The 230,686-nt window shown below is 43.5% G+C and carries 178 protein-coding genes, 2 pseudogenes and 2 riboswitches (1 of these 182 cut by a window edge); of the genes and pseudogenes, 122 read left to right on the top strand and 58 right to left on the bottom strand.

Annotated features, from left to right (window positions below):
* The first annotated feature begins 739 nt into the window (after positions 1–739).
* The 8 genes from DVB69_RS04950 to DVB69_RS04985 all read left to right on the top strand — a co-directional run bounded on the left by DVB69_RS04950 (position 740) and on the right by DVB69_RS04985 (position 5,912).
* On the top strand, positions 740–1,027 hold the full coding sequence (locus DVB69_RS04950) for a sporulation transcriptional regulator SpoIIID (protein ID WP_116017965.1): 288 nt from the start codon (positions 740–742) through the stop codon (positions 1,025–1,027).
* 188 nt (positions 1,028–1,215) lie between these two features.
* Positions 1,216–2,211, top strand: coding sequence for a rod shape-determining protein MreB (gene mreB, locus DVB69_RS04955; protein WP_116017213.1), 996 nt, complete (start codon positions 1,216–1,218; stop codon positions 2,209–2,211).
* A gap of 49 nt (positions 2,212–2,260) precedes the next feature.
* Positions 2,261–3,097 (top strand): flagellar hook-basal body protein, encoded by an 837-nt coding sequence (locus tag DVB69_RS04960; protein ID WP_116017215.1) that lies wholly within the window; start codon positions 2,261–2,263, stop codon positions 3,095–3,097.
* Between the two features lie 36 nt (positions 3,098–3,133).
* Positions 3,134–3,961 (top strand): flagellar hook-basal body protein, encoded by an 828-nt coding sequence (locus DVB69_RS04965; RefSeq protein WP_116017217.1) that lies wholly within the window; start codon positions 3,134–3,136, stop codon positions 3,959–3,961.
* A gap of 20 nt (positions 3,962–3,981) precedes the next feature.
* Positions 3,982–4,428, top strand: a complete 447-nt coding sequence (locus tag DVB69_RS04970) for a DNA-directed RNA polymerase subunit beta (RefSeq protein ID WP_116017219.1) — start codon at positions 3,982–3,984, stop codon at positions 4,426–4,428.
* A gap of 37 nt (positions 4,429–4,465) precedes the next feature.
* The gene (gene fabZ / locus DVB69_RS04975) at positions 4,466–4,897 is read left to right on the top strand and encodes a 3-hydroxyacyl-ACP dehydratase FabZ (protein WP_116017221.1); all 432 of its coding nucleotides are present in this window, start codon (positions 4,466–4,468) and stop codon (positions 4,895–4,897) included.
* Between the two features lie 148 nt (positions 4,898–5,045).
* Positions 5,046–5,432: a hypothetical protein gene (locus DVB69_RS04980; protein WP_116017223.1), complete on the top strand. Its 387-nt coding sequence runs from the start codon at positions 5,046–5,048 to the stop codon at positions 5,430–5,432.
* A gap of 72 nt (positions 5,433–5,504) precedes the next feature.
* Positions 5,505–5,912: a hypothetical protein gene (locus DVB69_RS04985; protein WP_116017225.1), complete on the top strand. Its 408-nt coding sequence runs from the start codon at positions 5,505–5,507 to the stop codon at positions 5,910–5,912.
* Between the two features lie 53 nt (positions 5,913–5,965).
* On the opposite strand, the gene DVB69_RS04990 is transcribed toward DVB69_RS04985, so the two are convergent.
* On the bottom strand, positions 5,966–6,391 hold the full coding sequence (locus DVB69_RS04990; protein ID WP_116017227.1) for a YwpF family protein: 426 nt from the start codon (positions 6,389–6,391) through the stop codon (positions 5,966–5,968).
* A 261-nt stretch (positions 6,392–6,652) separates the two neighbouring features.
* On the opposite strand from DVB69_RS04990, the gene DVB69_RS04995 reads away from it, so the two are divergent.
* Positions 6,653–7,099: a single-stranded DNA-binding protein gene (locus DVB69_RS04995; protein WP_233505324.1), complete on the top strand. Its 447-nt coding sequence runs from the start codon at positions 6,653–6,655 to the stop codon at positions 7,097–7,099.
* A gap of 193 nt (positions 7,100–7,292) precedes the next feature.
* Positions 7,293–7,517: a hypothetical protein gene (locus DVB69_RS17515; protein WP_158541027.1), complete on the top strand. Its 225-nt coding sequence runs from the start codon at positions 7,293–7,295 to the stop codon at positions 7,515–7,517.
* 143 nt (positions 7,518–7,660) lie between these two features.
* Here the strand turns inward: DVB69_RS17515 and DVB69_RS05000 are convergent, their stop codons facing one another.
* The 3 genes from DVB69_RS05000 to DVB69_RS05010 form a co-directional block, all read right to left on the bottom strand.
* Positions 7,661–10,402: a DEAD/DEAH box helicase gene (locus tag DVB69_RS05000; protein ID WP_116017229.1), complete on the bottom strand. Its 2,742-nt coding sequence runs from the start codon at positions 10,400–10,402 to the stop codon at positions 7,661–7,663.
* The gene (locus DVB69_RS05005; RefSeq protein WP_116017231.1) at positions 10,399–11,979 is read right to left on the bottom strand and encodes a hypothetical protein; all 1,581 of its coding nucleotides are present in this window, start codon (positions 11,977–11,979) and stop codon (positions 10,399–10,401) included. The genes DVB69_RS05000 and DVB69_RS05005 overlap by 4 nt, the downstream gene beginning before the upstream one ends.
* A 96-nt stretch (positions 11,980–12,075) precedes the next feature.
* Complete coding sequence (locus DVB69_RS05010) at positions 12,076–12,570, bottom strand: helix-turn-helix domain-containing protein (protein ID WP_116017233.1); 495 nt, start codon at positions 12,568–12,570, stop codon at positions 12,076–12,078.
* A 242-nt stretch (positions 12,571–12,812) separates the two neighbouring features.
* Here DVB69_RS05010 and DVB69_RS05015 point away from each other — a divergent pair, with 242 nt between their 5' ends.
* The 5 genes from DVB69_RS05015 (at position 12,813) to DVB69_RS05035 (ending at position 17,002) form a co-directional block, all read left to right on the top strand.
* Positions 12,813–13,112 (top strand): hypothetical protein, encoded by a 300-nt coding sequence (locus DVB69_RS05015; protein ID WP_158541028.1) that lies wholly within the window; start codon positions 12,813–12,815, stop codon positions 13,110–13,112.
* 129 nt (positions 13,113–13,241) lie between these two features.
* A complete protein-coding gene (locus tag DVB69_RS05020; RefSeq protein WP_116017237.1) occupies positions 13,242–13,706 on the top strand; it encodes a transcriptional regulator in 465 nt (154 codons plus the stop codon).
* Between the two features lie 472 nt (positions 13,707–14,178).
* Positions 14,179–14,868 (top strand): hypothetical protein, encoded by a 690-nt coding sequence (locus tag DVB69_RS05025; RefSeq protein WP_116017239.1) that lies wholly within the window; start codon positions 14,179–14,181, stop codon positions 14,866–14,868.
* Positions 14,868–16,151, top strand: a complete 1,284-nt coding sequence (locus DVB69_RS05030; protein WP_116017241.1) for an efflux RND transporter periplasmic adaptor subunit — start codon at positions 14,868–14,870, stop codon at positions 16,149–16,151. The genes DVB69_RS05025 and DVB69_RS05030 overlap by 1 nt, the downstream gene beginning before the upstream one ends.
* Positions 16,152–16,366: 215 nt before the next feature.
* Positions 16,367–17,002, top strand: coding sequence for a 3'-5' exonuclease (locus DVB69_RS05035; protein WP_116017243.1), 636 nt, complete (start codon positions 16,367–16,369; stop codon positions 17,000–17,002).
* A gap of 124 nt (positions 17,003–17,126) precedes the next feature.
* Here DVB69_RS05035 and DVB69_RS17440 read toward each other — a convergent pair whose 3' ends face one another.
* A complete protein-coding gene (locus DVB69_RS17440; protein WP_147300753.1) occupies positions 17,127–17,306 on the bottom strand; it encodes a hypothetical protein in 180 nt (59 codons plus the stop codon).
* Positions 17,307–17,758: 452 nt separating this feature from the next.
* On the opposite strand from DVB69_RS17440, the gene DVB69_RS05045 reads away from it, so the two are divergent.
* Positions 17,759–22,723 carry a S8 family serine peptidase gene (locus DVB69_RS05045; RefSeq protein WP_116017247.1) on the top strand — a complete coding sequence of 1,655 codons (4,965 nt, stop codon included), beginning with the start codon at positions 17,759–17,761 and terminating at the stop codon, positions 22,721–22,723.
* A 436-nt stretch (positions 22,724–23,159) separates the two neighbouring features.
* On the opposite strand, the gene DVB69_RS05050 is transcribed toward DVB69_RS05045, so the two are convergent.
* A complete protein-coding gene (locus DVB69_RS05050) occupies positions 23,160–23,588 on the bottom strand; it encodes a hypothetical protein (RefSeq protein WP_116017249.1) in 429 nt (142 codons plus the stop codon).
* Between the two features lie 109 nt (positions 23,589–23,697).
* On the opposite strand from DVB69_RS05050, the gene DVB69_RS05055 reads away from it, so the two are divergent.
* The 13 genes from DVB69_RS05055 to DVB69_RS05120 all read left to right on the top strand — a co-directional run bounded on the left by DVB69_RS05055 (position 23,698) and on the right by DVB69_RS05120 (position 41,579).
* Positions 23,698–24,795, top strand: a complete 1,098-nt coding sequence (locus DVB69_RS05055; RefSeq protein WP_116017251.1) for a helix-turn-helix domain-containing protein — start codon at positions 23,698–23,700, stop codon at positions 24,793–24,795.
* Positions 24,795–25,022 (top strand): PLDc N-terminal domain-containing protein, encoded by a 228-nt coding sequence (locus DVB69_RS05060; RefSeq protein ID WP_116017253.1) that lies wholly within the window; start codon positions 24,795–24,797, stop codon positions 25,020–25,022. Before DVB69_RS05055 ends, DVB69_RS05060 begins: the two co-directional genes overlap by 1 nt.
* Positions 25,006–25,902 (top strand): ABC transporter ATP-binding protein, encoded by an 897-nt coding sequence (locus DVB69_RS05065; RefSeq protein ID WP_116017255.1) that lies wholly within the window; start codon positions 25,006–25,008, stop codon positions 25,900–25,902. The genes DVB69_RS05060 and DVB69_RS05065 overlap by 17 nt, the downstream gene beginning before the upstream one ends.
* Positions 25,899–26,663, top strand: coding sequence for an ABC transporter permease (locus DVB69_RS05070; RefSeq protein WP_116017257.1), 765 nt, complete (start codon positions 25,899–25,901; stop codon positions 26,661–26,663). Before DVB69_RS05065 ends, DVB69_RS05070 begins: the two co-directional genes overlap by 4 nt.
* Positions 26,664–26,774: 111 nt before the next feature.
* On the top strand, positions 26,775–27,374 hold the full coding sequence (locus tag DVB69_RS05075) for a 3'-5' exonuclease (RefSeq protein WP_116017259.1): 600 nt from the start codon (positions 26,775–26,777) through the stop codon (positions 27,372–27,374).
* Between the two features lie 611 nt (positions 27,375–27,985).
* Positions 27,986–28,942 (top strand): nuclease-related domain-containing protein, encoded by a 957-nt coding sequence (locus tag DVB69_RS05080; RefSeq protein ID WP_116017261.1) that lies wholly within the window; start codon positions 27,986–27,988, stop codon positions 28,940–28,942.
* Positions 28,943–29,896: 954 nt separating this feature from the next.
* Positions 29,897–30,262: a YhdT family protein gene (locus DVB69_RS05090; protein ID WP_116017265.1), complete on the top strand. Its 366-nt coding sequence runs from the start codon at positions 29,897–29,899 to the stop codon at positions 30,260–30,262.
* Entirely contained in the window at positions 30,259–31,701 is a 1,443-nt protein-coding gene (gene panF / locus DVB69_RS05095; RefSeq protein WP_116017267.1) for a sodium/pantothenate symporter, read from the top strand. The genes DVB69_RS05090 and panF overlap by 4 nt, the downstream gene beginning before the upstream one ends.
* A 224-nt stretch (positions 31,702–31,925) precedes the next feature.
* A complete protein-coding gene (locus DVB69_RS05100) occupies positions 31,926–34,160 on the top strand; it encodes a 5'-nucleotidase C-terminal domain-containing protein (RefSeq protein WP_116017269.1) in 2,235 nt (744 codons plus the stop codon).
* A 235-nt stretch (positions 34,161–34,395) separates the two neighbouring features.
* Positions 34,396–35,904 (top strand): N-acetylmuramoyl-L-alanine amidase, encoded by a 1,509-nt coding sequence (locus DVB69_RS05105; protein WP_116017271.1) that lies wholly within the window; start codon positions 34,396–34,398, stop codon positions 35,902–35,904.
* A 112-nt stretch (positions 35,905–36,016) separates the two neighbouring features.
* Positions 36,017–37,951 (top strand): S8 family peptidase, encoded by a 1,935-nt coding sequence (locus tag DVB69_RS05110; protein ID WP_116017272.1) that lies wholly within the window; start codon positions 36,017–36,019, stop codon positions 37,949–37,951.
* Positions 37,952–38,277: 326 nt separating this feature from the next.
* Positions 38,278–39,357, top strand: coding sequence for a C40 family peptidase (locus DVB69_RS05115; RefSeq protein WP_116017273.1), 1,080 nt, complete (start codon positions 38,278–38,280; stop codon positions 39,355–39,357).
* An 89-nt stretch (positions 39,358–39,446) separates the two neighbouring features.
* Positions 39,447–41,579: an S-layer homology domain-containing protein gene (locus DVB69_RS05120; RefSeq protein ID WP_116017274.1), complete on the top strand. Its 2,133-nt coding sequence runs from the start codon at positions 39,447–39,449 to the stop codon at positions 41,577–41,579.
* A 134-nt stretch (positions 41,580–41,713) separates the two neighbouring features.
* Here DVB69_RS05120 and murJ read toward each other — a convergent pair whose 3' ends face one another.
* The 3 genes from murJ to csaB form a co-directional block, all read right to left on the bottom strand.
* Positions 41,714–43,219: a murein biosynthesis integral membrane protein MurJ gene (gene murJ, locus DVB69_RS05125; RefSeq protein ID WP_116017275.1), complete on the bottom strand. Its 1,506-nt coding sequence runs from the start codon at positions 43,217–43,219 to the stop codon at positions 41,714–41,716.
* A gap of 88 nt (positions 43,220–43,307) precedes the next feature.
* Positions 43,308–44,483 carry a glycosyltransferase family 4 protein gene (locus tag DVB69_RS05130; RefSeq protein WP_116017276.1) on the bottom strand — a complete coding sequence of 392 codons (1,176 nt, stop codon included), beginning with the start codon at positions 44,481–44,483 and terminating at the stop codon, positions 43,308–43,310.
* A gap of 3 nt (positions 44,484–44,486) precedes the next feature.
* Positions 44,487–45,608: a polysaccharide pyruvyl transferase CsaB gene (gene csaB, locus DVB69_RS05135; protein WP_116017277.1), complete on the bottom strand. Its 1,122-nt coding sequence runs from the start codon at positions 45,606–45,608 to the stop codon at positions 44,487–44,489.
* Between the two features lie 536 nt (positions 45,609–46,144).
* On the opposite strand from csaB, the gene DVB69_RS05140 reads away from it, so the two are divergent.
* The 7 genes from DVB69_RS05140 (at position 46,145) to DVB69_RS17665 (ending at position 57,927) form a co-directional block, all read left to right on the top strand.
* The gene (locus tag DVB69_RS05140; RefSeq protein ID WP_116017278.1) at positions 46,145–46,861 is read left to right on the top strand and encodes a WecB/TagA/CpsF family glycosyltransferase; all 717 of its coding nucleotides are present in this window, start codon (positions 46,145–46,147) and stop codon (positions 46,859–46,861) included.
* A gap of 43 nt (positions 46,862–46,904) precedes the next feature.
* Positions 46,905–48,179, top strand: a complete 1,275-nt coding sequence (locus DVB69_RS05145; protein WP_116017279.1) for a nucleotide sugar dehydrogenase — start codon at positions 46,905–46,907, stop codon at positions 48,177–48,179.
* Between the two features lie 295 nt (positions 48,180–48,474).
* The gene (locus tag DVB69_RS05150) at positions 48,475–49,887 is read left to right on the top strand and encodes an O-antigen ligase family protein (protein ID WP_116017281.1); all 1,413 of its coding nucleotides are present in this window, start codon (positions 48,475–48,477) and stop codon (positions 49,885–49,887) included.
* 401 nt (positions 49,888–50,288) lie between these two features.
* Positions 50,289–53,723 (top strand): S-layer homology domain-containing protein, encoded by a 3,435-nt coding sequence (locus tag DVB69_RS05155; RefSeq protein ID WP_116017283.1) that lies wholly within the window; start codon positions 50,289–50,291, stop codon positions 53,721–53,723.
* Between the two features lie 69 nt (positions 53,724–53,792).
* Positions 53,793–56,735 carry a hypothetical protein gene (locus DVB69_RS05160; RefSeq protein ID WP_116017285.1) on the top strand — a complete coding sequence of 981 codons (2,943 nt, stop codon included), beginning with the start codon at positions 53,793–53,795 and terminating at the stop codon, positions 56,733–56,735.
* 95 nt (positions 56,736–56,830) lie between these two features.
* Positions 56,831–57,607 carry a hypothetical protein gene (locus DVB69_RS05165; protein WP_116017287.1) on the top strand — a complete coding sequence of 259 codons (777 nt, stop codon included), beginning with the start codon at positions 56,831–56,833 and terminating at the stop codon, positions 57,605–57,607.
* Between the two features lie 125 nt (positions 57,608–57,732).
* Positions 57,733–57,927, top strand: coding sequence for a hypothetical protein (locus DVB69_RS17665; protein WP_199562806.1), 195 nt, complete (start codon positions 57,733–57,735; stop codon positions 57,925–57,927).
* 926 nt (positions 57,928–58,853) lie between these two features.
* Here DVB69_RS17665 and DVB69_RS05175 read toward each other — a convergent pair.
* A pseudogene (locus DVB69_RS05175) lies at positions 58,854–59,265 on the bottom strand (recombinase family protein); the annotation flags it as partial.
* A gap of 757 nt (positions 59,266–60,022) precedes the next feature.
* On the opposite strand from DVB69_RS05175, the gene DVB69_RS05180 reads away from it, so the two are divergent.
* The 5 genes from DVB69_RS05180 to DVB69_RS05200 all read left to right on the top strand — a co-directional run bounded on the left by DVB69_RS05180 (position 60,023) and on the right by DVB69_RS05200 (position 69,689).
* Positions 60,023–61,561 carry a YifB family Mg chelatase-like AAA ATPase gene (locus DVB69_RS05180; RefSeq protein ID WP_116017289.1) on the top strand — a complete coding sequence of 513 codons (1,539 nt, stop codon included), beginning with the start codon at positions 60,023–60,025 and terminating at the stop codon, positions 61,559–61,561.
* A 14-nt stretch (positions 61,562–61,575) separates the two neighbouring features.
* Positions 61,576–62,184 carry an REP-associated tyrosine transposase gene (locus DVB69_RS05185; RefSeq protein WP_255415296.1) on the top strand — a complete coding sequence of 203 codons (609 nt, stop codon included), beginning with the start codon at positions 61,576–61,578 and terminating at the stop codon, positions 62,182–62,184.
* 315 nt (positions 62,185–62,499) lie between these two features.
* Complete coding sequence (locus DVB69_RS05190) at positions 62,500–63,891, top strand: S8 family serine peptidase (protein ID WP_116017291.1); 1,392 nt, start codon at positions 62,500–62,502, stop codon at positions 63,889–63,891.
* A gap of 326 nt (positions 63,892–64,217) precedes the next feature.
* Positions 64,218–66,914, top strand: a complete 2,697-nt coding sequence (locus DVB69_RS05195; protein WP_116017293.1) for an Ig-like domain-containing protein — start codon at positions 64,218–64,220, stop codon at positions 66,912–66,914.
* A 1,089-nt stretch (positions 66,915–68,003) separates the two neighbouring features.
* Positions 68,004–69,689 (top strand): methyl-accepting chemotaxis protein, encoded by a 1,686-nt coding sequence (locus DVB69_RS05200; RefSeq protein ID WP_116017295.1) that lies wholly within the window; start codon positions 68,004–68,006, stop codon positions 69,687–69,689.
* A gap of 339 nt (positions 69,690–70,028) precedes the next feature.
* Here the strand turns inward: DVB69_RS05200 and DVB69_RS05205 are convergent, their stop codons facing one another.
* Positions 70,029–70,340: a hypothetical protein gene (locus DVB69_RS05205; RefSeq protein ID WP_116017297.1), complete on the bottom strand. Its 312-nt coding sequence runs from the start codon at positions 70,338–70,340 to the stop codon at positions 70,029–70,031.
* Positions 70,341–70,463: 123 nt separating this feature from the next.
* On the opposite strand from DVB69_RS05205, the gene DVB69_RS05210 reads away from it, so the two are divergent.
* Complete coding sequence (locus DVB69_RS05210) at positions 70,464–71,381, top strand: Rpn family recombination-promoting nuclease/putative transposase (RefSeq protein ID WP_233505325.1); 918 nt, start codon at positions 70,464–70,466, stop codon at positions 71,379–71,381.
* 408 nt (positions 71,382–71,789) lie between these two features.
* On the opposite strand, the gene DVB69_RS05215 is transcribed toward DVB69_RS05210, so the two are convergent.
* Complete coding sequence (locus DVB69_RS05215) at positions 71,790–72,512, bottom strand: hypothetical protein (protein WP_116017299.1); 723 nt, start codon at positions 72,510–72,512, stop codon at positions 71,790–71,792.
* Positions 72,513–73,267: 755 nt separating this feature from the next.
* Here DVB69_RS05215 and DVB69_RS05220 point away from each other — a divergent pair.
* The 3 genes from DVB69_RS05220 to DVB69_RS05230 all read left to right on the top strand — a co-directional run bounded on the left by DVB69_RS05220 (position 73,268) and on the right by DVB69_RS05230 (position 77,577).
* A complete protein-coding gene (locus DVB69_RS05220; protein ID WP_116017301.1) occupies positions 73,268–74,560 on the top strand; it encodes a hypothetical protein in 1,293 nt (430 codons plus the stop codon).
* Positions 74,561–74,704: 144 nt separating this feature from the next.
* Positions 74,705–75,697: a hypothetical protein gene (locus DVB69_RS05225; protein ID WP_147300754.1), complete on the top strand. Its 993-nt coding sequence runs from the start codon at positions 74,705–74,707 to the stop codon at positions 75,695–75,697.
* Between the two features lie 266 nt (positions 75,698–75,963).
* Entirely contained in the window at positions 75,964–77,577 is a 1,614-nt protein-coding gene (locus tag DVB69_RS05230; protein WP_116017305.1) for a DUF5050 domain-containing protein, read from the top strand.
* A gap of 351 nt (positions 77,578–77,928) precedes the next feature.
* On the opposite strand, the gene DVB69_RS05235 is transcribed toward DVB69_RS05230, so the two are convergent.
* Positions 77,929–79,173, bottom strand: coding sequence for an ArnT family glycosyltransferase (locus DVB69_RS05235; protein WP_116017307.1), 1,245 nt, complete (start codon positions 79,171–79,173; stop codon positions 77,929–77,931).
* Between the two features lie 103 nt (positions 79,174–79,276).
* Between DVB69_RS05235 and DVB69_RS05240 the strand changes: the two genes are divergently transcribed.
* From DVB69_RS05240 to DVB69_RS05255, 4 genes are all read left to right on the top strand, one after another.
* On the top strand, positions 79,277–79,966 hold the full coding sequence (locus DVB69_RS05240; RefSeq protein WP_116017973.1) for a glycosyltransferase family 2 protein: 690 nt from the start codon (positions 79,277–79,279) through the stop codon (positions 79,964–79,966).
* A gap of 12 nt (positions 79,967–79,978) precedes the next feature.
* Complete coding sequence (locus DVB69_RS05245) at positions 79,979–80,332, top strand: DUF2304 domain-containing protein (RefSeq protein ID WP_116017309.1); 354 nt, start codon at positions 79,979–79,981, stop codon at positions 80,330–80,332.
* Positions 80,329–80,700, top strand: a complete 372-nt coding sequence (locus tag DVB69_RS05250) for an EamA family transporter (RefSeq protein WP_116017311.1) — start codon at positions 80,329–80,331, stop codon at positions 80,698–80,700. Before DVB69_RS05245 ends, DVB69_RS05250 begins: the two co-directional genes overlap by 4 nt.
* Positions 80,701–81,146: 446 nt before the next feature.
* Positions 81,147–82,127, top strand: a complete 981-nt coding sequence (locus DVB69_RS05255) for a lysozyme inhibitor LprI family protein (protein WP_116017313.1) — start codon at positions 81,147–81,149, stop codon at positions 82,125–82,127.
* A 215-nt stretch (positions 82,128–82,342) separates the two neighbouring features.
* Here the strand turns inward: DVB69_RS05255 and DVB69_RS05260 are convergent, their stop codons facing one another.
* The 6 genes from DVB69_RS05260 to DVB69_RS05285 form a co-directional block, all read right to left on the bottom strand.
* Entirely contained in the window at positions 82,343–83,449 is a 1,107-nt protein-coding gene (locus DVB69_RS05260) for a YARHG domain-containing protein (RefSeq protein ID WP_116017315.1), read from the bottom strand.
* Positions 83,450–83,719: 270 nt separating this feature from the next.
* Entirely contained in the window at positions 83,720–84,559 is an 840-nt protein-coding gene (locus DVB69_RS05265) for a zinc ribbon domain-containing protein (RefSeq protein ID WP_116017317.1), read from the bottom strand.
* Between the two features lie 12 nt (positions 84,560–84,571).
* Positions 84,572–85,978 carry a TcaA NTF2-like domain-containing protein gene (locus tag DVB69_RS05270; RefSeq protein ID WP_116017319.1) on the bottom strand — a complete coding sequence of 469 codons (1,407 nt, stop codon included), beginning with the start codon at positions 85,976–85,978 and terminating at the stop codon, positions 84,572–84,574.
* A 254-nt stretch (positions 85,979–86,232) separates the two neighbouring features.
* Complete coding sequence (locus tag DVB69_RS05275; protein WP_116017321.1) at positions 86,233–86,712, bottom strand: hypothetical protein; 480 nt, start codon at positions 86,710–86,712, stop codon at positions 86,233–86,235.
* A gap of 364 nt (positions 86,713–87,076) precedes the next feature.
* Positions 87,077–88,831: a GMC family oxidoreductase gene (locus tag DVB69_RS05280; RefSeq protein WP_116017323.1), complete on the bottom strand. Its 1,755-nt coding sequence runs from the start codon at positions 88,829–88,831 to the stop codon at positions 87,077–87,079.
* A gap of 28 nt (positions 88,832–88,859) precedes the next feature.
* The gene (locus tag DVB69_RS05285; RefSeq protein ID WP_233505326.1) at positions 88,860–89,663 is read right to left on the bottom strand and encodes a gluconate 2-dehydrogenase subunit 3 family protein; all 804 of its coding nucleotides are present in this window, start codon (positions 89,661–89,663) and stop codon (positions 88,860–88,862) included.
* A gap of 1,182 nt (positions 89,664–90,845) precedes the next feature.
* On the opposite strand from DVB69_RS05285, the gene DVB69_RS05290 reads away from it, so the two are divergent.
* From DVB69_RS05290 to DVB69_RS17920, 4 genes and pseudogenes are all read left to right on the top strand, one after another.
* Positions 90,846–92,915: a hypothetical protein gene (locus tag DVB69_RS05290; protein ID WP_116017327.1), complete on the top strand. Its 2,070-nt coding sequence runs from the start codon at positions 90,846–90,848 to the stop codon at positions 92,913–92,915.
* 500 nt (positions 92,916–93,415) lie between these two features.
* On the top strand, positions 93,416–94,243 hold the full coding sequence (locus DVB69_RS05295) for a DUF4352 domain-containing protein (protein ID WP_116017329.1): 828 nt from the start codon (positions 93,416–93,418) through the stop codon (positions 94,241–94,243).
* A 79-nt stretch (positions 94,244–94,322) separates the two neighbouring features.
* Positions 94,323–94,946, top strand: coding sequence for a hypothetical protein (locus DVB69_RS05300; protein WP_233505327.1), 624 nt, complete (start codon positions 94,323–94,325; stop codon positions 94,944–94,946).
* A 1,033-nt stretch (positions 94,947–95,979) separates the two neighbouring features.
* Positions 95,980–96,117, top strand: a pseudogene (locus DVB69_RS17920) (sunset domain-containing protein); the annotation flags it as partial.
* Between the two features lie 105 nt (positions 96,118–96,222).
* Here DVB69_RS17920 and DVB69_RS05310 read toward each other — a convergent pair.
* Both DVB69_RS05310 and DVB69_RS05315 read right to left on the bottom strand, forming a co-directional pair.
* Positions 96,223–97,020 carry a hypothetical protein gene (locus DVB69_RS05310; protein ID WP_116017333.1) on the bottom strand — a complete coding sequence of 266 codons (798 nt, stop codon included), beginning with the start codon at positions 97,018–97,020 and terminating at the stop codon, positions 96,223–96,225.
* Positions 97,021–97,196: 176 nt separating this feature from the next.
* Positions 97,197–97,700, bottom strand: coding sequence for a sigma-70 family RNA polymerase sigma factor (locus DVB69_RS05315; RefSeq protein ID WP_116017977.1), 504 nt, complete (start codon positions 97,698–97,700; stop codon positions 97,197–97,199).
* 728 nt (positions 97,701–98,428) lie between these two features.
* On the opposite strand from DVB69_RS05315, the gene DVB69_RS05320 reads away from it, so the two are divergent.
* The 5 genes from DVB69_RS05320 (at position 98,429) to DVB69_RS05340 (ending at position 105,615) form a co-directional block, all read left to right on the top strand.
* The gene (locus DVB69_RS05320; RefSeq protein ID WP_158541029.1) at positions 98,429–98,977 is read left to right on the top strand and encodes a competence protein ComK; all 549 of its coding nucleotides are present in this window, start codon (positions 98,429–98,431) and stop codon (positions 98,975–98,977) included.
* A gap of 718 nt (positions 98,978–99,695) precedes the next feature.
* A riboswitch (cyclic di-GMP riboswitch) is annotated at positions 99,696–99,780 on the top strand.
* Between the two features lie 60 nt (positions 99,781–99,840).
* Positions 99,841–101,730, top strand: coding sequence for a DUF5667 domain-containing protein (locus DVB69_RS05325; protein WP_116017337.1), 1,890 nt, complete (start codon positions 99,841–99,843; stop codon positions 101,728–101,730).
* A 657-nt stretch (positions 101,731–102,387) separates the two neighbouring features.
* Entirely contained in the window at positions 102,388–103,167 is a 780-nt protein-coding gene (locus tag DVB69_RS05330; RefSeq protein ID WP_116017339.1) for a gluconate 2-dehydrogenase subunit 3 family protein, read from the top strand.
* Positions 103,168–103,190: 23 nt separating this feature from the next.
* Positions 103,191–104,960: a GMC family oxidoreductase gene (locus DVB69_RS05335; RefSeq protein ID WP_116017341.1), complete on the top strand. Its 1,770-nt coding sequence runs from the start codon at positions 103,191–103,193 to the stop codon at positions 104,958–104,960.
* A gap of 82 nt (positions 104,961–105,042) precedes the next feature.
* Entirely contained in the window at positions 105,043–105,615 is a 573-nt protein-coding gene (locus DVB69_RS05340; protein ID WP_116017343.1) for an SCO family protein, read from the top strand.
* Positions 105,616–105,730: 115 nt separating this feature from the next.
* On the opposite strand, the gene DVB69_RS05345 is transcribed toward DVB69_RS05340, so the two are convergent.
* Entirely contained in the window at positions 105,731–107,485 is a 1,755-nt protein-coding gene (locus tag DVB69_RS05345) for a sulfatase family protein (protein ID WP_116017345.1), read from the bottom strand.
* A gap of 106 nt (positions 107,486–107,591) precedes the next feature.
* Positions 107,592–108,236 (bottom strand): hypothetical protein, encoded by a 645-nt coding sequence (locus DVB69_RS05350; protein ID WP_158541030.1) that lies wholly within the window; start codon positions 108,234–108,236, stop codon positions 107,592–107,594.
* A gap of 1,771 nt (positions 108,237–110,007) precedes the next feature.
* Between DVB69_RS05350 and DVB69_RS05355 the strand changes: the two genes are divergently transcribed.
* From DVB69_RS05355 to DVB69_RS05390, 8 genes are all read left to right on the top strand, one after another.
* Positions 110,008–112,095, top strand: coding sequence for a BglG family transcription antiterminator (locus DVB69_RS05355; protein ID WP_116017349.1), 2,088 nt, complete (start codon positions 110,008–110,010; stop codon positions 112,093–112,095).
* 26 nt (positions 112,096–112,121) lie between these two features.
* Positions 112,122–112,388 carry a PTS sugar transporter subunit IIB gene (locus DVB69_RS05360; protein ID WP_116017351.1) on the top strand — a complete coding sequence of 89 codons (267 nt, stop codon included), beginning with the start codon at positions 112,122–112,124 and terminating at the stop codon, positions 112,386–112,388.
* A gap of 37 nt (positions 112,389–112,425) precedes the next feature.
* Positions 112,426–113,787 (top strand): PTS ascorbate transporter subunit IIC, encoded by a 1,362-nt coding sequence (locus DVB69_RS05365; protein WP_116017353.1) that lies wholly within the window; start codon positions 112,426–112,428, stop codon positions 113,785–113,787.
* Positions 113,788–114,029: 242 nt separating this feature from the next.
* A complete protein-coding gene (locus DVB69_RS05370) occupies positions 114,030–114,575 on the top strand; it encodes a helix-turn-helix domain-containing protein (RefSeq protein WP_116017355.1) in 546 nt (181 codons plus the stop codon).
* Positions 114,576–114,590: 15 nt separating this feature from the next.
* A complete protein-coding gene (locus tag DVB69_RS05375; RefSeq protein ID WP_116017357.1) occupies positions 114,591–116,633 on the top strand; it encodes a hydantoinase/oxoprolinase family protein in 2,043 nt (680 codons plus the stop codon).
* Between the two features lies 1 nt (position 116,634).
* Positions 116,635–118,371, top strand: a complete 1,737-nt coding sequence (locus DVB69_RS05380; protein ID WP_116017359.1) for a hydantoinase B/oxoprolinase family protein — start codon at positions 116,635–116,637, stop codon at positions 118,369–118,371.
* A gap of 15 nt (positions 118,372–118,386) precedes the next feature.
* Positions 118,387–118,701, top strand: coding sequence for a cupin domain-containing protein (locus tag DVB69_RS05385; RefSeq protein WP_116017361.1), 315 nt, complete (start codon positions 118,387–118,389; stop codon positions 118,699–118,701).
* A gap of 39 nt (positions 118,702–118,740) precedes the next feature.
* Entirely contained in the window at positions 118,741–120,066 is a 1,326-nt protein-coding gene (locus DVB69_RS05390) for a purine-cytosine permease family protein (RefSeq protein WP_116017363.1), read from the top strand.
* Between the two features lie 534 nt (positions 120,067–120,600).
* Here DVB69_RS05390 and DVB69_RS05395 read toward each other — a convergent pair.
* Positions 120,601–121,518, bottom strand: coding sequence for an NADP-dependent oxidoreductase (locus DVB69_RS05395; RefSeq protein ID WP_116017373.1), 918 nt, complete (start codon positions 121,516–121,518; stop codon positions 120,601–120,603).
* A 574-nt stretch (positions 121,519–122,092) separates the two neighbouring features.
* Between DVB69_RS05395 and DVB69_RS05400 the strand changes: the two genes are divergently transcribed.
* Entirely contained in the window at positions 122,093–122,890 is a 798-nt protein-coding gene (locus DVB69_RS05400) for a DUF3100 domain-containing protein (RefSeq protein WP_199562807.1), read from the top strand.
* Entirely contained in the window at positions 122,890–123,342 is a 453-nt protein-coding gene (locus DVB69_RS05405; protein ID WP_116017375.1) for a hypothetical protein, read from the top strand. Before DVB69_RS05400 ends, DVB69_RS05405 begins: the two co-directional genes overlap by 1 nt.
* A gap of 586 nt (positions 123,343–123,928) precedes the next feature.
* Here the strand turns inward: DVB69_RS05405 and DVB69_RS17445 are convergent.
* Complete coding sequence (locus DVB69_RS17445) at positions 123,929–124,123, bottom strand: hypothetical protein (RefSeq protein WP_147300755.1); 195 nt, start codon at positions 124,121–124,123, stop codon at positions 123,929–123,931.
* A gap of 818 nt (positions 124,124–124,941) precedes the next feature.
* Here DVB69_RS17445 and ehuB point away from each other — a divergent pair.
* The 4 genes from ehuB (at position 124,942) to ehuA (ending at position 128,074) form a co-directional block, all read left to right on the top strand.
* Positions 124,942–125,808, top strand: coding sequence for an ectoine/hydroxyectoine ABC transporter substrate-binding protein EhuB (ehuB, locus tag DVB69_RS05410; protein WP_116017377.1), 867 nt, complete (start codon positions 124,942–124,944; stop codon positions 125,806–125,808).
* 101 nt (positions 125,809–125,909) lie between these two features.
* The gene (locus DVB69_RS05415; RefSeq protein ID WP_116017379.1) at positions 125,910–126,572 is read left to right on the top strand and encodes an amino acid ABC transporter permease; all 663 of its coding nucleotides are present in this window, start codon (positions 125,910–125,912) and stop codon (positions 126,570–126,572) included.
* Positions 126,569–127,255, top strand: coding sequence for an ectoine/hydroxyectoine ABC transporter permease subunit EhuD (gene ehuD, locus DVB69_RS05420; protein WP_116017381.1), 687 nt, complete (start codon positions 126,569–126,571; stop codon positions 127,253–127,255). The genes DVB69_RS05415 and ehuD overlap by 4 nt, the downstream gene beginning before the upstream one ends.
* Positions 127,256–127,297: 42 nt before the next feature.
* A complete protein-coding gene (gene ehuA, locus DVB69_RS05425) occupies positions 127,298–128,074 on the top strand; it encodes an ectoine/hydroxyectoine ABC transporter ATP-binding protein EhuA (RefSeq protein WP_116017383.1) in 777 nt (258 codons plus the stop codon).
* 216 nt (positions 128,075–128,290) lie between these two features.
* On the opposite strand, the gene DVB69_RS17450 is transcribed toward ehuA, so the two are convergent.
* The 8 genes from DVB69_RS17450 to DVB69_RS05460 all read right to left on the bottom strand — a co-directional run bounded on the left by DVB69_RS17450 (position 128,291) and on the right by DVB69_RS05460 (position 135,471).
* On the bottom strand, positions 128,291–128,473 hold the full coding sequence (locus DVB69_RS17450; protein ID WP_147300756.1) for a hypothetical protein: 183 nt from the start codon (positions 128,471–128,473) through the stop codon (positions 128,291–128,293).
* Between the two features lie 307 nt (positions 128,474–128,780).
* The gene (locus tag DVB69_RS05430; protein WP_116017385.1) at positions 128,781–130,082 is read right to left on the bottom strand and encodes a sodium:solute symporter family transporter; all 1,302 of its coding nucleotides are present in this window, start codon (positions 130,080–130,082) and stop codon (positions 128,781–128,783) included.
* Positions 130,079–130,789: a response regulator transcription factor gene (locus DVB69_RS05435; RefSeq protein WP_116017387.1), complete on the bottom strand. Its 711-nt coding sequence runs from the start codon at positions 130,787–130,789 to the stop codon at positions 130,079–130,081. The genes DVB69_RS05430 and DVB69_RS05435 overlap by 4 nt, the downstream gene beginning before the upstream one ends.
* Before the next feature lie 14 nt (positions 130,790–130,803).
* On the bottom strand, positions 130,804–131,565 hold the full coding sequence (locus DVB69_RS05440; RefSeq protein ID WP_116017389.1) for a sensor histidine kinase: 762 nt from the start codon (positions 131,563–131,565) through the stop codon (positions 130,804–130,806).
* Between the two features lie 49 nt (positions 131,566–131,614).
* The gene (locus DVB69_RS05445) at positions 131,615–132,610 is read right to left on the bottom strand and encodes an ABC transporter ATP-binding protein (RefSeq protein WP_116017391.1); all 996 of its coding nucleotides are present in this window, start codon (positions 132,608–132,610) and stop codon (positions 131,615–131,617) included.
* Positions 132,601–133,620, bottom strand: coding sequence for an ABC transporter ATP-binding protein (locus DVB69_RS05450; protein ID WP_116017393.1), 1,020 nt, complete (start codon positions 133,618–133,620; stop codon positions 132,601–132,603). Before DVB69_RS05450 ends, DVB69_RS05445 begins: the two co-directional genes overlap by 10 nt.
* A 15-nt stretch (positions 133,621–133,635) precedes the next feature.
* Positions 133,636–134,556 carry a nickel ABC transporter permease gene (gene nikB, locus DVB69_RS05455; protein WP_116017395.1) on the bottom strand — a complete coding sequence of 307 codons (921 nt, stop codon included), beginning with the start codon at positions 134,554–134,556 and terminating at the stop codon, positions 133,636–133,638.
* Between the two features lie 12 nt (positions 134,557–134,568).
* The gene (locus tag DVB69_RS05460; protein ID WP_116017397.1) at positions 134,569–135,471 is read right to left on the bottom strand and encodes an ABC transporter permease; all 903 of its coding nucleotides are present in this window, start codon (positions 135,469–135,471) and stop codon (positions 134,569–134,571) included.
* 190 nt (positions 135,472–135,661) lie between these two features.
* On the opposite strand from DVB69_RS05460, the gene DVB69_RS05465 reads away from it, so the two are divergent.
* The 4 genes from DVB69_RS05465 to DVB69_RS05480 all read left to right on the top strand — a co-directional run bounded on the left by DVB69_RS05465 (position 135,662) and on the right by DVB69_RS05480 (position 140,733).
* Positions 135,662–137,236, top strand: coding sequence for a glutathione ABC transporter substrate-binding protein (locus DVB69_RS05465; protein WP_116017399.1), 1,575 nt, complete (start codon positions 135,662–135,664; stop codon positions 137,234–137,236).
* A 67-nt stretch (positions 137,237–137,303) separates the two neighbouring features.
* Positions 137,304–138,560: an amidohydrolase gene (locus tag DVB69_RS05470; protein ID WP_116017401.1), complete on the top strand. Its 1,257-nt coding sequence runs from the start codon at positions 137,304–137,306 to the stop codon at positions 138,558–138,560.
* Positions 138,553–139,779 carry an amidohydrolase gene (locus tag DVB69_RS05475; protein ID WP_233505328.1) on the top strand — a complete coding sequence of 409 codons (1,227 nt, stop codon included), beginning with the start codon at positions 138,553–138,555 and terminating at the stop codon, positions 139,777–139,779. Before DVB69_RS05470 ends, DVB69_RS05475 begins: the two co-directional genes overlap by 8 nt.
* Before the next feature lie 54 nt (positions 139,780–139,833).
* On the top strand, positions 139,834–140,733 hold the full coding sequence (locus DVB69_RS05480) for a DMT family transporter (RefSeq protein WP_147300757.1): 900 nt from the start codon (positions 139,834–139,836) through the stop codon (positions 140,731–140,733).
* A 22-nt stretch (positions 140,734–140,755) separates the two neighbouring features.
* On the opposite strand, the gene DVB69_RS17455 is transcribed toward DVB69_RS05480, so the two are convergent.
* Positions 140,756–140,941: a hypothetical protein gene (locus tag DVB69_RS17455; protein WP_147300758.1), complete on the bottom strand. Its 186-nt coding sequence runs from the start codon at positions 140,939–140,941 to the stop codon at positions 140,756–140,758.
* 216 nt (positions 140,942–141,157) lie between these two features.
* The gene (locus tag DVB69_RS17520) at positions 141,158–141,334 is read right to left on the bottom strand and encodes a hypothetical protein (RefSeq protein WP_158541031.1); all 177 of its coding nucleotides are present in this window, start codon (positions 141,332–141,334) and stop codon (positions 141,158–141,160) included.
* 562 nt (positions 141,335–141,896) lie between these two features.
* On the opposite strand from DVB69_RS17520, the gene DVB69_RS05485 reads away from it, so the two are divergent.
* Entirely contained in the window at positions 141,897–143,585 is a 1,689-nt protein-coding gene (locus tag DVB69_RS05485; RefSeq protein WP_116017407.1) for a methyl-accepting chemotaxis protein, read from the top strand.
* A gap of 76 nt (positions 143,586–143,661) precedes the next feature.
* Here the strand turns inward: DVB69_RS05485 and DVB69_RS05490 are convergent, their stop codons facing one another.
* Positions 143,662–145,368: a methyl-accepting chemotaxis protein gene (locus tag DVB69_RS05490; RefSeq protein ID WP_233505329.1), complete on the bottom strand. Its 1,707-nt coding sequence runs from the start codon at positions 145,366–145,368 to the stop codon at positions 143,662–143,664.
* 281 nt (positions 145,369–145,649) lie between these two features.
* Between DVB69_RS05490 and DVB69_RS05495 the strand changes: the two genes are divergently transcribed.
* Positions 145,650–147,344: a methyl-accepting chemotaxis protein gene (locus DVB69_RS05495; protein WP_158541032.1), complete on the top strand. Its 1,695-nt coding sequence runs from the start codon at positions 145,650–145,652 to the stop codon at positions 147,342–147,344.
* A gap of 713 nt (positions 147,345–148,057) precedes the next feature.
* On the opposite strand, the gene DVB69_RS05500 is transcribed toward DVB69_RS05495, so the two are convergent.
* Positions 148,058–148,603, bottom strand: coding sequence for a GbsR/MarR family transcriptional regulator (locus DVB69_RS05500; protein ID WP_370452923.1), 546 nt, complete (start codon positions 148,601–148,603; stop codon positions 148,058–148,060).
* A 195-nt stretch (positions 148,604–148,798) separates the two neighbouring features.
* Between DVB69_RS05500 and DVB69_RS05505 the strand changes: the two genes are divergently transcribed.
* From DVB69_RS05505 to DVB69_RS05515, 3 genes are read left to right on the top strand one after another with little or no spacing between them, the layout of a single operon-like run.
* Complete coding sequence (locus DVB69_RS05505; protein ID WP_116017413.1) at positions 148,799–150,061, top strand: quaternary amine ABC transporter ATP-binding protein; 1,263 nt, start codon at positions 148,799–148,801, stop codon at positions 150,059–150,061.
* On the top strand, positions 150,054–150,905 hold the full coding sequence (locus DVB69_RS05510) for an ABC transporter permease (RefSeq protein WP_116017415.1): 852 nt from the start codon (positions 150,054–150,056) through the stop codon (positions 150,903–150,905). The genes DVB69_RS05505 and DVB69_RS05510 overlap by 8 nt, the downstream gene beginning before the upstream one ends.
* Positions 150,902–151,804, top strand: a complete 903-nt coding sequence (locus tag DVB69_RS05515; RefSeq protein WP_116017417.1) for a glycine betaine ABC transporter substrate-binding protein — start codon at positions 150,902–150,904, stop codon at positions 151,802–151,804. The genes DVB69_RS05510 and DVB69_RS05515 overlap by 4 nt, the downstream gene beginning before the upstream one ends.
* 877 nt (positions 151,805–152,681) lie before the next feature.
* On the opposite strand, the gene DVB69_RS05525 is transcribed toward DVB69_RS05515, so the two are convergent.
* A complete protein-coding gene (locus tag DVB69_RS05525) occupies positions 152,682–153,560 on the bottom strand; it encodes a nuclease-related domain-containing protein (RefSeq protein ID WP_158541033.1) in 879 nt (292 codons plus the stop codon).
* Positions 153,561–155,156: 1,596 nt separating this feature from the next.
* On the opposite strand from DVB69_RS05525, the gene helD reads away from it, so the two are divergent.
* The 8 genes from helD (at position 155,157) to DVB69_RS05575 (ending at position 164,994) form a co-directional block, all read left to right on the top strand.
* Complete coding sequence (gene helD / locus DVB69_RS05540; protein WP_116017427.1) at positions 155,157–157,382, top strand: RNA polymerase recycling motor HelD; 2,226 nt, start codon at positions 155,157–155,159, stop codon at positions 157,380–157,382.
* A 473-nt stretch (positions 157,383–157,855) separates the two neighbouring features.
* On the top strand, positions 157,856–158,353 hold the full coding sequence (locus DVB69_RS05545) for a PH domain-containing protein (protein WP_233505330.1): 498 nt from the start codon (positions 157,856–157,858) through the stop codon (positions 158,351–158,353).
* A complete protein-coding gene (locus DVB69_RS05550) occupies positions 158,350–159,825 on the top strand; it encodes a PH domain-containing protein (RefSeq protein WP_116017429.1) in 1,476 nt (491 codons plus the stop codon). Before DVB69_RS05545 ends, DVB69_RS05550 begins: the two co-directional genes overlap by 4 nt.
* A 70-nt stretch (positions 159,826–159,895) precedes the next feature.
* A complete protein-coding gene (locus DVB69_RS05555; protein ID WP_233505331.1) occupies positions 159,896–160,723 on the top strand; it encodes a tryptophan-rich sensory protein in 828 nt (275 codons plus the stop codon).
* 160 nt (positions 160,724–160,883) lie between these two features.
* The gene (locus DVB69_RS05560; protein WP_116017431.1) at positions 160,884–161,504 is read left to right on the top strand and encodes a TetR/AcrR family transcriptional regulator; all 621 of its coding nucleotides are present in this window, start codon (positions 160,884–160,886) and stop codon (positions 161,502–161,504) included.
* Between the two features lie 10 nt (positions 161,505–161,514).
* Positions 161,515–162,423: an ABC transporter ATP-binding protein gene (locus DVB69_RS05565; protein ID WP_116017433.1), complete on the top strand. Its 909-nt coding sequence runs from the start codon at positions 161,515–161,517 to the stop codon at positions 162,421–162,423.
* Positions 162,423–164,018 carry an ABC transporter permease gene (locus DVB69_RS05570; RefSeq protein ID WP_116017435.1) on the top strand — a complete coding sequence of 532 codons (1,596 nt, stop codon included), beginning with the start codon at positions 162,423–162,425 and terminating at the stop codon, positions 164,016–164,018. Before DVB69_RS05565 ends, DVB69_RS05570 begins: the two co-directional genes overlap by 1 nt.
* 160 nt (positions 164,019–164,178) lie before the next feature.
* Complete coding sequence (locus tag DVB69_RS05575) at positions 164,179–164,994, top strand: STAS domain-containing protein (RefSeq protein ID WP_116017437.1); 816 nt, start codon at positions 164,179–164,181, stop codon at positions 164,992–164,994.
* A gap of 141 nt (positions 164,995–165,135) precedes the next feature.
* Here the strand turns inward: DVB69_RS05575 and DVB69_RS05580 are convergent, their stop codons facing one another.
* The gene (locus tag DVB69_RS05580) at positions 165,136–165,444 is read right to left on the bottom strand and encodes a hypothetical protein (protein WP_116017439.1); all 309 of its coding nucleotides are present in this window, start codon (positions 165,442–165,444) and stop codon (positions 165,136–165,138) included.
* 296 nt (positions 165,445–165,740) lie between these two features.
* Here DVB69_RS05580 and DVB69_RS05585 point away from each other — a divergent pair, with 296 nt between their 5' ends.
* Positions 165,741–167,054 (top strand): S-layer homology domain-containing protein, encoded by a 1,314-nt coding sequence (locus tag DVB69_RS05585; RefSeq protein WP_116017441.1) that lies wholly within the window; start codon positions 165,741–165,743, stop codon positions 167,052–167,054.
* A 76-nt stretch (positions 167,055–167,130) separates the two neighbouring features.
* On the opposite strand, the gene DVB69_RS05590 is transcribed toward DVB69_RS05585, so the two are convergent.
* Both DVB69_RS05590 and DVB69_RS05595 read right to left on the bottom strand, forming a co-directional pair.
* On the bottom strand, positions 167,131–167,817 hold the full coding sequence (locus DVB69_RS05590; RefSeq protein ID WP_116017443.1) for an N-acetylmannosamine-6-phosphate 2-epimerase: 687 nt from the start codon (positions 167,815–167,817) through the stop codon (positions 167,131–167,133).
* Between the two features lie 12 nt (positions 167,818–167,829).
* On the bottom strand, positions 167,830–169,380 hold the full coding sequence (locus tag DVB69_RS05595; protein ID WP_116017987.1) for a maltose/glucose-specific PTS transporter subunit IIC: 1,551 nt from the start codon (positions 169,378–169,380) through the stop codon (positions 167,830–167,832).
* A gap of 148 nt (positions 169,381–169,528) precedes the next feature.
* Between DVB69_RS05595 and DVB69_RS05600 the strand changes: the two genes are divergently transcribed.
* From DVB69_RS05600 to DVB69_RS05615, 4 genes are all read left to right on the top strand, one after another.
* Complete coding sequence (locus tag DVB69_RS05600; protein WP_158541034.1) at positions 169,529–170,323, top strand: MurR/RpiR family transcriptional regulator; 795 nt, start codon at positions 169,529–169,531, stop codon at positions 170,321–170,323.
* 174 nt (positions 170,324–170,497) lie between these two features.
* Positions 170,498–171,997: a BCCT family transporter gene (locus tag DVB69_RS05605; RefSeq protein WP_116017447.1), complete on the top strand. Its 1,500-nt coding sequence runs from the start codon at positions 170,498–170,500 to the stop codon at positions 171,995–171,997.
* A 397-nt stretch (positions 171,998–172,394) separates the two neighbouring features.
* Positions 172,395–173,807: a YfcC family protein gene (locus DVB69_RS05610; RefSeq protein WP_116017449.1), complete on the top strand. Its 1,413-nt coding sequence runs from the start codon at positions 172,395–172,397 to the stop codon at positions 173,805–173,807.
* A gap of 19 nt (positions 173,808–173,826) precedes the next feature.
* The gene (locus tag DVB69_RS05615) at positions 173,827–175,011 is read left to right on the top strand and encodes an amidohydrolase (protein WP_116017451.1); all 1,185 of its coding nucleotides are present in this window, start codon (positions 173,827–173,829) and stop codon (positions 175,009–175,011) included.
* A 103-nt stretch (positions 175,012–175,114) separates the two neighbouring features.
* Here DVB69_RS05615 and DVB69_RS05620 read toward each other — a convergent pair whose 3' ends face one another.
* A complete protein-coding gene (locus DVB69_RS05620) occupies positions 175,115–175,750 on the bottom strand; it encodes a manganese efflux pump (RefSeq protein WP_255415297.1) in 636 nt (211 codons plus the stop codon).
* 1,136 nt (positions 175,751–176,886) lie between these two features.
* On the opposite strand from DVB69_RS05620, the gene rbsK reads away from it, so the two are divergent.
* The 4 genes from rbsK to DVB69_RS05640 all read left to right on the top strand — a co-directional run bounded on the left by rbsK (position 176,887) and on the right by DVB69_RS05640 (position 181,296).
* Positions 176,887–177,789 (top strand): ribokinase, encoded by a 903-nt coding sequence (rbsK, locus tag DVB69_RS05625; protein WP_116017989.1) that lies wholly within the window; start codon positions 176,887–176,889, stop codon positions 177,787–177,789.
* A gap of 24 nt (positions 177,790–177,813) precedes the next feature.
* On the top strand, positions 177,814–179,013 hold the full coding sequence (locus DVB69_RS05630; protein WP_116017455.1) for a M20 metallopeptidase family protein: 1,200 nt from the start codon (positions 177,814–177,816) through the stop codon (positions 179,011–179,013).
* Entirely contained in the window at positions 179,010–179,930 is a 921-nt protein-coding gene (locus DVB69_RS05635) for a nucleoside hydrolase (RefSeq protein ID WP_116017457.1), read from the top strand. The genes DVB69_RS05630 and DVB69_RS05635 overlap by 4 nt, the downstream gene beginning before the upstream one ends.
* 76 nt (positions 179,931–180,006) lie before the next feature.
* Positions 180,007–181,296, top strand: a complete 1,290-nt coding sequence (locus DVB69_RS05640; RefSeq protein ID WP_116017459.1) for a uracil/xanthine transporter — start codon at positions 180,007–180,009, stop codon at positions 181,294–181,296.
* Positions 181,297–181,309: 13 nt separating this feature from the next.
* Here the strand turns inward: DVB69_RS05640 and DVB69_RS05645 are convergent, their stop codons facing one another.
* Positions 181,310–182,389, bottom strand: coding sequence for a LacI family DNA-binding transcriptional regulator (locus DVB69_RS05645; RefSeq protein WP_233505332.1), 1,080 nt, complete (start codon positions 182,387–182,389; stop codon positions 181,310–181,312).
* Positions 182,390–182,481: 92 nt separating this feature from the next.
* On the opposite strand from DVB69_RS05645, the gene DVB69_RS05650 reads away from it, so the two are divergent.
* Entirely contained in the window at positions 182,482–183,711 is a 1,230-nt protein-coding gene (locus tag DVB69_RS05650; protein WP_116017463.1) for a NupC/NupG family nucleoside CNT transporter, read from the top strand.
* Between the two features lie 499 nt (positions 183,712–184,210).
* Positions 184,211–185,359: an MFS transporter gene (locus tag DVB69_RS05655; RefSeq protein WP_116017465.1), complete on the top strand. Its 1,149-nt coding sequence runs from the start codon at positions 184,211–184,213 to the stop codon at positions 185,357–185,359.
* An 83-nt stretch (positions 185,360–185,442) separates the two neighbouring features.
* On the opposite strand, the gene DVB69_RS05660 is transcribed toward DVB69_RS05655, so the two are convergent.
* Genes DVB69_RS05660 through DVB69_RS05675 form a run of 4 tightly spaced genes read right to left on the bottom strand, consistent with a single transcriptional unit; the run spans position 185,443 to position 190,230 of the window.
* Positions 185,443–187,071 carry a M20/M25/M40 family metallo-hydrolase gene (locus DVB69_RS05660; RefSeq protein ID WP_116017467.1) on the bottom strand — a complete coding sequence of 543 codons (1,629 nt, stop codon included), beginning with the start codon at positions 187,069–187,071 and terminating at the stop codon, positions 185,443–185,445.
* Positions 187,072–187,106: 35 nt separating this feature from the next.
* Positions 187,107–188,522 (bottom strand): amino acid permease, encoded by a 1,416-nt coding sequence (locus DVB69_RS05665; RefSeq protein WP_116017469.1) that lies wholly within the window; start codon positions 188,520–188,522, stop codon positions 187,107–187,109.
* A 40-nt stretch (positions 188,523–188,562) separates the two neighbouring features.
* Entirely contained in the window at positions 188,563–189,324 is a 762-nt protein-coding gene (locus tag DVB69_RS05670; RefSeq protein WP_116017471.1) for a dimethylarginine dimethylaminohydrolase family protein, read from the bottom strand.
* Between the two features lie 33 nt (positions 189,325–189,357).
* Positions 189,358–190,230 (bottom strand): dimethylarginine dimethylaminohydrolase family protein, encoded by an 873-nt coding sequence (locus DVB69_RS05675; RefSeq protein WP_116017473.1) that lies wholly within the window; start codon positions 190,228–190,230, stop codon positions 189,358–189,360.
* 146 nt (positions 190,231–190,376) lie between these two features.
* Here DVB69_RS05675 and DVB69_RS05680 point away from each other — a divergent pair, with 146 nt between their 5' ends.
* Positions 190,377–191,114, top strand: a complete 738-nt coding sequence (locus DVB69_RS05680; protein ID WP_116017475.1) for an IclR family transcriptional regulator — start codon at positions 190,377–190,379, stop codon at positions 191,112–191,114.
* A gap of 76 nt (positions 191,115–191,190) precedes the next feature.
* Here DVB69_RS05680 and DVB69_RS05685 read toward each other — a convergent pair whose 3' ends face one another.
* Positions 191,191–192,027, bottom strand: coding sequence for a GNAT family N-acetyltransferase (locus tag DVB69_RS05685; RefSeq protein WP_116017477.1), 837 nt, complete (start codon positions 192,025–192,027; stop codon positions 191,191–191,193).
* Positions 192,028–192,153: 126 nt separating this feature from the next.
* Here DVB69_RS05685 and DVB69_RS05690 point away from each other — a divergent pair, with 126 nt between their 5' ends.
* Both DVB69_RS05690 and DVB69_RS05695 read left to right on the top strand, forming a co-directional pair.
* On the top strand, positions 192,154–192,720 hold the full coding sequence (locus DVB69_RS05690; protein WP_116017479.1) for a hypothetical protein: 567 nt from the start codon (positions 192,154–192,156) through the stop codon (positions 192,718–192,720).
* A 319-nt stretch (positions 192,721–193,039) separates the two neighbouring features.
* The gene (locus DVB69_RS05695) at positions 193,040–193,780 is read left to right on the top strand and encodes a sulfite exporter TauE/SafE family protein (RefSeq protein WP_116017481.1); all 741 of its coding nucleotides are present in this window, start codon (positions 193,040–193,042) and stop codon (positions 193,778–193,780) included.
* A gap of 53 nt (positions 193,781–193,833) precedes the next feature.
* Here the strand turns inward: DVB69_RS05695 and rsgA are convergent, their stop codons facing one another.
* A complete protein-coding gene (gene rsgA / locus DVB69_RS05700; protein ID WP_233505333.1) occupies positions 193,834–194,898 on the bottom strand; it encodes a ribosome small subunit-dependent GTPase A in 1,065 nt (354 codons plus the stop codon).
* Positions 194,899–195,477: 579 nt separating this feature from the next.
* Between rsgA and DVB69_RS05705 the strand changes: the two genes are divergently transcribed.
* Entirely contained in the window at positions 195,478–196,905 is a 1,428-nt protein-coding gene (locus DVB69_RS05705) for an IS1096 element passenger TnpR family protein (protein ID WP_116017485.1), read from the top strand.
* Between the two features lie 64 nt (positions 196,906–196,969).
* Here the strand turns inward: DVB69_RS05705 and DVB69_RS05710 are convergent, their stop codons facing one another.
* Positions 196,970–198,280 (bottom strand): aminotransferase class V-fold PLP-dependent enzyme, encoded by a 1,311-nt coding sequence (locus tag DVB69_RS05710; RefSeq protein ID WP_158541035.1) that lies wholly within the window; start codon positions 198,278–198,280, stop codon positions 196,970–196,972.
* 208 nt (positions 198,281–198,488) lie between these two features.
* Between DVB69_RS05710 and DVB69_RS05715 the strand changes: the two genes are divergently transcribed.
* From DVB69_RS05715 to DVB69_RS05725, 3 genes are all read left to right on the top strand, one after another.
* Positions 198,489–199,649: a tetratricopeptide repeat protein gene (locus tag DVB69_RS05715; RefSeq protein WP_116017489.1), complete on the top strand. Its 1,161-nt coding sequence runs from the start codon at positions 198,489–198,491 to the stop codon at positions 199,647–199,649.
* Between the two features lie 177 nt (positions 199,650–199,826).
* Positions 199,827–200,765 (top strand): carbohydrate kinase family protein, encoded by a 939-nt coding sequence (locus DVB69_RS05720; protein ID WP_199562809.1) that lies wholly within the window; start codon positions 199,827–199,829, stop codon positions 200,763–200,765.
* Positions 200,766–200,980: 215 nt separating this feature from the next.
* A complete protein-coding gene (locus tag DVB69_RS05725) occupies positions 200,981–202,243 on the top strand; it encodes an MFS transporter (protein ID WP_116017491.1) in 1,263 nt (420 codons plus the stop codon).
* Positions 202,244–202,406: 163 nt separating this feature from the next.
* Here the strand turns inward: DVB69_RS05725 and DVB69_RS05730 are convergent, their stop codons facing one another.
* Positions 202,407–203,978 carry a putative bifunctional diguanylate cyclase/phosphodiesterase gene (locus DVB69_RS05730; RefSeq protein WP_116017493.1) on the bottom strand — a complete coding sequence of 524 codons (1,572 nt, stop codon included), beginning with the start codon at positions 203,976–203,978 and terminating at the stop codon, positions 202,407–202,409.
* 235 nt (positions 203,979–204,213) lie between these two features.
* On the bottom strand, positions 204,214–205,080 hold the full coding sequence (locus DVB69_RS05735; RefSeq protein ID WP_116017495.1) for a glycerophosphodiester phosphodiesterase family protein: 867 nt from the start codon (positions 205,078–205,080) through the stop codon (positions 204,214–204,216).
* Between the two features lie 155 nt (positions 205,081–205,235).
* Between DVB69_RS05735 and DVB69_RS05740 the strand changes: the two genes are divergently transcribed.
* The 5 genes from DVB69_RS05740 to DVB69_RS17525 all read left to right on the top strand — a co-directional run bounded on the left by DVB69_RS05740 (position 205,236) and on the right by DVB69_RS17525 (position 210,043).
* A complete protein-coding gene (locus tag DVB69_RS05740; RefSeq protein WP_116017497.1) occupies positions 205,236–206,369 on the top strand; it encodes an ABC transporter ATP-binding protein in 1,134 nt (377 codons plus the stop codon).
* Complete coding sequence (locus DVB69_RS05745) at positions 206,366–207,268, top strand: carbohydrate ABC transporter permease (RefSeq protein ID WP_116017499.1); 903 nt, start codon at positions 206,366–206,368, stop codon at positions 207,266–207,268. The genes DVB69_RS05740 and DVB69_RS05745 overlap by 4 nt, the downstream gene beginning before the upstream one ends.
* A gap of 56 nt (positions 207,269–207,324) precedes the next feature.
* Positions 207,325–208,083 carry a carbohydrate ABC transporter permease gene (locus tag DVB69_RS05750; RefSeq protein WP_116017993.1) on the top strand — a complete coding sequence of 253 codons (759 nt, stop codon included), beginning with the start codon at positions 207,325–207,327 and terminating at the stop codon, positions 208,081–208,083.
* 329 nt (positions 208,084–208,412) lie between these two features.
* Entirely contained in the window at positions 208,413–209,789 is a 1,377-nt protein-coding gene (locus tag DVB69_RS05755; RefSeq protein WP_116017501.1) for an ABC transporter substrate-binding protein, read from the top strand.
* A gap of 107 nt (positions 209,790–209,896) precedes the next feature.
* Positions 209,897–210,043, top strand: coding sequence for a hypothetical protein (locus tag DVB69_RS17525; protein ID WP_158541036.1), 147 nt, complete (start codon positions 209,897–209,899; stop codon positions 210,041–210,043).
* Between the two features lie 802 nt (positions 210,044–210,845).
* On the opposite strand, the gene DVB69_RS05760 is transcribed toward DVB69_RS17525, so the two are convergent.
* The 3 genes from DVB69_RS05760 to hutG all read right to left on the bottom strand — a co-directional run bounded on the left by DVB69_RS05760 (position 210,846) and on the right by hutG (position 214,235).
* A complete protein-coding gene (locus DVB69_RS05760) occupies positions 210,846–211,952 on the bottom strand; it encodes a M24 family metallopeptidase (RefSeq protein ID WP_116017503.1) in 1,107 nt (368 codons plus the stop codon).
* 119 nt (positions 211,953–212,071) lie between these two features.
* A complete protein-coding gene (gltS, locus tag DVB69_RS05765; protein ID WP_116017505.1) occupies positions 212,072–213,280 on the bottom strand; it encodes a sodium/glutamate symporter in 1,209 nt (402 codons plus the stop codon).
* Entirely contained in the window at positions 213,270–214,235 is a 966-nt protein-coding gene (gene hutG, locus DVB69_RS05770) for a formimidoylglutamase (RefSeq protein ID WP_116017507.1), read from the bottom strand. The genes gltS and hutG overlap by 11 nt, the downstream gene beginning before the upstream one ends.
* A 130-nt stretch (positions 214,236–214,365) precedes the next feature.
* Here hutG and DVB69_RS05775 point away from each other — a divergent pair, with 130 nt between their 5' ends.
* From DVB69_RS05775 to DVB69_RS05815, 9 genes are all read left to right on the top strand, one after another.
* Entirely contained in the window at positions 214,366–215,244 is an 879-nt protein-coding gene (locus DVB69_RS05775; protein ID WP_158541037.1) for a LysR family transcriptional regulator, read from the top strand.
* Positions 215,245–215,468: 224 nt separating this feature from the next.
* A riboswitch (purine riboswitch) is annotated at positions 215,469–215,572 on the top strand.
* Between the two features lie 181 nt (positions 215,573–215,753).
* The gene (locus DVB69_RS05780; protein WP_116017511.1) at positions 215,754–217,070 is read left to right on the top strand and encodes an NCS2 family permease; all 1,317 of its coding nucleotides are present in this window, start codon (positions 215,754–215,756) and stop codon (positions 217,068–217,070) included.
* 22 nt (positions 217,071–217,092) lie between these two features.
* Positions 217,093–218,856 carry an adenine deaminase gene (locus DVB69_RS05785; RefSeq protein WP_116017513.1) on the top strand — a complete coding sequence of 588 codons (1,764 nt, stop codon included), beginning with the start codon at positions 217,093–217,095 and terminating at the stop codon, positions 218,854–218,856.
* 293 nt (positions 218,857–219,149) lie between these two features.
* Positions 219,150–219,884 carry a polysaccharide deacetylase family protein gene (locus DVB69_RS05790; protein ID WP_116017515.1) on the top strand — a complete coding sequence of 245 codons (735 nt, stop codon included), beginning with the start codon at positions 219,150–219,152 and terminating at the stop codon, positions 219,882–219,884.
* Positions 219,874–220,470 carry a DedA family protein gene (locus DVB69_RS05795; RefSeq protein ID WP_116017517.1) on the top strand — a complete coding sequence of 199 codons (597 nt, stop codon included), beginning with the start codon at positions 219,874–219,876 and terminating at the stop codon, positions 220,468–220,470. Before DVB69_RS05790 ends, DVB69_RS05795 begins: the two co-directional genes overlap by 11 nt.
* A gap of 27 nt (positions 220,471–220,497) precedes the next feature.
* Positions 220,498–221,676 (top strand): MGDG synthase family glycosyltransferase, encoded by a 1,179-nt coding sequence (locus DVB69_RS05800; protein ID WP_116017519.1) that lies wholly within the window; start codon positions 220,498–220,500, stop codon positions 221,674–221,676.
* Between the two features lie 296 nt (positions 221,677–221,972).
* Positions 221,973–223,796 carry a S8 family peptidase gene (locus DVB69_RS05805; protein ID WP_116017521.1) on the top strand — a complete coding sequence of 608 codons (1,824 nt, stop codon included), beginning with the start codon at positions 221,973–221,975 and terminating at the stop codon, positions 223,794–223,796.
* A gap of 368 nt (positions 223,797–224,164) precedes the next feature.
* Positions 224,165–225,343 carry a hypothetical protein gene (locus tag DVB69_RS05810; protein ID WP_116017523.1) on the top strand — a complete coding sequence of 393 codons (1,179 nt, stop codon included), beginning with the start codon at positions 224,165–224,167 and terminating at the stop codon, positions 225,341–225,343.
* A gap of 16 nt (positions 225,344–225,359) precedes the next feature.
* Positions 225,360–226,601 (top strand): metal-dependent hydrolase family protein, encoded by a 1,242-nt coding sequence (locus DVB69_RS05815; protein ID WP_116017525.1) that lies wholly within the window; start codon positions 225,360–225,362, stop codon positions 226,599–226,601.
* 287 nt (positions 226,602–226,888) lie between these two features.
* Here the strand turns inward: DVB69_RS05815 and menC are convergent, their stop codons facing one another.
* Genes menC through DVB69_RS05830 form a run of 3 tightly spaced genes read right to left on the bottom strand, consistent with a single transcriptional unit; the run spans position 226,889 to position 230,001 of the window.
* Entirely contained in the window at positions 226,889–228,037 is a 1,149-nt protein-coding gene (gene menC, locus DVB69_RS05820; RefSeq protein WP_116017995.1) for an o-succinylbenzoate synthase, read from the bottom strand.
* Entirely contained in the window at positions 228,037–229,170 is a 1,134-nt protein-coding gene (locus DVB69_RS05825) for a M20 peptidase aminoacylase family protein (protein WP_116017527.1), read from the bottom strand. The genes menC and DVB69_RS05825 overlap by 1 nt, the downstream gene beginning before the upstream one ends.
* A gap of 15 nt (positions 229,171–229,185) precedes the next feature.
* Positions 229,186–230,001, bottom strand: a complete 816-nt coding sequence (locus tag DVB69_RS05830; protein WP_116017529.1) for a MurR/RpiR family transcriptional regulator — start codon at positions 229,999–230,001, stop codon at positions 229,186–229,188.
* Between the two features lie 114 nt (positions 230,002–230,115).
* Between DVB69_RS05830 and DVB69_RS05835 the strand changes: the two genes are divergently transcribed.
* Positions 230,116–230,686, top strand: the 5' portion of a protein-coding gene (locus DVB69_RS05835; RefSeq protein WP_116017531.1) for a YfcC family protein. It continues 833 nt past the right edge of the window; only the first 571 of its 1,404 coding nucleotides appear in the window; it begins with the start codon at positions 230,116–230,118; its stop codon lies beyond the right edge, outside the window.

Consider the following 230,686-nt stretch of genomic DNA (forward strand, 5'->3'; position numbering starts at 1 on the left):
CATGCCCACCCCTCCATGTAAAGTTGCGAGCAGTCGAATCGATGACCGCCAGGTAGAGTTTATAACCATCTGAACTAATGCGCTGAAAACAAATCTAGGAATTTACACAATACTTAGGACTTGACTTATAATCCTTGGGAAGTGCTCATAAAGCTGTGAAAGTGATCATAAATCTTGAGAAGTGCTCATAAAGCTGTGAAAGTGATCATAAACCATGGGAAGTGCTCATAAAGCTGTAAAAGTGATCATAAACCACTACTGAGACAGCAGTAGCTACCGCAGGAGCCCAAATCCAAATGAGATACCTCTCCCAAAACAAGCGAAGCGCACCCAATTAATCCCTAAACTCAGTAGAATGGTTTCTCGTTATCGAGAAACTCCGTGAAGTGACGGAGAAAAGCTAAGAACTGATTGGTAAAGTGCACGCTATGATCGAGAACACGCACCAGGGATGTGTTCACCTCTCCCAAAACAAGCGAAGCGCACCCAATTAATCCCTAAACTCAATTGAATGGTGTCTCGTTATCGAGAAACTCCGTGAAGTGACGGGGAAAAGCTAAGAGCTAAGAGCTGATTGGTAAAGTGCACGCTATAATCGAGAACCCGAACCAAGTATCATCAAACCCGAAACTGATAGAGAACGCACTTCACTCACATTGCTTGAGTATGAAATGGAATAGCCCGCCGCCCTTTCGCATACAGTGAGAGAACAAATGGATTGACGGGAAAGGAAGAGGGTGTGCACGAACAAATTCGGAGACGCTGCGTACGTCTCGGCAACCTGCTCATCGAAACCGGCCTCACTGTGAGAGCGCTCGCAAAAGCGACGGGCTACTCGAAAAGTACAGTACACAAAGATCTGACAGAGCGTCTGCCTAATATAGATGCCCAATTGTCAGAGGAAGTTGCGAAAATCTTGGCCTATCACAAATCGATTCGCCATTTACGAGGCGGGGAAGCGACACGTCAAAAATGGAAAATCGAACAACGAAAACTCAATGAGACAGCAGCAACAGAGACGGACTAGCGACTAACGCAGTCCGTTTTTTCTATGGAAATAGTAAAAACCGAACTACCTGCATTGAAACCGTGGCAAAGCACGGAAAATAGCGATTTTTTATGTTCTTTTTCGGAACACTGTGATAAAATGTTAAGTTAGGAGAACGTGTAATTGTACGAGATAACGCCTGAACGAATGGAAGGGGCAGGGATGAGATGTTTGCGAAAGATATCGGCATTGACCTGGGAACAGCTAATGTTTTAATACATGTAAAAGGAAAAGGGGTTCTACTTAACGAACCATCAGTAGTTGCGGTCGACACGAAAACGCGCGAGATCATGGCGGTTGGAGAAAAAGCGAGACTGATGATTGGACGGACCCCTAGCAATATCCAGGTGATGCGACCATTGAAACACGGTGTCATTGCTGACTTTGACAGCACAGAAGCCATGCTGAAAGGTTTCATTGATCGTCTGAATGTCAAAGGTTGGTTTTCTAAACCGCGTATCTTGATCTGCTGTCCCACTGATGTCACAAGTGTGGAACAAAAAGCTATTAAGGAAGCTGTTCAAAAATCGGGCGGCCGACAAGTATTCCTTGAAGCTGAACCGAAAGTGGCGGCAATCGGAGCAGGAATGGACATATATCAACCTAGCGGAAATATGGTCATTGATATCGGAGGCGGTACAACAGACGTAGCCGTTCTTTCCATGGGAGATATTGTTACATCCGAATCCATTAAGATTGCAGGTAATACGTTCGATCAGGATATTATCCAACATATAAAAAAGAGACATAAGCTATTAATTGGCGAACGCACAGCGGAAGACATCAAAATGACCGTCACTTCCGTTTTTCCGGATAGCCATTTTGAAGAAATGGACATTCGTGGACGGGATATGGTATCTGGACTCCCGCGGACGGTTACAGTCAATTCAACTGAAATTACAAAAGCGATTGAAGAATCCATTGCTTGGGTTCTTCATTCAGCCAAAAATGTCTTAGAAAAAACGCCGCCAGAACTGTCAGCAGACATTATCGACCGAGGCATCATCTTAACGGGTGGCGGTGCGCTTTTACGTGGACTGGACCAACTACTCGCAGAGGAACTAAAAGTACCTGTTTTCATAGCTGATGACCCTCTTGGGTGTGTCGCTAAAGGGACAGGCATTATGCTAGAAAGCTTAGATAAGAAACGAACTCGTTCTTAACGAATTGCCACTGGATCATATGCAACACACCTAAAGAGGAGGCGGGCTTATGTTCCGTGGATTTTATACAGCTGGATCAGGAATGATCGCGCAACAGCGCAGAACAGAACTACTTTCAAACAATATGGCCAATGCGAATACTCCAGGATTCAAGACAGATCAGTCATCGATTCGATCATTTCCTGAGATGTTCTTGTCTAACTTAGAAGCCAACAAAGTACCGGTTCAGAATAGCTTTCAGATGAAAGGCTTAACCCCGATCGGTGCCCTTTCAACAGGAACGTACATGCAAGAAACGATGCCGCTGTTTACCCAAGGACAACTGAGGGAAACTGAACTAACAACAGACGTTGCACTTGTCGATGGGGCACTCCCTGTGAATCCTGAAACGGGCAAACCGGGTGCTGTTTTCTACACACTTGAAGGAACAGACGGTGAACGTGCTTATACGAAAAGTGGAAACTTCGCTTTGAACCCGGAAGGCTACTTGACGACTTCTGCAGGAAACTATGTGCTGGATCAAAACGGCCAGCGTATTCAATTGCCGAACGATGATTTCCAAGTGACAGAAGATGGCATCATTAAATACGGTGAAATGGAAGCCGCCACAATCGGCATCAGCTATGCAGCGAATCCAGAAACGCTTGTAAAACGTGATAATGGACTGTTTTATGCACTGCAAGACTTGCCAAACGCAACCGGTGCACAAGGCGTCAGTTATTCATTCAAACAAGGGTTTATCGAGCAATCGAACGTGGATGCATCGCGAACGATGACAGATATGATGACCGCTTACCGAGCATTCGAAGCCAATCAGAAAGTGTTGCAAGCCTATGACCGTAGTATGGAAAAAGCGGTTTCGGAAATTGGTCGTGTCAATGGATAATCGCAAGCTTCCGATGAGCGAAAGGAGTCAAAACTAATGATCCGTACGATGACAACAGCCGTCAATACGATGAACCAGTTGCAAAATAATCTGGATATCATCAGTAATAATTTATCCAATATAGGTACAAATGGTTATCAATCGAACCAAGCCAGTTTTCAGGAAATGTTGTATCAGCAATTTAACAATGATAAAGCAGATACAGCGCCTCGGCAGTCACCCGAAGGCATCCGATACGGTGTTGGCGCAATGCTTGGTCAAACGCAAATGAACTGGAAAGTTGGAACACTTCAGCAGACAGGACGCAATCTAGACTTCGCACTCACAGAACCGAAAAACTATTTCAACGTGATTATCCAAGGTGCAGATGGTCCAGAAACGGTGTATACACGCCAAGGGAACTTCTACCTTACTCCAGGTCAGGGAAACCAAGTAGCACTCGTTGATGGCGAAGGCAATGCCGTTGCAGACCGTGCTGGAAATGCCATCACGTTCAATGGTCCTGTGGATTCGTTTGAACTGAAGCCAGATGGCACATTGGTTGCCTCGTCAGCAAATGGTGCAGAGCAAACAGCTGAACTGGCGGTTACATTAATTGAGCGTCCCAACTTAATGACGCGACTGTCCTCGACGCAACTCACGCTTCCTGCTAATTTGGAAGAATTGAATGTCACTGAAGCGGATATTTTAACACAAATTACTGGCCCGGATGTCGGCATACAGCAAGGTGCTCTTGAAGGGTCCAATGTTGACTATCAAAAAGAAATGACAGACCTCATCAACGTACAGCGAGCGTATCAATTCAACTCACGCACGGTTTCTATCGCTGATCAGATGCTCGGCCTGGTCAATAATATCCGGTGAGCTAAGTGGGGAGTATTGATATGACAGATGAAAAACGAAATACAAGCATCCCGTCCCATTCGCCTTCAGAGTCGGATCAGCCAGCTGTGAAAACGCGATCGGAAGCAAGAGCGGCACACGCTGCAACGGCTCAATCTGCATCGGACAGCGAACACATTACACGCAGTAAGCGAAAAGTTGAAACAAAACCCGTGAAAAATGAGGAAGTTGTACAAAAAACACGAGGGAAGCGTATTGAGAAAACAGAATCGGAAGAAACAACAGAGGCGAAACCGGTTCGCTGGGTACAAGTCCGTATTCTTCCGATTTATGTACGCGTCATCCTAGTGATTGTGTTGCTCATCGTTGCGTCAGTAGTCGGTGCACTTATTGGATACAGTATCCTCGGTGATGGGACCGCAAGCGGGATCTTCCAAAAAGATACATGGGCTCATATTTTTGATATCATGAGTGGAAAAGAGAAGTGAACGAAAGATTTCAGGGCAACCTAAAAGGAGAATCACTATGCTGACAGCTCAACAAATCCAAGCGATCATTCCGCATCGTTATCCATTCCTATTGGTCGATCGAATTCTTGAACTTGAAGAAGGCGTGCGTGCAGTAGGCACCAAAAACGTAAGCATTAACGAAAACTACTTTAACGGTCACTTCCCGGGTTATCCAGTAATGCCGGGTGTATTGATTGTTGAAGCTTTGGCGCAAGTCGGAGCTGTTGCGATTTTGCAAAAAGAGGAGAACAAAGGCCGTCTTGCATTTTTTGCAGGAATTGATAATTGCCGATTCAAGCGACAAGTCGTTCCTGGTGACGTAATCCGGCTTGAAGTGGTAATCACACGTATGCGTGGTTCCATTGGAAAAGGTAAAGCGACAGCAACGGTAGAAGGTGAAATCGCATGTGAAGCGGAAATCACATTCGCACTTGGCGCTAAAGAGTGATTTTTAGTTAATAGTTGCATCTGATGGAAAAGTCCGCTAAAATTTTACATAGTGTGTTTACACACTTTGGCAAGTGCAAAATTGCATAACAAGCCAATCAAGCATGCAGTTCACATAGCATGTACATCGTGGGAGGTACTAAACGAGAATGTTCAAAAGTCTTTCACCTAATCTAAAGAGCAGCATCACGAGGTCCATTACACAGACCTTTGAACAATACATGACGGAGATCGAATGGGATCCGGAACGCTATGACATGGCACACTTCATGAAGCGTTGGAGCGAGTATATTACAGAAAAAGCACTCTGGTATGAAAAAATACCAGATGACGTCAAATACGCCACTCAATTTCATGAGGAAGTTGCAGTTCGTATCAATGAAGTCATTCAAAAAGTGTTAAGTGAGCCACCTTCTGAAGAACAGATCGCAACAATACAACAAATGCAAGAAGCACTCAATACGCAATATATGTACGAGTGTAAGGCGGAAGCTGCATTCGTCGAAGCTGAGCTCAAAAAACATTACAAAGCATAAAAGAAATCATGGATAGTTCCCTCTTTTCAAGCCAAGCTATGTAGGATAGCTACTTGAAGGGAGGGAATTTTCATGTTGAAGAAAGTATTGCCAGCAGCACTTGTTGCAGGATTCGTATTGGCAGGGTGCGGTAACGCGAACAAAGATGTCCCAGACAAGAACGAAACACCTATGGAAGATGTGGAAAACCACATGGATAACGATCGTGCACGGGACTGGTCTCCGGATACGGAGGGCAATGCGCCTAACGGTACGACGGGTCCAAATCTTGATGGAGTGGATGATGATCGTAACGGTGGAATGAATGATGGCGTCCTGAACAATGATGGCGTCGAAGACAACACACTTGAAGGCGCGGGTTCTGGAGAAGGCGGTACGATGGGAGAAAACAGTACACCAGGCGGCGGTAATAGTGCAGAAACTGGTAACAATGGCGGATCTCCAAAGAAAGATGACAAAGGCATGTCAGACGGAAAATAATGCCTAATAAAAAACCACGGGGTGTACATTCGCCCCGTGGTTTTTCTTTGTTTTCACTTCTTTTTTAACCGAGGACGAGAGCGCATATCGCTTTCAAAACGCTCGAGTAAGGCTTGCCCTTCCAAACCCCGGTCCAACAACTCGCTTAGCAGCTGCTCTGCATATTCTGAACGCTGACGTTTTAATCGTCCTTTCAACAAAACGGAAACACGGTCTCCGATCTCGTGTATGGCATCGACTGCAAGCACAAAGGCGGCAGGTTCGTTCTCGGGATAAGAAATTACTACTTTTGCTTCAACGAGCGCTTCTTCAGCCTTTAACTTTTCAAATCGTTCTTTATGCTCTACATCCAAAAACATCTCTAGTATCCACATACGATGGCTATTCTCTTGGTTAATAATAATACCGTCGTGCATGGGTAAATAATAGGCTACATCGCCAGTGAGCAAACCAAAAGAAATCATTTTAAACGTCTTCATCCCGTCCAAATCCCCCTTTTTCACCCAGTATACCATAGTCGTTTCAATCTCTTTGAAATATGGGCAAAGCCGAGTTATCTACGAAATGACACAATTTAAAAGTAAGGTCCCTTCTATAGTCATCATAGAATTGGCGGAAAACCCTCTACTCCAAACTTCAGGTTCAGCTAGGAAATCACCTCGAAATTCTGAAAATACTCATTTGTCCAATCTAACCCTTATCCGTATGATGAAGGTAATTCAAAGAGAGGAGGGAACTAGGTGAATCATGTGGCACTCGTTGGAAGAATGACCAAAGATCCAGATGTCCGTATGATTGGAGACGGAAGGATGCAAGCGAGTTTTACCCTTGCTGTCAATCGTAGCTTTAAAAACCAGCAAGGTGACATCGATGCAGATTTTATTTTCATTACCATTTGGGGACGAACTGCGGAAAGTACCGTGAAACATTGCGGTAAAGGATCGCTGATTGGTGTAAGTGGACGTATTCAGACACGTTCATATGAGCGTGAAGACAGAACCCGTGCGTTTGTCACACAAGTTGCAGGAGAAGATGTCCGTTTCTTAATCACGAAAAAACCATCTTCCGAGGAACATACAAATGTCCAAACGCAAGTCTCTTCATCCGCATTATCAACTAATTCTGCCGCAGATCATTTTGAATTACCTTCACAAAATCGTGAAAAAGAATCGCTACCTATTTTCTGATGCTTTCAACAGATACATAGGCGTTAGAAAAGGGAACGCTAAGGAGGCATGATAGCACAAAAGAAATAGGTTAAATGTGCGTGCGCTGCCTGTGGAAAGAGCAGCTCGTACAAGTAAACAGGGATAAGAATTGGGGCATGAGGAGTGGGGATTCCTTCTGACCTTAGGTAGTAAGTAGAGCAACCGTTGTTAAATGTGGTCAGGCACAACTAACAACGAAGCAGTACTCAAGAGGAGTGGTGGTTTCAGCCACCAACTAACCGCAATTTTGCTGTCGGATCAGAGGAGACCGCTTCTTACTGATTCGGCTGCGAAATCGCCTAAAAGGGGAGAAGCATATGGAATCTCACAAGAAAATAATACTGCGTATGGAATTACAAATTGGGCAACTGATTCGATTGGTGGCCAATTTGAATGAGCGGCTGGATGCTTTGGAGCAGGAGGAGAGGGATATAGAGATGCACAAAGTCTTACAAGTCAAAAGGATGAGTCGCATTTAGTCAACAATATACATAAAAAAGCCGCAAACCACGATCGTGATTTGCGGATGAAAATTATTGATTAGCCGAATGACAGCAAGTCATCCAATTCTCGCTCTGACAGATCAGTCAGCCACTGGCTAGACTGGATAAGATCCGCAGATAGCGCAGCTTTCTCTTCAAGCATCTTATCAATTTTTTCTTCAATCGTTCCAATCGTCACAAACTTGTGCACGTGAACGAACTTTTCCTGACCAATCCGGTACGCACGGTCTGTCGCTTGGTTTTCAACGGCAGGGTTCCACCATCGATCGGCGTGCAATACATGATTCGCAGCCGTCAAGTTCAACCCAGTACCACCCGCTTTTAGCGATAGGATGAAAATCGGAAATTCACCGGCTTGGAACGCTTCGACTAGATGATCACGCTGGCCCTTTGGCATACTTCCTGTTAGGAAAGGAACTTCAAATCCGTAGAGCTCAGTCAGACATTGTCGAATGAGCTGTCCCATTCCGATATATTGTGTGAAAATCAAGCACTGCTCCCCGTTGCTAGCAATTTCCGCAGCCAATTTCACGATCCGCTCCAATTTGTCAGATCTCGACAACATTTCATCGGCTTGTGTAAAGGGTTCTTTCAAGAACAAAGCAGGGTGATTACACAATTGTTTCAGACGGCTTAACATTTTTAAAATAAGTCCTTTGCGCTCAAAACCTGAAAGTGTCTGCAACTTGAACTTCGTTTCTTCAATGAAGCTCTCGTAAATGGCAGCTTGTTCACTCGTAAGTGGGACATACTCATTTTGCTCGAGTTTCTTCGGTAAATTCAGCTGTAAGTCTGGATCACTCTTCGTTCTTCGCAATAAGAAGGGATGGATTTTTGAACGCAGACGACTTTTCGTCCGTTCGTCATCATCCCGCTCAATCGGAATAATGAAGTCATCCGTAAACTTACGGAAACTACCGAAATAGCCCCGATGGATGAAGTCGAAAATTGCCCATAACTCCGCAAGTCGGTTTTCAATCGGCGTTCCCGTTAACGCGATGTGATGGCCCCCCCGCAGTTTACGAATGGCTCTAGATTGCTTCGTTTGCATGTTTTTAATATTTTGTGCTTCATCCAACGTGATGCTCGCAAATGGAAACTCAATGAGGAATTCGCTATCTTGCGTCGCTGTGCCGTAAGTCGTCAACACGACATCCGGTTTCTCTGCAGCTAAAAATGCGCTGAACTGATCTTCTTTCAAGCGGCCAGGTCCGTAGTGAACTGCCGCTTTCAAAGAGGGTGCAAAACGTTCCAACTCTTTTTGCCAGTTACCAAGTACACTGGTCGGACAAATGATGAGCGACGGAGTGGCGTCTGGTTCGGCGTGTACCTTCAGTAAATAACTAATGAGCTGTACCGTTTTCCCGAGTCCCATATCATCCGCAAGACAAGCTCCGAAATGCTGGTCCCGCATGAACATGAGCCAGTTGAATCCTTCTTGCTGGTAAGGTCGTAACTCGGTTTGTAACTGCTCAGAAACTTGGACAGAAGGTAATCCTTTTTTGTCCATGACTTGATCCACATATTGGCGGAGTGACTGTTGCATCGTAAACGCGAGTAGCGGATCTTCTTCAAACTCATCGTCTTCACTCGGTACAATCTCTTCAGGGAGCTCTTGGAACAGTAGATCTTTCACGGTCCACTCCCCATTATCCGCTTGTTCCATCAATTCTTTAATACGTTTTAACCAAGTCGGATCGATGTGGAACCATTCATCTCCAGTACGGATGAATTCACGGTTTTCATCGACCATTTTTTGGAACGTATCCCGGTCGATTTCATTGCCAGCTAGTGAGAAACTCCAGTCAAACGATAGAACTTCATCCAACCCGGCAGCAGACTTGTACGATTGAACGCCAGCATCTGTGCGGATCTTCATCTTCGTCTCGGTCACAGTCTTCAGCCATGAAGGAAGGAGTACCGCAAGTCCGAACGATTGGAATAACGGTAAATCATGCTGGATGAACATCCGGACTTCTGGATCGCTCATCGGCATATGGAGAAACGTGTTCTCATTCTCCGGTTCAACGGACTGAAGGAAAGAAATCATTTCAGATTGCTGCTCCGTAATCGCGGACGCATAAGGTCTTAGTTTCGCGGGTAGCGCACTTTCGATGGAAGCATTTCGTTTGGATTTTGCTGGCACCCATTGTGTCCCGCGTTCATTCAGAATGACGGTTTCAAGTAACCAGTCTTCCATTCCTTCTGAGTCAGGTTCTGTTAACCGTAGCGCAGGTCGAACTGGAATATCGGTTTTGGTCTCTCCCGGCCATCCGTACGTTTTTAAATGGGGCAACAAAGCAGGCACCATTTCTGCGCGAACACCAAGCGCTTGAAATTTGCTGGCAATCGCTTGTTTGGTTAGGAGAGCGGCAGATTCTGAAATCCCAGCTGCGTCACCTGCAAAGTGGATAACTTGTTCAGCGTCAGGCTCGGTATAGGTCCACAAGTCCTTTGACAGCCACAGTTTCCCTGCTTCTTCAGCTGCTTCCAGTTGCTCTATATCCTTTTCGGTCGCGCCTGTATACTCGACGAAAGGATGACGGTTTCCACTTAATGCTTGTACCCACTCATGAGGATGTAAAATAACTGTGTTGTCTTCAGTAGGCACCGTCAATCCGAACAAGGATGTATCATCGGCAAAGAAGAAGAAGGAGACAAGTCGATCAGCAGGTATGGTGGTTCCATAATCATCTGCAGCTGAAATCGCTAAGTTGCCACGATCTGTAGACTGGATGGTCAGTTGTAACTCGCGTGCGAGTCGATGTGCAGGTCTCATAATTCAAGACTACCCCTCTCCATTTCTTCAATTAAAGCGCGTAGCCGGCGATACTTATCACGCACCGTTCGGATATAACGGTTCCAAAAATCTGTGTGACCACTCTTTTTGCAAGCTGTACGCATACGCTTGAAAAGTTTGACGGCACGACGATAACTGAGACGATTTTTTTCAGCGATGAATTGCTGGGTGTAATCATGCAACAAGGGAAGTGCAGCAGTAGGTTGCTCGGCTAACACGACTTTCAAGTCCCCTTGGTCGACACTGTCATACGGTACGCTGAAGCGGTGTAAAAGTGCCGCCCAATCTGAATAACGTTCACGTTCAATTAGAAACGTGGAGTATCGAGGAATCCCGATACTTCCGTACATGGCAAAGACGGTTTCCCGCTCATCATCAGAAAAGTCACCTTTAGCAAGAAGCGTGTCGATCTCGTGAGCAGCAGCAAGCTGTTCGCTCCGACTCTTCTTTTGGCTGAAATACCCTTCAATAGAAGGGTAAAGACCGCGCGCAATGGAAGCAGCAGTAGGGGCAAGCGCTTCAGCCAGCGCAAATTTTGCAAGCGTCATCCAGCTGCCAAAATCAGGTTGTTCTTCTTCCGCGAGGGCACTTTCAAGCACGTCCCCTCGTCCTTCTATGATTGCGAAATACATGGCAAACAGTTGAGCGTCAGCAGAAGCATCTTGAGCAAGCTGCTGTTTCTCTGCAACACGTTCATTACGGTCATTAAACAACTGTCCCCAAATCGCTTCATAAATGCGGAAACGGTATGGGAACAGACCTAATTGGTGAACACAGACAGAATGGACGAGTTCTTTCAAACGTTTCATGAAGGGGTCCGTTTCAAATAACTTTGGTTTGTTACTGAACGTACCCGCTAGTTTTTCAATATCAGAGATCTGATCATTAAGCCAAGTAGTCACCTGCCACGTCCCATAGGAATGCTGGGATTGACTGGATGAAAGTATAGAAGAGGCGTACTCAAAAGCCGAATCGACTAAGTGAAGACGATAAAATAAGTCGAACAGAGGCTTCCACTCATATTCAAAAGGCATAAGTGGTTTGACGCGATTCTCAATTTCTGCGCATTCGTACGTGAACACAGAAGAGTTAGTTGTTAAGGTGAGTTTACGAAGAGGGGCGGTTACTCGTGTTAAGACGGCATCCCACGCTTCAGGTGTACGCTCGGTAACTTTCAAGGCAAGTTGCTCTTTTTCAGAAGTCCTCCACTCTTGGAACCACTCTGTCAATGAATGGAACTGTGAGTATAAGTCAAAGACGACCGTAAGTTGGTGGACACAACGACCCTTACGACCACACGTGCAACTTAACGTTTGTTCATTAAATGAAAAACGTACAAATTCTGAAGCGTGATCGTTGAGTTGTGCAAGCACTTCTCCGTCATCCTGGGAATAACGGTAAGAAGAGATTGCGCCTCTACGAACAGCAGTAATGGCGTTACGGATGATCTCAGACTGATCCGGATTATCCGGACGAAATGTATAGTGGACATCATTCATCATCTTTTCGATTTCTCGTTCATGCAAATACGAAATACGTTCTGCAGCGACGCGCAAAATAAAACCACTCCCTAGACAAAGCATTCTTTCTATTATACATCAGTTAAGGCACCTTCGTAAAACATCACATGCAGGAAAAGAAAAAACCCTTCATCATTCCTTTTCAGAAAGGGGAAGGGAAGTAGCAGATTGCTCGCTTTTAGCGACTAGACTTTTAAATACTGCAATGTTGGACTTCATTGAATTAAAATAGATGCGACGTTGTTTTGCAGAAAGTGATGCTGCGATGGCGATCATTTCCCGCAATTCGTTACTCTCTTCTAGCAACTGTCGGTGATGCTCGATGAATTTGTCACGATAGTGCTCTCTTATCTCGCCCGTCTTTCCGGCAGATGTAGATATATCTGACCGGACTTCACGTAAAGGTTCACCCATCAGCATCGCGATGAAGTAATCATCTGGAATGTCAAATGTTCGTTTCATTTCAGCGAGCATATCCGGCGTTAAGTCCCGGTCTGTCCGCTCGTAGTTAGAAAGTGCAGAAGAGGAAATGGATAGACGCTCGGCGGCTTCCAACTGTTTGATATCCAGATATTCCTCTCGATACTCCTTGAATTGCTTCCCGAAATTTCGATCTTTTCGATCCATGACCAATCCCCCACTTTTTGTCTTACCGTAAAGGAGAAGGGGATCTATTATGAGGAATCCAACAAAATGTGAAGTGATATTTCAACAATTCGTTGGTTTTGTTAATTAATTAAACAGTATATGTAAAATAATAAGTAGTTTTACATATCTTCAAAATGATATAAAAGATAGTTTCAAATGGATGAAAGGAGTGGGAAGTTATATCTGACCAAATGGTAGTCTACATCCCGGGCTTAAGAAGAATGATGACTGATCTGGCAAGGGTACTTCAGATGAATCTGCACCCTGCAAGTTCGGAAGGAATCATTGACGTAAGAGAGCGTCAGACAATGTATATTATTTCAGCCACTGTAGGTGACTCTTATTTTGACTCGATCACAGTAGACTATGCAAAAAATATAATTAGATTTAACCAAGTAGACCGTTCGAATGCGATTCTAGGAGATGCTGTATTAAAAGCGTTACAAGAATTAGGAATCCAAGAATTCACACCACACAGCATGTCATTTTGCATGATTCCTCCAAATCGTAAGGTAGAATGACGAATCACTGAAATAGCTTCTGTCTCCGTTACATATAGTTAAGAACACCAGGCATTTATCATTCACATATAGAGCTCGGTTGTGATAAACTATAAATAATCGGAATATTCAAATTTGGAGGGGATCCAGATGCTATCAGTGAAACGAATGACTCCATTTTATACGAGTAAAGAAGATTTTCGCCTACGATTAGTGTTTGCGTATCAATATTTTTCAATTCTGAAAGGGCATGAGGTCTTTCAATTTGTACCAATTGAAGGAAAAGAAATCGTCATCAACATGAAAAGCTTACAAGTCGAAAACTTAGGTGAAGTATTCGTCTTTCAGCGAGGCAGCCGGTTCATCCGATTACCGCTGTATCAATTGTTGCTGATTTCTGACTTGCACCATCATTTATCAAGTGTGTTAGAAGGCATCTTCCACTTAGCCCCTGAGTTATCTGAACCGCAAGCGCGTGAAATCGAACAGCTGATTGGAGAATTGGAACTGGAGAACCGTTTGAGAATGATTGACTACGCCTTGGAAAAAAATAATAAACAACTGTTTACTGAACTGACGGAAGGAATGCGCACACCGAATGTACAAACTGAATAGTACCACGTAAAAAACACCTATCCATTTTTGTAGCGATAGGTGTTTTTATTGAGGTTTGGGATGTAATGAGCTCACTATATTCATGTGAGAATGAATAATAGTATAACAAACAATGATGATCCTAATAGACCAAAAGCAATATCCTGCCAAGACATAGTTGCCATACTCCGAGTTTGCGTGTTATTTTCCAAATTAATTCTCTCCTTTTGTCGATTTCCCGGGAAATAACGAGATATTTCTGGGAAGAGTAGTCCGTGATGTTAGGGAGTATCGTCAGCTTGATGATTAGTTATTCAATACCCACGTTCGAGGTATTTAGAAACACCTTTTTAAATAAAAGTCTATTAATTTCTCTTGAATCGGTTGTTTCTCTCATGAAATCTTTGCAAATCTTGTAGATTTTGCTAAAGTAGAGGATAGGAAGATATTATCGAAACCCATTTCCCATTTTTGACAAGAAAGGAATTATCCCATGTTTTTCAACTTTTCGTTCTGGCGCTATGTAACGAATCCATCACAACTCGCCATTAATCACCAAAAATCGGCAATGCGCGGATTCAACCGACGGATTGTCTTCCTTTTTCTTTCTGGTATCGTAATCTTTGCATTACGTGACATATGGGGAATGACGACAGACACACTCAGTCCGATGCTTGTACTTGCTACAGACGGCGATTATACGATTGCTCGATTTGTCTCAGTGATGGGTGCTGTTTTATGGGCAGTTATCTACATAGCTTTTCATTTGTTTTTTGTTTCTTATATCCTTGGTCTTTTGACATCGATTCCAGTTCGACGAATTGTGCCTTTGCAATTACTGGTAACGGGTGTTTTACTTATTGAAAAAGCGCTGATCTTCCTTGTATTCTTCATAAAAGGAGAAGCGACAAACGTTTCATTTTTATCATTTGGACCGCTATCTGCAACATTTTCGAACACTTGGTTTTTAATCATGTTCCTCAATCAGTTAACGATCATTTCTGCACTCATTGTTAGTTTGCAGTTTAGTTTCATCCGTTCTTACACGAAAACGATAAATTGGAAAAGTTTACTCGGGGTTCTGATTGGACTGCAAATTCTATTCGCTTTGTTGACAGCGGCAATTGGGTACATCCCATTTGAACGTCTCTTCAATTACGTCATGCAAGGAGGCGCTTCATAATGAACAAATTTACAAATGCAGCCATTGCGGTTGTCGTCAGTGTCTTTGTTGCACTTAATCTCTACTTGATGTTTTCAGAGAAAAGCGTCATTCCAAAATCAGTCTATGTGAGCGATTATGAACGAATGTCTGCCAAAGAGTATAAAGAAGTTCTGCCAAAAGAAGGTCTAGTGGCTCCTGCAGAAACATTTACGGTTTATACCAACGACAGCAATACGATCGACACGTGGCTCGTGCAAGAAGGCGATGCTGTAACGACTGGTGAAGAGCTTGCTACTTTACAGACAGAGCAAGCGGACGGTCAGCGTGCAGTTTGGGAATCCGAGAAAGAAGCATTACTCACTCAGCAAAGTACGATTCGATCGACAATTTCAGATTTAGAGTCTGGCGACAAAACAAATAGCTCGAATTCATCAAAGTCAGATCGCAAACAGACAGATGATGATACAAAAGTAGAGTTGAATGTGGATGTCAAAGTCGATGTGAACCAGACTGGTTCGTATGCACAAGCGATTGCTGAAGCAGAGCGTGATTTAGCCGACACGGAACGCCGCTTGAAAGTGGTCGAATCCCAGTTGGAACAAAACTCATCAAATCCTGCGCTTATTAGCCCAACAGATGGTGTCGTTGCGCGTATTACTAGCGAAAGCTATCAGCCGAAAATCATCATTTATAGCAATGAGCAAGTTGTTGAAACGTACGCTGAGGACGAAGAGTGGAGTAAACTTGCGAACGGTGATCCAGCTGTGCTGAACGCGAAAGGCGCCGAAGGTACTTTACAAGGTTCAGTCGAATCGATTGATCAAGTCCCTGCAACACCGAACGAGTTTTTAGATGCTTACAAAGCGCTTGCGGATAAGAAGGTTACAAATCCTTTAGCGTATTACCGAGTTCGTCTGAATGCGAATGGCGAAGAAGTCCCGGCTCCATTCGGGACGCATGTGAACACGGTCATTACGACAAATGTTGCGCAAAATGCTGCAGCAGTTCGAACGAAATGGCTAACGAACGCAGGTAAAGACAAAGCTTCAGTCTGGAGACTTGAAAAACATGGTTATGCCGCGTCAGCAGAAGTTGTGACTCCGTTTGAATATCTCAATCGAACAGTTGTCACTGAAGGCCTCGCAGCTGGGGATATAGTCGTTCACGACAAATCCATCCGTGATCAGGAAAGTGCACCACGTGTCTTCTTCCCGATGCCCATGGACATGCCAACGAAAGCGGAATGGAAAGCATTCGGCTGGAAAAAAACTTTTAAAGTATTGCTATTGAAACAACCATAAGCAAGAAATTTAAAATACAAAGAAGACTGTCCGGATTGTCAGTAAAAACTGATGAAACGGGCAGTTTTTGTGTGCGCTATTATGAGGGAGGATAGGATGATTGCATCAAAAATAAGTGTTCAATAACCGTGAATATAAATTTATGTTGAATTCATGCATATTATTTAGAAATTCGGGAATAGATACTCATCTTCATAAAAAGGGACGTGCACCTATTGGAAACTCAAAGGAAAATGGTACAGGCTCTACTTAATCAGCAGCCGATGCAAAAGAATAACCGGGTTAGAAACCAAACGAAGAATAGTAATTATATTACAACTGAGGATTGTCATCAAAATTATATAGTATTGGATTTTGAAACGACAGGCATGCGAGCAGGTGCTGATAAAATAATTGGTGTGCTTGCCATTCGATATGAAAATCATGTCGAACAGGATCGGTTCGAAACATTAGTGAATCCACAGCGACATATTCCCATGGAAGTGACACAACGAACAGGGCTCTCAAACGAGGAAATTGGGACCGCACCAATTATGGAAGAGGTCATTCAGCACCTAGTTTCATTTATCGGTGAGATGCCTATTGTCATTCATGACAGTTCTTTCGAAATGGGATTCTTAGAGTCACTACACGACTTTTCAAAAGTGTATTTACCTAAATACACTGTGGTGGATACGACTAAATTGGCAAGACAAGTGGCAGGCCAGCTAAAGGATGAAGAGAAATTGAAGAAGTTAGCTTTTTTACTAGGCACTAAACAAGACTCATTGAGCGGAATAATGGATTGTCGTGCAACTGCTAATATCTACAAGTATTGCTGTGAGTTAAACGAAGAAATGCATGAGTGTTGAAAGGAACCGCACTTCGGCATCGCACGAAGTGTTTTTTTTATTTGTTTTTTTTAGGGCTGTGCTATGGCCGTTAGATTAAGTGACTAAAGTGTAACCCGCCCGTTTCTAGACTCAACCCGCCCGTTCAGCGCGCCAACCCGCCCGTTTCCAGGCCGAACCCGCTCGTTCCGCGCGCCAACCCGCCCGTTTCCAGGCTCAACCCGCTCGTTCCGCGCGCCAACCCGCCCGTTTCCAGACTCAACCCGCTCCTTCCGCGCGTCAACCCGCCCGTTTCCTGAATCAACCCGCTTATTCCGCGCGCCACCCCGCCCGTTTCCAGGCTCAACCCGCTCATTCCGCCGGCCAACCCGCCCGTTTCCAGGCCGAACCCGCTCGTTTCCAGACTCAACCCGCTCATTCCGCGCGCCAACCCGCCCGTTTCCAGACTCAACCCGCTCGTTCCGCGCGCCAACCCGCCCGTTTCCAGGCTCAACCCGCTCATTCCCAAAAACTACCCATCAATCTCCACAACTCCGCCAAACGCCCTACATCCACCACCTCGGACATTCATCACGGATTCCGAAGTATCTTCCACACCCAACGGACTACTCCACATGACCTAAATAGATGCCTATTGAACGATTTTTCTGAAAAGAGAGTTAAATCTTACAAAACCTTGTCCACAAGGGATTCTAATATCTTCCAAACTATGATATTGTCATTCTGTCACTTAATTTAGTTAAGTCTGACAACAAAAAGTTTAAGGGGGAAGAGGAATTGGTAAATAAGAAATTCACGAAGTTCCTAAGTACATTTTTAACACTCATCCTGGTTCTTTCGCTTGTTCTGCCGTTCTCCGGTACTGCAAACGCGGCGCTGTTGAAACAGCCGTTCAAGTCGAATCCGCAAGATGAAAGTGTGCTCCAGCAAAAAGCTACGATTGCACAACAGACAAGCTTGTTGGAAGGGGATGCACGACTCCATAAGGATCTACAGGATCTCACGGGTAGTCAAAAAGTTCCCGTCATCATTCATTTATCCGAAAAAGCGATTGGTCTCGAACAAGGGATCAAGAAGCTGAACGGAAAGAAGATGACACAATCAGAAATCGTTCTCAAAAAAGAGAAAATCAAAGCTCAACAAAACACAACTCGAAAAGAAATGACGATTAAAAACGTCAAATTCGACCAAGTTTACTCATACGATACAGTCCTCAACGGTCTCTCCGGAACAATTCAAGCGAACGACCTCAACAAACTTCTAACAGTAAGCGGCGTGAAATACGTCGAACCCGATACAACAGTCTATGCACTAGAAGGTCTTCAGAAAGTCGACCCGAAAGTAGATGCAAAGATGGACACAAGCATTCCGTTCCTAGGCATTAACAAGCTATGGGAAGAAGGAATTGAAGGACAAGGCGTCAAAGTTGCAGTACTCGATACTGGAATCGACTCGACGCACCCTGATTTGAAAGCGGTTTATAAAGGCGGTAAAAACTTCGTTCCTCACGTAGGTAGTGATTATGCACGCCCACGAGCAGATGACGATGGTTCTGAAACATCTCCACTCGATCGTCCGGCAAACAAGCCGGAAGTGAACGCGACTGGAAGCACATTCTATACGACTCACGGAACGCACGTGGCAGGAACAATTGCCGCACAAGGTAATAACGAATTCGGCATCAAAGGAATCGCGCCGAAAGTTGACCTATACTCGTACCGCGTTCTTGGCGCTTACGGGAGTGGCTCAACTTCAGGAATCATCAAAGCAATTGATACAGCAGTTATCGAGAAAATCGATGTGATCAACCTATCACTCGGTGGCGGCGCAAACTCTGAAACTGATGGTGCATCTTTTGCCATCAATAACGCAATGCTGGCAGGTACGATTTCTGTCATCGCAACAGGAAACTCAGGCCCGAACCGAGGCACAATGGGGACACCCGCAACATCACGTCTTGGAATCGCGGTTGGTAATACAACAAATCCTGAAACACATTTCAAATCCAACGTAAACGTAACAGCAGGAGACTTCACATACAACAAAGTGAACGACCTAATGGCAACGACATTTGGTAAAGACGTAGAAACACAATTGGCAGGCGACTACGATCTAGTTGCAGTACCAGGACTAGGTGCTGAAAAAGATTACGCAGGCCTTGACGTAGCCGGTAAAGTTGCACTTGTTTCTCGTGGAGAAATCGCATTCGTCGATAAAGTCGAAGCGGCTAGAGCGAAAGGTGCAGCAGCTATTATCGTCCACAACTTTGCAGGTGGAACTAATGCACCGAACAAATCAGACGTATTCCTAGGGGACGCGTTCGAATTCATTCCGACATTTGATATGTCCGTAACAGACGGGGACGCACTTCGCGCGGCTCTAGCAACAGCACCAGGAACTATTTCGTTTGATCAATTCTCAAGCATTAAAACAACAGGTGATGACGTCAATGACTCAAGTTCACGCGGTCCATCTACACCGAACTTTGACATTAAGCCAGACGTATCAGCACCTGGAACTAACATTATGTCAACAATCCCAATGTATGGGAATGACTTCCCGGACGCAGATTACAGTGAGGCCTACTCACGTAAAACTGGGACATCCATGGCAACTCCTCACATCGCTGGAATCGCAGCACTCGTAAGACAAGCGAATCCGACATGGAACGCATTTGACGTAAAAGTAGCTCTTTCAAACACAGCAAAATTGCTCGATACGAAAAAGTATGACGTCTTCGCACAAGGAGCAGGACGCGTCGATGCTTACCAAGCGGCACACGCAGATGTACTTGCTTATGCGATCGACACGGCAAATAACGACGGAACGATAGTTGAAAACTTAAAAGGAACCGTTACATTCGGTCCTCAAAAGTTGGATAAAAACCTCTCTGTCACAAAGAAAATTAACGTGAAAGATTTGAAATCAGTGGGCGGGGACTATACCGTATCTGTTGATGTAACAAAAGGATTTGGCGACGCAAAACTAACAGTCGACAAGCCTGAATTCACATTGAATGGCGAACAGGAACTAAACGTGACGCTTACTGCTTCAAAAGCAACAACAAAAGCTGGAGATGAAATTCTCGGCTACATCCACATCAAAGGCAACGGCAAAGATCTCTCATTACCATTTGCTGCTGACTTTGGAGGCGCAGCGGCCGTCGCATTAAAAGACATGAAAATTACAGAAACAGATCTTTCATTCAATGGAGATGGCGTGAAAGACGAGGCCGTTCTCTCATTCACAATTACAGGGGATGTAGGAGCAAACTATATTGAACTTTGGAATATTATGGACCCAACGGGCGGGAAATTTGAAGATGGGTACATTGGATATCTGCACGCTGGTACTGAATTGGCAGGAGGATCTTATACTCTTCCAATCACTGGCGGCTATACGCCTTGGGGTGGAACTGGGGAAACGAAGATCCCAGACGGATTATATACAATCGACTTCACAGCTGAACCGAAGTCAGGCAATCCGAAAACAATCTCTGATTACGTTGGACCTGTCGTTGTAAAATCGACAGCAGGCACAATTGAAGGGGAAGTTGATGACACAAAAGCAACGGGTAAAGTCATCGACAAGTACGTTGACTACCAAAACGAACTCGTAAAATACGGAATGGGCTACGATATCAATACAAAACTTTCAGCAACATACGAAGTGACAGCAAATGATGCAGTCGTCAATTCAGGTGCAGTGAAATTAGCACAAGACGGCACATTCTCATTCGAACTTCCAACGTTTGATAAAACCAAAAACAACGTCACTGTGAAATATGCAGACGCTGCTGGCAACAAGGCAGAACAAGTCATCTACACAGCAGTCGACGAGCCAGTAGACACAGTTTCCGTTTCAGTGGATCAATCCGCACTCGACTTGAAAGTAGGCGACGCAGCTCAACTTCTAGTTACAGAAACAACAACGAAGCCAGATGGTACGTCAACTGACCGCGACGTAACGGCAGAAGCAACATTCGCTTCAAGCGATGCTGCTGTTGCAACAGTTTCAGGCGGGAAAGTAACTGCAATCGCTGCAGGTACAGCGGATATCGCAGTCACTTACAACGATTTCACACAATCAGTTCCTGTAACAGTTACAGCTGAACCTGTGAAAGAAGAAGTCAGCTACGCGCTAAACAAGAAAGAACTATCACTTGGGGTTGGCCAGCAAGAACAGCTGATCATCACTGAAACGAAAGTAAAAGCTGACGGCACAGTCGTGAAAACAGACGTAACGCCAACAGTCAACTTCAACGTTGTAGATAACTCAATCGCGACAGTTCACAAAGGTCTTGTTACTGCTCACAAATCGGGCAAAACACAAGTCCGCGTCATGATTCCAGGACAAGATACTCGCTTCGTTTATCTAGAAGTGAAAGATCTTCCTCAAGACGTAGTAACATATTCTGTGGACAAAAATGCATTGAAATTAGGCGTTGGTCAGCAAGAACAACTGACAATTATACAAACAACAGTGAAGCCAGACGGCACGGTAGTCGAAAAAGACTTCACGCCATCAACTAGCTTCAACGTGGTGAACAACAAAATCGCAACGGTTTCAAAAGGACTCGTAACTGCTCAAAAAGCTGGTAAAACACAAGTCCGCGTCATGATTCCGGGCGAAGACACGATCTTCGTTTATGTTGAAGTCGTAACACCTCCACAAAACATCGTCACGTATTCTGTGGATAAAACAGACGTGAAGATGCAAGTGAATCAGCAAAAGCAAATTAAGATCAATGAGAAAACAGTGACGCCAGATGGCAAAATCACTGAAAAAGACGTAACAGGCGCAAGTAACTACAGCGTCGTTAACAACAAAATTGCTACAGTTAAAAAAGGATTGATCAGCGCGCTCACACCAGGCAAAACACAAGTGAAAGTCGTCTTGCCAAACGGTGAAAGTCTACTCGTCTACTTGACGGTGAAAGGCGAGCCCGCTCCAATCGTTACGTATTCGTTGGATAAAGACAGTGTCTCCTTGAAAGCAGGGGACACCGCTTCTATCCAGCTCGTCGAAACAACGACGAAAGCAGATGGCACGTCGACAACAAAAGACGTAACAACAAACGCAGCATTCCAGTCCAACAATGCGGACGTTGCAAAAGTATTCCAAGGTAAAATCACAGCAATCAGTGCAGGAGACGCAGAAATCAGCGTCACACTCGGTGACTTCACAACGACTGTTAAAGTTCACGTGGAAGCCGCTGCACCAAAGTCAGTAGTAGTGACTGAAGATATGATTGCTTCATTCATCGGAGACAAAAAAGCGAAACAAATCATTGTTGACGTACCTGTGGCTGTTGGCACGATGGATGTAGAGTTCTCGAAAGCAGTATTGAAGCAAATCGAGAAATCTGGCAAAGATCTTGTCCTAAAAGCAGGCAACGCAGCGTACACGTTCGAAGACGATGCTGTTGGAGAACTGCTTAGTCGCGCTGGCGACGCAGTCATCACACTCGGCACATCTTCATCGGCTGATGTGAAAAATGCAGTCACAGATGTCTATGCAATCGAATTGTCCAAAGGCACAGCAGCTCAGAAATCTGCATTGAAAAAGTTTGATGAAGAAATAGCAGTTGCGATCCAAGTGGATGAAGCAACAGCGAAACAGTTGAAGAAAGCTGAAGCTCTCAACTTAGTCACAAACCAATCATCAAAAGTCAAAGTGAAGAAGAACGAAGCGCAGTTCAATATTGAAGCTGCAGGAAGCTACGTGATTGTTCAAAAGTAATCGAGAAAAGGCTGCCTGCGGGCAGCCTTTTTGCATGGTGTTGTGACGAACCGCTCGATCCCCGCGAATACAACCCCACTCCAAACCGTATCCAAGCTCGCGACCAATCCGTCTTTCCGCGTTTTAAAACCAAGACTAATTGGTGTGCTCCGCTTCGCTGCGCATTTAGTGAGGGGAAGTGGGTGCCGTAGCGAACCGCTCGTTTTTGCTCCTTAACCGCTCCAATCCACGTGCTAACCGCTCGATTCAGTCACATAACCGCTCCAATCCTCTGGCGAACCGCTCCATTCGGCCAGCTAACCGCTCGTTTCCTCTCCCGAACCGTTCGATCCCCGCGAATACATCCCCACTGCAATCCGTATCCAAGCTCGCGACCAATCCGTCTTTCCGCATTTCAAAACCAAGACTAATTGGTGTGCTCCGCTTCGCTGCGCATTTAGTGATGAAAGAATGCGAGCATGTGGTCTTTTGCTGGCTTTCCGGTCTCGAACCCGCTCGATTCGGCCTCGAACCCGCTCGTTTCCCCGAGCAACCCGCTCGATCTGGCCTCGAACCCGCTCGTTTCCTCGAGCAACCCGCTCGATCCGGCCTTGAACCCGCTCGTTTCCTCGAGCAACCCGCTCGATCCGGCCTCGAACCCGCTCGTTTCCCCGAGCAACCCGCTCGTTCCGGCCTCGAACCCGCTCGTTTCCTCGAGCAACCCGCTCGATCCGGCCTTGAACCCGCTCGTTTCCCCGAGCAACCCGCTCGATCCGGCCTCGAACCCGCTCGTTCCCCCGAGCAACCCGCTCGTTCCCCCGAGCAACCCGCTCGTTCCGGCCTCGAACCCGCTCGTTTCCCCGAGCAACCCATCCGTTCCCACCACACAAAGTAACCCACCAGTTGACCCGCCACTTCAAATATCAACCAATAGTAGATTGAATCACCTGCCGATTAACATATACTGAAGATAGAAGAAAAAAGGGGGAGACACCATGCTCCAAATCGGTACCATCATACTACGCGAACGTCAGAGGATGAACATTACGCAAGAAACACTCGCCGCACATTGCCAAGTCACAAAAGCATCCGTCTCGAAGTGGGAGAAAGGACAAAGTTATCCCGACATCACGCTACTTCCGAAACTCGCAGCCTATTTTGATATCACGGTCGATGAACTGCTCCACTATGAGCAAGAAATATCCAAGCAAACCATCCAAGACTTGTATAATGACTTCTCGCAAAAGTTCGGAAAAGCACCGTTTTCACAAGTTTTCGAAGAAGTCGAAAACCAAGTGAAGACGCACTATCACCATCCATCGCTACTTCTGCAAATGAGTGTTCTCATGCTCAATCATTACCAACTTGCTGAAGACAGCGCGAGCATCTTGAACAAAATCACACAATGGCTCGAGCGCATCCGCCAGGTCAGCGACGACGTTTGGGTACTGAGACAAGTGAACTCGTTACAAGCAAGCGTTGCACTCATGCAAGAAAACCCGCAAAAGACACTCGAACTCCTAGACGGCGTCATTCAACCAAGTATCGGAGACGAACTGGTGCTCGCAACCGCCTATGAACAAGTCGGAAACACCGAAGAAGCCACACGCGCGATCCAAGTGATGATGTACCAAAGCGTCCTTCAACTCGTTGGGAGCAGTCCAATTTATCTAAGACTCACAGCGTCCAAACACGCTTCTTTCAATGAAACCATTCGTAGAATCGACGGTTTGATTGACCTGTACGAACTCAAAAATCTTCATCCTAATATGTGCATACAATTTTATGTTAGCGTCGCACAAGCTGCTGCAAAGGAACAAAATCGTGAGCTACTCTACTGCTACCTCACGAAGTACGTAGACGTGTGTATCTACAATCTATGGCCAATCGCACTTCGCGGAGATGACTATTTTTATCTATTAGAAGACTGGCTGGAGCAATTGGATCTGGGCAAAAACTCGCTACGCAACGATGAAATCATTAAACAATCGATCCTTGAGTTCATGGAAGCACCATTTTTTGAAACCTATCAAAGAGATGAAGAAATGCGCGCTCTAAAAAAGAAATTACAGTGGGGATTGGAGGGTAAATAATGAACACAGATTTGGACCTACTCATCGAATACTTGCCGTTCATCATACCACTCGTCCTTTTACAAGTTGGACTCGCCATTTTTTCCGTCATTCACGTCATACGCCACCCGCATTACCGGTTCGGCAACCAAGTGCTGTGGCTATTGATCGTACTTTTCATTCAATTCATCGGACCACTTATTTACTTCATTGCAGGAAGGGGAGACGAAGATGGTCGTATCCATTAACAACGTCACGAAGAGATTTGGCGCAAAAGAAGTGCTCCAAAACGTCAACCTAGCGATCCCAGAGAACTCCATTTTTGGATTCGTCGGAGCGAACGGTGCCGGGAAAACGACACTCATGAAATGCATGCTAGGGCTACTCCCCGTCACGTCTGGCACCATCACAATCGCCGGAGAAGCCGTCACATTCGGCCAAACGAAATCGAACGCACACGTTGGCTACTTGCCGGACGTCCCGGAGTTTTATCCGTATTACACGGCTCAAGAATATTTGAAACTATGCGCTGTCATCACCAATATGCCGAAACGAGAACGTAAGCAACGTATCGAAGAATTGCTAGAACTCGTAGGATTAATCCAAACCAAATCCCCCATCCGAACGTACTCGAGAGGCATGAAACAGCGGCTCGGCATTGCGCAAGCACTCCTGAATCGCCCGAAACTACTAATTTGCGATGAACCCACGTCGGCTCTCGATCCAGTCGGACGTGCACAGATTTTAACCATATTGCAAGCGGCTAAATCCGAAACAACGGTCTTCTTTTCAACGCACATTCTGTCAGACGCCGAGCAAATTTGCGATCGTGTCGCCATGCTGCACGAAGGAACCATCATCTTTGAAGACGAACTCACCGCGCTCCAACAACAAGTGGACCATCAATTCGTATTCACGTTCACCACATCAGTAAACCAAGCGTTATCACAGCTCAGCGAACTCGAACATCACATGTATATAGAAGAAGATGCACTTATCGTACAGTTATCAAGCGAAAACGAACGACTCCAATTCATGCGCGAACTCACGGATCGCAATCTTGTCATCCAATCGATGCACCCTCATACAAAACTGCTCGAACAAGTCGTGCTGGAGGTGCTGAAATGAGTTCCTGGCTAGGTTTTCTGAAGAAAGAATGGACAGAAAGTGTGAAGTCCTACAAGCTACTGCTGACCCTCTTGATCTTTTCTGTGCTCGGCGTCATGAATCCGTTTATCGTAAAAATCACACCTACTCTCATGAAGAATTTCATGCCAGAAGGCACGGTTCTGAATCTACCAGATCCAACTGCAATTGATTCATGGCTGCAATTCTACAAAAACTTTCCCCAAATGGGACTGTTCATCTTCATACTTTTGTTCAGCACGATGATGTCGAAAGAACTGGAAAAAGGCACTCTCGTCATCTTGCTCACAAAAGGGCTGCGGCGGAGCACGGTCATCACCGCGAAATTTGCAATGGGATTTACTTATTGGACACTCGCATTCCTGCTCACTTTCATCATTACCTATAGCTATACCGCCTTTTATTGGGATCAAAGCATCGTTCAGCACGTGTTTCTCGCGGCAGGATGTGTCTATGTATTCGGGTTACTCCTATTCACCATCACACTTTGGGGGAACACCTATTTCGCATCCGCATATGGTGGTCTTTTGGTGACGGTGGTTGCTGTTATCGCACTGTTCATCGTCGCGATTTTCCCCGAGTCCGCATCGTGGAATCCACTCCAACTATTGACAGCCCCTCCGCACATGTTGACAGGGGAAGTGGCATTGGTAGAAATGCGAACGCCATTTATCATCGCAATAGGAACACTATTCATCTTTCTTTTAGGAACTATTTTTCATTTCAATAAAAAACGTCTATAACACTCTATTTCATTAGAATAAAGGCGGTGCTATTTTGACATGCAGTCTGTTTTGTAAGGTCGTTCCAGGGTATACTAACCATAATAGGTTTGTAGAAGGGGGAGTGACCGGATGGATATCCACGAAAAAGCGATTCGTCTGTTGCAGGAAAAGGTCGAGCAACCAAATCGTTCACGCAAAACAACTTCACAAAAATATAAAAAAAGCACAGAATCCGTAACCGATTACGTCGTGCTCGACTTTGAGACGACGGGCTTACGAGCGGGAGCCGATCAAATCATTCAAATCGGAGCGATCCGTTATTTTGACCATTGGAAAGATGAGCAAATGGACGTCCTCATCAATCCACGGCGTTACATTTCACCAACCATCACCCGCATAACGGGCATCTCCAACGAAATGGTGGAAGAAGCACCAACGATCGATGAAAAAATTGAAGAGCTGATTGAATTCATCGGAGAACTGCCGATCATCGCCCACAATGCATCGTTCGATATGGGCTTTTTATACGCGCTCGAAGGCACAAATGGCATCTCCATCCCAGAATACACCGTCATCGACACCGTCAAAATCGCACGCCAGAAAATCAAAGACACACCCAATCACAAACTTACGACGCTCACACAATACCTCCAACTCGAACACGACGCCCACAACGCAATCGGCGACTGCCTCGCAACCGCCGCCATCTATCAATACTGCACCAAATAAAAACCCTGCCGAGCAGGGTTTTTTTGCGTGTACAGCAAGATATTTCACTGAAACATGGAACATTTGCTCAAGCAACCGTCCAATCCGCTCAAGCAATTTGAAAAGTGATCAAGCAGGTGGCCAATCCGCTCAAGCAAGCTGAAAAGTGATCAAGCCAGCGTCCAATCTGCTCAAGCAACATGAAAAGTGATCAAGCTCATCTCTCATCCTCTCAAGCAAGCCCCTCCCCATGGCCGCGGAAGTTCCCCTAAATTTCACATGACACAAACTCGCGACCAATTAATCCCTCCCATGCCTAAAACCAAAACCAAGATTAATATGTGTGCGCCGCTCCGCGTCACAATTTCGTGCGGTAATCCCTCAGAAACATGGAACATTTGCTCAAGCAAGTGGCCGATCCGCTCAAGCGGGTAGAAAAGTGATCAAGCCTCTAGCTAATCCGCTCAAGCAACTTAAAAAGTGATCAAGCGAAACGAGAATCTGCTCAAGCATCCTTGAGAGCAATCAACCCAAACATGAATTGTGTCAAAAACCCAATAATTCGGCTTTGCGACATTCTATATCTTTTCTAAGAGGGACAAGCTAGACTATAGAAAAATGGAGGTGAATCTTTGTTATACAAACAACGAACAATGCCAAAACTGCTCCAAGGACTGCTCGCATTAGAGAAACGATTAGCGCCTACTCACCCGCAATATGACTACATTCAAAAGGAACTCTACAAAACACGCGCGGGTTACGGGGGAGAGATGGAATACGACCGCTACATGAAAGAAGTCCGAACTGACTACCCGCACGCCATCCTCCATGATCTTTCCTTACAACAAGAAGGCGTCTATTTTCAAATCGACTCCCTATTTATCACTCCTGAAGCTATCATCATCACGGAAATCAAAAACAGAGCCGGGAAAATTCTTATCAAAACGAACCCAACGCAGTTTCTCCAAGTATCTGCGGAAGGAGAATCTTCTGTATTTCGAAGTCCAATAGTAGAAGTGAATCGAAAACAACAGTTTTTGGAAAGGTGGCTCGCTAAGCGTAATATTCATATTCCCGTAAGAGGTATTATTGTGTTCGCTCACAATAACGAGCTGCTAATTGAGGAACAACCCACGATGCCTGTGTTTACTTCCTATGAGGCACCTATTTATTTTAGGTCTCTAGAAATTCAAGAGCGTGTGTTGGATAAAAGAATGATAGAAAAGATAGCGACAGCCCTTGTGCAAACTAATCGACAATTCAATCCTCCATTATTAAGTACTCGCTATAGATTTTCTAAACAAGACGTGACTCGAGGAGTGTTTTGTCCTACATGTACTGGAACTGAAGTAATGCAATGGGATAAACTTCGCTGGAACTGTCCAAGATGCGGCAATACCAGTGCAACTGAACACGAAAAAGCATTAAGGGAGTGGTTCCTACTCATCTCAGGAGATATCACTAATCGTGCATTTTGTGAATTCACGGGAGTTCCGGATAGGCACACCGCAAAAAGACTACTATCCCGAAGCCAGTTACATCGGAGAGGGAAGCGGGCTGGGAGTGTATACGTCCCTGCGAATAAATAAATGGGTTACAAACGCTTCGCTAAGCGAAGCGTTTTTCCTTTGGATTGAGGAAATCGGGAGTTGCTCAAGTAAGTGTCATATCCGCTCAACAGAACCTGAAATTGCTCAAGCCCGCGTCCAATCCGCTCAAGCAAGCTGAAAAGTGATCAAGCCTCTAGCTATACCGCTCAAGCAACCTAAAAAGTGATCAAGCTCAACGTGAATCCGCTCAAGCACCCCAAAAATCCCCCAGCAACCGAATCACCATACACGCGGCAACTCCACCAAATCCCTAACCACACAAACTCGCGACCAATTAATCCCTCCCATGCCTAAAACCAAAACCAAGATTGATTAGTGTGCGCTGCTACGCGTCGCAATTTCGAGCAGAAATCCCTCGGAAACTAGAAAAGGTGATCAAGCAAGTAGCCAATCCGCTCAAGCAGGCCTATATGTGATCAAGCTCAACATGAATCAGCTCAAGCAAGCTTAAGAAGTGATCAAGCACCCCAAAAATCCGCTTAAGCACCCCCAGCAACCCAATGCCCATACACGCGGCAACTCCACCAAATCACAAACCACCAAAACTCGCGACCAATTAATCCCTCCCATGCCTAAAACTAAAACCAAGATTGATTGGTGTGCGCCGCTCCGCGTCGCAATTACGAGCGGAAAGCCCTCGAAAACTAGAAAAGGTGATCAAGCCGGTAGCCAATCCGCTCAAGCAAGTTGTAAAGTGATCAAGCCTCTAGCTAATCCGCTCAAGCAGACCACAAATGTGATCAAGCACCTAACCAATCCGCTCAAGCAAGCCGAAATGTGATCAAGCACCCCCGCAATCCGCTCAAGCAACCCACAAATGTGATCAAGCACCACCCAAATCCCCCCAAGCCACCCCAAATTCCCCCTACCCCCCATCCACAAAATAGGCTATACTCAACAAAAACCACTCAATCACGAAAAGGAGGCACCGCCATGCGACCCGACACACCCAAAACACCAAACGCACCACAACCCAATCAACCCAAGCAACACAAACAAGACCCGCGCTTCAAAACTGCGCACAAAGAAGCGTGGATCGGCGTCGCGCTCGCCATCTTCAACTTCATCTGGTGGTTCGGATTCGCCTATGGTCTCGGTGGCCGCCCCGTCGAAGAATACACATACATACTCGGCCTGCCCGACTGGTTCTTCTGGAGCTGCGTCGTCGGCTTCATTCTCATGAGCATCATCACCGTCGTCCTAGCGAAATTCGTCCTCACCGACATGCCGCTCGACGACGATCGAGCCTATCATCCAAATCCACCTAACTTTCACGATCAGAAAGGACCGAACTCATGAACATCGGCGTACTCATCCCGCTCATCATATTCCTAATTGCAATCTTCGCCATCGGGTTCATCGCATCCAAACAAATGGGCAGTGGCGGCAGCTTCCTGCAAGACTACTTCCTAGGTGGCCGTGAACTCGGCGGATTCGTCCTCGCGATGACCATGGTCGCCACATACGGCAGCGCATCCAGCTTCCTCGGTGGCCCCGGCACCGCGTATACCGTCGGCTTCGGCTGGGCGCTACTTGCGATGACCCAAGTCGTCACCGGTTATTTCGTCCTGCTCATACTCGGTAAGAAGTTCGCCATCCTGAGTCGTCGCTACGACGCCGTCACGATGATCGACTTCCTAAAAGCGCGTTACAACAGCCCAGCAGTCGCGATTCTCGCAGCCATCGCCATCATCGTCTTCCTATTCTCCGCGATGACCGCGCAATGGGTAGGGGGCGGCCGTCTCATCGAATCGCTCACGGGACTCAGCTACACGTCGGCGCTCTTCATCTTCGCGATCAGCGTCCTCGTCTACGTTACAATCGGTGGATTCCGCGCCGTAGCACTCACCGACGCTGTCCAAGGCGCAATCATGGTAGTTGGCACGCTCATCCTGCTCATCGGAGTCATCATCGCAGGTGGCGGAATTCCTGCCATCATGCAAGATTTGTTGAACGAAAACCCGAACCTCGTCACACCATTCGGAGCAGACAGAAGTCTGACACCAGCTTACGTCTCCAGCTTCTGGATCCTCGTCGGAGTCGGAGTCGTAGGACTTCCGCAAATGGTCGTCCGAACAATGAGCTACAAAAGCTCGAAGGCCATGCACCGCGCACTCGCCATCGGTACCATCGTCACCGGATTCATCATGCTCAACATGCACTTGATCGGCATCTTCGCGCGTCCCGTCCTACCAGGAATTGAAGTGGGGGATAAAGTCATCCCGCTCGTCGCGCTCGAAGTCCTACCACCGTGGCTCGCTGGAATCGTCCTAGCAGCACCAATGGCAGCCATCATGTCCACCGTCGATTCGCTCTTGCTGCTCGTCAGCTCCGCGATCGTCAAAGACGTCTACCTGAACTTCATCAAACCAGACGCACCCGAACAGAAAGTCAAAATGCTTAGCTTCGGCATCACTGGCGTACTCGGAATCATCGTATTCCTACTCGCCCTGCAGCCACCTGACCTACTGATCTTCCTAAACCTATTCGCATTCGGAGGACTCGAAGCCGCCTTCATCTGGCCAATCGTCCTAGGACTCTACTGGAAACACGGCAACAAATACGGCGCACTCCTATCCATGTTCACCGGAATCGGCAGCTACATCGCGATCCACTTCTACAACCAGGAATACGGCAATCTACTAGGCGTCCACACCGTCACTCTCCCAGTAGTCCTATCCCTACTCGCATACCTAATCGGAAGCCTAGCCGTAAAACGCGAACCCTTCAAATTTTAAAAATAAAACCGCTCAAGGCTATCCGTAGCCCTGAGCGGTTTTTTCACTTACCCTTCAACACATTTAACGCTGCAATTAATTCCTAGAATATCCGTTTGCAGCGTAGAGAGAAACCGTCCTGTATCACCTTTTTCAAATAAATCTAAATACAGCTAGTCTTAACACTACTAAGCTGATATGATAGACATGCATGTCCAAACTACCACTCTAGGGGGCAATTTCGAATGACGAAGAAGACTAGATTCATGGCAACGACCATCACAGCGGCAGCAGTCGCAACTGCACTGGCGGTACCAAGCGCATCAGCCGATTCCTCGAAATTTACTGACGTATCTGATCGTTATACAGACGCGGTCAACTTCCTATGGGCAAACGACGTAACATCAGGCATAAGCGAAACAAAATTCGACACGAAGTCTAACGTAAAACGTACGGACGCAGCAATCTTCATCGCAAAAGTCATGGGCCTTGAGCCAGGTGGCGTATACAAAGAATCAGGCTTCACAGACGTACCGAAAAACGCAAAGTGGGCAGTTGACGCACTCGCTGAACACGGAGTCGTCAACGGGAAAAGTGCAACGAAATTCGGAGCTTCTGAGCACCTCACACGCGGCGAAGCAGCAGCGATGATCGTCAAAGCTGCAAAAATTGAAGCCGACATCAAACAAACTGAAACTCAGTTCACAGACGTCAACAAACGATTTGCTCCCTACGTCCAAGCGCTCGTCGACGAAAAAATCGCAAGCGGCAAAGACAACAAAACATTCGGTACATCCATGCCCGTCACTCGTGGCGAACTAGCCCTATTCCTCAACCGAGGCAACGCGAAATTCGGCTATCTCGATCTCTTAGTGATGCACATGAATGACCATCACGCATACCTCGACAACTTCCCATACATCTCAACAGTTGTTGAAGAACTTCGTGCAAACAATGAAAACAATCTACTCCTCCATGGCGGAGACGTCTTCTCAGGCGACCTCTACTGGAATAAATATAAAGGACAAGCTGACGTGGTCATGATGAACTATCTAGGCTTTGACGCAGTCACTTTCGGCAACCATGAATTTGACGAAGGCGGGTCTCACGAAGCTATGAGAAATTATGTAAAGGCTGCAGAATTCCCGATATTAACTGCGAATATCGATGCATCTGCGGAACCAGCTTTTGAAGGCCTCCAAAAACGTGGCGTATATGACGATGCTGCCGCTGGTGGTATTTATGATGGTTCAATTCAAACAATAAACGGTGAAAAGGTGGGTATCTTCGGATTAACTACTGAAGAAACTGAAAACATTGCTTCGCCAAACAAACTGAAACTTGAAAACTATATCGAGCGTGCTAAAGAGACAGTGGCTGAATTTGAAGCACAGGGCGTTAATAAGATCATTGCGATGACACACCTCGGTGTCCATGAGTCTCCTATTTATGGAAATGACCAAGCGTTAGCAAAAGCAGTTCCAGGTATCGATGTTATCGTTGGTGGACATAGTCACACTGAATTGATAGAGCCGATTACGGTTTCCCACGAATCAGGCGGTAAAACATTAATTGTCCAAGCCGGGGAACATGCGAATAACCTAGGTACACTGAAGGTTAAGTTTAATCCTAAAGGTGAGGCATATTGGGATCATGGTGAACTTATCAAAATCGATTCGAAAACGATGAAGATTGATCCTAAGGCTCAGGCAGTACTTAAGCCTTTCCAACAAGGTAAAGAAGAACTTAAGAAAGAGTCAATTGGTGTAGAGTCTGAAGTATTATTAGATGCGAAACGCGACTCCAGTGCTGAAGGGATTTCAAGTATTCGTCATAACGAAACCAATCTTGGAAACGTAATAGCGGATGCAATGCTTTGGAAAGCGAAGAGCATGCCAAACCTAAAAGACGAAATCGTTGTTTCTATGCAAAATGGTGGCGGAATCCGAACAAGCATTGAAGCTGGAGATATTTCAGTCGGCAGCATTGTTCAAGTCTTGCCATTTGGTAACCCGTTAGCAATCGTAGATTCAAACGGTAAAGAAGTAAGGGAAGCATTAGAGCGTAGTGTCTTTGCAGCTACAATTGAGGGTGGCAAAGGACTAAAAGAGTCAGGTGGCTTCTTACACGTTGGTGGTATGAAGTTTACATTTGACAGCACGAAAAAATCCGGAGAGCGTATTGATGAAGTTTGGGTACTGAAAGGGGAAGAATATGTTCCTCTCGAAGCAGACCAAAAGATATATATTGCAACAAATAGCTTCACGTCACGTGGCGGAGATGGATACGAAGTATTTGAAAAAGCATCTAAAGAAGGACGAGTTTCTGACCCGGGATTCTCAGATACTCAAAATGCTATCGAATACCTTCAGTCACTAGGCGACAAAATCAACCCTAAAGTCGAAGGTCGCATCATCGACACGTCTTTGGAAACACAACAAAATGGATATAAAGTTCCAGTTGAGGACACGAAAAACTAAATAAAAAAATATAAATAACGCTGAATCATCTCGTGTAAGATGATTCAGCGTTTTCTACAAAATGCGTCCCATAAGACTTTGCAGCAAGTAAGCACTGCAAACAATGACTGAATAGCTAGAGTGAAATAGCACTAACCTATTAACATACCCCGATTTAGGTCGATAGAAACATAGAGAAATACAAAGAATTGTTGTATCCTTTACGGTAACGACAAATATTTGGAGGATTGTACCATTGAAAAAACTAGCAGTATGCCTTACCTTATCTCTCGCAGCGCTTGTCCCATTCGGACAAGATTCCAAGGCCGCAGCCAACTTCACGGATGTCGGAACGACCCATCGTGCACAGGCTGAAATCTATTATCTTGTCGAAGGCGGGATCACAAGCGGAGTATCTGAAACTCGTTTCGTCCCGGAGCAACAAGTGACGCGTGTCCAAGCCGCAGCTATGCTCGGACGTACACTGAACTTAAACGGAGAACAGCGTGCAACGAACTTTAAGGACGTTGGAAAGAACAACTTCGCTTCCGGCTACATACAGCAGCTTGTCGACAAAAAAATCATTTCGGGTTATGCCGATGGTAGCTTCAAACCGAATAACACACTGAGTCGTGGAGAAATGGCGCTCTTAATTGGACACACGTTCGATTATAATGCCAGTTCTGTAAGTGTGGCAGCAGGCTCGCTTATTAGCAAAGGAATTTCGCAAGGAGTTGCTGACGGCTCATTTGGTGTATCTCAGTCAATTAATCGGGGAGACTTTGCCGTATTCCTAGCACGTAGCATCAACGCGGATTTCCGCACAGCAGACAATGAAAAGTTCGAGCACGATGCCTATGTGGACACGAAAGACGGATCGAAATTGAACCTCCGTACAGGTCCGAACACAACTTATCCATCAATCGGTTCAATTCCGTCAGGCAAAATCGTTTCCTATTCGTACTCCGTTGGAGATTGGGTGTACATCACTTCTGACAACGTAAAAGGTTTCGTACACTCGGCTTACTTACAGTCGGACAAGCCGTCTGACAAACCCGTCGTAACACCACCAACTCCGACACCACCAGTGAAGCCGGATCCTACACCGGTGCCAACACCGCCAGGCAAAAAGCCTTTGAGTGATATCACTGTAGTGATTGATGCAGGTCACGGAGGATGGGATCCAGGCAGCTCGGGCAATGGATTTATCGAGAAGAATGTTACATTGAACGTAGCGAAAAAGATGGAAAAGTATTACGCGAAAGTGCCGATGAAAGCTATAATGACTCGCACAGATGACACGTATATTTCGCCGTCCGCGCGTGGTGCCTATCCCAAAAAAGTAAAAGGCGACATTTTTGTTTCCATCCATACGAATTCCCATACGGGAGGGGCTGCTAATGGAACCGAAACTTTCTATTACACTAAATCTGCAGCAGTAAACCCAAACGTATCCCAGTCAAAAGCACTTGCGCAATATGTCCAAAACCGTCAACTTGAAGCATGGGGGTTAACAGACCGCGGCGTAAAAGAAGGTAACTTTGCAGTACTTCGAGAAAACAATGTGCCTGCTGTACTTGCTGAACTTGGATTCATTACCAACAAAAAAGACATAGGCATTATGGGAACTGAAGCAGGTCGTGAGAAAATGGCAAGAGGATTATTCCTTGCCACACTCGACTATTACTATTATTATGAAAATAGAAAAGATGTTTTGCCTTTGTATAGCACGGTAAATGCTACACCGAGTGGCAAACTACACTAAACACATCCATTCCACTCGTTCACAAGATCGAGTGGAATTTTTTTGTGGATACATGCTCACAAAGGACTGATAACGGGTATAGAAATCATATCGTACATAAAGGAGTGATCAGGTGAGAAAGTTAGGTTTTGCAATTATCTTGGCCCTAGGTTTGCTACTTCCTATGCAAGCGCACGCTGAAGAACGGACAGACTGGTTGCTCCACGGATCGGACGCTGACTTACAGGCTATTAGCCAAAAGGTGAGTCCGTTCACGAAGGAATTCAAGCATGCACCACTCGGGGAAGTCCAATTGACGCAGCAAGAAGTTGATGAAATTCGATCTCATTATCCGGACGTCAACATCTATCCAAACCGGGAATATGGAGTTGCAGCAGCCCCTGCCGCACCAGCACCACCATCCCAAATTACGTACCCAAAACGATTTACCCTCATCAATACCACGCCTGAAGCAATCGCTCCTTATACAGGAAAAGGCGTCCGTGTAGCGGTTCTTGATAGTGGAATCGATGTCACGCATAGCAAGTTGAGCGTCAAAGGTGGTTTTTGTGCCTTGCCGAAAGACCAATGCGCTAAAGGAACTGTACTCTACAATGACGACCTTGGTCATGGAACGCACGTAGCAGGAATATTGTCAGCTGCAAAAGCTAGTAACGGCACGATGGGTGTCGCGCCTGGCGTTGACTTATATGCCATCAAAGCCATCAATTCCTATGACTCAGGGCGCACCATCGACATTATTAACGGCGTCGAATGGGCCATCAACAACAAAATCGACATTTTGAATATGAGTATTACTACAAACCGCGATGATCCGGCACTCAAACTGATGCTAGAGAAAGCGTATGCAACGGGAATGATCATTGTTGCTGCAGCAGGAAATGAAGAAGATGGTAATCATTCAGATTCAGTCCAATATCCTGCGAAATATTCAACTGTTATTGCAACATCTGCGGTTAATATCTATAAAGAACGTTTTCTGGAAGCGTCCATGGGTCCTGAAGTGGAACTTGCAGCACCAGGAGTAGACATCTTTAGCACGTTTCCGCGTGAACTCGATGACGATGGAAAAAAAGACGGCTACTACGAATTATCAGGGACTTCCATGGCAGCTCCACACGTTTCAGGCATTGCAGCACTCTTAAAAGAGCGCTTCCCCGAAATGACGAACATCCGATTACGCTCAATTCTAGCAAATTCTGCAGAAGATTTAGGTGCTAGAGGACGTGATCGTCAATTTGGATACGGACTCGTACGGTATCCTTCAAAAGTAGAAGAAATTCCAATGATGACACAATATACTCAAAACGGACGTGTCGTATTTGAACTGTCGAACGCTGACAAGACATCAACACGTCAGTTGAAAATCGAAGAGCGCACAATCTCTGAGCAATCTCCAGGAAAGTGGGAGACATACTTGCTTCCAGGGACATACAAAGGGAAGTATGCTATCATGACAAATTCAGGAAAACAAATTCAAGAAGACATTTTAGTGAAAATAGAAGGTAAAAGTTATAAAGACGTCTCATCTTCTAAGTGGTATGCGCCGCAAATTGCCTATTTAGCTGATAAAGAACTGATATATGGTTTCGAAGGCAACGTCTTCAAGCCAGATCAGAAAATAACCCGTGCAGAAGCAGTAGCCATTATGGGCCGTGCGACAGGGTTAAACGGTGAACGGAGCAAGACGAAGTTTAAGGATGTAAATTCAAATAGTTTCGCATCTGGATACATTCAGTCCGCACAAGAAAAAGGATACCTTAGTGGATTCCCGGATAACACGTTCCGTCCTAACCAGCCGGTAACGCGTGGGGAGATGGCATTGTTGCTTCAAAAAGCCTTTACCATCCCGTTCGACTCTAAAAAAGCATCTCCGTTTAGTGACTTGTCACCTAAGGCTTCAAGTTATGAAGCAGTCCTAGCGTTGACCCAATCTGGAGTGACTAAAGGATATCCAGACGGTACATTTAAACCTTACGAGTCAATGACAAGAGCAACGTATAGTGTCTTTTTAGCAGGTGCAGAAAACCCGAGTTTGTTTAGATAAAGTATAAAACCGCGTAAAGCCTCCAGGCCACGCGGTTTTTTTGCGCCTAATTTGAGCAACCCGCCCGTTCCCCGGAGCAACCCGCTCAATCTACGCTGGAACCCGCTCATTCCACGTTGAACCACAAGTATTCCTACTACCATTTCCACTACCAAACACAAAACTACCTAGTATATCCCCAAACCTATCAAAATAAACAAATCTATCAATCTTGTAACACAAATGTAATATTTCATGTCAGTCTTTTCTGATAGGATATAAGCATAGCTAGAATTATAGGTAAATAGATGTTGGAAACAGTCAATCATCCTAAATCGAGGTGGGACATGAGAAAGCAACTAGTAGTCTTTTTGGCCTTTTTATTAGTTTTCGCAAGCGTGTTCACAGCAGCTCCTCATACAAGCCAAGCCGCTTCAGGGGAGAGCATCGTTGCCTACGCCAAAAAGTTCGAAGGAACACCGTATCTATTCGGTGGCACCACACCTGACGCATTCGATTGCTCAGGCTACATCCTTTACGTTTTTAAGTTTTTCGGCGTCTCATTGCCACGAACATCAGAAACGCAATTCAATGTTGGAACTTCCGTTGCTCGCGCTAACTTGCAAACTGGGGATCTCGTCTTCTTTGAAAATACATACAAGCCTGGTATTTCCCATACAGGCATTTACATCGGAAACGGAAACTTCATATCTGCAGAATCTAGCGGCGTTAAAATTTCGAACCTAGATACGAATTCATACTGGGCACCCAAATACGCAGGAGCGAAACGAGTAGCTGGAATCATAGCAACTCCGCCTGCAAAGCCGGCTGCACCAACGCCAACACCACCAGCTCCATCGAAGCCAGCACCAACTCCGGTGCCAACTCCGTCCACGTCTTTCAGTGACGTAGCTGCAAAGCATCCAGCATTCGAAGCAATCGAAACACTCAGCACACAGAAAATCATCAGCGGATTTCCAGACGGCTCATTCCAGCCCGACACGCAAGTCACACGTGGACAAGCCGCAACAATGATCAACCGTGTATTAAACTTGAGACAACGTTTTCCGCTTTCCTATAGTGATGTATCGGCCAATCATGCCTTTGCAAAAGACATTGCAGCTATGAGTGATGCTGGTATTTTAAGTGGGTATGAGGACGGGACATTCGGAATGTATGATCCTTTAACAAAAGCGCAACTTGCAATTATTTTGGACCGTGCATTCAGTATGACGCAGACCGCTTCTAGTTTAACGGAGAAACCATACCTAGACGTACCAGTAACATATCATGCAGCTGGTGCCATCAACGCATTGAAAAAGATGGACAAGACTTCAGTATTTCAAACAAAAAACTTTTCAATTTATGCAGATACGACACGCGCACAATTTTCAGCAGCACTTTATAGCGTTTCCGAAATGCGCTAACACCGACAACAAAAGCCACCCTGGAGCTCTGCGAAGGGGTGGCTTTTGTTAGTAAATCTATAAAACATGCTTTAAGGAGGAACACCTAAATGAAAACACAACCAGGTCCAATGAAACTAGCAACTGTAACGAAGACATTAACAATAGTTCTTTTACTTTTAACACTCCTCTTACCTATGTCTAGTGCAAAAGCAGACCAACTATCAGGAAGCAAGCTCGAAAAAGAATTACGAGAAATGATCGATAAAGGAATCCTTTCGGGCTACACCGATGGGACATACCGTCCTACAGAAAACGTATCCCGTGGACAATTCGCTGCATTTATCGCACGAGCATTGAAACTCCCAGAGGAAGATGGGAACTTCAAAGATGTACCGGAAACTAGTAAGCTGGCGAAAGACATTTATAGCGTCCAAAAGGCAGGACTCATGAGTGGATACAGCGGGGGCGTGTTTAAGCCTGATGCACCAATCACTCGTGAGCAAGTTTCACTGACCATGACAAACGTCTTGAACTATAGCCAAATGGTCTTACAAGAAACACGGATCGACTTCACCGATCTGGATAAATTCCAATCGTCAGGAAGTGTGCGCTCAGCTTACTACAACATCCGCTACGGAATCATCAGCGGGATTCCAAACGAAGATGGTTCGTTGCGTTTTGAGCCGAAGACGAACACAACCCGTGAGCAAGCAGCGGCATTCATATCCCGCTACTTAAAAGCGGTAGATGCCTACGAGCCACCTGACTTACCTGAAATCCCAGAAACACCTGAGCAACCGACACCACCAGAAGATCCAGTGAAACCAGAACCACCAACACCACAGCCACCGACTGACAACAAAACCTTCTACGTGGCGACACTCGAAAATGGCAAACTTAAAAAACAAACCCAAGGCTATACAGACTATCTAAAAGCCGCAGATCAGTTCAATAGCACGACGAAGTTCACAGCCATGTACAAAGGGGACGAACTCATTCGCGTCCGTCGAGGAATGGCATTTGGAGATAAAAAATCTCCAGCAGGAGCAAAAGAAAACACAATCATTTACTTCGATCCAGATTTCAAGAAACAAGCGACTTACGTGGAACAGGGAAGAGAGCTCATGTATCTCGGCTCCAATGATAAGTACGTCAAAGTACAGGTCGGAGCAACTGAAGGCTACGCCAAGCACTCAGAGGTCGATCTCATTCCGATTGAACTCGTCACGGACACAAACCGTGATTATTACACAGTTAGCCAGTGGGGGACACTTACCCACTTCACATACAACTACATGACCAAGAAATCCGCGTCCTATTACGTGCAACTCGCACCGGATTTCCTAAAGAAAAACGGGACCTACCACAGTCCAGATGGCGTCCACTTCTATGAAACAAACGGGAAGTTTGTAGGAACGTTCCTACCGTACTTTCAATTCCTATCTGCTCGCTCGAAAACAACCTACACGGGAGCAGAGTTGGATAAACTGATCGCGAACGTATTAAAAGAGCGCGAGCAGACTTATGGTGGACGCTACACCGATGCATCGAAGAAGTCCAAGCTTCTAGGACTTGGTTCAAGCTTCAAAAAGCTCGAGAACGACTATAACGTCAATGCACTCCTCATCCTATCGCTCGCCGTGCATGAAGGTGACTATGGAATGAGTGAAACTGCGCTAACATGCAACAACTTGTTCGGTCTATACAAATACGATTCCTTAACAAAGCTATGCCCAGACAAAGGGACGTTCAAAAATCCAGGAGACAGTGCAATCGCACTCGTCAAAGACTTCTTGAATCCGAATTACATGGATCCGACAAATGCATTAGGACGAGCTCAAGGCGCAGCATTCGGAAACAAAACAACTGGATTCAATGTCAACTACGCATCCGACCCGACATGGGGAGCTAAAGCAGGCGCACATATGTATGATCTGGATAAAGCAGCAGGCGGCAAAGACTACGGACTCTACAAACAATTCGCGCTGACGAAATTGGAGATCGCAACTAATGTCCGCACAGCACCAAGCACATCTGCATCAATCCTGTTCACGTACAAAGCCCGCTATAACGGAGTGTACAAAGACACAAGCAACGGACTATCACTCGGCTACCCACTTACCGTCATTCGCTCTGTTAAAGGCAACGACGGCAAGACTTGGTACGAAGTCTTCAGCGACAAAGCAAGCGCTCAAACAGGCTACGTCAGCGAAGACGTTGTAACGATCATCAACAATTAATCAACCCAAAAACCCCCACGCATGGCTAACGCTACGCGTGGGGGTTTCTCATTTCGGAAAATTGATTAAAAAGGTGGGCAGCCGCTCAAGCAAGCGCTAATGTGATCAAGCAAACGCCAAATCCAATCAAGCACTTACCCCCGCTTCAACAACCCAAGGAACCGTCTAAACCCAGCACGGTAAAAAACAAACAGCATCCCGGCATACACAACCGCACCAATCGGAACCAGCGTCCCAAGCTGCACAATCGGACCAAAGTTACCCAATCCAACAAACACCTTCGCAGTCCAAACAACCAACCCCATAATCACAGTAGGAATCAGCACTTGCGGCACCATTCGTCCAAAACGTTCCAACTCTTCCTTGCCAAGGTCCTTATACACCACAACCATCGACACCGCGAAGAAGTAAACACTCACGACGGACGTCGCTATTGCAAGTGCTGGATAGCCGTACCGGTCGACTAGCAACCAGTTACTCAAGAAGTTGATCAAAATCGTCGTCACACTGATCCGGAACACAACAGCGGTTTTTCCGCGTGCATACATCGACTTCGACAGCATCAGCTGCATCCCTTGGAATACGATGACCGGCAAGTACAGCATGAGTGCAACATGCGTCTTATGCGTATCGAAAGCCGTGAACTTCCCGTGTTCGTATATGAACGCAATAACAGAGTCCCCGATGACGAGCAACCCTGCTGCAATCGGCAACAGTGTCACAAGTGAAATTTCCATGCCACGGAAAAACGTCTCTTTGAACTTGGCGCGATCTTCAGTCTGCTCGCTCATCAATGTAAAGATGATGGCAGCGAGCGTCGTCGCGTAAATTGCGTTCGGAATACTCACGATGAGCGACGCATTATTCAAATACGTCACCGCACCATCTATGCTGGAAGCAAACGCCTTGTTCACGAACATGTTCACTTGCCCGACCACTGAATTCAGCAGGGAAGGGACGATGAGCAGCAAAAACGCATTCCGGAACTTGATATCCATCTTAAATTCCAGACGCCACTTATAATCAGAGCGCACTAAGTAGAACAATTGGACAATGACCCCTAAAATCGTTCCGAAGATGAATCCGTAGACCAGTGAAAAAATCCCCCACTGATCGTTAAACGAAATTGCGAAAATCACAGAAAATAACGTCGCCAGTACCTTTGACACTTGCGACGGCACGAAAATTCGACGCGACTGCAAATAGGAATCCAGCAATCCGCTTAATGCAATGACTGTCATGAACGCGAAGAACACTTGCGTCATCGGGATTGCAATCGCCGCTGTTTCAGCTTTCATTTTGATGTACATCAGTGGCAAGAAATAAGGCGCTCCGAACCAACCAATGAAACTGACTGCGACGAAAATAATCATCGTCCAGTTCAGCAACGCATTCGCATTATGGTCGCCAGTGTCACCTGACTTGCGGTTTTTAATATACATCGGTAAAAAGACATTATTGAATCCAGTGGAAATCATCGCTACGACTAATGTAATGAATGCAAACGATAGGAAATACGCATCCGTTTCATGCGATACCCCGAATTTCGTTCCGACAATCGATTCGCGTACTAAGCCAGACAGCTTCAGTACGAGTGCTAAGACCGCGGTCCAAAGCGCGGCTTGTTTTAACTTCCCCATAAAAGTCCTCCAATTTCCCTAGAGTCAGCCAATCAGCTGACAATAAATTCGAAAAAAGCTCCCTGATTCGCACCAGGGAGCTTCGCAATCAGTGTTTCAATGCTTTCAAGTAAATCGCTTCGTATTTCTCAGCAGCAGCAAAGTGCGAGTATTCCGCAATGATCTTCGCGCGACCCGCTTCAGCAAGCTGTTCGCCATATGCCGGATCTTCCAACAACTGAATCATCGCGTCACTCAACTCTTCTACGTTTTGCTCTTCAACAAGCAACCCGTCTTTTCCGCTATCGACGATCTCTTTCAGTCCACCAACCGCACAGGCGATCAAAGGAACACCAGAACCCATCGCTTCTAGCGCAGAAATCGAAGTCGCTTCTTCAACACCAGCCGAGTAGATCGACGGTACAAGTGCGACATTCGCGAGTGCATAATACTGCATCATCACTGAGTGATCCACTGCACCGAGCATCGTAATGTTGTCCGATACGCCAAGTTCTGCAGCTTTCTGCTTCATCGGCTCCATCATTTCGCCCGTTCCCGCAAATACGACACGCGCATTCGGAAACTTCTCCACAACAGCAGGGAGTGACAAAATCGGATACATGACGCCATTTTTCTTCGTCAACCGACGCGGTACGAAGAAAATCAGCTCGTCTTGAGAAAATCCGTATGTATCCCGGAACTCCGTACGACGTTCAATCTCAGGCTTAAATGACTCAACGTCGATGAAGTTCTTGATCATATTGCCCGTCACGCCAGTTTCTTTCAAAATGTATTCCTTAATGCGTGTATCGACCGTAATCACTTCGCGTGTGGACTTATAGCCTTTACGCTCCGCTTCTTGAAGTTCAGCCGCTTCCGGAGATCCTTCAATCACAGATCCTTTGGAGATGCCTTCAAACGTCAAGTAGCCGTGAACCGTACTGACAACAGGGACATTCGTTTCAAGCGCAGCAAATGTCGTGAATACGTCTTGTGCGTTGATGACATCGTATTCTTTCTTCGACACCGCATCTTTAATAAGAATCGCAAGCTCGTCTTGACGTCGTTTCAACGTCCAGACATAACCTTTTCCTTGCTTCATTTTATTGAGTAAAAACGCAGGACCACGGACGATTCCGTCACGCTTCCATTTCGGGACGTCCGTGAACGATACGACATCGACTTCATGCCCACGTGATTCGAGTCCTGATTTTAATGTAGTCAAGTGGACGGACAATCCGCCCAAATGAGGATAATCATATACAGTTGCCAGTAAAATTTTCACCGCTTAACGGCCTCCATTCAAAAACTGTTCCCGCAGTAAATCCACATTGCGGATTGCTTCGCTTCGTAATACTTGGACGTTCGGTTCCATCATTTGTTTCAACACATCGCTGTTGTCCAGCGCATAAATCGATTGCGCCAGCAAATCCTCTTTTGTGAATGAACCAAGTTCAAACGAATGCTCCCACATACCAGAACGCTTCAAGAAGCTCTCGACTTTGCGGTCATAACTCAATCCAACATGAGGGACATTCGACAATGCAGCAAAGATCAACGCATGCAAACGAAGCGCAATCGTAAGATCCGTCTGTTCAATGAAGTTATAGAACTGATTCGGTGTGAAGTGCTCACCAAGAATCTTAGTGTGATCTGCGTGCTTCATCAACGCTTGTACTTTCTTAGAGACATTCGTATCATATGGCGGCTCCATCGGTACAAACACAGGAGTGACCTTCCGTTGTTCGATCAATTCATCCAACGTCCACGCTAATTTCTCGATATACGCATCTTCGTGATCAAACCAAGGACGTGGCGCAACCGCAACCAATCGTTCGTCGCCAGTTAAATCGAGTGAATCATAAGCAGCCGTATCTTCGTCAGGCTTGAATGCAAACACGATGTCCGCAGTAACAACCGTCTCAGGCTTCGTGACACCTAAGTTCTCCAAATACGTCTTAGAATACTCGTCCCGAACTGTGACGAAATCGGCTTTGTTCGCAAGGCCTTTCATCAACGTTTTACCCCACTTACTCGTAACAGGACCAATTCCTTGAGAGAAAAACATCACTTTCGTTCCGCAAAGTTTTGCTAAGAGAACGATAAGCAAGTAGTAGGGAAGAGGACCGAACAAAAACTTCGTCGGGTACGTATCTTGCAACAACCCGCCGCCTCCAGATATCAGCAAGTCCGCTTTACGAAGCGCCTTGACCTTCTCCTTATTCCCATGACGCCATCCACGATAGACCGTAGAGACGCTATAATCCGACGCCGTTTGCTCGGGCGACAACGAAAACACCGTAATCTCGGGGTTATCCAGCTCCGCACGCAAGTTATCGATGATGGCTTTCAAAATCGCCTCATCCCCAGTATTTCCTAATCCGTAAAACCCGGACAGTACAATTTTCAATGGAAAATCCTCCTTAGATATATATGTAGACGGTGTTGATTTCCGCTATGGGCGGACGCTTTCCGAGGGGCGAGCGTTGAGCCTCCTCGGTCGCTTCGCTTCCTGTGGGGTCTCAACTGTCTCGCTGATCCCTTCGGAGTCGCCGCCCTCCGCTCCAATCAACGATACTTGTTATAAATAACGTTATTCAATGTAAAAGGTGCCCAGACAGACACTTAGGTTTGCAGCAGCGTCCGTTCGACTCCTGAGGGAATAGCGAAGGCTGAAGACCCTGGACTGAGCAAAGCGAAGGAAGCGGCTGAAGTCAAGCCCCTAGGAAAGCGAACGGTAAGCAGCTGCAAACCGTGGCAGAGAAAGCTCAATAGCTAGCAGCCGAAAACCGTGCCAATGAAAACTCATTATAGTAGTAAATAATTATCTCGATTCTTCACACTATCGGGCTAATTTTAGCACTATACGAACAGGCTGTGCAAGCCGTTGTCGTTTCTGCTATACTAAGACAATTGAAAGTAGCAACTGAGTGGGGGCACCCGAACATGAAAGAAAGCTATCTGGGCGTGAACGTGTCGCCTTTGACATACGAAGGAATCATCGAAGAAATTCGATTGCGCATGACTAAAAACGAACAATCGACAATCATCGCAGTCAACCCCGAAAAGGTCATGACCGCACAAAAAGATCCACAAGTACGCGACCTCATTAACGGCGCTACGTTCCAAATTGCGGACGGCGTCGGAATTTTGCTTGCATCGAAATTAAAAAAAGGCACGATTACATCCCGCGTAACTGGGGTAGACATGATGGCGCGGCTCTTGAAATTTGCACAAGACGATAAGCAGCCGATCTATTTGTATGGTGCAAAAAAAGAAGTCATAGAAAAAGCGGTAGCCAATATCCAAAAAGACTACCCTAGCATTCCGATTGCAGGTTTGACAGATGGTTATGAACAAGACGAAGAAGCACTCGTACAACGCATCCACGACAGTGGTGCACGAATCTTATTCGTTGCACTCGGTAGCCCGAAACAAGAATTATGGATTCGCCGCAACATGGAGCGGCTCAGTAACGTCCTAGTGTTTCAAGGTGTCGGTGGCAGTTTTGATGTGTTTTCAGGAACCGTTAAACGGGCACCGTCCTTTTTTAGGAAAACAGGCACAGAATGGTTTTACCGTCTTTGTAGCGATCCGAAACGCATCAAACGTCAACTTAACTTGCCACGTTTTCTCGTGCGTGTTCTAACAAGTAAATCATAGTAATCATGTAACCCCATATAATGAAGGAAAGAGGAAAAATCCAATGAAAAAAAGCATTTGTATCGTAGGTCTTGGCTATATTGGACTCCCAACTGCCGTTATGTTTGCCAATCATGGCCACCAAGTTCACGGCGTAGATGTCAATGAACCTGTCGTAAAGAAAATCAGTAACAAAGAGTTACATATAGAAGAGAATGGACTCCAAGCGTATTTGGACGAAGCAATTGACAGTGGCATGTTGACCGTATCGACAACACCACAAAAAGCAGACGTCTTCATTTTGGCAGTTCCGTCACCCATCAAATCTGACAAAACGGCAAATCTTGAATACATCCGCTCTGCAGCAAAATCGATTGCACCGTTTGTTGAAAAAGGGAACCTCGTCATTTTAGAATCTACAGTTCCACCTAAGACCGTTCAAGACATCGTCATCCCTGAATTGGTCCCAACGGGGCTTGAAATTGGGACAGACCTTCTCGTCTCGCATTCACCTGAACGCGTTATCCCAGGTAAAGTATTCGAAGAGCTTGTCACGAACGACCGGATCATAGGTGGCATCAACGAAGAATCTTCACGCGCGACGTCCGAATTGTACCGCTCATTCGTAAAAGGACAACTTCACGAAACAGATGACACCACTGCTGAACTCGTCAAAGTCATGGAAAACACATACCGCGACGTCAACATTGCATTTGCAAACGAACTTGCAAAACTCGCAGAAACCATCGATGTCGACATCTGGGAAGCCATTCGCCTTGCGAACTTCCACCCAAGAGTCAACATCCACCAACCAGGACCAGGTGTGGGCGGACACTGTATCGCAGTAGACCCATGGTTCTTAGTAGAACTTAACCCTGAACTAGCAAAACTGATTCACTTGTCTCGTAAAACAAACGATGGCATGCCGGAGTATACAGCGCAACTCACAGTAGATCTATTATCAGCATTGAACGCAGAGCATCCAAAAGTGGCTGTATTAGGACTAGCCTTCAAAGGCAACATCGACGACATGCGCGAAAGCCCATCACTCGACGTCATCCAACAAATGACAGAAAAAGGCCTAACCGTCTCAGCATACGACCCGCACATCAAAACCAATAACATTGATCTACAAACGCAAAACCTAGACGAAGCCTTAAAAGACGCATCAGCGGTCGTCATCCTAACAAGCCACAACAGCTTCAAACAACTCGATCCAGCAAAAGTAGGCGACCTCATGAAGGACAAACTCCTCATCGACGCCAAAAACTGCATCGACCGCACCAAATGGGAACAAGCCGGTTTCAGAACTCACGTCCTTGGTAACTCCAAGAACTGAATTCCAAGGGTGCCTGGTCCCGACACCATTCGCGTTCTTTGTGAATTGTGACGGGACCAGGCATCCCGTGCGAGAGTTATATTTCATAAGCACGTTGATCTGCGCTGCAGGCGGACGCTTTCCGAGGGGCTCGACTTCAGCCTCCTCGGCGCTTCGCTTCTGCGGGGTCTTCAGCCTTCGCTGATCCCTCCGGAGTCGCCGCCTTCCGCTTCAATCAACTAAGTAACCTGCAATTATCTAATCTTATATAGAAGAAGATAAAACTAAACCATATACGAAAGAGGAACCTGCCCCAATGGAACTTAACCGACACAACATCATGCTCGCGCTCGTCGCCTTCGTCATGATCCAACCAATCATCGACGTCCTCACGACAGCCTCGCTCTTGTTCATCGACCTTCCGTTGACACTAGGCGTCATCATCCGTCTCGCCTACCTAGGCATCATGGCCATCTGGATCGTCAACGAATCACGGAAAAGCAAACGCGCACGGACTTATCTACTCTACCTATCAGGCCTAGCCGTATTCGTCATCATTAACTTCATCGTCGGATACACCGTCAAAGAACCGTTCTATATGATGCAAGAGTTGACGTACTACACGAAAGTCGTCTACTTCCATGTGTTGCTCTTTGGTTTTATATTATTACTCGAATCAATGAAAAAAGAAGATGGCTCCGACAATGCTCGACAGCTCATCAACTATTTCCTGATTGCATCACTCACCATTAGTGTCGTGTTCATCATCGCGCATCTAACTGGAACAAGCATGGCAAACTATGCGCGCTCAAAAGCAGGATGGACCGGCTGGTTCTACGCAGGTAACGAAATCGGCGCTACGATGTCGATGTTACTACCGATCACCGCACTCTTTGCAGTTTACAAAACAACGACAACTAGAAAGTTATTACATTGGTTACCATTCGTATTGCTTTCACTCGCAATGCTAGCTCTTGGAACTAAGGTCGGTTATGGCGGAATCTTAATCGTATTATTGAGTATCTTCTTCGGAAGTCTACTATTACTCTTTACGACAAAAGAGTACCCAGCTCGACAACGAGTCAAAGCAAATTCGTTTATCTCTTTAATTCTATTAATTGCGCTTATCGTGGCGACACCGTTTACACCTGTATTCGGCAATATGTACGCACACCTTAACATTCTTGGGATTTCACTCGAAAAGCCACCTGTTGAGTTGGATGCAGACGGAAACGAAATTCCACCAGAAGATGTGGAGGATGAAGAACCACTCATCTCAAGCGAACAATTTGAGAATCTAGTTTTCAGTAGTCGTGAAACCTATAAAGCGGATTATGTCGAACAGTTCAAAGATGCACCAATCAGTCAAAAACTATTTGGAATGGGCTTCGCAGGAAACTATGATGCACCAGAACCTCATAAGCCATTGAAAATGATTGAAATGGATTTCCATGACTGGTTCTTCTCGTTTGGAATACTCGGCTTCCTTTATATGATCGCACCAATTGTTTGGTTTGCTGGTAGCTTCATCGTGAAACTGGTTATGAATTTAAAACAAAACTTTAATTACTTCAGTATTCTTACAGGCGTATCCTTCCTGGTAGGGATCGGCATTAGTTATACAGCGGGGCATGTGTTAACTGCACCATCAGTGTCAATTTGGTTAGCGTTCTTGTTAGCGGTTGTCACTGTAGTTTCTCGGGATGGCAAAATTCGTCCTGAATTATAAAAAAGTTTTTAAAAAGCTTCGAATCGTAATTTACGATTCGAAGCTTTTTTGATGTCTCAAAGAGTAGTGGGAATTAAAAAACAAAAAAGGAAGGAGAGTACTAGTGGGGAGGAATAGCAAGTATTACAGTCGTGCCAACGGTTTGCTACGGGATAGAAATATTTCTATGATTTTGTAATGAAATAGCAATGTTTAAACTTTCCGCAAACGGGTTGCAAACGATTTGGGGTTATGTATAATAGAATAAGAGTTTAGATACTGCAATTTGTCTGTAATTCTTGAAATCTTTTTGAAGATTTGTAGATTTATAGATTAATAGGTGGTATAGTTAAACTGTGTTTCACGATTGGTGGAAACATCAATGAAATTGGATTACCTAAAACAGGGAGGAATACCACACAATGGCTCAACAACCAAAGTCGTACAAAAAATTCGTAGCAACAGCTGCAACAGCTACTCTCGTCGCTTCAGCGATCGTACCAGTAGCATCAGCTAACGTAACTACTTCTGCTTTCACGGACGTAGCAGCACAATACAAAGATGCAGTAGATTTCGTAGTTTCTAACAGCATTTCTGCTGGATATTCAAAAACTCAATTCGGCGTTAACATGCAAATCGATCGCGGAGACGCGGCAGTTTGGATCGCAAACGCTGCTGGCTTGATGGACAAAGATGCTCCTGCTGCAGGATTCTCTGACGTTCCTACACGTGGTAACTTGGCAGTTAACTCTTTGAAGGCTGCTGGTGTTATTAACGGTAAAACAGCAACTAACTTCGGTTTCTACGACAAGATTACTCGTGGAGAAGCAGCAATGATGTTGCAAAAAGCATTCGATCTTAAAGCAGGCGACACGGATAGCAAATTCTCAGACGTTGCTAAGAAATATGAGTCATCTGTTAACGCTCTAGTTGCAAACAAAGTAACTAACGGAACAAGCGCGACACAATTCGGAACAAACAACAACATCAAGCGTGGAGACTTTGCTAAGTTCTTGTTCGCTTTGAAGGACAAGATTGCTCCTGACGTAGTAGGCGTATCTTCTGTAACTGTTTCAAACCCTACAACTCTATCTGTTAAGTTGAAAGAGGCAAAGCAAGGTCTTACAGCTGCTGACTTCTCAGTAGTAGTTGATGGAACTGTTGTAGTACCTACAGGAGTTGTAGCGGACTCTGCAAGCGAGAACTACACTTTAACTATCCCTACACTTGATGGGAACGCTGGAACTGTAGCAGTTAATAAAGTAGAAGCGTCATACAACTTTGCTAAAGCTCAAGTTTCATCAGTTAAAGCAATTAACGCTTCTGAAGTACTTGTAACATTCAACACTGCAATTGATGCTCAAACAGCTAAGGATTATAAGAACTATGAAATTAAAGTGAACAATGAACTTGTACAAGTTGCAAACAATCAAACTACTAAAGATGCAATCACTGTATCTAAAGACAAAAAAACTGCAATCATTCGTTTGGCGAAAACTTTCCAAAATGGAGATAAGTATGTAGTTCAAACGAATGACGCTATTAAATCAGAAGATGGAAAAGCATTAGCTAAATTCATTTCTGAAGAAGCAGCATTTACAGAATCAGCAGCTCCAGGGTTATTGTCTGTAACTCCAGGTACAAACTCATTGACACTTGAATTTGACCGTCCTGTTAAAGGAATGGATTCGACGTTAATCAAAGTTGATGGCTATGACATTGATGGTACTGCAACAACTACAACACCACTTACAGCTGTATCCAATGCTGCCGGCAACTATAAGTATACTGTTAATGTTACAAATGCAGACGCTTTAGCAGAAGCATTTGATAAAGGCGTTCATGAAGTAATTGCATATGATATTCAGGATACAGCTTCTGCATATCCAGCAAAGGCTAGCGTTCTTACTGGTTCATATACAATTACTGATGAAGTAACAGTTCCTGAAGTAAAAGAAGTTGTAGAAGTTAATGCTAACAAATTCTTCTTACGCACTAATGTTCCAGTTGACTTGTCTACTGCTAAATTAACAGTAGAAAAAGGAAATCATGAGTTCAAATTAGTGGATGGTAACTTTACTAATTCTAACAATCCATCTGGAGATGTAAACTCTTCTAAAGTGGATGCTGAAGCAGGAACTTACCTTAACTCTACAGACCATGGTGTTTGGGTTATCATAACTGATTCTAAAGAAGCTGATGAGAATCCACTTTATAAAGGTTCTGAAACAAGTGCAAATCTGAAGGTTACTCTAGAGAACTTTAAAGATGCCAAAACAAAAGGATTGCTTGGTAAGAAATCTGTAACTAACGTTACTCTTAACAAAAACAACTCTAAGCCTGCCGTAGAAACTACTATGGTTTCAGGATCTAAACTTGTAGTAGACTTCGGTGATGCGTTAGAAGCAGCAAATACTACATTTGACAAATCAGACGTAGTAGTTCGTAACAAAGAAGGCGTTATTATTACAGGCGTAAGTTCTGCAACTATTGTTGGAGACACAGTTGAAGTTGAGTTAGGTGCAAACCACAAAACTTCAGATGAGCCTTATTCAGTTGAATTCAAAGCTGGGGAATTCAAATATAAAGAAGTTAATAACTCTATTGAAAACTACCTTGTTAACACAATCAAAAACGATAAGTTAACAGCACAAGTTTACTCAACGAGCACTAACTTCAAATACAAAGAGCTACCACTTACTGTAGGAACTATTGCTAACGGTCAAAACGTTGAAATTGGTTCTACTGTAAATGGCCAAGATACAATTACTATCGACTATAAGATGGATATGGACGATTCAGCTCGTAGCGCTGCTAACTATCAATTAGATGGTAAAGCACTACCTACAGGTTCAACGGTTGACTTCGTTGACAACAAGAAAAAAGTTCGTATTGTTCTTCCAGAAGGATCATTAAAGGCAACCACTTCTTACAAATTAACAGTTTCTACAACTGTTAAAACTAAAGAAGGTTCAATCATTGTTGGTTCACTTCAAACTAAAGCACCTGCTGAAGCAGTGATTAATCTAGGTGATAACATTGCACCTACACTAACAGAAGCTAAATTCCTACGTGCTGATGAAGAAGTTAAGCCATCTACATCTACTAAGCAAGTAGAACTTACTTTCTCTGAGGCAGTTATGGTTAAGGCAGGTTCAACAACTGCAAACTTAACAGATGACCTTAAAGTAATGGTTTCTGGAACAGAAATCACTATTGCTTCTATCGCATCAGATTCAAAAGACAACAAGCGTATGATTATTACACTTGGGCAAGAAATTAACGTTTCTCAAGCTGCAACAATTACAGTAGTTGCTGAAGCTGATCAAAAAGGCGATAAGACAACTTACATTGTTGACAAAGCTGGAAACAAAGCAAAAGCTGGTTCGTCAGTGATTGCAACAACATCAAAATTCAGTGCTTCAGTTGGTGGAACACCAAATCCAGACAACAGTGAGCAAATTAAAGTAGATGCTGCAAATGCTGCTTTATCAATTGCTAAGACTGAAAAGACACAAGTTGCTAAAGAGTTAGCGCAAACAGCTATTAACAAATTAGCAGAAGGTACTACTAAGACCCAATTGCAAACTGAATTGGATGCCATTGTTGTTGAAGGAGATGCAGTTGAAATGACAGTAGCAGAAGCTAACGGACAAGTAGCAAATACAGGTCTTGGGTTCTGGGCTGTTCGTATCCCACAAGGAAATATTGATACTTCAAAAGCTTACGAATTAGTCATTGGTGACAATAAGTTCCCATTAACATTCAACGCAACTGAATCACGTTTTGAAGCACGAGTTTCTCCTGCGACAATTACAGAAGCTGCAATTCTTGCTGGTAAAATCGTAGCAAAGTAATTCGGACTTAATTATCCCTGGGCTTGCAAAAGCCCAGGATAAAATTTTATAAAGAGGTGTTTTAATATAATGAAAAAACCATTCAAAGTATTTTCTTCCACGGCTATGATAACGGTTCTTGCATCTAGCGCATTAGTTCCTACAATTGTTGCAAATGCTGAGGAACAAGTCAGTCTTGAAGGTGTAGTTGTAAATGTTAATGGAAATCTAATAAAAGTTTCTTATGCTGATTACGAAAACGCATTGTTTGGAGATAACTCTCTATCAGAATATATACTAGATGAGAACGGATCACTAAATCCGTCTTCACTTTCAACAATTAAAGTTGGAGGGAAGTATTTCTCATTGGATACTTATTTGGACGTTCTTTTTGATAATCCAGGTGCTTCAATCGATACAGTTTTCGGAAAGTTAGTTGTAGATAAAGCATCAGAAGCTTTAACTCCTGAACAAGTGGCAGGATTCGGTGAATATGTTAATGGTGAAATTATTCCACCATCAGAAGTTCCTGATCAAGAATTGTTTGAAGTAGTCGAAATTGCGGCGATTAACAAAACAGAAGTTACAGTAACATTTCCCAGTGACGCCGGCGTCACAGCTGAAGGTCTAAACGGTAAGACGCTTACGCTAACTGCCGGGGAATCAACTCTATCTGCTACATATAAAGCTGATAGCTTTGTTGAAGGTGAAACTGCTACTACAGCAACTTTCACTGTTGACGGCGCATTGGTGACTGGTAGCGAGTATACAGTGACTAGTGAAAATCTTGTGATTGGTGAAAACGATAAGTTCACTTACACTAAATCAGCATTAGAAACAGCTGTGGAAGCTGCTGAAACAGCAATCGAAGGCCTATTGCCAGTTGCTGAAATTACAGAAATTGACCGAGTTGACATTGAAGAAGCCCGTGCATTAGTAACAGCTGCTTCAGCTCTTGGCGAAAATGTTGTGATTTCAAATATCGACAAGTTAGTAGCAGCTGAAGCAGCATTAGAAGCTCTAGCACCATCTGTTAAAGATGTAAAAGCTAACGTTAATAATAATACTAAAGAAATCACTGTAACTGCAAACCTTTCTAACATTGATCCAACTATTGAAGTTATCAGTGTTCAATTAAAGCAACTTGATGAAGAAGGCGACCTACAAGACCTTGCTCCTAAAGTTGAAAAATTGAATCTTGATGAGGAATCTGTAGACGAAAACGGTCTCCTTACAACAACGTTGGATGTTACTGATGTTGAAAACGGTAACTATGTAGTAGTTGTAACTGCTGGTGATGTTCAACAAGTAACAACAAATGTTACACTTGACTTCACAGCTGTAGATGCAAAAGTAGATACTGTTAATAAGGCAGCTAATGAAATCGCATTACAACAAGCGCTAACTGCAGGTGGATTCAAGGATGTTAATCCTGCAAATATTACTGAATACCGACTAGTATTAGGTACAGGAACAACTGTCTTTAAAACAGTAACTTTGATTCAAAATCAAATTGACACTGTAAATGATAATGAAGCAAATAAAACACTTGCACAAGACTTGAAAGATTTATCTACTACTGGTACACAACAAGCCTTACTTGATGCATTGAATGCAGCTAAGTTTAGTGGTGTTGAAGTTTCAAACATTAAAGAATATCAAGATTATCTAAAGGGAGCAACAAACATTCCTGGAACAACAGAGAAATCTGATATTCAAGAAAAAATCACTTTAATTAATGCTGAGGCTGTATTTAGTAAAGCAGACAAAGCACTTACAGATGCACTTGCTAAACTTAGCCCTGCAGCAGATGCTACTCAAAAAGACGTTGATGCAGCAGTTTTAGCTTTAGAAACAGCAGAAGCAGCATTAGCTGATGTAACAGAGCTAGATGCAGGCACTTCCAAAACTATTACAGCTGTAACTCCACAAGTTACAATTGATACAGCACAAGATGCTATTAATGATGCAAAAGATGCAGCACAAGCACTTGCTGATGCAAAAGTAGCGGCTAAAACAGCTCAATCTGAGTTCGTAAAAGCTGGCGGTAAGAAAGGCGCAGCTGTTTACACAGCATTAACTACAGCTATTACTGAAGCTGAAGAGGCGTCTGATCTTACAGCACCGACAGCAGCAGTTACAGATGCTACTACAGCAATTGGTGTATACAATACAGCAGTAACAGAGGCAAACACGGCAATCGATGCTCACGTTGCAGCTGGTGGAGCAACAGATGATACTGAAGCTGCTGCACTTGCTACGGCAATCACTGAAAATCCTATCGTTTGGACAGAAGCAGCTCTTGCTGGAGACTTGACTACTAAAACTGATTCTATTACAACTGCAACAACTGCTTTAACAGACGAAACTGCTAAACTTACTGCGGTTACAGATGCTAAAGAAGCTGCAGAAACTGCTATGGCTGAGTTTGTTGAAGCTGGTGGTGACATAGTAGATGGCGCTTATATTGCCGTCGAAGAAGCTGCTGAAATCTTAGAATTTGCAGATATCGATGCTCTTGGAGATTTAGTAGACACTCTAGATCTTAAAACTGTAGAATTAGTAGCAGTTAATGCAATCAATGCTGCTGTTACTTCAGAAGATGCAGTAGCACTTCAAAACATCATTGTTAAATTAGGTAATGATGATTTTAATAGTCTTGTAAAAGGACAACGTGCTGAAATTGGCGCATTCATGATTAAGGAATCAAAAGAAGAAGGTTATGTAGCTGTTGAATCTACTAGCGATTTTGAAGGCGCAGTAGAAGCGGCAATTGTTTCATACCTTGCTGACATTGCAGATTTCAATGCCAAAGCTAACGTTGTAATTGCACCTGAAGGCGTAACAGCTGCTCAGAAAAATGCATTGGTTGCAGCAATTGAAAAGGTTGTTGATCTTGAAGGATTAAATCCAACTCAAAAGCTAAATCTTGCAGAAGATATCTTTGCTTCTAAGCCTGATGCACCTGGTTATGCAGTGAAGACAATTGCAGCAATCCAAGCACTTGTTTCAGCATCTCCTTTGTCACTATAATTTAATCATCAACTTCAAAAGTTGATATATTGAAGACCCCCGCCCCTCGCATGAGGAGGGGGTTTTTTCTATGAACGTAAACAGGAGGTGTTTAAATGAAAACGATTGCTGAAGAACTACAAGATAACTCGAAATTGCTTCTTACTGAAGAAGTTGATTTAAATTGGACTACTAAGCTAAATTACAGTGATGACGAAGCCACAGGTGTCTGTGAGAATCTCTTTGATGAGTATGAGCAATTAGACGTTTACACAGAGAAAGAAGCAAAGCATCTAGCCACTATGATTAAATCATTATTTCTTGAAAAGAGTGAGAATTACTGGGCGTGTCAAGCACGTTTGAATGCCTTAGCTTCACGCTTACCTAAGAAAGAAAAAGTAGTTTTATCTGATGATGGTACAGCTTCTTATCCTGTACCGTTAGAAAAGCTTCCAGACCATTTATATGGCATTGATTCGATTCATGCTTTATTCGATGTTGGAAGAGTTGCACGGGAATGGATGATGGATCAGTTACGTAAAGAATGTCAACTCACTTTTCAAGATAAGTCAGCCGTACTCGATGCTGTAGAAAGAGTGTTAGCATCTTTTGATCAGCTGTGGAAAGATTTTACTAGTATTCAATCCTATGATGAATGGCAGGCTGTCATGACTCAACTAGGACTAGATACTTTTTATCAAACAAAAGCGATCTATGACCACTTTAAAGCCAGTCAACCATGGAATAGTTTAACTGTTTACCAGCAATCATTAAAAGATGAACTGGTAAAGAGTTATTTTATGAATAGTGATGAGATTACAACCCATTCAACAGAAGCAAGTTCATTCATGGATGGTCTTTATCCTACGGACTGGTTGAAAATTCAACGGTAACGATTGACTAGTACGCTAATCGTTTCTAATTCACTTTCAGCTATATATTATAATCATGATGATCAACAACAAGCCTTACTTCCATTCAATGGAGGTAGGGCTTATTTTAATTGGAGGGATCATTGATGAAGAAGTATGAAATGAACGGGGAACAGGTGACATGGTTAAGGGTAAAGGAAGAGCAGAAATCATTTCCTGCAAAACGAGTAGATATTGTGTCGGTACGCTTGGTAAAGGAAAAGAGCCTTCTATACAAGGATCGCTCGATTAAAGTGTGGGTACCTGGACCCCACGCAATTCAGACATTTGCGTGCGTGTAAAAAAATTGAAGATCCTTTACTCGAGAAGTCGGGTAGAGGATTTTTTGCTATCTGGATAGACAGTGAAATTCTTCTTCTATTTTTAAAACTTGGCTATTTTCATACTTTGGTAGGTTTTCACGAGGCAAACTTCAAGTTTGTCATTACCTAGCAAAAAGAATATATCGATAAACCCCTTACTAATCACCTTCGTAACATTTCTGAATCGAGTATAGGGTGCCTGTGCAACACACAATTAAGTGTGATTTCCCTGAGCCTCCACCACCCATGAGTAAGTTGTATCTATCAGTGTTGTCTCAGAGTGTCATGAATGCTTTGTTAATCTGTACTGTCTAATTTACTTTTGTCATATGGTTTCTCCTTTCTTAAATTAGTGAACACAAAAAGAGCCACCCAAGTTAATGGATGACTCTGTGAAATGAATATTTAGTTGTGTTGGTTATTCAGTTTCCTGCTTGAATGATTCATCAAAGTCCCATTTAGTTGATAGACAGCTTGCCTTGTATCTTAATTCATTACCACATGTAGGACAGTTTCTAGTGAAAGTCTCTTTCATAGGGAAGTCACCCTCATGTTTCACATTGTACGGCTGTCCACACTTGTTACATTTGTGCATGTACAATTCAATCACCTCTGTCTCTAGATTACCATAAGACAGCGGGGGAGAGGGTAGTGTGATTGGTTATGAGATGTGTAGCTAACCTACTATCAAGACAGCATGTTGAGTGGGAGAGTGTAAGATGTACAGCTATCCCATTCTTCCTTTGTGACCTGTCTCCATATCATTCCATCAGCATCTAAGAAGTCTGGATACTCAATGCTAATTAAACCAAGCAAAGATGATACACTGCTTGCCTCAACACATAACTGACTGTGAGGAGTGATAGAGTTGTCATCTGCTGAACCAAACTTCACTATGTAGTATCTCATGAGTTGAGTCCTGCCTTTCTCTTATTGATTTCCTTGTAAAGCTTTCCTTGAGAGATACCAACCTGTGCTGTACTCACCACTGTCATACATTCTTAGTGCAACCTTCACCTTATCAGTATCCATAGACGGTCTTCCTAATTAGACTCCTCTTCTTCTTGCAGAGGCCAAGCCTTCATTAACTCTTTCAACTGTAAGATTCCTTTCCAGTTCAGAGATAACACACATCATGGAGAACATAGCCTTTCCAGTTGGTGTTGATGTATCAAAGTTTTCTTTAAGAGAGACAAAAGCAACTCCCATTTCATTTAACTCCTCAACAGTAGAAAGTATATCTAATGTTCCTCTACCCAGTCTACTAATTGATTCAACTACTACAGTGTCTCCTTTTCTGACATAGGATTGTAACCGGGCACAATATTCCAGCTCCTGTTTAACGCAATAAACCAGGAGTAAATCTGGGGTAATGCGCTCGGTTATTCACATTATCTCATAATGTGAATATATATTTTCAAATTAATTCAGCTAGCGATTCGTAAGAACTACCCTTTAAAAAGTGGCATATACTGGAATATAATTCTCTTTTTGAACTCTTACTTTATAAATCTCTTGTTCATGAAGCGTGGATACAACGTTACTGATTACGGCCAGTATAATGTACCGCTTGTGACATCTTTTTTACCACGGATTGCCAAGAAATGTACCACGCTACGCCAATTCGTTTACCACTATGAAAATTCAGTACTTAAAGCATTGTAGACGTATATAAACAAACAGCCATCGGAACGTTCCTGCGGCTGTTTGTCTTATTTGAATCTCTAAGTGTGGGTACCTGGACCACACACAACTCAGACATTTTCACTCGTAAAAAAATGAAGATCCTTTACTCGAGAAGTCGGATAGAGGATTTTTGTTATCTGGATAGACAGTGAAAATTCTTCTTTCTATCTTTTTTTAACTTAGCCATTTTCATGTTTTGAAGGGTTTACACGAGGCAAACTTCAAGTTTGTCATTACCTAGCAAAAAGAATATATCGATAAACCCCTTATTAATCACCTTCGTAACACTACTGAATTGTAAAACACTTCGAAAACACCGTTTTGGCAGGTGATGCAGGTTCAGGTATACTGTCTGCAATGAGGCAGAAAAGAAAGTGGGGTGAGATGGTTGGGGCAGGATGTTCTGAGTGTCGGGTTAGAAGGAATGAAAGGACATATCGTTCGAGTGGAGGCGAATGTCCGGTCGGATAAGGATCAGTTTGTGATTGTGGGACTGCCTGATGCGTCAATTAAAGAATCGAAGGAGCGGGTGCTGAGCTGTCTGCATGCGCTGGATGTAGATCTCGATATGAAGAAAGTGACGATCCATTTGTCTCCAGCGGATAAGCGTAAGACGGGAACTGGGTATGATGCGGCGATGTTAGTAGCTGTTCTCAGGGAAGTGATGAAGGAACCGATTCCGTTCGATGCGTCTACCTGTATTCTTGCGTCCCTTTCTTTGGATGGGCGTCTGGAATCGTTTCATGGACTCATTCCTGCAATTCAGCAAGCGGTTCTGCTGGGGTTCAAGCGGGTGTTGCTGCCGCCGGTAGATGTACGTGTTCTTGGGAAGGCTTTATCTGCAGAGCTGATTCCTCTTGCTGACGTCCATCAGCTGCTTGACTGCCTGCGAGGGCAAGGGGTAATTGCGATGGATATCCCGAACGTGCTGGTGAAGGAAGAGGAGTCACCAGATGTATCTCATCAGCCAGACTTTGCGTCAGTTCGTGGACATAAGGAAGCCAAACGGGCTCTGGAGATCGCAGCGGCTGGCGGGCATCATGTGCTGATGACGGGACCGCCTGGATGTGGGAAAAGTATGCTGGCCGATGCATTTCATACGATTCTGCCTGATTTGCCGAATGAGGAGATGCTGGAAGTATATAGTATCTATCATTTGGCGAAAGAACGCAGAGGTTTTTCATCACGTCCCCCGTATCGGTCACCTCATCATTCTGCTTCAGCCATATCCTTGATTGGCGGAGGAACCTATCCGAAACCAGGTGAAATCTCACTTGCCCATCGCGGCGTATTATTTTTGGATGAGCTCGGTGAATTCTCACGCAAAACACTCGATATGCTACGACAGCCAATGGAAAGCGGGGAAGTGACCATCAGCCGCGTACGCCAGTCTGTCACCTATCCATCCTCTTTCACGCTGCTTGCGGCAACCAATCCATGTCCATGCGGCTATCATGGATCCAACGAACGGTATTGTACGTGCACGCCCCAACAAGTGCGGGCGTATCAACTGAAAGCATCTGGCCCGCTTTTGGATCGACTGGATTTCGTTCTTACGCTGACAAGTGTCGGATTAAAACAGGAAATGCCGGCGGAGACTTCAGAAAAGGTTCGTATACGCACAAGGCAGGCGCAACTTCTTCAAAAGAACCGCTATAACAGTCCTAGTTTGAATGGCACAGTTGCTGGCAGTGTGTTGCTAGCCACATGCGGATTGACAGAAAGACAAAATGAACTGCTGGAGACGGTTTGTTTTAGCAAGAAATGGAGTAACCGGACATTAGTCAAGCTAATCCGTTTGGCCCGCACTATTTCTGATCTGGAAGGATTGGAATACATAACGAAAGCGTCCATAGAAGAAGCAATTCACTGGAAGCAAGTGGCCGACCTGCATCAGGATGCACAACGAATACACGGAACAACCTAAAGCTAAAGGAGGGGGTGACGATTCCCAGACAGAGACGCAACTGGCGTCCAGGAGCCTATTTTCATGTCGTCATGCGAGGCAACAACCGTGCCAATATCTACAACGACTCGCAGGATAAATACCATCTCATGCGCTGTATCGAGGACGCGCACACACGGTATCCTTTCACCATTGTGGCATTCTGCATCATGTCTAACCATTTTCATATCCTGATGAAGTCAGAAGAGGATCTCAGTAAAATCATGAAGCTAATCAACAGGCGGTACAGCGATTACTATTCCAAACGATACCGTCATGTCGGTCGCATCTATCAGCGGCGCTACTACTCGAAATTGGTAAGCAATCCTGCTGCACTCTTGATTGTCAGCCGGTACATACATAGGAACCCCATCGAAACGAGAATTCCGATGGTCGATGATCTGAAAGACTATCCTTACAGTTCTTTTCCACTCTATAGCAATCCTTATTCTGAACCACAATCCTACATAGACATCAGTCTGTTGCCCCTATGTTTGCCCGTGACATTTGGAAAAACGACAGCTGGATATAGTTCATATTGCCTGTGGAAGTTTGGTAAGGAAGAAAATGAAGAAATGTCGGAATGGATGATGGAGATGCAGTAGAAATGGAGGTAGCTAGACCCCCGCAATTCAAAGCTAATTTATAGTGAATTCATCAAATTAGTACAGATAATATAAAATAGAGCTCAACTTCCTTAAGAAAGAATTTTGAGCTCTTTTTGCATTCGAAAACATAGATAAAATTGTGTGGTCCAGATACTTAAGGATGGCATCCTACTTACTTTTGGAAATTACGATTATTAATTGCAGATATGGTAACATGAAGATAAGACTATTCATCCAAGAAGATAGTCCCATTATAATTTGACAGTAACAAATATAAATACTGGAGCTTTAATTTAAAAGGAGGATTTAATTATGAAATGGTGCAGGCTAATACTACTTCTACTAGTTCTTGTAATAATTGTTCCCAACTTTGCTGACGCGTCAGAATATATTATTCAAACTGATCAAATTGAAAGTCTAGATGATTTATCTAACCTCCATGTTATAGAAGATATGCAACATGGCGGATACTTTTTAGTTGAGTATGAAGGGTCCCTGGAAGAAATAAAAGCATTACCTAAGATTCTTACTGCAGAGGATAACTCAGAAATACTACTGCTTACTACTACGACAATCGAAAAACATTTAGGACTGGGGCCTGACTCGGATTGGGGGAAAGAGTTTCTAGATTTCAAAAGTCTTATATACGGAGCGAAGCCAGTTAGAATAGCGATAATTGATACAGGAATTGATGTAAATCATCCGGATCTAAAACAACATATTGATCCAGGGATTTCTGTTTTAGAAGAGGAACCTGAAGTACAAGACCAGCATGGACATGGTACAAAGATTGCTGGTATTGTAACAGGCAGCTCCCCGGAGTCGATTCGTATTTTACCGATAAAAGCACTAAATGCAACTGGAAAAGGAACGTTGTACTCTATTGTAGCAGGATTGTACGCAGCGATAGATGCTAACGTAGACCTTATCAATATTAGTTTTGGATCTAAGTCAAATAGTAAAATGCTGCAGGATACTGTTGAAGCAGTTCATGCTGAAGGAATTGGCATGATTGCAGCTACAGGCAACGCGGGGCAAGAAAGTTTGCTATACCCTGCTAGATATTCAGTAGTATCGGCAGTGGGTTCGATAAATCAAAATAGTCAATCCTCCCATTTTTCTAATTGGGGTGAGGGCTTAGACTTTTTAGCACCTGGGGAAAAAGTATTGACTAGTAAAATTGGCGGAGGCTATGTAGAGACGTCGGGTACTAGTCTGTCGGCGGCGTATATAACTAAAATGGCTGCTGCTCTATTATCTCAAAGAACAATCAAGCCTTCAGAGATAAAAAATGAACTTAAAGAAGCTACAAATTATGCTTTCGAACCATATACATTGGAAAGGGGTTATGGACTGCCAATTACAAAGAGATTAAATTATAGGTCACTATTAATTAAATTAATTAATACGGATATAGTGAAAAGTGTTATGACCATTAATGACTCTTCTAAGTCATGGAATATTACATTTTCAGAGGTGGTAGAGAATTCATCTTTAACAAATAAGACTATAATTATTACTTCAAATGATACTGTAGTACCAATCGAGATCACTATAAATGGCTCACAAGTTATTGTGAAACCAAAAGAATCTTACCAACCTAATGAGTTGTATACTCTACACGTCAGTAATCCTATTTATTCAGCTAATGGTAAGAAGTTAGCAAAAACAGTTGTTCAACCATTTATATTTAAACCAGAATAAAATACGACCAAACTGATGTTACGCTAAGCTACGTGCTGCGAAATATTAAAAAAGTGTTTCATTTTTTAAAATGGGTTACTTTGATTACGAGGTTGTAGTTGAAAAATAACATACCATTTCTTCCTGACATATAAGAATGTAATTTGTTAAGTGGAGGTTCTTTTATGTGGAATGTGTTGTTTAAATATCCGTCTCCAATCGATGGGTGATGGTTAGTTAATAGGAATACAACTAACAATTTATTGATACTTTGGTTCTAGTATAATACTCCTTAGCATGCTATTCTGAAAAGGATGGACGAATACTTAAAACTAAGGGGGAACAAGATGAGAAAAGTGTTTAATGTGTTTGTAATTACTTTGATGGTAGTCTTCACAGCGCTTACAAGTTTTCAGCCAAGTGTTCTGGCTGCGAGTAATGATGAATGGAAAGTCATTGAGTCAAAGACGACAAGTGACGTCAATAAGCCGTGGACGATTACACTCTCCAAAGAAGTTGATGCAACTTCCGTAAAGGCAAATGAGAACGTCTATGTGTTGACTGAGCTAAACGAGAAAAAAGTAGTGCAGACGGAGGTATCTGGAAACACCATCAAAGTTATACCATCTAGCTCATATGAAGCTGGAAAAACGTATGAATTGTTTATATTAAAAACTGTGAAATCAGTAAAGGGTACTTCGCTAAAAAATACAAAATTCAAATTTACTGTAAATACCGCGCAGGAATCCGCTGACGTAAAAATCACAAAGCCTGGTGTTTATGGTGGAACACCTGCTAATCCTAAGGTCTATACAGGTGATGTTTATGTAGAAAGCGACGGTGTTAGCGTAAAGCATGCTGTTATAACAGGAAAACTAATTGTAACGAATGCAGTTGGAGAAGGAGAAGTGACATTCGATACTGTTACTGTTAAAGGAGAAACTAAAATTCTTGGCGGTGGGCCAAATAGTATCCACTTCAAGGATTCTGTGCTTGTAACGGTTATCGTTAACAAGAATAATGGTTCGATTCGTGTTGTTGCGGAAGGTGCTACCTCGGTAGAAGAAGTGCTCCTGGAATCCAGCGCAATTCTTGAAGCTACTTCACCGGCGGCAACTATTGAAAACGTAGAGATTATGGAAGGCGTTGCAAATAGTACAGGACCGGTCAAGTTAATTGGAACATTTAATACGGTTAATAACCGCGCCACTTCTGTTGAGATTCAGTTACCTCAAGAATCATCTGTCAATGAATTGATATTATCTGCACTGTCTTTCATTAAAGGACAAGGGCTCATTAATCGATTGAACGTTACAAGCAGCGGAAATGATTCCACTGTTGAGAGTAAGCCGCAATCCGTTGTTCTTGATATCTCTGGGCACGTAACTGTAGATGGAGAGAAAATCGAAGAAAGCTATTCGAATGTCGTAAAGGCGACGATTCAATCGATTCAAGCAACAATGAGTTATACGCGTGTCGACTTGAAAGAACCTAAGTATGATTTAACTGCCCAAGATTTTATAATTACAGCTGAAAGCAATGGACAATCTATCCCGTTGACTAATTTGCAGTACAATGCAACTATGCAAATGTTTACGTATAGTCCATTGCCTGTAAACTATAATGAAATCGAAATTACAGTCAGAAAAAATCCTGCCTCTGACGCTTTGACAGAAGGTGTGTTTTCGAAAAAGTTTTACAGCACTGAAGGCTTTAGTGGAAGAATTACCGATATATTTGGAAAAGGTTTAGCGAATATGTCACTAACATTTGAAGATTCATATGTTCGTGGAGTGACAGATCGCAATGGGTATTACTTTGTTGAGGCGCAACCAGGTGTACATTACGGTACGATTAGTGGTCCGGGATTCATCAAAACAACTATTACCGGTAGTGTCTCTAGTGGCCAATTCACTACTGGTATTAACGAAACAGCGATACGTGCAGCAGCGACAGATGAAATGAAAATCATGCTAACTTGGAACGATATGGAATCAGATATGGATTCCCATCTAGCTACAGAGAACTTCCATGTCTATTATGGCGATAAAACGTATGGTGATTACTCTGATAGTGGGAAGTACACGGAATACGTCGATTTAGACTGGGATGACACACAATATTTTGGTCCTGAAACGACAACAATTCGCAAGTGGCAAGATGGACGTTATATTTTCTTCTTGCATAATTACTCCGGCGAAAATGCAATGAGTTTATCAGATTCCAAAGTTCAAATTTTCCAAGGGAATTCAGAAACACCGACTCATACTTTCAATGTGCCAGCAGACACTGGCGATGATCGATACTGGGGCGTGTTTGAACTATTCGTTTCTGAGAATGGACGTAACATGGAGTTAAAAGAACTCAACCAAATGTCCAAATACGAAGAATGGCTCATTCGTCCATATGACAGTTTACTAAATGGAATTCAATCAGTGAATGATATGTTAACAGTGGAGCAAGATCCAGTTGAAATTGCAAAATTAAAATCAGTGTTAGCCGAAGCGAATTCGCTATCTGAAAAACAGAATACAAGCACTTCTGAGTTCTTGACGGTGCTTCGTAAAATTTCATCAGTTGTTAAATATGGATTTACTCAGAACTCAGGCCCATTGTATGCATTCGAACCAGAGTACGAAGACTATAGTAAACCGTTTGAGTGGAAAGGTTTTATCCGTGAAAACCAAGATCATGATTTGCGTGATAGTGATCGTGTGACACTGAAAGCTCGAATAGGTTATTGGGATGAAGATTCGTATGATTATGCCTATTTAGCAAATCAAAAAATCCAGTGGGCAGTAAACAGTACGGGTCAAACGATTGAACATACGACAAGACTATCTGCTAACTACGAAGATATGTACGAGGCGATTTTGTTCGATGGAACGTATGGAGAGCTAAAATCGCTTTACAGCCAAGGATTTTTATTAAACACTACAATTAATCAAAGGCCCGGCAACTGGTACACAATGGAATTGACGCTTTCGTCAAATGAATCATATAACGAGTGGAGTATTTACCAAGAATACTGGGAACAGCAATAGATTAGGTACCTGGACCTCACACATTTCAGACACTAATCAGACAACTATGTGCGTGAATGAAATAAGAAGTCTTCTACTCGAGAAGTCGGGTAGAGGATTTTTTTGTCATCTGGATAGACAGTGAAAATTCTTCTTCCTGTCTTTTTTAACTTGGCCATTTTCCTGCTTTGTAGAGTTTTTAATGGGCACACTTCAAACTTGTCATTACCTTGTGATCAGGGTTTATCGGAAAACGCCTAACTAATCGCCTTAGTAACCCTGCTGAGTTGTAAAATACATTGAAAACCCCGTTTTGGCAGTTGGTGCAGGTTCAGTTATCCTTTCTACTAGGATGCAGAAAAGAAAGCGGGATGAAATGGGGTGGTGCAAGATGTTCTGAGTGTTGAGCTTGATGGAATGAAAGGGCTTATCGTTCCGGTGGAAGCAAATGCCCGGTCGGATAAAGACCAGTTTGTGATTGTGGGGATGCCAACTGCATAGATCGTCTGTTGACTCTTTGCCTGCCCATGTCATTTGAAAAAACTACAACCGGATATATTTGGTATTGTCTACAAAGGTTTGGTATGGAAAAAAATGAAGAAATGTCGGAATGGATGATGGAGATGTAATAGATTTAGCGGTGGTTGTCCTTTACAATCGAGCAATAGTTTATGGTGAATTTACCAATCTAATACGGGAAGAATAAAAATGAGCTCATCGTCCTCAAGAGGGACTGGTGAGCTCTTTCTGCATTCAACAGTATAGATGAAATTCTAGCGCAAACGAGTGCCAATCTAAGATACTTGCAGCTTGGTACATGCAAGGTTTTTTATGATTTCATTTTACCGATTATGTTTAATTCACGACAGATGAACAATCCATACATCTAATTTGTAGTCCGATGTCGTCTAGGCAGAGGTGGGTAGAGTTTTGAATAGTGTCAGAATTGAGTGTGGTCCAGGTACCTAAGTACGAACATGTGACTTTCTAAACATCTTTCAGGTGAAGACGATATATTAAAAGTGGTTTTTAAAAAGTTAGCTATCCTAACTTTAATTACTTCTAAATATCTAGGCACATACTAAAAATGTAAAGGTGTGGAATGAAAATATGTTGAGTTTTAAAAGTATAAAAGGAAAAATGATATTCGGTTTTTCTGTAGTCGTGGCGCTCATTGTTTTATTAGGAGGGTACATATTTTTCACTTTAAATAATGTCAATAAAGATACAGAAGGAGTGAAAAATATTGATTTGCCATTATTAATAGCAAATCAACAATTAGCCCAATCAATGGATGGTAGGTTGGCAGCATCTCGTGGGTTTATACTAACAGGGGACGACAGTTTTATTGAACGATATATTGAAAACCGAGATCTAGCAAACAAAGCAGTGGAAACAGTAAGAGAAATAGGTGCAAGCAAGGAATTTGATGGCATTGTCGAAAAGGGTCAAAACTGGGACTTGTACATCGAAAATGATGTTTTTAATGAGTACAAAACAGGGAATAAAGAAGTAGCTCGTAAAAACTTATTAACCTCAACAACAGATGCGCGGGAAATAAGGGATGGTTATACACAACTGGCAGTTTCCAGACAGAATGATATATCACATAAGGAAGAAAGTCTTTTGGCTAGTGGAAAAGTAACAGTAGGCGTAGTAGTTGGAATCATCATTTTTGTGATTATCTTAAGTATGGTTACAGCATGGATTACTTCTATTTCTATTTCAAAACCATTGCGAAAAGTAATGAGTCGGATGAGGCTAATTGCAGATGGAGATTTAAGCGCAGAGCCATTGGAAACAAAGTTGCGGGACGAAATCGGGCAATTAGTTACTGCTACTAATGAAATGAGTCACAACACACGAAACTTATTATCTGAAATTAATGAGGTATCGGAAACTGTGTCAAGTCAAAGTGAAGAGTTAACGCAATCTGCAAATGAAGTGAAAGCCGGAACAGAACAAATTTCCGTTACTATGGAAGAAATTGCGAGAGGGACGGAATCGCAGGCGATGAATACGGGTGAATTATCTACTATGATGGAATCATTCGTCATGAAAGTCACTGAGGCAAACGGGAGCGGTGAACACATCCAAAAATCGTCCAATACCGTTCTTTCTATGACAACTGAAGGCAGCAATTTAATGAAATCTTCTACCGAACAAATGGCTGTAATCGATGAGATTGTCCATAATGCAGTTATAAAAGTAGAAGGTTTGGATCAACATGCGCAACAAATATCAGAGTTAGTTTCTGTCATTCAAGATATTGCCGGACAGACAAACCTTTTAGCATTAAATGCGGCAATTGAAGCAGCGCGTGCAGGTGAACATGGTAAAGGTTTCGCAGTAGTTGCGGATGAAGTGAGAAAATTAGCCGAACAGTCATCCGTGTCTGTCACGAATATTACAGAGATTGTTGATAGAATCCAAAGTGAATCCAGTTCAGTAGTTGCGTCGTTGTTAGATGGATATAAGGAAGTTGAACAAGGAACGTATCAAATCACAATGACAGGTGAAACATTTAGGAAAATTAGTTTGTCGGTTACAGAAATGGTGGATCAAATTTATATCGTGTCGAATAATTTGTCCGATATAGCAGAAAACAGTCATGAGATGAGTAGCTCTATTCAAGAAATTGCAGCCATTTCAGAAGAATCTGCTGCTGGGGTGGAACAGACCTCTGCATCGTCGGAGCAAGCAAGTAGTGCAATGGAGGAAGTTGCAAATAGTTCTAATGATTTGGCTATGTTGGCGGAGAACTTGAATGGACTTGTTCGACAGTTTAAACTTTGAGTGCTTGGTACCTGGACCACATACAATTTAAACACTATTCATCTCAAAATTTCATGTCAGTTAAAATTTGTAAGATCACAAAATGGAGAGTCCTTTAATCAAGCAATTGGTTAGAGGACTTTTCCTATTCCAACGTAAGCGTCAAATAAAGCCCACCAAATAATCTAGGTGGGTTCTACTATATCATCTATTTCTCATTCTTTGGTACGTGACAATCCGTTGGCAGGGAAGTTGTAAATCAAGTCCCAGTATCAATTTGAGGGGTACATGTTTGTTTCAACGTTATTATTTCCTTTCTTAGTTTTGATCGGATGACAAGAAGGTTTGCATGCGATAAGTTTACCCTTGTCCGACAACCTCATCTTTCGAATGTATATATTGGGTAACCGTCTGCATGAACTCTTTATAGGAATCTCCCTTTTCCCCGAAATACATCAGATGCCTGCAAGCAAAGATAGCCCCTTCCTTTTCATTTTGATAAGTGAAACGGATCAAGGGCTCGTTGCTCTTTTCTAACTCATGGATATTTACGTCCATTGAAGGGATGGAATCCAAAAGCCCTTCGTTAAAGTGGATTTCTACTAAGTGTTGAAAAGAGGTGGAGCCACAAGCAATTAGAACACTAGGCTGATGCTCAAGTAACATTTTCATAAATAGTTGTGTGTGGTCCAGGTGCCCTCGTTCTATGTGCTGTTCTCTCTTTTCTGTCTGAAAAATGGTATAATAAAAATAACAGAACATGAGGTGGTAGGTATCAAGGAATCCAAATCAAGGGTGCTGAAACGAATCCCATTAGAACGACTGATGGACCTCAAAATCGATTATGCGTTCAAGCAGCTATTCGGCAGTGAGAAGAACAAAGAAGTTACTGTTGTATTTCTTAACGCAATCTTGCAGCGAACAGGACGGGACGGTATAAAAGACATCTCTTTCTCAAATGTAGAAGCGGGTGGCGAGCATGAAGAAGATAAACAGTCAAGATTGGACCTACTCGTGGTCACGAATGCGAACGAGTGGATTAACGTAGAAATTCAGTTCACAGATAAGTATGACATGGTGAAACGCTCCGTCTATTATTGGTCAGGAATGTATCGTTCACAATTGCAGAGGAAAATGGGATATCGTGAACTACGCCCTGTCATTGCGATTAACCTTTTGAATTTCAACATGTTTGACCAAACAGAACAATTCCATACGACGTATCATTTATATGAAGATAAAGAGAAGTTCAAGCTCACCGATCTTATGGAGTTCCACTTCATTGAAATGCCCAAGCTGATTCAGGCATGGAAAGAAGAAAAGCTGAATCCGTGGGATGATGTCTTGGCTCGCTGGCTTTTATTGTTAGGGATTGTGGACCAACGTAATGGGAAAGTCTATGATGACATCTTTAAAGAACTGGAGGAGATAGCCATGAATGATGAAACACTTCGTGACGCCTTTCAAAGTTGGGAAACGTTAAGTGGGACTCCTGACGAAATCCTTGCATACCAAGCCCGATTGAAACTAGTTCTCGATGAGGAAGCAGCAGTCCGGGAAGCGGAACTGCGTGAACAAGATGCACGACAAGAAGAAAGGGAAGAAACGGCAAAGATACTGTTGTTGGATGGGTTCGAAATTAAACAAGTCGTTCGCATATCCAGACTAACGGAAGAGCAAGTTCTGAAAATTAAAGAAGAACTAAACGTTTAATTCCCACTTAGAGGGAGAGAAGAGTAAAACGTTCAGCAGTACGGGGTGCCTGTGCATAAAACTTTTATGCTATTTTCAACAGTTATGAAAACAAGAAAACTCAAGTAACAGGTGCAACACAAGTTTCAGACACCAATAGGACAATTAAATATGTGAACGGGTTGGAGAGTCCTTTAATCAAGCAATTGGGTAAAGGACTTTTTCTATTCCAACGTAAGCGTCAACTAAAACCCACCTAACCATCTAGGTGGGTTTTACTATATACTCTAATTCCTTTTCTTTTGTATTTGACAAGAGAAGTAGTAAATCAAGTGCCAGTATCAATTTGAAGGGTACATGTTAGTTTCAACGTTATTATTTCTTTTCTTAGTTTTGATCAGATGGCAAGAAGGTTTGTATGCGCTAAATTCACCCTTGCCCGACAACCTCGTCTTTTGAATGTATATATTGGGTAACCGTTTGCATGAACTCTTTATAGGAATCTCCCTTTTCCCCGAAATACATCAGATGCCTGCAAGCAAAGATAGCCCCTTCTTTTTCGTTTTGATAAGTGAAACGGATCAAGGGGTCGTTGCTCTTTTCTAACTCATGGATATTTACGTCCATTGAGGGGAAGGAATCTAAAAGACCTTCGTTAAAGAGGATTTCTACTAAGTGTTGAAAAGGGGTGGAGCCACAAGCAATTAGAACACTAGGCTGATGCTCAAGTAACACTTTCATAAACAACTGCTTCGAACGGTCGATTTCGATGCTTGGAATGGCTTTTAGCTCGTTAGCCTTAGCGGTAGGATAGTTGATAACATTCGTACGCAGTATGTTCTCGCCTGTCGCAGCCTCCAGCAGATTGATCATGCTGTTCGTTCCCAATCGAGTCCTTGAAACGCCTGTCCTTCCTTTGTTTAGGCGGAATTGTTTAAAAACACGGTCATATTGTTCTTCACTTAACAGCAGATCTACATACTCGTCTGATGGCCTATCATTAGAGCAAATCGGTGTAGCTGGATTACTGCCAATCAGAAATATGTTGTAAGGCTTAGACTGGTCTGAAGGTGTTGAGAAGGGGTATAAGTATGGTGAATCCGTTTTCTTATTTGCTGGTGCGACCAACGTCTTCAACTCTTCTTTTTTCATTCAATGTCTCCTCCTATATCGTGCATTCTAAGTGTTTCTTTCACAGTATTCCTGTTTCATCAAACAGCCTTAAGAGGTACCAGGTCATTTGCATTAAGGACAATATAAACTAGAACTTACACATCGTTTCATCCAAATTCGGAACAAAATAATTTCCGAATTACGTGATTTCAGTTGCGCTAACTTCTCTTGTATTTATGTATTTCAAGTTAAATGTAAAGTATGCAGCCAGACTTGGAGGTCTCGCAACGATTAATATAGATGATGACTAGTATGATATGCATGTACACTGTGACTTATGAAAAGTACCTATGTTTGAATCAGAGGTTGCCTGTGCATCACAAAATTCAGACACGAAGTAGACAATTTAAAATGCAAATGAATGGCAGAGTCCTTTAATCGAGCAATTGGTTAGAGGACTTTTCTATTCCAACAGGTTGAACTCTACTAAAAGTTCCAAAGACCCCACATCGAGAAAATAGATAAAAGGACTAATTTGTCAATCTCATACTATGCGGATATCCCTTTTTCATAGACGTATTTAAATCCAAGGCATGCAAGCAACCCAATATGCGTTGTTTGGATTCTTTAATCCATGTATCAGGTAAGCCAACGACAACAAACTGTTCCTTTTTTGATCGCAGATTCGCTTCAACAGGAATGACAGACCCTTTAGCAACCATCAATCACGTATTGAGTATAGGCCCAATGTAATGTAGTATATAAGTAGCGTTTTTATAGTGAAGGGAAGAGTGATGACGAGTATGATTAGATCGATGAAAAGTGGGATGAGTCTTCTTTTAGCATGTGTTTTACTGTTAGGAGTACTGGCGCCTGCAGTAAGTGCTGCGACCCCTACATGGAGTGAGTCAATTGCTCCTAAGACAACGAAGGATGTTAACAAGGTGTGGACGGTGACCTATTCGGACACTATCGATGCTTCGACTGTATCTGCTGATAATGTTCGGGTGGTTACTGAATCTGGGACTCCCGTGAAAACGGATGCTATTGTTGAAGGGAAAACGATTCTTGTCGTTCCTGTTGAGAGCTATATGCCAGGTAAGTATCTATTGTACGTAGGACCAGGGATCCATTCCACAAAAGGTAAGTTACAAAAAGCGGATATTAAGTTTTCCTTCGTTGTAGCTTCTGAAACGGAACAGGAAGGTAAGACTCAGGTAATTCAATCCATTAAAGAGGACAGCGTTCAGATTGGTGGTCAGCAGTATACTGTAACACCACAGTTGAAAGAGCTGTTTTCAGTTGCTAACCAGGATGCACTGAAAAACGCGTCTGTTACGTTCACTGCTTCAGAGACACAAGTGACGGAAGTTCAAGATTTGCATCTTGTGAATGGTGGCGAACAGGCAGCTGAACGAGTTCTCCAAGGTGGGGAAGGCAAAATTACCGGAAATCTATATGTAGAAAGTGACTACTATCATGTGAGTCATTTGGCAGTTCAAGGTGATGTTCTGTTTTCGGAAATAGTGACGGAAAGCTTTACAGCTGATCACTTGACGGTAGAAGGGACGGTAGCAGTGCCCGAAACTGTCCAGACGGCTGTCCAGACTTTTGCAGAATATCCAACTACACGCATGACGATTGTTTTCCAAGACTCTTCGATTGCAGTCATCGAGATTAGGAGGAAGGATACGTATGTACAAGGAATAGGGAACACGCAAGTGACTTCAGTGGCGATCATGGCCAATTCTGAACTGTACTTTGATACGAATGTGATCCTACCGAATGTGAAGATTTCAAAAGGGGTTACGTATATTGACTTGAACGCGACGATCAAGAACGTTGTGATCGAATCGAACAATGACATCCAAATCACGGGAAGCGGAGACTTTGAAAACGTGACTGTGAGTACAAATAAGACGGTTGACTTTTCTGCGAAAGGATCCATCGGGAACCTGAATATGGAGAATGGGACAGGGACCGTTGAGTTAGGCAATGAGCTGAACGTATCGAATGTGACATTGCCACCAGGCAAGATGGCAAACGAAGTGATTAGTAACTTTGAAGAGGTCAAAGAAAAAATCTAGAAAGTTGACAATGTCGATAACCCCGCTTATGTCCCTGGACAAGTGCCGGAGAATCCGAACGGTCACTTTGCAGCAGGCGTGTCGAAGGTTGAGGGGAGATATGGGTATGTCTCATTAAATGTTAAAAACCAAGGATCTAATGAGGTGAAGTATTTACAAAAAGACCGTTTCGAATCCCGCCCTACAAACTCGGGAGCAATTGGACAACCAGTGCCGAAAGAAGCTATTGGTTTCAATGATGGCGATCAGATTATCCAGTATTATGGACATGAGTTATTCATATACCAAGTGGATGCTGCTGGAACAATCATCGACTTGAAGAAGCTGGATGATCATACAATTGAGCGACCACGTTATGAAGTGAACGGAAGATTACTCACTATAACAGTTCCCATGATCCCTAAGCATTTATCCAATTACGGAGATAGTACGAACCTCTTCATAGCGACTGAGAATTTTGCCCAATCCTTTACAGATCTTACTGAAGACAAATGGACAAAGGTGGATGGTTTTCTGTCTATCGCCTTGCCATTAAATGGGGAAGCCAAAGGGATTACAAAGGTCATCACTGACTTCCCTTCATTTAAATTTATGACTTACCTGAATAGAGAATCCAATCCAGTCACTGAAGGACTATTATTAAATGAATTGTACGTACTTCTAAAGTTCGATCACCAAAAGACTAGAAGTTTTTACGTCAATGATTCTATGCACTATTTAGCTTGTGGATATTACGGTGATTTGTCTAATATAGAAGATCGTTGCAAAGAGCCAGGCTATAAACCTTTTCAGGATGATTCTTTAAGTATGGCGACATACCGTGAAGAATTACTGAAAAACGAGTTATCCGTAACGACTGCTGAAGAGTACAAACGAATTATTGCAAAAGTCGACCTACAGCTGAAAGACAAAGTAGCGATTTACGTCAAAGCGGACAAACAGGTGACCGGCTTGTTCAAAGATGATTTCTATCAATACGATGAGGGAAATCAACTTAAACCGGAAACGACACAACAAGATATCGACACTGCTCGCTTGGCGGTAAATCAGGTAAGTGATGAATTCACAGAGAAAATGTACCTGAATTGGCTCTTGGACACTGCTGGTATAGAATTATCCGGAGAGTCAGGTAGATAATTCGTAGGAAATAGATCACTCCTCTATCCCGTTGGCATGGGGTAGAGGAGTTTTTGTATTAGTTAGGGGAATGGATGGCCGAGATGACCTAGCTAAGCGTTCTTTTAGAGAGGACTGCGTAGTAGGAAGATTGTTACGAGTAATTCAGTTTATTCCAATAGCTGAGTAGTATGGTATTCAGAAGTGCGTTCAAAAAGGCTTCCCAGAGTTTATGGCAACAAGTATACTAGGAGTAAGTCAAAATAACTAACTGGAGGCAAGTCGTTATGATTCGAAAGTTGCTAACCCTACCCATGCTAATTACGGGAATTTTGTTTGGTTCTATCTATACAGCCTCCGCCGCTACGCCTTACGTTGTGGATCACCAGCCGGAGCTAAAGCGAGAAAACAGCATTGAGTTTGCTGTCGAAGATCAGGACAGGTATAAAGAAATCGTTACATCGTCATATCTGTCTGAAGAACCAGGGAGGCAAGTACGGGGAGCTGCTGTTTCGGCAATACCTGTAATTCCGCAGCTGGAACGTGCAACTGAATGGAAGTCGCTTCAGACGATCGAAGACCCGAACAAAGAATGGACGGTTACCTTCAGTAGCCCCGTTCAGAACACCGAAGTGAATCGAAAACGTGTTCACTTGTGGAATGCTGAAGGCGAAGAAGTGGCAGCGACTGTTCAAATCCAGACTGGAACAGTGAAAGTTTCTCCTGTGAAATCTTACCGCGCAGATGAAGTATACACGCTTTTCATTGAACAAGAGTTGACGAACAAAAATGGAAAAGCGCTAAGTAGGGCAGTCTATTTACAATTCAAACTGAAAGCCACATCTGTGCCGCAGAAGCCGGAGATTACCGAAGTGACGGATCTATATTCGGCGCTTTACTTGGGATTGAAAAATGTTGATGATATCATTATCACCGCTCCTTATTCAAGTGACAGTCAGGTCGTGTTCGCTGAACTGGAAAACGTGCTGAACGACCATCCTGAAATTTTCTATTTTCAATATCGGGGAAGCCTGTTTTACAGCAATGGCCGCTTTGCGGTCAAGTATGCATATCCAAAAGAACGAATTCTGAGCATGACCACAGAACTCAATGCAGCAGTAGAGACCGCATATGCTGCTTCGCTGAAACCGGGCATGAGTGAATATGAAAAAGTGAAGGCGATCCATGATTATGTAGTGCGGCACACTGCTTATGATTACGATAACTATTTGCAAAATACCATTCCGCTAGAGTCATATACGATTTACGGATTGCTAGTGGACAAGACGGCAGTATGCCAGGGGTATGCGCTGACGATGTCTTACTTACTAAATCGGCTAGGTATTGAAACGATCTATGTAATTGGTTCTAAAGAGATGAACCATGCTTGGAACAAAGTGAAAGTTGATGGGGAATGGTATAATCTGGACGCCACGTGGGACGACCCTGTTCCGGACGTAGCAGGGAAAGTCAGGTATACATACTTTCTATTATCCGATGTTGAAATGGGAAAATCCCATTCTTGGGATAACAGAAATTTACCTAACGCCATTTCGACCAACTATGAGTATATGGGACGGATGTGGGCATTTGACAGTGAAGACGGATGGCTGTATTACTCTAACGACCAGGATGACATTAAGCTTTATAAAATCCGGGAGAACGGAACGGGGAATCAGAAGATCAGTGACGCTCGGGCCAATGAACTGATCGTGTACGACGGGTGGATTTACTTCTGCAATTACTCTTACAGCGGCAATCTATTCAAAATGAAGACCGATGGCAGTTCATTGACCATGCTCACGGATTTCCATGTATCTGCGCTAGAGAAACGGGATGGTATGCTGAATTTCAAAGACGAAGCGAAAAATACTCGGTATGAGATAGATATGAGAAAGTAACGAGTAAAATCGTCTTCGCAGAAGTTGCCCATCCGGATGACTGTCACTTTTTTTACAGTATCGCTTGTGTTTACTTCGTTGGTTGTAATGGTCTTGCTGATCCATTGTCTTACTAAAGAAAAGGAAGTACTTATTGCGGTTGTGGCTTTATGGGAAACTGTTGGCGCGCCACCTAGCTGTGTATTGATCACTTCAATAAGGTGGGTTACCTTAAGAAAGTGTTAGGGCAACAAACAAAAGAAAGTCCTCTAATCGATTGCTCGATTAGAGGACTGACTCATTCATTTACATATCAAACGGTCTAATTAGTGTCTGGATTGTGTAATGTACTGCACGTATTTCTCCTATCACTTATATCGGTAGCTTTTTCTTAATCCTCTGCAAGAGACCTATGCCTCCCGCAGCCGCAAAGATAAACAATAACGGCAACAAGGGCTGGTTATATCGAGGATAGGCGAAGAATATGTCATTTAGAACAGTCAAGTACCCAATGATCAATCCAACAAAAATCCATTCCGTTCTTCGCTTTGGAAAAACAAAAAATGCAATTACACTTAATAGGAACAGCATACCTATGGATTTGTTGTATAGTTGTTTCATCGTATCTAACGGCACTCCGAGTATTTTTATCCAGTAGAAGGGTTGACTCCACTGTGCCACTGTTTTAGATATCGTGTATGTATACAAAAATTGCTTTGGATTATCGGCATACATTCTTTTCATCCGCTCTAGTGCAACGTCTTTCTGTGCTTGTTGTCGATCATAGTGCCAGCTATCCTTCATGGATTTCTCAATCCCGTCCATCACTTCATTATAAGATGGACCATACTTGTATCCATGCCCTTGGTAGGTCCCTAAGAGCATCGGGTTACCAGCACCACCTGACAGCGGAATGAATTCATGGTAATGTACATAATTACGAATCCACCAAGGGCTCATAACGAGAATCAGAAGGATTGCGGCTATACCAAACTGTTTTAAAGCGAGCTTCAAAGGATATTTTTTTAATATAAAGTAAATAAGTAATGGAATGGGCAGCAACGCAAGGGTAGGTCTGAAATACAACATGGTTAAATATAAGCTGATCACCCAGTAGAACCAGCTCATTCGAGGATCATGAGCGAGTCGAATTGAAAAGTAAATAAATCCTAAAAATAATGCTGTAAAGGGTGCTTCTGTCAACACTAGATTATCTGTTAAGATTTGAGGAATATAAATAGCAAGCAAGAAAGCACCTATCCATCCCGCGTAGCGATTAAACAGAAATTGACCGATTGCGTAAGTTAAGATAATTGAAAGTAGCCCGAACAAAATCATCATTAACTTGATCAGTGTCATGCTTACACCCGTTTGCCCAAAAACAAAAAAAGGTGCTAGTAATAAAGTGATTCCTGGTAAAATGTGAACAGTTGGTTCATCAATATATGTATAGGTAATTCCGTGGCCACTTAAAAAAGCTAACGCACTATTCATATACCCTCGATCATCACTCATCAGCGATAGCCAAGGTCCTTTTGTGAACAGTACGGCTAGACGAAGTGTTAAACCAATTAAAAGAATAACAAGTAAGCCTTTATGTTTTAAAACTCTGGTCATACGAAACGAGCGCTCCTTTCAATACCTCCTCGATTGTACCCCATTTGGAAAGCTTTGTATGCTACTATTAAGTAAAAGTACTTTTCCAAAAGCGAGGCAAGTAATGCAAAATCGTACACTTATTATTATCCCAGCTTATAACGAAGAATCTCAGATAGCCCGGACGATTCAATCCTTAGAAGGATTTGATTCGTTTGATTATCTGGTTGTCAATGACGGATCCAAGGATCGGACCAAAACCATACTCGAAGAAAATAAATTTCATCACGTGTCATTGCCGGTAAACCTCGGAATTGGAGGGGCTATGCAAACCGGCTATAAGTATGCAGAACGACATGGCTATGAGTATGCCATTCAATTGGATGCAGACGGACAGCATGATCCCAGTGACTTAGTAAAGCTATTAGATGCGATTGTAACCTCAGATGCTGACATGGTAATCGGGTCCCGTTTTGTTGAAAAAACAGGTTATAAGGGAACGAATACTCGTCGAGCAGGGATCTATTACTTCTATACCATGTTGCGCTTTATAACTGGGGTGAAGGTTTCTGACCCTACTTCAGGCTACCGGATTGTCAATCGTTCTGTGATACAATACTTCGCGCAAGAATATCCAGTTGACTATCCCGAAGTGGAAGTGATTGTTCAGCTGGCACGTAAAAAGAAGAAGATTCTTGAAGTTTCAGTAGAAATGAATTCACGGCAAGGCGGCGTGTCATCGATTACCCCTCTAAAGTCTATTTATTATATGCTCAAAGTAACATTCTTTTCGGTGATACGCTCATACTTATAAGGAGGGGTTGAAGTGGTTCAATTATTGGTGATTGTTGCAGCTCTATTATTTTTCATCCAAGTAATTTACTTAACGAAAGTTAACAAACTAGCGGATAAACAAGCGTTCATATGGCTGGTTTTTGCAATTCTAGGACTTGTTTCAGCGGCCATTTTACCATCCCTAAACAGTTTAACTATTGAGTTAGGTATCGCATATCCGCCAGCGTTAATTATATTATTCGCATTTTTGATTGTCCTATCCTTTTTAGTCTATCATACGATTTTACTCTCTAAGCAAGAGGGAAAAGTTAAAATCCTTATTCAAGAAGTTGCATTTTTACAAAAAGAATTACAAGACTTTAAAGACGAGAGGCAAAACAAATGAATCCTACACATCTTTTATTGATTCTTATTAATACCTTGATCCTTGTAAGTGGTCAATTTCTCTGGAAAATCGGCATGACGAGAGAAAATCCGAACTTTTCTTCGTTTAGTGCTATCGTGAAAGTCATGTTCTCCCCATACATATTAAGCGGGCTTGTTATCTATGGCTTCGCAACAGTTTTGTGGCTTTTCATCTTAACAAAAGTCCCATTGAGTGTTGCCTACCCTCTCCAATCACTCGCATACATATTCGCCGTTTTTGGTGCATACTTCCTGTTCAACGAACCTCTTGGGTGGTGGAAAGTATCAGGTGTTCTCCTCATAATGGTAGGTGTTGCTTTTGTGGGCATTGGCGGACAAGCGCAGTGAGATGATTAGTTGGTTATTGAAAAACCCAATGTTAGGTACGCAATATGAAAGTCCTCTAATCGAAACCGGTTGGAGGACTTTTTGTGACTGAAAGAGATAATCCAATCATAGTCGCCTTATTTACTTTCATCCAATAACACTATTTGCTTTTTCTGTATGTACTATAAAGCTTTAGCTATCCTGCTCCTAACAGTGTGCAAGTGGAGTTAGTTCCTGAAAAAGGTTGGAGAGAGTATAAGGAAAGATCTATCTAGTTAGATGGAAGAGGCGAATCAAGGTCAAAAACCACCTGGATTAATGATACGTATAGCCACAGTTGCTTACGATCCTTATTGTCGTTTTATAAAACAAGCAATATGATAAACTAATAGAAAAGAAGAACCTCCAAATGGTTCCAAATTGGGAACTTGGGGAAATGTGAGAGACCTTCGGAAAGGTGGTGCAGTATGAAACGAATTGTAGTAGTAACTTTTATAGTGTTTTTCCTAACGGCTTGTTCATCAGGTACATACGACAAAGCAATGGAACAGGGTAAATTAGGATTGGCAGATGGGAATTATGATAAAGCACTTGCTTCATTTGAACTGGCTCACGATGAAAAACCGAAAGATCAAGATGCAGCTGATTACAAAAAGATTTCGGAACAACTAGTAGACATGACAAAGTTAATAGAAGAAGAACAATGGAGACAAGCTGAAGGGAAAGCTCAAGTCTTAATAAGTCAATATGAGTTGCCTACCAGTTTAGAAAACAAATTGAAAGACATTGTAGCTGAATTGAAAAATAAGCAGTCGGTAATACTAGATATGGAAAGCCGACTTCAAAAAATTCAAGAGATGGCGGATTCAGGAAAAGTTGAAGAGCCAGCAAATGAGTTGGATACCCTTAAGCAATTACCTGAATGGAAGGATGTAGCTACTCAATTTAGTGAACAATTGTCACGGATAGAAGATAGTATTTCAACTTCAGAAAGAAAACGTCGAGAAATAGAGGCAGAGAAAAAACGCATTGAACAGGAAAAGAATGAACAGCAAGCCGCTGCTAAAAAGAAGGAGCAACTGTCAGCTAATTTGCAGAATCATTATTTACAAAAGCTGTATGCCATTAAGGATGGCCTATCCGATTTGGACTATCTCTACAAAAATGGGGTCACGTCAGAGATGATGGAAGCGACTGACGAAACCTATACTAGGTGGGACAATGCGCTCAACGAAATTTACAGCGTTCTTAAAAAGCAGTTATCCGATAGCGAAATGGAGAGTTTACGAGTAAAGCAACGAAGCTGGATGAAAGAACGTGATCAGGAAGCCGAGGAAGCCGCAGCTGAATTCGGAGAAGGCACTGCAGGTCCACTCACATATATGAGTGTAATGGCACAAAAGACTGAAGAGCGTTGTTATGAACTCGTAGAACAATACATGAAATAAGCAGATTGTTTAATGTAAGCAGCTGGCACTAAGTAAAGTAAGGGTGCATCGCAAAGTTGAGAATTATACCGAATACGTATGGGGGACTTGTTGAAACACTATTCAAAATTAGGAATAGTGTCAGAGTTGTGTGTGGTCCAGGTACCTACACAAAGAACCTCGCAGCGATTACGGATCGCTGCGAGGTTTTTAGTAATTTATCGAGTGCTGCCCACTTACTCAAAAGATTTAATGAGATCGACATTGTGCTTTTCCCAATCAGTTAAATAACCATTATAGGAATAGTCGGGGGTATACCATATTTTTGAACCGAAGTAGGATTGCAGCTCCTTCGATTCAAAAATGAATCCGTAACGTGCATAAATCTCGTTACGTGCGAGTCTTAAATCACTTTTTGAGAGTCCCTTCAAATCAGAAGCATTTAAGTACGTATCTCCGCTATAGGGGATAATGAAGTAATCAGTATAGGTACCGCCCACAGGTACTTCCTTTATAACTTCTTTCACAACGACTTTTTCAACGGGCTTTTGTGCTTCTTTCTCTGCTGCAGCGATTTTGTTTTTGTCTGCTGCCTTCTTATCGGACAAATCGGATTCCCACTTTTTAACTTCTGAAGAAGCTGTCGTTAAGTTTAATTTGGATTCAGTCCCAAATAGACTCGCTGGGAATTGTTTCTCCATTTGCTCTCCGTTGACCGTTGTTGAAATATGAAGTGGATAAATCCCTGCTAAGAATGGACCATATTCTGCTGTTTCTCCTTCACTTTCAAGGACACCTAGTTCCTGATTTTCCAGGGAGATATGTGTTTGTTCACCGAGGGATTCAACTTTTAGAACATAACCAATCGGATTGACAACATACTTCGAAAACACACCTAGATACGTTCCATCTTCACGCAAGGTAAACATGTCTGGAGAGGATTTATCTCTCAAGGAATCTTCAACATTTTGTAATAGAGAAGGATTCTTCTCAACGAGTGTTAAAAATCCTCGTAAACTTTCTTCATCAACTTTAATACGACCGTCTTTCGGTACAATAATTTCTTTTAAAACAGTTGTATCTTGTTGAATGACCGCTTCTAGGAACCGATCAGCCACTGCTTCTTTCCCAAACTCATTTTTCATGGAGAGGTAACTGAAAGTAACGGACGCTGCAACGATTACTAATCCAAGTAAAAGAAGTAAAGGCTTTTTAGACTTTCTACTTTTCACATACCCCGATCGTTGTGCAGCAGCATTTGCGATGAATTGCGATTTCCCGCAATTTGAACAGAATTCTTGATCTTCATTATTGGATGCGTGACACGTTAGACATTTTTTCATCTTTTTCTCCTTGTCATGGCGAATGTGCGATTAGTTGATTGTATACATCCCTATGGAGTGGGGGTATCGAAATATTTATCCATACAATTTCTTATTTTTGATGATCTCTGTATTGCGCAGTGGGTAACTTGAAATTAATGAAATGAAAAGTCCTCTACAATCATCAGATAGAGGACAACTTCGATGCGTCGGATAAGGTGTATTTGTTTTTTATGCACAAGGTACCTGGTTCTACATTGAAATAATCTTAAAGAACTTACGAATTTACAATCAGAAATCCATTCCCATATAGCCAATCAGTTCACCAATTGCTGAATCCATAATCAGTAGGCTGATCAGGAAACCGAGGATTGCTGTGAATGCAATATAGAAAAGGAATGCGTAAAATCCATCGATGGATTTTGTTTGATGTGCGAGCAGTTTGATCATCACATATGTTGGTACTGTACCGAAAGCCAGAATGATTCCGATGTACAGGATAATGCCTGAAACCGTGTAAGAACTAATGAGCGAAAGAAGAATACTCACTGCTGAAAGTGCAATCGGAAGCGCAAAGTATCCGCCGATTTTACGGATGATCTCACTGAATGTTTGATTCTCCGAGAATAGCTTGCTGGTCACGTAAACAGAAGTTAAGTTTACGGCCAAAACTAGTAACGAGAATAGGGCCAAGTAAAATACGATTGTTATGATAGAAGGTCCATCATAGATTCCGTAAGCAGCTCCGAAGAGTGAACGAATGATTGAGTAGATTGCGAGTGCCGTGAGCAGGATGTAAAGACCGATACTCAATAAGCCATTCTTCAAACCCGAATTCACTTGTTGGAAATGAGCAGAAGGTGATTTGACTTGCTGCAGCAGGAAACTCAAAAATAATTTGGATTCACTTTTCAACTTTTCAATTTGTTCGTTCGGTTGTGCAGGTGCTGTTTCTGGTTGCGGTGCTTGCTGATAATACTGGGCAGAATCGGGTTGAGTTGCAGCCGCTTCAGTTGGTTCAGTTGGTTCAGTTGGTTCAGTGTGTGTGGTATTGCTAATAAGAGCTGTACCACACTTCCCACAGAAGTTTCCTTCCGATTGAGTGTGCCCGCATTTTGGACAAGTTTTCATTTGAACGACTCCTTAATATTTTGTCTTTTTTGTATCCAAGTCAATGATGGCGTCTATTACATAATCACCATTCACCTTAGAAATCACATACTTTTTCTTTCGATCGTACCGCAGTGGTGAGTCCTCATAAGAACTATAATTGAATTTCTCGTAAGACAGGAGTTCAAAGGAACCGGAAGACTGCGGCGTTACTGAAGTGACGTCATTTAACAGGAATTCATAGAAGTAGCCTGGAATTGTACTGTGATCCGATACAAACTTCGCATAATCTTTACGGATTACGGAACCGGGTTTGAAATAGTTTTCAATGTAACTGAAGTCAGCATAATAGATTGCGTCTTCGTAATCAGAACGGAATCCCTTATAGAAGTCTTCAACCTCTGCTATTTCTTCAGTAAGTTGCTGTTCTTGCTGAACGTGTTCGAAAGCCAGATAGATTTCGTCGGAATCCGCAGGGACTTCAGATGACTTCACTTCTTTTCCGTCTTTGTCTTTGCTGACTGCCTGTATTTTTATGGACTTGTTCAATTGTGCAGGATAGATCTCTGATAGTTCACTGACCTTTTTCTTTGTGGAAGTACCGTTAATGTAGACAGTTGCATCTTCCAAGTCTGAGTCCAAATAGAGTGTAGTGAAATCCCAATCGATATCTAGTTGCTGCCTGTTTGACTCATCCGGAGTTAATGTATAAGTACCTTTTCCTGCTAGTGGCATAAAACCGCCGGTCGATTCGAAGGACCATTTGTATTCTCCAGGGATGAATTGCCCGATTAAAACAGATTCCTCGGCTTGAGCCGCCGTGATTTCCTCACCGCCGAAATGGAAGGTTGTATTTCCAAGTGGCGGTGTAACTGTAACGGCAGTCGGCAAAATTGTGAAATTCACATCTTGATAAAGTCCAAGGACTACAGGTTTCTTCGTTATGGAAATGAATTCTCCCGTATCGTAGATCATGTCCGCAGGCTTTTTGTTTTTAATCTTTTCTGCTTCGTATGTAAGTTCGTTTCGGAGATCTTTCCAGCCGTACTCACTGACAAGTGCATAAAAATTATCGGCACTGGCAATCGTTCCCTTTTTAAGGGTGAATTGTTTAAAGAATGCTTCATGATCCTGATTGTTGTAAGCCGTATTCATGCTGTCGATCTTCTTCATAGGATCGTACATGTTTTGCAGGATAAAATGGGTTGATATAAGTCCGATAGCTACAAGGCCTGCTAGAATCAGCATGATTTTAGAACTTTTCTTCATAGGTTTCTTCGGTGGGACAGTGGGCGTATGTACAACAGATGCTGCAACAGGTGGCGGTGAAGTAGGATTGGCTGTCTGTTGTGCATCATTCACTTGGAACGTCTTTCCACAATTTGAGCAAAAGTCTGCTTCTTCAGGATTCGGTTTCCCACATTCTGTACAAAATTTCATAATCGTATCTCCTTTCTTCAATTGAATTGTATTATACAGGAACAAATATAGGAATAAAAGAGTGCGTACATATGCTTATCTGTCAATAAGAAAACAGAAAATTTGTAGGCAATTCTTCTAATCATATGCGTTAAGGTAAAGTTAATGAGCAGGAATGAAAATAAAAAACGAAGTCCTCAACTAACAGGACTCCGTCTTAGTGAATGAGTAATTTTGTTCAACGCACTTCAGAAAAACCAACTAACCAATCTCCTTTATACCAATGCTTCAGAGGTCTCCTGCGTTGTTGTATCGTCAGAGTTAATCAACCGCAACGCCACTTCCAACGCCTTATCCGGATTCCCTTTAGCCGTATAATAGTTTAACAAATCTCGATCATATGTTTGCGCCGTTAACGTATACGCATGTGATTTTAAATAGGGAAGAACGCTGTCGAATAAATACCTATGGTACTCATCCTTCTGATGAAAAACTGAAAACTTAAGTAGGGTGAAAATGAGGCGATACAACGTTTCGTTGCACAAGTCTGCAATGTTCAGACCATCTTCGATCAGGTCAATCAGTTCTTCTTGGGGCAGGAACTTTCCAATAAGTGCATTGCGTGTATTGACCTCCAATGATAATAGGTACAGGGGAGAATATTTGTCTTTTAATGCCATGGATTCTTTATAAAGCGATCCTGCCAATTCGTAATTTTGTCTCTTAAAGTGTTCGTAGGCGAAATTAAGCAGCACTTTTGCTTTTTTCTCCTGGGAATTACACAAGTCGCATAGTTTTATCAGGTTTTCGTATTGTTCGATTGTATCGTTGAAGTTTCGATATTGGCCGGACTCCACTTGGATGAGCATCAGGTTTTCGGTATCAATTTAGCTAGACATCTGGACCTCACACAATTCAAACCCAACATAACGCTAGTTCTTCAAGTTAATGCATCTCAAATTTTCAGGTAAGAAAAGAGCTCATTGTCCCTTAGCGGGAACGATGAGCTCTTTGTGATTTCAAAGGTATAACTAGTAATGTTTTGTCTATGAGTGCGTCATTTAAGGTTTCTTATTTCCTCACAGATGGCCAAATCGTGGACTTTTTACCTCATTCCACTTATGCATTCTTCTCAAGTGACTTCTCAGCCACATTGCCGCCGTCTTTCAAGTAAGTGAGCATACCTTCAGCAGCACGGTAGGCGAAAGCACCGATTGTGACGGTTGGATTGTAGTTACTGTTGTGCGGGAAGGATGATCCGCCTACAACGAATAGGTTTTCCATGTCCCACATCTGGGAGTAGGTGTTGACTGCGGATGTCGCAGGATCTTGTCCCATGATGGCACCGCCGAAGAAGTGGTCAGTGTAGAATTTATGGTCGAATTCGATATCATCTTTTACTTCATTGACGTTCATCGAATCGGCGCCCATTTTGTCCATGATTTCTTCGCATCGGGCAACACCAGCTTTTGCTCGGTTGCGGTCTTGCTGTGAGTACGTCACGGTCACGCGGAGAAGCGGGTTACCGAGTGCGTCCTTGTAGGTGGGGTCTAGATCCATGTACGTTTCTTTGTTTGGCAAAAAGCCGCATTGAGCTGTGATGAACAAATTCCGGTTGAAGTATTTCAAAGATTGTTTCTTGAAATCCTTGCCCCATCTCGGTGTGCCTTCAGGAACTTCGTTGTGAGCGATTGGGCGAGTCCCAAGCTGACTGTAATGCACTTCGTAGCCGTGCAAATAGTCGAGCTTTGTATGGTCTTCGTTGTCTCCGCTGAAATCATCAATCGATGCGCCAAGACCGCCAGTGCCCATGAAGTTGTTGAACTTCTTGTCTTCGAAGAATCCGCGTGCACCGATATAGGTAGATAAGTTGTTGAAGTGGCCGGTGAAGTTCTTGCCGATGATTCCTTGGCCAGTTTTCGGATTGTATGGCTTCCCGATTTTTGAAGAGAGCAGTAGCTGGGTATTTGTGAAAACGAAACCGGCAAGTACGACGATATCCGCAGGCTGTTCAAATTCTTGGCCAGTCGTGATGTCTGTGTATACGAGACCCGTCGCTTTTTTGCCGTCATGGCTCACCCGATTGACGTTGGCACTGTTGCGGATTTCAAGGTTGCCTGTCTTGCGGGCAGTTGAAAGTACGGTACCGATCGGATCGGATTTCGCTCCGAAGTCACAGCCGTAGTCTTCACAAAATGCACAGTAGACACATCCATTGATTTTTTCACCATCCGGATTTTCATAGTTCTGGGAAAGGTTAGCCGATGGAATCCGATAAGGGTGATAACCGAGCTCTTTCGTTGCCTTGCTGAATAACTTGATAGTCGGCGTTTCTTTCATCGGAGGATTCGGATACTTATCGGATCGTGGCGGACCAAGCGGATTTTCCTCGCCTGAAATGCCAGCGGTCTTTTCATATTTATCATAATAGGGCTCAAGTTCATCATACGTGATGCCCCAGTCCTGCATGGTCGAATCTTTCGGGATTTTGTCCTTGCCGTAACGTTCCACAGTTTTACTGTAGATTTCAAAATCATATGGGAGCCAGCGGAAAGCCATTCCGTTCCAGTGATTTCCGGCGCCTCCTGTATGATTTCCGAGACGGGCGTTCGAGTTGTTGCGGACAGGGATCGCTTCTTTGTTGATGGAATTCCTAGAAGTCATCGTTGTCTTACTTAAGTCTTGCATTAGATCATAGCGTTTTGAATAGCGCAATTCGTCTTTTGTACCGACGAAGTCTTCATGCTTCTTATCTTGACCTCGCTCGAGGATGACGACCTTATAACCTGCTTTCGTCAGCTCGGCGGCTGCGATACCGCCAGTCCATCCCGATCCGACGATGACGGCATCCACTTTTTCTAATTTCTTGACCATTGAAACTCCTCCTTATGCACGTAGTGATTTAGTGTCCTTGGTAATCTCTTAAGCTGACAGGTTCAAGTTTTTGGAATTCTTCTTGCTCCATATAACCCGCGTATGAGGCTTGCGCTCCTGGAAATTCTTTCATCTTCCAGCCTTCCATGTTCCGGTTGCCGCCGTATTGAGGATCTGCATAAGCACCTTCTAATGTGGACTGCAGCAACAAATTGAAAAACTCGGATGCCTGCACGCCTCTCATAGCGACTTTGTCGTTTTCAAAGTCGGTCAGCAGTTCGATCTGCTGATCTTCCTGCGCCTCATCAAATGCTAGTTTGAAACGCTTTTGACTCTCGTCATCGAGTGACCGAAGTCCGAGCAAGAAAAGATCACCGCGATCGAGGATGGATTGTTCCCCGGCAGAACCTGCACTTTTATCATTGTCTTCCAGTTTGACAGCATACGGGCTTTGACGGTAATCACGGCCATTGATGCCCCATCGTCCGGCAAGCTGCTTATCTATGTAATAGGGAACACCGAGCTTGATGGCGCCTGGTCCAAGTTCGTCTTCAGGCAAAATCTGTTCAGTTGCAGCCGACAACACGTTGAAATCGTGAGCACGTGTAAAGAACTGCCGTGCTTCCATGCTCATCGTTTCATGATCCTCTTTAGTGACTACCTTCTTATCATCTTTTTTGTCTAAACGATTGGTGATCAGTCCGCCGAATAGAGATCCTCCGACAAGACCTCCTGCAAGAACGCCTGAAGTCTTCAGGAATTTCCGCCGACTCATATCTTGCTGCTGCTGGGCTGCGTCTTTAGCAGTCCGAGGTGGTCGATTGTCCTCCACGTTTAATCCCTCCATATAACTCGAATATTGTTGAATTAATGTAAATCTATTAATCAACTGAATCACTATAGCATATTGAAAGCTTCGGCTGTCGAATTATGTTTTATGAAACTTATGGTTGATTCGATAGACTTAGTTTTTTGTTAAATATTAATAGATTAGTAGAGTCGGAAGGTTTCTTCACCTTGCAAAACTAAGAAATTGATCAGAAAATTTAATGAATGTACATAGTAAATACCGACATTGTAAAGTTGGGATTTGAGGTTTGTATAGTATTTGTAAGGTTTGACGAAAGCATCTATTTGCATAAAAATATACCATTTTTATCCATGTTTGGTTTTATCATGACTAGGCTTTTAAAATCGCGCGCGTAGCATAATTGCAACTTACCGCTGATGAAACGTACCGCATCTTGAAAATATAGGTGAGTGCTGGCGAGATGTATGCTTTCCGCCAAAAACAGCGCAACGGACTGGTCTTCTGTGACAAGGAGGAGGAAGTTGCCCGGAATGTGAGTGGCGCAGTGGGTGAATGGAATTACTGATGGAACCCTGGTGTACTTGACGCAAGAACGGTGCTAAGAGCTGGTACAGGGTTATATGAAGTGATGACAATGACAGCGAACTTGTGAATGGTTGGTCGCCACTTCAAATTCTCTTTCCTATCACGAAGCAGGACTAAGCAACCTCTTGACCGTGTCTTTACATTGAGGATGGCAGGCTATATTACTCTAACGTACTGGACGGCATTAAGCTTTATAAAATCCGGGAGAACGGAACGGAGAATTAGTGACGTGCTAGCCAATGAACTGGTTGTGTTCAACAGGTGGGTTCGACAGCCAAAATGGTATCTTGATGCTTTCTGTGAGGAGAACGTGTTAGAGATCTGGAGCAAATTTAGAGGACACGCGCACAGGTCAGTCATTGAATTGAACCTACATGTCGTTAGATTCATCATAGTTGTGGGAAGGTATACCGACAAGCTCATCTAAGTGGTTGATACCTTGTGCCAAGTTGTGAATGGTTCAAATATTATTTTCGATTCCCAAGGGAGCTTCGTTACTACAACCAGTCGACACAATTCTACAATTTTTTTTAATATAATTCAATATTTCATAAATAATTTGTGCATAAATGTATTAACTAGTATACTTGATCTAAGTCAAAAGTCTCGGAGGTTACTATGGGAAGAATAAGCAATGATCGTGGATATGCATTGATTCTTGTTCTATTGCTCATTGTGCTTATTACTAGCATGGGAGCCGTCTTTATGCGTGGTGCTATTAGTAATGCCAAGCAGGAAAAAAGGACGGATAACAATCATTTGTCAGTTGTTGCCGCAGAAATGGGCGCAGATTACTATGTGGTTTCATTCACGAACGGCTATTTTGAGGTGAAGGACCGCTTATGGAAAGAGGCCGTTGCAAACTTTTATAGAGAAGTGAGGGATCCGGAGTCAAAAAAGACGACTAAAGAAGTTGCTACATTTTACAATAACCAACTGAAAGACGCGTTGGTGACTGAGTTTGATCAAATAAAGAAAAAGATGCTTCCGCAAGGAGTACTATATATTCCAGGTCCAGAAACTTTTCAAATCAGTATTGAAGGGAAACAGATTGCAGTGTTAGGAAGTGTAGAAGGTACTTATGCAGACGGCAAGTCATCGATTCTAGGAATCAATTTGAAATTCGACCTTCCAGATGTGGAGAACTCTTCAAATGGCACCCCAGGCGAACAAATACCTCCAGGAGCCGATGATTCGATTCCTGAATTAGTTTTCATACCATTCACTATTCCTGCAGTCCAGATGTTGCCATCTTTCATTGTAGCAAAGGAAGAAAATATTGGGACAGGCGGTAATCAAGATCGAATTATTCGTAGCAAGGGAAATATTGACACGTCTACAATACAAGATTTTACAAGTTCGGTCAGCCTACTTTCTGAAAAATCTATTAATACAAATAAGATTTATAACAGTAAAAACGTGGATGTCCAATCCAACGGAGGATTTACCACAGGTCAACTACAGAATAATGATAAAAGCTATTTAAAGATATCATCACTAGGTAACGTACAAGTGAATGGAACAACGTCAAATAACTTGAACACTGAAATAATCACCAATGGAAGTTTTGGTTCAACTGGAGTTGTACAGGACAATAAGGGGTTTCTGACAATACAGTCATCTGGGAATTATGAATCAGGTAATTTATATGGCAATACAAACACTACTATACTATCAAACGGTAATTTTATAACTAAAAATGGGTTGATTCAAAACAATAAAGGATTTTTAAAGATGAATGTATCCGGCACTATTACTACGCAAAATATCTATGAGAATGAAAATGTAGATATTAAAGTAGGCGGAAGTCTAATTGCAAATCAGATAGGCAAAAATAAAGGCAATCTATCCATTATGGCAGGGGAAAACATTACAGCAAGTGACTTGCATTACCATGACAACGAAGTGTATATACAAGCAGGGAAAAACTATAATTCAGTGAGTAAAGATAAGAAGATAGAAGGGAATAAGAGTAAGTTAACAATTTTAACTGAAGGGAACTTTTCCTCGGGGGAGATTTTAAGCAATTCGGGTGATGTCTTCATACAGTCAAATGGAAATTTCACAGCGAATGGTATCAATAATAACCAAAAGAGCATCAGGTTGTCCTCGGTTGGTGAATTCATTTCCGAAGAGCAAGTGATCACAAATAAGAATATGATGATATCGTCGCAAGGAAATATTACCTTTAAAAAAATATTTGATCAAAACACAGATTCGTTTGTAAGCAGTGGTAAAAACTTTGAATCAGGAAAAATGCAAGGCAATTCAAATGTTACCGTAAAAGCAGTAAACGAGTTGAAAGTCCAAGGGTTATTTTATAATAACCCTGGAACTAGACTGTTTAGCAGAGGTAATATTGTTATGCAAAAAATAGAGAATAACGATAACGTAACAATAGTTGCTGAAAAAAATTTCAATGCTGAATCAATTATAAATAACCGTGATTTATTGATTTGTGCGGGCGATGATTTCTCAGTGAAAGAAATAAAGGATAACCAACGTTTGAAAATCTATGTAAAAAAGCCGGGATTGGCAAATGGAACTACCATTATTCTTTTAGACAAGAAAGAATGGAAAGAAAAATGCAGCATGGACGGTGAACTCCCTGAAGAAAAACCGGATGAACCTGAGAAACCTCAGATTGAAGAATGGTCTATGCCTATGGTGGATGTAACCTACCGATAAGACTACCAGCTGTGGAGTGAAGAGACAGAAACTATGAATAAGCATATCCAATCGGTGAATCCGCATGTCCTCGAGTTTATAGACTTGAAGGGCATACGGGTTTTTTGTTTTAGGAAAGTAAACCAAGTTCTTTAACTTCACATAAAATTTGGGTAATAAATTGATTCCTCAGTGTCCAGGATTTTATAGAGAATGATTTTATGCTGTCAATCGTCCTCGAAATAACGATCTTTTCTTGTGAAAAACCACTGTTCAATAGTGGCTTCCGATTCATTTACTCTAGCTGATATAGCAAAGCGACCTGAAACCTCTTCCTCTTTAATCATGATATTTACATCGACACTTCACTCACTAACATCTGAAAAATGTTAACATGTGGAATATTAGTATAAGCAGTTCGATTCTATCAACTATATGGTAATATTAGAAATTGAATGGTATTCAAGCATTGTGTTTGGTTTGAAGACCGTAAGATCATTGAATAGGAGATGGAATTGAAAATGAAAAAGGTATTATTTTCTTTATTGATGGGTTCTTTGTTACTACTTGGTGCCTGCAGTGAAGAGGGAGATTCATCAAAAGAAAAGGAAACTGTAAGTGATCAAAAATCGAAGGGAACCGTAGATGCGAAAGACTTTAATAAGATGTATACCAATCCCGATAAGTATAAAAACTATCAAGTCAGCTTTACGGGGAGAGTCTTTACAGATCCAGAACGTGATGATAACGGTATCTATCTACAAGTGTGGGCGGATCCGAAAAACGGTGAAAAAAACATTCTTGTTGGATACTCTGACTCAGACCTTGAAGTCAATATGGATGATTACATAAGTGTTGAGGGTGTAGTTGAGAAGACATTTGAAGGTGAAAATGCATTTGGAGCAAAAGTGGTAGCACCTGTCATCAAAGCCTCGAAAGTAGAAGTGCTAGACTATATGGCAGCTGTTGCACCAACGCTGAAAACGATAGAGGTCAATCAGGACATTAACCAGCACGGTTTTATTGTGCATGTGGATAAAGTGGAGTTAGCAGAAAATGAGACGCGGGTATATGTCAAAGCTAAAAATGAATCAAAAGACAATGTTTCGTTATTCTCCTCTAGTACTAAGTTAATCGTCGGTAGCAAACAAATGGAAGAAGATATGAACTATGAAGCGGACTACCCCGAACTACAATCTGATCTGATTCCAGAAACAGAAACTGAAGGAATCATTACTTTTGGAAAGATAGACGAGACTGAGAAAACGCTGAAGTTCTATGCTGAGGGGTACTCGGACGATTACGAATTGGACATTGATCCTTTCGTGTTCACAATTCAGAATGACTGAGTGCGTTAAGTAAACGTGCAATACTTGGGCGAATTGATTAAAAAACTAAAGGAACTTCCGGAATATAAGGAGAATTATTATGAAAATTATGCAATGGATAGTGGGTGCCGTTTTGATATTGGCGCTGACAGGGTGTTCTTCAAATTCTGAAGACAAAAGTGAGAAAAGTGGCAAGGATAAGGAAACTAACGAAACGGTGGCTGTAGAAAAGGGATTGCTGTCTGTTGAAGTAACGATTCCCCAATCGTTTTTGGATGAAGAAAATCCGGACGACATCATCGCCTCTGCCAAAGAAGAAGGCATCGAGGTGAAAAAGAACGAAGATGGATCGCTGACATATCACATGACGAAAGCGCAGCATAAAAAAATGCTGAAAGACATGAAAGAAGGAATAACGAAAAGTGTAGCGGAGTTTGAAGAGAATGAGGACATGCCTTCCGTTAAAAAGATTGATCATAACGGTAACTTCTCTAAATTCACCGTAACGGTCGATCGCGAAGCGTATGAAAACAGTTTTGACGGGTTCGTCGTCTTTGGACTTGGAATGGGCGGTCTGTACTATCAATTGTTTGAAGGAGGCCAACCTGAACAGAACAAAGTAACCCTTGAAATGAAGGACGAGCAAACGGGGGAAGTGTTTAACAAAGTGACCTACCCAGACGATTTGCCGAACGCTGATGACGAACAAGATTCAGAGGGATAACGCGAGAAGTTCTTCACAGGAATTGCATGAACACAAGTGGTGAAATGGCCAAGTGAAACCTGCTGGAAAATGCAGGGAAGGCTATTTATGATTCAAGATATGATGAACTTAATCCAACCCGCCACTGATAGACACTCAATCAGCAGCGGGTTTTCTATAGGGAGAGTATGCCTAGACACAATTCAGGTAGTACAAGCTGAGCACCATATAATTTGGAAACCCTACAGTGATTTTAAAAGTAATGTCAATACTTTAGTATTCAATTTTCTAAACAGGCGACGCCAAAGAACCGCTACTTGCTGGATATCCCTTCTTACGCTTATTTTATATTCCTTATTTTGCTTGGCGCATCTGAACAAGAAACATGTCGTCTTCCATCTCCACAATCCGTTAGTTTTACCCAAAAGAATTATAGAATAGGTACAGTTAAATTAGGTAATAATACTTATTAGGTACCCTTCTGATCAAAACGGAGAATGGGGAGGAGAAACGGATGGAAATTGTAGCAGTTGGAGTAGGGATTATTTTGTTGTTGATGGCGTATGGTGGAATTTGGAATGTCGAGATTATGAAACGGGGTATGCTGGCTTTTGCGGCGATTGGCTTTTCAAGTCTTCTATTGGCGGGCTGTGGTGCTGATCAAGAGCAGGTACAGCTGAATGAGAAATTGGAAACAAAAAATACCGTCGTCCTGGAAGCGAATCAGTCCCTGAAATCGGAATTATCCGAGCTTCAGACGGAAATGGACAAGCTGAAGGGTGATTTTCAAGGGCAAACGGATCAACAGTCAAAAATTCAAGAAACCGTAGATTCACTGCAAAAAGAGAACGCAACTCTCACTGAATCGATAACGGCGTTAAAGACACAAAACACAGAACTGCTGGCTTCAGTTGGAGAAAAGGACAAATCCATTCAGCAAATGAAAGAGCAGGCGGCTGTCTCTAAGACCACATCTTCCGGTACAAATTCGCAAAGTTCCGCTGGGGGACAGGCAAACAGTCAGACTGCGGCAACAGTAGCGAGTCAGGGGCAATGTGATATTAAAGGGAGTAACTCCGGAATATACCACGTGCCGGGAAGTACTTATTACAGCCGCACCAAAAATGTAGCGCGTTGGTTCTGCAGCACTGAAGAAGCAGAGAAGGCTGGCTACCGAGCGCCGAAACAGTAATACAAAACCAATAAAACCGTTGTGCAACAAGCCCTTTGTCCGTAACTAGGATGAAGGGCTTGTTATTTGGTTGGAATCATAGGATGGCAATAAGTTCTTACACAATCACTTAACGGGTAGTGCAAAGTCATCCACTGAAACGCTATATTCTTGATGGATATCTGAAAAAAGACCGTCTAGCATAAGTTGCCGGAGAACTCCTTTGAAGTATCCAGGTAAGCTCCGAATGTTTTTAGTTTTTGTCGCCATGACAGTAATATGTGTCGCTCGGTAAGCAAATGTTTCAAAGAGTTCCTCTAGCCCTTCATAAATTTCGAATTTTAGCATCCGCCCAGATAGAACTTTGTAAATACCGTACAACTCACGTGCTTGTGAGTGATCTCCGGAGAATGCAAGCAAGGATTTCATTCTTCCGAATAGCGTTGTGGATAACTTTTCGGACGGAGGCTGAGACGTCTTTATAAGATCTTTAGGCTCTTGAGATTTAGAGAAAGAAGGTTCGTTCCTGAATTCTACCTGTGAAACCTTGTCCTCATCGTCTTCCTGACCGGTTGCTCCACTGTCCATTTTCCCCTGGTCAACAACAGGCAAAATAACATAAATGTTGGCACCAAGGCCGCTCATCACAGGACGTACATAATGGATGCGTTCAATGATTTCGAGCTTCTCTAATTTTCGGAGCGTGCGTCGGACAGTGGAATTCGAAAGCCCAAGTTTCGTTTCAATCGTCTGGTGTTTCAAATGTGCAGCCAAATAGTTAACGGAGTAGCAGCGAATCATTTCCAATACGGCACGATCTGTTTTGTTCATAGCATTCCAGTGGATGTCGACATGTAAGCGTGCAGCGGCATCCATTTCCTCTTTTGTGTTGAAATTTGCATAGCGCGATAGATAATGTGTCATCATTGAATCCCCCTTTACAAGCTATATAGAGAGAAGTAGGGGGAAAGTAGACAGTCAGTTCAACTTTTTTATGTATATTTAGATTTAAGTCTCTTCAGAATCGAAGAGATAAGGGTTGTCCCTTCTTTACAATGAAAACCAGCGTCCTCCATTTTGATTGGAAGACGCTGGTTGTTTTAATGTAAGTTGTTAAATGTTTTCCGATGCGTGAGTGTGCTTCTCAATTTCAACAGCAGTCGTTCTTTCCGCTTCTTCACACCTGGCACGGAAATTCCGAAATGAGTGGCGCATGCTGCTTGCGAAAAACGATCTACGAATAATAGAATGAGCAATTCACGTTCTTGAAACGAAAGCTCAGCAAGCAGCTCCTCCAAACCACCATAATCCCTCTCACTTCGTGGATCAGCTCCTACAAATTCCAAGAGATCATCTTCAGCAGGCATATGCACCTCACTGAAACGCGTTTCGCGCTTTAATTCATCGAGCATTGCCCCGTAAATGGAGCGATAAGCGTAAGGTGTGAAATCCCCTTTCGATTCATCGAACCGCTGCCACGCTTGCCAAAGGGCAACTCGCCCTGATTGCCGGAAGTGTTCAAAATCTCGATAGATGTGCAACTTTCGAATAACTGCAGAGATCATAGGGGTGTATTGTTCGAGTACTTCTTCAAATGTATTCAATTCAATCAGCCTTTTCAGGCCGTGCACGACGCTTTGTATTCCCTGGGTGACTTCATCATAGATGGGGGAGAAGAAGATATCGAATCGTGATTTTTGAACTTTCGTGTAGAAAAATATCGGAGAAGTGTATATGGATTTTCGAGTTTCGCTTAGTTTTTTTTGGAAAGTAGATGTTTCGACATGGGGAGGACGAATTCGCAGTATTCTTGGAGTTTAGTAGTGAATTTCCTGTGCTATACAGTCATTTTTATGGACAATCTAACAATTTGGATAAGGATGCAGAACTCCAAAAGTTACATTCGACCAAATCAGTCATTAATACTACAAATACTCCTATATATTACAAGTTATCTATTGCTATTTGCATAAAATATTATATAATAAAATTAATTGAATGAATTCTGTTAATTTAAGAGAAAACGTAACATTTTTTGTTAGGAAAGAGCTTCAGAGTTCACGGTGTAACAAAAAAGGCGTAGCAAAAGAGTTGAGCCACATCCGAAATCATTTTGACTTTTTTTCGCAGCTCATTGAATGGGGTGGGCAGAAGATGGTAGAACCTTTAAGGAGGTGAGAAGTAGGTGAAATGGAGCGCAAAAAGACCTTAAGTGAGAATAGGCCCGCTAAAACCAATCACTTAAGGCAGTTTCACTGGGTACACCAGCTTATGCTAGTATACCCTTTTTAAAAGAAAAATAAAGAGAAAGTCAAAAAAGGGGAGAAGAGTTTTGCATACAAAAGAGGAATATATTATTACAACAGAAACGAGCGTCATTTTTCCATATTTTAATAGTTGCGGAATGTTGCTGTCTATGATTTTGGAAGGTGATCAGATTAAAATTGTTAATAGTACACCAACAGAAATCATCGACTTTAACTTGCGCCGTGGGGGGAGCAGTTTGAAAGGAGCGGTAGACGGAGCAAATGAAATATTAGGAAGCGGTTCGCTGTCCCCTGTTGCCATAAGTAAGAAGCATGGCATTTACATGACTCCTACATGTTCATCCAAATTGCCTGAATGTACTTGGATGGCAATTGGACATGTCAAACAATACGTGGAGAATGAAGAGAAACAAGTAACGGTCATCTTAAATAATGGCAGCCGTGTAGATTTGCCCATTAGTTTCTATAGATTTGATACTCGATATCTACGGGCGTGTAAACTTCAGTATGGAATTGAAACGAATACGGATCAAGTTATGAAAGTGCGAGAAAAGTACACGCAGTCGTATGTCATTAAAAAGAATGGAAAAGGATTAAATTATTCAGAGGAATAAGCGTGTAAGGGGTTGTGTTGAGGTTTATAGAAGTGTAAGTTCCCTTAACCGTTAGTGGGTTAAGGGATTTTCAACATGGTTAGGGATTTATAAACCTGTTCAATGGTTTGAGTTTATACTTTTTCAATATAGTTTGAGAGACAATGCTAGTGGCTATGTCATACATCAGATAAGTAGAGAACAACTAATCAGTTGTACAGTAAATTAGGTTTTGCCCTTCTTGAAGAACCGCTGAAATGGTCTTAGCACAGGGTGTTTGAAGTGGGTGCAGTGAAGGAGATGCTTTCAAGTGTAGATCCTATACATCATGATCCAATACAATAGCATCCGGGCATATGAACGGGAACCAAAGAAAGCCGAATGGACAGCCTTTGGTGAGACCGAGTTATTGGTGGATGTACTTTCTTATGAATTCAGGGACTATCAAGTTTGAGGCATGTAGCAGGATGAAAAGAAGGATAGATTTTGTTGAGTCAAAGAATAGATTGAAATGAATCCCAATTTAAACAGGTGCAGCTTTGTGAAGAGCTTCATTCGTTTTTGTCTGATCAATAATGGGAAGAGACGGCACAATATATTGTTGTAGTGGTTGGGTAAAAGTGCTTAGAAATAAAATTGGGTGATGTGGCATAAAGTACTACCAATTCCAAAACTTTAGGAGTACACTAAAATAGATTGAGAGAGTCAAAAGAGAGACTTTCTTACTCTAAAATCGAGTCGATGAAAAAGGCAAAGCCACTGAAAAGTGGTGACGCAAAACTGAAGGGACTAAGGGATATTACCTATGTCAGCCAGTTGTCGAGATGCATTTTTTCACTCCTGATTTCTCTGCAGGAAAAGATTCAAAAAAGGGAGAGAATTAGATGAAGAAATTTGCAAAGACTTTAGTTATGACGGGTATTGTAGGTGTAACAGCGCTGCTTACGACACCAGCTTTTGCTGCAGAAGGAAGTACAGAAAAGGAAAATTCAGCAGAGGATCAAGTTCTAATAGATCCTGGAATGACGCCTGAAAACACTTTTTACTTTCTAGACAAATTTGGAGAAAAGTTTCACTTATTTTTTACGAACAATGCAGAAAAGAAATCTAATCTCTATTTGCAATACGCAGAAGAACGGTTAGCTGAATCCGTTGAACTGACGGATGCTGCAAAAGAAAAATATACAAAAGGTTTAATGGAAGCCTATACAGCTAATTTGCAAAAAGCACAAGATAAGATTGCAGAGGTAGTTGTGGATGAGAAGGTTGCAAATGATATAAAAAATCGATTAGCTAATAAGTTAGAGAAAGTGACGACTATTGTAACAACCAATTCTCTAGAGCAATCGTTAGATGAAAAACAAAGAAAGTCACTAGAAAATACAAAACAAGAAGGATATCTTGTCGCGAATATGATAAAAGATATCGATGCTGAAAAAGTTAACAATATGCGTGAACAAGGATTACATATTGGGGAGATTGCTAAAGTAATCGCGTTCGCGGAACAAAGTGGTAAAAGTGAAAGTGAAATTATTGAAATGCTTCATAAGAATAATCAGAAGTTCGGTACAATCGCAAGGGAATTGAATATCGAGCAAAGTGAAATGTGGAAAAAAGTGAATCTTGAAAAAGCAAATATCGCTCAAAAAGCCTATGGGAAAGCGCTTCTTTCTGGAAACCAATCAGAGATAGAGCGGATTGGAAAATCGATAGACCAGATTTCAAATGAACAAGTTGCTCTGGGGATTAATGAATCCGATAGCAATCACTATAATGGTGCCGATAAAAAGTTAGCAATTATTCAACAAAAAGCCGCCGCTGGACTAATACCCCAAGGAAAAGCAGATATGATTGCACAAAAGATACAAATGAATCAAGATAAACGGCAAGCATACTCACAAGGTGACAAAAAAGGAAACCCACAAGGATCTAAAGACAGTGTGGAGAAAAGTCAGCAAAAGGCTGAAAAAGATGCAGCCAAAAAAGTGGAAAATGAGTTGAAAGCTGAAGAAAAAGCTAAGAAAAATCAAGATAAAAGTGTAGAAAAAGAACAAAAAGCAAAAGATAAATCCGCAGAACAAACGAAGAAAGAGCAAGAGAAAGCAGTGAAGAGCGAAAGTAAAGCGAAAGACAAAGCTGCAGAACAAACGAAAAAACAGCAAGAGAAAGACGTGAAGAACGAAAGTAAAACGAAAGAAAAAGCCACTGAACAAGCTAAAAAGGATCAAGAAAAATCGGTGAAGAACGAGAATAAAGCAAAAGACAAAGCGGCAGAGCAAGCGAAGAAGGATCAAGAAAAAGCCGCAGAGAATGATCGTAAAGCAAAAGACAAAGCGGCAGAGCAAGCGAAGAAGGATCAAGAAAAAGCCTCAGAGAATGATCGTAAAGCGAAAGACAAAGCAGCAGAGCAAGCGAAGAAGGATCAAGAAAAAGCCGCAGAGAATGATCGTAAAGCGAAAGACAAAGCGGCAGAGCAAGCTAAAAAGGATCAAGAAAAAGCCGCAGAGAACGATCGTAAAGCAAAAGACAAAGCGGCAGAGCAAGCGAAGAAGGATCAAGAAAAAGCCGCAGAGAATGATCGTAAAGCAAAAGACAAAGCGGCAGAGCAAGCGAAGAAGGATCAAGAAAAAGTCGCAGAGAATGATCGTAAAGCAAAAGACAAAGCTGCGGAGCAAGCGAATAAAGAGCGTGACAAAGCTGCGGAACAATCCAAGAAGAACCAGGAGAAAGCTGCAAAAGATAAAGAAAAACAATCAGGAAAGTCAGACGATTAAATAGTACGTTTTTAATTAAGTGCGTAAATAGTCCGGTCCCCTAATTGGGAATCGGACTATTTATGTTTATAGTGAAACTCCTAATTAACACTTGCGCAAGGTGGCTCTCACTTCACCAACTCCGTCCTATTTTTCTGCTTCCTTAATCCTCATTTTTCAAATGTTCAACTACTTCCGCCTATTCATTCGTCACGTAAGTTAGCACTGGATTGAAAGAAACATTGGGTAGATAATGTTGTATCAATAGTCTTAAATAATCATTTACGCTCTGAATCCACGGCCATGTAAGTCTCGTTTCATTCTTCTATAACTTGCATCGGTTGCTTGTAGATGAATGGATAGAGTCCTCTGAATACTGGTGAGTATAAGGAGATTAATGAGGGTAGTGTGATGTAATTCTCTGGGAATAGGTATTTTTTCCAGTAATAGTACTTAAGTATGTTTATTTACCAAAAATGATGTATTGTATTTTGGAAAAAATAGCAGTATACTTCATAAGTTATCCATTGTCCAATAATTTACTAGATATGTACTAGTCGGTTTGTGTGCTTACTAGCAGTTTTAAAAACATGACTACCAGCATGTTGCATACGTATTCACATTGGTATGCTTAACAGTTTGTCGAAAATATAATGTGTATAGAGGGAGGAAAAGTTAATGGCAGATAATAATACGAACAAGCCAGAAAAACAGGGGAATGTTGCGGATCCAAGCCGCCGCCGTTTTGTTAAGAATTCAGGAATTGCTGTCGGAGGCGTAGCTGGAGGAGCGCTACTTGGGGGTCTTTTCACGAGTCAATTCGGGAAAAAAGATGACAAGAAATCTTCAACTGGAGATGGAAAGAAGTCAGAAAAGCGCTACGAAGAGGCTCGTATGTTCTTCACTCGTTTTGCTGACTTTGCAATTCTTGAACAAGCAACTGAGCGTATTTTCCCGGAGGATAAAAACGGTCCAGGTGCAATTGGATTAGGCGTTCCTTATTTCATTGATAAGCAGCTCGCAGGTCCGTACGGTAATAATGTAAAAGATTATCGACAAGGTCCTTTCACGAATGGTAATGGAACTGCAGCAGATTCTAGCTTGAATCGCGGAGAAATTATCATTAATGGTTTGCGTAAGATGAGCGATGAAAGCATGAAGCGCTTCGACGCTAAGTTTGATGATGCAACTGAAGATCAGCAAACTGAGATTTTGACAGACTTTGAAGCAGATAAAGTTCAATTAAAAGGAATCAGTTCAAAAGCATTCTTTAAATTGCTGCGAACATTGACATTAGAAGGCGCGTATTGCGATCCATTGTATGGTGGAAACCGAGACATGGAAGGCTGGAAAATGAAAGAATATCCAGGTTCTATTGCTTCTTACGCGAATATGATCGAAGAAAAAGAATTTATCAAGATGGATCAGATCAGTTTAACGGACTACCAACCAAAATAAACAATGAGTAGGGAGTGGATATCATGGTAAAAACGTTACCAAAAACAGATGTAGTTGTCGTTGGTTCCGGTTGGGCAGGCGGTATTGCAGCAGCTGAATTATCGAAAAAGGGATACAAAGTAGTCGGTTTGGAAAGAGGTAAAGCTCAAGTCCGTGAAGATTTTATCGGATCAAAAGATGAGCTCCGTTATGACAGCCGTAAGGTCATGTTCCAGGACTTAAGTAAAGAAACATTGACGATTCGAAATACAACGGATGAAGTGGCATCACCAAACCGAAGTAACGATACGAACGCGATTAACGGAACAGATACGGGCGGTTCAGGTGTTCACTGGAATGGTATGGTGTACCGCTGGCTTCCGACCGATTTTGAAATGCTAAGTAAAACGGTTGAAAAGTACGGGAAAGACATAATTCCTAAGGACATGACAGTGCAAGACTGGGGAATTAAATATGACGCGCTAGAACCTTATTACGATAAGTTTGAAAAAGCAACCGGCATATCAGGTGAGCCAGACCCATTGCGTCCAGGACAGCGTTCAAGCGATTACCCAACACCGCCGCAAAAAGAAACGGAAATCATCCGTACTTTCACAAAAGCGGCAAAAGATCTTGGCTACCATCCTTATCGAATTGCTTCTGCAAACCTTTCAGAAGCCTATACAAATCCAGATGGAGAAACGGTTAATGGTTGCGTTTACTGTGCATTCTGTGAAGCATTCGGTTGTGATTTCGGGGCGAAAGCCGATCCGATCGCTACAGTGTTGGCAACTGCTTCGAAAACCGGAAATTATGAACTCCGCAATAATGCGTATGCAGTTCGCGTAGTGCATGAAAACGGAAAAGCGACAGGTATTAAGTATGTCGATACAGAAACTGGTGAAGAGTTCATCCAGCCTGCAGATTTAGTAGTAGTTAGCGGATTTGTATTCTCAAATACTCGCTTGATGCTGTTATCTGGAATCGGACAGCCATATAATCCTAAAGACGGGACAGGGGTTATGGGGAAAAACTTAACTGCTCACCAACGGAACTTGACGCATACACGTGTTCGTGGTTTCTTTGATGACAAGAAGTTTAACCGTTACGCTGGAACAGGTGCACTTGGTTCAACTATGGATGATTTCAATGTTGAGCAATTGGATCATACTAAATTAGACTTCTTACACGGCTTCTGCCTAAGAACTTCTCAACGTGGAGATCGACCTATTTCGAATAACCACGTTCCTGATGGTACGCCTTCATGGGGTCCAGAATTCAAAGAGAAATCCCTATTCTATGCAAATCGTCGCATCGATATTCAACAGCAAAACGGTGCACTTCCTTGGCGTGAAAACTACATGGACTTAGACCCAACGTATACAGATGTCTTCGGTGATCCGTTATTACGTGTAACAAGTAAATTCCATGACCAAGACCGAAATATTGTTAAGTATGCGCACCAAAAAGCAAAAGGATTGCTTGAGCAAATGGGCGCGGACTATATCACTGTTCCTGAAATCAATGAGGATACAGAATTTGATAAAACGTCTTTGTCTGACCATACGGGTGGCGGAGTAATCATGGGTGAAAACCCAGAAACTTCTGCTGTGAATAACTATTCACAAGTATGGGATATGGACAATCTATTCGTAGTTGGGGCTTCTTCGTTCCCTCATCTAGGCAGCTCTAACCCTACCGCAACTGTCGGTGCATTAGCATACCGTGCAACTGAAGGTATGATTAAGTACTTGGAAAACGGCGGTGGCCAGCTGATTCAAGATGGTAAAGAAGTAGCTGCTACTAAGAAATAATCAGTAGTAAGAAGATTGAAGTTGGAAAGGGCGTGAAAAAACGCCCTTTCCGCTATACATAGAAAAGAGAGGAAGTGCGCTTATGAAGATGAAAGCCGCCGTAATCCTATTTGCAGCGCTTCTAATTCTAAGCGCATGTAAAAAACAAATCGAGACGAATATGTCCGAAACGGTACCAGATTTCGAATATACGACGCAAGATGACAAGCCCTTCGGATTGAAAGATCTAAATGGCGAATGGTGGATCGCTTACTTTTCCTATACACACTGCACCACGGTATGCCCGAGAACAACCGCCAACATGGTTGACGTTCAAAAAGATTTGAAGGAGGAAGGCTTATCTCCACGAATCGTTTCTTTCGGTATCGATCCGGCAAATGATACGCCAGAAGTGTTAAGGCAATATGCCGAGGATTACGGAGCCGATCTGCATTCATTCACATTTTTAACGGGCTATGATTTCGAAACTGTACGCGATTTGTCGATAAACACATTTAAAGCCGTATTGGAGACAGGCGCATTGGACCAACGTACCCATAGTTATTACTTTTATTTGATCAACCCTGATGGGGAAATCGTTAAGAAGTATAATGGGTTGAGTGGGGAAGATAATGATGTGCTTGTGGATGATGTGAAAACGGTTTTGGGGAACTAGTTGGGCTCCCTGAATTTGATTAATACCGATACAATAACTGAAAAAATCCTCTACCTGTATACATCAGGAAGAGGATTTTTCTGTTGATAAAAATAGGATGACTACCAACGTCATCTTAGCTTTTTTTAGGAGTTAGTCGCTTCTGATAGCGTTGTCCTTCCAGCATATTCAGAAGCGTACGTTGAATCGCTTCGGTTTCAGGAGAGCAACAGCCTGGATCGGCCAAGTTTCTAGTTTCAAGAGGGTCGTGTGCTAGATTGTACATTTCAAATTGATCGGGTACGGGTTCTGTTTTGACGACCTCGACGACACATCCGTCCGAATCGACAAATGTGGTATCGCTAACGCCGGGATCCGTCCAAAACTGGGGATTGTCGAAGTAGCGGGCGAATTTCCAGATTTCTGGTGTTCCGTTGCGTCCGGTTTTTAGTGAAGTGATAATCGCTTCGATTGAACTTGGTTGGACGACAGATTGATAAGGCTTACCAGTAACGGGATTCGTTTGATGAAGCCCTTTGAACACATTATCATCGGTCATGAAATAGATGGGTTCATCCACACGGAAGAAGGTTTGCTGCCCTTCTGTGAGCGGTGTTAAATCCCTTCCTACAAAAGGTTGGGCATCGGTATGATCAATGGATAGTTTTCTCTGGATTTCAGTTGCGTCAATCCCTGCTAGTCCGAGCAGTGTCGGTAAAATGTCAACATGACTGGTAAGAGTGGATGTCCGTTTTGAATGAGGAAACAGGTGAGGACTATGGATGACAAATGGGACATGGATGGACTCTTCGTACATCGTATACCACTTTTGATAAAGTCCGCCCTGTGCACCGAGTTGCTCCCCGTGGTCGGATGTGAAGACGATAATGGTATTCTCTAAAAAGCTGGAGTGTTGCAGCGCATTGAGCACTTTCATCATTTCGTCGTCTACTTTTTTCTCTAAGCTGTAATACAGTTGACGATAGAAGTTGTTGTTAATGATCGGCTGTAATCCTTTTGGATACGTGACTCGGTAGCTGTCTTGCACAGATGGTTTGGTAGAGAGCGATTCATGTGTCGTTGGAGCGGGTGGGATAGGTGGAAGTGTCGAATCGACTTCGAAATTGAAAGAGGGAAGAAGTGCAGAAAATATTCCATACAATGCGATATCATGTGGATTGACGAATGAGCATTGAATGAACCACGGATTGGTATTATCCTTGCATCTCGCTGCGTGATCTAACGCTTTGATCAATTCAACTGTCTCCGCTGCATACACTTCGTCCCGTCCACTTGTTCCAAACCCTGCGGACGACCCAGAATTACGTGGGTTTGCCCCGTGAGGATCAGGTCCAATCCAATCAGAGAATCCGAATGCGCCTAATCGATCGGCTTCCCGATATATTCTTTCGTTCGTTTTATTGGGCAACCCTGTGATTGTGTTGTAACTAGGCAATGCGTTTTTTGTTCCTGGGATCACAATATCTTCCTCGGAAGCATGCCACTTTCCTTTCCAAAACGTGTTATACCCGGCAGCACGGAAGTAATCGCCTGCTGTCGGGACCGTGTTCGGATCTAACCAAAACTGGTCCGCATCATATGAACCTTTCGCAGCACCTGGCGTTTGTGTCACTCCATGAAGGGAAGGATAATGCCCAGTATATAACGTCGTCCGACTCGGTGAACAAGCGGTGCTACCCACATAATGGTTCAAAAATGTCATCCCGTTTTTCATTAACAACTGTTGCGCATGTAAATTGTTACGGCGCCACTGTTGGAGTTCTGGTGTTTCGTAAATAGGTGGAAACCGTTCCTGGTCGACCATAAGAAATAAAATATTCGGCTGCTTGTGATGGCACCCGCATCCGCAATTTGCAGGATGATCTTTCATAAGTTTCACCTTCCTAATTTGTAGGTACCCTCTAGTCTATGAAGGACGAGTTCGAACGAGCGTGTGATTCGCATAGGGTAGGAAGGTGAATGATGATAACTTTACATTAGAATTGGATGAATCTCAGAATTTCTCCGATTGCAGTATCGACTAGAAACGTAGCGAGGAGAATGGAAGTAATCGTTGTAACAGCGATGTAAAAGAGGATCCCGTAAAAACTATCAATGGATGTAGGTTCGTTGAATAGGATTTTTATGATGGTGACTAGAGGAATAAGGATGAATGCGATGAAGATGGCGATTGCTAGAATAATGATGGATATGCTATAGGAATGAATGAATGTGAGCAGCAAACTAACTAGGGATAGTGCAATAGGGATTGCATAAAATCCACCTAGTTTTCTGGTGAGTTCTGGAATGGATTCGGAGATTGAAAATAGTTTGACGGTGCTGGTGGTTGCCGTGAGATTTATGACGACTACTAGGAGAAAGAAGATACTTAAGTAGAGAACGACTTGGAAAAAGGATGGACTTAGGGCGGTAAGGCTTGTTGGGAATGCAGCGTAGAAAGTGGCAGAAGTTAGAAGGATGAATAAAAGGATACTCAGTAGGCTATTTTGTAGGGAAGTATTCGTAGTGTGAAAGTGAGCAGATGGCGTTTTAAGTTGTTGGACTAGGAATTGAATGAAATTCTTCGCATCGGTTTTTAACTTTTCAAGGCTGTCGTTTGTTGGTGCGGTCGATACTTCCACGGCCGTCGTTCGCTGGCGTATGGCGGAAAACGAGTTCCCGCATACTGCACAAAAGTTTCCGTCATGTTGCGTGTGGTTGCAATCTTGACATTTCTTAATGGGTGCCACTCCTTCTTAGTGTTGGATGGTGATGATAGCAAGGCGTTGGGCAGTAAAGTAGGCTTTTGTATATGGTATGTGAGAGGGATAGAGAATAGAAAGGAATTGAATAGACATTTGGGAGAATTAGTTGAAGGTGGAGTGGTTTTTTTGCGTTGTCCATCACTTAGAAGGGATTGTTGGACACTTGGAGTAGTTTCTCCGACAGTCCACCGAGTTTCTCCATCACATCGGGCAATTTCTCCGACACTTAGCGAAGTTTATCGATAAAGGGACACAATTCAAGTGCGTTAAGGGATTAATTGGGGCGCTTCGCTTGTTTAGGGATGGGCTAGTACGCTGGAAGACAGTGATATCATTTTGCCCGACAGTTATGATGGTTTGCCCGACACTGGGAGTAGATTCTCCGACACATGGCGAAGTTTCTCGATCACATAGGGCAATTTCTCCGACACCTAGCGGGATTTCTCGATAACGGGACACAATTCAACGGATTTAAGGGGTTAATTGGGTGCGCTTCGCTTGTTTAGGGATGGGCTAGTACGCTGGAAGACAGTGATATCATTTTGCCCGACACATAAGACAAATTGCCAATCACTGCTAGTTGATTCTCCGACATATGGCGAAGTTTCTCGATCACATCGGACGATTTCTCCGACACCTAGCTTAATTTCTCGATAACGGGACACAATTCAACTGTGTTAAGGGATTAATTGGTAGTGCTTCGCTTGTTCGGGGATGGGCTAGTACGCTGAGTGTTTATGATTTCAAGTTGTCCGACAGTTATGATGGTTTGCTCGACACTGGGAGTAGATTCTCCGACACATAGCGAAGTTTCTCGATCACATCGGGCAATTTCTCCGACACCTAGCGAAGTTTCTCGATAAAGGGACACAATTCAACCGATTTAAAGGATTAATTGGGTGCGCTTCGCTTGTTTGGGGAGGGCTAGTACGCTGGAAGACAGTGATATCATTTTGCCCGACACTTAAGAAGGATTGACGATCATTGCGAGTAGTTTCCCCGACAGTCCACCGAGTTTCTCGATCACATAGGGCAATTTCTCCGACACCTAGCGGAATTTCTCGATAACGGGACACAATTCAACGAATTCAAGGAATTAATTGGATGCGCTTCGCTTGTTTAGGGATGGGCTAGTACGCTGAGTGTTTATGATTTCAAGTTGTCCGACAGTTATGATGGTTTGCTTGACACTGGGAGTAGATTCTCCGACACATAGCGAAGTTTCTCGATCACATCGGACGATTTCTCCGACACCTAGCCGAATTTCTCGATAACGGGACACAATTCAACGGATTTAAGGGATTTAAGGGATTAATTGGGTGCGCTTCGCTTGTTCAGGAGGGGCTAGTCGGCACGCGTTTGTTTCCTTGAATACAATCGCCGTTGAATGCTTTAGATGAACTGCATATCAATCCATAGAAACTACCTCTCAGTAGAACCTTTTCTGAGAGGTTTTTTTCTATGGCTAATTCTAGTGAACGTGATTCTTCGCTTTTCATAGAGAGGAGAACTTGCATCTCTACTGTTCAAAAATGCAAAATTGAATAATACGGTAATTTCACTTTGAAACCCCTTACAGTTTCGCTGACTAGAGTATAGAATGGGTTTACATTAGTAAATGCGTAAGTGAGGAGAGGGTTGTTAGAACATGTTGGATATACGGCGTGTACAATTAGTGTCACTTTTGGCAGACGAATCAAAGCCGATTAAAAGTGAAATCTTATCAACTTATATGGGAATCTCTCAGCGCTCTGTTTACTATGATATTACGAATATCAATGACTGGCTTGACTCTAAAAAGTTACCGTTAATCGAAACGATTTATGGTGAAGGACTTATACTTCCAGAGGTAACAAAGAAGGTATTGCAAGAGGAAGGTGTTTTGAGTCATAAACAATGGGAATACCATTTTTCTAGTGACGAGCGTATTGCCGTTTTATTGGTTGTATTGTTAACCCAGTCCGGGGCGGTCACTATGAAAAAACTGATGGACGCGGTACAAATGAGTCGTGGAACTGTATTTAAGGATTTACAAGAGCTAAAAGAAATCCTTATAGATGAACAGTTAACTTGTGAGTTTGAAAAAGCCTCTGGATACTTTATTCAAGGGTCTGAGGAAAATAAACGAAGGGTCTTGTTACTATTCCTTTACCGCATCAAGTATCAGTATAAGTGGACGGAAAAGCTTCCTTTTTTACATCAGTTATCAAGTATACTTTGCATATTTTTCCGATCAGAGAAACAAGAGTTTTTCAAGAAGTTAATCTTTAAAACTGAAAAGGAACTTGGGTTATTGATGACAGAGGAAAGTTCTCACCTTCTATTGATTCAACTCCTGATTATGATAGATAGGGTCCGAGATAAACATTTGGTATTCATAGAATCTGACGAAATTTCTATATTACAAGAGACTGCGTATTATCAGGCTGCCGAGAAAATTTTGAAAGTACTTGAGACTCCATTCAATACAACCTTTCCAGAAAGTGAAATCAGCTATTTAGCGCGCCAGTTACAAAGTTTTAAAGTCGCTCACTTTAAGTCTATGCACTACTCGTCCCAAGAGTTAGATGACTTGAAATTCGTTGTCCATCGGATGGTCATGGAATTCCAATTAAAAGCATGTGTGTTGTTTGATATGAGGGAAGAGCTAGAACGTAATTTGCTGGCACACATAAAGCCCACCTATTACAGGCTGAAATATAATGTACCGTATTCAAGCTTCATTGTGAAAGAAGTGCAAGAAAACTATCCAGATATATTTAGCTTCACGAAACAAGTGATTAGTCATCTTGAATTCTACGTCAGGAAAAAGATACCTGATGAAGAAGTCGCTTATATCGCATTACACTTTGGGGGGTGGTTATCGCGGGAAAAGAAAGAAATCAGCATAAGGCACCGCGCACTCGTAGTGTGTGCAAATGGCATTGGAACGTCCACGATGATTCGCAAGCAAGTAGAAGATTTAATTGAAGGCCTCCATGTAATCGCAATTCAATCGCTTCACGACTATGAAGAAGATTGTGATGTGGATGTCATTATTACTACAAGTTCACAACTTGAACACCCCACAATCCCAGTCTTTTGTGTTCCGGCAATCCTAACCAATGAAAACAAAGCTAATTTACTTTGGGAATTTAATCGGCTGTTCTCTGAAGAGAATAGACATTCACTATATGTGGATTCACTTATGAAAACGATTAAGAAGCATGCCTATGTTCATGATGAAGTTGGGCTCATGAGATCGATTTTAACCATATTAGAACAACCCAATCTCATGCTAAAGGAGGATGGAAAACCAATGCTTTGTGATTTATTGACGAATGAAACCATACAATTTACGGACAGCGTTTCAAATTGGAAGGAAGCGATTCGTCTCGCTAGTGAGCCATTATTGAAAAATAATTCGATTGAATTAACGTATGTAGATTCAATGATTCAAAACGTGGAAGAATTAGGTCCTTATATTGTATTGACAAAAGGCATGGCACTTCCACATAGCCGACCTGAAAATGGAGTGCAAAAGGTTGGAATGAGCCTTTTGCGGGTTAGGGATGCAGTAGCATTTTCTGACCAAGAAAAGCATCAAGCAAATTTAATTATTGTACTAGCAGCTGCAGATAACGAAACACATTTGACCGCACTATCGCAACTGTCAGATCTGTTATCTGAAGAAGAAAACTTGCAAAAACTAATTGCAGCTAATTCAGTTGAAGATGTGTTAAAAGTTATATCATAAAACTTTAGAAAATGGAGGAGATTTTAATGAAGAAAGTATTAGTTGTGTGTGGAAATGGTTTGGGGAGCAGTATGATTGTAGAAATGAATGCGAATGCTATTTTGAAAGACTTGGGTCTAGAAGCTAGTGTATCTCATACTGATCTAACGACAGCTAAGACAGAACCAGCAGATTTGTATATTGGTTCAGAAGATATCGTTGGTAGTCTGGAAGACGGTAAAAAGAATATCGTTATGTTGAAAAATATAATGGATAAAAAAGAATTGAGAGCGGCATTGGAGAATAATTTGTAACTAATAAAGATCACCCTTAAATGAGAGGAGTGTTGAGATGATTGACTTAATTATGAATGATATATTGGGAACGCCTGCAATACTAGTCGGACTGTTTGCTCTTGTAGGATTACTAGTTCAAAAGAAGAATTCAGGCGATGTCGTATCAGGAACGCTTAAAACGGTTATGGGTTTTGTTATCCTCGGTGCTGGAGCGAATGTGTTAGTCCAATCACTCGATAAGTTTTCAAGTATGTTTGATCATGCTTTTTCGATGGAAGGTGTTATTCCAAACAATGAAGCAATTGTTGCGCTAGCTCAGGAAAGTTTTGGGACAGAAACTGCAATGATTATGCTTTTTGGAATGATTGTAAATATTGGTTTTGCTCGATTCACACCTTACAAGTATATCTTTTTAACGGGACACCATACGATGTTCATGGCTTGTATGATTGCCGTTATCTTGAAAACTGGAGGTATGTCAGGTATTGGAATGGTACTCCTAGGTTCCATTATATTAGGGGCTATCATGGTTCTCTTTCCTGCAATGTTGCAACCTTATACTCGTAAAATCACAGGGTCAGATGACTTTGCAATCGGCCACTTTGGTTCTTTTGGATACCTTGTGTCAGCTAACGTTGGAAAACTTGTTGGCAAAAACTCAAAGTCTACGGAAGAACTGAAGGTTCCTAAGTCATTAGGATTCCTAAGGGATACATCGGTTGCAGTCTCTCTAACAATGGTACTTTTGTTTTTCGTAGTAGCTGCATTTGCTGGCCCCGCATTTGTTGAAGCTGAACTGAGCGGCGGACAGAACTTTTTAGTCTTTGCCTTCATGCAAGGACTGACATTTGCGGCAGGTGTGTACATCATTCTTGCTGGTGTTAGAATGCTTCTAGGTGAAATTGTTCCAGCGTTTAAAGGAATAGCGGATAAGCTTGTTCCAAATGCAAAACCGGCACTCGATTGTCCAGCAATCTTCCCTTTTGCAAGTAACGCTGTGATCATCGGATTCTTCTTTAGTTTTATAGCAGGGTTACTCAGTATGTTTTTACTACCACTTCTTGGATTGAAAGTTATTGTCCCAGGTCTCGTTCCTCACTTCTTTACGGGTGCAGCGGCAGGAGTATTCGGGAACTCTACAGGTGGTAGAAAAGGTGCGATCTTTGGTTCAATGGCAAACGGGTTCATTATTAGTTTCTTGCCAGCATTATTGTTACCGATCCTTGGTACGCTTGGTTTCCAAGGCACAACGTTTGGAGATGCAGACTTTGGCGTAGTTGGAATCGTGCTTGGTAATATTACAAACTTGGTCCAATCGAATCTTCTCGTCACACTTATTGTCTTACTAATTCTTGCGCTATCCTTCGCACTTGGATGGAAGTCTATGAAGAAGTTGGAGAACAGTGATGTAGCTTAATGATTTTGAGTGAAGTTGAAAAAGGAAATAACAGACCTACAGTTTACTATATTCTGTAGGTCTTTTTTTGCGTTAAATCACCGGTGAATTAGGAGTTCGCTGAAAGAATATGCTCAATTGGAATTTATATAAACCTTCTGAACTATACTTGACAGACAATTAAAAATTTCCATTGCATTCAGTTTAATGATTATGCTATAGTCATAAAAATTACACTCACACAGTAATCGGAGGTCGGTGTTGTGGAAGAAATTCATAATCGAATTAAGAGCTTGCGGGTTGAGCGCAATCTGACTTTGAAAGAAATGAGTGATCAGACCGGGTTGTCACTTAGCTTTTTATCGCAAATTGAAAGAGGGACATCTTCTCTTTCTATCAGTTCGCTGAAAAAGATTTCGGATGCACTTGGCATCCATATCAATTACTTTTTTGAAGAAGAACAAGAAACACAAACCTTTGTCATGCGGGCAGATGATCATCATTCGTTTACAACAACGAAAGGAAGTCAGATCTATTCGCGATTGACAGGGACTTTTAACAATCGCCGGCTGGAGCCGCTGAAAGTGACGCTGCCTCCGCGAATGCATGAAGAGCATCCATACAGTCATAGCGGGGAAGAATTTTATTACGTTCTCGACGGTGAAGTCATTTTCTATTTGAACAATGAAAAACATCATTTGTACGAAGGGGATACCATACATTTTCCTTCAAGTCTGATTCATCAGTGGGAGAATCCGTTAGAAACTGAAAGTTCTGTATTGAGTATTGTGACACCTATTATATTTTAACGAGGAGTGAGTCGGATGAGAGTAGCAACAGATATCGGAGGTACGTTTACAGACTTAGTGTACGTTGACCAATATGGAGAAATCGGAGTCGCAAAGAGCAGTACGACACCGCCTAACTTTGAAAAGGGCGTTCTAGACGTGATCAAAAAGAGTGGAATTGATCAGTCACAATTATCGATGTTCATTCACGGGACGACTGTCATTATCAACGCTCTTACTGAACGAAAAGGCGCTAAAACAGCTCTTATTACAACAAAAGGATTCCGTGATGTGCTGGAAATCGCACGGGGCAACCGACCGGATCTGTTCAATGTGAACTATGAGAAGCCGACACCGTTTGTAGAACGGTATTTGCGTCAAGAAGTGAACGAGCGTTTGAGTTATAAAGGTGAAGTATTGACTCCGCTTGAAATTGAAGACGTCAAGGCATGTGTCGAGTTCTTTAAAAAGGAGCAAGTTGAAGCGATTGCTGTGTCCTACTTGCATGCGTATGCAAATCCAGCTCACGAGAAACAGACAGCAGAACTGATTCAACAACTATGGCCTGAAGTGAAAGTGACGATTTCCAGTGACATCGTTCAAGAATGGCGAGAGTATGAACGGACGAATACGACGGTGCTAAATGCATACGTTCAACCTGTAGCTCAATCGTATATCAATCGCTTGGAGACAGAGTTGAAGGCGCAAAGTAATGTTGAGCAGTTATACATTATGCAGTCAAACGGTGGAACGACGACGTTTGACAGTGCGAAAGAAACTCCAATTAGCATGGTAGAGTCTGGACCGGTTGCTGGGATCTTTGGAGCAGCGGTGTTGGGTGAAATGATCGGTGAGAAGAACATTATCGCATTTGATATCGGTGGAACAACTGCGAAGTGTTCATTGATTGAAAATGGTGAAGTAAAAGTTTCGACTGATTATTATATCGAAAAAGATAGTCGTCATGCAGGATATCCCATCAAGACGCCGGTTGTTGATATCGTTGAGATAGGAAATGGTGGTGGTTCGATTGCTTGGATCGATCCAGCAGGTTCGTTAAAAGTTGGCCCACAATCTGCGGGTGCGTTCCCTGGTCCGATTGCTTATGGACAAGGTGGGACGGAACCGACAACGACAGATGCAAATCTGTTAACAGGACGCTTGTCATCGAAGAATTTTGATTATGAAGTGGACTTGGAAGCTGTTAAATCAGCAATCCAATCGAAAATTGGGTCTCGCTTTGACATGACAGCCGAAGAGGCGGCACTTGGGATCATCCGCATTGCGAACTCGAATATGCTGAATGCCTTAAAGCTAATCTCAATCCGGAAAGGTCACAATCCTAAAGACTTCACGCTGCTAGCTTTTGGCGGTGGCGGTTCAATGCACGCACCTGCGCTCGCACTCGAGCTTGGTGTGAAAAAAGTTGTAGTTCCGATTGCATCACCTGTGTTCTCTGCTTGGGGAATGCTGTTGACGGATCTGCGTCACGATTACATCAAAACGTACATTAAGCGAATGAATGAGTTGACGTTAGATGAAATCAACGAAGCATGGACGACAATAGAAACGCAAGCCTTGCATCATTTTGAGGAAGAAGGAATGACCGCTGAACAGGTGGAGTACCACCGTTTTGCTGATATGCGTTATCTTGGGCAAGAGCATACGGTGAAAGTTCCGGTTGAAAACGAAGCATGGACTGAAGCGAGTAAACAAAAGGCGATTGAAGACTTCCACAATCTTCATGAAAAGAATTACACATTTAAATTAGAAGACGCGCAAACAGAAATTGTTAATCTGCACTTGACGGCTTTCGGTAAGGTAGAAAAGCCTGAAATTAAAAAGCAAATCAAAGCAGGCACACTAGAATCCGCATTTAAAGAAAAGCGCGAAGTCTACTTTGAAAATGAAGGATGGCTGACGACGAATGTTTACGATCGGGAGAAGTTACCGACGAACGAAGTCGTGCAAGGACCTGCCATTATCGAAGAGAAGGCCGCAGTTACAGTGATTTACAAACAGCAACTGCTACATGCAGATGAATATGGGAATCTCATCATCGTAAAGGAGGAGAACTGATATGACGCACACGACAACAATTGATCCATTTACTCTTGAAATCGTGAAAGATTCATTACTTGCTACTGGAGATGAAATGTTTGATGCACTCGCGAGAACTTCGATGAGTCCAATCATCTATGAGGTACTGGATTATGCAAGTGGGTTGACGGATGCAGAAGGGAATCTGCTAACTCAAGGGAATGGTGTGACAGGTTTCATCGGGATGTTGACGTTCATGGTGAAGGAAACGCTGGCGAAATACCCTGGAGACAAGTTGAAGGAAGGCGACATCATTATTATTAATGATCCTTATCAAGGCGGAGGATCTCACCTTTCAGATGTTGGATTGGTCATGCCGATCTTTGTAGATGGTGAGCTGATTGCGTTCTCTGCCAATAAGGCGCATTGGACGGAAGTGGGAGGGAAAGATCCGGGTTCCTTTACGAATGATTCCGTAGATATCTTCCAAGAAGGTCTTCAATTCTCTTGTCTTAAACTGTATGACGAAGGAAAAGTGAATGATGTTTTAGTTGAAATGATCCGGTCGAATGTCCGTTTTCCAGAGTTGTCACTCGGAGATATGTGGGCACAAGTTGCAGCACTTAAAACGGGTGGCCGCAGGTTGAATGAGCTTTGTAAAAAACATTCGACAAAAACGATTCTTGCTGCAATCGAGTATTTGCTGGATCACGGTGAAGCTTTATCACGCAAGGAATTAAAGAAGCTGCCTAAAGGTGTTTTCTATGCAGAAGATTTCATTGACACAGACGGAATTGGAAATGGGCCTTTCCCTATTAAAGTTAAAGTGACAATTACGGATGATGAATTCATTTGTGATTTCAGAGGCAGTTCCCCTCAAGTCCCGGGGCCAATGAATTGCTCGAAAACAGGACTAATCTCTGCTGTACGTGTGATTTTCCTAGCAATTACGAACCCGGAACAAGATGTGAATGATGGGGTATTCCGACCGTTGAAAATTTTAACAGATCCGAAATCTATCATGTCAGCGGAACGTCCAGTCCCTGTATCGAACTACTTTGAAACGTTGTTAGGCAGCTTGGATTTAGTATGGAAAGCAATGGCACCACATGTACCCGAACGCTTAAATGCAGGACACTTTTTATCTGTTTGTGCAGTGACGTTGTCGGGGACTCATCATGATACGGACGAATCGTTCTTGATTGTAGAACCATCTGTTGGCGGATGGGGTGCATCGAATCGGAAAGATGGGGCATCTGGACAGTTTTGCATGAGTGATGGTGAAACGTACAATGTTCCTGTAGAAGTTGCTGAAACACGTTACGGTGTCATGTTGGATGAATATAGTTTACGTGAAGATGGAAATGGAACTGGAGCAGGAGAGTTTGTTGGCGGTAAAGGGGTCACTCGATCTTACCGTGCTATGACGGACGGACAAGCAGTCACAGTCACATATGGTCGCAACAAGTTCATGCCGTGGGGAATTAGTGGCGGCCATGACGGATCTCCAAACGAATTCTTTGTGGATAAAACCGATGGCACAACAGACGGTCCTTACGGTGTGTATGCTAGATATCCTTTGAACAAAGGTGACGTAGTAAGACTTGTCACAGGTACGGGCGGCGGATACGGAAATCCGTTAAAACGAGAAGCGCAACAAGTAGTGAGAGATGTGAAGAATGGCTATTTCACAGTCGAAGAAGCACGTACGGTTTTCGGTGTAGAAGTCGATATGGATACGTTTGAATATAGAGAACTTGAGAGCAGAACACACTAAAAGGAGATGGATCAGATGAAAAAACAAGCAGCGCAAGATACAAAGGAAATCGTACAAAACCTGTTTCACGATCAATTCAAAAATGCAGAAGTGAAATTCGGATATGTGTCGATACCGGCAGGCGAGCGATTGCCGGCTGAAGGAACAACTTTCCACGAGGAACAGGAGTATTCGTTCATTACAAAAGGGTCACTTATTGGTGAATCGGGAGGGGTGCCGTTTGAAATGACGTCAGGGGAAGCGTCGTTCATTCCTGCAAAAGAATTGCATTGGTGTATGAACAACGGTGATGAACCAGTGGAAATCGTGTTTGCCTTAGTGAATGCATAAGCTGCCAGGGGAAATTAGATAGGAAAAAGGAGTGAGCCGATGGACGGTCAAAAAGAGAATACGAAAGCGCATAACGATATACTTGGCCAAGATAATGCATTGGCTCCTGTTCCGGAAAATCAGCGTCAGCATTGGCTGACGCCTGCAGTTATATTTGGAGGACTGGAATTCACGATTCCAGTTCTCATGGTAGGTGCTTCTTTAACAGCGAGTTTCGGGATGACGAAGATTCTTTTCATTCTGATCATCGCACTATTCGGTTTCCAGTGGGCAGGTAATGCATTACAAGGGTATATCGGCGCTAAGACGGGGCGTTCTTCATCCGTAATTGCCAAGTCGAGTTTTGGAACCGTACAAGCGCGCTTTATTGTCGGATTCACGATTTTCATTGTGTCACTTGGCTGGTGGGCGTTGCAGACTGCAGTTGCAGGAAATGCGATGTCTGCAATGTTCGGTATTGATTATCAAACAAATTGGATTGGGTGGGCACTCGTTACGACTGTTGCGGGTCTTTTGTTCGCACTTCCTTCTATTATTGGGTATAACTCGATGAAATGGACCGATTATTTGGCGGTTCCTTCAGGATTGCTGCTGATTATTGGTGGAATCTATTTGACGATGAAAAATACGGGATTGCATAAGATTATGGAATGGAATCCTGAACCGAGTATGACGATTTTAGCTGGAATTAGTTTGGTAATTGGTGTAAACGTATCCCAATGGGTAATCGCGTCAGACTATACGCGCTATGCGAAACCTGTTTGGCGTGACAACTGGATTATTCCAAGCGGTATTGCCGTAATTGGATTCCCGTTGTTCATCGTAGGGGCAATCATGTCCGTAGGTGTTGGAGATGCAGACATCGTCAATGTCATGATGAATTTAGGGTTTCCGTTTTGGGGCTTCTTGATTTTGTGGCTTGCGACGTGGACTTCCCAACTCGTCAATAACTACAGTATGGGATTAGCGCTTGCGAATTTATTGAATGTGAACTCAAGTCGCGGTCGTGCGCTGTTGACGTTGATCGGGACGATTCTAGCAATAATTGTCGCGCTTGCGGGAATCCTTCAGTACTTTGAAGACTTCCTATACTTGACGGCTCTCTTGTATCCGGCGATTGCGGGCGTAATGATGGGAGATTTCTTCATTATCCGTAAGCAAAAGTGGGTTGAGATTCCAGGTTGGAACTGGATGGCAACAATCGCAGTAGTAGCTGGTGTCGTAGTTGGATATTTGACTCAGTACGTGTATCCAATGGGGTTACCGGCTGTTCAATCTCTACTAGCTTCCATTCTTGCATATGTCATCGCGATGAAAGTGAAGAAGAATGTATCACCTGATCAGTTTACGGAAGAGCATCATTAAGTTAGATGGTGCTTGTTAAATAGACGTTGATATTCGTAAATAGGTTAGTGGTGTACGATGATGGATTCGGCAACATGGCACAATTGAAGTGTTTCTAAGGGATTAATTGGGTGCGCTGCGCTTGTTTAGGGAAGGGCTAGTACGCTTTAAGACAGTGATATCAATTTGCCCGACAGTTAAGATCAATTGCCAATCATTGAGAGTAGATTCTCCGACACTTAGGGGAGTTTCTCAATCACATCGGGCGATTTCTCCGACACCTAGCGAAGTTTCTCGATAACGGGACACAAATCGAGCGTGTTAAGGGATTAATTGGGTGCGCTTCGCTTGTTTAGGGAAGGGTTAGTACGCTGAGTGTTTGTGACTTCAAGTTGTCCGACAGTTGGAGTTAATTCTCCGACACTTGGCGAAGTTTCTCGATCACATCGGGCGATTTCTCCGACACCTAGCGAAATTTCTCGATAACGGGACACAAATCATCCTAAAAATAAGCAAAATCAACCCCCATTCCGCATTGCGAAGTGGGGGTTGATGTTATTCTAGCGTAAGGACTAATTTCCCACGAGCATGTCGTGTTTGAGTTTTCTGGAGTGCTTCGAGTCCTTGCTCGAATGGATAGGTTTGCTCGATGACGAGCTGGTATGTACCGTCTGCAATTTCTTGAATGAGCTCTTTGACTTCATCTCGGACATCTGCTTTATGAGGCACGAATGCAGCCGTGATGCCGCGTTCGGGTTCGATGCGGTCGCCGGATATAGTAATAACAGTGCCACCGTCTTTTACGATATGCATACTTTCAGTTCCTGTTCCAGGTTGAATGGCAATCGCTGCATCGACACCGTTAGGCATCCATTCGCGGATTTCGTGTGCCCACTTCGAATCACGATAGTCGACGGTTTTATCAGCACCAAGCGATTTCATATAGTCATGGTTTTTAGGGGAAGCCGAACCCGCTACCTTCCAGCCACGTGCTTTGGCAAATTGGATGGCGAATGTCCCGATCGCACCAGAAGCACCTGCGATGAATACCGAATCGCCTTCTTTCAAATGGAGTGCAGTGAGCGCGCGCAAAACAGTGTTACCTGCGACTGGTACTGCAGCGGCTTCTTTAAAATCCATGTTTTCAGGGATGTGTAGGATGAGCGAGTCTTGTTGGACTGCTGCGAACTCTGCCCACGTTCCCCCTTTTGGTTGCATCATGCTGACGAAGGCGATGCGATCCCCTTTTTTATGGTGTGTCACCAAACTCCCGATTTCTTCAACAATCCCCGCTGCTTCAACTCCGATTGGATACGGATAGTGGATCTCTTGAGGGAGAAAATAGGAGTCATGAATCCCTACGCCTACTGCTTTTACACGCACGAGCAATTCATCCTCACTGATGACTGGAACCCTGATCTCTTCTAGCAGGATATCGTCTGGGGCGTCACTCCGTTTTACAAATGCTTTCATATAGGTTGCAACTCCTTTTGAGATTTTAGTAAATTCAGTATATCATACCGTTATTGCTGAAGTAGTAATACGGGATTGTAATAATTTTTACAATGAATTCCTGGATTTCTATGTTCTAACGAGGACGAGTCGCTGTGTACACGTATAAAGTTGTGACCATCACGAGTAATTGGAAGGGTGCGCAAGGATGGAGACGGCATTCAATCATACCGTTTTCTACGACAACAGGGGGACGACGGAATTGAAGATTGTTTTTGAAAAAGGAAGCCAAAATGGAATTGACATATGAATTTTGAGGAGCTGTTCTGCTGATAGGTCTATAAGCTTTTATTTGATTTTGAATAACAATTTTTGTTAACGCTTTACTAGGGTAAAATACTTCTTCCCTTAGACTGAATTATCTAGTATACTGCATATCATAGATTTTTTTAGATGTTCACATGAGTATATGGATTTTGATATGGATAGATTAATTGATGACAAATTTGAAATCAGTTAAATCAGAAATTATAGGTAGATAATGAATCAGAGAGAGTGTGATTCAACTTCAAATAGGTGAAGGGGGAGAATGAACATGCAAGATGGAAATGCAGCAATGGGATTGTGGAAAGATTGGCGTTTACATGCGATTGTTTTAGCAATAGTAATCGTTACGGAATTGATCGGCACGTTCAGCATTAAAGTCGGTCCTGGGGTCGTGTTGTTACTTCCGATGTTATACGCGCTCGTCATAGGAATTATTTTATACTTTACACCGGCTGTGAAAGAGCGGCAGTCCATCAATGCGGAGCCTATTATTGTGCTGGGAGTTTCGTTATTGCTTGCCAAAATCGGGGTCATTATCGGACCTTCATTGCCAGAGGTGATCGCAGCGGGGCCTGCTCTTTTACTGCAAGAGTTCGGGAATCTAGGTACGATTTTGATCGCGTTGCCCGTTGCAGTTTGGCTTGGTATGAAGCGTGAAGCAATCGGCATGACGCACTCGGTTGGCCGTGAGCCAAACGTAGGCTTGATTATGGATAAGTACGGAATGGGTTCGCCGGAAGGGCGCGGAGTTATGGCGATGTACATTTTCGGTACCGTATTCGGTGCTGTATTCTTAGGGTTACTGTCAGGATTACTCGCTACGATTACGCCACTCAGTCCGCTATCGTTTGCGCTAGCTTCAGGTGTCGGAAGCGGAAGTATGATGGCAGCAGCGAGCGGTTCGTTGATTGCCGCGTTTCCTGAACTTGAAACGCAGATCGTTGCGTTTTCAGGAGCGAGTAACTTACTCTCCTTATCAACCGGTCTTTGGGTCAGTATCTTCATTGGACTGCCACTCACTGAAAAAATGTATGGGTGGATGACTCGGAAGAAGGAGGGGTATTGATGTTGAAAAATATTCAAGAGTGGGTTTTGTTATTGGTTATCGTAGGCGTCAGTGGCCTTGTCGGGAACTGGATTGGCTACGATATCTTCCCAATTGCCGCACTTCCGGGGATGGCGATTCTGATTGGCATATGCTTGGCAGGATTCATTTTGAAAGAGATCATCCCTGTGAATTTTCCGAGCATCGCCTATATTTCCATCATTGGGGTGGTCGTGTCGATGCCATGGTTCCCAGGTTCCGCTAAAGTGGTGGAATGGACGACTCAAGTTCAGCTGCTGGCGCTTACAACTCCTATTCTAGCCTATGCAGGGATTGCGATTGGACGTTCGTGGTCCGATTTCGTGAAGCTAGGCTGGCGGACGTTGATTGTCGCAAGCCTTGTCATGATTGGAACGTTTCTCGGTTCGGCCGTGATTGCGGAGATTATATTACGATTCCAAGGAATAATTTAATAGAGAATAGGGACCCGTCGCAATGTAGCGACTGGGTCCTTTTTGTGTTGGGATGCCGTTGTCGATCACTCCGAAGGGTTTCTCGATCAACGAAGAGTCTTTCTCCATCACATCGGACGATTTCTCCGACACCTAGCGAAGTTTCTCGATAAAGGGACACAATTCAATGGCCTTAAGGGATTAATTTGGTGCGCTGCGCTTGTTGAAGGATGGGCAATTCAACTAAGCGGGAGCAATTTTTGACTTCTCCGACACCTAGCTGTGAATGTCCGACGCTGGGAGTGATTTCTTCATCAACGAAGAGTGTTTCTCGATCACATCGGACGATATCTCCGACACCTAGCGAAGTTTCTCGATAAAGGGACACAATTCAATGGCCTTAAGGGATTAATTTGGTGCGCTGCGCTTGTTGAAGGAAGGGCAATTCAGCTAAGCGGGGGCAATTTTTGACTTCTCCGACACCTGGCTGTGAATGTCCGACGCTGGGAGTGATTTCTTCATCAACGGAGAGTGTTTCTCGATCACATCGGACGATATCTCCGACACCTAGCGAAGTTTCTCGATAAAGGGACACAATTCAACGGCCTTAAGATACTAATTGGGTGCGCTGCGCTTGTTGAAGGATGGGCAAATCAACTAAGTAGGGGCAATTTTTGACTTCTCCGACACCTGGCTGTGAATGTCCGACGCTGAGAGTGATTTCTTCATCAACGGAGAGTGTTTCTCGATCACATCGGGCGATTTCTCCGACACCTAGCGAAGTTTCTCGATAAAGGAACACAATTCAACGACCTTAAGGGACTATTTAAGCGCTGCGTTTGTTGAAGGACGGGCAATTCAGCTAAGCGAGGGCAATTTTTGACTTCTCCGACACCTGGCTGTGAATGCCCGACGCTGGGAGTGATTTCTTCATCAACGAAGAGTGTTTCTCCATCACATCGGTCGATTTCTCCGACACCTAGCGAAGTTTCTCGATAAAGGGACACAATTCAACGGCCATAAGGGACTAATTGGATGCGCTGCGCTTGTTTAGGGAAGGGCAATTCAGCTAAGCGAGGGCAATTTTGACTTCTCCGACACCTAGCTGTGAATGCCCGACGCTGGGAGTGATTTCTTCTTCAACGAAGAGTGTTTCTCGATCACATCGGACGATTTCTCCGACACCTAGCGAAGTTTCTCGATAAAGGGACACAATTCAATGGCCTTAAGAGATTAATTGGGTGCGCTGCGCTTGTTGAAAGATGGCTCAGGAGGATAGCACCAGAATGGAGGCATGAAGAGAATTGATTGATTACAAAGCAATTCGTTTTATGATTAAAAAACGAATAAAAGTTGTTTTTTAATCTTCCAGACTAAAAAACTAGAACGTTCACAAATCGTTCGAAATAAGATACTTTTAGCCTATGGAAAAAACTTTTTAAACTTATTTCTCTTAATTTTTTATCTCTTAGAACCGTTATAGCGTCTAAGATAATCATGATTACCATTTAACAGCTATACCGGAAAAGTCTGAAAACCCGTTTGTAATGAAAAATTAGGTGTGATACGGTTAATAACGTATTGAAAAATTGCTTTATGAAAATATCAAGGAGGAGAAAAATGAGAAAAGCGTTAGTTGGTTTTTTGGCAATCATGATGCTAGTCGTTTTAGCAGCATGTGGGGAAGATAGTAGTGGTAGTAAGCTAGAAGATTTGAAAGAGAAAGGCGTTGTCAAAGTCGGCTTTGCCAATGAGAAACCGTATGCGTATGAAGAGGATGGAGAGTTGCAAGGTGCTGCGGTTGCTATTGCCAAAGCGGTCTTTGAAAACCTGGGGATAGACGAAGTCGACGGGAAGTTGTCGGAATTCGGGAACTTGATTCCAGGCTTAGGCGCAGGGAAGTTTGACGTCATTACAGCGGGAATGGCGATTACACCGGACCGTTGTGGAAACGTGGCGTTTGGTGAACCGGAAATTAAATATGGTGAAGGATTAATCGTTGAAAAAGGTAATCCGATGAACTTGATGAGCTATAAAGATATTGCTGCGAATCCTGAAGTTAAAGTTGCAGTAATGAGTGGTGCGACAGAGAAAGAATTCATGATCAAAGAAGGCGTTGCTGAGAGCCAAATCATGATGGTTCCTGACATTCCAGCATCATTTTCAGCAGTTGAATCTGGACGTGCGACAGTCACAACAGGTACAGAAATGACGATTAAAATGGCACTTGAATCGGCTAACATCGACAAGCTTGAATTTGTAAATGAATTCGAACAGCCGGAAATCGAAGGTGTTCCTAGTTATGGTGCTGCAGCGTTCTTGAACGAAGACGATGAGTTACGTGAAGCATATAATGCGGAGCTGAAAAAGATGAAGGAAAACGGCGAAATTGCAGCATTGATCGAACCGTTTGGCTTTACTGAAGAAATGAACACGGTCGATAACGACATTACGACTGAAAGTGTTTGTAGCGGTGAAAATTACTAAGAAAACGATCGGGTCACGCCGTGTTCGGCATGACTCTTTTCTTGGTTAGTAAACCCGTAAACTCGTAAGATTACTAAATCGTACACAATGGAGTGGTGTTTGTGGGTTCTTTACCCGATATATTTTCTACCCTCGTGCAAGGCTTAAAAGTGACGCTATTGGTGCTCGTACTTTCGATTATCTGTAGTACGATCATTGCGCTTGTTGCAGGGCTATCACGGGTGTCAACGAATCGGTTAGTTACAGGGGTAACCGGTTTCTATGTTGAAATTTTTAGAGGAACGTCGCTGATTGTCCAGTTATTTTGGTTCTCTTATGCACTCCCAGGTTTATTTAATATCCACCTAGGCAGTGACATTTGGGTCGCGGTGCTTGCGATTTCATTAAATTATGGCGCATATATGTCTGAAATTGTCAGAGGCTCGATTCAAGCGGTTCCTTCCGGACAGACGGAAGCGTCAATTGCACTGAACTTATCCAAGTTCCAGCGCATGCGGCACATCATTATTCCCCAAGCAGTCCGGATGATGCTTCCTGAATATGGAAACTATTTAATTCAAATATTGAAGGCGACTTCACTCGTTTCTTTGATTGGATTAACGGATTTACTGTACTACGGAAATATTTACAGGAGCACACATCTATCGGATTCCCCGACAGTCTATTTACTTCTCCTCGTGATGTACTTCGTGATTGCGCTGCCTCTCATTGCATTCACTAAAAAAATGGAGAGTGTTTCGAAGAAAGGGGTGGCTCACGGATGAATTGGAGTTGGACCGTGTTTTTTGAGACCATTCCGCTTATTGCAAAAGGACTTTGGATTACAGTGGGCTTAACACTCGCTTGTTATTTATTTGCAGCAGTTTTTGGGTTCTTCTGGGTGTTTATGAGTCGCATTCCATCAAAGATTGTGAGAAGTATTTTTGGATGGATTGCAGTGTTCGTTCGCTCGACACCACCGCTTGTCCAATTGTTTTTCATCTTTTACGCGTGGCCGGTAATTCCGGTTGTCGGTGTATCACTGAACCCATTCGTTGCGGCGATTTTAGGGCTTGGAATTCATTTCAGCACGTACATGTCTGAAGTGTATCGATCCGGAATTGAATCTGTGGATAAAGGGCAGTGGGAAGCTTCAACTGCACTGAATTTATCCACAAGACAAAAGTGGACGAAAATTATTTTGCCTCAAGCGATCCCACCGACGATTCCAATGCTTGGAAATTATTTAATCATCATGTTTAAAGAAGTTCCACTCGCGTCAACGATTGGGGTAGTAGCTATGCTGCACATTGCGAATGACTATGGTTCGCAATACTACAAGTTCGTTGAGCCGCTCACGGTAGTGGCACTGTTCTTCTTATTGTTGAGTTATCCTTCAGCGATATTAATTAGCAAGTTAGAGAAGAAATACAATCGGAAGTTTGATAAAAAAGCTATGTCTTCGTAATGAAAGTTAGACATACCAAACTGGAAATGAAGGAGATTTCGAATGGCTGAATCAATTGTGCAATATAAAGATGTTCACAAATCATTCGGAGATATCGACGTGTTGAAAGGAATTGACTTGGACATTCAACCTGCCGAAAAAGTAGCGCTGATCGGACCAAGTGGATCCGGGAAAACGACGATTATTCGGATGTTAATGACGCTCGAGGAACCAACAATGGGCGTGATCGATGTAGGTGGAAGAAACCTTTGGCAAATGGAGAAAAAAGGTGAGTGGGTGAGAGCGGATGATCCCCACTTGCATTCCATTCGTGGAGACATCGGAATGGTGTTCCAGCATTTCAACCTGTTCCCGCATATGACGATATTGGAAAATTGTATGCTGGCGCCAGTACTTGTGAAAAATGAAAGTAAGAAAGAAGTGAAAGCGACGGCCGTCGAAATGCTGGAGAAAGTCGGTTTGGGCGATAAAATCGAATTATACCCAGCGCAACTTTCAGGTGGTCAAAAGCAACGTGTTGCGATGGCACGTGCACTCATGATGCGACCGAAAGTTATGTTGTTTGATGAAGTGACGTCGGCTCTTGACCCGGAGCTTGTTGGTGAAGTACTCGAAGTCATCCGTGATCTCGCGAAAGAAGGCGAAATGGCAATGATTCTCGTGACTCATGAAATGGATTTCGCACTTGATATTGCGGATCGCGTTGTGTTTTTGAATGATGGTGTTATTGAGGAAGAGGGACACCCCGAAGACATTTTAGTGAACCCGAAAAGTGAGCGGCTGCAAGACTTCTTAAGCCGTTTTACGGTGAATCGATAATATTATATAGAAGAGACCTGTTTCGCGTTGGCGAAACGGGTCTTTTTTGGTTGTCGATCAACTTGTTGGAGTTGTCGATCACTAAAGGCGAAATGTTCATCACTCCACCGCGTTTTTCCATCACCCCGGACGATTTCTCCGACACCTAGCGAAGTTTCTCGATAACGGGACACAATTCAACTGCATTAAGGGATTAATTGGATGCGCTACGCTTGTTTAGGGAGGGGCTAGTTGGCTGAGTGATTGTGAATCCAGTTGTCTGACACCGATGATTGATTGTCTGACACCGATGATTGATTGTCCGACATTGCGAGTAGGTTCTCCGACACTCCGCCAAGTTTCTCCATCACCCCGGACGATTTCTCCGACACCTAGCGAAGTTTCTCGATAAAGGTACACAATTCAACTGCTTTAAGGGATTAATTGGATGCGCTTCGCGTGTTTAGGAGGGGCTAGGACATGTAAATGGGGAATCAGTAAAATGACAGCGGTTATCCGCATTTTTAAAGTGAATAATCGGAGCTTTGACGAGAGGAATCACCAATGTCAAGAGAAAAATCAGAATATGTGGAAAACAATCGACAATGAGGCACAAATTCGTGTGCAAGGAGAGAAAATTCATCCGGTTAGTCATAAAAAAACACCCGACCTCTACTGATGCAGGTCGGGATTACCAGTTCAATCCATGATCAATCAAGCCAATCGACTAGTCACTGAAAAGTTCGCGTTTAGCAAATAGCATAGAACTAAAGGAAATCACGAGTGAAATGAGAAAGCTCCACCAAATCGTCAAAAGAGGACCACTAGCTAGAGATGATAAGTGAACGGCAATGGCAGCGATTGGGGCTGCGTATGGGAGCAGTCGAGATATTTTTCGTTTAGATAGTACGATGATCAGCATGACTGGAACGAGTGCTGCGTACAAGGTTCCGAAAAAGAACAGGAACTGTAGCGCATCGAAGTTGTAGAAGAGTGCGAAAATGAGCAACACGAACAAAATCAGTCCAGAGAATTGATAGGAAGCTTTATGTAACTGTTTATCACTCATGTCAGGTCGAATCTTATGTTGGATATTGCGCACAAAGTGAACCGTTGTTGCGTGAAGTTCGGCGTTCATCGTGCTTGAGATGGTACTGAAACAGAATAGGAAAAAGATGGCGGATAGGAATAATGGTTTGATTTTCTTAACGAGCTCAAATAAGAGCGAGTACGTTTCTGCAAAGGATTGGTCGTAAATGACGATCATCAGCATTCCACCAAGAGCTAGTGGAATTGTACACCAGACTAGTGCTGTTAAATAAAAGCTCATTCGAACTTTTTTTAAGTCAATCAGATAGAGGCGTTGCCAAGTGGCGCGATCAGATATCATTTGGCCGAAACCGATGAGCATAGCGGTTGCTGTGAAGTAAAAGGCTTCCTGATTGTTTGTGAACAGGAGGTACGGATGCAGAAGCCGTATACCTTGATAGATATTAGTCGCACCTTCACTTATAAAGAAAAACATCGGGATAAAAATAATTGCACTAAAGATAAAGATGAGTGCGGGACCTTCAAGTCTGTGAATCCATTTCATGCCTCCTAATCCTGCGATAAGAAAGGTATATAAGAAAAAGAAGAGTAAGGAGATCCAGACGGGAACTCCAAGCAATAATTCAAAAAGTACGGAAGCCCCAATCGCCTGCATGAAAAGAGAGTCTAAACCGAGAAATAAAACGATAGCTGACAAAATGTAGTAGCCGTCCTTATGGAGCCGGACTTGAAACAAATCTCCGATAGTTCGTAAATTAGGATAGGACGTACGAATTCGAAGCGATATCATTCCAAATAAAAGAAGAGCAACAGCCCCCATAAATGAATACCCAATACTTCCGACTAACCCAAATTTAATGAGTGCTTCAGGAGAAGACAAAATCGTATTTGCGGTAATCCAGCGGGCGAGTAAAGAGATAATTGCGGTGGAAATACCAAGAGTGAGCGCCCCTGTCATGTAATAGTTATAGTTTTTCATACAGGACTAGCCTCTGTGTCATTCGAAATTTGTAGTCGATAGGCAGTCGGGGTCATGCCGAAGTTTTTTCGAAACAATGAGCTGAAGTAATGTTGGCTATTGAATCCCGTATTGTCGGCAACCGTGGAAATGCTGGCTTCTGGATCATTGATTAACATCCGTTTTGCCATTTCTAGACGATAGGAATTTAAATAGTCTGCGAAGCCGATAGCCATTTCCTCGAGAAACTTCCGGCTCAAATACGTAGGGCTAAGATGGATCTTTGCTGCTACGGCTGATAAAGGAAGCTTTTCAGCATAGCATTCGTGGATAACGTGTAATGCTTGTTGGATGGCGTCTGACTTTGCATTCCAATTTTTGTATTTTTGTAGTGTTTGGACAAGTTCCGCTTCAATGACAGGCTTTGTAATATAGTCGTTTACACCAATTCGAATCGATTGTTGTGCATAGTCGAACGATTGAAAAGCAGTGACCATGATGATGTCCAAGTCATACAACTCTTTGAGTTCCAAACCGAGAGTTAATCCATCTTTTCCGGGCATTTGAATATCTAGAAATGCTAAGGAAACTTTTTGAGTTTTCGCCAGTGTCAGTGCGGTTGCAGCATCAGTTGCTTTTAAGAATGTCCAATAAGGGAAATGAGGTTTCATTAAATACTCGAGTTGCTCGAGCTCTAGCGGTTCGTCGTCGACTAGTAAAATGTACATTAGCTCACTCCTTTCTAGACTGTAGGTTTTTCTCGAAAAGGGATTATTATTTTTGCACATGCTTCCTCGCCGATAAACGACATAGTAAATGAGGTGGGTTCATCAGGAAATAATAGAGTAAGCCTTTCTCGGATGTTGGCGACTCCTAGTCCATCTTCTCGAGTAAAGTCATCCTTTTTCTTTGAGGAATGTTGGAGATGTGTATTCCACACTTCTATGTGAATCAGGTTGTCTTGAAGAAAAATGATGATTTTAAGGGTTGCTGGACCCGGGTATTTTTCAAAAGCGTGCTTGAACGTATTTTCAACCATTGTTTGAAGAACAAATGGAGGAATGTATGATAGCTTTGCTTCCTCTTCAATAGTTTGATGAGTTTGTACCCGTTTTCCGAAGCGTAACTGTTGAATACCTAGATAACTATTGGTGTAGGCCAATTCGTCCATGAGCGGGACGAGCATTTCGTTCGTTTGATAATTGTATCTCATGAATTTCGACATCACTTCCAAGCTGGTGATCAGCTCTTGTTTTCGATCTAATCGTGCCAAGCTTAGCATGGTATTCAGTGTGTTGAAGAAGAAGTGGGGTTTGATGCGTTGGTTGAGCTGATAGTATTGGGCATATTGCAATTCCTTTTCTAGTTTCGATTTACTCGCGACGTTCTGAAGGAAGTCAAACCGACTCTCGAAGATCATGATGAATGCAAGTGTAAAAGCCCCTGCTAGAGGGGCGAGTATACATAATAATACATATAATGAAAAGGAGTCGATGGACATCATGGGCTTAACCTCCAGCGAGAAAAGGATTGTTCTAATTCTAGCAGATGTGTCAACTGCTGAGTAAATTTTCTGCAAAATGACAAGCTACTTGATGAGTTTCCGTCAATGGACGTAGCAGAGGCTCGTCGGTTTTACATAGATCTGTTGCAAATGGACACCTTGTATGAAAGCGGCAACCTGTTGGTGGATTGATCGGAGAAGGAACGTCTCCTTTTAAAATGATTCTATTCCTTTTATGATTCTCATCAATGGATGGAATGGCTGATAAGAGTGCTTTGGTATACGGATGGCTAGGTGAATCGAAAAGAGAGTCTTTATCTGCAATTTCCACAATTTTTCCTAAATACATGACAATGACGCGGTCTGAAATATGTCGGACAACACTTAAATCATGAGAGATGAACAGGAACGTCAAATCGAGATCACGTTGCATACTTTTGAGTAGATTAATAATTTGAGCTTGAATGGAAACGTCTAAGGCAGATACTGCTTCGTCGCAAATAATCACTTTAGGATTCACACAAAGCGCTCTCGCAATTCCGATTCGTTGTCGTTGTCCTCCCGAAAACTCATGAGGATACCGTTCTAAGTATTCAGGTCGAAGCCCGACAAGTGACATCAGTTCAAGAAGTCGTCCTTCCATTTGTTCTTTCGGCATCACTTTTTGAATCGTCATTGCTTCTTGTAGCATTTTTCTGATCGTTTGCCGTGGATTCAATGAAGCGTAAGGGTCTTGAAAGATGACTTGAATGTCACCTCGGATATTTCGGAGTTCTTTCTTTCTAAGAGACGTCATGGAAGTGCCATTAAACAGAATTTCTCCTTCTGTAGGTTCATCAAGTCGTAATATGGAACGTCCGGTCGTTGACTTCCCACATCCGGATTCTCCGACGATACTCAATGTTTCGCCTGGATATAAGTTGAAAGAAATGTCATCGACTGCTTTCACAGTTTGTTTCGGTGAAAAGAGTGATTCTTTTTTTAGAGGGAAGTATTGCTTTAAATGATCAACCTGTAAAATTGGCGCTTTTTTTGTTACGGACATACCAATTCCTCCTTCTCTTCAATCGCTTCCCATTTCTCTGTGTGCATGAAGCAACGGACTTTTGTCTCTGCATTATTCATCTCCAACAAATCAGGAGCTTCCGCACGACAAATTTCCCGTGCGTGTGGGCAACGATCTGCAAAGCGGCATCCCACCGGATAATCATAGGGGCTAGGGACGGATCCTTCGATTGTTTGAAGTTCTTGCTGATTTTCATAGATATTAGGAAGTGACCTAAGCAACCCTTGCGTATACGGATGTAAAGGCGTTTTAAATAGATCTTTTGCATTGCGGTGTTCAACCACTTGACCTGCATACATAACGGCTACTTGGTCACACACTTCAGCCACAACACCTAAATCGTGGGTGATGAAAATGATGCTCATCCCGATTTGTCGTTGTAAGTCCTTCATCAGCTCCAAAATTTGAGCTTGAATCGTTACATCCAATGCAGTTGTTGGTTCGTCAGCTATGAGTACTTCAGGGGTACAGGCGAGTGCCATTGCAATCATGACTCGTTGTCTCATACCCCCACTTAACTGGAATGGTTCTTGTTTCGCGCGCTTTTCCGGAGAGGGAAGACCGACCAGTTCCAACAAATCTACAGCTTTCTGCCAAGCTTTCTTCCGGGGGAGCCGTTGATGCAAGCGTATCGTTTCTGCGATTTGCTCACCTACGGGAATAATTGGATTTAAGCTAGTCATCGGTTCTTGAAAAATCATGGACAACTGATTGCCCCGAACTTTGCGCAATTCTTCTTCCTTCATCTTTACGATGTCTTTGTTGTTGAGCAGGATTTCTCCTGCAACGATTTTTCCAGGAGGTGAAGGGATGAGTCGTAACAGGGAGAGGGAAGTAATTGACTTTCCGCATCCTGATTCTCCTACAATTCCTAGTGTTTCTCCTTTATGCAGTGTGAAATCCACTCCATCCACCGCTTTTGCGATACCTTTTGAAGTTGTAAAATGTGTTTTCAAATTCTTTACTTGTAAAACGACTTCTTTACTCATCGTCAATCCCTCCCTTTAGTTCAAATCGATTCGTTTGTTGACCGCACGGTAGAGTACATCCACAAGTAAGTTAACGAACACGAAGACGAGTGAAGCGACTAATACGCCACCTTGTACCATTGGTAAATCGCGTGTTCGAATTGCATCTACAATCATTCGTCCGAGACCATTTATGGCAAATACGGACTCAACTAACACAGTCCCACCCAGCAAACTACCGAATTGCAGTCCAACGACTGTGATCACGGGAATCAGTGCATTCCGTAGTGCATGTTTGTAAATTACGAAGTGTTCTTTCAATCCTTTTGCACGTGCTGTTCGAATATAATCCTGACCTATGACGTCCAACATGCTGGACCTCGTCATTCGAGCAACAATCGCTGCCCCACCAACGCCGAGTGTGAGGGCTGGTAAAATTATATTTGCGGGTCCATCCCATCCTGCAACAGGTAACCATTGGAGCTTCACCGAAAACAGATACATGAGCAGAAGTCCAAGCCAAAAGCTAGGGAGTGAAATCCCCAACAGGGCAACGACCATTACACTTACATCGCGGATGGAGTACGGCTTCACAGCTGAAATAATTCCTGCAGCTAAACCAAGTGCGACTGTAATGAGGATGCTATAAAAGGCGAGTTCCATTGTAATTGGAAGCCGGAGTAGGATTTCGTCAAGTACAGGCTGTTTGTTTTTTAAGGAATTCCCGAAGTCTCCTTGAAATACGTTCCCTACGTACGAAAGATATTGTTCAGCAATTGGACGGTTGAGACCTAAGTCTTCACGATATTGTTCGATCGTCTCTTGAGAAGCGCCTTCACCTGCTAAAATAGCAGCGGGATCACCGGGGACCATTTGCATGATAAGAAAGACAACTAGGGTCACACCTAGTATGACAGGGATAATTTGTACCAATCGTTTTGCGATGAACAAAAACATATGTGAACCTCCTTATTTTTTTAGTTTAGGATCGAGGGCATCCCTTAGACCATCCCCGAAGAGATTAAATCCGAGGACCAGAATGGAAATCATTAGTCCGGGGAAAATGGCCATATATGGAGCGCTGAATAGAAAATCTCGCCCGCTTGAAAGCATGGCACCCCATTCAGGTGATGGAGGCTGTGCGCCTAATCCCAAAAAGGATAATCCGGCCGCTGAAAGAATCGCTGTCGCAAGACGCATCGAGCCTTGAACGATAATAGGTGACATCACGTTAGGAAGGATGTGTCTGAAGATGATTAAAAAATCGTTTGCTCCGATTGTTCGAATTGCATCAATATACTCCAGCTTTTTTACTTCCATAGTAGAACCGCGTACAATCCTTGCGAATAGAGGAATTGAGAAAACACCCACTGCAATTGTGACGTTGATCAATCCAGGTCCAAGTGCACTGATGATTGCAAGTGCGAGTAGAATTCCTGGGAAAGCTAACATGATGTCCAGCATGCGGCTGATGATGGTATCCACCCATTTACCGTAATAACCAGCAATTAGTCCGAGTGTAATTCCGAAGAAAGCGCCGAATAGTACGGAAACGAAGCCGACGCCTATGGAAAGTCGAGATCCATAGAGTATACGACTTAAAATATCTCTTCCTTTATCATCCGTTCCCATCCAGTGCTCCATAGAAGGTGGTGTCAGTTTATCCTCTAGTGAAATGTCATAGGGATCGAACGGTGCGAGAATAGGAGCGATGAGCATCATGAGTAGATACGCTCCTATAATGACAGCACCTACCATAGCAGCTTTGTTTTGAGTCATTACGGACCAAAATGATTGCCACCTTTCTTTACGAGTGTTCTTTCGGGCTTGCGCCAAATCAATGGACTGGGTTGTCGTTACTTTTGAAGCCATTTGTCATTCCCTCCCTGCTCATGTCTTTAATGATTAGTTCAAATGTAAAACGCTTTCGGATGGGTGTAAATAGGAATCTTCTAAGTAGTCAAAATACTTAAAAAGATGAGCAAGATATTGAAAGTGATTTCTGTTTTGTTTTTATATAATCGATTTAGAACGACAAAACGAATTGAAATGGGGGAGCGCGATGAAGAGTTGGAAGAGATTTCTTACGCTAGTACTAACAGGGGTGTTGCTTCTAGTCTTGCAGGCTTGTTCAACAAGTGGCTCGAGTTCAGAAGGCAAGGGAAGCGCAGAAGGTAAGGAAGGGAAAACAGATGAGGGAGGAACGTTAACAGTCGTTCGTCTCTCCGATGCGACAGGATTAGATCCGCATTTCATTACAGACATTCCTTCTGCAAACGTAGTTCATGGGAAAGTCTATGAAACGCTTGTCCAGTTCGATAAGGAAATGAATATTAAGCCAATGCTTGCAACTGAATGGGAACAAACGGATGATCTCACATGGGAATTCACACTCGAAGAAAATGTGAAGTTCCACGATGGTACACCATTTGATGCAGAAGCTGTGAAAAAGACGTTAGATCGAATTCTTGATCCAGCAACGGGTTCTCCACAGCAATCGAAGCTTGGGATGATTCAAGAAGTTGTCGTGAAAGATCCAACCCACGTTACTCTGAAACTATCTGAACCGTATGCACCGTTGCTTTCAATCCTTGCAAGTAACGAAGGCAGTATCATTAGTCCGAAGGCAGTGGGCGAGTCAGCTGAAAAGCTTGCAACGCATCCAGTCGGTACTGGACCATTTGTATTCGAGTCTTGGAAGTCAGGTCAGGATATCACTTTGGTGAAGAACGAAGACTATTGGGGTACACCAGTAAAACTCGATAAAGTTGTGTTTAAAGTTGTTCCTGAAGATGCAACTAGACTTGCGATGATTGAACAAGGGGAAGCCCAGATTTCAGACCAAGTTCCAGTAACAGAAATTGACCGAATTGAAAGCTCTGATACTCTCAATTTGTATCGTACGGAAGGATTAGCTGTAGAGTATGTAGGTTTTAATACGACAGCGGCACCATTTGACGACGTGAAAGTAAGACAGGCGGTCAGCTATGCAATTGAGCGCGAAGCAATTTTGAGCGGAGTTTATAATGATGTCGGAACACTTGCGAATGTTGCGATGAGTCCCAAAGTATTCGGTTACAGCAAAAATGTAGAAGCATATCCATATGATATAAATGAAGCGAAGAAACTAATGAAGGAAGCTGGACTTGAAGATGGCGTGACAGTGAAATTACTAACAAGTGACCGGAAAGAACGCATTAATATGGCAGAAGTGATTCAGTCACAACTTAAAGGAATCGGTGTGAATGTAGAAATTCAAGTTATGGAATATGGTGCGTATATTGATGAAGTTGACAGCGGTAATCACCAAATGTTCATTGGCGGCTGGGGGAACGCAACAGGTGATGGAGACTACAACCAATATAACCTGTTCCACTCAGATTCTATTGGATCGCCGGGTAACCATTTCTACTATCAGAATCCTGAAATTGATAAGTTAATTGAACAAGGCCGTGTAGAAATGGAACCAAGTAAGCGTGAAGAAATCTATGAAGAAGCGATGCAACAAGAGATGGACGATGCGGTCTATATTCCAATCCGAAACTATGAGCATCTCGCTGTGTACAATAACGATGTGAAGGATTTCTGGTTGAGCCCATCGAATTATCTAATTATCAATGAAACAACCGTTAAGTAATCGGTGAGATTGAAGAGTAAGGGCGCAATACAGGACCTTACTCTATCCTTTTGAAGGAGTGATGGAATTGGCAACTTTGTTGTTGAAAAATGTAACGTTGGAAACGGGATTCCAGTACGAAGGAGATCGAGTGACCGGTACAAATACGAGAGAATGTGATGTTTTTGTAAAGGATGGAAAAGTAGAAAAAGTCGGTGAATCGTTAACAGATTCTGCAGATACAGTGATTGACGCAGGTGGAAACTTACTCATGCCATCGATGCGCGAAATGCACATTCATGTGGATAAAACCTATTTTGGCGGTCCTTGGAAAGCGTGTATTCCAATTACAAATGGCATTGTTACTCGTATAGAAGAGGAAGAAAAACTCTTGCCACAACAGTTGCCAGTTGCGTTGCAGCGTGCAGAGAAAATGATTGAATGGTTGTTGTCACAAGGTCACACCCATATTCGATCGCATTGTAATGTTGATCCGCAAATCGGAACAAAGCATATTGAAATTACGTTAGAAGCATTTGCAAAATTCGAAGGCATGTTAACATATGACATTGTAGCTTTCCCGCAACACGGCCTACTACGTTCAAATTCTCAAGACTTAATGAGGGAAGCGATGCGTAAAGGAGCAACATTAGTGGGAGGAGTAGACCCTGCAACGATCGATAGAGATATTGAGCGTTCACTCGCAACGACGATGGACATTGCAACGGAATCTGGTAAAGGATTGGATATACATATCCATGACGGCGACTCTCTCGGAGCGTTTGAATTTAAAAAACTTGCTGAACTTGCGACCCAAGCAGGGAAGGTAGGGCAAACTACGATTAGCCATGCAATTGCACTTGGCGATTTAGAGGGTGCAGAATTGGACAATATGACAGCGATTTTGAGGGAAGCACAAATAGACGTCACGACCACGATCCCAACGAACCGTAAAACAATTCCTGTCCAGTATTTGCAGAAGAACGGTGTCAATGTATCGCTAGGTCACGATAGTCTAACTGACCACTGGTCACCTTATGGAACGGGGGATACGATTGAAAAGCTTTCCATTCTAGCAGAACGATTCCGATTCATGGACGAATACTCGTTGAATCGTACGTGGCAATACGCTACGGGTGGAATAATGCCGCTCGATGATGAAGGCAATGCTGTTTGGCCGAAAGTTGGAGATGATGCAAACTTCTTGCTAATCGACGCGGTTTGTTCAGCTCAAGCTGTGGCTCGTCGTAAGCCGATTACGAAAGTCATTTTCCAAGGGAATTTGGTTTCTGAAAATGGAATTGTGCAGAGCGGTGTACAGATGGGGGGCGTTCGACGTGGCTGAAACAACGTGGCTGGTAAATGTTAAGTTGGAGACGGGTAACCGGTTATTGGATAACGGAGCAGTTGAAACTGAGACTGCGTTGCATACTTTGAAAGTTGTGGATGGATGGATTGAGGAGATTCATGATGCTGGAAGTCCGGTCAATCTGGATGGCGAACAGATTGATATGAAGGGCAAGCTTGCGGTACCACCGTTAAAAGAAATGCACAATCATTTGGACAAAACCTATATGACCCTAGACTGGAAGGCAGTAACTCCAGTGGCGAATTTGAAAGAACGCTTGCAACATGAAGCGGCAGAGCTTAAGGAATTGGCAGGTTCGACTGAGAAGCGAGCAAAGAAAATGATTGAAACTCTTCTTGGATATGGAGTTACGCATATCCGCACGCACGTGAACGTCGATCCATATATCGGGTTGAAAAACTTGGAAGGCGTGAAGGCAGCGCTTCAAGCTTATGAAGGGATTGTGACTCACGAAATCGTAGCATTTCCTCAACACGGTTTACTTCGGGATGAAGTCCCGGCGTTAGTACGTGAAGCGATGCGAAGTGGGGCGACAATCGTTGGGGGACTTGACCCTGCAGGAATTGATCAATCTATCGAACGCTCCCTGCATGAGGTGATGGACATTGCGACAGAATTTGACGCAGACGTGGACATTCATCTACATGACGGAGGAATGGTTGGTTATTATACGTCGGATAAATGGATCGATATCGTTGAAGATGCTGGGTACCGCGGTCGAACAGCTTTAAGCCATTCGTTTTGTTTAGGAGATGTCGCTCTAGGTCAGCAAGTGAAAATTGCGGAGCGTCTAGCAGCACAAGACGTTGCGATCATGTCGACAGTTCCGATTAACTTGAACAGAACGTTGCCGCCTATCGAATTATTGGATGAACACGGGGTTCGTGTGCAATTCGGATGTGATGGTTTTTATGACTCGTGGAGCCCTTATGGGACCGGGGATGTGTTAGAAAAAGTGACACGCTTCGGGGAGCTCTCCCGTAAAATCGAAGAGAATTCGTTGCGCCAAGCGTTGCGTTTTGCAACGAATGGAGTCACTCCATTAAATGCAAAGGGGGAACGCGTGTGGCCAGCAGTTAACGATAAAGCTGATTTTGTATTCTTTGATGCTGCTTCAACAGCAGAAGTGGTGGCAAGGAAACCGGCCGACCGATGCGTGATGGTGAAAGGAAAACTTGTAACTCCCGCAATATAATTAGTAAGGGATGGCTAAATGTAGCCATCCTTTTTTAGATGGTAGGTGAACGCATTGAGACGTAGTCAAATGAAGTTGTATCTGATTGGTTTGTTTTGTGTTATTGCTTGGGGGAGTAACTTTGTATTTGGTTCGATTTTAGTGAAACAGTTTAATCCAGGAATCATTGCCATTATCCGTTTAATGTTCATATTGATATTTTTATATACAGTGACCCGTAGGCAAGTTCGTGGCGTTCGGATAGACAAAAAGGGTTGGCTGTTACTCATTGTAGGTGGACTTATCGGTGTTTCGTTTAATCAATGGAGTTTTTATGCGAGTTTGCAGTACACTGATCCCGTGACAGCAGCACTGATATTAGCTCTTTCTCCTATCGTCACCGTTTCACTTTCAGTTTATTACTTCAAAGAAAAGCGTCGACTGATGTTTTGGAGCGGAGCGCTGATCGGACTTTGCGGTGTATGGCTTGTCATCACCCAAGGATCTTGGTTTGTTCCTTCTATTGGACGTGGTGAATTGCTGATTGCAGGAACGATGTTGTCGTTTTCCGTGTTTCTTCTTCTCGTCCAGCATATGTCAAAAACGATGAATGTCGGTGTGATTACTTGGTACACGAATTTCATAGGCATGATCGGCTTATTACCTTTTGTTTCCTGGAAGGTGATTCCGTCATCGTTGCAAGTTAATTGGACTTATTGGGTATTGCTTATTGTCACGGCTATCGTGATGCATGGATTATGTACATACTTGTGGAATGGCGTCATAAGGGAAGCGGGTGCCTCGAACATTTCGTTGTTGCTCAACTTGGAACCGTTTATCGCAATGATTTTCAGTTATTTTCTCTTGCACCATGTTATTAGTTTTCCACAGCTGATTGGTGGATTCATCATCATATCGGGAATTACCGTATCGCTGCGAACTCAACAAGTCAGGACCATTCGGGGGAAGGATTAGATTCTGGGACTGTGGAGAGTGCTTATTGGTTCTTAAAAGTTAGGTAGTGGCCTGTTTCGCATTGGCGAAACGGGTCTTTTTTCGGTTGTCGATCAACTCTGATGATTTCTTCATCAGGCAGTGGCGATTGCCCATCACTCATAAGGTTTTCTCCATCACCCCGGACGATTTCTCCGACACCTAGCGAAGTTTCTCGATATCGGGACACAATTCAACTGCTTTAAGGGATTAATTGGGTGCGCTACGTTTGTTTTAGGAGGGGCTAGTTGTGTGAATGTCAGTTGTCCGACACCACTGATTGATTGTCCGACATTGCGCGTAGTTTCTCCGACACTTAGCCAAGTTTCTCCATCACCCCGGACGATTTCTCCGACACCTAGCGGAGTTTCTCGATAATGGTACACAATTCAACTGCTTTAAGGGATTAATTGGATGCGCTTCGCTTGTTTGGGGAAGGGACTGGTTGTGTGAATGTCAGTTGTCCGACACCTATGATTGATTGTCCGACATTGCGCGTAGTTTCTCCGACACTCCACCGAGTTTCTCCATCACCCCGGACGATTTCTCCGACACCTAGCGAAGTTTCTCGATAACGGGACACAATTCAACTGCTTTAAGGGATTAATTGGATGCGCTTCGCTTGTTTTAGGAGGGGCTAGTAGGCTGAGTGATTGTGAATTCTAGTTGTCCGACACCTATGATTGATTGTCCGACATTGTGCCTCGTTTCTCCGACACTTCGCCGAGTTTCTCCATCACCCCGGAAGATTTCTCCGACACCTAGCGAAGTATCTCGATAACGGGACACAATTCAACTGCTTTAAGGGATTAATTGGGTGCGCTTCGCTTGTTTTAGGAGGGGCTATTTCATGCACATAGGGGGACCAGCAAAATGCCAGAGAGCATAAGCAGTTTCAGGTGAGGAATTGGAGATATTAAGTAAGGAATTGCACCTGTCAGGTGATTATAAAAATAAGCAGCCTGCTCGCTTAATATAGCGAATAGGCTGATTTTAATCTAAATGACCTATGGAATAATATGAGATATTACTAGAATGGTAGTGACTTTAGGCCTCTGTACGATTATACTTATTGATTGGAAGGAACCGCATGTATATGTGTATATTGTACTGTTATTACTAGATAGAGGGAGAATGACATCACCATGAGGAAAAAAATTAGATTTAAGAGCATTAGATCGCGCCTTTACTGGGCTTTTGGAATTGTTATGTTACTCGTGTTGGGACTCGGATTTTTCACGCTGAATTCTGTACAGCGAGTGAATGAGAAAACGCAGGATATTATTAGTCATGATACAAAATTAGTTGCTGCCGATTTGAAGTTGGCGAATACGATGGCTGGACGGTTGTCTGCTGTCCGGGCGTATATGCTGTTTGGGGAAGAGGAATACAAAGAAGAATTCGAGTCTTTAACGGATTACGCTAATAATCTTCAAGGAGAGACTGAGAAACTCGGTGGGAATCTGGGGGATTTAGTTGAAAGAACATCAAATTGGAGCGCTATGCTTTCAACGGATGTTTTAGATATGTACGACGCGAATCGTAAAGAACGAGCGATCAAGAATTTGGAGAGCTTGTCTGTAGAGGGTACGGAATTGATTGCTGAATATCATAAGGTTGCTGATAAGCGAGAAAAACAAACGGTTACTCATGGCGATGAAATCATTTACAGTGGGAGAGTCACTCTGAGGTGGGTATTAGCAGTATCGCTTCTGGTTTTGATTGTCAGCGGGACAGCTTCTGTGTTAACCACTCGTGTTATTACTAGACCCCTAATTCAAATTAGAAATCGCATGAAATTGATGGCAGATGGGGATTTAAGTCAAGAGCCACTGGATATTCTGTCGGAAGATGAAGCCGGACAACTTGCGGTTGCTATGAATGAAATGAGTGACAATATGCGTAATATGCTGAATCGCATCAATGATGTATCGTCATCCGTTTCAGCACATAGTGAAGAGTTGACCCAGTCTTCGATGGAAGTGAATCAAGCTTCTACGCAAATTGCAGTGACGATGCAGGAGTTAACCTCTGGAATTGAAAGTGAAGCCAATACGGCTACGGATCTAGCTATGGCGATGGAGCGTTTTGTGGAACGTGTGGAAAGTGCAAATGCACGGGGAGAAGCTATTCAAAAAGCTTCTGAAAGTGTTATGGAACAGACGGGAAATGGATCCCAGCTAATGGAATCCTCTACAGAACAGATGCAAAGGATCGATGCGATTGTTCAAGAAGCTGTTACTAAGATAAAAGGGTTGGATGTCCAATCACAAGAGATTTCGAAACTTGTCGTTGTGATTAAAGCGATTGCCGACCAGACGAATTTACTCGCGTTAAATGCAGCGATTGAAGCTGCTCGCGCGGGTGAACATGGTAAAGGATTTGCAGTTGTTGCAGAAGAAGTGCGTAAACTTGCAGAACAAGTAGCAGTTTCCGTGACTGATATTACTGGGATTGTTGGTACCATTCAACAGGAATCCAGTAATGTTGCGGGATCGCTTGAGGCGGGTTATGAAGAAGTGGAAAAAGGCACTGCACAACTTCTGACAACGCGTGAAACGTTTGCTGAGATAAGCAATGCTGTGAGTCAAATGTCAGAGGATATCGAAGTGATTTCTATGAATCTAACAGATATTGCAACAGGTAGTGAAGAAATGAGCGAGTCAGTGGAAGAAATCGCAGCGATTTCTGAGCAATCGGCTGCGGGTGTTCAACAAACCTCTGCTGCTTCACAACAGACGAGCAGCTCTATGGAAGAATTGGCAGGGAGTTCAGCCCAGCTTGCTGAGCTAGGACAAGATCTGAGCGAACTGGTAAGTGAATTTAAGTTGTAAGAGAAATGTTGTAACCTCGAATGGTTTAAAACAAAAATAAGCAGCCTCTCCAAATGGAGATGGCTGCTTTTTTAGGTTAATCCAGATGAGTCATGAGTTCATCCAACAAACGCAACACTTCTACTGAAGCTTTTTCGATTTGCTTGAGGTCATCTTCTGCAGCTTGCATATTTCCTTGTTCGTAATGCGTTGCTGCTAATTTTGCAAACTCGTGGACATCTCCGTGGTGGTTGTCGAGTTCTGTGTAAGCGGGGAGGTGGCCGAGCGTTTCTCTAACGTCTTCCTTTGTGTACCACTTACCGAGCCGACATGCCAATTTAGAACCAACGTCTTCAGGGCGTATGGTTTCCAAGCCGATCAGCATGTTGTATATGCGCCATTTCCACAAAATATGATCCGCTTTTGATAGTTGCAGAAGTGCCCGTGAGGATAACTCTGTATGGGTGGCTGCAACAGTGTCTAAACGAAACGCATTGAGTTCTTGGCTTAAGTCGTATACTGCGGCTGAGGTGCTCGTCCCATAGGTATAGATATTTTCTTGAATTTCATTAATGAAGCCCATTCCATGAGAGATTTGATCAATCGAAGCGGCTTGTTGTTCGGAAATCGCTGCCGTATTTGTAATGTCCATATTGATCTCTTCAATTGCTTCCACGATAGCGTTTAGCATAGATAAAGACTCGTTCGCTTCACTCGATGCGATATGAATGTAAGAAGATGTATCCGTGATTGAAGTCGAGACATCGTCTGCGTACGATTTTAAATGTGTGACATTGTCTGACGCGACATCGAGCGCGGAAACCGTATTTTCAGCGAGCTTTCGAACTTCCTGGGCAACGACGGCAAAGCCTTTTCCATGTTCACCAGCTCGTGCTGCTTCGATTGATGCATTTAATGCAAGCAGATTCGTCTGGGTTGCGATGCTGTTAATAAGTCCGACCACTTGTTCAATATCGGCGACTCTCTCTTGGAGCTTGGCAAACGTTTCAGAGATCAATGTAAACCTTTGTTCGGTCTGTAGGATTTGGCTTAGTGCATTTTCAATTGTCTTTTTACTGTTTGATGCAAATTCAACAGAGTCGGTCGTTTTTTCTGAAATGCGCGCAGAAGTCGTTGCAACTTCAGCGATGGAAGTAGCGATTTCCTCTGTTGCTGCTGCGGAGGATTGTAACTCTTCGCCTTGACGTTCGATATTAACGATTAAATCTTTCATATACATAATCTTCGCATTCGAATCGACCAGTCCCGTAATCTCACTTACAATCCGTTCAAGAGATTGTTGTTCGTAGTATTCTGCTGCAAGTTGTAATTCAACAGTCATGGCGGAATTGAATGATTTCATGAATTCAAAGGCTTTTGCGGGTTTAAAATGGGCACGTTGCAAAATGGAAGAATGGACGATGAATCCAAATTCGTTAAGCACGGCCATCACGCGACCATTGTCAAACTGATACTGATGCAATAGGTGGAAAAATTCGTGCGAGCGTTGGAGGTATTCAGTGTCACGGGCATGGCAGAATAAATTCTTCAGGTAACTATCTATTATTGTGGAGTTCAGCCCAGTAGGGGGACTTTCTATTGAATCGATTAACAGTCCATGTAAAGTAATCGATAAAGATGGGGACAGTGAAGTGAAATGCTCGTATAACTGATGCAAGTGTTGCTGATCGAGCTTGCAAAAGTTGGCAAACGTCAGCTTGGATTGCAACAGGTTTGGAGCTTGAAGATCTGTCTCGCGTTTTAAAAGATTGTCTAGTTGCATTTTAGAGCGCAATATTACCATGATTGTGCCTCCTAGTAGGTCAATATGTTTAGTATAAGGGTTAAAAATCAGGATTACAAGGTCATGTATTTTTGTATGTTAGTCTAGTTCAATGAGGTACTTAGTATTATTTTTATAAAACGAAAAGGAATTTTGAATATCTAATATGAAGTTTAAATAAAAACATTAAAAATACATAAAATTAGTGACTTAAGTCCTTGCTTAAGTTATAATTGCGAATGGAATTCATACTATATGAATATCAGGAATTGATTCGAAGGGATCATAAGAAGGAGAGCGTTATGAAAAAAAGAGCAGGTTTTAAAAGTGTGAAGAGTAGATTGTTATCCGCGTTTGGCGTAGTTGTGTTGCTTGTCATCGCGTTAGGCGTTTATACGATTTTGTCGGTCCATGCAGTTAATCAAAAGACCCAAGAAATAGTGGAGACAGATACACAGTTAATGGCGATTGATTTAAAGCTAGCGAACACGATGGCAGGAAGAATGTCTGCGGTACGTGCTTATGTTCTATTCGGAGACGAGCAATATAAAGAAGAATTTTTAACGTTGACGGAGTCCGGCAAGGCTTTGCAAGCCGAAGCCGAAAAGATAGGTTCCTCAGATGAATTTGGCGACTTGATTGACCACATGATCAACTGGAGAAAGAAGTTAACTACAGATGTAATTGATATGTACGACTCGAACCGGAAAGAGCGTGCAGAACAAAACTTGAGTGAGTTATCTATTGAAGGTAATGACTTGATTGCTAAGTATCATGAAATTGCAGATAAGCGTGAAAAACTTACAAACGCCCATGGAGAAGAAATTATTTCAAGCGGGAAAGAAACGCTGACGTGGATTGCTGTCGTGCTGTTCCTTGTTCTCGTAATCAGCATTGTGGCGGCGCTATTTACTGCAAGTGTAATTACGAATCCGATTAAGCGGGTAATGGAAAGGATGCAACTGATTGCTGAAGGTGATTTGAGCCACGAACCATTAGCAGTTACTTCGCGGGATGAAGTCGGTCAATTGGCTGCTGCAACAAATGAAATGAGTGAGCACACACGTGAAATGCTCAATGGCATTAACGAGGTTTCTTCATCCGTTTCAGCCCATAGTGAGGAGCTGACTCAGTCCTCCACGGAAGTGAATGCAGCATCCCAACAAATCGCAGTGACGATGCAAGAATTGACTTCAGGAATTGAAAGTGAAGCGAATACAGCAACTGATTTGGCAATGATGATGGAACGTTTTGTAGAACGTGTTGAGGATGCAAACCATAAAGGTGAGGCCATTCAGCAGACGTCTAAAAATGTTTTGGAGAAGACAGCGAACGGTGCCCAATTGATGGAGACATCTACTGAACAAATGCAGCGGATTGATGCAATCGTTCAAGAAGCTGTTACGAAAATTAAAGGGTTGGACGTACAATCGCAAGAAATTTCGAAGCTTGTCGTTGTGATTAAGGATATCGCGGATCAGACGAATCTATTGGCATTAAATGCAGCGATTGAAGCAGCGCGCGCAGGGGAGCACGGAAAAGGATTTGCGGTTGTCGCAGAAGAAGTTCGGAAATTAGCTGAACAGGTCGCTGTCTCAGTTACGGATATTACAGGCATCGTTGGTACGATTCAGACAGAGTCTAGTAGTGTTGCAGGGTCACTTGAGTCGGGCTATGAAGAAGTTGAAAAAGGAACGGCACAACTAAAGACGACTCGCGAAACGTTTGGCGACATTAGCAATGCTGTCAACAAGATGACCACGGATATAAATGTCATATCTCAAAACCTTGAGGAAGTCAAAGCAGGTAGTGAAGAAATGAGCGAGTCAGTGGAAGAAATCGCAGCCATTTCTGAGCAATCCGCTGCTGGCGTTCAACAAACAGCAGCTGCTTCTCAGCAGACAAGCAGTTCAATGGAAGAAGTGGCAGGCAGTTCAGTACAACTTGCCCACCTTGCTGAGAATTTGAATGGGTTGGTACGAGAATTTAAGTTGTAAGTGAATCGGTTTGAAGAGGGCGCACCCGCTGAATTGGCGGGTGTGCTTTTTTCTATGGCTACGTTCTCGATCAGAAGTGTCGGGTTGTCCGACATTGGGAGGGGATTGACGTTCATGGGGAGGAGTTTCTCGATCAAAGAGAGAAATTTCTCCGACACCTAGGGAAGTTTCTCTATAACGGGACACAATTCAGCATTGTTGAGGGATTAATTGGCGGCGCTCCGCTTGTTGAGGGATGGGCTATTTCATTGCCGAGTGTATTTTGTGCGTGCGGGAGCGTTCTCGATCAGAAGTGTCGGGTTGTCCGACACTGGGAGGGGATTGTTCATCAGAAGTGGATGTTTCTTCATCACAGAGGAGGATTTCTCCGACACCTAGCGGATTTTCTCGATAACGGGACACAATTCAGCATGGTTAAGGAATTAATTGGTGGCGCTTCGCTTGTTGAGGGATGGGCTATTTCGTTGCGAGAGGGTATTTTGTGCATGCGAGAGCGTTCTCGATCAGCAGTGTCGGGTTGTCCGACACTGGGAGGGGATTGTCCATCAGAAGTGGATGTTTCTTCATCACATAGGAGGATTTCTCCGACACCTAGCGGATTTTCTCGATAACGGGACACAAATCGGCATGGTTAAGGGATTAATTGGGTGCACTTCACTTGTATTCATCCACACAAAAACGACATCTCCCAATTTAAGGAGATGTCGTTTTTATTATGCGTCTTCTTCTAACCTAGGAACGAGGTCGAATATTTTGTGGTCTTCGAACGCATCGATGAGGCGGTCGAGCCAGTCGTAATATTCGCGGATGTACAGCAGTTTTTCAATATCTGACTCGATAATTGCGAGGAGTTCATCAGTTATGTCATCAGCTTTTTTTAGTTCCTTTAGTTCAGCCATTGATTTTCGGATTGCTGCCGTATGTAACGAGACGGCTCTTCTCCATTTGACGGTGAACATATCGACGAAAATCTGATACCAGTCGTCTTTTACTTCATATAAGTCTTTGCGGACGCCACGTTCCCAGACACGATCGACCAGTTTGGCTTCTGAAAGTGAACGAATTGATGTACTCATACTCGTTTTACTCATACCGAGTTCTGCGGACATGTCATCTAATGTGAGTGGATGATCTTCAAAAAACATCATACCGAATTGTCTACCTGCTGAAGGCGGAAGTCCATAAAGATGGATGTTTTGTGCAATCGATTCGGTAATTCGCTTACGAGACTTTTCTAGTTTTTCGTACGCATCCATCATGGATGAGCCTCCTTGTGATGAAGAAATTTCATCAGTCTTTGAACACTTCAGTATAGCTTAGAACATAGGAAAAAGAAAATCAATCATTACGTACAGAAAAAACTGTACGTACAATATATAAAGTAAATCATTTGTATTACAAACAGATTACAGATATACTATGAAACATCGTAATTATTGAATCGGGGGGTTTGCATGGAAGAGGCAAGTAAAAGCAAGAAAATAGAAGTGAAAAACGCGACAAAAATCTTCGGGAAATCGAGCAAACGCGCTGCTCAACTCCTTAAAGAAGGAAAAACGAAGAAAGAGATATTGAAAGAAACAGGTGCAACTGTCGGCGTGAATAACGCAGCATTTGATGTACTCGATGGTGAAATATTTGTCATCATGGGACTTTCAGGAAGCGGAAAGTCCACACTCGTTCGCCTGTTAAACCGTTTGATTGATCCGACATCGGGGCAGATTTTGTTGGACGGAGAAGATATTGTGAAGATGAACAAAGAACAACTTCGCAACGTTCGGCGGAAGAAAATCGGAATGGTGTTCCAAAATTTCGCGTTATTTCCACATCGGACGATTTTGGAGAATACAGTCTACGGGCTTGAAATTCAAGGCGTAGCAAAAGATGAACGCAATAACCAGGCGGTGGAATCGTTGCGTCTCGTTGGTCTAGCAGGCTATGAATCTCAATATCCAGGACAGCTGAGTGGTGGGATGCAGCAACGTGTCGGGCTTGCTCGTGCGCTTGCAAATGATCCTGACATTTTACTGATGGATGAGGCGTTCAGTGCACTCGATCCATTGATTCGTAAAGATATGCAGGACGAATTGCTGCAGTTGCATGAAGATATGGGCAAGACGATTATCTTTATTACCCATGATTTGGATGAAGCACTCCGGATTGGCGATCGAATTGCACTCATGAAAGATGGAGAAATCGTACAAATCGGTACTCCTGAAGAGATTTTGATGAATCCTTCCAATGACTACGTGGAGCGTTTCGTCGAAGATGTTGACTTGTCCAAAGTGCTGACGGCGAACCACATTATGAAGCATGCCGATACGGTACAAATCGACAGAGGACCACGTGTTGCGCTTCGATTAATGGAAAGTCTACGAATTTCTTCGATTTATGTGGTAGACAAAGGCGGCCGACTGATGGGTGCGCTGACTGCTCAGGACGCGGTTTCGGCTGCAGAGAGGAACCTTAAAATCCAGGATGTTTTGATTAAAGACGTCATTACGACAACGGGTGAAAGCGTTCTTACGGATCTCTTTGATATCGTTTCGACTGCAACGATTCCTGTTGCGGTTGTCGACGAAAAGAATCGTTTGAAAGGGATCATCATTCGAGGTGCCATGATTGGTGCGCTTGCTGGTGACAATCAATTCATCAACGAGAATGGTGAAATTTCAGAGGACGAACAGGTCGAAGCGGAGGTGACTGCACATGAATGAGTTATTGCCACGCTTGCCGTTTGCGGATTGGATTGATACGGGTGTTGACTGGATGGTGGATGTATTCGGACCGTTGTTTGACGGCATTTCGACAGCTCTTGAATCAACAGTTGAAACGTTTGTGGACATTATGGATTTCCCACCTTCTATCTTATTGGCAGTTATTTTTGCCGTGCTCGCATGGTGGTTCTCTACGAAAAGAATCGCGCTGTTCACATTGGTCGGCTTTCTCTTCATTGACTACTTAGGCTATTGGTATCCAATGCTTCAAATGCTCGCGCTCGTTCTGACCTCGGTCGCAATCGCCATTATAATCGGTGTCCCGATCGGAATTTGGATGTCGCAGCAATTGATGGCGCGTCGAATCATTTCACCGATTTTGGACTTGATGCAGACGATGCCAGCATTTGTGTATTTGATCCCGGCGATCTTCTTCTTCAATATTGGTGTCGTACCAGGGCTTGTCGCATCGATTATCTTTGCGATGCCTCCGACAATCCGGTTGACGATGCTCGGCATTGAGCAAGTTCCGAAAGATTTGATTGAAGCAACAGAAGCATTTGGTTCTACGACGTGGCAGCGCTTATTGAAAGTGCAAATTCCACTCGCAAAGCCGAACATTATGGCGGGTGTGAACCAAAGCATCATGCTTTCACTATCTATGGTTGTTATTGCGTCAATGGTTGGTGCACCGGGCCTTGGAACGAAGGTGTATCAGGCCGTTACGCAATTAAAAACCGGTGTAGGTGTTGAAACGGGTGTCGCAATTGTACTCGTTGCCATCATTCTGGACCGTATAACGCAACACGCAGGACGATCTAAACAAGGGGGAAAAGAATCATGAATTGGACGAAAAAGTTAGCAGGAATCAGCGCAGTATCACTATTGGCACTTGGCCTAGCAGCATGTGGGGATGACGATAAGGACAAGGCTTCAGGAAGTACGGATAAAACCGCTGGCGAGATGGTGGATTACAAGATTACAGGAATTGACCCAGGTGCTGGAATCATGGAAGCAACGGATCGTGCAATCACTGATTACGGTTTAGATAAGTGGGAAGTAACGACTGGATCGGGGGCTGCGATGACAGCTGCTTTGAAGAAGGCGGTTGACAAAGAAGAGCCAATCATCATTACAGGGTGGTCACCTCACTGGATGTTCACTAAATACGATTTGAAATACTTGGATGACCCAGAAGGTTCATATGGCGGTGCAGAAGAGATCCACACAATCGGTAGCTTGGATCTTGCGAAGGATAAGCCAGAAGCACACCAAATTCTTCAAAACTTTAAGTGGGATGAAGAAGATATGGGCGAAGTGATGGTAGCAATCATCGACGGAGAAGATCCAGAAGATGCTGCACAAGCTTGGATTGATGAGAATCAAGACAAAGTAGATTCATGGACAGAAGGCGTGGATAAAGTCGATGGCGATGAGTTCTCATTCGTGTATGTGGCATGGGACAGCACGGTAGCTAGCACGAACGTCATGGCAAAAGTGTTAGAAGACCAAGGTTATAAAGTGAAAATGTCTCAAGTCGAAGCAGGCCCAATGTGGACAGCTGTTGCAGACGGCAGTGCAGACGCATTGCTCGCAGGCTGGTTGCCAGTAACTCACAAAACGTATGCCGAGAAATATGACGGCAAGTTCGAAGATGTGGGCACAAGCATGGAAGGCGTGAAGATCGGTTTAACGGTTCCAGCATATATGGATATCGATTCAATTGAAGACTTGAAAGAGTAATAGTTTTTTAGGGTGATCCCCGCTGGCTGATGTAATCGGCTGGCGGGGTTTTTGTGTTGTCGATCAGAAGTGTCGGGTTGTCCGACACTGGGATGGGATTGTTCATCAGATGGGGATGTTTGTTCATCACATAGGGGGATTTGTCCGACACCTAGCGAAGTTTCTCGATAAGGGGACACAATTCAGCATGGTTAAGGGATTAATTGGGTGCGCTTCGCTTGTTGGGGGAGAGGCTATTTCATTGCCAGAGGGCATTTTGTGCTTGCGGGAGCGTTCTCAATCAGAAGTGTCGGGTTGTCCAACACTGGGAGGGGATTGTCCATCAGATGGGAATGGTTCTTCATCACATAGTGGAATTTCTCCGACACCTAGAGGAGTTTCTCGATAAAGGGAGACAATTCAGCATGGGTAAGGGATTAATTGGGTGCGCTTCGCTTGTTGAGGGAGGGGCTATTTCATTGCCAGAGGGCATTTTGTGCTTGCGGGAGCGTTGTCGATCAGAAGTGTCGGGTTGTCCGACACTGGGAGGGGATTGTTCATCAGATGGGGATGTTTGTTCATCACATAGTGGAATTTCTCCGACACCTAGCGAAGTTTCTCGATAACGGGGCACAATTCAGCATGGGTAAGGGATTAATTGGGTGCGCTTCGCTTGTTGGGGGAGGGGCAATTTCATTGGCAGAGGGGCATTTTGTGCTTGCGGGAGCGTTCTCGATCAGTTGGGTTTGGTTGTCAGACACTGGGAGGGGATTGTCCATCAGATGGGGGTGTTTCTACATCACATAGGAGAATTTGTCCGACACCTAGCGAGGTTTCTCGATAACGGGGCACAATTCGAACTAGAAATGAGCATAAAAAAACACTCGTATGAGAGTGTTTAACGGTGTTGGGTATGTTGTTTAATATACCCTCTATTTTTAGTTGCCCTTACTGGAGTTAAGTTCATGTTGAGAAGTGCTTGCCGAGTGAATTGTGAGCAATGTATTTCACAAAATCTTCTACACTCATTGTTGGTTAACGGACCCTCGAATAAAAGAAACCAATCCAGTATGGCTTGCTGGTGAGCTGTTGTACATTGATGATTACAGCTTGGACAAACCCAAAATTGACCTTTTTTCGTCATGCCAAGTGTGTTGCACAATGGACAATCAACACCAGTTAAGAAGTCTTTAGGCTTTATCGAATAAGTTGTGGAAATAGGATTAGGCGCATAGGAACGATGCTCTTTAACAATACTTTGGGCTAAACTCTGTAACTCTTCTGTAGAGAGTAATGGCTGATTCGTATAAAGCGAGCGAACGTGTTGAGGGATTATGCTGGGAAAAAGGATAGGTACAGTTGTTTTGAAAATCGATAACCGCTGTTTTGGATATGCCAATACTACGCAACCCAAAACGGGAAGATTAATATTTTTGGCCGTCAGCCAGTCTTCGAATAGCTGACAGGTGTTAGTAAGTTGAGCTAACGGACTTGGGAATCCAGAAATTCGACCGCTTTCTGTAATACGCAGAAGCTGTGGGGGATTCTCTGTAACAGAGAGTTCTCCTGCTATATTTTTCACTTCGCAAATTAAAGCGAATTCAGGGGTGAGGATCAAGGTGTCAATCTGGAAGAGAGAGCTAGAAGATAATGACACATCGTTAAGAATGTACGTAGACATAGGGAACTCGTAGTTTTCAAGAACTCTGTCTAGTTCTTGTTCGCCTCCAAATCCCGCTTTGATTGATACTGCACGTTGCTTAAGTGTTTCGTACACTTGATGGGTCTCAGGCAGTCTTCTTAAAGCAACTGTAAGCCCTTCGAGAGCAGCTGGAAACGATCGTTCTTTGTAAATTATCGCAAGTCACTTCCTTTCATTATATTAAGCTCATTCTATCACATATATTGGAATAATCAATTAACGGAAAGGCGAATGTTGAAGGATATTGTCGATCACTTACAGGGCAATGTCCGACAATGGTGAGAGGTTGTTCATCACATAGAGTAGATTGTACATCACTCAGGCAGATTTCTCCGACACTTAGCGAAGTTTCTCGATAACGGGACACAATCCGGCATGGTTAAGGGATAAATTGGGTGCGCTTCGCTTGTTGAGGGAGGGGCTATTTCATTGCGAAAGGGTATTTTGTGCTTGGGAAGGGTTCTTGATCAGAAGTGTCGGGTTGTCCGACACTGGGAGGGGATTGTTCATCAGATGGGGATGGTTCTTCATCACATAGGGGGATTTCTCCGACACCTAGCGAAGTTTCTCGATAACGGGGCACAATTCAGCATGGGCAAGGGATTAATTGGGTGCGCTTCGCTTGTTGGGGGATGGGCTATTTCAATGCGAAAGGGTATTTTGTGCTTGGGAAGGGTTCTCGATCAGAAGTGTCGGGTTGTCCGACACTGGGATGGGATTGTTCATCAGATGGGGATGGTTCTTCATCACATATAAGGATTTCTCCGACACCTAGCGAAGTTTCTCGATAAAGGGACACAATTCAACATCGTTAAGGGATTAATTGGGTGCGCTTCGCTTGTTTGGGGAGTGGCTATTTCGTTGCGAGAGGGCATTTGGCGTTCTCGATCAGAAGTGTCGGGTTGTCCGACACTGGGAGTGGAGTGTCCATCAGATGGGGATGGTTCTTCATCACTCATAAGAGTTTCTCCGACACCTAGCGAAGTTTCTCGATAAAGGGACACAATTCAACATCGTTAAGGGATTAATTGGGTGCGCTTCGCTTGTTGAGGGAGTGGCTATTTCGTTGCCAGAGGGTATTATGTGCTTGGGAATGGTTCTCGATCAGTTTCGTGTGGTTGTCCGACACTGGGAGGGGATTGTCCGTCAGAAGTGGATGGTTCTTCATCACTCAGGCAGATTTCTCCAACACTTGGCGAAGTTTCTCGATAAGGGGACGCAATTCAACACCGTTAAGGGATTAATTGGGTGCGCTTCGCTTGTTTGGGGAAGGGCTATTTCATTGCGAGAGGGCACTTGGTGCTTGGGAAGCGTTCTCGACCAGAAGTGTCGGGTTGTCCGACACTGGGAGGGGATTGTTCATCAGATGCGGATGGTTCTTCATCACATAGGGGGATTTCTCCGACACCTAGCGAAGTTTCTCGATAAAGGGACACAATTCAACAATGTTAAGGGATAAATTGGGTGCGCTTCGCTTGTTTACGTATGGGCTATATCGAACTGCATGAACTCGCATATTGGAGATACATTACCACTACAGAATTTTCTGTCAAATTTTATTGCGCTCCACCACTTTGAGTGGTACAATCATCTTCTGTTTCAAATTTCCCCAGTAACCTATCACCATCCGGAAACGACAGGACAAATTCTAGGAAAGCGGAGGATCTGTACATGCAGAGACACCCTGATTTTGAGTTTGAGGCTGAGCGTCTGGACTACACGGTACATTACATGCGACGGCTTTTGGAAGAGTCGCAGCGTGATGTCGACGCCTCTCAAGAACAAATTCGTCACGCGATGGCGGATTTGGATTATTTGGATTCCAGTATGAGTTACATTAATATCCTCACGAACACACGGTTTTTCGAAATGGCGCGGTCCCAGAAAGAGACGTTTGAAGCCGTTCAGAAGAAGCCGTATTTTGCACGTATCCATTTTCAACCCGATGACGAAAAGGATCAATTTCTGTACATCGGTAAGACATCAGTTTTTCATCAGGAGACGCAAGAACCAATTATTGTTGATTGGCGATCACCTGTCGCAAATGTGTATTATGACGGACGGTTAGGTGACCTGACGTATGATGTCCGCGGTGAAGAAGTGAGTGGTCACTTGCATTCGAAGCGGCAATATCAGATTGAAGAAGGTAAATTGCTTGATGTCCGGGACATTGACCTGACGACGAACGATGAGTTATTGCAGGAAGCGCTCGCAGGCAAAGCGGATGTGCGATTGACGGAAATCATCTCGACAATCCAGTCCGAGCAAAATGATATTATCCGAGCGAGTTTACGCAAGCCAATCATTGTACAAGGTGCTGCGGGTAGTGGAAAAACCACGATCGCGTTGCACCGAATTTCCTACTTTCTTTATACAAAAGGAACGGATTTCCCTGCTGAAAAGCTAATGATTCTTGCACCTAGCAAGTTGTTTATGGACTATATCGGGGACGTGCTTCCTGAGCTTGGTGTCGGCAGTATTTGCCAGACTACGTTTGAAGAATATGTTCTGAATGCAACCGGTCTGAAGTTGAAACTGACCGATACGAATGCAAAACTTGAGCGCTTGGCATCATCAGATTCGTTGGATGAAAACACAATAACCATTGCTAGGATGAAAGGCTCTGAGGAGTATCGATCCATTATGGCAAGGTACGTTAAAAAACTTGAGCAGCAAACAGTTTCTCTATTTGAAGATGTTTTCATCGAAAACTATCGGATTATGGGAGCGAAGCGATTGCGCAAGTTGTTCCTCGAAGACTTCGGTTATTTACCGATTGAAAAACGGATTGAACGTATTAAGCTAGTCATGAAATCCGAAGTAACGCGGAAGCGCAAGCAACTCTACCAACTATTAACGGACAAATATGAAGCTGCGCTGGATAAAGCGTTATATGGAATTCGTGATGATGAAAAGCGCCGAGCTCGGATCACTCGGATCATGGACGAGCGCGACGAGAGACTTCCTAAGATTGAAAAGGAAGGCAAGCAGAAGGTTGCTTCTTATATGAAGAGATTCAAAAAGTTCAACGTGAAGCAAGTGTACAGGAGTTGGTTGACAGATTCTGAGTTACAGACAGAACTGTCGCCGGAGTGGTCGGAAGCGTTTCGGGTTTCATTCCAACAAGCACATGTGAAAAACACGTGGGAAACTGAGGACTTGGCGGCACTTTACGACTTGCATGTGCAGTTGAAGGGACTTGAAAGTGAGTGGAAGATGCGTGTCGTTTTCATTGACGAAGCGCAAGATTACAGTGAGTACCAGCTGGCAGCGTTGCATGACGGACTTGAGACGGAATTGTTCACGCTGGTCGGTGATTTGGCGCAAGGAATTCATAGTTATCGTGCGCTGACATCATGGGATCCGGTGAGGAAAATGCTACCAACCGCCACGTATACGACATTGCAAAAGAGTTATCGGACCACGATTGAAATCATGAATCTGGCGAATCGGGTGCTGGCGCAGATGGAGGAAGAGTTACCGCTTGTCGAGCCGGTCGTTCGCCATGGAATGACTCCTGTGTTTTATGAAATGGATGGACTGGATGTCAGTCGAGTGCGTGAAATCTATGAAACGATTCGTTCCCGTGGTCATCGGTCAGTCGCGTTGATCTGTAAGACGAATAGTGAAGCGAAGCGAATTCATGAAGCGTTATCCTCTGCCGGAATGGCGGTCCAATTGTTGGACGATCAAAGCGATATCGATGATTCTTGCATGCTCATCGTACCTAGTGTTTTATCAAAAGGATTGGAATTCGATGCAGTCATAGTGGCGGCATTTGACAATCCATTTCGCGATACCCAGATTGACCGTAAGTTGCTGTATGTGGCGATGACGCGTCCGATGCATGAATTGCATGTGTTGGGTGATGCGACTAAAGAAGTACTAGGCGAATAGATTATGGAATCCCGTGGGCGAGTGATGCGCTACGGGATTTTTTGTGTGAAGATAGATGAATTGGCAATCAGACACATTTCAAAGTCGTTAAAGGACTAATGGGTCGCGCTGCGCTCATTTTAGGAGGGGCTATCCCAGTATTTCAATTTGTCCGACACATCCAGGTGATTGTCCGACAACCAGAGTGTTTTCTCGGACACTCGGGTGAGTTTCTCCATCACTAAAGCAAATTTGTCCCTCACCTAGCGGAATTTCTCGATAACGAGATACAATTCACCCTCGTTAAGGGATTAATTGGTAGCGCTCCGCTTGACTTCGAACGGACTTATTCTTACTGGGAGAGAATATGCACGTTCATGCGGTGAATCGTTACCCTGCCATCCAACAAATTCCGTGAAATTCTATCGCTTCCTTTGAAACCTCTGTCGAAATTTGGTGTAATAGAAAGAGGCAATAAGCTGGGGGGACTCGTATTGGAGAATGACATTCAGGAACCAACACTACGATTGGGGGATAACACAGTGCCTGCACTGAGGTGGGGATCGACCATCAGCCATGTGATCTGGCTTGCGGTTTTTGGGGTGTTCTACGCCACTAGCCTGTATTTTTCTTGGTGGACCTGGACGCATTGGATTAGTTTTGTGCTCGTTGGACTAACGCTAATATCAGCAATCTGGTCGATCGGATTGCGGCCAGTATATTTACATAAGCATTTCCGATATGGCTTTACGGATGAATTTTTGCAATTGAAATCAGGTGCGTTCCATGAGAACTATGAGCTCATTCCAATGGCGAAGATCCAGGCGGTTTCGACAAATCAAGGGCCGGTTCTAAGGCGCTTCGGTTTATATTCCTTGGAAATTGAAACGATGGGATCGAGTCATGGCATTCCTGCATTGCCGAAAGAAGTAGCAATTGAAGTGAGAAACCAAATCGCCCGCTACGCAAAAATCAAGGAAGTGGATGAATGATGGACATGAAGAGATATCATCCGTTATCAGTGGTATTTGACTTAGTGGATTTTGTGAAAAGCTTTGCAATTTTAGCTTTTGTCGTGGTAGTCAATATTAGTTCGGACTCTTGGATTGCCCGACTGGGTCGAATACTTTTGTTAGGTTCTCTTGTCTTTTCAATCATCGCCAGTGTCATGAAGTGGTTCACCCGAAAATATGCAGCGGACGAGATTGCGTTTCATCTGAAAACGGGGACTTTTGAGAAGACAGAGCGAACGGTGTACTTTGACAAAATACAAAATGTGCAGCGACATACGTCATTTTTGCATAAGTTGTTCGGCATGACTTCTATAACTTTTGAGACAGGTACTTCAGGGATGAACTCGAATGTGAAATTCGATGTTTTGAAACGCTCTGAAGCGAATCGTTTGGAAACACTAGTGAAAGAATTCATGCAACCAGAGAACGTGACAACAGAAGCCGAAGACGAAACAGCGCCTCTGATTCAGGATCGCATTGTCCATTTCACTCCAACGAGGAAAGATACTATAAAAGCTTCATTCACATCATTCAGCTTTTTGATCATCTTGGTGATTGGTGCGTCAATATTTTCAAAACTGGACCAACTGTTTAATGTAGAAGATTATGTGGAAGGTTGGTTTGCATCTATCCTAACCTCGGGCTGGATTATCGCAGGTTTTACAGGTGGTCTCCTCGTACTTGCCGTGACAATCGGAGTCGTTTGGACGTTTGTGAAATATGGCAACTTTGAAATCGCCTCAGATGGAGAGCGGATCTATATTACAAAAGGTATTTTGGATGAAACCGTGTTTTCTATCGCAAAGAATCGTGTGCAGGCGGTGGAAATTACGCAATCCTTCATGAAGAGAATTCTTGGACTTGCAGAAGTGAAGCTGATTAGTGCTGGGAATATTGGGGATGATGAGGATGAAGTCAGTTCGCTATATCCGTTTTTACCAGTGAAGCGAGCGTATGGGATGATTGCGGAGTTGCTTCCAGACTATGAGGTTATTCCTGATATGAAGCGGCTTCCACGTAAATCGTTAGTGGTTCGCCTTATTAAGCCCTATTGGTTCTGGGGGATTGCCACGATTTTGCTCGCCTATTTCAGACCGGAAGTATTCAGGCTGCATACGGGTTGGGCAATTGTTTCAATCGCACTTCTGGTCTTTCTTATAGTCAGTAGGCTACTTACCTATTGGAACACGTCTTACGCATTAGGAGGACGGTTCATTCAACTGAGTCAGGGGACGTTTGAAAAGACGACGTTTCTGACCCGACGCGAGAAAATTATTGAAGTGTCCGTGAAGCGGACTAAACTGCAGCAATGGTTTAGCATAGCAACAATTGGATTCATTAATCGTGCGAAACCAGTACGCCATGAAACACTTGCGGATATCCCGATTCAAGAAGCCCAGCAGTTTGTTGAGTGGTATGCGAAACGAATCAGAGACGTACAGTTACAGTGAAAGAGTTTTAAAGGATACAACTTTAGGAATAGACGAAGTAATGATGTCTGTCTAAAAAAGGGGTGTTGAAGTGGGACGACGAAAAAAGTTTGGGAAGATGAGTGTAGTGGTGCTTGTTACGTATGTCTTTATGATTGTGATGAACTATTTAGCGGATGCGTTGCCGCTTAACGGAATGACGACAGGAGAAGTGTCAGACTCCTATAGCAACTTATTTGCACCAGCGGGCTATACGTTTGCGATTTGGGGACTGATCTATGTACTGCTAGCGTTTCATGTCATCTACCAACTCGGTTTCTTCCGGTTAGGTGAACGATCAGAAGTGACGCAACTTATGAAAAAAGTCGCGGTGTATTTTTCGATTTCATCTGTCGCGAATGGATTATGGATTGTAGCATGGCATTATGGAAAGCTTGGGACTTCAATCGTCTTGATGCTCATTATTTTGGTGAGTCTGATTATTATCAATGGATTGACGGTGAAAGCAGATCTGTCGTTCAAAGAGAAGTTTTTCATCCGATTGCCGTTTAGTGTGTATTTTGGGTGGATTACAGTTGCAACAATCGCAAATATTACGGCATATTTAGTTTCGATAGATTGGGATGGTTTCGGACTGTCGGATCAGACGTGGACAGTCATCATTCTAATCGTTGGCACAGCGATTGGAATAGCGACGTTGCTCAAAAATTGGTTGTCCTCTTACGGATTTGTCCTCGTTTGGGCGTATCTGGGGATTTATAACCAGCACGTTTCGCCTGAAGGTTGGAACGAAGCCTATCCTGGAATTATATTAACCGTTTCTATTTGTATTATCTTGCTGGGGTTGCTCAGTTTGTGGGTACTAGTGAAACGGCCGAAACGTAAGAACCGGAGAGGGCATATTCAAACGTTTAGGTGATTAGACGTATTGATGACGGAGTCAAATAATAATTTTATTAATGAATTGTTCAGATTACTAGTTGACCACATCGGTCGAAGTATGATATTCTTACTTCGACCGATGTGGTCTATTTTTATACTAAGAAATCGACCGTAGTGGTCTAAGAGGTGAAATCGTCGTGAAGACATTTGAAACGCTTGATGAAGCTAAGAAAAAAAGAATTATGGATGCAGCAATACATGAATTTGCGGAACATCCTTATGAACAAGCATCGACGAATCAGATTGTGAAAGAAGCTCGTATTGGGAAGGGGATGTTGTTTCACTACTTTGATACGAAACAAGCTCTTTATGAGTATTTAGTCGACCGTGCGCTTCATGTGATGGAAGAGTTGTCCGCACAATATATAGATGGTTCCGAGCCTGATTTCATCGAGAGGATGAAAGGGTCTGCCAAGTTGAAGATGGATGTATACCGTTTACACCCGGACTTATTTCATTTCATTGGTCAAGTGGTTTTGGAGAAGGAGTCGAAAATTCCGAAGGCGCTTGCTGCTCGATTGGAGAAGATGCAACAGGACGGGTTGACGAGTTTGTTCAGCGGAATAGACACATCCAAGTTTCGGGATGATGTACCTGCCGAAGAAGTGATGAAGCTGATTAGCTGGTCGATTGAAGGATACGGGAAGGAGCTACTTGTAAAGCTGGATGGACAGACCTTTGTAGAGTTGGAAATGGATTCGTATATTGAAGAGTTTTATACGTTTCTTAGTGTTTTGAGGAGAATTTATTATAAATAGGGGTGTGATGATGCCAATACTCGAAGTGAAAAAAATGACGAAGACGTTCGGGAAGTTTAAAGCGCTCAATGGTGTGGAGTTGGAAGTGAGGAAGGGCGAAGTGTTTGGATTCATCGGACCAAATGGCGCCGGGAAATCGACAACGATAAGAGTACTGTTGGGCCTGTTGAAGAGAGATGCAGGGACAGCGACGATTTTCGGTAAAGACGTTTGGACGGATGCCGTTGCGATTCATCGAAAGATTGCCTATGTGCCTGGGGATGTGAATTTGTGGCCGAACTTGACAGGTGGGGAAGTCATAGATCTGTTTGCTAGTTTACAAGGCAATGTTAATGCAAAACGCCGTGAGGAATTGATTGCGAAGTTTGACCTGGACCCTTCTAAAAAGTGTCGGACGTATTCGAAGGGGAATCGGCAGAAGGTTGCACTAGTTGCAGCTTTTGCATCAGATGCAGAACTATTCATCCTAGATGAGCCTACATCAGGCCTCGATCCATTGATGGAACGCGTTTTTCAACAGTGTGTAGAAGAGGTAAAAGCTGAGGGGAAAAGTGTGTTACTTTCAAGCCATATCCTATCAGAAGTGGAGCGGTTGTGTGATCGCGTCGGGATTATCCGACAAGGAGTCATCGTGGAATCGGGGACACTTGCTGAACTGCGTCATTTAACTCGTACGAAACTGGTTGTGGAGCTGAATTCGCCAGCAAAAGGACTTGAAGAGATAGAGGGTGTCCATGAGTTGACAAAAACTGGAGAGGGGTGGTCGTTTCAAGTGGATAGTGGGAGAATCGAGGCCGTCATGTCATACTTGAGTCCGTTTGGGATCCGAAAGCTGGAAAGTGCACCACCGACTCTCGAAGATTTGTTCATGCAACATTACGGGAATGTAGATGGAATTGCTCAAGAAGGAGCTTCCTAATGGGGCATTCAATGAGAGGGAGCGGTATTCTATCGAAGTTCATCATCCGGCGTGATATCGTCCGATTATTGCTTTGGGTCGTGAGTATTTCAATTGTGACTTTGGCAGTTCCTCCTGCATTTCAAGAGTTATATCCTACGCAGGAACAACGTAATGTGATGGCTGAAACGATGAGGAATCCGGCGATGACTGCTATGGTCGGACCTGGGAACCTGGAACACTATACGCTCGGTGCAATGACGTCGCATCAGATGTTGTTACTGACGGCTGTTGCCGTGGCATTAATGAATATTTTACTTGCCGTGCGCTTTACGAGGGCTGAAGAGGAAGCAGGGATTACGGAAATGATTCGATCCCTTTCCGTAGGTCGCCGTGCACCGCTGATTGCTGCCATGAGTGTGTTGGTTGGTTTAAATTTGGTGCTCGCAATTGTCACTTGGCTGGGGTTAGTGAGTTTGGGAATGGAGGGTATGGATAGTGTCGGGTCACTTGTTTATGGACTGACGCTTGGTGGCACTGGAGTGTTTTTTGCAGGAGTAGCTGTTGGTTGCGCACAACTCGCAGAAAGTGCACGCGGGGCCACGAGTCTTGCAATGATCATACTTGTAATCTCGTATATGATCCGCTCGGCAGGGGATGTCTCTGAATCAGTATTGTCCTGGTTCTCTCCGTTAGGCTGGGTGACGTTCGTGCAACCCTTCAGTGACAATAATGGGTGGCCGATTGTATGTTTCGTTGTTAGTAGTGTTTTGTTAGCATGGCTAGCATGGAGTTTACAGGGCAGGCGTGATCTGGGGGCGGGTTTCATCCATACGAAGCCTGGTCGGACTCATGCTTCTGCATACTTGACCAATCCGCTTGGACTCGTGTTGCGACTGCAACGGACGGGAATAATTATTTGGTCAATCGGAATGCTTGTGCTTGGAATTTCGTACGGTTCCGTACTTGGAGACCTGGAGTCTTTTTTTGGTGGAAATGAATTACTTAAGAATATGCTTGCTGGGAATTCAAATCGACCTGTTGCCGAACAGTTTTTACCTATGCTGATGCTCGTCCTAGCATTCATCGCTACCATTCCTGGAATACTTGCGATGCACAAAATAGCAGGTGAGGAGAAGAATGGGCGAATCGATACTATTCTAGGGCGTTCGATCTCGCGCGTACGTCTCATAGGGGCGTATGTATTTGTCGCAATTATGATTGGAGTTGTGATGAATACTTTGGCGGCAATCGGATTGTGGATAGCGAGCAGAAATGTGATGGATGAGCCACTTTCCTTGGTAATTGTCTTTGGAGCAAGCGCTGTCCAACTTCCCGCGATTGCAGTGATGATTGGTTTGAGTGCGTTATTCATCGGTATCGCACCTAGATGGAGCTCCCTAGTCTGGCTGTATGTCCTCTACTCATTTGTCACGCTGTATTTGGGGAGTTTGTTCCAAGTTCCCGAATGGGCAACGCTTCTATCACCATTCGGATGGGTTCCTGAGTGGCCGATAGAATCGATGAATTGGATCGCAGAAGGCAGTTTGTTAGCGATCACTGTAATTTTCCTGATAATCGGGATGTATGGCTACCGGAAAAGAGATATTCAATAGATATACGTGTGAATCGTTAAACGCTGGATATAGTGGAGTGTATAAGTATTGGATGATGTGGAAAGTTCTTATTTATATAAAAGCCATTAGGTGATTGATGGTCACTTCCAACTCTATCCTGTATAATGATATGTAGGAAATTAATGGGGTGTGAAAATGAATGAAATCATTCGATCAATTTATTAACTACATAACGGAACATACAGATGAACTAGCAACAACTATCGTTGAACGGGTTTGCAACCAGTTACCAACTGAAGTGCCTGAAGCTGAACAACAACAGGCATTACTCATGTACAAGGAGCTTTGGGAATCCTTAGCGGAATCATTGCGGGATGACCTATTTGAAATTCCTGAAGCACTCATGAAATGGAGTCGTAGTAACGCAGCCATGCAGACAGAAATTGGTGGAAAAATCTCTGTCATTGTTGATCGATATCCTCCTACACGTGCCGTGTTTTCGGACGTTCTCGTTGAAATTAGTGAAGACGTAGGTCTTTCCTTGAAGGAATTCGCTCGTGTCAACAAACAAGTGAACACTTTGATGGACATCAGTCTTAACGAAACTTATTACGCATTTGAACGCCTTTCTGAGCTATATCGATCGGATACGGAACAGGAATTAGCACAACTATCAGCACCCATTGTCCCTGTGAAAGATGGCATCATCATTATTCCGTTTATAGGTGAAATCACAGATGACCGCTCCTATGCGATTATGAACAATGTCTTACCTCGTGTAGCTTCGATGGATGTGATGTGTGCGATTGCGGATTTCTCTGGCCTCGTTTCAGTTGACGATCATGTAGTCCGTTCCCTTCATCAGATTGAAGATGCTCTCAGTCTGATGGGGATACAAGTCATTACTACGGGGCTTCGTCCGGAACTTGCACAGAAGATTGTCAATTCGGGTATGGATTTTGCGGGAACGGAATATTATGCAACTGTTAAACAGGCTTTGGAAAGTTTGTTGTGAATGGATAGCTGGAAGTACACGCGGTCTCTATCTTTTTAGAGTCCGTTTTTTGTGTGGCATTTTAGAGGTAACGTAAGTACAAAAAAGACATAGAAAAACCAGCCGAATGATAACGGCTGGTTCGCTTTATAGTGATTCTATTCAGGATTGTATGTAGGTATTCCGTTTACTGCAAGTAAGAAGTCTATTTTGAACAGTTAGCTCGTCTTCAGTAAGCAGGCCAGATTCCCGTAAGTCCTTAAGTCGCTTCAGTTCGTTTGCTAAAAACTCTTGGCGAGCAGGACGTTGGATACGTTTCGTTTGTCCGAGTCGTTTCGTTTGGTTCCTGATGAAAGAGAAACCTGAATAAAGTGCGCAACATGTAAGAAGCAACACGATTCCTATTGTAATTGACTTTGTAAATCCCCAAGTGACTAGAAGGACAAAAATACCGAGAACAGACCAACTCATCTAGTTCAACCTCCACTGCGTGATAAGACTATCTTATCTAGAAAAGGGGGAAATGTATACAGTCCTAAAGAACCATATCCATTTAATTTAAAGGTTTTGTTTGTCCGAATAAATTTCTAAGTGTGGACAAATGTAAGACTTTGTAATTAATGACTAAATATTTAATGAAATCCAATTTGAACTGTACCTTTCATAGATGTTTTGAAAAACGTTTGTCTTCTTTATCATTCAAACTGTATAAAATTAGTCGATATAAAATAAAACGTACGTAACAATTTGTAACAGGAGGAAATGAATTGAAGAGAGAAGCAAAAACGTATCGCAAATGGGCGGTACTGATCGTTTTGACGTTGACCATATCCTTCATATCACCAGTAATTGTAGAGGCAGATGGTTTCCGGGATGTGTCGCCTGTCTATAAAGAGGCGGTCACCTATTTAACAGAGAAAAACTATACGAATGGAATCTCACCGACACTTTTTGGTACAGGAGACCCGATTACCAGAGGAAGTGCAGCGGTCATATTGGCGAACGCATTGGAGCTGCCGATGAGCCCTGCTGAATCACGCGAGTTTTTAGACGTTCCTGCACGTGCAGAGCAGGCTATCAATGCTTTGAAACAAGCAGGAATTATTCGTGGGAAAAGCAATTCCCACTTCGGATTTACGGATTCGATTAAACGGGGCGAAATGGCATTGATGCTCAGCCACGCCAACGCGTATAACTTAACGGGTGATGCCTCTGGTATTGTGTTCCGCGATGTCAATAGTCGTTACGCAAGCGCAGTGGCGGGGTTGGTTGCTAATGGGATGACAAGAGGGAAGTCAGAAACTCGATTTGGAACGGATGATTTGTTGAAACGCGGAGAATTTGCAGTCCTTGTCTATCGTTCAGAAATGGACAAGCTGACGAAGTCCATGCCTAAGTCGTACAGCGCGATTGCGGATGAATTGAAAACTGGAAACGTGAAGTCTATTAAACTAATCGGGGATAGTATTACGGCTGGTGCTGGAGGAGATGGGTATACGATTCCTGCAGATGGACGCGTGATACTACAAGACGGGAAATCTACCTATCGGGAATCGTCTAAGCAGGCAGATACGTGGGCAAATCGGTTCCGTGCATATGTTGAACGTCCAGAGTTCGGTCAAGTCGATTTCTTCAATGCAGGGATTAGCGGGAAGACGGCACAATGGTCACTAGAGCGTAAAGACAAGCTGATTTCATCAAAAGAAGATGTCGTTTTCGTCATGCTTGGTACAAACGACCGTCTCATCGGAGACCTCGATCAGTATGAGCAAACGATCCGCAAGTTGCTAAGCGAAGTGGACAAGCGATCGGAGCTCATGGTAGTCATGGCTCCACCACCTTCAACACAGAAAATCGCAAACTATCAATTCTCTCCAGAAAGCATTAACAACTTGTTGAAGCGGATTAGCAGTGAAAATGGGTATGTGTTCGTGTCGCATTACGATGCTTTGAATGCATATCTTGCTCAGCATCCGGACAATTCATATGAGGATTTGATGGAATTAGATAGCCCACATCCAACGAGTACGGGGTATGCTGTAATGTGGAATGCCATACAAGAGAAATTGTTGTTAGATTGAAAAAAGGTAACCCCCTTCAAGATTCTTAGAATCGAACAAAAAAAGCCATCCTCTAAAAGGATGGCTTTTTAATGTATTAAGAATTTGTACGAGCATTTTGCAATTCATTAGCAAAGTTGCGGGTGATATCACGTGGTCGAGTAATCGCACCGCCTACTACAGCAGCGTAGACACCTAGTTCAAACACGCGTTTCAGCATGTCAGGTGTCGCAATATTGCCTTCTGCAATCACTGCTGCAGACACTGAACTCAATACTTCTTTTAAGAATGCAAAGTCATTGTTATATACTTTTTGACCTGTCGTGTTGGCTGTGTACCCGTGAAGAGTCGTCCCGATATAATCAAAGCCGAGCTGATCTGCGTGAATTGCTTCTTCCACGGTCGCAATATCTGCCATAAGCTCTACATTCGGTGCAGTTGCGCGAACATAGTCAACTAATTCCCTTAGCGTCTCTGCAGGACGTGTCGCGAGCGTTGCGTCCATTGCGATCACTTCGCAACCGCTTGCGAGTAATTCATCTACCTCAGTATGGGTTGCTGTAATGTAGACCTCTGATCCTGGATAGTTCCGTTTCACAATGCCGATTACCGGAAGTGAAACTTCTTGTTTAATGGCTAAAATATCTTCTTTTGAATTGGCTCGAATCCCTTTAGCCCCACCTTGGAACGCAGCAAGTGCAAGCTTACTCATGATGAAAGATGAGTGTAACGGCTCATCTTCGAGTGCTTGGCAAGAGACGATCAAGTCTGATGGTAAATGCATATGAGTTCCTCCTTATTGCTCTAAAATTTCTTCTACTTCGTTTTTAATAACAGAAACTTGAGGACCATATACGACTTGGACGCCAGTACCGTTCATAATGAACCCTTTACTGCCTGTCGATGGGAAAACCTCTTTCTTCACGAGTTCCGGATCTTTTACCGTAACCCTTAATCGAGTTGCGCAGTTATCGAGGTCAAGAATGTTCTCTTTTCCTCCAAACGCATCGATGATTGTATGTGGGCGGCTCGCTTGAGGATCAATAGATGATTGACCGTCAGCGGGTTCAACAGCTCTTTCATCTTCACGTCCAGGTGTTTTAAAGTTGAACTTGCGAATCATGAACTTGAAAGTGAAGTAGTACAGGAAGAACCAAACGACCCCAATCGGAATGACATACATCCAATTCGTCTTCGCCTCACCCTGGAACACTCCGAAGAGCATGAAATCGATGAATCCACCAGAAAATGTCTGGCCGATCGTAATATTGAAAATGTCAGCCAACATGAATGCGAGTCCGTCAAATACAGCATGGACTACGTATAGAGCAGGTGCGATGAATAGGAACGAGAACTCAAGTGGCTCTGTAATTCCTGTCAAGAAAGAGGTCAAGGCTGCAGAAAGCATAAGACCGCCGACGACTTTTTTGTGTTCTGGCTTCGCTGTGTGATAAATCGCAAGAGCTGCACCAAGAAGACCAAACATCATTGTAATGAAACGACCTGACATGAAGCGAGAGGTGCCTTCAAAGAATCGTTCTGTCGTTGGATCACTTAGTTGGGCAAAGAAAATGTTTTGCGTTCCTTGAACAAGATGACCCCCGATCTCAAGCGTTCCACCCAATCCTGTTTGCCAAAATGGTAAGTAGAAAATGTGGTGCAATCCGAAAGGTCCAAGCATACGTAAGATGAAACCATACAAGAATGTACCGATGACACCCGTCTCGTTGACCAAGTTACCAGCTTCTGAGATTAGGTTTTGGAATAGTGGCCATACAAAATACAGGATTGCTCCGAGTATGATGGATGAAAATGCCGTTACAATTGGTATGAAACGGGAGCCCCCAAAGAAACCTAAATACTGAGGCAACTCGATTTTGTTGAATCGATTATGCAGCATACCGGCCATGATCCCGATAACAATACCGCCAAATACGCCCATCTCGAGCGTTTGAATGCCTAAAGCAGATCCTTGTCCGACAGCGGCTAGATTGTCAGTTGCGAGTGAATCGGTAATGATCAAGATCGCGTTAATGGTCGCGTTCATGACTAAGTAACCGACAAGTGCTGCAAGTGCGGCAGTCCCTTTATCGGAGCGGGCAAGTCCGATTGCAATACCGACCGCAAAGATGACTGGGAGATTGGCGAATACAATACTACCCGCGCTACTCATTATGGTAAATAGTGCTTGTAAGTAAGACTGATCTAAAATTGGAAAAGAACTGATTGTATTAGGGTTGGATAACGCGCCCCCGATTCCTAGAAGTAAACCAGCGGCAGGTAAAATGGCAATGGGCAACATGAATGATTTTCCGAATTGTTGCGCCTTGCCGAAAAAGTTTTTCATCATAACTACACCTCCTGGAAATATTTTTAATAGAATAGCAAACGCTTTCACTATTGTCAATGTATGAGACTGTATTTTCAAAGTGATGTTTGCGATTTTGGGCTATGCTATGATGATAGAAAGACCAAGGTGTGAAAGGATTTGGACAATGGATTTTAAAAATCGACTGCAAAAGCACAATGCGGAGTTCACTGAGAACGATCGTAAAATCGCAGAACACTTACTGAACGAAAAGAATATCGAACAGAAATCAATCACAGATCTTGCTGAGGAGATCGATGTATCACCTTCTAGTATCACCCGTTTTTGCAAAAAAATTCGGTTTGCCAGCTTCCAGCAAATGAAGTACGAATTGCTTGCGACTCGCACCGAAAAACATTCTAAAAATGAAGAAGTGGAACGTGTAGCAACTTATTATATGTCCATTATTGCCTCTACCCAACAATTTATGGACACAGAACAAACGGAGCGAATTGCAACTGATCTCATCAATGCGAAACGGGTCCTTTTTTGTGGCGTTGGCAACTCGGGGTTAATTGCCCAGGAATTCAATAGCCGAATTGAGCGGATGGGGATTGACTCGACAGCAATTACGGATGCGCACGGGATGGTTATGAAAAGTGCCTTATTACACGAAGAGGACGTTTTTATGTGTTTTTCCTATACAGGTAAAACAAAAAGCGTGTTGGACGCTACGCGGCAGGCCAAAAGTAGTGGGGCGCGAGTTATTGTCATTACAACAAATCATGCCGAAGAGTTAACAGCGCTTGCTGATGAAGTCGTGCTAGTTTCGAATCATGTTTATGTGGATGATGAAAAATTCATCAATACACAAATCTCCAGTTTGTTTTACTTGGATGTGCTGACTTATCGGCTGCTGGGAGACGAACAGTTATTGAATCAGCGTAACAAGACTCTGGAAGCACTTAAACGTTTTGGATAAATAAATCGAATATGCTGTCAAACCCAAGTTTTCGAACATAGGAACTTGGGTTTTTTTATGGTGTGGAAAATACTCATTTCTAGGTCTTTTTTAGATTGCAGGGGTTTGAAATTCATCGTGAGGGGTAAAACTGTTAAGCACATAAAATTGAGCGATTTAGTGAGGATGGTCATTTTGAAACATGTAACATCAGTTTTCTGGTATGCACTTGCTGGGTGCCTGGCACTCGTAGCATGGGGTGCGCTTTCACCGGAAACATTGGAAAACAGCACAACTAAAATAACTGCAGGCATTTCCAACATATTTGGTTGGTACTATTTATGGCTTGTCGCAGCAATCGTTGTATTTTGTCTTTACTTAGTATTTTCCAAGTTTGGACATATAAAACTCGGAAGTCCAGATTCGAAACCTGAATTCAGTCTTCTCTCTTGGTTTGCAATGCTGTTTAGTGCAGGGATGGGGATCGGGGTCGTCTTCTGGTCGGCTGCTGAACCGGTAACGTATGCCTTCAAGTCTGCACCTGTCGCAGATGTCGGAACAGATATAGCAATTAAAGATTCGTTAAAATACACCTTTTTACATTGGGGAATCAGTGCGTGGGGCATATACGCAATTGTCGGACTGACCCTCGCATATTTTAAGTTCCACAAGAACTACCCAGGCTTGATCAGTTCAACTTTGATTCCACTGTTTGGTGAAAAAGTGATGACCGGCATCTTTGGAAAAATTATTGACATATTGGCTGTACTAGCAACCGTCATTGGTGTAGCGGCTTCACTCGGATTCGGCTCCGCCCAAATCAGTGGCGGATTCCAATATCTTTTCCATACACCAGACGCGTTTTGGATGCAGCTATTGATTCTCGCTGTGACGACAGTGTTATTCATGATTTCTGCGTGGTCCGGAATCGGAAAAGGAATCAAATACTTGAGTAACATCAATATGGGACTCGCGCTTACCCTCTTTTTACTACTCTTCATCACAGGTCCAACCCTTTATATTCTCAACATGTTTACAAATGCGTTCGGCAGTTACGTGACAGATCTCGTAGAAATGAGTTTCCGTTCTGCGCCGCAAAATGCAGGTAGCCGAGAATGGATCAACAACTGGACATTATTCTACTGGGCTTTCTGGATTTCCTGGTCCCCGTTTGTCGGCTCATTCATTGCACGTATTTCAAAAGGTCGTACTGTAAAAGAGTTCTTGCTGGGCGTCCTACTTGTTCCATCTTTCGTCTGTTTCATCTTCTTCTCGATTTTCGGGGCGTCTGCCCTCAATGTAGAAAACTTAGGTTTGGCAAAGTTGTCTGATATGCCGATTGAGACGATGACGTTCGGTATGCTTGAACAGTATCCGCTTGGGTTCGTCATGTCCTTGCTAACGATTGTGGTCATCGCTATTTTCTTCATCACATCGGCAGATTCTGCGACATTTGTGCTGGGTATGTTTACGACAAATGGTCTGTCCAACCCTGCTCAATCTGTTAAATTATCTTGGGGACTCGTCCAAGCTGCGGTGGCGGCAATTGTCGTTTACTTTGGCGGTACACAAGGGCTGCAAAATACAGTCATCATTTCAGCATTGCCGTTTTCGTTCATTATCATTTTAATGGCCGTATCGTTCTATAAGTCGGCCAGTGAAGAAGTCGCAAAGGAAGACTCGATTGAAAAGTAGGAAAGCTAACTATCCATTTCCCATTTGCCTTAAGTAGGCAAGTGGGATTTTTTTGTTGTATTGGGGGGTGTTCTGCTGGCGGTCATGAGAGATTATCAGTTTAGACAAAAGAAACTATATAAATGGCCAATCATTCGTATGAGAAGCTGAAACTGTATATAAATGAATTTTTATTCAAGTGATAGTATAGTTAGACTCATTTAAATTGGTGGAAATTATGGATTGACTGCATTTAGATACTGTAGTATCGTATATAAAATCAATTGAATAGCTAGTTGGCAGATAGATTTAGATAACTATTTATGCATATGTATACATATGTTGAGGGAATGGGTCTCTGTGATTTGTGGCACGAGAACTATTTAGCACTTAAAGAAAACGGTGGGAGGAAGAATGGATGTCCGAGAAAACAGTGAGCAGGAAAAAGAAGTGGAAGATGGAAGCACCACATCCATTCGTTATTTTATTTACAGTTATCATCATTATGGCAATCGCGACGTATCTAATCCCTGCGGGGGAATATGATCGTGCTGAAAGTGATGCTGGCACTTCGTATGTAGTGGATGGGTCCTATCATCGAATTGATGCGGAGCCAGCAGGGATCTTGCCAATATTTGAAGCAGTACATAAGGGAATGGTACAAAGTGCACCAATCATATTTTTCATTTTCATCGTAGGTGGTGCGTTTAACGTCTTCCGGGAATCGAATGCAATCGAAGGGGCATTTGGAAGCATATCGTCTAAACTAGAAGGGAAAGAAATGTATTTGATCCCGATTGTGATGTTGTTCTTCGGGCTAGGTGGAGCGGCAATCGGGATGTTTGAAGAATCGCTGCCGTTCATTCTCATTATGATTCCACTTGCAATCATGATGGGATTCGACTCACTCGTTGGAACAGGGATGGTATTAGTAGGGGTTGCATCAGGTTTTACGGCTGCCTTTATGAATCCATTTACAGTTGGTGTGGCACAAGGGATAGCTGAAGTTCCGATGTTTTCTGGAATGGGACTGCGCGTTGTTTTTTGGCTGATTTATATGCTGGTTGCGATTCTCTATGTACTTCGCTATGCACGCAAAGTACGTAAAAATCCTGAAGCTAGCCTTGTGTATGAAGAAGACAAAAAGCGGAATATCCGAGTGGATTTGGTGAAAGAACATACGTTGACAGGCAAGCAGATTGCGACACTAATTATTTTGGTCGCAACGCTCATTGCTCTTGGATTCGGCGTTATCAAATTCGGGTGGTACATTACGGAAATTTCTGCGCTGTTCCTAATTATGGCGCTCGTCATCGGTCTCGTGAATGGTAAAGGAATCAACGGCACGGCGGTTTCGTTTGTCAGAGGGTGCGAGGAATTAGTGGTCGGCGCATTGGTCGTCGGATTTGCTTATGGAGCATTGGTTATTTTGCAAGATAGCCACACGATTGATACGATTCTATATGGTATCACAGCGCTAGTTTCACATTTGCCATCAAGTTTAGGTGCGATTGGCATGTACATTATGCAATGTTTCCTTAATATTGTTGTGACATCAGGCAGTGGTCAAGCTGCACTCAGTATGCCAATCATGACGCCACTATCTGACCTATTAGGTGTGAGTCGACAAACAGCTGTACTCGCTTTCCAGATGGGTGACGGGTTGACGAACATCATCACACCGACAAGCGGTTTATTACTTGCAGCGCTCGCAATGGCAGGGATTTCATTTGCCAAATGGTTCAAGTGGGTTTGGCCATTGATTTTAATCCAATTTGTACTCGGAGCTATATTTGTAACGATTGCGCATGTGTTTGTCTGGCCTGCGTAACAACTAAGGAGGAATTGTTTTGTTAACTCAATTATTCAAACGTTACGATGAAGTATATCCTGAACAAGTCGCGATCCGTCGCGAGTTGCATCAACATCCAGAACTCTCGAACGAGGAAGTAGAAACTCCCAAAATGATTGCTGAATACTTGGGGAAGCTCGGGATCGATGTACGCGAAGGAGTTGGCGGTCGCGGAGTAGTTGGAACGTTAGTTGGCGGGAAACCGGGTAGAACGATTGCGTTACGTGCTGACTTTGATGCATTACCGATCCAAGATGAAAAAGAGGTTCCATACAAATCGAAGGTACCTGGCGTCATGCACGCATGTGGTCATGATTTACATACGGCGTCGTTACTTGGTGTTGCAAAGGTATTATCTGAAGTACGGGAACAAATCGCGGGTACAGTTGTTTTTGTTCACCAATTCGCTGAAGAAACGACTCCAGGTGGCGCAGATCTTATGGTCAAGGATGGTTGTTTAGATGGCGTTGACGTCATTTACGGCGCACATGTCATGTCGTCTGAACCTGTTGGAACGGTGCAAGTGATGGAAGGCTATTCCTCTTCAGCGCAAGATGATTTCACGATCGAAGTGATTGGCAAAGGTGGTCATGGTGCTTCACCTCATGAGACAGTTGACGCGCTTGTTACAGCAAGCCAACTCGTCGTCAACTTGCAGCAGATTGTTAGTCGTCGTGTCAGTCCGCAGCAAGCAGCTGCGGTGACAGTTGGTTCGTTGCATAGTGGTGAAGGGCATAATGTCATTCCAAACCAAGCCATTATTAAAGGGACTGTGCGGACGTATAATGAAGACGTACGTGAAATGATTGAAGGTGCGTTGAAACAAATCGTGAAATCAACGTGTGAAGCGGCGGGTGCCGATTATAAGTTAGAGTACATCAGTGATTGCCCTTCCATTTGGAATGATCCTGAAGAGACTGCACGAGTGAACGACGTTGCAACCAAGATTTTCGGTGACGAAAAGGTAAGTTACGGGCCACCGATGATGGGGAGCGAAGACTTTGCGTACTATCAGAAAACGGTGAAGGGTTCGTTCTTCATTGCTGGAGGAAGAAATCCAGAGATTCAAGCTGTCTATCCACATCATCATCCTATGTTCGATGTGGATGAGCGTTCGATGGAGTATATCGGCAAGACGTTCATTGGTCTAATATTTGAAGATGTGTTGAACGAACGTGCATAAGTGACAGTTGAAAAAGCTAGTACCCCTATTAGAAAAAGGGGTACTAGCTTTTTGTGTGGGATGAGTTAGGAGTGATTATTATTATAGATAAACTGGGTTTCGGCTAAGCGAGTATTTCCACCAACCCGATGATAATAAGCAAACCTCCTGCAATCACAGCAGGGTATCTGCCAATCCAGGTACGCGCAAGAAGTGAGCCGAATCGATGACTTGCGCCAATTGTGATGAACGAAAAGAAGCCAACCGAGGAAATAGTTCCAAGCATGGAGCTGCCACTAACGCCCATTCCGAATCCCGCTGCCAAACAATTTGCCGATAACAAAAAGCCAAGAGGGAGCGCTTCACGAATGGAAATAATCCGGTCTCCATCGAGATCCGCGACTGTAGGATCTTCAAATGGATTTGGTTGTACAGGCTTTGGCTGGAACACCATCCAAATTCCAATACCAGCTAGTAACAATCCACCTATGAGATCAGCAGTCCAGACTGATATATAGGCAGTTAACCTGTCACCTGTCACCATTGCGAAATACGTAACAACCATCGAAACGAGTGCGATGGTAACGTTCGAACGAAGGGGGATCTTCGTTTTTTGAATGCCATACGCCAATCCAATACCTAAATTGTCTAAATTGGCAGCGATGCCAAGGAAAAGTATCATAATCCACTGCATAGTCCTCGCCTCCTCGGTGTATCTGCAGTATATGCAGCTTGGCCTGTGAGGAAGGGGCGTCTGCATTAGATGGGAGAATCGCTGTGAGGAAGTTGTGCTTGTTTGTGTCGATATATTCAGTGATTGTGTGTTGTTATCGAGAAATTCCGTTAAGTGTCGGAGAAATGTCTGTAAGTGATTGAGAAACACATTTGAGTGAAGGAGAAATCTATCGCAGTGACGGACAATCACATAGATATGTCGGAGAACGCTGAAGCTGCTCCTCCCAGATAGCTATCCAATCCCTCAATAAGCGAAGCGCTGCCAATTAATCCCTTAAAGTAGTTGAATTGTGTGCCGTTATCGAGAAACTTCGCGAAGTGTCGGAGAAATGACCGTAAGTGATTGAGAAACACATTTGAGTGAAGGAGAAATCTCTCGCAGTGACGGACAAACATTAAGATATGTCGGAGAACACTGACGCTGCTCCTCCCAGCGAGATAGCCCATCCCTCAACAAGCGAAGCGCTTCCAATTAATCCCTTAAAGTAGTTGAATTGTGTGTCGTTATCGAGAAATTCCGCTAAGTGTCGGAGAAATGACCGTGAGTGATCGAGAAACTCACTTGAGTGAACGAGAAATCTCTCGCAGTGACGGACAATCACATAGATATGTCGGAGAACGCTGACGCTGCTCCTCCCAGATAGCTATCCAATCCCTCAACAAGCGAAGCGCTACAAATTAATCCCTTAAAGTAGTTGAATTGTGTGCCGTTATCAAGAAACTTCGCTAAGTGTCGGAGAAATGACCGTAAGTGATTGAGAAACACATTTGAGTGAAGGAGAAATCTATCGCAGTGTCGGACAAACATTAAGATATGTCGGAGAACGCTGACGCTGCTCCTCCCAGTGAACTAGCCCAACCCTCAACAGCGTTGAATTGTGTGCCGTTATCGAGAAATCCCGCTAAGTGTCGGAGAAATACAAAGAGTTGATTGGTAAAGGGCACTTCGTGATCGAGAACACATTCCGAGTGACGGACAATCGAGGAGAAGTGTTGGAGAACTCCAAAACGTCTCAATTTGAATAACTACTCAAAAAACCCACAAAGTATATGAGGAAAATCATTGCCTCAACTAAACCCAATATGCTATTCTATAAATGTGTAATCGGTTACACATGTAAAGAACTTCCTGTCTACTACTACTTGAAAACAGGTGATGAATTGAAGAAACGTATTGTCGTTGTCGGCAGTTTAAATATGGATATTATTATTTCAACAAATCGGTTACCTCAAATCGGAGAGACGATTTTAGGGAACGAAGTCAACTACCTTCCCGGTGGTAAAGGTGCCAATCAAGCAGTCAGCATTGCACGCCTAGGCGGTGATGTCACGATGGTTGGGGCTGTCGGGCAAGACGAATTCGGGAAAAGCTTACTTGAACAAATGGATACAAACCAAGTGAACACGGCGTTCATCGATCAAGTTGAAGATGTTAAAACAGGCATCGCGGACATTTTTCATGTGAATCATGACAACTGTATCGTCGTTGTCCCTGGAGCCAACTTCACACTGACTCCAGAGAAAATCACTCCAGAAATGGAGCAACTAATCGCAGAAGCCGACGTGTTGATAACACAACTCGAAATTCCTTTAGAAACAGTTCAGAAGGTATTGGAAATCGCAAACAAGCATAACGTTAAAACAATCCTGAACCCAGCACCTGCACAAACACTACCCGCAGAGTTGTTGCAACTCGTTGATTATTTGACGCCGAACGAAACAGAGTTCGCTTTATTGGCAGAACACACTTTCACCACAAATGATGAACTCGCAGCACTCATGACAAAGTGGGAAGCTACATACAACCAAACATTGATCGTCACACTTGGCGAGCAAGGAAGCGCATATTTACAAGACGGAAAACTCGTCATTACACCCGCTGAAAAAGTCGATGTCGTCGATACGACAGGCGCTGGTGATTCGTTTAACGGCGCGCTTGCAGTCGCTATATCAGAAGAAAAATCAATTCCTGAAATGATCGCATTTGCAACTAAAGTTGCTGCACGTGCCGTGACAAAGTTCGGCGCACAAGACGGCATGCCGTTCGCAGCTGATTTGGATTAATTCACACAAAAAGGAGACGATACGATGGAAACGATTTCTGTCCAATGGATCGAAGAACGCCTCGACGGGTATCTCCGAGACACATACAAGCATTTACACATGAACCCCGAATTGAGTAAGGAAGAAACGAATACTCAAGGCTTCATTCAACAAGAATTGGATCGCATCGGTATTACACATAGAGCGATGGCGAAAACAGGTGTTTGTGCGGAAATTACCGGAGCGAACCCGGGAAAGACGATTCTTATGCGTTGCGACATAGACGCGTTACCAATCGAAGAAGACACAGGACTCGACTATAGCTCGACAAATAAAGGCGTCATGCATGCGTGTGGACACGATGCGCACACAACGATTGGTCTTGCGATTTTAACGATCCTCAAAGAGCGCAAAAACGAATGGAATGGAACAGTTAAAATCATGTTCCAGCCAACAGAAGAAGCACAACCAGGTGGAGCGAAACCGATGATTGAAGAAGGAATTCTTGAGAATCCTAAAGTCGATGCGGCGATTTGTCTTCATACGAATCCATTCCTAGAGCCGGGTGTATTTGAGATGAAACCTGGATACATGCTTGCGAATACAGATCGCGTGTACATTACGCTAATCGGTAAAGGCGGACATGCTGCTGCACCTCAGCAAGGAATTGACGCGATTGCGATGGCAGGTCAATTTGTTACGGGTGTGCAAAATATCGTGTCACGCCAAACGTCTCCGCTTGATAATGGTGTCATCACGTTCGGAACTATTAACGGAGGAACAACTTCCAACGTACTTTGTGGGCGTGTGGAAATTTCCGGAACGGTTCGTACCATTAAAACCGAAACTCAGGAAAAAATCGCTTCTCAACTTGAAGTGTTGCTTCGTTCAATCACTGATTTCTGGGGCGGATCGTATGAATATAACTACAGCAAAGGCTATCCGGCGAGCTGGAATGATCCTGAACTGACAGATGTATTAACACAATCGGTTACTTCTACGTTTGGAGACCAAGCTGTTGTTGTCAATGAACACCCGTATATGAGCGGCGACGATTTCTCAATCGTTGCAAGTGAAGTCCCGTCCGTCTTCATGTATTGGGGCACGGGTTCATCTGAAAAAGAGAATTTCCCTTGGCATAACGCACACTATCATGTGAATTTGGATGCGCTGAAATATGGCGTTGCGACAGGCTTACATTGCATTACGGAACTACTAGAATCTGAAAAGGTGGGACAAGCATGAAAAAAGTGATCATTGACGTAGATACTGGTATTGACGACGCAATTGGGATTTTGCTTGCAGAAAAGAGTGGAGAAGCGGACATCCTCGGCATAACGACGGTGAACGGCAACACGTCTTTAGAACAAGCGACAATTAATACACGTAAAGTGACGACACTGCTTGGTCGTGACGACTTGAAAGTGGTTCAAGGAGCATCACGTCCACTCATGCGCGAACCATTTTTCGAAGTAAGTGTTCATGGGAACGATGGAATTGGCGGCGCGTTGAAAGACATGAAAGTGGAAATCCGCGATGAAGGATTTGCACCCGATTTCATCATCGAACAAGCGAAAAAACATCCTGGCGAGATCACCGTTATTTTGCTTGCACCACTTACAAACATGGCCCTTGCACTTCGTAAAGAGCCACGTCTAAAGAACATGTTGAAAGAACTTGTCATCATGGGCGGGGCTGTCGACCATCCGGGCAATATTACAGCAACTGCTGAGTACAACATTTATATCGATCCGGAAGCTGCAAAAATCGTCTTCCACTCAGGAATTCCGATTACGTTGGTCGGACTCGATGTGACGGCAGGGACATTACTAACGAAAAAAGACGTAGAAGCGATTCAACCAGGGCCGGCACGTGACTTCGTTGAGGAGTCGACGGTTCATTACATGAATCACTACTTGAAGCGAAACGGTCGCGAGGCTTGTTCAATGCATGATCCACTCGCAGTTGGCGTTGCCCTCGATCGGACACTCGTGAAAACGGAGAAGTACTTCGTTGACATTGAAACGAAAAGTGAACTGTGTGATGGACAAACAGTTTGTGACTTCAAAAATTATTACAAGAAAGAACCAAATGTGGACGTTTGCATGGAAGTGGATGAAGCTCGATTCATCCAGAAACTTGTGGATACATTAGGAAAGTAAGTATGTGTAAAGGGTCTGACAGAGGGTTGTCAGACTTTTTTCATTCAATTTATTGTTAAGAGAGTAGGAACGAAATATGCCGTCTTTATCAAAACCAGCATTTTCACTTGCAGGCATTCAATGGCTGTTCTTCATGGTCGTCAATACGGTCGTGGTGCCCCTTTCCATCGGTTTGGCATTCGGTCTTACAGATGCGGAAACGGCTGGGCTGATCCGCACCTCCTTCATCACAATAGGAACGGCTAGTCTTTTGCAGGCAATCATTGGACATCGTTACCCGCTGCTTGAGGGACACGGCGGCATTTGGTGGGGACTTGTGCTGAGTTTGTGTGCATCTGCACCTGCAATGGGGATCAGTTATTCCGAGCTCGGTGGAAGTTTAGCTGTAGGGATGCTACTTGCGGGAGTGGTGACGATTGTTCTAGGAGCGCTTGGATTCACAGAAATTTTACAGAAAATATTCAACCCGATTGTTCTAGTCATTTACTTATTCCTACTTTCCATCCAGCTGATTTTGTACTTTTTCAAAGGGATGATGGGGGTTGCAGAAGGCGGTGCCATCAATCTTCCTGTTGCTTTTCTATCAGTAATCATCGTAGTTGCCGTTCTCGTCATGTCAATGATGGGGAGAGGGAGTATCGCTAATTTCTCGGTACTGATCGGCATGATTGGCGGATGGATTGCATTCGTAGTGCTCTTCGGGAATGAATCCACACCGACAAGTGGAGGAACCATCTTCAAAATGCTTCCTTTAGGAGAGATGAAGCTGCATGTCGGCATCATCGTCACCGCATTCATCGCAGGGCTCATTAATATGGCGAATTCCCTCGTTGCCATTTCGACCGTGGAGTATTTGTTTAATGAACGCACGACACTGAAGCGTTATCAAGCTTCGTATTATGTGACGGGCGCCCTAACAATTGTCGCAGGGTTATTTGGATTAATTCCCCTAGGACCCTATTCATCATCGATCGGGTTCTTGCAAAGTACCCGGATATTTCAAAAAGGCCCATTTATCCTTGGCAGCTTACTATTCATTGTCCTAGGTCTCGTACCAGCGCTTGGAGGGTTTTTCTCGACAATGCCAGAAACTGTGGGAGATTCAGTGTTGTTCGTCGCATACTTACAACTATTTAGCACGGCAATCCGTAATGTCAGAAGACTTCCACTGGATAGCATTTCGATGCACAGAATCACGATTCCCATGCTAGTCGGGGTCAGTATTTTAAATGTACCACCTGAAACGTTCAGTGCATTCCCAGTTATACTTCAGCCGCTCATCAGCAACGGTTTATTAGTCGGTGTGATGCTATCTGTCATCATGGAACTCACTACCCGAAACAAACTAAAGGAGCTCACCCAATGACGGGGAGCTCCTTTTATTTTTCTGTCATGGTCGATTGCTTGAGTATCAACGTCACCGGGAAAACTTGGTTGGTAAGGATGCCTGATTCGTTTCGGATCAATCCGATTAATGAATCCATGGCAGTTTTCCCAAGTTCAGAAATTGGTTGGGCAATTGTAGAAAGTTGGGGATTCATCATCTCCAGCCCAATTCCATCAAATCCAACAACTTTCACATCACGAGGGACATTTCTACCCGCTTCTTGCAACGCTTTCAGCGCACCTGCAGCCATTAAATCGTTACTGGCAAACACACCATCTAAATCCGGATGAAGCGCAAGTAGCTCATTCATTGTTGAGTAGCCGCCTTTTACTGTGAAATCACTATAGCCGATTAAACTAGGTGTAAACCAATCCGTTCCTCGGCTAACATTTTCATAACCTGCTGTTCGTTCTCGTGAAGAAGTTATCGTCGATGGCCCGCATATATGAGCAATCTTTGAGCATCCTTGTGTGAGCAAGTGCTCGACGGCTAGTTCACCACCACGTAGGTTTTCGACGGTGAGGGAGACTACTGAATCACTGGAAAACACATTGTCCATGAGAACAACAGGGATGGACTGTTTTTGTAAACTGCTCAAGTGTTCTGGCTTTATTGTATAAGAAGAAATAATAATCCCGTCGACTTGTTTCTGAAGGAGTGTATCAATATACTTTTGTTCCTTCATAGAGTCGTTATCAGTGTTACATAACATGACAGTGTAGCCGTATTCATTTGCCGCATCCTCGATTGAGCGGGCAAGCTCGGGGAAAAAGGGGTTTAAAATATCAGGTACCATCAACCCGATCGTCGCTGTTTTCATCCCAGCAAGACTTCTTGCGATATTATTTGGTCGATAATTGAGTTTTTCAATGACTTCAGCGATTGTCTCCCCGGCTTCTTTGCTCACGTAGCCATTTTTGTTCAAATAGCGGGAAACCGTTGCTACTGAAACACCTGCTAACTTACTCACATCTTTAATGGTAGCCATCGTTTTCTCCTCTACTAGGTAATCGTTTTCACAAATATACCAATAATTGAAAAGTGTTGCAAGTAGCTGTAAATAGTATGTCACAATTTGTTATTGACGCTCCTAATGAACTTGTGGTAAATTATATGAAACCGATTACATACCGCAACACAATCCATTTACAAGAGGGGAAACTAATGAATATCCTAACTGGCTTACTTGGATGCCTCGTCATCCTTTTCATTGCTTTTTTGTTCTCAGACAACAAACGAAAAATCAATTACCGCGTCGTCGGAATTGGCGTTTTCTTGCAAATCTTCTTTGGTTATATCGTTCTGAAATCTTCCGGAGGACGGGCAGTTATTGAAAAGCTCTCAGGTGGTATCCAAAATATTATCCATTATGGAAATGAAGGAATTACGTTCGTATTTGGAAGTCTGGCAGATTCCTCGGCTCCTACAGGATTCATCTTCGGGGTTCGTGTTGCGGCAATGGCGATTTTCGTTACTGCGCTCATTTCCCTTCTTTACCACTTCGGCATCATGCAATTTTTCGTCCGAATTGTTGGTGGAGGATTATCGAAAATTTTAGGTACAAGTAAGCCGGAATCACTCACCGCAGCCTCTAATATTTTCTTAGGGCTTCAAGAAGCACCGGTTATTATTAAGCCATATATTAAAACCTTGACACGTTCTGAATTATTCGCTGTTATGGTAGGTGGACTTGCCTCGGTTGCAGGAGGAACGATGCTTGCATACGCAGCACTCGGAATCCCGATTAGCTACTTGCTATCGGCCAGTTTCATGTCTGCTCCTGCAGGATTAGTGTTCGCAAAAATCTTAATTCCTGAGACGGAAGTTCCTGTAAATGTTGTTGACCATGCGCCGAAAGAATTGATCGGAGAAGGTGGCGTCAAACCTGGCGCGATCGATGCGGTCACTAAAGGCGCAGCAGAAGGTTTGAAAATGGCGGGGCTTATTATTGCGATGCTTATCGCGTTCATCTCACTTCTTGCGATGGCTAATGGAATTCTTGGCGGCATCGGTGGCTGGTTTGGTCATCCGAATATTTCACTTCAGCAGATCTTCGGTTACATCTTCTCTCCACTTGCGTTCGCCATGGGAGTTCCTTGGTCAGAAGCGATGACAGCAGGTAACTTGCTCGGTCAAAAAGTAATCCTGAACGAGATGGTGGCATTCACATCATTCCAGCCATTGATCGATACGCTCTCAGCAAAGACTACAGCAATTCTCACATTCTCCCTATGTGGATTTGCCAACGTTGGATCCCTCGGAATCCTAATTGCCAGCATGACGGCATTTGCTGATAACCAACGTGCAGTTATTACAAAACTAGCCTTCAAAGCCGTGATCGCAGGTACACTCGCGAATCTCATGAGCGGTACAATCGCCGGCATGTTTATGTAAATGAATTGTAGAAAAGCACTCGCAGCCGCGGGTGCTTTTTTGCATGGAGTTTTGTGAGGGCGTCGATAGCTTCGTTGAGCGGCCGATTCTTTGCTCGAATTGGCCGATTCCCCAAGCCAAGTGGCCGATACTTCACACCAAACGGCCGATTCCTACTTACAGCTGGCCGATTCCACCCGGGGAACCGGATTATCCTACGAAAACAAGCGAAGCGCTACCAATTAATCCCTTAACGCGGTTGAATTGTGTGGCGTTATCGAGAAACTCCGCTAAGTGTCGGAGAAATGTTCGTGGGTGATCGAGAAACATCCTCGTGTGAACGAGAAACCCCGCGTAGTGTCGGACAATCATCAAGATATGTCGGAGAACACCACCAACGCTTCTCCCAGAGAGATAGCCCTCCCCAAACAAGCGGAGCGCTACCAATTAATCCCTTAACGCGGTTGAATTGTGTCCCGTTATCGAGAAACTCCGCTAAGTGTCGGAGAAATGTCCGTGGATGATCGAGAAACTACCTCGTGTGAACGAGAAACCCCGCGTAGTGTTGGACAATCATCAGGATATGTCGGAGAACACGCGAGCCGCTTCTCCCAGAGAGATAGCCCTCCCCAAACAAGCGAAGCGCGTCCTCGTACCAGGCTTTCTGATAGGAGGCGTGTTCGCCGCAGTAGCTGGCGGAATGCCAACGTTCTTCCTATTCATGGCTGCGTGGTTCATTGTCGGAGCTGGTCAAGGTACGTACTATGGACCACAGTACGGGATTTCTTCATCTGCAATCCCTGCAAAACGGATCACACTCGGAAGTGCAATCATTAACAGTGGGATGGCCTTTGGTACATCGATTGGATATTATCTTTCCAGTTATTCTGTAAGTGAATTCGGATTGAATTGGCGCGTTCCGTTTTTCATCATCGCAGGGTTATCAGTTGTTGTTGCAATCTTAATGTACGTGGTAGTTAAACGAGACCCAAGCAGAAAAGAACGTCAAGCAGCGATAGCAGCTTCTGCGAATCCAACAGAAACGGTTGAGAAGCTTAAGTTAAGTGTTCTGTTCAAAAACAAGAACTTGCTCGTTTCCTACATTATCATTTTCGCTTCTATCTACGGATTCTTCATGCTGTTGACATGGCTCCCGTATTACTTGGAAGCAGACAGAGGAATCGTTGGTGGGAAAGTGGCATTCGTATCGTCCATCGTTCCATGGGCAGCGATTCCAGGATCTCTTTTACTCAGTATGTGGAGTGATAAAATCGGGAAACGGAAGCCGGTTCTTCAACTCATGCTACCAATCGCTTTCCTATCGGTTGCCTCCATTGTATTCTTTGAAAGTATGACAATGGTTTACATCGCACTGATTCTATACGGTATTTTCGGCAAAATCAGTACGAACCCGATATTAGTTGCGGTTGTCGCGGACAATGCACCGAAACAAGCGTACAGTACCGCGTTCAGTGTCTATAATTTCCTGGGGATGTCAGCTTCCATTTTGGCACCTTATATCACAGGTTTTCTTGCAGACAAAACAGGTAGTCTCGCATCAGGATTCTATCTTGCTGCGGCTTTACTAGTCGTCGGATTCATCGCCAGCTTCTTCTTGGATGAAAGCAACCGGCCAAATGTCGAGGATGAAGAAACAGCAAAAGCCTAATCTGAAAACCCTGTCTACGCCTTTAATGAGGAGTAGACAGGGTTTTTATGGAGTGCAGTTGTATATTTGAAAAAATCGTTAACTTACGAAATCGCGTGTTCAATTTCTTCTACTGAACACAAACTCTTCACCAAAACTTCCAACATCACAGGCAATCTTACAAACGCACTTTCAATATGAAGACGTTCTGTCCGTTGGTGGGCATCTTTACCGAACGGACCTACATTTAGTACAGGTGCATCGAGTGCAGTCATCGCTTCAAATGGAATACTATACGTCTTCCCCCATACAGGCGTGTTGTGCTCGTATGCAGTCCATCCAGTTGCCGTTCCGGTGTAATGGACATAACTTAAATCGCAAATTCCATTGAAGTAATGGACTTGATCGACATGAGTTCCTAACTCCATCGCTGTTCTCTTCATGAGGTCAATAGATTTAATGACTAATGGATCCTCTGACGTGTTCACGGCTGGATAATAAGGAGGTGCAAACAATAGGACAGTTGCAGGTGTCAGCTCCTGACATTCGATGAGTAATGCGTCTGTAATTTTGAAGCATTTATCGCGATCATCTAATTTCTGATCCTGAACTGCATTTTCGATAATTAACTCAACAGCCTCTGAACCAAGCTTCGATTGTGCGTGCTCCAGTAATTCTTCATAACGAATCACGCGTACTTCACCCACAGGCTCCGTTCTTTCTTGTTCACAAATCTTTTGGTAGGCCGTATTGCAAGCGCTCATCGCTTGAACAGCGACATCTGCAAACAGCTCCATAATTTCCGAAGCATCACGATCCATTAGAAATACGTTATAGAGAGAAGCAGCACGATAAGGTGTCTGTGTCGAGTACGACGTCTTCAAATCCTTCAACTGAAGCGAGACGGGAAGGGGAGTTGTCTCTCCATAGTTCGTCTCTTTGAACAACGAATTGAATTCCATCGACTGAGCTAAAAATGAAGAGATATACGTTGCCGTCAATCCTTTCAATGGCTCCCCAACGTGCGTTTCTTTCCCGTAAAACAATGCAGCTGGCATGATTTTACCAATCGTACCTGAGTAAACATACTCTTTAGGATCACCGGGTTCTTGTGAAAACGTCGGCTCGCTGTTCAAGAAGAGCTTATAGGAAAGACCATACACATCGCGCATTCTAACGAGTTCTTCAACAGCTGTCCGCATTCCCGCTGAATTCACTTCTTCATCCGGAACGGTCAGCAATACTAAATTGATAGGCCAATTTTCAAGAGATGCCTTTTCAATAAGTGACATGTGAAGGGCCAATCCCATCTTCATGTCCATCGTGCCGCGACCGAATAAGTAGTCTCCGGATAGTAAATCCTTCCGTGCATCTTCTGGAAGTTCATCTGTCAGTTGATGAAGTGCCGCCGTCAACTTTTCAGGATGATAAGCAAGTGGCTCCAATGCGCCATATTCTTCTGTCCAAACCGTATCGAAATGACTGATCAAGACAACCGTGTCTGTCGCAGCGGGATTCTTATAAAGTGCGAGCACTGAATTTCTTCCAAGACCTGCATCGTGCAACTTCAAATGCTCGGGATGATGCGTAAAATACGACAATGTCTTCAATTTCTCGGCAACACGTGTAGAAAACGTGCATTCACCATCCGTCGTTGTGCGGCTTTCCCAGCTTACGAGTTCATTCAGCAAGCCTCTCAGTGAAGCAGGTGTATTCCATTGTGAAGTACTCATTCTATAGCCTCCTGAATTGAGATGTAGGTGTTTTCTTAGTGATTCACTTCTGCAGGTTCCGCAACAACCGTTCCATTCGCGAGATGTTTCTTCTCGAGCCTAACCTTATAAAAGATCATGCAAGCAGCAAAAAATCCGATTCCATAGACCAATCCAATACGTTGCGTCGGATCAAATGCTAGGAAAATTAGGATTACTAAGCAGAAGATGATGCAAGTCAGTGGAACTAACGGATAAAACTTCACTCGATATTGTAAGTCTTCTAGTTTTCCACCTTGTTTCAAGTAGCGCTTTCTAAACAACAGCTGAGATGTAGCAATACCCATCCAAGAAATCGTAACGGCAATTGCTGCGATAGACATAAGCAAAACAAATACTGCATCCGCTTCCATAACACTTGTTAGAAGTGAGAGTAACGAAAAAGCCATCGTGAAGATCAAAGCATTCAATGGGACTTTGCGTTTCGTTAATTTTCCGAAAAGCCGAGGTGCCATTCCGTCATTCGCCATGGACCAAAGTAAACGAGTCGATGCGTACAAACATGAATTTCCGACAGATAGAATCGCTGTCAAAATGACGAAGTTCATAATCCCAGCGGCATAAGGGACACCAGCCATGTCCATCAATGTAACGAAAGGACTTTGCATTAATCCGAGGTCAGCAGCAGGGAAAATCGCTGACAAGACAACAATCGACGCGATATAGAATACAACGATTCGGAAAAGGATTGTACGAATTGCTTTCGGGATATTCTTCTCTGGATTTTCAGTTTCACCAGCAGCAATTCCGACTAATTCGGAACCTTGGTAAGAGAAGATGACATTCATCATCGTAACGAAAACAATCGCAATCCCTGCTGGGAATAAACCTTTTGGTGCTAGGTTCGTTAAATGGGGCGTCGGTGTTCCATCCAGTGGAATCCATCCGATAATCGCTGCTCCGCCAATAACGATAAAGGCCAAAACCGCAACGACTTTAATGCTTGCAAACCAAAACTCTGCTTCCGCAAAGCCTTTTGTAGTCAGTGCATTCAGTACGAATAGTAAAACCATGAACACAGCACACCAAATCCAAATTGGAGTATGTGGAAACCAATGTTGCATTAGAATACCAGCAGCTGTAAATTCAACGCCTGCTGTAGCGGCTGATCCTACAAAGTACATCCAGCCTAGTGAAAAGCCAGCAGAAGGACTGATATAACGGGAAGCATATTTTTGGAAGGATCCTGTCACAGGCATGTGGACAGCAAGTTCACCGAGACAAGTCATGACCATGTACAAGATTAGGCCACCAATTAGATAGCCTACAAGTGCGCCTCCAGGTCCAGCTTGGTTGATCGTATAACCGACGTTTAGAAACAATCCCGTTCCAATCACGCCACCAAGTGACAACATCATCAAGTGGCGGCTTTTCATGGAGCGATTTAATTGAGGTTCTTCCAGGGTTTTCATTGTTTATCCTTCCTCCCGATCGGTTCTCGTGTTGCATTCTTTAAAAACGAAGCGATAGGCAGCTTAGACCACCATCGTGCTTTTGAACTTCAGACATGTCCAATTCGATCGTTTGGTAGCCAGCTTCGGTGAATTTGCGATTTGTTTCCGGGAAGCCGCTTGGGATAATCACGTAATCGTTTACACGAATACAGTTCGCTGAGTATTCGTCTTCTTTACCAATGACAATCTTTTCATACGAGTCAAAAGCGGGATGATTCACGAACTCTCCAGCGACCACTAACTGGTTGCTTCCGAGGTAGGCGATACCCGTCTTCAAATGGAAGAACTCTTTCAAAGGAATAATCGTAGCTTCGTAACCTTCAGACTCTAGAATTTCTTTGAGTTGTTTAGCGCCAACTTCGTTCGTACGTTCAGAAATTCCGATGTAAAACTGATCTTCAGCCTGAAGTACGTCTCCACCATCAAGTGTTCCAGGAGATTGGATGAAATAAAACTTCTTGTAAAACTTTTTGGTGACAGCCTCGATTTCAACAATTTCAGCGTTTCTGGATTGTGCACCAGGATTCGTGATCACTGCAAAATCTGGAGTCAATACAGCGGCATCTTCAACAAAGGTCGAGTCCGGGAACTCATCGCTTTCCTCAAGCTTCGTTACAGCAACTCCACATTTTTTAAGTGCTTCCACATATGCATCATGCTGTTTAAGCAAGAGTTCATAATCGGGCTTGCCTAAATCAGAAGTAGTGAGACCCTCCAAATAACTTTTACCTGGTTTCTTGACGATGACATTTGTGAACATTGTATTCTCTCCTTTTTAACGTGCAAATATTTTTTAGCCTCGAACGACTGGGCATGTCAAACAAGTGGGACCGCCAGTACCTAACAGACTGATTTCTTGTCCTTTATATACATGTACCGTTGCACCGGCATCTTTTAGTTTTTGAATAGTGGAAGCGTTCTCATCCGTCAACACACAAACACGAGGTGCGATTGCTAACACGTTACATCCCAGCGTATCGTATTCTTCTTTAGATACTTCAACTAGCTCGAATCCGCGTTCTAGTAACAGCTGACGAAGGAAGACAGGCATTAAAGGTGAGTGGACGACTGCAAGATCTTTGTCGACAACACTGATGAATGACATGAGGTGCAGACATTCTGCTTCGCCTTGGTCATGTGGAAGTTGAACGACAATGAATTCATCTACTAAATCAGCTGTCATTTCTTTCAATTGGCGGATCGCTTCGTCATTTGTTCGATAACCTCGACCTACAAGTAACGTCCGATCATCGAGCCATACGATATCCCCAGCGTCTGAAACAGCGTCTCCAGTTAGTTCACCAACGATTGGAATTCCTTTATCTGAAAGGAACTTTTTGAAAACTTGAGCTTCAGGCTGACGAAGTTTTTTACCGGATTTTAAGATGAGTGCTCCAGCTGGTGTAAACTTCACTGGATCATGGGCATAAATTGAATCCAAGCCGACCGTATCGCTTGAAGGAAGGTAATCGATTTGAGTACCTTGTTGTTCTATTGTATTTATCAATTCTGAAAATTCTTTGCATGCTTCATTGAAATCGGGCTCTCTAAGATAGTTGAATGTCTTCCAGTTTTCTGAAAGATGTTCTTGGGATATAAAAGCATCTTTAGGATGTTTCATAATCACGTGCGTTAGTGGGCTGTACATTGAACTGCTGTATCTCATATTTCCGCCTCCTATTTTTCCGTCTATCGGAAAGTGTTTCCGTTGAAGGGAAACCTTATCTGTTAATATATTCTGAGTGTGGTATAATGTCAATGTATTTAGAAAATAAATTCACATTTTTTTACTCACAATTAGGAAGTGAACTTATGCAAACTATTGATCGGGTCATGCAACTTGCCAAAATTCTAGCATCAGAAAGTAATCCTACGGGCATTTCTATTTCTGACATAGCTAAGGAATGTGACTTAGCATTGAGTACACTTCACCGCATTTTGAAGTCGATGGTGAAACAAGGCCTTGCTGAACAAGACGCTGATACGAAACTCTATAAATTGGGGCAGGTATGGATGGAATATGGGCTTCGCGCATACGATACGATGGATTATGTATCGTCCATCCGACCAGAATTAGATCGATTAAGTAGGGAAGTTGAAGAGAGTATTTACTTGAGCAAATGTACGGGGTTAGAGGCGATTATTATCGAGCGAATCGATAATGAGAACAACCAGATTCGGATGTATGACAAACTGGGTCTGCGGATTCCTATGAATATAGGTGCAGCTAATAAAATTATGCTGGCTTGTATGCCAACTGTAGAATCTGAGAAAATTATTAAGCAACTGGTGCCGGAACACGAACAGGAACCTTTCAAGAAAATGTTACAAGGGATTGAGAAGCAAGGTTATGCAATTAGTCACGGAGAGCGGACGGAAGGCACGTCATCAATCGGAGTGGCAGTGCGTAATATTACAGGAGAAGTTGTGGGTGCGATTAGCATTGGGTGTGTGACGTTTAACCTAACTGAGGACCGAATGCAGATGATGATCGAGAAAATCTTAGCTGCGAAAGACCGAGTGTCTGAGAAGATTGGGCGGAGTAGCTAACGAAAACGATCCCACAAAAAAAGCAGGGAGGAAATTGTTGCATTTCCTCGCCTGCTTTTTTCGTTTACACGTCTACCTAATTAGTTACTAAGGCTACGGGAACATCATAATAATCCTGCCGCTCCTGTTGCACAAACCCGATCCGTTCATACAACTTCAACGCATTATCATTCTTTGTTTCTACATCTAATTTTATAATGTTCCCAGTAGGTAGCTCCTGTTTAACAATCCATTGCAATGCCTTACCTCCATAGCCTTGACCCCTACATTCAGATAGCACTGCGAAGCCGGATATATAGGATTCGTCTAGATTCCTCATGACTCTGATTTTACCGATTGGCTTTTCATCTACTTCTATAATGTATCTGCATTCTTTTTCCCGTGGTAATCTTTCATTATAGTAGGATTCGGCGTCTTCTAGTGAAAAGGAAAAGGCTTCCGCATCTAATGCAGTTTCAAACGCTTTGTCTTCTAGAGTAGACTCTCTTAGTACGATACCTTCTGTTTTAGAAAGCTCTTTATGATGCCAATGCATATGGAACTCTGAAAACGAGTAGTTGCATGGTCGAATTGCCATCCATCCTTTGGCGGATTCTGAAGTCCCGGGTGCATTGAACAACACCTTTTTGAATTCTTTATCTTCAATTACTCGCTGTGCCTGTTGCCAAAGATTTGTAAAGTGTCCATTCCTGCGTTCTTCCGGTTTCACCATGCCACATACTTCGACTGTGGAACCGAACCCGTATAGTGCTAAGTAGGCAATAAGTTCATGATCCTTCCAAATAAAGAAATCCATCGTGTCGTTTTTCCGTTCTCGAAGCATTTCCCAATTCAATTTCAGTTCAATCTTGTCGTACTGCTCACATTGCTGTTGCAAGTGTTGTATTCCTTCAATATGATTTGCTGTTAGCATGTCGTACCTCCAATGATTAGTAAAGTTAATTAGTTCAAGGTTTTCGTTCGCGCGTTCTACCAAAATTCGTGTTTTGCTACTATGCTATACTGTTTCAAATGAACCTCATAGAAAGAAGGAATTCAGATGAAAAAAGATATGCGCTATATTTGTTACCCATTCATGAGAGAATCTGCATCTACGGTAGACTTTGAAATTCGTACTGATTCATTGACGACAAGAATCGGGGAAGCCTTATCCCTAACAGAAGACATTGAGAAAGTACAAACGGATCTTCGCTGGCTCCAGCCTCTCGCATACCACTTAAATGGCTCAGTCCGCGGTAAACAAGCCATATTCCCAGAAGACTTACAGCGTTTAAGTGACGTATACGATGAATATGTGAATGAACTTGGTGAGTTGATCGAACAATTCGTACTCCCGCAAGGAACCCATGCAGCTACCGTCCTTCACGTCTGTCGAAGTGAAGCCAAGAAATCTGTACGGGCACTCCATAAAGTGTCGTTAGAGCGTGAGGTACCTGAAATTCTATTCGATTTCGCCCAGCTGATGGCCAACGTGTTATTCGTAATGGCTGTCTATACGAACAAAGCACAAGGGTGTGACGAAATCCCATTCATCAGTAAATCGTATCCCGAATGGAAGAAGAAAAAGAAGCAAACCGACACGGTGGGCTCTTCCGCTGAATCGTGATAGTTAAATCCAACCTGATCGATGAAAGTAACATATACTATTTGAATTAAAGGATTTATGCTCTCACGAAGTCATTAGTTTGTAGCGGAATGCGGCGACTCCGGAGGAATCAGCGAAGATTGAAGACCCCGCAGAGGCGAAGCTTCGAGGAGGCTGAAATCGAGCCCCTCGGAATGCGTCCGCATGGAGCGGAAAACAACGAGCGCCGGAAAATCAAATTAAACGGCATAAGTATATCTTATGTCATTCGTTCTAAACTATCGTATTACCTTATCTGCCGTGTAGAGGTATACTACAACAGAGAGGGGGGCAGATGACAATGGATTACATTTTGCTCTTTTTTATAGCACTGATCGCAATGGTGCTTGGAACTCTCGCAGGTGGAGGGGGTCTTATTACGATGCCTGCTATGCTGCTGATGGGAATTCCAATCCATTCCGTGATCGGGGCCAGTAAAATCTCCACAACCTTCAGTTCTTTCACTACGTTTCTTACCGTTCTATTGAAAAAGCAAATTACACTCCGTGAGTCTTGGTGGATTCTTCCTGTGTCCCTAGGAGCCGGGACATTGGGCGGCGTCACCGCAACCCATATCCAAGAGTCTACCCTATACAAACTAGCAATCGTGTTGCTGATTGGAGCATTTTTCACGTCATTTCTTTCTAAAGCTGACTTTGCTGGTCAAGCCATTTTGCACCCATCGAAAACGGGTGTGGCAGGACTAATCGGAATCGGATTATATGACGGATTGTTCGGTCCAGGTCAAGGGACGCTGCTCCTTTTTTTGTTCAATCATTTGCGGATTACTTACATGCGCTCGATTGGATTCATGCGTCTTGCTTCATTTTCGAGCGGACTAGGAGCTGCCATCAGTTTCATTGCCATGGGCAAAATCATTTGGCCAATTGCTCTCGTACTTGTAATGGGTTCTCTATCCGGTGCTCAAATAGGTGTGCGCATTGCGGAAAAGTTGAACCCTAAGCATGTTCGCATTCTATTGCGTTTAGTCATTATTGGACTGATTATCCAACTGACTGTGAAAGCCATACTGAATTACTGAAAAACGAAAGCAGCCTATTTCATTGCCGCTTTCGTTTTTTTATTGACCTGGCATCATTTTCGTTGAGACTTTGTAAGTGCTTTCCAGCGTTTTCGTTCAGCAACCTGTGCTTGTGCATCCGTTTTTCGATCCAAGTATGCAATTTCTCGTTGCAATTTAAGATAGCTCGCGTAACGGTCTTCCGCGAGAGAGCCGTCACTTAACGCTTGGTGAATGGCACATCCTGGCTCGGCTTTATGGCTACAATCATTAAACTTACATGACTCTGAAAGTGCATCAATATCTGAAAAGCTACCTTCGATACTATCGCTGTCGTTCCATAGTTGAAATTCCCGCATACCAGGTGTGTCTATCAAAACACCTCCTGCTGGCAACGCAATGAGTTCGCGGTGTGTCGTTGTATGGCGGCCTTTTGCATCATCTTCACGAATTGTTTGGACTGTCATCGTTGCGTTCCCACAAATCGCATTGACTAAAGATGATTTTCCGACACCGGACGAACCTAATAGCGCCGCGGTTTTACCGTCTTCAAGCAGAGCAATGACCTGATCGATTCCATCACCAGTTTTACTGCTGACAGCGAGTACGTCTGTACCGAATGCAATGTCACGTGCTTGGTCAATGAAGTCGTCTGGACAATCGCAAAGATCCGCTTTTGTTAACACAATCACTGGAATTGCACCTGAGTCATAGGCAGCGACCAAGTAACGTTCCAGTCTTCGCAGATTGAAATCATCGTTCATCGATGTCACGAGAAAGACGATATCGATGTTGACCGCAATCAGTTGCTCCGTCATAGAGTCACCAGCAGTTTTTCGAGAAAAGACTGAAGTTCTCGGCAGAATCGAATGGATGATGCCGCGTTCTTCACCAGGCATGTGTTCAATCGCCACCCAGTCTCCAACGGCTGGGTAATCTCGCCGGTCGATTGCATGATGAAGTAAAGATCCAGAGCAGACAGCAAGCCACTCACCTTTTTCCGTAACGACTCGATACATATGTTTATGTTCCAATATCACCCGACCTACCGTGCAGTCGCTTGATTTGAATTCGTTTTGTTGCTCATTCCAATGTGTTTGATGAAGTTCGTTCCAACCATAATTTTGTAATGTTTTCAACTGTTTTCCTCCTAAATATGGGCATATAAAAAAGCATGGGATCCGATGATCGGACTCCATGCTTTCACGCGCATACCAGAAGAAACATGCCTAATTTTAAGGCACGGCAGGTGAAAGTATGGGTCCGATCCAATTTGCAATTGTCAAGTTGAAGTTTGTCATAGTCATCACCTGCTTTCTGTAAGTTACCTTTATCATAAATGAGAAACGTTTTGAAGTCAATGAATTTTTAGATAATTATCAAGTATCCAAGGTAATTAACTTAGGACTTTTAACGAATATCTTTTCTCAACACCTACAACCGCAATGCGTCAGCAAATTATGATACACTTAAACTCACTATATGTGTTGAACTAGTGATTTCCATAGTTTCATACATATTAGTTGTTTGAAGCAGAAGGCGGCGACTCCGGAGGGATTAGCGAAGATTGAAGACCCCGCAGGAGCGCTAGCGACGAGGAGGCTGAAATCGAGCCCCTCGGAAAGCGACCGCCTGGAGCGGAAAACAACGGTGCCATGTCGTATTGTTTAATTCAATTTATATAGCAAACTAATAACAGCATTAGATGAGGTGACTCTATGAAGTCTTATATAGTAAACATAACAATGGTGCACGTTGAACCAGCAGTAAGGCGAAGAGTGATCATGCCCGCAGGCGCCACTTTTAACCGTCTCCATGAAATGATTCAGCAAATGACAAATTTTGAAAGTTACTTAACGGATCAACCGTATCACTTTTTTGAAGTTGAAGTGGATGGCTTGTGCATCACTGACAATCCTGTTCAACGAGAGGAACTTAAAGACTCCAAGAGGCTTACTCCAAAACTGCCGACTCGAGTCAAAATAGATAAATACTTAGAAGAGCACAAGCAACTGATGTATACGTATGATTTCGGAGATGATTGGCGCTTTTTAATTGAGCTGGAAGAAATCGTGGAAGATTATCACTTCGGTTTCCCGACACTGCTGAATGGGGAAGGAACGGCACCACCTGAAGATGCAGGAGGGCCACCGGGCTTCGCTTCGTTCTTGGCGATTATGGAAGATCCCACACACCCAGAACACGAGACTATGAAACAATGGGTTTCAAGTGCGAGATATGAGGAGTACGATAAAAACGGAATTAATCAATCGTTGAAACTCGTGAAGTATAAGAAAACAGAATGGGATCACATTAACCATCAAAATTATGTAATTATTAGTGACCCATACCGCGAATCTGAACTGTCTGAGGAGCAAGTAACTGCGAAACCCGAGAAATTGGTTTCAAAGAAGTCAAAAAAACATGCACTCACTTCGTTGCAGCAGGAAGAAGTTGAGCTGTACATCAAAGCCATGACCCGATTATATGGAATGATGCATTTTGAGCAAGTCGTCACACTGTACAACTTACAAAATGAGCAGAAAATTACTATTGGAGACTTGCAAGACCTTCTCGCTTCAGGTGAACTCGATTCAAGCTTGCAGAAAGAAGATATCTACTATAAAGAGACGGTTTTCCTAGGCCCGAAACTTGCCGGCATCGTCCCAGAGCAATTTGTTAGAGAAACCATCGAGAAGCCGTACTATCAACCTCCAAAAGAACAGTTGCTACGTTATGCGGATTCTGGATATTTCGATGAGTCGGTGGAATTGCTCCATCTGGAGAAACTATTCCTGAAGGAGAATATTCCACAAATCCAGATCGATCGGATGTTGCATACATTCATGAACGGGCTGTCTATGTGGCATGCAAACTTCATGGAAGTTATAGGTAAACTGATGGCGCAAGCAGGTCCATTACCAGAGGAACGTGTGAAGCAAATTGTCCCAGTTGCTATCAATGTGGCCAATGCAGTTCGTATCATTGAAAATCGGGGACATACCCCTCAAGAGATGTATGAAATGGGACGACCTGAAGTGAAGCCACTGACAGAGCAGTCTACTGTGCCAAAAGTGAAAGTCGGTCGCAATGATCCGTGTCCGTGTGGCAGCGGGAAGAAATATAAGAAATGCTGTGGACGATAACCAGTTAACATATTCAAGTCAAACAAGAGCACACAGACGATTGTTGTCTGTGTGCTCTTGTTCATTAGTCTACCTTCATTTTTAAGTCAGTGAGTACTTGGGCAAAAATCCCGAAGAACAGGTCAATCTCCTCGACAGTATTGTAATGGACGAGACTGATACGAAGCGCGCTTCCGCCAAAAGGTTCAGCCAACCGCTTCATAAGATTAATGGCTAAGTAGTTCCCTGTCCGAGCTTCAATACTTGCATCATTTAATGCGTGACCAAGTGTATCCGTTTCAATTCCTTCGATATTGAACGAGAAAACGGGAAGACGTTCATCAGCCTGTTCAGCAGATTTTCCATATAGGACAACGCCTTCAACGTCTGCTAGTTTAGCTAGGAAGTGATCCGTGAGTTGTTGTTCATATTCATGAGCGAAATGCATGGCACCTGCGATTTCATGACGACTTGGACGGGAATTTGCAAGTGGTGTTTTATCCAATGAAAGACCGTTACCTTCAGCATCTTTCGTTACCTGGGCTAAGTATTCCATGGAGCCGATGAATCCTTCAATGCCTTCGTGGTTCTGTGATCCGACTTCAAAGAAATACGAATCCCTCTCCAATTCGTGCTGAATACGCCACCCCTCTAACCGCTCGAGTCGATCTCGATTCACATATCCGAATCCCATATGAGGTCCGAAGATTTTATATGTGGAAAACGCTGCAAAGTCGACGTCTGCTGCTTTTACATCCATCGCGATGTGACTTGCAGCTTGTACGCCATCTGCCACAACGAGTGCGCCTGCGCGATGAGCCATCGCTGTGATACGTGGCATGTCATGAATAGTGCCCGTAGCGTTTGACGCCCATCCGACTGCGACGAGTTTTGGTTTTAGCGCAAGCAGTTGTTCATAGTGATCAAAGTCCAGGCTTCCTTGTGCATCGACATTCCATAAGTGAACGTGAATATCCCGTTCAGCAAGCTCCATCCACGGGTTCACATTTGCATGATGATCCGCCTCTGTAATGATGATATGATCACCTGCCTGTAGATCTCTACCTAGATGATGCGCGTACAAATGAAAGAAGTTTGTCGCGTTTTGTCCAAATGCAATTTCCGTATGATCCGTTGCACCGACCAAATCCGCGGCGAGTTGCCGAGCATCGACAATCGTTTGCTGCATCTCTGCTGTGCGCGTGAAAATCGTCCCTTTTTGTGCATTACGATGAATATAATAATCGGTGACACGGTCAATGACGAATTGTGACACTTGTGCACCCGCCGAGTTGTCGAAAAACAGGACAGGTCGGCCTTTATAGGAGTTTCCAAGACTAGGAAAGTAGGTGCGAGTGTGTTCAAATGTATGTTTTAGTGCCTGTGCCTCGTTCATGGAATCATCCTTTCTTTGAAAGAAGTATAGCACGAATGACTTGTTGACCGTAGCGAACATGAGGTGTCCGTTTGTGAAAGAATGGCATACTACTCATCTACTATTGAATGAATACCTATGATAGGTTCATAATTTTATGTGAGGTAAAAAACAGTAACATCGGGTACACTGAGGGGAGCAGGTAGTCGTTTTGAAAAGGAGATAGAACATGGAAGGAAACAACACGTTAATAGAGGCCGTACAGCAAAGAGACCATCAACGCATTGCACAATTGCTAAAACAACATCCAGACGTTGAAGCGACTGATGAAATGGGGCGTACTGCGCTCATGGTTGCGGTTGTGCACAATGACATCGAAGCAGTTGCCCAATTGCTTGTGTCCGGAAGTGATCCGAATCATCGCGATATAACTGAGTTGACGCCTTTCATTTGTGCGGGGGCAAATGGATTTACGGCTCCGCTGAAACTGATGGCGGCATCGGGTGCAGACGTGACGAGTGTCAACCGTTTTGGTGGTACAGCTTTACTACCCGCCGCTGAAAAAGGTTACTTACACACTGTTGAAGCGTGTCTAGCGGTAGGTGTCCCAATTAATCACGTGAACCATCTCGGTTGGTCTGCTTTGCTAGAAGCAGTTGTTCTAGGAGATGGCGGAAGATTGTATGCAGATGTGGTACAGACGTTGCACGACGCAGGAGCTTCGGCACATTTACAAGACTTTGATGGGAAATCTTCAGTATATTATGCAGATGCACAGAAACAAGATCGCGTACTGGAAATACTGACAGATACACAGGAAGACCCACATCACCCTACAATCTTGGAAGCGAAGTCTTTTGCAGCGAATGGTGAGTGGTCAGCCGCATCCCAAACCGTACAGGCTGCACTTGAGTCAGATGGTGACAACCTGGATTTGTTGTACTATGCAGGATATTACTTATCTGCACAAGGGCGCTACATAGAGGCGCTTGAGCAGTATAGTAGAGCGTTAGAAGTTGTGCCGGACGCGCTTGAATTCTATTTTTACACAGCGGGCTGTTATCGTTTGATGAACCAAGTGGAGGATGCGCTTCAAGAGTTTGATAAAGGCGCTGCATTGTCTTCGGAAAACTCCTTTTTCTTATATCATAAGTCGAACTACTTACGTGAACTCGGTCGTCACGAAGAAGCGGTTGAAGTGATGGCTGAGCTCGTTCATCGACATCCTGAACGCTATGATTTCTGGTTCCATAAAGCAAACAGCTTGCGCTCACTGGGACGTCACGGAGATGCAATCGCGGCGATTGGATATGCAATTGAATTGCAGCCGGATAATCCTCTGTATACGAAACACAAAGCTCAATCTGAGCATTTGTTAGAACGTCAATAATTCGGTGGATAGCTGCTTTGTCTTCGGGCAAGGCAGTTTTTTTGTTCTTAGAAAATGGTTAGTATAGAGGAACAAATCTGTGTGAGTTGATGTGGGGCACAAAATACCAACGCTTCTTTGTAAGGCATTTTAATGATAAACTGTATAAAAACTCAGAAATGGAGAATACCACTTATAATGAAGAAACACGTACTGATCTATGGCGATGTATTCGTCGATTATATCGCGGAAGACGAAAAAAATTCATCATTCACTACATATTTAGGCGGTGCAACTGTCAATGTGGCTGCTGGCATCGCGCGATTAGGCGCACCCGTATCCTTCATCACTGTAACCGGAGACGACGAGACGTCTGAATTTGTGCGCAGAGAACTGGAGAAGGAAGGAGTGGACTTGACCCCTTCTATCCTCACACCCGCGAAACGGGTTAACGGGGTATACGTCCATCTAACGAAAGAACATGATCGTGTTTTTGCGAATTATCAAAACGAAACACCTGATATTCAAGTAACACCAAGAGATTTACAAGAAGAGACCTTTCAGCAAGCATCTATTCTCCATATTTGCTCAGGTACGATGTTCCATCCTGTAGCTCTGGAAACAACGCAAAGAGCGGTACAACTTGCGAAGGAGACGAATACACGGGTCTCTTTTGATGCAAATATTCGCCCGTTACGTTGGGAAAGTGAGGAGATCTGTCGTGACACAACGAATTCTTTTTTGACGGTTGCAGATCTTGTCAAACTAACTGAAGAAGAGCTAACCTTCATGATGAATACGGAGACGTTGGAGGAAGGGCTGTCCAAACTCGAATCGTTCGCAATTCCTGTAGTTTTGATTACTAGAGGGGACTTAGGGACGATTGCGATTATCCACGGAGAACAGTTTCATGTTCCTTCTGTCCAAGCGGTAGCAGTAGATACGACTGGAGCAGGGGATGCATTCATGGCTGGGGTATTGCGTCAGCTTCAATTGTACGGATACCCATCGGATACTTCAGAGTGGAAAAAAGTAGTTCGTTTCGGCAATCAGATGGGGGCGTTGTGCGTGACGAAAACTGGCGCGTTGTCAGCGATGCCTTGTTTAAATGAATTGGATAATTCTATTCTAGAATAATGATTGTCGGCACATAAATCAATTCAACCTACATCTTTACGAACAAGTAAACTATTCTATTAATAAATTAAAAACTTTTTTCAGACTTCTGGAAAGAGTTTTTTTATTTATTTAAACGCCAAAGTACTTTCGAAAAATGATATACTATGATGGTTGGACATGTCGTGGATTATCAAAGGTACGTGCATTATAAAAGAGAATAAGGTGGGATTATTGTGGATAAGACAAAAAATAAAATTCATTACGCTTGGTGGATACTAGTTGGTCTTTGTTTAATGGTCGGATTGGGAAAAGGCGCACTTAATAATACGGCGGGTCTTTTCTTACCTCCAGTTGCCAAGGATTTAGGAGTTGGTACTGGGAACTTGACGCTTTACTTGAGTATCTCTTCAATCGTCACATTGATTTTCTTGCCAATTGGCGGAAAGATGATGGCGAAGTATGACATTAAAGCGCTACTTATTGGTGCAATCATTTTGCAGGCAGGAGCATTTGCTGCATTCGGCTTCATGAGAGCTGTATGGGGCTGGTACATCTTGTCTATTCCGTTGGCAGTGGGTGGCGTGTTCATCACTGTTATTGCGGGTCCAGTTTTGATCAACCAATGGTTTAAGAAAAGTAACGGACTAGCACTTGGAATCATGGGTGCGGCTGCAGGAGCACTTGGTGCGATTTCTCAACCTATCGCTGGTAATCTCATTGCGAGTAGAGGCTGGAGTCAGACGTATATTATTATAGGTGTAGCAGTTTTAATCATCGTGATTCCGGTCATTCTTTTGCTTATCCGTAAATCACCTAAAGACAAAGGATTACAACCATATGGCGCTGTTCCAGTTTCTGCAGATGGTGAAGCGGCAGAAGATTTGAATGATAAAGGGATTGCAATGGCGGTTGCAAGGAAATCCGGAGCATTCTATGCGTTGACACTCTTTTTCTTCCTAATCACCGCAATTGCAAGTTTCTCGATTCACATCCCGACGTTCCTTGCGAACAAAGGGTATTCTGTTGAATTCTCTGGAACCGTTATGGGTATCTATATGATCGGCGTTTTACTAGGCGCGCTGATCCTAGGTGTACTGAGTGATAAAATTGGTTCTAAAAACACGTCATTGCTCGCAATGGTTCTTGGTATTTTGTCCATCCTTATGTTACTGTTCTTCTCTGAGAGTGCGACACTCATTACAGTGGCAGCAGGGATTCTTGGCTTCATGGCAGCGTCAATTGGTACGCTTGCACCAACACTTGCATCTACACTGTTCGGTAGTAAAGACTATAGCCAGATCTATGCAATGGCATCACTTGGTCTCGCGGTTGCATCCATCATCGCGTTGCCGGCATATGGGTATGTCTATGATTTCACTGGAACATACACAATAGTTCTCTGGATCATCGCAGCTATGTTTGTCATTAACATTTTTGCAATCCTATATGCATTCAAGAGTAAAAAACAACTGGTTGATCAAGGTCACTGGAACTGATTGTCTCATTAACCTATTGTATCCCCACTTCTATTTTTCGAAGTGGGGATTTTTTTACCTATCTCCATCAAGTCAAAAAGGCTGTCAGCCCGTCAATATAGACGGGCCGACAGCCTTTTTTTCGGAAACGAGCGGGTGCTTCATTTGAACGGTATAGGGAGAGTCATTTCACTTTCAGTAATGTGGAAAGGCAATACGTCCTCTCGATTTCTTCAGAGGGGAGTGGCTTACTGAACAAATAACCTTGCCCGAATTGACAACCGCACTGTGCGAGAAGTGTTGATTGGCCTTCTTCTTCAATTCCTTCTGCAATGAGTTCCATATCCAGGTTACGTCCCATATCGATAATCGTTTGGACTATGGATTGCATAGGTTTATGGGTCAGCATCTCCATCGTAAAGGACCGGTCAATTTTCAAATAATCAATCGGTAAAAATCCGAGCTTACTTAAAGAAGAATAGCCCGTCCCGAAGTCGTCAATTGCTAACTTCACGCCAAGTGTCCGAATCTCTTCTATAATCCGCACTGACTCTAAATCATCTTGCATCATAGACTCTGTAATCTCTAAAATGAGTAAATGAGGGGGAAATTGTGTACTTTCAAGCACGTCTTTTACGAAACTAGGAAACTGTGGATCTCTGAACTGACGGATGGAGACGTTCACCGCAAGACCTAAGTTCTCATTGGCACTATGCCATTGTTTCACCTGATGACAGGATGATTCCAATACCCATGTGCCAATGTCGTTGATCAAACCTGACCGCTCCGCAACAGGTATGAATTCTCCAGGTGGCACGAGTCCTATTTTGGGATGATTCCACCGTACAAGTGCTTCAAAGCTTTTAAGACGACCCGTTGCAAGGTTGATGACAGGTTGATAATGGATGAGTAACTGTTCGGTCTCTAAAGCTTTCCGAAGATCATTTTCAATCATCAATTGTTTCTGATCATCATTTTCCGCTAGCTGGGAAAATACTTTAAAGGTGTTTCCACCGAGCTCTTTAGCCCGATACATGGCCCGGTCTGCATTTTTTAAGAGAGTCACAGAATCTGAACCGTGCTCTGGGAGATGGCTAATGCCGATACTTGCTGATGTATAAAGTAACGTGTTATTGACCTCGAATGGCTCTTTGAACGCTTCCAGTATAGATTCAGCAATTTTAACTGCTCTTGAATTCTCCAGTTCTGACAAGATGACGAACTCATCCCCTCCGTGACGAAATACTTGAGCTCCCACTGGAATCGCTTGCTTGAGTCGAATACTGACGAGTTTTATAAATTTGTCGCCTGATAAATGTCCCATCGTGTCATTGATAGACTTGAAACGATCGAGGTCAATAAATAGGATAGCGAGCTCGGAGCGCTCTGCCGTCAGCTTGTTGAGTACGCTAAATAATCTGTAACGATTTTGTAGTCCAGTTAGAAAGTCATGGTTGGCGTTATAATCTAATTCGATATTGGATAACGTCAGTTTTTGATGAATTTCTTTGTTCTCAACAAGTTGGTTTTGTAGAGTAAGAGCAGTCTTATCCGTTTTTCGGAATAAGTATATAAAAATAGGTGTAGAAAAGAGGAGCATAGTTGCTGATCCTAAGATGTCATACCAGAGTTGGTTTTTGAACTCCAAATGATAAATTTGTATAAGCAACTCTTTAGCAACAGAGGGCAAAAGAACTACGAACAGGATCATTAAAAAAAGACGCTTAAATTTAAATCTTTGAGTTGTTAGCTCCATAGTAGACCGCCATCCTAAATAGTGTTTAATAAATTGAAGTAATTGGGAAAAAATCCATCTGAAGGATATACGTCATTTATCGACAAAATTTTGACGGTTTTAATAGGTTTATTGGCATGTGTATGGAGGTTGTAGGACCTAATTGAAGAGAACTCAATCTTTAATAAAATTAACAGTTTTGGATAGTATAGAGAATATTTGCATACAGTATGCTATAATTATTTGAAAATTGGTATTATTCGGAGGGCTGATGTAACAGGTTAATAATAAGATCCGGCCTGTCGGTGAAGACACCATTTACTCCCAGTGAAATGAGAGTTGAAGCTTGTTCGGATTCATTAACCGTGAAAGGGTGTATGGCTAGCCCTGCCTGATGAACGGTTTCTACAAGCTGTTTTGTAACGACCTCGGCATTCACACCTACACCAGAGGCATATTGACTGACTTGTTTTAGTTTGGAAGGGGATAATTTAGCTTTTTCTTTTAGTGAATATAGTTGAATGAGAGGAGTTGCGGGACTCAATTCATGTACTTTTTTTAAACTATCACTGCTGAAAGATTGGATGATCACTTTCGGAATCGGATCATCTCGGTCTAGCAGATGATGACCGTCCAATTGGTCAATTAACTGCTGTTCGATGCCGGGATACCGTTCTGGTGACTTGATTTCAATATAATAATTGGTACTATCTCCGAATTCACGAAGCACTTGTTCCAAAGAAGGGACTCGAAGGCTCGCAAATCTCTGAGATGCGAATTGGTTAGTGGGTTGGTTAAATTCTTCGGCTGGTTTGAAAGCGCTTAATGTATCTGAAGTGATCTCATCAATCTCCAATTCACTGCCATTCAATTCAATTGAATCATTGTGAAGAACGACAAGTTTTCCGTCTTTCGTCCGATGGAGATCGAGTTCTATGTAATGGGCCCCCATTTCAATCGCGAGCTCGTAGGATGGGAAGGTGTGAGCGGGCGCATATGCCGAGGCGCCACGGTGTGCGATAACTAGAAATGGTTCTGACGGTAACGATACGGGCTGCTTGTAAGTGGGGGAGCAGCCAGAAAGGAAGAGAAGGAGCAGAGTGACAACCTTTAGGACCTTCATGTGTGTAACCTCCGATCATGTGGAATTGTAAACCTTGTGTAAAAGTGACGTTAACTTATGTAAATAGTACGAAATCTTGTTATTGAAAATGATACCATGACCTTGATAAGAACGACAGGTCATCTGGGAGTTGACTACCCGAAAGGATGGATTGGATGAAAAGAGTCGAACTGATTGACGTGTCAAAGTCTTATGACAAACAAGTCGATGTGATTTCAAATATCGACGTAACGATTGAGCCCGGAGAGTTTTTTGTTCTAGTCGGTCCGTCAGGGTGCGGCAAAAGTACGATGCTGCGGATGATCGCGGGACTGGAAGAGATTACAGGAGGAGTACTGGAGATTGGCGGAAAGCGTGCGAATCATTTGTCTCCTGATAAGCGTGATCTATCCATGGTATTTCAAAACTATGCATTGTATCCCCATTTGACAGTGGGCCAAAATATTACATTTGGACTCGATGTGAAGAAAGTGAAGAAAACAGTCCAAATGGAAAGAGCAAAGGAAGTCGCTGAGATGCTTGGGTTAACCGACTATTTGAAGCGAAAGCCTCGTGAACTATCGGGGGGACAGCGACAGCGGGTTGCACTTGCACGGGCGATTGTGAGCGAAGCGCCAATTTGTTTGATGGATGAACCCCTTTCTAACTTGGATGCGAAATTGCGGGCGCATATGCGGACAGAGATTCGTAGAATTCAACGTAAGCTTGGCATTACGATGATCTATGTAACGCACGACCAAGTGGAAGCGATGACGATGGGTGACCGGATTATGATCTTGCATGATGGTAAGATTCAGCAAGTAGGAAAGCCGATTGATATCTATAACTACCCAGCGAATCCTTTTGTTGCCTCATTTATCGGAGCACCACCGATGAATATCAGTCCAGCAAGGATGGAACCTTCTAAGTCAGGGATTTTCATTGAGGATACAATCCATGTTTCCATGAATGAGGCGCAATCGATTGCGAGCTCTGCTAGATCGTTGCTTGCAGGGATTCGTCCAGAGCACATCAAGCCAGTGATAACAGGGGCTGAAGAAGGAAATAAAATTCAAGTAGACGTGACAAATGTAGAAATACTGGGTAATGAAACTGTATTCTCCTTCCAAGTTGGGCAACGGGAATGGATGGCGAAATGGAGTGGACAATGGGACATGGCAATTGGTGACAAGGTGCCGATTCTATTAGGGTCAGAATACTTCTGTGTATTTGACGAAGAGACAGGAGAGCTAATTCGTAAACCAGAAGGTCTTGAGCACCTTTCGATTGCAAAAGAGGTGAGCATATGACGACGGTTCGAGCTCCTGGAGTCTGGAAACGTTCTGCAAACTTGCGTGTTGGCTTTTTATATTTATTGCCGTCCATCATCTTGTTTTCGGTATTCTTATTTTATCCAATGATCCGAACGATCTACTTAAGTTTCTTTCTAACCGACCAAAATGGAAATGCAGCGGTCAATGTAGGTTTTGAAAACTACAGCTACTTACTCACATCACCTGCATTTTTGAATAGTATGAAGGCAACTGGGTTATTTGTCCTGTACACGGTGCCAATAGGAATTATCCTTGCGTTATTTTTTGCATTACTCGCAAATGAAAAGCTCAAAGGAATTGGGTTTTTCAGAACGATGTATTCGTCGACAATGGGAATTTCCGTTGCAGCATCATCCGTCATTTGGTTGTTTTTGTTCCATCCAAGTGTTGGTCTGTTCAATCGAATATTACTTGCTATCAATCTCCCACAAATCCAATGGTTACTAGATCCGGAGTGGGCGCTGGTATCCATTGCAATCTCCACGATTTGGATGAACACGGGTTTCTCGTTTCTAATCCTTCTGGGAGGATTACAAAACATCGATGAGCATTTGTATGAAAGCTCGCGAATTGATGGGGCTGGTTATTTTTATAGACTTCGGCGCATTACGATTCCCATGTTATCGCCTACGTTGTTTTTCATCATCACGATTTCTCTTATCAATGCATTTCAAACCTTTGGACAAATAGATATATTGACCAAAGGGGGACCATCCCAATCGACAAACTTAATTGTCTATTCGATTTATCGGGAAGCGTTCATCAATTATCAATTTGGAACAGCTAGCGCACAAGCGGTTATTTTATTCATCATCATCCTTGTGGTCACTGTCCTTCAATTTAAGCTTCTTGAAAAGAAGGTGCATTATCAGTGAGAGACTCTACACTTAAGAAAGTTTGGATTTACTTTTTATTGATCGTCACATCAGTCATGGTGTTCTTCCCTGTGTTGTATGCATTCATGATTTCGTTTATGAGTGGACCGGAAATTTTACAAGGTAAATTTTTTCCTGAATCGTTCAAGTTCGATAACTATCTGAAAGTGTTTGATAGACTCCCGTTGGTGAAATATCTATTGAACAGTTTCATTGTTTCATTGACGGTGATGGTTGGGCAACTAGCCGTTTGTAGTCTGGCAGCCTATGCGTTTGTTTTCATCCCGTTTAAAGGAAGGGATTTCGTTTTCTTCATATTCATTTCCACGATGATGATTCCGTGGGAAGCGACGATGATCCCGAACTTCTTTACAATCCAAAAGCTCGACTGGTTGAATACGTATCAAGGCATGTCATTGCCGTTTTTCGCGCTCGCGTTTGGAACGTTTTTATTGCGACAGCATTTTAAAACGATTCCGAAAGAGTTGCAGGAAGCTTCCCAAATTGCGGGCCTCAGTCGTTTTGCGTTCTTCTGGAAAGTGATTTTGCCAGTCTCGAAAACAAGTCTTGTCACGCTTGGGGCATATGGATTCCTAACGACATGGAATATGTATTTGTGGCCATTGCTCATCACGACCAATAGTTCAGTGCGAACGGTTCAAATTGGATTAAAGCAATTGCAGTCCCAGGAGATGTCAACAGATTGGGGGGTGGTCATGGCTGGAGTCATCGTCGTCATCATTCCGACGTTATTGCTTTTATTTATCGGACAGAAGCAACTTCAGAAAGGCTTGTCGCAAGGGGCGTTGAAGTGATGGTGTTGTATAAATGAATTTGCAACTTCAAATATTCTCCGTTGATTGAAGCGGAAGACGGCGAGTTAAGTGCTCTCAACGCTTCGCTTTTGTTCGCAAAAGTCGTTCTACGTAACGACTTTTCCTGCGGAATCAGCGAAGATCGAAGACCCCGCAGTAGACTGCTGCCTTAATTTCTGCAAAGAACGCAGAAATACGGCCAATCGAACTCTTCGTGGTTCGATTGGCTGAGATCGAGCCCGCGGAAAGCGTCCGTCTGAAGTGTAAATCAACACCGTTTTTTAGCCAACGAAATAGATGAAAAACTTTGAGATGGGGTGCAGAGGAATATGAGAAAAACTGTGAAGCTTATGTTATTATTTCTAACGATTATTAGTTTGGCGGTACTTGCAGCATGTACGAATAGTGATTCAAGCACGAAAGAAGAAGGAACTAAGGGAGAAGGAGAAGACACGAAAGGCGAGGCAACGAAGACTGAGGATGGGAAAGTGTCGATCGAATTTTGGCACGCGATGTCCGGAACAGGGCAAACTTCGTTGGATGAAATCGTTGCAAACTTCAACGAGTCGCAAGATAAATACGAAGTGAAAGCAGAATTTCAGGGAACGTATGAAGAGTCACTGACAAAGCTAAGAAGTGTCGGTGGAACGAAAGACGCTCCTGCCATTACACAAGTCTTTGAAATTGGTACGAAATATATGATCGATAGTGGCTATATTGAACCGATCCAGAAGTTTATCGACAAGAATGATTTTAACGCAGATGAGCTTGAACAAAATATCTTGAACTACTACAAAGTGGATGGCGAGTTGTACTCTATGCCTTTTAACTCTTCCACACCAGTGATGATCTATAATAAAGAAGCATTTAAAGAAGCTGGACTCGATCCTGAAAAAGCTCCAGAAACCTTTTCAGAAGTCATCGATGCAGCTGCAAAGCTGAAAAAAGGGGAAATGTACGGATTCTCAATGCTAACGTACGGTTGGTTCTTTGAGCAATTACTCGCTACACAAGGTGGCGACTATGTGAACGAGAACAACGGTCGTACTGGAGATGCAACAGAAGCTACGTTCAATAATGACGAAGGACGACGTGTATTTGAAACACTTAATACAATGAATAAAGCAGAAACCTTCGGTAACTTCGGAACAAACTGGGACGATATCCGTGCGGCATTTGCTTCTAAAAAAGTAGCGATGTATCTGGATTCATCAGCAGGTGTTGCAGGAGCAATTGAAACTGCTCCATTTGAAGTCGGAGTGGCATACATTCCATACGCGGATGAAGTGAAGCGCAATGGTGTCGTCATTGGTGGAGCATCACTTTGGATGTCAAAAGGTATTGCGGAAGAGGAACAAGACGCTGCTTGGGAATTCATGCAATACTTAACAACGCCTGAAGTACAGGCGAAGTGGCATTTGGATACTGGCTACTTTGCAATCAATCCGAAAGCATATGACGAAGAAAACGTGAAAGAGAAGTGGGCGGAGTTCCCTCAATATAAAGTGACGGTAGATCAGCTTCAAGACACAGTGCCAGGCTATGCAACTCAAGGAGCCCTCATCTCGGTGTTCCCGGAATCGCGTCAACAAATTGTGACGGCACTTGAAGATATGTATCAAGGAAAGGATCCGGCAGAAGCATTGGATCAAGCCGCTGAAGAAACAAACCGTGCAATTGAAGTTGCAAATAAAACGAAACAATAAGACTGAATGCGCTCCGCTATGGCGGGGCGTTTTTTTATGTACTTGGAAGGATTACAAGGGGATGTGTGGAAGATACTAGGAATTGAAAATGGAAGAGGTGTCGTCTTGTGAATGGAAAACAAGCGAAGCGCAATAAGAAGAAAGAAGAGAGGGGTTGCTTGTCAGATTTGTTCTTTGTATTTCCCGAGGTCGTCTTTGCACCGTTTCAGTGGCTGTTTCGTGGAATCATCGCATTTTTAAGGAGTGTATGGTGAGAATGAGTTGGCAATATGAAAGAATCAATCGGCAACGAGATACCATTCAACCTCGTTAAGGGATTAATTGGTAGCGCTTCGCTTGTTGAGGGACGGGCTATGGTGCTGAGAGCTAGGCATGCTGTGTTCTCCGACAGTTCGTAGTAATTGTCCGACTACCGGAGTGTGTTCTTTGACACTTAAGAGGGTTTCTCCATCACACCGGTTAATTTCTCCGACACATAGCGAAGTTTCTCGATAACGGGACACAATTCAACCTCGTTAAGGGATTAATTGGTAGCGCTTCGCTTGTTGAGGGACGGGCTATGTTGCTGAGAGCTAGGCATGCTGTGTTCTCCGACAGTTCGTAGTGATTGTCCGACAACCAGAGTGTGTTCTTTGACACTTAAGAGGGTTTCTCCATCACACCGGTTAATTTCTCCGACACATAGCGAAGTTTCTCGATAACGGGACACAATTCAACTTCGTTAAGGGATTAATTGGTAGCGCTTCGCTAGTTGAGGGACGGGCTATGGCTGAGAGCTAGGCATGCTATGTTCTCCGACAGTTCGTAGTAATTGTCCGACAACCGGAGTGTGTTCTTTGACACTTAAGAGGGTTTCTCCATCACACCGGTGAATTTCTCCGACACATAGCGAAATTTCTCGATAACGGGACACAATTCAACCTCGTTAAGGAATTAATTGGTAGCGCTTCGCTTGTTGAGGGACGGGCTATCCCATCATGAAAAGAGGTCAATAGCACAAAAAAGTCGCTAGCATCCTGTAGTAGACAGGATGCTAGCGACACTTCAAATTTTTTATTACCCTAAGATTCTTAGTTCGCGTGGGAAAGTGGAAAGCACTTCCACTTCACCGTCTTCATTGATATAGACAGTATCTTCGATGCGGACGCCGCCTTCACCAGGGATGTAGATGCCTGGCTCGATTGTGAACACAAGACCGGGTTCTGCAATGTCATCGTTTTTCATGTGAATGGAAGGCTCTTCGTGCACTTCGATACCGAGGCCATGGCCGACACGATTATTGAAATACTCACCGAAACCAGCTTCTTGAATGACACTGCGTGCAGCGATGTCGAATGTTTTCACAGGGTTACCAGCTTGAACGGCATGGATACCTGCCTGGTTCGATGCAAGCACGGTATCGTAAATGAGGCGCTGGCGATCGGATGCTTCTCCTATTATGAATGTCCGCGTTGTATCGGACATGTAGCCGTCTTTTGCGACTCCGAAGTCGATTAGCAAATAATCCCCGATTTGCAGTTTGCGCTCGCCTGGTTCACCGTGCGGTAATGCAGCTTTTTCACCGGACAAGACAATCGATGAGAACGATGGACCATCTGCACCGAATTTACGCATTAAGTATTCAAGCTCAGCTGTCAATTCGGATTCAGTCATGCCAACTTTTACTAGCTTGATGCCTTCTTCAAGAACGCGCTCGATTATTTCAATTGGCTTTTTCAATGCGGCAATTTCTTCACGTGTTTTACGTTTACGTAATTTATTGATGAACGATTGGACATCAGCTACTTCTGCAGTAGGGAATGCAGTGAGGAGTTCGTTGTAACGGAAATAGCTGAATGCTTTCGCTTCAATTCCCACACTGCCAGAAAGTTCTCCTACAGTTGAACGGATGACTTCGAACGGAAGTTGTTCATCTGAAATTGAGACAATCGTTTTGATATCTGAGCTCTCTGCCGCTGCATCTTTGTCGAGAGCCGGGGTGAATAGGATGGTTTTTCCATCCATAGCTTCTATATATAGACCTAAGAAACGCTCGTGTGGATCTGAGTTGAATCCAGTGAAATAGAATACGTTCGCTGGGTCCGTTACGAGCACTGCAGTAAGTGATTGGTCTTGAAGATGAGTGCGTAGCGCATGGCGCCGGTTTTCGTACATGTTAGTCATGATGAATTCCTCCTGGATATGCAGGTTATAGCTTTATTATGACGCAGTTATTAGAGGAACGACAGAAATTTGCATAGTGAGCAAACAAAAAACCGGCTACTAAGAGCCGGTTTCGCATGTTAACTAAAGATATTGATTGTCGTAATGATGATCGGCATCGAAACAACGTCAATTAGGAACGCACCGACAATCGGGACGATTAAATACGCTGTACGTGATGGGCCGTAACGTGCGGTTACAGCAGCCATATTGGCCATCGCATTTGGAGTGGCACCCAGTCCGTGTCCTGCAAAACCTGCACACATGACTGCTGCATCATAGTTTTTGCCAAGGATGCGGAACAGAACAAAAATCGCAAATAGGACAAGGAATACAACTTGTACAAAGACAATGACAAGTAACGGTAGTGCGAGTCCAGCGACTTCCCAAAGCTTTATGCTCATAAGTGCCATGGACAGGAAGATGCCCAGAGCAACGTCGCCGATGAGAGTAATGCTACGCATGTGGACAATATTCCCGTTAATGCGATCGACAACATTACGAATGACAACTGCAACAAACATCGCGCCTACGTAGTTAGGCAAGACAATAGGGTTTTCCATAAAGGTACTTGTAACTCGCGTAAACACATCACCTAGCAATGAACCGCCTGCCATTGAAGCGACAATAAGGAACGCTTGCATTGTGAAATTATCGACATTGATTGCAGGATCATGTGCTTCTGCAACGTATTCGTGTGATTCTTCGACTTCAGTGGATTTTAAGTCGTGTTTTTTGATCAAATATTTAACGAGCGGTCCGCCGACCAAGCCACCTGCAATCAATCCAAATGTTGCGGCGGCAATTCCGATAGAGAACGCGGAATCGATTCCCATTGCTTCCACAGTCGTTCCATAAGCAGTCGCACCGCCATGTCCGCCTTCCATGGAAACGGCTCCTGCCATCATTCCGATAAGGGGATGGATATTAAACAAGTACGACATGGACACACCGATGACGTTTTGCATAATCGCGAGGAACCCACACGCGACCCAGTAGATAATTAGTAGTTTACCACCCAATTTAATGAGGGCAAAGCTCGCGCCAAGGCCGACGGTTGCGAAAAATGTCAGCATGAATAAGTTTTGTAGGGATGTGTCAAGATTAAAACTAACAAGTCCTGTTGCTTTCAAAATCGTTGCGAGAATCGCAAATAGCAATCCACCTACAACGGGTGCAGGAATGCAAAACTTCTGGAAAATTCCAATCTTGCGCACAAGGAAGTTACCTAATAAAAACAGCGCCATCGCGAGGAATAGCGTTGTTACTTGATTCAATTCAATCGTCATTCTGTGTACCTCCAAGCAGTGAGACAATCGCTTCATTCGTCAAGTAAGCACCGAGTTTAACCGTACGCCCTCCCTCGTCGAGTAAAGGATTGATTTCTGAGATGTCAAATGAAAGCATTTTCTGTGCAGATGCAACCATACGGATGAGTTCCCGTACTTGCTTCGCAGAGAGTCCAAAAGGGGATGGTGCACTGACACCAGGTGCAATAGCCGCATCCAATACATCGGAACAAAGCGTAAGCATAATATAATCTTGTGTTGCGATAAATTGATAAAGTTGAGTATAGATGTGTTCAACAGGCATCTCTTCTAACTGACGTTCTGTAATATAGTGAACGCCAAGACGATCCGCTTCGTCAAATAATAGTTGTGTGTTGCCGAACTCTTGAATTCCTAAGACGTAATAAGTAGTGTTCGCATTCATGTCAAGAATTTGTTTAAACATAGTACCAGAAGACGTTTGTTCGTCATAACTCCGCAAGTCGAAATGGGCATCGATGTTAATGACACCAATTTTTGCATCCGGTCCTACGAATTCCCGTACACCCAAGTAATGACCGAAAGCGGTTTCATGACCACCCCCGAGAATTACAGGGATTTTGTTAGCGGTTAAGCTCTGGCACACAGTTTGACCGAGTTCACGCTGTGCATCCTCTAATTTCCCATTTTCGCAAATGACATTTCCTAAATCTTCTATAAGATGGTCGGCTGGTTGTCGCCATGGAAGTTTCGCAAGTTCACTGCGAAGTGAATCAGGTCCATTAGCAGCGCCCGTGCGACCGTTATTTCGTCGAACTCCTTCATCAGATGAAAACCCGATCAACGCACAAGTAGGGCTGGTAGCGCTTTCTTTCGGAGTGTTCAGCTGCATCACTTGATGGAGACGAAACGCTGCTCGATTGGTAACATCGTCAATTCGGCCGCTCCAGACATCTGGTTTCGTTGCGTTGATCATAAGAGTCACCCTTTCAAAGTTACGTGCAATACGCTTCATTATACGAGGTGTCATTTATTAATTCAAATAACTAAAATTCATTTACTTATGCATTTTGGTTATAATAGATCGAAAGAAGGAGATGAGAACAATGGACATTAAACAGCTCCGTTACTTTGTCGCTGTCGTCAAAGAAGGTGGTTTTTCAGGCGCTGCTATTAAGCTGCATTTGTCTCAACCTTCACTCAGTAAAGCAATCCGAACGCTGGAAGAGCAAATCGGCTTCCAGTTACTTGAACGGACAACGAAACGTGTAGACCTAACGGAATCTGGGCGAGTGTTTTACGAGCGTGCCCTGCATATCTTATCTGAAATGAATATTTTTGAAAAAGAAGTGAACGAAGTGAAAGTGGCGGGCAGCGGGGAAGTCCGACTTGGTATGATTGAGTCAGTGAAAAACTGGATACCTAACGTTCTGAGCTGGTACAGACAGGGATACCCGGATATGCACGTGGTCCTAAAAGAAGTGCTTGGACGTAATGACATTGAGCATGCGCTTCGGGATTATGCTGTGCATATTTGTTTGACAAACGAATTCATCGACGAACCGGATATTATAACTGTCCCTTTGTATACAGAGAAACTGGTTCTTGTCATGAACTCCCAGCACCCTTTAGCAACTCGAGCAAATGTTCAATTTCACGAGATTGCAAAGGAACCATTTATCATCACAAGTAAAGGTTTTCAAACACGTACAAATATTACAGAAGCATTTGAAAAAGCGGGTATCGCCATGAATAGTTGCTATGAGGCAGATCGCTTTGAAACCATTTTGACTTTAGTCGAAGCGGGGATTGGAATTTCAATTATCCCGAGAAATTATATTGGGGAAGTCGTGCCCGACCATCTAGCGATTCAAGAACTAGATAGTCCAAGCCTCGAACGGACCGTGTACCTCGCCTACGTGAAAAACCGATATCGTCCACCAGCGATCGATGCATTGTTGCAAAAGATGCTGGAGAGTGAGTGATAGGAAATCGAAAAAGAGCAATCCTTCAGAGGCGAAGGGTTGCTCTTTTTAGTATTCAATGAAATCGGAAATAGGATGAAATTGTATTGAAAGCAGGTAAATAGTATAAAAGTGATGTCTATCCTGATGTTAAATAGCTTAAAGACGAACAATGAGTGATAAATAATAACTATTGTTCATAAAAACACTTGTGATTGAATAGCAATCTATGTATACTGACGAAGTATAAGAAATGAATATATTCTCGTATATGCTCAGTAATAGGGTCTGAGCGTCTCTACCAGGTTCCCATTGAAAGAACCGGACTACGAGTTGAAGAATAGTGCGCATACCTTGTCGTTCTTTGTGCTTTTTAGCATGAAATGAAGGTATACATGCACCCTTTGACTTTCGTAGGTCCGGTTTGCAATAGTTTTTGCAAACCGGACCTTTGTTGTTGCATACGTATGCGGTGGTTCGAGTTACCTGTTGAACTTTATTCTAATGTTAAAATTATAGGAGGATTGCAGATGAATGCAAAGAGCATAACGGAGAAACTTTTTAAACTAAAGGAATTCGGTACCACACCTCGAACGGAAATGGCTGCGGGTCTTACTGTTTTCATGACGATGCTCTATGTTCTGATTGTTGTTCCGGGCATGTTGGAAAACGCGGGATTGCCGAAAGGCCCTGCAACGGTCGCTGTTATTTTGATGACAGGAGTTATTACCATTATTATGGGGCTATACAGCAACCGGCCGTTTGCACTCGCACCAGGTCTTGGATCTGTTGCCTTTCTATCAGTCACACTTGTCCTTGCAGAAGGAATTCCTTGGCAGACAGGTATGGGGATGGTGTTCATCTCAGGGGTTCTATTCGTTCTATTTACCATTTTGGGACTTAGAAAACTGATTGTCCGGCTCATGCCACCGGCTATCAAGCTTTCCATTGGTGCAGGCGTAGGGTTGTTCATTGCACTGATTGGATTCCGTAGTGCGGGTCTAGTAGAAGCGAGTGAAAAATCGAACTCACTACAACTAGGGGATTTAAGCTCACCGAATGCAATTCTTGCCTTGATTGGATTTTTCATCATGGCAGTATTATTGGCACGTAAAGTCCGTGGCCATTTACTGATTGGAATTGTATTAGTAACAATCATTGGAATTCCGATGGGCATTACAAAACTTCCGACTTCTGTTTTTTCCATGCCGGAAAGTATTGCACCGGTTGCCTTCAAACTGAATATATTGGATGCTGTGAAATTGGAGTATTTCCCGTTCTTGCTGGCGTTTTTCATTCCTGACTTTTTCTCAAGCCTTGGAACGATGCTAGGTGTCGGAAGTAAAGGGAATATGTTGGACAAAAACGGTGACTTGCCGAATATCGATAAGCCATTTCTCGTCGATGCAGGTGGAACAGCGCTAGGATCATTATTTTCAGTTCCAGTGATGACAACGTATGTAGAGTCAGCAGCCGGTGTTGAAGCCGGTGGACGTACTGGACTGACTGCCGTCACTACAGGACTTCTGTTTTTGTTGACGATCTTCATTACGCCGTTAATAATGATTATCCCGAAAGAAGCAACCGCACCTGCATTGATATTAGTAGGATTGACAATGCTGTCAGCAGTCCGCAATATTAATTTTGAGGATGTCACGGAATCCCTTCCAGCATTCATGACAATCGTCATTACGATTTTCACCTTCAACTTTGGTAACGGAATCGCAGCGGGAATCATTATCTATGTTCTCGTCAAAGCACTTTCCGGGCGTCACAAAGAGATTCACCCTGGGCTTTATGTACTCACTGTACCGCTCATTTTATACTTCATTACAATTGCAAACTAACTTTAGATAGGGGATAAAATATATGTTTACTCGCGAACAAATTACAGCAGCTGCACGTGGAGATGTCAAAATGGATACGGTGATCGAAGGCGTTCAGCTCGTCAACGTATTTACGGCGGAAGTTTATCAAGCGGATATTGGGATTAAAGAAAACCGATTCAGTGCGATTGCGCGCTACGAAGATGGACAACCCGATTTCAAACTTGAAGGGGAAGTTATCGTGGACGGTCGTGGAAAGTACGCGATTCCTGGGCTAATCGACTGTCACGTTCATATTGAAAGTACAATGGTTACACCAGATATGTTTGCTAGAGCATTAATTCAACGAGGAACGACCGTTGCGGTCATCGACCCTCATGAAATTGGGAATGTGCTAGGAGCTGAAGGGGTTCAGTATATGGTGGAAGCGAGTCGTGGGTTACCTGTTCAAATCTTGACGACAATACCTTCGTGTGTGCCTGCTGTACCAGGCGTGGAGACAGCTGGAGCTGAATTTGGACCAGCTGAAGTCGCAGAACTACTGAAATTACCGGATGTTGTCGGGATTGCAGAAATCATGGATTATATTGGCGTCATTCAACAAAATGAGCGTATGGCGGGAATCGTCCAAACTGGTCTCGATGCAGGCGTGTTGAATGAGGGGCATTTGCCACGTGCAGGCGGACGTGATCTTGCTGCGTATTTAGCAGCAGGTGTAAATTCCGATCATGAAAGTCGTACAGTTGAGGAAATCGTTGAGAAATTGCGTGCGGGAATGCTCATCTACATTCGTGAATCGAGTGTCAGCCAGTTTGCGGATATCGCCGCTCAAGCATGGCAACAGTTGCCCTATGCAACCAATATCGCGATGTGTACAGATGACGTAGAACCGAATGATATGCTGCATAATGGTCAGCTGAACCGTGTTGTCCGTCGTTGTATCGAAGAAGGAATTCCAGCACCACTTGCAATTCGCTTTGCTACATTACATGGTGCACAACGCTTTGGACTACATGACCGTGGCGCCATCGCACCGGGCTACATTGCAGACTTCTCATTAGTAGAGTCACTCGAATCCATGAAAGTGGAAGACGTTTGGGCAGACGGTCGGATGGTTGTGAAATCTGGCGAGCTTCTTGAAACGGTCGAAAGTGCAGTGCCTCCATTGACGAAGAATACTGTCAAGTTACCAGAACTCCATATGACTGATTTTGTTCTCAAAGCACCGATTGAGAACGGTAAAGTCACAGCAACAACGATGGAAATGACGAAGATTGGCACAACTGAACAAGGGACAGTGGAACTGGACGTTACAAATGGTGTGATTTCCGAGTTACCGGAAGGGTATCTGTTCGCATCCGTTACAGGACGCCATGGACAAGGTCGTAAGCCGTTCGTAGGTATCCTGAAAAATGCAGGCTTACGTGAAGGAGCCTATGCAACAACTGTCGCGCACGATAGTCACAATCTCGTATCCGTCGGGACAAACCCCGCTGATATGTTTGCGGCTTCTCAAGCCTTAGCTAGTTCAGGTGGCGGTTTGTGTTTGATTAAAGATGGGGTCATACAAGCACAAGTTGAGTTACCAATCGCAGGGCTGATGGCAGCTGAACCAATCGAAGAACTTGGTCCAAAAGTTGAACAGTTCAATGAGGTAGCGCGTGCTATGGGAGTGCAAGTGGGACGTCGCTCGCCATCAATGGCACTATCATCACTGACACTCACAGTTATCCCTAATATCCGCATCACAGACCTTGGATTAGTTGATGTTCATACACAGCAGATGATCCCTTTGTTTGCGGAATAACTTTCACACCAGATGGAACTCCAACTGTGGTTTGAACAAGGCACGGAGACGTGAAATCGAATCATAAAAAATGCCATTACCCAAATAGGAATCATAAAAAGAAACCGTGCATGAACGTTATGCACGGTTTTTCCATATAAGTAGATAGACGATTTATGCGCAATTTGTAATCTTAAGAAATCCTTCATGAATTCCCTATATACTTCAAATGAAAAATTTGTCATAATAGGGATGTCCAACTTCCATAAGAATGGATAAACATCGGTTCAAGAAATGTGAGAGGAGGAGTAGGGATGAAGAAATGGGGACTGACTTTCATTGCTTCAGCCATGCTGCTATATAGCTTATACACTTATGTCACAACGCTATTTATACGTGTAACGAGTTTTGGAATTCGAAAAAAAGTACGTGGTGGAAAAGGAATCGCGTTAACATTCGATGACGGCCCGAATCCACTTTACACACCGAAATTACTCGATTTGTTAGCACGTTATCATATCCGAGCAGTCTTTTTCGTTGTTGGGAAGCATGCTGAACGATATCCAGAAATCATCCAAAGAATGTATGCTGAAGGCCACTCCGTCGGCATCCATCACTATGAACACGTTTCCACGTGGCGACTCACTCCTAAACAAACCCACCAACAAATCCAATATACAGCCAACGTGATTAAAAAGATTACGGGAAGCGAACCTACTTTTTATCGTCCTCCTTGGGGACGTTTCAATCTAGCGACCTTGACTGTCTCCCGTCCATTCATCCCGATCATGTGGACGCACATTTTAGGAGATTGGAAGATCCGAACTTGCGATGAAACACTGTCTGAAAGGTTACGAGCTATTCCGCCAGATGGTTCAATCGTAGTGTTGCACGACGACGGGAGCAACCCTGGGGCGGATGATGAAGCCCCTGCACATATGCTTCGCGTACTGGAATCTTTTATACAGGAAGCAACTGAAAAAGAACTCAAGTTCATAACACCGGATGAGCTGATGATATGTAGTCGGGAGCCAGGTCATGTCCATTGAAGTGCTGACAAACTATCTCGTTCAGTATGGCAATATCGTCATTTTTATTCTATTGTTCTTTGGGATCGTTGGGATTCCTTCACCGGAAGAATCACTTATTTTTTTGATTGGAGTTCTGATTGCGCAACATCAGCTCCATTTGGTACCTTCTGCTATGGCTGCCGTCTCAGGTGCATTCACGGGCATGTTGACCGCTTACGCGGGAGGTCGATTCATCGGATACCCCTTGTTGCATAAAGTGGGGAAATTCATCGGTCTAACGAAGGAGCGTTGGGAGCGCGCGGAGCAATCGTTTAAACGGAGACGTAAACGAACAGTCGTATTAGGGTTTTACATGCCGGGAATCCGGCAGATTAGTCCATACTTTGCAGGATTGACAGCCATGCCTTTCTATCAGTTCATCGGGCTAGCTCTCTTTGGAACACTCCTTTGGGTGATGCCTTTTCTGATTGCAGGTTTTGTGCTAGGCCGTTCGTTCCATGTCAATCCAAGTTACGCTCCCCTCGTAGGTGTGTTTTTCTTAGTGGTCATGTTAGGCTGGTTCCTCTTGAAAAAAGTCAAGTCGAAGAAAACAGTAGAAGACTGAAAAACGTGTACTTGGGAGGTGCGAAAGATGAAGAAGATCTTGTTTTTTCCGCATTTGCAAATGCAATCAGGACATCATCAGGCGGCGGAAGCACTAATGGATTTGGTTCAGCAGCGGTATCCTGACGCTGAAGTGAAAAAAATTGACCTACTGTCGGAAACGAATAAGTTGCTGGAACGAGTCATTACAACAGGCTATATGCAATGGATTAAACTAGCACCTCGTTTGTATAGCAAAACCTATAAAAAACTCTATTTCGGCCAACAACCTCTGGACGAACAGTATATTTGGCATCAACCGTTGTTTTTGCATAAATTGAAAAGAATATTGAAAGAAGAGCAGCCCGATCTCATTTTCTGTACGCACAGTCTGCCTTCCTGCATGCTCAGTAAATTAAAACTTTCCGGCCAATGCCATGTACCCGTAGTGAATGTCTACACAGACTTTTTCGTACATGATTACTGGGGACATCGTGGAATTGATGCACATTTCCTGCCGACTCTGGAATCGAAGGATCAGTTGTCGAATGATCCGAACGTACCTGGACAGCTGATTGTCACGGGAATCCCGGTTCACCGGAAAATCAGACGTCCTGACAGCGATTCTTCAAGTCACCAGAAACATCGTAAACCCGTCATTCTTCTAGCAGGTGGAAATAGCGGGTTAGGGTGCCCGTCCCAAATGTTCCAAGAACTTGAATATGTAAAGGATTTTCAATTCGTTGTATTGTGCGGCCATAACGACCGGTTGTATCGTAAAATCGAATCCTGGAAGCTCCCTCATATCACACCATTAGGATACGTATTTTCACGAGAAGAGATGAATGATCTGTATGAAGCTGCGGATGCCCTCGTCACGAAACCGGGTGGAGTCACAGTGAGCGAAGCGCTTCGCAAGAGGATACCGATGTTCATCCACTCCGCATTGCCTGGTCAGGAAGAGATGAACTTAGAAACACTGATACCAAAAGGACTGGTCACGCAACTAGTACCAGGTCAACCACTAGGTGATCAGTTGAGGGAGTCATTATCTGATAAGCAACGGATGAAAACTTGGCGTAAAGCTATGGATTCATATGCAGCCGAATTGGCATTCCAAACCGATGAAGAGATTATACAGGTCATCGAAGAATTACTAGCTCCAATAGATGAAAAAGTTATAGGTAAAACGCCATCTATAAAACGGCGATCGGTAACCGCGACTTGAGGGGGGCTGCTCCATCAATTGATTCGTTCGAACTCATAGCTATTTAATTTTGAGCCTGCGTGCATCCTTGCATCGTAGGCTTTTTGTTGTGTGCTCACAGAAAAGGCAACAATCGAATCGATGATCTCATATAGGTACATCAATCTCCAGCTAATTCCTTAACAAGGATTTGGTAAGGAAGATCATTAGCGCAATTTAGTGGGGAGAACTAATTTCTCTAACCCCCCTTTCTAAATCCACTCTATTCGTTGCCGATATACCTAATGAAAATTCAATGCTGAAAGAAGGAAGATAGAGTGGGAAAGACACGCTTTTGGTTTACTTTTGTCGCCGCAATCCTTGTGCTAACTGCCAGTCTGTTATCCGGAAATCCGGTTTTTGCTACTGTAGAAAGGACTCCAGCTCAACCTTCTGTTCCCAATGAACCACCGAGTGAGTTGCTCGTACAATATGTAGATATGCCGAGATCGATTGCAACTGTCCCCTCAGTACCTGCCGAAACCGAAAGCATTACGGACATTGCGCCATCAGTCCAACTTCTCAGATTTGAGACAGCATCCGATATGGAAGAGGCAGCTCTACAATTGGAAAGCCAACCGCTAGTTGAATGGGTTGAACCGAATTCTGAGCGCACAGTGTCCCTCGTAGTGAATGATCCCTATTATCGCAACCAATGGTGGATTCCCCATGTGAAAGCGCCGAGCTTTTGGAACCTTTCAAGTGAACAAGTCAAATCTGCTGTTGTCGCCGTTATCGACTCTGGAATCGATCGTTCAATTCCGGACTTTAAAGGCCGGATTGCTCCAGGAGGGTATAACTTTGTAGAGAATTCCAGCAATGTAAACGACACGCATGGTCACGGTACGAGTGTCTCAGGAGTTATTGCTTCGGTGATGAATAATCAGTATGGGATTACTGGAATTAGCGGTCCTTTTGATGTCTCTATTTTGCCACTTAAAACAATTCGTGAAGATGGGACAGGTACGGTTTCTATGAACATACAGGCTATTGACTATGCAATTCAACAACATGTCGATGTCATTAATATCAGTCAAGGTGGAGAGACTTCTTCGCTAATCGAAAAAGAAGCGATTCGCCGCGCAGCAGAAGCAGGAATTCTCATTGTTGCATCTGCAGGAAATGACGCAGAAAAAGGGAATCCGATCATGTATCCAGCAGCATACGAGGAAGTACTTTCTGTCGCATCTGTAAATGAGTTGAATCATCACTCTGCTTTTTCTACGTATAACGAAGGAGTCGATATTAGTGCACCTGGAGAAAAGATTGCTACTAATCATCCAGGCGGGCAACTCGTTTACGCATCCGGGACCTCATTTTCGGCACCGATTGTAGCAGGTGCCGCAGCGATGATCCGAACGGAACTGCCGACTATTAGCCCTGATCAACTGGCAGACCTATTAACAAGTACATCACATGATTTGGGGACTCCAGGAAAGGATCCATACTATGGCTCAGGCGTTCTAGATATGGAGAAACTAGCAACTGCGATGAGTAAGAAAGTTAAGGAAGCCAGAGTCATCCATCCATCGGGTATCCAACTGGACCGGAATAACCTGTCGTTGACCGTAGGAAATCCAGCGACACGATCATCTGCTTCACTAAAAGCAACCATAGTACCGGAGAATTCCACGAACCATGCAGTAACTTGGAAGTCTTCTAATCCATCTGTCGCTTTGGTGGAGGAAACGGGTACTGTCGCAGCACAAAGTGAGGGAAAGGCAATTGTTACAGTCACGACCGCAGATGGTGGTTGGAGTGCTTCAGCAACCGTCATAGTTACAAAAGTTGCACCTTTTACTGGTGATTTTCCGGATATGAACATCGATGATGCTAAGATCTTTTCCGTGAAATTCAGTACGCCTCTTAAAGCAGATTGGAATTATGCAAAAGATATTGCGATTTCCCGCAACGCGGATGGAACAGATGTTAGTAGTGGAGTAATCGTAAATTTGGATCCAGGAAATCCTCAAATTCTTTATATAGAACCTTTGGAACGCTGGGAACGAGGTACATTCTATCTCACTATCAAAAAAGGTTTGCTTGCAAATTCCGGAAAATCATTGATTCGTGATACGAAACTAAAGTTTATTGTCAACTAAAAAATCGAAGTGAATTAGTGGATCGTGTGATTTCTTTCACACGGTTCTTTTATTTGATCAGAAGTTTAGTCTTGATTGAAGGATGCATCATTTAATGGTCCGCAAGGCAGGTTTTATAAGTAATCTCTTATGGAACTAAGTTATCCTAATAAAGGAAATGAATACGAATGCAATTATGGAAAAACTTTTCAGCATCATCAATCCAGTAAAGCCAAGGAAGTAAGCGATTACAATTAATTTGTAAATGACAGAAAAGTCGAAAGGTGTAGAAAAAACTATTTACATATAAAAAAAGAGGTGATATATTAAATATCTCGCATCAGTGGTATTGCGAAATAATAAACAATAACGATTAGGGGATGAGCCCAATGCTTTCAAATCCACTCATAGCAACCGTGTTAATACTATCTTTAATTGCCCTCGGTGAATGGCTCTCCATTATTTCAAGAGCAAGAGTTCCGATGCTTCTAACAGCTATGGTTGGGTACTTAGTACTCTCTTGGACTGGGATATTCCACACTGACCTTTTAGAAATCTCTCAATTTGCCGCACTCGGTGCAATTCTAATCGGACCGGCGATTGTTCATATGGGAACAATGATTCCATTATCCCTCTTGAAGACGCAATACAAAGCTGTCATTATCGCGCTTGGCGGTGTCTTGTTTTCAGGAATTCTAATTTTAATAATCGTTCCATTGATCTTCGACTACCCTACAGCTGTTGCAGGGGTTGGGCCGATCAGTGGTGGTATCATCGCTCTTCTCGTAACAACTGAAAAGTTGAAAGAAATTGGTTTGACGTCAATCGTCATTATTCCGGCTCTCGTTGTCGCGTTCCAAGGTGTGGCAGGTATGCCGCTTGCAATGCATTTCATGAAGAAATACTCAGGTGTCATGCAGCGACAAATAGACGATGGCACATTTGTTTCAATGACAGGGAAATCTTTTACGGAAGAAGAAGTAGAAGAAAAAGTTGCACCTAAAAAGAAAAGTCCGCTCCGCTCAAGTGCAGTTCTAAAGTTATTCTTTGTATTTGCCGGTGCCGGAATTGGCGTCATGCTAGGCACAGTAACACCAATCCACTACACACTATGGTGTTTAATAATTGGTATCATTGGCCTGAAACTAGGTGTGTTTGAGTCAAGTGAATTGGAACGTGCAAATTCATTTACAATTACAATGATTGGAATCATCTTTGTCGTCATCGGATCGATGGCTGGCGTAACTCCAGGTCAGGTGCTAGAAAACCTGCCTGCGATTCTTACCATCCTCGTGATTGGTACGATTGGAATTTCAATCGGCGGATATCTTACAGCAAAACTCGTCAAATGGCACCCGTACAAAGGAATGCCAGTTGCGTTGACTGCGTTATTTGGCTTCCCGGGAGACTATATTCTTTGTGAAGAAGTCAGCCGGAGCTGTGCACGAAACGAGAAAGAAGAAAAGCTGATCTTCAATGAATTGCTTGCACCGATGATTATCGGAGGATTTACGACCGTAACGGTTGCATCCGTAGTCATTGCAGGTATTTTGATCAATACACTATAAACTGGAGGGGTATATTATGACAAAAACAATTATTAAAAATGGACTACTCATCGACGGAACAGGTACGGAAGCAAAAGTTGGCCAAATTGTGGTAGTTTCGGATAAAAGAATTGACTATGTAGGGGACGAGTCTGGGTATACCGCAACTGGGAATGAAACCACAATCGATGCACAAGGCGGGACGATTACTCCAGGATTCATCGACACGCATGTTCATATGATGTTTGAATACTCACCCGTGTCACAGCGTCTGGCTACTCCGTTTTCTTACATGTATTATCAAGTCCAAGAGTATTTGAAAACAACGCTAAATGCGGGGGTTACATCAGTTCGTGACGCACTCGGTACCGATCTAGGAGTGAAGAAAGCTGTCGAAGAAGGTCTGATTTCAGGACCACGGATGCAATTGAGCATCAACGCTCTAACGACTACGGGTGGACACGGTGACGGCTATACCGTTTCAGGGAATACGCTAGATTTAATGCATTCAGACTATCCCGGCATGCCAAACGGGATGTGTGATGGCGTCGAGGAAGTTCGCAAAAAGACGCGTGAAATGCTGCGTGCTGGTGCGGAAGTCATTAAAGTTCACGCAACTGGCGGCGTATTGAGTGCAACGGATCACCCTGAATTCACTCAGTTTTCATTGGAAGAACTAAAAGTGATTGTGGAAGAAGGAAAGTTCCGCAAAAACACACGCGTTATGGCTCACGCACAAGGTGCGGAAGGGATCAAGAACGCAGTGCGTGCAGGAATTCACTCGATTGAACACGGGATCTTCATTGACGATGAAGCGATTGAGCTCATGGTCGAAAATGGAACGTTCTTAGTGCCAACATTGCTCGCTCCTGTAGCGGTTCTCGAAACGGCTGACGAAACGGGAATGCCAGCAAGTGCAGTTCAAAAGTCAAAAGAAGTGATTGATATCCACGTTGCCAGCTTCACAAAAGCGTATAAAGCAGGCGTGAAAATCGCTATGGGCACAGACGCTGGAGTGTTCAAGCACGGCACGAACTTACGTGAACTTGAACTCATGTGTAACGCAGGAATGACGCCAATGGACGCCATCGTTGCGTCAACGAAAACTGCAGCAGAATGTCTCGGTTGGGAAGAAAACGTCGGTACTATCGAAGCCGGCAAATTTGCGGACATCCTTGTCATCAAAGGGAATCCGTTAGAAGATATCAAGTCATTATCGAATCATGACACGATTCAAGTTGTTATTAAAGACGGCAAAGTAGAAAAAGACATTCGATAACCAAACCAACTAAAAAGGCTATCCTAGAAGGTCTTACGACTCTTCTAGGATAGCCTTTTAGTAACTCATGAATCGAGGGTTAGACAGTATTGATTTACGTTACAGGTGGACGCTTTCTGCGGGGGCTTCAGGCTTCGCTAGTCCCTCCGGAGTAGCCACTTTTCACTTCAATCAACGTGTATTCTTATATTTAGTTATGAAATTCCCTCTAGAACAATTCATCTTGAAGAAAAAGCTGCCACAGTTATCGGTTTCTAGTGATAATTTGGTAAGACTTTTTCATTACATTAAGCACTAGGAATCGGATGAGTCGTATCCACCTCAGTAATACGCTCAGAGCTGATCAATACTTTGCTCAGCTTCTCTCGATCCACTTCGTACCCGATGCCATCACCCTTAGGAACGTGAATGATTCCGTGATCCATAACGATTTCTGGTGTCACGATGTCCTCTTTCCAGTAGTGGGCAGAAGGGGCGGTATCGCCGGGAATCGTGAAGTTCTTTAATGTCGTGAGCTGGATGTTATGCGCACGGCCGATACCAGTCTCGAGCATCCCGCCGCACCAAACAGGAATTCCTTTCTCTAAGCACAAATCATGAATCCGCTTAGATTCATACAAACCGCCAACACGTCCGATTTTAATGTTGATGATTTTACAGCTTCCTAGCTCAATCGCCTTGCGTGCATCGTCAAGGGAGTGGACGCTTTCATCTAAACATACAGGAGTCGTTAGTTCTTGCTGTAAAATACGATGATCGACAATGTCGTCATGGCTTAACGGCTGCTCAATCATTAAGAGATTCAACGCATCCAGCTTTTTTAAGTGATCGATATCCTCAAGTGTATACGCTGAGTTTGCATCTGCCATCAATGGGATGTCAGGGAATTCCTTGCGTACTGCGTTCAGGTATTCTAAATCCGCACTAGGCTTAATCTTCACTTTGATTTTTTTAAAGCCTTCATCCACGAAAGTACGGACCTTTTCAACTAATAGAGCAGGCGTATCTTGAATGCCGATACTTTTACCAACCGGAATTTCAGTTTGCGTTCCGCCGAGCAATTCAGCAATCGACGTGTTATTTTTCTTTGCGAACACATCCCAAATCGCCGTTTCAATTGAAGCTTTTGCAATATTGTTGCGTCGCACAAACGCTAAGCTGTCGTGTACAACGTTTGGATGAGAAATCTCTTGTTTTAACAAACGGGGAATGAGAAATTCTTTCAACATGTACACAGCTGTAGCAGTAGTTTCTTCATTATAGTAGGGCTCATTGCTCGTGACGGTTTCGCCCCAACCAGAAACACCAGATTCATCGATGACTTCGACGAGGCACACGTCTTTATCGACCATTGTGCCGAAACTCGTTGTAAAGGGTGCGATTAAAGAGACTGTCGTATGATGTAGAATTACTTCTTTAATATGAACCGATTGCATCATTCAACATCTCCTTCAGCATGTAGTTTTACAATAGTTGTCATAATATCGATACCGTTATACATCGCATCCCGATCGAATGTCATATTTGGATGATGAAGACCTGGCCCCAGGTCACAGCCTAACCCAATCATCGTAGCCTTCAAATGTGGTTTCTTAATCGTGTAGAAGTGGAAGTCGTCTCCACCCGGTGTGATAATCGGCTCAATTGTATTTTCTTTTCCCAGGCTTAGTTCAATGGCGCGTTGTGCAATTCTTTGTGCATCCGGATCTACACAAGCAGCTGCAATTCCATGTTCATTGGTAACTTTCACACTAGATTCGAATAAGTCATTAGCTGAATCGATGACTGCGTGCACTTTCCTTTGCAGCTCCTCCATTAGCTCGTTCGTTTGAGCCCTGATGTCGACTGCCAATGATGCATTACCAGGGATGATATTTGTATTCAGTCCGCCAGCTTGAAAACGAGTAACTTTTGCGGAGTGTGGGATTGTCGGATCCAGATAGATCGTATGGATGGCATTGACCAAGTACGTACCTACCTCTACCGAATTCGAGTTCAAATGCGGACGGGCTCCGTGTGCATCGTCTCCGCGTACTTCAATTTCAATCGAACCCGTAGCGCCATGAATAATAGCAGGTGACGCTTTACCATTCTCTGTTTCCTGAAAAGGACGTAAATGGATGCCATAATAGTAATCAACATCGTCGACAACACCGTGTTCGACGAGCTTCAATGCGCCAGCACCTACTTCTTCAGCAGGTTGGAAGATGAAGCGAACCCCAATCTTTTCAAGTAGTTCTGGAGAGTCTTTCAACTTCCAAAGCGCCCCCAGCACCATCGTCATATGAGCATCATGTCCGCACGAATGATTCGCTTGAAGTTTCCCATCGACTTCTTGCCACAGGGCATCCATATCTGCTCTTAATGCAACGATAGGATTGCCTTCATTAAAATTCCCGATATCTCCAATGACCCCAGTACAATCATCGAAAACACGCACCTTGCAGCCAGCTTCTTCAAGCTTCTGTTTAATGAATTCTGTCGTCTCGTATTCTTTCCAGCTCAATTCAGGATTGGCATGTAAATGGGCAAACGTCTCGGTTACTTTGTCTTTGCTAAATGAGGTCATATGAAAAACTCCTTTTCAATTTTGTTCAGGGTCTTCGTTAATGAAATAGTTACTCGTTGGATTTACGAAACCTAGCTTTCCATTCTTCTTCGCGATATGGAGAAGTATGCTGTTTAAAAATGAAAACGTGACAGGTCCTTTTTCCAAGATAGATTTCTGGGAAATCGGGATGACTAGGGTATAATCAGCAAACTCATTAGCTGGACTCACGAGCGAATCCGTAATGATAATGACTGTGTTCCCTCGCTCTTTCGCTTCTTTGGCCAATCGGATCGAACCAAGCGCGTATCGATAAAATGAAAAAAGAACAACACAGTTTTCTTTACCAGAAGTCGAAATACCAATTTCAGTTTCTGGATGATAAAGGGACGAATTCCCAAGTAAACTATTTAGCAAAAATGTGAACCAGTGTGCATATGCATACGATTGATAATAGCCTACGACTTTCACAGAAGTAGAAGCGGATAAATGATCCACAACGTCTTCCGTCGTCTTCCAATCTAGTTGGTTGGCGATTTGCGAGATGTTTCTACTATCACTCTCCATTACTCCCGCATAAGGATCAGTAATGGGTGCATTTTCCACGCCGTTCGGTGGCGTTAGTGATAGAAGACTTCTCTGAATTTCGGTCTGTAGCATTCCGAAACCAGGATAGCCAATAGATTTTGCGAACCGGATGATCATCGTTTCACTTACGTCAATTAAACTCGCAATCTTCTTGGCTGGATGTGTGGCGAACATAATTGGATTAATCAATAAAGCCTCGGCAACTTTTTTCAAACCTGACGTTAAATCAGGATAAGTGGCCTTTGTTTTTTCAATAAAGTCCATTTACTCTCCAACTTTCGAATGAATCTTATAATTTATTATTGTCAAAATGAATTATAAGCTTTATTATAGAAACAGTCAACGAAATGTTAAGACAATTCAGAGCGAGGTGTTCAAATGAACGGAGAAAAACAAAAAAGACGTTGGGGGATCCCTGATGCATACGTAATCCTTTTTTTAATATTGGCACTCATGGCAGTATTAACGTATATTATTCCAGCAGGAGAATTTGAACGCCAAGAAATTGACGGAGTAACGGTTGTTGTTCCGGGTGGCTATGAACAAGTCGCCAGTACACCTGCTAGTTTCATGGACGTATTCATAGCAATTCAAGAGGGCTTAATCGCCTCAGCACCATTAATTTTCTTAGTCCTAATAATTGGTGGTTCGTTTGCAGTCATTGAATCCACAGGTGCAATTGACGCAATGATATTAAAGACTATTGAAAAGACGAAGAATAAAGAACTTGTCCTCATCACAATTGTGATGGTACTGTTTTCGATTTTCGGAACACTAGGAATTATAGTAAATGCTGTAATTGCATTCATTCCAATTGGTATTATCTTGGCGAGGTCAATGAAGTTAGATGCTGTAGTCGGTGTCTCAATCATCTACTTGGGAGCATACGCAGGATTTAATACTGCATTTCTAGACCCTTTAACAACGGGGACTGCACAGCAAATTGCTC

The sequence above is a fragment of the Sporosarcina sp. BI001-red genome (assembly GCF_003384035.1).
GTDB lineage: Bacteria > Bacillota > Bacilli > Bacillales_A > Planococcaceae > Sporosarcina.

Excerpts from the sequence above, each read along its gene's own strand:
- DVB69_RS05795 (WP_116017517.1), top strand. The coding sequence starts at position 219,874 with ATGTCCATTGAAGTGCTGACAAACTATCTCGTTCAGTATGGCAATATC.
- DVB69_RS05650 (WP_116017463.1), top strand. The coding sequence starts at position 182,482 with ATGAATATCCTAACTGGCTTACTTGGATGCCTCGTCATCCTTTTCATT.
- DVB69_RS05750 (WP_116017993.1), top strand. The coding sequence starts at position 207,325 with ATGGTGTTCTTCCCTGTGTTGTATGCATTCATGATTTCGTTTATGAGT.
- DVB69_RS05740 (WP_116017497.1), top strand. The coding sequence starts at position 205,236 with ATGAAAAGAGTCGAACTGATTGACGTGTCAAAGTCTTATGACAAACAA.
- DVB69_RS05710 (WP_158541035.1), bottom strand. The coding sequence starts at position 198,280 with ATGAACGAGGCACAGGCACTAAAACATACATTTGAACACACTCGCACC.
- DVB69_RS05460 (WP_116017397.1), bottom strand. The coding sequence starts at position 135,471 with ATGGCTTCAAAAGTAACGACAACCCAGTCCATTGATTTGGCGCAAGCC.
- DVB69_RS05640 (WP_116017459.1), top strand. The coding sequence starts at position 180,007 with ATGCCGTCTTTATCAAAACCAGCATTTTCACTTGCAGGCATTCAATGG.
- DVB69_RS05385 (WP_116017361.1), top strand. The coding sequence starts at position 118,387 with ATGAAAAAACAAGCAGCGCAAGATACAAAGGAAATCGTACAAAACCTG.
- DVB69_RS05720 (WP_199562809.1), top strand. The coding sequence starts at position 199,827 with ATGAAGAAACACGTACTGATCTATGGCGATGTATTCGTCGATTATATC.
- DVB69_RS05610 (WP_116017449.1), top strand. The coding sequence starts at position 172,395 with ATGTCCGAGAAAACAGTGAGCAGGAAAAAGAAGTGGAAGATGGAAGCA.
- DVB69_RS05670 (WP_116017471.1), bottom strand. The coding sequence starts at position 189,324 with ATGTTCACAAATGTCATCGTCAAGAAACCAGGTAAAAGTTATTTGGAG.
- DVB69_RS05695 (WP_116017481.1), top strand. The coding sequence starts at position 193,040 with ATGGATTACATTTTGCTCTTTTTTATAGCACTGATCGCAATGGTGCTT.
- DVB69_RS05665 (WP_116017469.1), bottom strand. The coding sequence starts at position 188,522 with ATGAAAACCCTGGAAGAACCTCAATTAAATCGCTCCATGAAAAGCCGC.
- DVB69_RS05705 (WP_116017485.1), top strand. The coding sequence starts at position 195,478 with ATGAAGTCTTATATAGTAAACATAACAATGGTGCACGTTGAACCAGCA.
- DVB69_RS05265 (WP_116017317.1), bottom strand. The coding sequence starts at position 84,559 with ATGAAAACTTGTCCAAAATGCGGGCACACTCAATCGGAAGGAAACTTC.
- DVB69_RS05340 (WP_116017343.1), top strand. The coding sequence starts at position 105,043 with ATGAAGATGAAAGCCGCCGTAATCCTATTTGCAGCGCTTCTAATTCTA.
- DVB69_RS05400 (WP_199562807.1), top strand. The coding sequence starts at position 122,093 with ATGCAAGATGGAAATGCAGCAATGGGATTGTGGAAAGATTGGCGTTTA.
- DVB69_RS05825 (WP_116017527.1), bottom strand. The coding sequence starts at position 229,170 with ATGACCTCATTTAGCAAAGACAAAGTAACCGAGACGTTTGCCCATTTA.
- DVB69_RS05360 (WP_116017351.1), top strand. The coding sequence starts at position 112,122 with ATGAAGAAAGTATTAGTTGTGTGTGGAAATGGTTTGGGGAGCAGTATG.
- DVB69_RS05715 (WP_116017489.1), top strand. The coding sequence starts at position 198,489 with ATGGAAGGAAACAACACGTTAATAGAGGCCGTACAGCAAAGAGACCAT.
- murJ (WP_116017275.1), bottom strand. The coding sequence starts at position 43,219 with ATGGGGAAGTTAAAACAAGCCGCGCTTTGGACCGCGGTCTTAGCACTC.
- DVB69_RS05345 (WP_116017345.1), bottom strand. The coding sequence starts at position 107,485 with ATGAAAGATCATCCTGCAAATTGCGGATGCGGGTGCCATCACAAGCAG.
- ehuA (WP_116017383.1), top strand. The coding sequence starts at position 127,298 with ATGGCTGAATCAATTGTGCAATATAAAGATGTTCACAAATCATTCGGA.
- DVB69_RS05060 (WP_116017253.1), top strand. The coding sequence starts at position 24,795 with ATGAACACAGATTTGGACCTACTCATCGAATACTTGCCGTTCATCATA.
- menC (WP_116017995.1), bottom strand. The coding sequence starts at position 228,037 with ATGCAATCGGTTCATATTAAAGAAGTAATTCTACATCATACGACAGTC.
- DVB69_RS05100 (WP_116017269.1), top strand. The coding sequence starts at position 31,926 with ATGACGAAGAAGACTAGATTCATGGCAACGACCATCACAGCGGCAGCA.
- DVB69_RS05800 (WP_116017519.1), top strand. The coding sequence starts at position 220,498 with ATGAAGAAGATCTTGTTTTTTCCGCATTTGCAAATGCAATCAGGACAT.
- DVB69_RS05390 (WP_116017363.1), top strand. The coding sequence starts at position 118,741 with ATGGACGGTCAAAAAGAGAATACGAAAGCGCATAACGATATACTTGGC.
- DVB69_RS05435 (WP_116017387.1), bottom strand. The coding sequence starts at position 130,789 with ATGTACATTTTACTAGTCGACGACGAACCGCTAGAGCTCGAGCAACTC.
- DVB69_RS05090 (WP_116017265.1), top strand. The coding sequence starts at position 29,897 with ATGCGACCCGACACACCCAAAACACCAAACGCACCACAACCCAATCAA.
- DVB69_RS05660 (WP_116017467.1), bottom strand. The coding sequence starts at position 187,071 with ATGAGTACTTCACAATGGAATACACCTGCTTCACTGAGAGGCTTGCTG.
- DVB69_RS05570 (WP_116017435.1), top strand. The coding sequence starts at position 162,423 with ATGGGGCATTCAATGAGAGGGAGCGGTATTCTATCGAAGTTCATCATC.
- DVB69_RS05065 (WP_116017255.1), top strand. The coding sequence starts at position 25,006 with ATGGTCGTATCCATTAACAACGTCACGAAGAGATTTGGCGCAAAAGAA.
- DVB69_RS05295 (WP_116017329.1), top strand. The coding sequence starts at position 93,416 with ATGAAAAAGGTATTATTTTCTTTATTGATGGGTTCTTTGTTACTACTT.
- DVB69_RS05395 (WP_116017373.1), bottom strand. The coding sequence starts at position 121,518 with ATGAAAGCATTTGTAAAACGGAGTGACGCCCCAGACGATATCCTGCTA.
- DVB69_RS05510 (WP_116017415.1), top strand. The coding sequence starts at position 150,054 with ATGAATGAGTTATTGCCACGCTTGCCGTTTGCGGATTGGATTGATACG.
- DVB69_RS05430 (WP_116017385.1), bottom strand. The coding sequence starts at position 130,082 with ATGAAAAACTATAACTATTACATGACAGGGGCGCTCACTCTTGGTATT.
- mreB (WP_116017213.1), top strand. The coding sequence starts at position 1,216 with ATGTTTGCGAAAGATATCGGCATTGACCTGGGAACAGCTAATGTTTTA.
- DVB69_RS17515 (WP_158541027.1), top strand. The coding sequence starts at position 7,293 with ATGTGGTCAGGCACAACTAACAACGAAGCAGTACTCAAGAGGAGTGGT.
- DVB69_RS05815 (WP_116017525.1), top strand. The coding sequence starts at position 225,360 with ATGACAAAAACAATTATTAAAAATGGACTACTCATCGACGGAACAGGT.
- DVB69_RS05200 (WP_116017295.1), top strand. The coding sequence starts at position 68,004 with ATGTTGAGTTTTAAAAGTATAAAAGGAAAAATGATATTCGGTTTTTCT.
- gltS (WP_116017505.1), bottom strand. The coding sequence starts at position 213,280 with ATGACGATTGAATTGAATCAAGTAACAACGCTATTCCTCGCGATGGCG.
- DVB69_RS05730 (WP_116017493.1), bottom strand. The coding sequence starts at position 203,978 with ATGGAGCTAACAACTCAAAGATTTAAATTTAAGCGTCTTTTTTTAATG.
- DVB69_RS05380 (WP_116017359.1), top strand. The coding sequence starts at position 116,635 with ATGACGCACACGACAACAATTGATCCATTTACTCTTGAAATCGTGAAA.
- DVB69_RS05335 (WP_116017341.1), top strand. The coding sequence starts at position 103,191 with ATGGTAAAAACGTTACCAAAAACAGATGTAGTTGTCGTTGGTTCCGGT.
- DVB69_RS05655 (WP_116017465.1), top strand. The coding sequence starts at position 184,211 with ATGATCGAGAAACTACCTCGTGTGAACGAGAAACCCCGCGTAGTGTTG.
- DVB69_RS05755 (WP_116017501.1), top strand. The coding sequence starts at position 208,413 with ATGAGAAAAACTGTGAAGCTTATGTTATTATTTCTAACGATTATTAGT.
- DVB69_RS05565 (WP_116017433.1), top strand. The coding sequence starts at position 161,515 with ATGCCAATACTCGAAGTGAAAAAAATGACGAAGACGTTCGGGAAGTTT.
- DVB69_RS05635 (WP_116017457.1), top strand. The coding sequence starts at position 179,010 with ATGAAAAAAGTGATCATTGACGTAGATACTGGTATTGACGACGCAATT.
- DVB69_RS05240 (WP_116017973.1), top strand. The coding sequence starts at position 79,277 with ATGCAAAATCGTACACTTATTATTATCCCAGCTTATAACGAAGAATCT.
- DVB69_RS05830 (WP_116017529.1), bottom strand. The coding sequence starts at position 230,001 with ATGGACTTTATTGAAAAAACAAAGGCCACTTATCCTGATTTAACGTCA.
- DVB69_RS05235 (WP_116017307.1), bottom strand. The coding sequence starts at position 79,173 with ATGACCAGAGTTTTAAAACATAAAGGCTTACTTGTTATTCTTTTAATT.
- DVB69_RS05150 (WP_116017281.1), top strand. The coding sequence starts at position 48,475 with ATGGAACTTAACCGACACAACATCATGCTCGCGCTCGTCGCCTTCGTC.
- DVB69_RS05375 (WP_116017357.1), top strand. The coding sequence starts at position 114,591 with ATGAGAGTAGCAACAGATATCGGAGGTACGTTTACAGACTTAGTGTAC.
- DVB69_RS05440 (WP_116017389.1), bottom strand. The coding sequence starts at position 131,565 with ATGATGTCCATCGACTCCTTTTCATTATATGTATTATTATGTATACTC.
- DVB69_RS05405 (WP_116017375.1), top strand. The coding sequence starts at position 122,890 with ATGTTGAAAAATATTCAAGAGTGGGTTTTGTTATTGGTTATCGTAGGC.
- DVB69_RS05680 (WP_116017475.1), top strand. The coding sequence starts at position 190,377 with ATGCAAACTATTGATCGGGTCATGCAACTTGCCAAAATTCTAGCATCA.
- DVB69_RS05790 (WP_116017515.1), top strand. The coding sequence starts at position 219,150 with ATGAAGAAATGGGGACTGACTTTCATTGCTTCAGCCATGCTGCTATAT.
- DVB69_RS05490 (WP_233505329.1), bottom strand. The coding sequence starts at position 145,368 with ATGGTAATATTGCGCTCTAAAATGCAACTAGACAATCTTTTAAAACGC.
- DVB69_RS05500 (WP_370452923.1), bottom strand. The coding sequence starts at position 148,603 with ATGATGGATGCGTACGAAAAACTAGAAAAGTCTCGTAAGCGAATTACC.
- DVB69_RS05785 (WP_116017513.1), top strand. The coding sequence starts at position 217,093 with ATGTTTACTCGCGAACAAATTACAGCAGCTGCACGTGGAGATGTCAAA.
- DVB69_RS05055 (WP_116017251.1), top strand. The coding sequence starts at position 23,698 with ATGCTCCAAATCGGTACCATCATACTACGCGAACGTCAGAGGATGAAC.
- DVB69_RS05230 (WP_116017305.1), top strand. The coding sequence starts at position 75,964 with ATGATTCGAAAGTTGCTAACCCTACCCATGCTAATTACGGGAATTTTG.
- DVB69_RS04985 (WP_116017225.1), top strand. The coding sequence starts at position 5,505 with ATGTTGAAGAAAGTATTGCCAGCAGCACTTGTTGCAGGATTCGTATTG.
- DVB69_RS05365 (WP_116017353.1), top strand. The coding sequence starts at position 112,426 with ATGATTGACTTAATTATGAATGATATATTGGGAACGCCTGCAATACTA.
- DVB69_RS05145 (WP_116017279.1), top strand. The coding sequence starts at position 46,905 with ATGAAAAAAAGCATTTGTATCGTAGGTCTTGGCTATATTGGACTCCCA.
- DVB69_RS05330 (WP_116017339.1), top strand. The coding sequence starts at position 102,388 with ATGGCAGATAATAATACGAACAAGCCAGAAAAACAGGGGAATGTTGCG.
- DVB69_RS05550 (WP_116017429.1), top strand. The coding sequence starts at position 158,350 with ATGATGGACATGAAGAGATATCATCCGTTATCAGTGGTATTTGACTTA.
- DVB69_RS05300 (WP_233505327.1), top strand. The coding sequence starts at position 94,323 with ATGAAAATTATGCAATGGATAGTGGGTGCCGTTTTGATATTGGCGCTG.
- DVB69_RS05495 (WP_158541032.1), top strand. The coding sequence starts at position 145,650 with ATGAAAAAAAGAGCAGGTTTTAAAAGTGTGAAGAGTAGATTGTTATCC.
- DVB69_RS05030 (WP_116017241.1), top strand. The coding sequence starts at position 14,868 with ATGAACAAATTTACAAATGCAGCCATTGCGGTTGTCGTCAGTGTCTTT.
- DVB69_RS05465 (WP_116017399.1), top strand. The coding sequence starts at position 135,662 with ATGAAGAGTTGGAAGAGATTTCTTACGCTAGTACTAACAGGGGTGTTG.
- DVB69_RS05325 (WP_116017337.1), top strand. The coding sequence starts at position 99,841 with ATGAAGAAATTTGCAAAGACTTTAGTTATGACGGGTATTGTAGGTGTA.
- DVB69_RS05685 (WP_116017477.1), bottom strand. The coding sequence starts at position 192,027 with ATGCTAACAGCAAATCATATTGAAGGAATACAACACTTGCAACAGCAA.
- DVB69_RS05155 (WP_116017283.1), top strand. The coding sequence starts at position 50,289 with ATGGCTCAACAACCAAAGTCGTACAAAAAATTCGTAGCAACAGCTGCA.
- DVB69_RS05070 (WP_116017257.1), top strand. The coding sequence starts at position 25,899 with ATGAGTTCCTGGCTAGGTTTTCTGAAGAAAGAATGGACAGAAAGTGTG.
- hutG (WP_116017507.1), bottom strand. The coding sequence starts at position 214,235 with ATGATCAACGCAACGAAACCAGATGTCTGGAGCGGCCGAATTGACGAT.
- DVB69_RS05675 (WP_116017473.1), bottom strand. The coding sequence starts at position 190,230 with ATGAGATACAGCAGTTCAATGTACAGCCCACTAACGCACGTGATTATG.
- DVB69_RS05620 (WP_255415297.1), bottom strand. The coding sequence starts at position 175,750 with ATGCAGACGCCCCTTCCTCACAGGCCAAGCTGCATATACTGCAGATAC.
- DVB69_RS05600 (WP_158541034.1), top strand. The coding sequence starts at position 169,529 with ATGGATTTTAAAAATCGACTGCAAAAGCACAATGCGGAGTTCACTGAG.
- nikB (WP_116017395.1), bottom strand. The coding sequence starts at position 134,556 with ATGTTTTTGTTCATCGCAAAACGATTGGTACAAATTATCCCTGTCATA.
- DVB69_RS05165 (WP_116017287.1), top strand. The coding sequence starts at position 56,831 with ATGAAAACGATTGCTGAAGAACTACAAGATAACTCGAAATTGCTTCTT.
- DVB69_RS05280 (WP_116017323.1), bottom strand. The coding sequence starts at position 88,831 with ATGGTCAAGAAATTAGAAAAAGTGGATGCCGTCATCGTCGGATCGGGA.
- DVB69_RS05505 (WP_116017413.1), top strand. The coding sequence starts at position 148,799 with ATGGAAGAGGCAAGTAAAAGCAAGAAAATAGAAGTGAAAAACGCGACA.
- ehuD (WP_116017381.1), top strand. The coding sequence starts at position 126,569 with ATGAATTGGAGTTGGACCGTGTTTTTTGAGACCATTCCGCTTATTGCA.
- DVB69_RS05160 (WP_116017285.1), top strand. The coding sequence starts at position 53,793 with ATGAAAAAACCATTCAAAGTATTTTCTTCCACGGCTATGATAACGGTT.
- DVB69_RS05020 (WP_116017237.1), top strand. The coding sequence starts at position 13,242 with ATGCTATCAGTGAAACGAATGACTCCATTTTATACGAGTAAAGAAGAT.
- DVB69_RS05450 (WP_116017393.1), bottom strand. The coding sequence starts at position 133,620 with ATGAGTAAAGAAGTCGTTTTACAAGTAAAGAATTTGAAAACACATTTT.
- DVB69_RS05015 (WP_158541028.1), top strand. The coding sequence starts at position 12,813 with ATGATGACTGATCTGGCAAGGGTACTTCAGATGAATCTGCACCCTGCA.
- ehuB (WP_116017377.1), top strand. The coding sequence starts at position 124,942 with ATGAGAAAAGCGTTAGTTGGTTTTTTGGCAATCATGATGCTAGTCGTT.
- DVB69_RS05115 (WP_116017273.1), top strand. The coding sequence starts at position 38,278 with ATGAGAAAGCAACTAGTAGTCTTTTTGGCCTTTTTATTAGTTTTCGCA.
- DVB69_RS05205 (WP_116017297.1), bottom strand. The coding sequence starts at position 70,340 with ATGAAAATGTTACTTGAGCATCAGCCTAGTGTTCTAATTGCTTGTGGC.
- DVB69_RS05515 (WP_116017417.1), top strand. The coding sequence starts at position 150,902 with ATGAATTGGACGAAAAAGTTAGCAGGAATCAGCGCAGTATCACTATTG.
- DVB69_RS05250 (WP_116017311.1), top strand. The coding sequence starts at position 80,329 with ATGAATCCTACACATCTTTTATTGATTCTTATTAATACCTTGATCCTT.
- panF (WP_116017267.1), top strand. The coding sequence starts at position 30,259 with ATGAACATCGGCGTACTCATCCCGCTCATCATATTCCTAATTGCAATC.
- DVB69_RS05140 (WP_116017278.1), top strand. The coding sequence starts at position 46,145 with ATGAAAGAAAGCTATCTGGGCGTGAACGTGTCGCCTTTGACATACGAA.
- DVB69_RS05485 (WP_116017407.1), top strand. The coding sequence starts at position 141,897 with ATGAGGAAAAAAATTAGATTTAAGAGCATTAGATCGCGCCTTTACTGG.
- DVB69_RS05215 (WP_116017299.1), bottom strand. The coding sequence starts at position 72,512 with ATGAAAAAAGAAGAGTTGAAGACGTTGGTCGCACCAGCAAATAAGAAA.
- DVB69_RS05220 (WP_116017301.1), top strand. The coding sequence starts at position 73,268 with ATGACGAGTATGATTAGATCGATGAAAAGTGGGATGAGTCTTCTTTTA.
- DVB69_RS05445 (WP_116017391.1), bottom strand. The coding sequence starts at position 132,610 with ATGTCCGTAACAAAAAAAGCGCCAATTTTACAGGTTGATCATTTAAAG.
- DVB69_RS05735 (WP_116017495.1), bottom strand. The coding sequence starts at position 205,080 with ATGAAGGTCCTAAAGGTTGTCACTCTGCTCCTTCTCTTCCTTTCTGGC.
- DVB69_RS05260 (WP_116017315.1), bottom strand. The coding sequence starts at position 83,449 with ATGAAAAAATGTCTAACGTGTCACGCATCCAATAATGAAGATCAAGAA.
- fabZ (WP_116017221.1), top strand. The coding sequence starts at position 4,466 with ATGCTGACAGCTCAACAAATCCAAGCGATCATTCCGCATCGTTATCCA.
- DVB69_RS05690 (WP_116017479.1), top strand. The coding sequence starts at position 192,154 with ATGAAAAAAGATATGCGCTATATTTGTTACCCATTCATGAGAGAATCT.
- DVB69_RS05595 (WP_116017987.1), bottom strand. The coding sequence starts at position 169,380 with ATGAAAAACTTTTTCGGCAAGGCGCAACAATTCGGAAAATCATTCATG.
- DVB69_RS05780 (WP_116017511.1), top strand. The coding sequence starts at position 215,754 with ATGAATGCAAAGAGCATAACGGAGAAACTTTTTAAACTAAAGGAATTC.
- DVB69_RS04990 (WP_116017227.1), bottom strand. The coding sequence starts at position 6,391 with ATGAAGACGTTTAAAATGATTTCTTTTGGTTTGCTCACTGGCGATGTA.
- DVB69_RS05270 (WP_116017319.1), bottom strand. The coding sequence starts at position 85,978 with ATGAAATTTTGTACAGAATGTGGGAAACCGAATCCTGAAGAAGCAGAC.
- DVB69_RS05745 (WP_116017499.1), top strand. The coding sequence starts at position 206,366 with ATGACGACGGTTCGAGCTCCTGGAGTCTGGAAACGTTCTGCAAACTTG.
- DVB69_RS05580 (WP_116017439.1), bottom strand. The coding sequence starts at position 165,444 with ATGAGTTGGTCTGTTCTCGGTATTTTTGTCCTTCTAGTCACTTGGGGA.
- DVB69_RS05010 (WP_116017233.1), bottom strand. The coding sequence starts at position 12,570 with ATGGATCGAAAAGATCGAAATTTCGGGAAGCAATTCAAGGAGTATCGA.
- DVB69_RS05760 (WP_116017503.1), bottom strand. The coding sequence starts at position 211,952 with ATGACTAACATGTACGAAAACCGGCGCCATGCGCTACGCACTCATCTT.
- DVB69_RS05590 (WP_116017443.1), bottom strand. The coding sequence starts at position 167,817 with ATGCATTTACCATCAGACTTGATCGTCTCTTGCCAAGCACTCGAAGAT.
- DVB69_RS05120 (WP_116017274.1), top strand. The coding sequence starts at position 39,447 with ATGAAAACACAACCAGGTCCAATGAAACTAGCAACTGTAACGAAGACA.
- DVB69_RS05000 (WP_116017229.1), bottom strand. The coding sequence starts at position 10,402 with ATGAGACCTGCACATCGACTCGCACGCGAGTTACAACTGACCATCCAG.
- DVB69_RS05075 (WP_116017259.1), top strand. The coding sequence starts at position 26,775 with ATGGATATCCACGAAAAAGCGATTCGTCTGTTGCAGGAAAAGGTCGAG.
- DVB69_RS04960 (WP_116017215.1), top strand. The coding sequence starts at position 2,261 with ATGTTCCGTGGATTTTATACAGCTGGATCAGGAATGATCGCGCAACAG.
- DVB69_RS04980 (WP_116017223.1), top strand. The coding sequence starts at position 5,046 with ATGTTCAAAAGTCTTTCACCTAATCTAAAGAGCAGCATCACGAGGTCC.
- DVB69_RS05290 (WP_116017327.1), top strand. The coding sequence starts at position 90,846 with ATGGGAAGAATAAGCAATGATCGTGGATATGCATTGATTCTTGTTCTA.
- helD (WP_116017427.1), top strand. The coding sequence starts at position 155,157 with ATGCAGAGACACCCTGATTTTGAGTTTGAGGCTGAGCGTCTGGACTAC.
- DVB69_RS05190 (WP_116017291.1), top strand. The coding sequence starts at position 62,500 with ATGAAATGGTGCAGGCTAATACTACTTCTACTAGTTCTTGTAATAATT.
- DVB69_RS05630 (WP_116017455.1), top strand. The coding sequence starts at position 177,814 with ATGGAAACGATTTCTGTCCAATGGATCGAAGAACGCCTCGACGGGTAT.
- DVB69_RS17665 (WP_199562806.1), top strand. The coding sequence starts at position 57,733 with ATGAAGAAGTATGAAATGAACGGGGAACAGGTGACATGGTTAAGGGTA.
- DVB69_RS05310 (WP_116017333.1), bottom strand. The coding sequence starts at position 97,020 with ATGACACATTATCTATCGCGCTATGCAAATTTCAACACAAAAGAGGAA.
- DVB69_RS05195 (WP_116017293.1), top strand. The coding sequence starts at position 64,218 with ATGAGAAAAGTGTTTAATGTGTTTGTAATTACTTTGATGGTAGTCTTC.
- DVB69_RS05775 (WP_158541037.1), top strand. The coding sequence starts at position 214,366 with ATGGACATTAAACAGCTCCGTTACTTTGTCGCTGTCGTCAAAGAAGGT.
- DVB69_RS04965 (WP_116017217.1), top strand. The coding sequence starts at position 3,134 with ATGATCCGTACGATGACAACAGCCGTCAATACGATGAACCAGTTGCAA.
- DVB69_RS05810 (WP_116017523.1), top strand. The coding sequence starts at position 224,165 with ATGCTTTCAAATCCACTCATAGCAACCGTGTTAATACTATCTTTAATT.
- DVB69_RS05355 (WP_116017349.1), top strand. The coding sequence starts at position 110,008 with ATGTTGGATATACGGCGTGTACAATTAGTGTCACTTTTGGCAGACGAA.
- DVB69_RS05255 (WP_116017313.1), top strand. The coding sequence starts at position 81,147 with ATGAAACGAATTGTAGTAGTAACTTTTATAGTGTTTTTCCTAACGGCT.
- DVB69_RS05575 (WP_116017437.1), top strand. The coding sequence starts at position 164,179 with ATGAAATCATTCGATCAATTTATTAACTACATAACGGAACATACAGAT.
- DVB69_RS05025 (WP_116017239.1), top strand. The coding sequence starts at position 14,179 with ATGTTTTTCAACTTTTCGTTCTGGCGCTATGTAACGAATCCATCACAA.
- DVB69_RS04970 (WP_116017219.1), top strand. The coding sequence starts at position 3,982 with ATGACAGATGAAAAACGAAATACAAGCATCCCGTCCCATTCGCCTTCA.